The 230,686-nt window shown below is 72.2% G+C and carries 169 protein-coding genes and 12 pseudogenes (2 of these 181 cut by a window edge); 92 read left to right on the top strand and 89 right to left on the bottom strand.

Features of this window, described 5'->3' with window-relative positions:
- The 3 genes in view from RV983_RS34405 to RV983_RS34415 are tightly spaced (at most 59 nt apart) and all read left to right on the top strand, a layout consistent with a single transcriptional unit that may run on beyond the window.
- A protein-coding gene (locus tag RV983_RS34405) for an ABC transporter ATP-binding protein (RefSeq protein ID WP_475989628.1) crosses the window boundary here: on the top strand, nucleotides 1-794 show its end. It extends 889 nt beyond the left edge of the window; 794 of the gene's 1,683 nt are visible here — the last part of the coding sequence; the start codon falls outside the window, past its left edge; it ends in the stop codon at nucleotides 792-794.
- A complete protein-coding gene (locus RV983_RS34410) occupies nucleotides 791-2,578 on the top strand; it encodes an ABC transporter ATP-binding protein (RefSeq protein ID WP_475989629.1) in 1,788 nt (595 codons plus the stop codon). Before RV983_RS34405 ends, RV983_RS34410 begins: the two co-directional genes overlap by 4 nt.
- Before the next feature lie 59 nt (nucleotides 2,579-2,637).
- Nucleotides 2,638-3,711 carry an iron-siderophore ABC transporter substrate-binding protein gene (locus RV983_RS34415; RefSeq protein ID WP_475989630.1) on the top strand — a complete coding sequence of 358 codons (1,074 nt, stop codon included), beginning with the start codon at nucleotides 2,638-2,640 and terminating at the stop codon, nucleotides 3,709-3,711.
- A 50-nt stretch (nucleotides 3,712-3,761) separates the two neighbouring features.
- Here the strand turns inward: RV983_RS34415 and RV983_RS34420 are convergent.
- The 5 genes and pseudogenes from RV983_RS34420 to RV983_RS34440 form a co-directional block, all read right to left on the bottom strand.
- Nucleotides 3,762-4,321, bottom strand: a pseudogene (locus RV983_RS34420) (dihydrofolate reductase family protein); the annotation flags it as partial.
- Complete coding sequence (locus RV983_RS34425) at nucleotides 4,321-4,911, bottom strand: DUF1062 domain-containing protein (RefSeq protein WP_475989631.1); 591 nt, start codon at nucleotides 4,909-4,911, stop codon at nucleotides 4,321-4,323. The gene RV983_RS34425 and the pseudogene RV983_RS34420, both read right to left, overlap by 1 nt.
- A 558-nt stretch (nucleotides 4,912-5,469) precedes the next feature.
- Nucleotides 5,470-5,919, bottom strand: a pseudogene (locus tag RV983_RS34430) (transposase family protein); the annotation flags it as partial.
- A 95-nt stretch (nucleotides 5,920-6,014) separates the two neighbouring features.
- Nucleotides 6,015-6,221 carry an MbtH family protein gene (locus RV983_RS34435; RefSeq protein ID WP_475989632.1) on the bottom strand — a complete coding sequence of 69 codons (207 nt, stop codon included), beginning with the start codon at nucleotides 6,219-6,221 and terminating at the stop codon, nucleotides 6,015-6,017.
- Nucleotides 6,218-28,135 carry a non-ribosomal peptide synthase/polyketide synthase gene (locus tag RV983_RS34440; RefSeq protein WP_475989633.1) on the bottom strand — a complete coding sequence of 7,306 codons (21,918 nt, stop codon included), beginning with the start codon at nucleotides 28,133-28,135 and terminating at the stop codon, nucleotides 6,218-6,220. The genes RV983_RS34435 and RV983_RS34440 overlap by 4 nt, the downstream gene beginning before the upstream one ends.
- 177 nt (nucleotides 28,136-28,312) lie before the next feature.
- Between RV983_RS34440 and RV983_RS34445 the strand changes: the two genes are divergently transcribed.
- The 10 genes and pseudogenes from RV983_RS34445 to RV983_RS34490 all read left to right on the top strand — a co-directional run.
- Nucleotides 28,313-29,338, top strand: coding sequence for a FecCD family ABC transporter permease (locus RV983_RS34445; RefSeq protein WP_475989634.1), 1,026 nt, complete (start codon nucleotides 28,313-28,315; stop codon nucleotides 29,336-29,338).
- Between the two features lie 2 nt (nucleotides 29,339-29,340).
- Nucleotides 29,341-30,402, top strand: coding sequence for a FecCD family ABC transporter permease (locus RV983_RS34450; protein ID WP_475989635.1), 1,062 nt, complete (start codon nucleotides 29,341-29,343; stop codon nucleotides 30,400-30,402).
- A gap of 4 nt (nucleotides 30,403-30,406) precedes the next feature.
- Nucleotides 30,407-31,252 (top strand): ABC transporter ATP-binding protein, encoded by an 846-nt coding sequence (locus RV983_RS34455; RefSeq protein WP_475989636.1) that lies wholly within the window; start codon nucleotides 30,407-30,409, stop codon nucleotides 31,250-31,252.
- 94 nt (nucleotides 31,253-31,346) lie between these two features.
- Nucleotides 31,347-31,577 (top strand): tautomerase family protein, encoded by a 231-nt coding sequence (locus RV983_RS34460; protein WP_475989637.1) that lies wholly within the window; start codon nucleotides 31,347-31,349, stop codon nucleotides 31,575-31,577.
- A 519-nt stretch (nucleotides 31,578-32,096) separates the two neighbouring features.
- Nucleotides 32,097-33,077: an ABC transporter permease gene (locus RV983_RS34465; RefSeq protein ID WP_475989638.1), complete on the top strand. Its 981-nt coding sequence runs from the start codon at nucleotides 32,097-32,099 to the stop codon at nucleotides 33,075-33,077.
- A 54-nt stretch (nucleotides 33,078-33,131) separates the two neighbouring features.
- On the top strand, nucleotides 33,132-34,097 hold the full coding sequence (locus RV983_RS34470) for an ABC transporter permease (RefSeq protein ID WP_475989639.1): 966 nt from the start codon (nucleotides 33,132-33,134) through the stop codon (nucleotides 34,095-34,097).
- Complete coding sequence (locus RV983_RS34475; protein ID WP_475989640.1) at nucleotides 34,094-34,405, top strand: hypothetical protein; 312 nt, start codon at nucleotides 34,094-34,096, stop codon at nucleotides 34,403-34,405. Before RV983_RS34470 ends, RV983_RS34475 begins: the two co-directional genes overlap by 4 nt.
- On the top strand, nucleotides 34,402-36,471 hold the full coding sequence (locus tag RV983_RS34480) for an ABC transporter ATP-binding protein (RefSeq protein WP_475989641.1): 2,070 nt from the start codon (nucleotides 34,402-34,404) through the stop codon (nucleotides 36,469-36,471). The genes RV983_RS34475 and RV983_RS34480 overlap by 4 nt, the downstream gene beginning before the upstream one ends.
- A gap of 80 nt (nucleotides 36,472-36,551) precedes the next feature.
- Complete coding sequence (locus RV983_RS34485; RefSeq protein ID WP_475989642.1) at nucleotides 36,552-38,252, top strand: ABC transporter family substrate-binding protein; 1,701 nt, start codon at nucleotides 36,552-36,554, stop codon at nucleotides 38,250-38,252.
- Nucleotides 38,253-38,957: 705 nt separating this feature from the next.
- Nucleotides 38,958-39,233, top strand: a pseudogene (locus tag RV983_RS34490) (transposase); the annotation flags it as partial.
- A gap of 44 nt (nucleotides 39,234-39,277) precedes the next feature.
- Here the strand turns inward: RV983_RS34490 and RV983_RS34495 are convergent.
- On the bottom strand, nucleotides 39,278-40,225 hold the full coding sequence (locus tag RV983_RS34495; RefSeq protein WP_475989643.1) for a methionyl-tRNA formyltransferase: 948 nt from the start codon (nucleotides 40,223-40,225) through the stop codon (nucleotides 39,278-39,280).
- Between the two features lie 53 nt (nucleotides 40,226-40,278).
- On the opposite strand from RV983_RS34495, the gene RV983_RS34500 reads away from it, so the two are divergent.
- Nucleotides 40,279-41,652 (top strand): lysine N(6)-hydroxylase/L-ornithine N(5)-oxygenase family protein, encoded by a 1,374-nt coding sequence (locus RV983_RS34500; protein WP_475989644.1) that lies wholly within the window; start codon nucleotides 40,279-40,281, stop codon nucleotides 41,650-41,652.
- 57 nt (nucleotides 41,653-41,709) lie between these two features.
- Here RV983_RS34500 and RV983_RS34505 read toward each other — a convergent pair whose 3' ends face one another.
- Entirely contained in the window at nucleotides 41,710-43,845 is a 2,136-nt protein-coding gene (locus tag RV983_RS34505; RefSeq protein WP_475989645.1) for a SpoIIE family protein phosphatase, read from the bottom strand.
- 324 nt (nucleotides 43,846-44,169) lie between these two features.
- Here RV983_RS34505 and RV983_RS34510 point away from each other — a divergent pair, with 324 nt between their 5' ends.
- Complete coding sequence (locus RV983_RS34510; RefSeq protein WP_475989646.1) at nucleotides 44,170-44,514, top strand: hypothetical protein; 345 nt, start codon at nucleotides 44,170-44,172, stop codon at nucleotides 44,512-44,514.
- 128 nt (nucleotides 44,515-44,642) lie between these two features.
- Nucleotides 44,643-45,062 (top strand): PPOX class F420-dependent oxidoreductase, encoded by a 420-nt coding sequence (locus RV983_RS34515; protein WP_475989647.1) that lies wholly within the window; start codon nucleotides 44,643-44,645, stop codon nucleotides 45,060-45,062.
- A gap of 274 nt (nucleotides 45,063-45,336) precedes the next feature.
- Here RV983_RS34515 and RV983_RS34520 read toward each other — a convergent pair.
- The 3 genes and pseudogenes from RV983_RS34520 to RV983_RS34530 all read right to left on the bottom strand — a co-directional run.
- A pseudogene (locus RV983_RS34520) lies at nucleotides 45,337-45,714 on the bottom strand (hypothetical protein); the annotation flags it as partial.
- Complete coding sequence (locus RV983_RS34525; RefSeq protein ID WP_475989648.1) at nucleotides 45,650-45,913, bottom strand: LLM class flavin-dependent oxidoreductase; 264 nt, start codon at nucleotides 45,911-45,913, stop codon at nucleotides 45,650-45,652. The gene RV983_RS34525 and the pseudogene RV983_RS34520, both read right to left, overlap by 65 nt.
- Before the next feature lie 82 nt (nucleotides 45,914-45,995).
- The gene (locus RV983_RS34530; RefSeq protein WP_475989649.1) at nucleotides 45,996-47,954 is read right to left on the bottom strand and encodes a glycoside hydrolase family 15 protein; all 1,959 of its coding nucleotides are present in this window, start codon (nucleotides 47,952-47,954) and stop codon (nucleotides 45,996-45,998) included.
- A 357-nt stretch (nucleotides 47,955-48,311) separates the two neighbouring features.
- Between RV983_RS34530 and RV983_RS34535 the strand changes: the two genes are divergently transcribed.
- Nucleotides 48,312-49,577: an acetamidase/formamidase family protein gene (locus tag RV983_RS34535; protein WP_475989650.1), complete on the top strand. Its 1,266-nt coding sequence runs from the start codon at nucleotides 48,312-48,314 to the stop codon at nucleotides 49,575-49,577.
- Nucleotides 49,578-49,693: 116 nt separating this feature from the next.
- Here the strand turns inward: RV983_RS34535 and RV983_RS34540 are convergent, their stop codons facing one another.
- Nucleotides 49,694-50,137, bottom strand: coding sequence for a DUF6210 family protein (locus tag RV983_RS34540; RefSeq protein WP_475989651.1), 444 nt, complete (start codon nucleotides 50,135-50,137; stop codon nucleotides 49,694-49,696).
- Between the two features lie 174 nt (nucleotides 50,138-50,311).
- Here RV983_RS34540 and RV983_RS34545 point away from each other — a divergent pair, with 174 nt between their 5' ends.
- On the top strand, nucleotides 50,312-50,617 hold the full coding sequence (locus RV983_RS34545) for a hypothetical protein (protein WP_475989652.1): 306 nt from the start codon (nucleotides 50,312-50,314) through the stop codon (nucleotides 50,615-50,617).
- Nucleotides 50,618-50,741: 124 nt separating this feature from the next.
- The gene (locus RV983_RS34550) at nucleotides 50,742-51,773 is read left to right on the top strand and encodes a helix-turn-helix domain-containing protein (RefSeq protein ID WP_475989653.1); all 1,032 of its coding nucleotides are present in this window, start codon (nucleotides 50,742-50,744) and stop codon (nucleotides 51,771-51,773) included.
- 99 nt (nucleotides 51,774-51,872) lie between these two features.
- Here RV983_RS34550 and RV983_RS34555 read toward each other — a convergent pair whose 3' ends face one another.
- A complete protein-coding gene (locus RV983_RS34555) occupies nucleotides 51,873-54,536 on the bottom strand; it encodes an outer membrane protein assembly factor BamB family protein (protein WP_475989654.1) in 2,664 nt (887 codons plus the stop codon).
- A gap of 1,190 nt (nucleotides 54,537-55,726) precedes the next feature.
- Here RV983_RS34555 and RV983_RS34560 point away from each other — a divergent pair.
- The 4 genes and pseudogenes from RV983_RS34560 to RV983_RS34575 all read left to right on the top strand — a co-directional run.
- A complete protein-coding gene (locus RV983_RS34560) occupies nucleotides 55,727-56,437 on the top strand; it encodes a VanZ family protein (protein WP_475989655.1) in 711 nt (236 codons plus the stop codon).
- Nucleotides 56,438-56,517: 80 nt separating this feature from the next.
- The gene (locus RV983_RS34565) at nucleotides 56,518-57,216 is read left to right on the top strand and encodes a response regulator transcription factor (RefSeq protein ID WP_475989656.1); all 699 of its coding nucleotides are present in this window, start codon (nucleotides 56,518-56,520) and stop codon (nucleotides 57,214-57,216) included.
- Nucleotides 57,209-58,324 carry a sensor histidine kinase gene (locus RV983_RS34570; RefSeq protein WP_475989657.1) on the top strand — a complete coding sequence of 372 codons (1,116 nt, stop codon included), beginning with the start codon at nucleotides 57,209-57,211 and terminating at the stop codon, nucleotides 58,322-58,324. The genes RV983_RS34565 and RV983_RS34570 overlap by 8 nt, the downstream gene beginning before the upstream one ends.
- Before the next feature lie 17 nt (nucleotides 58,325-58,341).
- Nucleotides 58,342-58,792 (top strand): annotated as a pseudogene (locus RV983_RS34575) (SRPBCC family protein); the annotation flags it as partial.
- Between the two features lie 52 nt (nucleotides 58,793-58,844).
- Here the strand turns inward: RV983_RS34575 and RV983_RS34580 are convergent.
- Together RV983_RS34580 and RV983_RS34585 are read right to left on the bottom strand one after the other, a co-directional pair.
- A complete protein-coding gene (locus RV983_RS34580; protein ID WP_475989658.1) occupies nucleotides 58,845-59,600 on the bottom strand; it encodes a DUF4232 domain-containing protein in 756 nt (251 codons plus the stop codon).
- A 133-nt stretch (nucleotides 59,601-59,733) separates the two neighbouring features.
- Nucleotides 59,734-61,128, bottom strand: coding sequence for a serine/threonine-protein kinase (locus RV983_RS34585; protein ID WP_475989659.1), 1,395 nt, complete (start codon nucleotides 61,126-61,128; stop codon nucleotides 59,734-59,736).
- Between the two features lie 9 nt (nucleotides 61,129-61,137).
- On the opposite strand from RV983_RS34585, the gene RV983_RS34590 reads away from it, so the two are divergent.
- The 3 genes and pseudogenes from RV983_RS34590 to RV983_RS34600 all read left to right on the top strand — a co-directional run bounded on the left by RV983_RS34590 (nucleotide 61,138) and on the right by RV983_RS34600 (nucleotide 66,324).
- Nucleotides 61,138-61,725, top strand: coding sequence for an RNA polymerase sigma factor (locus RV983_RS34590; RefSeq protein ID WP_475989660.1), 588 nt, complete (start codon nucleotides 61,138-61,140; stop codon nucleotides 61,723-61,725).
- A 184-nt stretch (nucleotides 61,726-61,909) separates the two neighbouring features.
- Nucleotides 61,910-65,677, top strand: coding sequence for a Kelch repeat-containing protein (locus RV983_RS34595; protein WP_475989661.1), 3,768 nt, complete (start codon nucleotides 61,910-61,912; stop codon nucleotides 65,675-65,677).
- Nucleotides 65,678-65,780: 103 nt separating this feature from the next.
- A pseudogene (locus RV983_RS34600) lies at nucleotides 65,781-66,324 on the top strand (LOG family protein).
- A gap of 28 nt (nucleotides 66,325-66,352) precedes the next feature.
- Here the strand turns inward: RV983_RS34600 and pdxR are convergent.
- Entirely contained in the window at nucleotides 66,353-67,801 is a 1,449-nt protein-coding gene (gene pdxR, locus RV983_RS34605; RefSeq protein ID WP_475989662.1) for a MocR-like pyridoxine biosynthesis transcription factor PdxR, read from the bottom strand.
- A gap of 47 nt (nucleotides 67,802-67,848) precedes the next feature.
- Here pdxR and RV983_RS34610 point away from each other — a divergent pair, with 47 nt between their 5' ends.
- Nucleotides 67,849-68,349 carry a carboxymuconolactone decarboxylase family protein gene (locus RV983_RS34610; RefSeq protein ID WP_475989663.1) on the top strand — a complete coding sequence of 167 codons (501 nt, stop codon included), beginning with the start codon at nucleotides 67,849-67,851 and terminating at the stop codon, nucleotides 68,347-68,349.
- Nucleotides 68,350-68,447: 98 nt separating this feature from the next.
- Nucleotides 68,448-69,083: pseudogene (locus RV983_RS34615) on the top strand (MIP/aquaporin family protein); the annotation flags it as partial.
- A gap of 174 nt (nucleotides 69,084-69,257) precedes the next feature.
- On the opposite strand, the pseudogene RV983_RS34620 reads toward RV983_RS34615, so the two are convergent.
- Nucleotides 69,258-69,455: pseudogene (locus RV983_RS34620) on the bottom strand (response regulator transcription factor); the annotation flags it as partial.
- A 182-nt stretch (nucleotides 69,456-69,637) separates the two neighbouring features.
- Between RV983_RS34620 and RV983_RS34625 the strand changes: the two are divergent.
- Nucleotides 69,638-70,510 carry an NAD-dependent epimerase/dehydratase family protein gene (locus RV983_RS34625; protein ID WP_475989664.1) on the top strand — a complete coding sequence of 291 codons (873 nt, stop codon included), beginning with the start codon at nucleotides 69,638-69,640 and terminating at the stop codon, nucleotides 70,508-70,510.
- Nucleotides 70,511-70,559: 49 nt separating this feature from the next.
- Here RV983_RS34625 and RV983_RS34630 read toward each other — a convergent pair whose 3' ends face one another.
- From RV983_RS34630 to RV983_RS34695, 14 genes are all read right to left on the bottom strand, one after another.
- On the bottom strand, nucleotides 70,560-70,700 hold the full coding sequence (locus tag RV983_RS34630; RefSeq protein WP_475989665.1) for a hypothetical protein: 141 nt from the start codon (nucleotides 70,698-70,700) through the stop codon (nucleotides 70,560-70,562).
- 24 nt (nucleotides 70,701-70,724) lie between these two features.
- Nucleotides 70,725-71,972, bottom strand: a complete 1,248-nt coding sequence (locus RV983_RS34635) for a glycosyltransferase (protein WP_475989666.1) — start codon at nucleotides 71,970-71,972, stop codon at nucleotides 70,725-70,727.
- Between the two features lie 85 nt (nucleotides 71,973-72,057).
- Nucleotides 72,058-72,582 carry an HAD-IIIA family hydrolase gene (locus tag RV983_RS34640; protein ID WP_475989667.1) on the bottom strand — a complete coding sequence of 175 codons (525 nt, stop codon included), beginning with the start codon at nucleotides 72,580-72,582 and terminating at the stop codon, nucleotides 72,058-72,060.
- Between the two features lie 386 nt (nucleotides 72,583-72,968).
- Nucleotides 72,969-73,529 carry a hemerythrin domain-containing protein gene (locus tag RV983_RS34645; RefSeq protein WP_475989668.1) on the bottom strand — a complete coding sequence of 187 codons (561 nt, stop codon included), beginning with the start codon at nucleotides 73,527-73,529 and terminating at the stop codon, nucleotides 72,969-72,971.
- A gap of 100 nt (nucleotides 73,530-73,629) precedes the next feature.
- A complete protein-coding gene (locus tag RV983_RS34650; protein WP_475989669.1) occupies nucleotides 73,630-73,968 on the bottom strand; it encodes an STAS domain-containing protein in 339 nt (112 codons plus the stop codon).
- Nucleotides 73,969-74,375: 407 nt separating this feature from the next.
- Nucleotides 74,376-74,750, bottom strand: a complete 375-nt coding sequence (locus RV983_RS34655) for a hypothetical protein (protein ID WP_475989670.1) — start codon at nucleotides 74,748-74,750, stop codon at nucleotides 74,376-74,378.
- Nucleotides 74,751-74,887: 137 nt separating this feature from the next.
- Nucleotides 74,888-77,005 carry a SpoIIE family protein phosphatase gene (locus tag RV983_RS34660; RefSeq protein WP_475989671.1) on the bottom strand — a complete coding sequence of 706 codons (2,118 nt, stop codon included), beginning with the start codon at nucleotides 77,003-77,005 and terminating at the stop codon, nucleotides 74,888-74,890.
- Nucleotides 77,006-77,215: 210 nt separating this feature from the next.
- Nucleotides 77,216-77,689: an ATP-binding protein gene (locus RV983_RS34665; protein ID WP_475989672.1), complete on the bottom strand. Its 474-nt coding sequence runs from the start codon at nucleotides 77,687-77,689 to the stop codon at nucleotides 77,216-77,218.
- Between the two features lie 150 nt (nucleotides 77,690-77,839).
- Nucleotides 77,840-78,337 carry an SPW repeat domain-containing protein gene (locus RV983_RS34670; protein WP_475989673.1) on the bottom strand — a complete coding sequence of 166 codons (498 nt, stop codon included), beginning with the start codon at nucleotides 78,335-78,337 and terminating at the stop codon, nucleotides 77,840-77,842.
- A 97-nt stretch (nucleotides 78,338-78,434) separates the two neighbouring features.
- Nucleotides 78,435-79,358 carry a DMT family transporter gene (locus RV983_RS34675; protein ID WP_475989674.1) on the bottom strand — a complete coding sequence of 308 codons (924 nt, stop codon included), beginning with the start codon at nucleotides 79,356-79,358 and terminating at the stop codon, nucleotides 78,435-78,437.
- Nucleotides 79,359-79,476: 118 nt separating this feature from the next.
- On the bottom strand, nucleotides 79,477-80,694 hold the full coding sequence (gene glgC / locus RV983_RS34680) for a glucose-1-phosphate adenylyltransferase (protein ID WP_475989675.1): 1,218 nt from the start codon (nucleotides 80,692-80,694) through the stop codon (nucleotides 79,477-79,479).
- A 53-nt stretch (nucleotides 80,695-80,747) separates the two neighbouring features.
- Nucleotides 80,748-81,914, bottom strand: coding sequence for a glycogen synthase (gene glgA, locus RV983_RS34685; RefSeq protein WP_475989676.1), 1,167 nt, complete (start codon nucleotides 81,912-81,914; stop codon nucleotides 80,748-80,750).
- A gap of 644 nt (nucleotides 81,915-82,558) precedes the next feature.
- A complete protein-coding gene (locus RV983_RS34690; protein ID WP_475989677.1) occupies nucleotides 82,559-83,236 on the bottom strand; it encodes a maltokinase N-terminal cap-like domain-containing protein in 678 nt (225 codons plus the stop codon).
- A 106-nt stretch (nucleotides 83,237-83,342) separates the two neighbouring features.
- Nucleotides 83,343-83,909: a type 1 glutamine amidotransferase domain-containing protein gene (locus tag RV983_RS34695; RefSeq protein ID WP_475989678.1), complete on the bottom strand. Its 567-nt coding sequence runs from the start codon at nucleotides 83,907-83,909 to the stop codon at nucleotides 83,343-83,345.
- A 344-nt stretch (nucleotides 83,910-84,253) separates the two neighbouring features.
- On the opposite strand from RV983_RS34695, the gene RV983_RS34700 reads away from it, so the two are divergent.
- The 6 genes and pseudogenes from RV983_RS34700 (at nucleotide 84,254) to RV983_RS34725 (ending at nucleotide 93,071) form a co-directional block, all read left to right on the top strand.
- Nucleotides 84,254-84,721 (top strand): SPW repeat protein, encoded by a 468-nt coding sequence (locus RV983_RS34700; protein WP_475989679.1) that lies wholly within the window; start codon nucleotides 84,254-84,256, stop codon nucleotides 84,719-84,721.
- Nucleotides 84,722-84,969: 248 nt separating this feature from the next.
- Nucleotides 84,970-88,959, top strand: a complete 3,990-nt coding sequence (locus tag RV983_RS34705; RefSeq protein WP_475989680.1) for a HAMP domain-containing protein — start codon at nucleotides 84,970-84,972, stop codon at nucleotides 88,957-88,959.
- A gap of 34 nt (nucleotides 88,960-88,993) precedes the next feature.
- Complete coding sequence (locus RV983_RS34710; RefSeq protein WP_475989681.1) at nucleotides 88,994-91,384, top strand: SpoIIE family protein phosphatase; 2,391 nt, start codon at nucleotides 88,994-88,996, stop codon at nucleotides 91,382-91,384.
- A gap of 136 nt (nucleotides 91,385-91,520) precedes the next feature.
- Complete coding sequence (locus tag RV983_RS34715; protein ID WP_475989682.1) at nucleotides 91,521-91,817, top strand: hypothetical protein; 297 nt, start codon at nucleotides 91,521-91,523, stop codon at nucleotides 91,815-91,817.
- Nucleotides 91,818-91,998: 181 nt separating this feature from the next.
- Nucleotides 91,999-92,505, top strand: coding sequence for a hypothetical protein (locus tag RV983_RS34720; protein WP_475989683.1), 507 nt, complete (start codon nucleotides 91,999-92,001; stop codon nucleotides 92,503-92,505).
- Between the two features lie 48 nt (nucleotides 92,506-92,553).
- Nucleotides 92,554-93,071: pseudogene (locus RV983_RS34725) on the top strand (HAD domain-containing protein).
- Between the two features lie 35 nt (nucleotides 93,072-93,106).
- Here the strand turns inward: RV983_RS34725 and RV983_RS34730 are convergent.
- From RV983_RS34730 to RV983_RS34760, 7 genes are all read right to left on the bottom strand, one after another.
- Nucleotides 93,107-93,562: a hypothetical protein gene (locus tag RV983_RS34730; RefSeq protein ID WP_475989684.1), complete on the bottom strand. Its 456-nt coding sequence runs from the start codon at nucleotides 93,560-93,562 to the stop codon at nucleotides 93,107-93,109.
- A 59-nt stretch (nucleotides 93,563-93,621) separates the two neighbouring features.
- Nucleotides 93,622-93,843 carry a ferredoxin gene (locus RV983_RS34735; protein ID WP_475989685.1) on the bottom strand — a complete coding sequence of 74 codons (222 nt, stop codon included), beginning with the start codon at nucleotides 93,841-93,843 and terminating at the stop codon, nucleotides 93,622-93,624.
- A 44-nt stretch (nucleotides 93,844-93,887) separates the two neighbouring features.
- The gene (locus tag RV983_RS34740; RefSeq protein ID WP_475989686.1) at nucleotides 93,888-95,099 is read right to left on the bottom strand and encodes a cytochrome P450; all 1,212 of its coding nucleotides are present in this window, start codon (nucleotides 95,097-95,099) and stop codon (nucleotides 93,888-93,890) included.
- A gap of 51 nt (nucleotides 95,100-95,150) precedes the next feature.
- Nucleotides 95,151-95,846, bottom strand: coding sequence for a TetR/AcrR family transcriptional regulator (locus RV983_RS34745; protein ID WP_475989687.1), 696 nt, complete (start codon nucleotides 95,844-95,846; stop codon nucleotides 95,151-95,153).
- A 149-nt stretch (nucleotides 95,847-95,995) separates the two neighbouring features.
- Nucleotides 95,996-97,489, bottom strand: coding sequence for an IMP dehydrogenase (locus RV983_RS34750; RefSeq protein WP_475989688.1), 1,494 nt, complete (start codon nucleotides 97,487-97,489; stop codon nucleotides 95,996-95,998).
- Nucleotides 97,490-98,104: 615 nt separating this feature from the next.
- Nucleotides 98,105-98,749 carry a dihydrofolate reductase family protein gene (locus tag RV983_RS34755; protein WP_475989689.1) on the bottom strand — a complete coding sequence of 215 codons (645 nt, stop codon included), beginning with the start codon at nucleotides 98,747-98,749 and terminating at the stop codon, nucleotides 98,105-98,107.
- A 106-nt stretch (nucleotides 98,750-98,855) separates the two neighbouring features.
- Entirely contained in the window at nucleotides 98,856-100,586 is a 1,731-nt protein-coding gene (locus RV983_RS34760) for a PP2C family protein-serine/threonine phosphatase (protein ID WP_475989690.1), read from the bottom strand.
- A 226-nt stretch (nucleotides 100,587-100,812) separates the two neighbouring features.
- On the opposite strand from RV983_RS34760, the gene RV983_RS34765 reads away from it, so the two are divergent.
- From RV983_RS34765 to RV983_RS34780, 4 genes are all read left to right on the top strand, one after another.
- The gene (locus RV983_RS34765) at nucleotides 100,813-101,421 is read left to right on the top strand and encodes an HD domain-containing protein (protein ID WP_475989691.1); all 609 of its coding nucleotides are present in this window, start codon (nucleotides 100,813-100,815) and stop codon (nucleotides 101,419-101,421) included.
- A gap of 137 nt (nucleotides 101,422-101,558) precedes the next feature.
- Entirely contained in the window at nucleotides 101,559-103,265 is a 1,707-nt protein-coding gene (locus RV983_RS34770; RefSeq protein WP_475989692.1) for a bifunctional phosphatase PAP2/diacylglycerol kinase family protein, read from the top strand.
- Between the two features lie 57 nt (nucleotides 103,266-103,322).
- Nucleotides 103,323-104,123, top strand: coding sequence for a HEAT repeat domain-containing protein (locus RV983_RS34775; RefSeq protein WP_475989693.1), 801 nt, complete (start codon nucleotides 103,323-103,325; stop codon nucleotides 104,121-104,123).
- An 89-nt stretch (nucleotides 104,124-104,212) separates the two neighbouring features.
- The gene (locus RV983_RS34780; RefSeq protein ID WP_475989694.1) at nucleotides 104,213-104,836 is read left to right on the top strand and encodes a hypothetical protein; all 624 of its coding nucleotides are present in this window, start codon (nucleotides 104,213-104,215) and stop codon (nucleotides 104,834-104,836) included.
- Here the strand turns inward: RV983_RS34780 and RV983_RS34785 are convergent.
- The 4 genes from RV983_RS34785 to RV983_RS34800 all read right to left on the bottom strand — a co-directional run bounded on the left by RV983_RS34785 (nucleotide 104,826) and on the right by RV983_RS34800 (nucleotide 108,744).
- Nucleotides 104,826-105,569 carry a hypothetical protein gene (locus tag RV983_RS34785; protein WP_475989695.1) on the bottom strand — a complete coding sequence of 248 codons (744 nt, stop codon included), beginning with the start codon at nucleotides 105,567-105,569 and terminating at the stop codon, nucleotides 104,826-104,828. The two genes, RV983_RS34780 and RV983_RS34785, sit on opposite strands and share 11 nt — an antisense overlap.
- Before the next feature lie 93 nt (nucleotides 105,570-105,662).
- On the bottom strand, nucleotides 105,663-106,427 hold the full coding sequence (locus tag RV983_RS34790; RefSeq protein WP_475989696.1) for a MerR family transcriptional regulator: 765 nt from the start codon (nucleotides 106,425-106,427) through the stop codon (nucleotides 105,663-105,665).
- Between the two features lie 99 nt (nucleotides 106,428-106,526).
- Nucleotides 106,527-108,113 (bottom strand): aldehyde dehydrogenase (NADP(+)), encoded by a 1,587-nt coding sequence (locus RV983_RS34795; protein ID WP_475989697.1) that lies wholly within the window; start codon nucleotides 108,111-108,113, stop codon nucleotides 106,527-106,529.
- The gene (locus RV983_RS34800) at nucleotides 108,106-108,744 is read right to left on the bottom strand and encodes a cysteine hydrolase family protein (protein ID WP_475989698.1); all 639 of its coding nucleotides are present in this window, start codon (nucleotides 108,742-108,744) and stop codon (nucleotides 108,106-108,108) included. Before RV983_RS34800 ends, RV983_RS34795 begins: the two co-directional genes overlap by 8 nt.
- A gap of 176 nt (nucleotides 108,745-108,920) precedes the next feature.
- Between RV983_RS34800 and RV983_RS34805 the strand changes: the two genes are divergently transcribed.
- Complete coding sequence (locus tag RV983_RS34805) at nucleotides 108,921-109,391, top strand: lipocalin-like domain-containing protein (RefSeq protein WP_475989699.1); 471 nt, start codon at nucleotides 108,921-108,923, stop codon at nucleotides 109,389-109,391.
- Between the two features lie 78 nt (nucleotides 109,392-109,469).
- The gene (locus tag RV983_RS34810) at nucleotides 109,470-110,051 is read left to right on the top strand and encodes a TetR/AcrR family transcriptional regulator (protein ID WP_475989700.1); all 582 of its coding nucleotides are present in this window, start codon (nucleotides 109,470-109,472) and stop codon (nucleotides 110,049-110,051) included.
- A 28-nt stretch (nucleotides 110,052-110,079) separates the two neighbouring features.
- Here the strand turns inward: RV983_RS34810 and aroQ are convergent, their stop codons facing one another.
- Together aroQ and RV983_RS34820 are read right to left on the bottom strand one after the other, a co-directional pair.
- A complete protein-coding gene (gene aroQ, locus RV983_RS34815; RefSeq protein WP_475989701.1) occupies nucleotides 110,080-110,682 on the bottom strand; it encodes a gamma subclass chorismate mutase AroQ in 603 nt (200 codons plus the stop codon).
- Nucleotides 110,679-112,220: a GMC family oxidoreductase gene (locus RV983_RS34820; RefSeq protein WP_475989702.1), complete on the bottom strand. Its 1,542-nt coding sequence runs from the start codon at nucleotides 112,218-112,220 to the stop codon at nucleotides 110,679-110,681. The genes aroQ and RV983_RS34820 overlap by 4 nt, the downstream gene beginning before the upstream one ends.
- Before the next feature lie 245 nt (nucleotides 112,221-112,465).
- Between RV983_RS34820 and RV983_RS34825 the strand changes: the two genes are divergently transcribed.
- On the top strand, nucleotides 112,466-113,269 hold the full coding sequence (locus RV983_RS34825) for a DUF427 domain-containing protein (protein ID WP_475989703.1): 804 nt from the start codon (nucleotides 112,466-112,468) through the stop codon (nucleotides 113,267-113,269).
- A 13-nt stretch (nucleotides 113,270-113,282) separates the two neighbouring features.
- Here RV983_RS34825 and lexA read toward each other — a convergent pair whose 3' ends face one another.
- The 4 genes from lexA to RV983_RS34845 all read right to left on the bottom strand — a co-directional run bounded on the left by lexA (nucleotide 113,283) and on the right by RV983_RS34845 (nucleotide 116,977).
- A complete protein-coding gene (lexA, locus tag RV983_RS34830) occupies nucleotides 113,283-113,966 on the bottom strand; it encodes a transcriptional repressor LexA (RefSeq protein WP_475989704.1) in 684 nt (227 codons plus the stop codon).
- 124 nt (nucleotides 113,967-114,090) lie between these two features.
- The gene (locus RV983_RS34835; RefSeq protein ID WP_475989705.1) at nucleotides 114,091-115,104 is read right to left on the bottom strand and encodes a questin oxidase family protein; all 1,014 of its coding nucleotides are present in this window, start codon (nucleotides 115,102-115,104) and stop codon (nucleotides 114,091-114,093) included.
- Between the two features lie 141 nt (nucleotides 115,105-115,245).
- Nucleotides 115,246-116,445 (bottom strand): MFS transporter, encoded by a 1,200-nt coding sequence (locus RV983_RS34840; RefSeq protein WP_475989706.1) that lies wholly within the window; start codon nucleotides 116,443-116,445, stop codon nucleotides 115,246-115,248.
- Nucleotides 116,446-116,581: 136 nt separating this feature from the next.
- The gene (locus tag RV983_RS34845; protein ID WP_475989707.1) at nucleotides 116,582-116,977 is read right to left on the bottom strand and encodes a DUF2267 domain-containing protein; all 396 of its coding nucleotides are present in this window, start codon (nucleotides 116,975-116,977) and stop codon (nucleotides 116,582-116,584) included.
- A 572-nt stretch (nucleotides 116,978-117,549) separates the two neighbouring features.
- Here RV983_RS34845 and RV983_RS34850 point away from each other — a divergent pair.
- On the top strand, nucleotides 117,550-118,764 hold the full coding sequence (locus RV983_RS34850; RefSeq protein ID WP_475989708.1) for a PP2C family protein-serine/threonine phosphatase: 1,215 nt from the start codon (nucleotides 117,550-117,552) through the stop codon (nucleotides 118,762-118,764).
- Nucleotides 118,765-119,061: 297 nt separating this feature from the next.
- Nucleotides 119,062-119,358 carry a hypothetical protein gene (locus RV983_RS34855; RefSeq protein ID WP_475989709.1) on the top strand — a complete coding sequence of 99 codons (297 nt, stop codon included), beginning with the start codon at nucleotides 119,062-119,064 and terminating at the stop codon, nucleotides 119,356-119,358.
- Between the two features lie 9 nt (nucleotides 119,359-119,367).
- Here the strand turns inward: RV983_RS34855 and RV983_RS34860 are convergent, their stop codons facing one another.
- Both RV983_RS34860 and RV983_RS34865 read right to left on the bottom strand, forming a co-directional pair.
- Nucleotides 119,368-123,885, bottom strand: coding sequence for a S8 family peptidase (locus tag RV983_RS34860; protein ID WP_475989710.1), 4,518 nt, complete (start codon nucleotides 123,883-123,885; stop codon nucleotides 119,368-119,370).
- A 204-nt stretch (nucleotides 123,886-124,089) separates the two neighbouring features.
- Nucleotides 124,090-124,530 (bottom strand): annotated as a pseudogene (locus RV983_RS34865) (mycothiol transferase); the annotation flags it as partial.
- Between the two features lie 158 nt (nucleotides 124,531-124,688).
- On the opposite strand from RV983_RS34865, the gene RV983_RS34870 reads away from it, so the two are divergent.
- Both RV983_RS34870 and RV983_RS34875 read left to right on the top strand, forming a co-directional pair.
- Nucleotides 124,689-126,008, top strand: coding sequence for an MFS transporter (locus tag RV983_RS34870; protein WP_475989711.1), 1,320 nt, complete (start codon nucleotides 124,689-124,691; stop codon nucleotides 126,006-126,008).
- A gap of 51 nt (nucleotides 126,009-126,059) precedes the next feature.
- A complete protein-coding gene (locus RV983_RS34875; protein ID WP_475989712.1) occupies nucleotides 126,060-126,695 on the top strand; it encodes a TetR/AcrR family transcriptional regulator in 636 nt (211 codons plus the stop codon).
- Between the two features lie 40 nt (nucleotides 126,696-126,735).
- Here RV983_RS34875 and mdlC read toward each other — a convergent pair whose 3' ends face one another.
- The gene (mdlC, locus tag RV983_RS34880) at nucleotides 126,736-128,307 is read right to left on the bottom strand and encodes a benzoylformate decarboxylase (protein ID WP_475989713.1); all 1,572 of its coding nucleotides are present in this window, start codon (nucleotides 128,305-128,307) and stop codon (nucleotides 126,736-126,738) included.
- A 244-nt stretch (nucleotides 128,308-128,551) separates the two neighbouring features.
- Between mdlC and RV983_RS34885 the strand changes: the two genes are divergently transcribed.
- A complete protein-coding gene (locus RV983_RS34885) occupies nucleotides 128,552-131,068 on the top strand; it encodes a CehA/McbA family metallohydrolase (RefSeq protein WP_475989714.1) in 2,517 nt (838 codons plus the stop codon).
- Nucleotides 131,069-131,573: 505 nt separating this feature from the next.
- Nucleotides 131,574-131,933, top strand: coding sequence for a DUF805 domain-containing protein (locus tag RV983_RS34890; protein WP_475989715.1), 360 nt, complete (start codon nucleotides 131,574-131,576; stop codon nucleotides 131,931-131,933).
- Nucleotides 131,934-132,011: 78 nt separating this feature from the next.
- On the opposite strand, the gene RV983_RS34895 is transcribed toward RV983_RS34890, so the two are convergent.
- Nucleotides 132,012-132,764, bottom strand: coding sequence for an SDR family NAD(P)-dependent oxidoreductase (locus RV983_RS34895; RefSeq protein WP_475989716.1), 753 nt, complete (start codon nucleotides 132,762-132,764; stop codon nucleotides 132,012-132,014).
- A gap of 78 nt (nucleotides 132,765-132,842) precedes the next feature.
- Nucleotides 132,843-133,391 carry an HAD domain-containing protein gene (locus RV983_RS34900; protein ID WP_475989717.1) on the bottom strand — a complete coding sequence of 183 codons (549 nt, stop codon included), beginning with the start codon at nucleotides 133,389-133,391 and terminating at the stop codon, nucleotides 132,843-132,845.
- A gap of 206 nt (nucleotides 133,392-133,597) precedes the next feature.
- Here RV983_RS34900 and RV983_RS34905 point away from each other — a divergent pair, with 206 nt between their 5' ends.
- The gene (locus RV983_RS34905) at nucleotides 133,598-134,509 is read left to right on the top strand and encodes an alpha/beta hydrolase (RefSeq protein ID WP_475989718.1); all 912 of its coding nucleotides are present in this window, start codon (nucleotides 133,598-133,600) and stop codon (nucleotides 134,507-134,509) included.
- 232 nt (nucleotides 134,510-134,741) lie between these two features.
- On the opposite strand, the gene RV983_RS34910 is transcribed toward RV983_RS34905, so the two are convergent.
- From RV983_RS34910 to RV983_RS34920, 3 genes are all read right to left on the bottom strand, one after another.
- The gene (locus RV983_RS34910) at nucleotides 134,742-135,821 is read right to left on the bottom strand and encodes a WxL protein peptidoglycan domain-containing protein (protein ID WP_475989719.1); all 1,080 of its coding nucleotides are present in this window, start codon (nucleotides 135,819-135,821) and stop codon (nucleotides 134,742-134,744) included.
- A gap of 75 nt (nucleotides 135,822-135,896) precedes the next feature.
- Entirely contained in the window at nucleotides 135,897-137,822 is a 1,926-nt protein-coding gene (locus tag RV983_RS34915; RefSeq protein ID WP_475989720.1) for a purple acid phosphatase family protein, read from the bottom strand.
- A gap of 129 nt (nucleotides 137,823-137,951) precedes the next feature.
- Complete coding sequence (locus tag RV983_RS34920; RefSeq protein ID WP_475989721.1) at nucleotides 137,952-139,160, bottom strand: HupE/UreJ family protein; 1,209 nt, start codon at nucleotides 139,158-139,160, stop codon at nucleotides 137,952-137,954.
- Between the two features lie 173 nt (nucleotides 139,161-139,333).
- Here RV983_RS34920 and RV983_RS34925 point away from each other — a divergent pair, with 173 nt between their 5' ends.
- Nucleotides 139,334-140,005 (top strand): type 1 periplasmic-binding domain-containing protein, encoded by a 672-nt coding sequence (locus RV983_RS34925; protein WP_475989722.1) that lies wholly within the window; start codon nucleotides 139,334-139,336, stop codon nucleotides 140,003-140,005.
- A gap of 24 nt (nucleotides 140,006-140,029) precedes the next feature.
- On the opposite strand, the gene RV983_RS34930 is transcribed toward RV983_RS34925, so the two are convergent.
- The 3 genes from RV983_RS34930 to RV983_RS34940 form a co-directional block, all read right to left on the bottom strand.
- Complete coding sequence (locus RV983_RS34930) at nucleotides 140,030-140,599, bottom strand: GNAT family N-acetyltransferase (protein ID WP_475989723.1); 570 nt, start codon at nucleotides 140,597-140,599, stop codon at nucleotides 140,030-140,032.
- 82 nt (nucleotides 140,600-140,681) lie between these two features.
- Entirely contained in the window at nucleotides 140,682-140,951 is a 270-nt protein-coding gene (locus tag RV983_RS34935) for a hypothetical protein (RefSeq protein ID WP_475989724.1), read from the bottom strand.
- 43 nt (nucleotides 140,952-140,994) lie between these two features.
- Nucleotides 140,995-141,537: an allene oxide cyclase barrel-like domain-containing protein gene (locus RV983_RS34940; RefSeq protein ID WP_475989725.1), complete on the bottom strand. Its 543-nt coding sequence runs from the start codon at nucleotides 141,535-141,537 to the stop codon at nucleotides 140,995-140,997.
- Between the two features lie 766 nt (nucleotides 141,538-142,303).
- On the opposite strand from RV983_RS34940, the gene RV983_RS34945 reads away from it, so the two are divergent.
- A complete protein-coding gene (locus RV983_RS34945; RefSeq protein ID WP_475989726.1) occupies nucleotides 142,304-143,182 on the top strand; it encodes an alpha/beta fold hydrolase in 879 nt (292 codons plus the stop codon).
- Between the two features lie 633 nt (nucleotides 143,183-143,815).
- The gene (gene fabV / locus RV983_RS34950) at nucleotides 143,816-145,114 is read left to right on the top strand and encodes an enoyl-[acyl-carrier-protein] reductase FabV (RefSeq protein WP_475989727.1); all 1,299 of its coding nucleotides are present in this window, start codon (nucleotides 143,816-143,818) and stop codon (nucleotides 145,112-145,114) included.
- Nucleotides 145,115-145,264: 150 nt separating this feature from the next.
- Here fabV and RV983_RS34955 read toward each other — a convergent pair whose 3' ends face one another.
- A complete protein-coding gene (locus RV983_RS34955) occupies nucleotides 145,265-146,581 on the bottom strand; it encodes an acyltransferase family protein (RefSeq protein WP_475989728.1) in 1,317 nt (438 codons plus the stop codon).
- Nucleotides 146,582-146,854: 273 nt separating this feature from the next.
- Between RV983_RS34955 and RV983_RS34960 the strand changes: the two genes are divergently transcribed.
- The 15 genes from RV983_RS34960 to RV983_RS35030 all read left to right on the top strand — a co-directional run bounded on the left by RV983_RS34960 (nucleotide 146,855) and on the right by RV983_RS35030 (nucleotide 166,221).
- Entirely contained in the window at nucleotides 146,855-148,036 is a 1,182-nt protein-coding gene (locus RV983_RS34960; RefSeq protein ID WP_475989729.1) for an ROK family transcriptional regulator, read from the top strand.
- Nucleotides 148,037-148,188: 152 nt separating this feature from the next.
- A complete protein-coding gene (locus RV983_RS34965; RefSeq protein ID WP_475989730.1) occupies nucleotides 148,189-149,730 on the top strand; it encodes a sugar ABC transporter ATP-binding protein in 1,542 nt (513 codons plus the stop codon).
- Complete coding sequence (locus RV983_RS34970) at nucleotides 149,730-150,764, top strand: ABC transporter permease (RefSeq protein WP_475989731.1); 1,035 nt, start codon at nucleotides 149,730-149,732, stop codon at nucleotides 150,762-150,764. The genes RV983_RS34965 and RV983_RS34970 overlap by 1 nt, the downstream gene beginning before the upstream one ends.
- Nucleotides 150,765-150,915: 151 nt before the next feature.
- Nucleotides 150,916-151,962, top strand: a complete 1,047-nt coding sequence (locus RV983_RS34975) for a substrate-binding domain-containing protein (protein ID WP_475989732.1) — start codon at nucleotides 150,916-150,918, stop codon at nucleotides 151,960-151,962.
- Nucleotides 151,963-152,010: 48 nt separating this feature from the next.
- Nucleotides 152,011-153,228, top strand: a complete 1,218-nt coding sequence (locus tag RV983_RS34980) for a Gfo/Idh/MocA family protein (protein ID WP_475989733.1) — start codon at nucleotides 152,011-152,013, stop codon at nucleotides 153,226-153,228.
- A 29-nt stretch (nucleotides 153,229-153,257) separates the two neighbouring features.
- The gene (locus RV983_RS34985) at nucleotides 153,258-154,262 is read left to right on the top strand and encodes a sugar phosphate isomerase/epimerase family protein (RefSeq protein ID WP_475989734.1); all 1,005 of its coding nucleotides are present in this window, start codon (nucleotides 153,258-153,260) and stop codon (nucleotides 154,260-154,262) included.
- Between the two features lie 301 nt (nucleotides 154,263-154,563).
- Nucleotides 154,564-158,283: a ThuA domain-containing protein gene (locus RV983_RS34990; protein WP_475989735.1), complete on the top strand. Its 3,720-nt coding sequence runs from the start codon at nucleotides 154,564-154,566 to the stop codon at nucleotides 158,281-158,283.
- Between the two features lie 75 nt (nucleotides 158,284-158,358).
- Nucleotides 158,359-159,528, top strand: coding sequence for an inositol-3-phosphate synthase (locus RV983_RS34995; RefSeq protein ID WP_475990543.1), 1,170 nt, complete (start codon nucleotides 158,359-158,361; stop codon nucleotides 159,526-159,528).
- Complete coding sequence (locus RV983_RS35000; protein WP_475990544.1) at nucleotides 159,519-160,685, top strand: SCO3242 family prenyltransferase; 1,167 nt, start codon at nucleotides 159,519-159,521, stop codon at nucleotides 160,683-160,685. The genes RV983_RS34995 and RV983_RS35000 overlap by 10 nt, the downstream gene beginning before the upstream one ends.
- Entirely contained in the window at nucleotides 160,682-161,539 is an 858-nt protein-coding gene (locus RV983_RS35005) for a sugar phosphate isomerase/epimerase family protein (protein ID WP_475989736.1), read from the top strand. Before RV983_RS35000 ends, RV983_RS35005 begins: the two co-directional genes overlap by 4 nt.
- Nucleotides 161,536-162,165, top strand: coding sequence for an EboA domain-containing protein (locus RV983_RS35010; protein WP_475989737.1), 630 nt, complete (start codon nucleotides 161,536-161,538; stop codon nucleotides 162,163-162,165). Before RV983_RS35005 ends, RV983_RS35010 begins: the two co-directional genes overlap by 4 nt.
- Nucleotides 162,165-163,013, top strand: coding sequence for a TatD family hydrolase (locus tag RV983_RS35015; protein ID WP_475989738.1), 849 nt, complete (start codon nucleotides 162,165-162,167; stop codon nucleotides 163,011-163,013). Before RV983_RS35010 ends, RV983_RS35015 begins: the two co-directional genes overlap by 1 nt.
- 13 nt (nucleotides 163,014-163,026) lie before the next feature.
- Nucleotides 163,027-164,196: a metabolite traffic protein EboE gene (eboE, locus tag RV983_RS35020; protein ID WP_475989739.1), complete on the top strand. Its 1,170-nt coding sequence runs from the start codon at nucleotides 163,027-163,029 to the stop codon at nucleotides 164,194-164,196.
- Nucleotides 164,193-165,581 carry an alkaline phosphatase family protein gene (locus RV983_RS35025; protein WP_475989740.1) on the top strand — a complete coding sequence of 463 codons (1,389 nt, stop codon included), beginning with the start codon at nucleotides 164,193-164,195 and terminating at the stop codon, nucleotides 165,579-165,581. Before eboE ends, RV983_RS35025 begins: the two co-directional genes overlap by 4 nt.
- A 124-nt stretch (nucleotides 165,582-165,705) precedes the next feature.
- Complete coding sequence (locus RV983_RS35030; protein ID WP_475989741.1) at nucleotides 165,706-166,221, top strand: hypothetical protein; 516 nt, start codon at nucleotides 165,706-165,708, stop codon at nucleotides 166,219-166,221.
- A gap of 123 nt (nucleotides 166,222-166,344) precedes the next feature.
- Here RV983_RS35030 and RV983_RS35035 read toward each other — a convergent pair whose 3' ends face one another.
- The gene (locus tag RV983_RS35035) at nucleotides 166,345-166,791 is read right to left on the bottom strand and encodes a universal stress protein (protein WP_475989742.1); all 447 of its coding nucleotides are present in this window, start codon (nucleotides 166,789-166,791) and stop codon (nucleotides 166,345-166,347) included.
- Between the two features lie 350 nt (nucleotides 166,792-167,141).
- On the opposite strand from RV983_RS35035, the gene RV983_RS35040 reads away from it, so the two are divergent.
- The 3 genes from RV983_RS35040 (at nucleotide 167,142) to RV983_RS35050 (ending at nucleotide 168,854) form a co-directional block, all read left to right on the top strand.
- A complete protein-coding gene (locus RV983_RS35040; RefSeq protein WP_475989743.1) occupies nucleotides 167,142-167,735 on the top strand; it encodes an MEKHLA domain-containing protein in 594 nt (197 codons plus the stop codon).
- Nucleotides 167,736-167,799: 64 nt separating this feature from the next.
- Nucleotides 167,800-168,150 (top strand): winged helix-turn-helix transcriptional regulator, encoded by a 351-nt coding sequence (locus RV983_RS35045; RefSeq protein WP_475989744.1) that lies wholly within the window; start codon nucleotides 167,800-167,802, stop codon nucleotides 168,148-168,150.
- Between the two features lie 122 nt (nucleotides 168,151-168,272).
- A complete protein-coding gene (locus tag RV983_RS35050) occupies nucleotides 168,273-168,854 on the top strand; it encodes a TetR/AcrR family transcriptional regulator (protein ID WP_475989745.1) in 582 nt (193 codons plus the stop codon).
- A gap of 11 nt (nucleotides 168,855-168,865) precedes the next feature.
- Here RV983_RS35050 and RV983_RS35055 read toward each other — a convergent pair whose 3' ends face one another.
- Nucleotides 168,866-169,600, bottom strand: a complete 735-nt coding sequence (locus RV983_RS35055; protein WP_475989746.1) for a hypothetical protein — start codon at nucleotides 169,598-169,600, stop codon at nucleotides 168,866-168,868.
- 214 nt (nucleotides 169,601-169,814) lie between these two features.
- Here RV983_RS35055 and RV983_RS35060 point away from each other — a divergent pair, with 214 nt between their 5' ends.
- The gene (locus RV983_RS35060; RefSeq protein WP_475989747.1) at nucleotides 169,815-170,711 is read left to right on the top strand and encodes an LLM class flavin-dependent oxidoreductase; all 897 of its coding nucleotides are present in this window, start codon (nucleotides 169,815-169,817) and stop codon (nucleotides 170,709-170,711) included.
- Entirely contained in the window at nucleotides 170,708-172,015 is a 1,308-nt protein-coding gene (locus tag RV983_RS35065; RefSeq protein WP_475989748.1) for an FAD-binding oxidoreductase, read from the top strand. The genes RV983_RS35060 and RV983_RS35065 overlap by 4 nt, the downstream gene beginning before the upstream one ends.
- 69 nt (nucleotides 172,016-172,084) lie before the next feature.
- Here RV983_RS35065 and RV983_RS35070 read toward each other — a convergent pair whose 3' ends face one another.
- Nucleotides 172,085-172,309 carry a hypothetical protein gene (locus tag RV983_RS35070; protein WP_475989749.1) on the bottom strand — a complete coding sequence of 75 codons (225 nt, stop codon included), beginning with the start codon at nucleotides 172,307-172,309 and terminating at the stop codon, nucleotides 172,085-172,087.
- A gap of 112 nt (nucleotides 172,310-172,421) precedes the next feature.
- The gene (locus RV983_RS35075; protein WP_475989750.1) at nucleotides 172,422-173,075 is read right to left on the bottom strand and encodes an FMN-dependent NADH-azoreductase; all 654 of its coding nucleotides are present in this window, start codon (nucleotides 173,073-173,075) and stop codon (nucleotides 172,422-172,424) included.
- Between the two features lie 240 nt (nucleotides 173,076-173,315).
- Between RV983_RS35075 and RV983_RS35080 the strand changes: the two genes are divergently transcribed.
- A complete protein-coding gene (locus RV983_RS35080) occupies nucleotides 173,316-173,726 on the top strand; it encodes a winged helix-turn-helix transcriptional regulator (RefSeq protein ID WP_475989751.1) in 411 nt (136 codons plus the stop codon).
- A gap of 197 nt (nucleotides 173,727-173,923) precedes the next feature.
- Here the strand turns inward: RV983_RS35080 and RV983_RS35085 are convergent, their stop codons facing one another.
- From RV983_RS35085 to RV983_RS35105, 5 genes are all read right to left on the bottom strand, one after another.
- Nucleotides 173,924-174,289 carry a nitrile hydratase accessory protein gene (locus RV983_RS35085; protein WP_475989752.1) on the bottom strand — a complete coding sequence of 122 codons (366 nt, stop codon included), beginning with the start codon at nucleotides 174,287-174,289 and terminating at the stop codon, nucleotides 173,924-173,926.
- A complete protein-coding gene (nthA, locus tag RV983_RS35090) occupies nucleotides 174,286-174,882 on the bottom strand; it encodes a nitrile hydratase subunit alpha (RefSeq protein ID WP_475989753.1) in 597 nt (198 codons plus the stop codon). The genes RV983_RS35085 and nthA overlap by 4 nt, the downstream gene beginning before the upstream one ends.
- On the bottom strand, nucleotides 174,879-175,550 hold the full coding sequence (nthB, locus tag RV983_RS35095) for a nitrile hydratase subunit beta (protein ID WP_475989754.1): 672 nt from the start codon (nucleotides 175,548-175,550) through the stop codon (nucleotides 174,879-174,881). Before nthB ends, nthA begins: the two co-directional genes overlap by 4 nt.
- A 71-nt stretch (nucleotides 175,551-175,621) precedes the next feature.
- A complete protein-coding gene (locus tag RV983_RS35100; protein WP_475990545.1) occupies nucleotides 175,622-178,498 on the bottom strand; it encodes a SpoIIE family protein phosphatase in 2,877 nt (958 codons plus the stop codon).
- A gap of 260 nt (nucleotides 178,499-178,758) precedes the next feature.
- Entirely contained in the window at nucleotides 178,759-180,204 is a 1,446-nt protein-coding gene (locus tag RV983_RS35105) for a WGR domain-containing protein (RefSeq protein WP_475989755.1), read from the bottom strand.
- Nucleotides 180,205-180,509: 305 nt separating this feature from the next.
- Between RV983_RS35105 and RV983_RS35110 the strand changes: the two are divergent.
- From RV983_RS35110 to RV983_RS35140, 7 genes and pseudogenes are all read left to right on the top strand, one after another.
- Nucleotides 180,510-181,258 (top strand): annotated as a pseudogene (locus RV983_RS35110) (transposase family protein).
- A gap of 93 nt (nucleotides 181,259-181,351) precedes the next feature.
- Nucleotides 181,352-182,764, top strand: a complete 1,413-nt coding sequence (locus tag RV983_RS35115) for an APC family permease (protein ID WP_475989756.1) — start codon at nucleotides 181,352-181,354, stop codon at nucleotides 182,762-182,764.
- Nucleotides 182,761-183,780 (top strand): acetamidase/formamidase family protein, encoded by a 1,020-nt coding sequence (locus tag RV983_RS35120; RefSeq protein ID WP_475989757.1) that lies wholly within the window; start codon nucleotides 182,761-182,763, stop codon nucleotides 183,778-183,780. The genes RV983_RS35115 and RV983_RS35120 overlap by 4 nt, the downstream gene beginning before the upstream one ends.
- A 123-nt stretch (nucleotides 183,781-183,903) precedes the next feature.
- Nucleotides 183,904-184,998: a PP2C family protein-serine/threonine phosphatase gene (locus tag RV983_RS35125; RefSeq protein ID WP_475989758.1), complete on the top strand. Its 1,095-nt coding sequence runs from the start codon at nucleotides 183,904-183,906 to the stop codon at nucleotides 184,996-184,998.
- Nucleotides 184,999-185,159: 161 nt separating this feature from the next.
- Complete coding sequence (locus tag RV983_RS35130) at nucleotides 185,160-185,984, top strand: LLM class F420-dependent oxidoreductase (RefSeq protein ID WP_475989759.1); 825 nt, start codon at nucleotides 185,160-185,162, stop codon at nucleotides 185,982-185,984.
- Between the two features lie 28 nt (nucleotides 185,985-186,012).
- Entirely contained in the window at nucleotides 186,013-186,441 is a 429-nt protein-coding gene (locus tag RV983_RS35135; RefSeq protein ID WP_475989760.1) for a TIGR03668 family PPOX class F420-dependent oxidoreductase, read from the top strand.
- Between the two features lie 304 nt (nucleotides 186,442-186,745).
- Nucleotides 186,746-187,060, top strand: coding sequence for a GNAT family N-acetyltransferase (locus RV983_RS35140; RefSeq protein WP_475990546.1), 315 nt, complete (start codon nucleotides 186,746-186,748; stop codon nucleotides 187,058-187,060).
- Between the two features lie 37 nt (nucleotides 187,061-187,097).
- Here RV983_RS35140 and RV983_RS35145 read toward each other — a convergent pair whose 3' ends face one another.
- The 3 genes from RV983_RS35145 to RV983_RS35155 form a co-directional block, all read right to left on the bottom strand.
- Complete coding sequence (locus RV983_RS35145) at nucleotides 187,098-187,607, bottom strand: winged helix-turn-helix transcriptional regulator (protein WP_475989761.1); 510 nt, start codon at nucleotides 187,605-187,607, stop codon at nucleotides 187,098-187,100.
- Between the two features lie 208 nt (nucleotides 187,608-187,815).
- Nucleotides 187,816-190,275: a glycoside hydrolase family 32 protein gene (locus RV983_RS35150; protein WP_475989762.1), complete on the bottom strand. Its 2,460-nt coding sequence runs from the start codon at nucleotides 190,273-190,275 to the stop codon at nucleotides 187,816-187,818.
- A 101-nt stretch (nucleotides 190,276-190,376) separates the two neighbouring features.
- Complete coding sequence (locus RV983_RS35155; RefSeq protein ID WP_475989763.1) at nucleotides 190,377-191,423, bottom strand: carbohydrate kinase family protein; 1,047 nt, start codon at nucleotides 191,421-191,423, stop codon at nucleotides 190,377-190,379.
- Nucleotides 191,424-191,684: 261 nt separating this feature from the next.
- Between RV983_RS35155 and RV983_RS35160 the strand changes: the two genes are divergently transcribed.
- From RV983_RS35160 to RV983_RS35175, 4 genes are read left to right on the top strand one after another with little or no spacing between them, the layout of a single operon-like run.
- Complete coding sequence (locus RV983_RS35160) at nucleotides 191,685-192,686, top strand: substrate-binding domain-containing protein (protein ID WP_475989764.1); 1,002 nt, start codon at nucleotides 191,685-191,687, stop codon at nucleotides 192,684-192,686.
- A gap of 5 nt (nucleotides 192,687-192,691) precedes the next feature.
- Nucleotides 192,692-193,687, top strand: coding sequence for an ABC transporter permease (locus RV983_RS35165; protein ID WP_475989765.1), 996 nt, complete (start codon nucleotides 192,692-192,694; stop codon nucleotides 193,685-193,687).
- Nucleotides 193,684-194,598, top strand: a complete 915-nt coding sequence (locus tag RV983_RS35170; protein ID WP_475989766.1) for an ATP-binding cassette domain-containing protein — start codon at nucleotides 193,684-193,686, stop codon at nucleotides 194,596-194,598. Before RV983_RS35165 ends, RV983_RS35170 begins: the two co-directional genes overlap by 4 nt.
- A 48-nt stretch (nucleotides 194,599-194,646) precedes the next feature.
- Entirely contained in the window at nucleotides 194,647-195,675 is a 1,029-nt protein-coding gene (locus RV983_RS35175) for a LacI family DNA-binding transcriptional regulator (RefSeq protein WP_475989767.1), read from the top strand.
- Nucleotides 195,676-195,777: 102 nt separating this feature from the next.
- On the opposite strand, the gene RV983_RS35180 is transcribed toward RV983_RS35175, so the two are convergent.
- Entirely contained in the window at nucleotides 195,778-196,251 is a 474-nt protein-coding gene (locus RV983_RS35180) for a carboxymuconolactone decarboxylase family protein (protein ID WP_475989768.1), read from the bottom strand.
- Nucleotides 196,252-196,902: 651 nt separating this feature from the next.
- Between RV983_RS35180 and RV983_RS35185 the strand changes: the two genes are divergently transcribed.
- Together RV983_RS35185 and RV983_RS35190 are read left to right on the top strand one after the other, a co-directional pair.
- Nucleotides 196,903-197,697: an SDR family NAD(P)-dependent oxidoreductase gene (locus RV983_RS35185; RefSeq protein WP_475989769.1), complete on the top strand. Its 795-nt coding sequence runs from the start codon at nucleotides 196,903-196,905 to the stop codon at nucleotides 197,695-197,697.
- A 124-nt stretch (nucleotides 197,698-197,821) separates the two neighbouring features.
- Nucleotides 197,822-198,877 (top strand): alpha/beta fold hydrolase, encoded by a 1,056-nt coding sequence (locus RV983_RS35190; RefSeq protein ID WP_475989770.1) that lies wholly within the window; start codon nucleotides 197,822-197,824, stop codon nucleotides 198,875-198,877.
- Nucleotides 198,878-198,912: 35 nt separating this feature from the next.
- On the opposite strand, the pseudogene RV983_RS35195 reads toward RV983_RS35190, so the two are convergent.
- The 4 genes and pseudogenes from RV983_RS35195 to RV983_RS35210 all read right to left on the bottom strand — a co-directional run.
- Nucleotides 198,913-199,497: pseudogene (locus RV983_RS35195) on the bottom strand (alpha/beta hydrolase fold domain-containing protein); the annotation flags it as partial.
- A gap of 118 nt (nucleotides 199,498-199,615) precedes the next feature.
- Nucleotides 199,616-203,020 (bottom strand): S8 family serine peptidase, encoded by a 3,405-nt coding sequence (locus RV983_RS35200; RefSeq protein WP_475989771.1) that lies wholly within the window; start codon nucleotides 203,018-203,020, stop codon nucleotides 199,616-199,618.
- A gap of 521 nt (nucleotides 203,021-203,541) precedes the next feature.
- Complete coding sequence (locus RV983_RS35205) at nucleotides 203,542-204,369, bottom strand: alpha/beta fold hydrolase (protein ID WP_475989772.1); 828 nt, start codon at nucleotides 204,367-204,369, stop codon at nucleotides 203,542-203,544.
- Nucleotides 204,370-204,434: 65 nt separating this feature from the next.
- Nucleotides 204,435-205,745 carry an epoxide hydrolase family protein gene (locus RV983_RS35210; RefSeq protein WP_475989773.1) on the bottom strand — a complete coding sequence of 437 codons (1,311 nt, stop codon included), beginning with the start codon at nucleotides 205,743-205,745 and terminating at the stop codon, nucleotides 204,435-204,437.
- Nucleotides 205,746-206,032: 287 nt separating this feature from the next.
- Here RV983_RS35210 and RV983_RS35215 point away from each other — a divergent pair, with 287 nt between their 5' ends.
- Together RV983_RS35215 and RV983_RS35220 are read left to right on the top strand one after the other, a co-directional pair.
- Nucleotides 206,033-207,196, top strand: coding sequence for an FAD binding domain-containing protein (locus RV983_RS35215; protein WP_475990547.1), 1,164 nt, complete (start codon nucleotides 206,033-206,035; stop codon nucleotides 207,194-207,196).
- 342 nt (nucleotides 207,197-207,538) lie between these two features.
- Nucleotides 207,539-210,976 carry a phosphocholine-specific phospholipase C gene (locus RV983_RS35220; RefSeq protein ID WP_475989774.1) on the top strand — a complete coding sequence of 1,146 codons (3,438 nt, stop codon included), beginning with the start codon at nucleotides 207,539-207,541 and terminating at the stop codon, nucleotides 210,974-210,976.
- A gap of 67 nt (nucleotides 210,977-211,043) precedes the next feature.
- Here the strand turns inward: RV983_RS35220 and RV983_RS35225 are convergent, their stop codons facing one another.
- The 4 genes from RV983_RS35225 to RV983_RS35240 all read right to left on the bottom strand — a co-directional run bounded on the left by RV983_RS35225 (nucleotide 211,044) and on the right by RV983_RS35240 (nucleotide 214,081).
- Entirely contained in the window at nucleotides 211,044-211,412 is a 369-nt protein-coding gene (locus RV983_RS35225) for a VOC family protein (protein ID WP_475989775.1), read from the bottom strand.
- 61 nt (nucleotides 211,413-211,473) lie between these two features.
- On the bottom strand, nucleotides 211,474-211,965 hold the full coding sequence (locus tag RV983_RS35230) for a hypothetical protein (protein ID WP_475990548.1): 492 nt from the start codon (nucleotides 211,963-211,965) through the stop codon (nucleotides 211,474-211,476).
- Nucleotides 211,966-211,967: 2 nt separating this feature from the next.
- Nucleotides 211,968-213,383 (bottom strand): molybdopterin-dependent oxidoreductase, encoded by a 1,416-nt coding sequence (locus tag RV983_RS35235; RefSeq protein WP_475989776.1) that lies wholly within the window; start codon nucleotides 213,381-213,383, stop codon nucleotides 211,968-211,970.
- A gap of 206 nt (nucleotides 213,384-213,589) precedes the next feature.
- Entirely contained in the window at nucleotides 213,590-214,081 is a 492-nt protein-coding gene (locus RV983_RS35240; protein ID WP_475989777.1) for a MarR family winged helix-turn-helix transcriptional regulator, read from the bottom strand.
- Nucleotides 214,082-214,321: 240 nt separating this feature from the next.
- On the opposite strand from RV983_RS35240, the gene RV983_RS35245 reads away from it, so the two are divergent.
- Nucleotides 214,322-215,056 (top strand): DUF4142 domain-containing protein, encoded by a 735-nt coding sequence (locus RV983_RS35245; protein ID WP_475989778.1) that lies wholly within the window; start codon nucleotides 214,322-214,324, stop codon nucleotides 215,054-215,056.
- A gap of 94 nt (nucleotides 215,057-215,150) precedes the next feature.
- On the opposite strand, the gene gap is transcribed toward RV983_RS35245, so the two are convergent.
- From gap to RV983_RS35260, 3 genes are all read right to left on the bottom strand, one after another.
- Nucleotides 215,151-216,149: a type I glyceraldehyde-3-phosphate dehydrogenase gene (gene gap, locus RV983_RS35250; protein ID WP_475989779.1), complete on the bottom strand. Its 999-nt coding sequence runs from the start codon at nucleotides 216,147-216,149 to the stop codon at nucleotides 215,151-215,153.
- A gap of 132 nt (nucleotides 216,150-216,281) precedes the next feature.
- Nucleotides 216,282-217,229, bottom strand: a complete 948-nt coding sequence (locus RV983_RS35255) for a GlxA family transcriptional regulator (RefSeq protein WP_475989780.1) — start codon at nucleotides 217,227-217,229, stop codon at nucleotides 216,282-216,284.
- Nucleotides 217,230-217,885: 656 nt separating this feature from the next.
- Entirely contained in the window at nucleotides 217,886-219,250 is a 1,365-nt protein-coding gene (locus RV983_RS35260) for a lamin tail domain-containing protein (protein ID WP_475990549.1), read from the bottom strand.
- A gap of 441 nt (nucleotides 219,251-219,691) precedes the next feature.
- On the opposite strand from RV983_RS35260, the gene RV983_RS35265 reads away from it, so the two are divergent.
- Nucleotides 219,692-220,711: a hypothetical protein gene (locus RV983_RS35265; protein WP_475989781.1), complete on the top strand. Its 1,020-nt coding sequence runs from the start codon at nucleotides 219,692-219,694 to the stop codon at nucleotides 220,709-220,711.
- A gap of 20 nt (nucleotides 220,712-220,731) precedes the next feature.
- Here RV983_RS35265 and RV983_RS35270 read toward each other — a convergent pair whose 3' ends face one another.
- From RV983_RS35270 to RV983_RS35295, 6 genes are all read right to left on the bottom strand, one after another.
- Nucleotides 220,732-221,550, bottom strand: a complete 819-nt coding sequence (locus RV983_RS35270; RefSeq protein WP_475989782.1) for a siderophore-interacting protein — start codon at nucleotides 221,548-221,550, stop codon at nucleotides 220,732-220,734.
- Between the two features lie 118 nt (nucleotides 221,551-221,668).
- Nucleotides 221,669-223,102 carry an aldehyde dehydrogenase family protein gene (locus RV983_RS35275; protein ID WP_475989783.1) on the bottom strand — a complete coding sequence of 478 codons (1,434 nt, stop codon included), beginning with the start codon at nucleotides 223,100-223,102 and terminating at the stop codon, nucleotides 221,669-221,671.
- A gap of 113 nt (nucleotides 223,103-223,215) precedes the next feature.
- Nucleotides 223,216-223,788, bottom strand: coding sequence for a dihydrofolate reductase family protein (locus RV983_RS35280; protein ID WP_475989784.1), 573 nt, complete (start codon nucleotides 223,786-223,788; stop codon nucleotides 223,216-223,218).
- A gap of 251 nt (nucleotides 223,789-224,039) precedes the next feature.
- Nucleotides 224,040-224,264, bottom strand: coding sequence for a hypothetical protein (locus tag RV983_RS35285; RefSeq protein ID WP_475989785.1), 225 nt, complete (start codon nucleotides 224,262-224,264; stop codon nucleotides 224,040-224,042).
- A gap of 365 nt (nucleotides 224,265-224,629) precedes the next feature.
- Nucleotides 224,630-224,836, bottom strand: a complete 207-nt coding sequence (locus tag RV983_RS35290; protein WP_475989786.1) for a hypothetical protein — start codon at nucleotides 224,834-224,836, stop codon at nucleotides 224,630-224,632.
- Between the two features lie 220 nt (nucleotides 224,837-225,056).
- The gene (locus RV983_RS35295) at nucleotides 225,057-225,752 is read right to left on the bottom strand and encodes an ABC transporter ATP-binding protein (protein ID WP_475990550.1); all 696 of its coding nucleotides are present in this window, start codon (nucleotides 225,750-225,752) and stop codon (nucleotides 225,057-225,059) included.
- 359 nt (nucleotides 225,753-226,111) lie between these two features.
- Between RV983_RS35295 and RV983_RS35300 the strand changes: the two genes are divergently transcribed.
- Both RV983_RS35300 and RV983_RS35305 read left to right on the top strand, forming a co-directional pair.
- A complete protein-coding gene (locus RV983_RS35300) occupies nucleotides 226,112-229,432 on the top strand; it encodes an FtsX-like permease family protein (RefSeq protein ID WP_475989787.1) in 3,321 nt (1,106 codons plus the stop codon).
- A 1-nt stretch (nucleotide 229,433) separates the two neighbouring features.
- Nucleotides 229,434-230,686, top strand: partial view of an FtsX-like permease family protein gene (locus RV983_RS35305; protein WP_475989788.1) — the beginning only. Its footprint extends 1,528 nt past the window's final position; 1,253 of the gene's 2,781 nt are visible here — the first part of the coding sequence; the start codon lies at nucleotides 229,434-229,436; the stop codon falls past the right edge of the window.

A 230,686-nucleotide genomic window follows, 5' to 3' on the forward strand; every position in this document is an offset into this window, starting at 1 on the left:
CCTGGGTCAACGCCGAGTTCGCCCAGGGCCGGGCCTCCGCGGCGCGCATCGCGGCCGTGCTCGCCGCCGAGCCCGGTGTGCCGGCCGGCAGGGCCGCCCTGCCGGACCCCGTGCGCGGCGGACTGCGCCTGCGCGGCGTCAGCCTCGGCGCGCTCCGCGAGGCGGACCTCGACGTCCGTCCCGGCGAACTGCTCGGCGTCGCCGCCACCGACCCCGCTGCCGCCCAAGCGCTGCTCGACTGCCTCGGCCGCACCGCGGACCCCGGGACCGGCGTCGTGGAACTGGACGGCGTGCCCCTGCCGGACCTCGACCCGGCCCTTCTGCGCACCGCGGTCCTCGTCGCGGCGCACGACGCCGACCTCTTCGAGGGCACCCTCGACGACAACCTGGGCGGCACCGGGCAGAGCGACCGCGCGATGGCCGCCGCCCGTGCCGACGAAGTGGCCCGGGCCCTCCCGCTGGGCACCGCGACCGAGATCACCGAGGGCGGCCGCTCGCTCTCCGGCGGACAGCGCCAGCGCGTCGTCCTCGCCCGCGCCCTCGCCGCGGAGCGGCCGGTGCTCGTCGTCCACGACCCCACCACGGCCGTCGACGCGGTCACCGAGGCCCGCATCGCCGCCGGGCTGCGCGAGCACCGCCGCGGCCGCACGACGCTGCTGGTCACCAACAGCCCGGCGCTGCTGTCCGTCACCGACCGCGTCGTGCTCCTGGACGGGGGCCGGGTGACCGCCGACGGCGCGCACCGAGACCTCGTGCACGACGACGCGACCTACCGGACGGCGGTCCTGGCATGACGTCGGCATCGCACACCCCGGGACGCGAACTTCTGCCCACGGCGACGCCCGCCAGGACCCGGGCCGCGGTGCGCGAACTGCTGCGTCCGCACCGGGCACTGGCCGCGGGCGGCGCCGCGGTGATGGTGGCGGCCACGGCGGTGGGACTGCTGACGCAACCCCTGCTGGGCCACATCATCGACCTGGTGACGGACCGGAGCCCGGCGGGCGCTCTGACAGTGCCCGTGGTCCTGCTGGTGGTGGTCGCCGTTGCGCAGGGCGTGGCCACCGCCCTCGGGATGTCGCTGGTGTCGCGGCTCGGCGAGACCGTACTGGCCGAGCTGCGGGAACGCTTCGTCGAACGGGCGCTGTCGCTGCCGCTGGACCGGCTGGAGCGGGCCGGCTCCGGCGACCTCAACGCCCGCGTCACGCGCGATGTGTCACGGGTCGCCGACGCCGTCCGCACGGCGCTGCCCGAACTGGTCCGCTCAGGACTGGCGATCGTGCTGACCCTGGCGGCGCTGGCCGTACTGGACTGGCGGTTCCTGCCGGCGGCGCTGCTGGCGGCGCCCGTACAGGCGTACACGGCGCGCTGGTACGTCCGCAACGCCGGCCCGCTGTACGCCACGGAGCGCATCGCCACCGGCGCCCAGCAGCAGCAGTTGCTCGACACGATCGGCGGCGCGGCCACGGTCCGCGCCTACCGGGCCGAGGCCGCCCACACCGCGCGTGTCACGGAACGCTCCAACGCGGCCGTCGACCTGACGCTGCGCGGGGTGCAACTCGTGCTGCGCTTCTACAGCCGGTTGCACGTGGCCGAGTACACCGGACTCGCCGCCGTGCTGGTCACCGGATTCCTGCTGGTGCGCGGCGGTTCCGTGTCGATCGGCACGGCGACGGCGGCGGCCCTGTACTTCCACAGCCTCTTCGGCCCGGTGAACACCGCCCTGGTACTCCTGGACGACGCCCAGTCGGCCACCGCGGGCCTCGCCCGGCTGGTCGGCGTCGTCGACGAGCCGGTGCCCCCGGTCGCCGAGCGAGGACTGCCCGCGGACACCGCAGGCGTTCCCATCGTCCCCACCGTCACGGTGGACGGCGTCGGCCACGCCTACGTCCCGGGCCGGCCGGTGCTGAGCGACGTGGACCTCGTGCTGCACCCCAAAGAGAAGGTCGCCCTCGTCGGTGCCAGCGGCGCGGGCAAGACCACGCTCGCCAAGATCGTCGTCGGCATCCACCGGCCGTCGTCCGGCCGGGTCGACGTCGGCGGTAGGGAACCCGCCGAGACCGGGCGCACGGTGGCCCTGGTCACGCAGGAGGTGCACGTCTTCTCCGGCCCCCTCACCGAGGACCTGCGCCTGGCACGGCCGGACGCCGGCGACGAGGAACTGCGGGAGGCCCTGCAACGGGTCGGCGCGCTCGGCTGGGCCGAGGCGCTGCCCGAAGGCCTCGGCACGGTCGTCGGCGAGGGCGGTCACCGGCTGACCGCGGACCGCGCGCAGCAACTCGCCCTCGCCCGCCTGGTGCTGGCCGACCCGCCGGTCGCCGTCCTCGACGAGGCCACCGCGGAGGCCGGCAGCGCCGGCGCCGGGCGCCTGGAGGAGGGCGCAGAACGCGCCCTGGAAGGCCGCACCGCCTTGGTCGTCGCCCACCGGCTCAGCCAGGCCGCCTCGGCCGACCGGGTCGTGGTGATGGAGGAGGGCCGCATCGCCGAGAGCGGCACCCATGACGAACTGCTGTCCGCCGGGGGGCCGTACGCCGCCCTGTGGCGGGCGTGGGCCGAGAACCGCAGCGACGCCCGGCCGTAGCCGGCTGCCCCCCTCAGAACACACCCGTCCCCCACCGACACGAACAGAAGGATCACTCGATGCCCCGCGCCACCAGAGCCACCCGGGTCGCCGGACTGCTCGCCTCCGTACTGATACTTGTCGGCGCGGTAGCCGCCTGCGGCTCCTCCGATTCCCCCGCCGACGCGTCCAAGCCGGGCTCCGGTTCCACCAAGGCGTCGGCGAGCACCGCGTTCCCCGTCACCATCGCCCACAAGTACGGCAGCACCACGATCAAGGCCGAGCCCGAGCGCGTGGTCACCGTGGGCCTCACCGACCAGGACGCCGTCCTCGCGCTCGGCACCGTTCCCGTCGGCACCACCGAGTGGATCGGTGGCTACAAGGGCGCCGTCGGCCCCTGGGCGCAGGACAAGCTCGGCTCCGCCGCCGCGCCGACGGTTCTGAAGGACACCGGCACCGGGCCGCAGGTCGAGAAGATCGCCGCCCTGAAGCCCGACCTGATTCTCGCGCTGTACTCCGGGCTGACCAAGGCCCAGTACGACACGCTGTCGAAGTTCGCGCCGGTCGTGGCCCAGCCCAAGGAGTACAACGACTACGGCATTCCGTGGCAGCGGCAGACCGAGACCATCGGCACGGCCCTCGGCAAGCCCGACGAGGCCAAGAAGCTCGTCGAGGGCATCGAGGCGAAGTTCACCGCGGCCAAGACGGCCAACCCGGCCTTCGCCAAGGCCACCGCGGTGATGGCCACCCCGTACGAGGGCACCTTCGTCTACGGCAGCCAGGACGCCCGCTCCCGTCTGCTGGCCGACCTCGGCCTGAAGCTCCCCGCCGACCTGGACAAGGTGATCGGCGACCAGTTCGGTGCCAACATCAGCAAGGAGCGCACCGACCTCCTCGACCAGGGCGTCGCCGTGTGGATCGTGCCCGACACCACCGCGGCCGTCACCAAGCTGCACCAGGACAAGCTGTACGCCGACCTGAAGGTCGTGAAGGAGGGCCGCGAGGTCTTCGTCAAGGAGAGCGGCGACTACGGCAACGCGGTGTCCCTCTCCACCGTGCTCAGCATCCCCTACGTCCTCGACCGCCTCGTCCCGCAGCTAGCGGCCGCGGTGGACGGCGACCCGGCCACGAAGGTGGAGCAGCCCAGCTCCTGAGTGCCCGTCAGGCGGTGTGCGCGAAGGCGCACACCGCCTGACGACGGCCAGCGCGCCACGCGGTGGCGCAGGTACGCGACCCCCGGGCCGAAGGTACGGGTCCCGACGGGCTCGGGGTCGACCCGGTGCTCGTGCCGGGGGAGGAACGGAACGCCACCGCCGACCAGCACCGGGTCGACCCCGGCCCGGTACTCGCCGATCAGACCCGACGCCGCCACTTCGGTGGCGAGCGTCGCGCCGCGGATCGCCAAGTCGCCGTCCCCCGGCTCGGCACGCAACCGTTCGATCTCCTCCACCGGACCGCCGGGGGCCAGGCGGGCACGGCCCCGCTCCGCCACCGGCGGGTGGAGAACACCACGTTCGGGAGCGCCTTCCGGAGTGCGGCCTGCTCGAGCATCGAGTCCCCGAGCGAGGGATCCCGGTCGATGGTCTCCCCGTACAGCATCGTCACGTACAGCCGACGTCTCAGCAGGTGGAAGCCGACCCCGCGGATCTCGTCGGTGACGAAGCGGAAGACCTCCTCGTCGGGCGCCGTCCGGTCGAAGCCGCCGTCCGGCCCGAGGATGCAGCCGTCGCGTGAGGCGCCCATGGAACAGGTCACGCTGCGCATCAGCAGTCCTCCTCGGGAACGGGACCCGCAGTTCGGCCGCCGGGGCGCTTGAGGGTGAAGGTGAAGTCGCCGGAGAGCTTGCCGTTCAGCCGGACCGCCGAGACGAGATTCCCCTCCGCGATCAGTCTTCCGACCTCGGCCCGCGACAGGCCGCAGCCTTCGGCGACCAGCCGCGCCGGCCGGACGGGGATCCGCGCCGCGAATCGGACCGCGACGTCGATCACCTCGCGGTCCTGATGATCCGATCCGCCGGTGTCGAGGCGCCAGGCGTCGTCCCAGTCGAGTGCGATGCGATTGCGGTGCCGCAGGACCGGATCCTGGAGCAACTCGGCTGCCAGGGCGAGGTCGTTGCCGTGGAGCCGGTCCAGCAGCTCGGGCCGCACGGAGCGCACATTCATGCGTTCCAGGACCGTGAGCTTCGCGGTGTCCCCGCAAGAGGTACACAGCACGAGCAGCCAGGCGTCGATGACCTTGTGGTTCGCGTTGACGCGGAATTTGCCGTTTGCCCGGAAGCGCTCGGACGCGCACGTGTGGCAACGGCGGAGAACAAGAGGCAGGCAGGTGGGCATGACCACCCAGGTGTGGAGCACAGAAGTACACCGGTTTCAGTGAGAAGTCCGCAGCAAGAAGCAGCGCGGCGCGCAGCGAGCGCGACGCGCGACAAAACAGCGCTCGGGAGGTCTCACACGGTGTACAACGGGACGTCCTTGCCTCGGTGACTCGGTCCGCCAGCACGGTAATGGCACACGGCGGCGCCGTTCCACTGGTTTTCGCGCGCCTCACTGGCGGCCATCCGACCTGGGGGTACACGCACTTGATGCAGCGTCAGCGCGGTTGCGGCGGGCGGGGCGGGAATCCGTGCGCCCGGGATACGCAGGTCACGGCAGCTTTGGCGGGTCCTCGGCTCAGCCGCGCGGCTCGCCCGCGACGAACCGATGCCGACCGTGGCTGACCGTCCGATGTGGCACGACACTGCCACGCGCAGTCTGTCGTGGGGTTCCGCGGACTCGGCGACTTCCAGGAGACCGGCAGGTTCTCGTCCCGTGCCGTCTGGTAGCGACGGCTGGTCGAGGGCTGGCGGTACGAGGTTCCCGGCCCATGGTCACCGCCTTCCCCGACATCTCACAGTGACGTTTTCTCAACGGTGATCATTTCCAGTTTCCGTTGAGGACGAGGGCGGCGCGGGCGATGTCGCCGATCCTGCTGGGGCTGAGGGTGATGTGCTGGAGGGTGCGCCAGCGCTGCTTGAGTTCGGCGGGGGCGCGTTCGCCGAGCGCACGGATGCCTCTGATGAGGCTGTTTGTGGTTTGTGTGTCTGCGTGCAGCGCCCGTTCGGAGCGGCCTTTGGGGCGTCGGACGGGGACGTGGATGCCGATGCCGGCGCCGATGTAGCCCTTGTCGGCCAGGGTGGGCAGGCCGTCGGCCGTGGCTTTGTACAGAGCGGGAAGGGCGTGGATGCGTGCTGCGGTGATGTCGGGAGTGGAGCCGGGCTCAACATCGGAGACCCATAGCGGGGTGCCGTCCGGGGCGGACAGGAACTGTACGTTCCCGCCGAACGCCTTGTGTTTCTGGCTGAACCACAGGTCGTTGCCGTTCTCGCGAACTCCTGCCAGAGAGGGCCGGGACCGCGTTCCCTCGGAGGGGCCGGCCCGCGCAGTGCGGGCCGGCCCCCTTGCGTTCCGGGCGTCTGCGGTCAGGCTCCCTCGACGAGGCTCTTCGGGCGGAGGTCCCTCCAGTGGGTCTCGACGTAGTCCAGGCACTCCTGGCGGCCGGCCGGGCCGTGGGCGACCGTCCAGCCCGCGGGCACGTCGGCGAAATCGGGCCACAGGCTGTGCTGGCCCTCGGTGTTGACCAGGACGGAGTAGACGCCGTCGGGGTTCTCGAAGGGGTTGCTGCTCATCGGGTGGATTCCTTCCGTGTGACCAGGGCCTCAAGGGCCCGGAACCAGGTCTGTGCCAGATCCCGGACGGCCTCCTCGGTGAGGAGTTCGCCGGCGTAGGCCCAGTGGGCGCCCAGCTCGGGGCCGCCGGGGCGGTCCTCGGTCAGGGCGTTGAGGGTGAGGGCGTGGGACATGGGCATCCCGGGGTCGGCGTCGAGGTCGGCGGCGTCGCCTTCGGGCGCGTACGACCAGTCGGCGGCCTCGGGGACGTCGAAGCGGCCCATGTAGTTGAACTCGATCCGGGGCTCGGCCAGTCGCGCCAGCTCCGGACCCGTCACGGGGTTGAGATGCCGCAGCAGGCCGTGACCGACGCCCGCCGCCGGGAGGGCGGTCAGGTGCTCGCGGACGCGGGAGACGGCCTCCTCCGCGTCGAGTCCTCCGGCGCCCGGGTCGAGGCGGACCGGGACGACGCTGGTGAACCAGCCGATGGTGCGGGACAGGTCGGCGTTGCCGGTCAGCTCCTCCTCGCGGCCGTGGCCCTCGAGGTCGACCAGGACCGCGCTGCCGGGTTCCGCGCCCAGCATCCGCGTCCGCCAGTCCGCCACGGCCTGCGCGAACGCGGTCAGCAGCACGTCGTTGACGCTCGCCCCGTACGCGGCCGGCACCCGGCCGAGCAGGGGTTCGGTGATCTCGGTGGGCAGGGTCAGGGACAGGTAGCGGGTGCTCTCCACCGTGTCGCGTGCCGTGTCCAGCGGCCGGGCCAGCGGCAGCCCCGCGCCGTCCGCGAGGACCGAGGTCCACCAGGGCAGTTCGTCCTCGCGGGACGGGTCCTGGGCACGGGCGGCCAGCAGCTCGGACCAGCGGCGGAAGGAGATGTCCACCGGCGGCAGCGCGGGGGTGCGGCCCGCCGACACCGCCTCCCAGGCGGCCTCCAGGTCGGGGAGCAGGATGCGCCAGGTCACACCGTCGACCACGAGGTGGTGGACGAGCAGCAGCAGGCGTCCCGGTTGTCCCGGCCCCGCGTCGAACCACACCGCGCGCACCATGTCACCGGTGTCCGGGTCGAGTCCGGCCCGGGCGGTGACCGCGTGGGCGGAGACGGCCTCGCGCAGCCCCGCGTCGTCCGCTCCGGCCACGTCGGCGCGGGCGAGCCAGGACGCCACGTCCACGGTGCCGGGGGCGGGCACGCGCAGCGCCCACCGCTCACCGGCCTCGCCGGTGGAGCACGGCTCGGTGCGTGTGCGCTCCAGGCGGGCGCGCAGCATGTCGTGCCGATCGGCGACGGCCCCCAGGACGGCCAGCAGTCCCTTCTCGTCCATGTCCGCCGGGGTCCGCAGCAGGGCGGCCTGGTGGTAGGCCCAGATCGGGCCGCCGCGCTCGCGCAGGGCGTGCATGATCGGGGTGAGCGGGACGAGGCCCGTGCCGTCGTCGTGCGTACGGATCAAGTCGTCGCCGGCGAGCGGGATCGCGGCTTCCGCCAGCGAGGCCACGTCGCGGAGCTGGAAGACCTGGCGCGGGGTGAGCCGCAGCCCGGCCGCGCGGGCCCGGCTGACGAACTGCATGGCGACGATGCTGTCGCCGCCCAGGGCGAAGAAGTCGTCGTCGGTGCCGACGGCCCCGGCGGGCAGGCCCAGCACCTCGGCGACGATCCCGCACAGGGCGCGTTCGGTGCCGCTCGTGGGCTTGCGGCCGCCCGTTCCGGTGGTGAAGTCCGGGGCGGGCAGCGCCTTGCGGTTCAGCTTGCCGTTGGACAGCAGCGGCAGCGCGTCCAGGACGACCACGGCCGCCGGGACCATGTACTCGGGCAGCGCCGCCGCCACGTGGGCCCGCAGGGCGGCCGGATCGGCGTCACGGCCCTCGGCGGGGACGACGTAGCCGACCAGCTGCCGGACGCGCGGGCGGTCCTCGCGGGCGGTGACGACGACCTGGGCGACCGACTCGTGTCCGGCCAGGGCGCTCTCGACCTCGGCGAGTTCGACCCGGTAGCCGCGGATCTTGACCTGGTCGTCGGAGCGGCCGGCGTAGGCGAGCTGCCCCTCCTCGGTCCACCGCGCGAGGTCCCCGGTGCGGTACATGCGCGCGCCGGGCGGACCGTACGGGTCGGCGAGGAAGCGCTCGGCCGTCAGGCCGGGGCGCCCCAGGTAGCCGCGGGCGAGTCCGGCGCCGGACAGATAGAGCTCGCCGGTGACGCCCGGCGGTACGAGGCGCAGCGAGCCGTCCAGGACGTACGCCCGCGTGTTGTGCACCGGGCGGCCGACGACCGGGCGGTCGCTCTCCGCGACCCTGCCGACGAGGGCGTCGACGGTGGCCTCGGTGGGCCCGTACAGGTTGAACGCCTCGGTGGACTCCAGCGTGGCCAGGCGCGACCAGAGGGCGTCCGGTACGGCCTCGCCGCCGACGCCGACCACCGCCAGCGGGCAGTGACCGTCGCGGATCAGGCCCGCGTCCGCCATCTGTGCCAGCAGCGACGGGGTGACCTCGATGAAGTCCAGCCCCTCGGCGCGGATCTGCGCGGCCAGCAGCTCCGCGTCGCGGCGCGTCTCGTCGTCCACGATGTGCAGCGCGTGCCCGTCCAGCAGCCACAGCTGCGGCTGCCACGAGGCGTCGAACGAGAACGACCAGACGTGGCCGACCCGCAGATGGCGGCGGCCGGTCAGTTCCTTGGCGCGGTCGTGCAGGTCGTGGCGGTGGCTGTGGAACAGGTTGGCCAGGCTGCGCTGGGTGACCACGACACCCTTGGGGCGGCCCGTCGAGCCGGAGGTGTAGAGGACGTACGCCGGGTGGCCGGGCGAGGGGGCCCGCGGTGCCGCTTCCGGGAGGCCGTCGAGGGCGTCCACTCGCAGCACCGGGACGTCGGTGTCCGGCAGGGAGCCGGCCAGGGCGTCCGTGGTGAGGATCAGCCGCGGGCGGGCGTCGGTCAGCATGTCGAGCACGCGGTCGGCGGGCAGGCCGGGGTCGAGCGGCAGATAGGCGGCGCCCGCGGTCATCACGGCCAGGATCGCCGTGATGTGGTCGGCGGTGCGCGGGAGCGCCAGTGCCACGATCCCCTCCGGGCCCGCGCCCGCTCCGGCCAGCACGCGGGCCAGCCGGTCCGTGCGGGCGGCGAGTTCGGCGAACGTCCACGTCACGGTCGCGTCGGTGACGGCGACCGCGTCCGGGGACGCCGCGGCCTGCGCCGCGAACAGGGCGGGGACGGTGGCGTCCGCCGTCTGCGCGAGCAGGGCCGTGTCGTTCCAGGTCTCCAGCAGCGTGCGCCGGTCGGTGTCGCCGAGGATGCCGAGGCGTCCGACGGCGGTGTCCGGGTCGCCCGCCATCGCCTCCAGGACCGAGACCATGGCCGACGCCATGCGCCCGGCCGCGGCCGGGGTGAACAGATCGGGCCGGAACTCCGCCGTCAGGCGCAGGCGTTCGTCGGGTTCGACGGCCCAGGCGAACGGATAGTGCGTGGCGTCCTCGTGCTCGCGCACCGACAGGCGCAGGCTCGCGTCCGCCGCCTCGTCCGCGACCGGGTAGGACTCGAAGACCATCAGCGTGTCGAAGAGGTCCCCGAGCCCGGCGCCGCGCTGGATGTCGGCCAGCCCCAGGTACTGGTGGGGGAGCAGCCGTGACTGCTCGTCCTGGAGGCGGTCCAGGAGGGCGCCGACCGGCTCCTGCGGGCGCAGCCGGACGCGGACGGGCACCGTGTTGATGAACAGGCCGATCATCGACTCTACGCCGTCCAGCTCCGGCGGCCGGCCGGCCACCGTCGCGCCGAACACCACGTCGTCGCGGCCGGTGAGCCGGGACAGAACGATGGCCCAGGCGGCCTGCACCAGGGTGTTGACGGTCAGTCCGCGGCGGCGGGCGAGCGCACCGAGCGCCTCCGTCAGCCGCTCGTCGGCCTCGACGGTGTGGGTGCGGGGCACGACCGGCGCCCGGTTGGCGTCGGCGGGCACCAGATGCGTGGGCTCCTCCAGCCCGTCCAGGGCCGCGGCCCAGGCGGCGGTGGAGGCCGCAGTGTCCTGCCGGGCCAGCCAGCGCAGGTAGTCGCGGTAGGGGGCGGCGGCGGGCGGGGCGCCCCCGTCGTAGAGGGCGGTCAGTTCCGCCATCAGCCGGGGCACCGACCAGCCGTCGAGCAGCAGGTGCTGGTGCGACAGCACGAGGCGGTGGCGGCCGTCGTGGGTCCGGGCCAGCAGCAGCCGCAGCAGCGGCGGTTCGGCCGGATCGAAGCGGCGCCGTTCCTGGAGCAGCAGGCGCTCCCACTCGGTCTCGTCGGCGGGGACGTTCACCTGGCGCCACGGCAGCGGCACCGAGCGCGGCACGACGGCCACCGGGCGGCCGGAGGAGAGGTAGCGGAAGCCCGCACGCAGGCTCTCGTGCCGGTCGAGCAGCGCCTGCCCGGCGGCGCGCAGCCGCTCGGCGTCGACCGGGCCCTCGATGTCGTACGACACCTGGACGGTGTAGACGTCCGGGCCCTGGTCGCCGGAGTCGAAGGAGGCGTGGAAGAGCAGTCCGGCCTGGAGCGGGGAGAGCGGCAGCACCTCGGCCGCCCCCATGCCGGTGAGTTCGGCGCGTTCGGCGTCGGCGAGGGCGGGCAGGAGCGCGGCGTCGTCCGCGGTGTCCTCGCGGACGGTGTCGACGGCGACGGCCGCGAGACCGGCCGGCGTCTTGTGCCGGAAGACGTCCCGCGGGGTGATCGTCAGGCCCGCGGCACGGACCCGGACGACGAGCTGCATCGCGATGATGCTGTCCCCGCCCAGCCGGAAGAAGTCGTCCTCGGGGCCCACGCGTTCGAGCCCGAGGACGTCTGCGACGAGCTCGCACATCCGCGCCTCGCGCGGGGTGCGCGGTGTCGTCGCGGTGACCTCGGCGGCGAAGTCCGGCGCGGGCAGCGCCGCGCGGTCGAGCTTGCCGTTCGGCGTCAGCGGCAGGGCGTCCAGGACGACGAAGGCGGCGGGCACCATGTGCTCCGGCAGCGCGGCGGCCGCATGGGCGTGCAGGGCCGCCGTGTCCGCCGCCTGTCCCGGGGCGGGCACGACGTACGCCACCAGGCGCTCGTCGCGCAGCACGACGACCACCCGGGCGAGGTCCGGCCGGTGGGACAGCACGGTCTCGATCTCGCCGGGTTCGACGCGGAAGCCGCGCAGTTTGACCTGGTCGTCGACGCGGCCCAGGTACTCCAGTTCCCCGGCGCCCGTCCAGCGCGCCAGGTCGCCGGTGCGGTACATGCGGCTCCCGGCCGGACCGTACGGGTCGGCGACGAAGCGCTCGGCGGTCAGGCCCGTCCGGCCGAGGTAGCCGCGGGCCAGCTGGACACCGGCGAGATACAGCTCGCCGGGCACGCCGGGCGGCACCGGGCGCAGCGCGGCGTCCAGCACGTAGGTACGGGTGTTCCACACCGGCCGGCCGATCGGAACGGCGGCCGCGCCGGCGGGGACCTCGTGGGCGGTGACGTCGACCGACGCCTCCGTGGGGCCGTAGAGGTTGTGCAACTCGGCCGTGCCCAGCACCGCGTGGAAGCGGGCCGCGAGCGACGCGGGCAGTGCCTCGCCGCTGCACATCACGCGGCGCAGGCCCGTGGACCCCGCCGCGGCCGGTTCGTCGAGGAAGGCCTGCAGCATCGACGGCACGAAGTGCGCCGTCGTGACGCCGCGGCGCTGGATCAGCCCGGCCAGGTAGGCCGGGTCCTTGTGGCCCTCGGGGCGCGCCACGACGAGCGTCGCGCCGGTGATCAGCGGCCAGAAGAACTCCCAGACCGAGACGTCGAAGCTCGACGGCGTCTTCTGCAGCACGCGGTCGTCCGGGGTCAGGCCGTAGGCGTCCTGCATCCACAGCAGGCGGTTGACGATGCCCTCCTGCGATACGACGACGCCCTTGGGGCGGCCGGTCGAGCCGGAGGTGTAGATGACGTACGCGGGGTGGCGCGTGTTGAGGGCCGGAGGCAGCGGGCCGGTGGCGGCGTCGGCGGCGGGGATGCCGTCGGCGTCGACCGGCAGGCGCGGCGCGTCGGTGTCCGGCAGGGCCACTCCGTCCGCCGTCACCACGCACACCGGGCGGGCGTCGGCGAGCATGAACGCCAGCCGCTCCGCCGGGTAGTCGGTGTCGAGCGGCAGATAGGCGCCGCCCGCGCGGTGCACCGCGAGCAGGGTGACGACAAGGGCCGCCGAGCGCGGCAGCGCGACGGCCACCGTGGACTCCGGGCCGACGCCCGCGCCGGCGAGGGCGTGGGCGAGGCGTTCGACGCGCGCGTCCAGTTCCGTGTAGGTCACCGCGATGTCCTCGACCAGCAGGGCGGTCGCGGAGGGGGTGGCCACGGCCTGGGCGCGGAACAGTTCGGGGAGGGTCAGGCCGGGTACAGGGTGACCGGTGGCGTTCCACTTTTCCAGCACCCGGGCGCGCTCCGCGCCGTCCAGGACGTCGAGGAGGCCGACCGGCCGCCCGGGGTCCGCCGCGACCTGCTCCAGCAGCCGTTCCATCCGCCGGGCGAGCAGTTCGGCGGTCGGGCGGTCGAAGAGGTCGGTGCTGTACTCGATCCAGCCCTGGATGCCGTTGCCCTCACCCTGCTCGACGAAGTCGAAGCTGAGGTCGAACTTGGCGGTGTCCTGGCCGGCCGGCTCCGGCCGGACCGTGAGGCCCGGCAGCACGGGCGTGCCGCCGCGCTCGGCGAGGTGGACGACCATCACCTGGAAGAGCGGGTGCCTGGCGAGCGAGCGGGCCGGGTCGAGGGCCTCCACCAGCCGTTCGAAGGGCAGGTCCTGGTGCTCGTACGCGGCCAGGTCGGTCGCCCGGACACGGCGCAGCAGCTCCGCGAAGTCCGGGTCGCCGGACAGATCGGTCCGTAGCACCAGGGAGTTGACGAAGAAGCCGACCAGGTCCTCCAGCCGCTCGTCCGCGCGACCGGAGACGGGCGCGCCGAGCGGGATGTCGTCGCCGGCGCCGAGGCGGTGCAGGAGGGCCGCGACGGCGGCCTGGGAGACCATGAACATGCTGGCGCCCTCGCGGCGGGCGAGTGCGCGCAGGGCGTGTTCCGGCCCGGGCCCGATCGTGAAGCCGACGGTGCCGCCGGCGTGCGTGGACTCCTGGGGGCGCGGCCGGTCCGTGGGCAGCGCCAGTTCCTCGGGCAGGTCGCGCAGCGCCTCGGTCCAGTAGGCGAGCAGATCCTCGCCGGACCGCTCCAGCACCTCACGCTGCCACAGGGTGTAGTCGGCGTATTCGACCCGCAACGGTGCCCAGTCGGGGGCGCGCCCTGCGGCGCGCGCGGCGTAGGCCGCGCCGAGGTCGGCGAGCAGGGCCCGGTCCGACCACTCGTCGGTCGCGATGTGGTGCAGGACGAGGAGCAGCACGTGTTCGTCCTGTCCGGTCCCGAAGAGCGCCGCACGCAGGGGGAGTTCGCGTTCCAGGTCGAAGGGGCGCGCGGCGACCGCAGCGAGCGTGTCGTACGGTGCCGTGCCGAGCGTCACCCGCGCCTGCCCGGGCTCCAGCACCCGCTGGTGGGGCACACCGTCCACGGCCGGGAAGACCGTGCGCAAGGTGGTGTGGCGGGCGACGAGGTCGTTCAGCGCCGCCTCCAGCGCGGCGCGGTCCAGGGCGCCGGTGAGGCGCCAGGCGGCGGGGAGGTTGTAGGAGGGGTCGGCCGTGTCGACCTGGTGCAGCAGCCACAGCCGCCGCTGGGCGGAGGACAGCGGCAGCCGCTCCGGGAGCGTCCGGCCCGCGGTCAGGGCCGGGCGGGCCGCGGCGCGCGGACCGTCGAGCAGGGCGGCGAGCCCGGCGACGGTCGGCGCGTCGAAGACGGCGCGCAGCGGCACCTCGGCGCCGAACACGGTACGGATACGGCTGATCAGGCGCATCGCGAGCAGCGAGTGGCCGCCCAGGACGAAGAAGTCGTCGTCGATGCCGACCCGTTCCAGGCCCAGCACGGCGGCGAACTGCTCGCACAGGACCTCTTCGCGCGGCGCGCGCGGCAGGCGGCCGCCGACGGCCGGCGACAGGTCGGGGGCGGGCAGCGCGGCGCGGTCCAGCTTGCCGTTGACGGTGCGGGGCAGGGCCGTGAGGCCGACGAAGGCGGCGGGCACCATGTGCTCGGGCAGCGTGGCGGCGGCGTGGGCGCGCAGCGCTGCCGGGTCGACGCCCTGTCCCGGGGCGGGCACGAGGTACGCGACGAGGCGCGGTACGCCGGGGGTGTCCTCGCGGACGACGACGGCCGCCGCCGACACGCCCGGCCCGGCGGCGAGCACGGACTCGATCTCGCCGGGTTCCACGCGGAAGCCGCGGATCTTGACCTGGTCGTCGGCGCGCCCGAGGTACTGCAGACCTCCTCCGCCGGCCTCAGGCCGGGCGGAGCCCCAGGCACGACGGCGTGCGAGGTCGCCGGTGCGGTACATGCGCTCGCCGGGCTCCCCGAAGGGGTCGGCGACGAATCGCTCGGCCGTCAGGCCGGGCAGCCCCAGGTAACCGCGGGCCAGGCCCGCACCGGCGAGATACAGCTCACCGGGTACGCCGAGAGGCGTCGGGCGCAGGCGCGCATCGAGGACGTAGGTGCGCACGTTGTCCAGCGGCGCCGCCCACTCAGGGGGCCCGCTGTGGCGTCCGTAGGCGTCGACGGAGGCCTCGGTGGGGCCGTAGAGGTCGTGCACCTCGGTGCCGGGGAGCCCGGACAGCTGACGCCACAGCGCGGGCGGGGTGGCCTCGCCGCCGACGGTGAGGACGGCGGGCGTGTGGCCGCCGGGGGCGGCGAGGAAGCCGTGGTGCATCAGTTCGACCAGGTAGGTCGGGGTGAGGTCGACGTAGTCGGCGGCCTGTGCGTCCAGGTGGGCGAGCAGCGCTGCGGGGTCGGTCATCGTCGGCTCGTCCACGACGTGCAGTTCGTGGCCCGCCAAGAGCCACAGCAGCGGGTCCCAGGAGGCGTCGAAGCTGAACGAGGCTGTGTGCGCGGCCTTCAGGACCTCCCGGCCGGCGGCCAGGACCGCCGGCTCGATCATGTCCCGCCGATGCGCGCCGAAGAGGTTGGACAGGCCCCGGTGGGTGCCGACGACACCCTTCGGGGTGCCGGTGGAGCCCGAGGTGTAGATCGTGTACGCGGCACTGAGCGCCGGGTGACCGGCCGGGCGTACGAACTCCCGCGCCTCGGGCAGGGGGCCGTCCACCAGCAGCCGTTCGACGCCCGGCGCCGCAGGCAACCGGTCGCCCAGCTCGTCGGTGGTCAGCAGGCACACCGGGCCCGCGTCCCGGAGCATGAACTCCAGGCGTTCGGCGGGGAGCGCCGGATCGAGCGGCAGGTAGGCGGCGCCGGAGGCCAGCACGCCGAGGATCGCCGGGACCATGGCGTGCCGCGGGAGGGCCAGGCCCACCACGGCGCCCTCGGCCGCACCGTGCCGGCGCAGGAGGGCGGCGAGGGCGTCGACCCGGTCGCCCAGTTCACCGAAGGTCAGCGCGCCCTCGGAGGTCACCAGCGCGGTCCTGTCCGGGTGCGCCCGCACGGTGTCGGCGAGGATCCCGGGGATCGCGCGGACCTCGGACGGATGCCGCGCCGTGTCGTTCCAGGCTCCTGCGGAGGCCTCGTGCTCGGCGCTCGTCAGCAGGTCGAACTCCGCCAGCGGCCGGTCGGGGTGGGCGCAGGCCTGCCGCAGCAGCAGCACCAGGCGTGCGACGAGCAGCGCGGCCGTGGCCTCGTCGGCGAGGTCGGTCGCGTACTCCAGCAGCAGCGGCAGCGGGCGCGCCTCGCCGTGGTCGACGACGGTGAAGTCGAGGTCGAACTTGGCCGTGCCGGTGTCCATGTCGAACCACTCGGTGGCCAGGCCGAACACGTCGGGGTCGCCCTCCGGGCGGTGGTGGTAGCCCAGCATCACCTGGAACAGCGGGTTGCGGCCCGCCGCGCGCGGCGGGTTCACCGCCTCCACGACCCGGTCGAAGGGCACGTCCTGGTGCTCGAACGCCTCCAGTGCGGACGCGCGCACCCTGCCCAGCAGCTGACGGAAGGTCAGGCCGTCACCGGACAGGTCGGTCCGCAGGACCAGCGTGTTGACGAAGAAGCCGACGAGGTCGTCGAGACCGCTGTCGGTGCGGCCCGCGATGGGCGCGCCCAGCGGCACGTCCTCGCCCGCGCCGAGCCGGTGCAGCAGCGCCGCGGTCGCGGCCTGGAACAGCATGAACATACTGGTGCCCGTGGCGGCGGACAGCGCCCGCAGCTCACCGCCGAGGCCGGCGGGCACCTCGCCCCGCACGATCGCGCCGGCGCCGGTGGGCGCGGCCGGGCGCGGCCGGTCCAGGGGCAGCGTCAGCTCCTCGGGCAGATCGCGCAGCCGCTCCGTCCAGTACCCGGACTGCGACGCGCCGACGGTGTCGAGCAGTTGCTCCTGCCACAGCGTGTAGTCCGCGTACTGCACGGGCAGCGGCTGCCAGGAAGGAGCCGAGCCCGCGGCGCGAGCGGTGTAGGCGGCCGTCAGGTCGGCCATGAACGGGCGGTCGGACCACTCGTCCGTGGTGATGTGGTGCAGTACGACGGCCACCACGTGGTCGTCCTCGCCGACTCGGAACACCTCGCAGCGCAGCGGCAGTTGCCCGGCAAGGTCGAAGGGGCGGCGCTGGGCCGCCTCGATCAGCCCGGGCAGTTCGGCCTCGGCGGCACCGGCCACGGTGACCTCGGGCCGGGCGTCGTCCGCGGGCACGATCCGCTGGTACGGCTCACCGTCCTGCTCGTCCACGAGGGTGCGCAGCGCCTCGTGCCGGGCCGCGACGTCGCGCAGCGCCTGCCGGAGCGCGGCGGTGTCCAGGGCGCCGCGCAGCCGGAAGACCAGCGGGAAGTTGTACGCAGCGCCGCCGCCGGTGAGGCGCTCCACCAGCCACAGCCGGCGCTGCGCGGCGGACAACGGGACCCGCACGGGCCGTTCGGACGCCGCGGTGAGCGCGGGGCGCGCGGGCCGGCCGGCGTCCGCCCGGCCCGCGAGCTGCGCGGGCGTGGGGGCCTCGAAGAGGTCGCGGATGGCCAGCTCCGCGCCCAGTTCGGTGCGGGCCCGGCTCACCAGGCGCGTGGCGAGCAGCGAATGGCCGCCCAGGTCGAAGAAGTTGTCCTCGGCGCCCACCGACGGCAGGCTCAGCACCTCGGCGAAGAGCCGGCACAGCACCTCTTCCCGCGGGGTGCGCGGCCCGCGCCCGCCGCCGAGCGCCACGGCCGGCTCGGCGTCCGGCAGCGCCCGCACGTCCAGCTTGCCGTTGGCGTTCATCGGCAGCCGGTCGAGCGTCACGAAGGCCGCCGGGACCATGTACTCGGGCAGTTCCCGCTTCAGGTCCTCGCGCAGCACCCTCACCAGGGCGCTCGCGTCGCGGCCCGCCGCCGGGTCGTTGGCGTAGGGGGCGCTGCCGCCGCCCGGCCGGTACAGCCCGGCGGTCGTACCGGCGGTGTCCGCGGGCACGAACACCGCCTCGTAGGAGCCCGCTTCCCCGGCCCACGTGGTCAGCACGCGGTAGCCGAGGCCTGCGCCCAGGTCGTGCAGCGTCTCGGGATCGACACCGTCAGGTGTGACCCGCCCGTCCGGGACGGCGGTGACGCGCAGCCGCTCAGGGCGCTGCTCGCGCAGGTGCCCGGCGAGGTCCCGCGACCACGCGGTCATGGGTTCGTCGCCCAGCCGCACCGCGGGCTCCCCCCGGTACAGGACGGCGTCGTAGCGGTGCCGGGACAGCTCGTTGTGGTGCAGGCCGCGCTTGGTGCGCAGGTCGAGACCGTAGCCGAGGCCCGCGAAGAAGTCGGGGTCGACCAGGAGTTCCTTCTCCAGTCGCAGGGCGCGGTCCACGGCCCGCTCGAACTCGGCCGGGTCCGTGCCGCGTGCGCGCTGGATCTCGGTGTGGAAGGTGCGGGCGAGCCGCGGATTGCGCACATCGCCGACGAAGAGCGCGCCGCCGGGCGCCAGCAACTCCATGGCGCCGCGGACGACCGACTCCAGATAGGCCACGCTCGGGAAGTACTGGACGACCGAGTTGATGACGATCGTGTCGAAGTAGCCGGCGGGCAGGCCCTCCAGGTCGTCGGCGGGCCGGCAGCGCAGTTCCACCCTGGCCGCCAGCTCCGGGTCGCGCCGCAACTCCTCGCCGATCTTGCGGATGACGGGCGCGGCGAAGTCCGTGGCCCAGTACGCCTCGGCGTCCGGGGCCAGCCGGGACAGCAGCAGGCCGGAGCCGACGCCGATCTCCAGGATGCGCCGGGGCCGCAGCTCGCGGATGCGGGCGAGGGTGGCCTCGCGCCACTCGTGCATGTCCTCGAAGGGGATCGGCTGCCCGTCGTACGAGCTGTCCCAGCCCGCGTACTCCTCGGTGAAGACCGCGGTGGAGATCTCCTCGTACTCGTCGGAGTAGATCTCCTGCCACTCGCCGACCTGGGCGCGCTCGGCGGACTCCCGTTCGGCGGGGTCGGCGGGGGCGGGCACGACGTAGCCGATCAGCCGGTCGTCGCGGACGACGACGGCGGCCTGGGAGACGCGCGGGTGGCGGCTGAGGGCGGTCTCGATCTCGCCCGGCTCGACGCGGTAGCCGCGGATCTTCACCTGGTCGTCGGTGCGCCCGAGGAAGTCCAGGTCGCCCTCCGCGTTCCGCCGCACCAGGTCGCCGGTGCGGTACATCCGCTCGCCCGGTTCCCCGAAGGGATCGGCCACGAACCGCTCGGCGGTCAGGCCCGGCCGGTCCAGATAGCCGCGGGCCAGGCCGACGCCCGCGATGTACAGCTCCCCGGGCACGCCGTCCGGCACCGGCCGCAGCCAGGCGTCGAGGATGTGCGCGCGGGTGCCCCGGATGGGGCGGCCGACGGTCGGGGTGGCGCTGTCGCGGGTGCCGCCGCCAAGGGTGTTGATGGTGTACTCGGTCGGTCCGTACAGGTTGTAGCCGTAACTCCCCTCGGTGTCGCGCAGCCGCGCCCACACCGTCTCGGGAACGGCCTCGCCGCCGAGCAGCACGAGCGGCGGGACATGTCCGTCGAGCAGCCCTTCCTCGATGAGGAGGCGGGCGTAGGTGGGGGTGACGTTGACGACGTCGATGCGGTGTCGCTCGCAGTAGGCGGTCAGGGCGTGCGCGTCCCGGCGCAACTCCTCGTCGCAGATGTGCACTTCGTGGCCCTCCACGAGCCACAGCAGTTCCTCCCACGACATGTCGAAGGCGAAGGAGACGGTGTGCGCGACGCGCAGCCGCCGTCCGCCCGCCGACGCGATCGCCGGGGCGAAGATCTCCTTCTGGTGGTTGAGCTGCATGTTGGTCAGACCCCGGTAGGGGGTGACGACGCCCTTGGGGCGGCCGGTGGAGCCCGAGGTGTAGATGACATACGCGGGGTGCTCCAGGCTGAAGCGCGCGGTCACCGGGGCGTCGGACAGCGCGGCGAGCTCGGCGGCCACGGCGGGATCGTCGAGGAGCACCCGCGGGGTGTCCGCGTCGAGGGTCGCGGAGACGGCGGCGTTGCTGAGCAGCAGGAGCGGACGGGCGTCCCCCAGCATCAGGGAGAGCCGGTCGGCCGGGTGGTCCAGCTCCAGCGGCAGGTAGGCGGCGCCGGTGCGCAGCACCGCGAACAGGGCCACGACCGTGTCCAGGGAGCGCGGCAGGCCCAGCGCCACGACCTTCTCGGGACCCGCGCCGCGGGCGAGCAGCAGACGGGCCGTGCGGTTCACGGCGGCGTCCAGCGCGGCGTAGTCGAGGGTGCGCTCGCCGAAGACCAGGGCGGTGGCGCCGGGGGTGCGGGCGGCCTGCGCGGCGAGCAGGTCCGCGATCGTCTCGGTCGGCTCCGGCACCCGGCTGCCGGCCCACTCCCGTTCCAGCGCGGCGTGTTCCGCGGGCAGCAGCCCATCGAGACGGCCGACGGGCGCGGTCAGGTCCCGGGCCATGCCCTCCAGCAGGAGGGTGAAGCGGTCCAGCAGCGCGCGGGCGGCCTCGTGGGCCACGACGTCGGGCCGGTGCGCGAGGGTGACCAGGACACGCCGGCCCGGGGTGACGATGAGGTTGACGGGGTAGTGGGTGGCGTCGACGTTGGCGACGGCGGTGGCGCCGTGCTCGGTGCGCAGCCGCTCCAGCCGCTCCTCGGTGTCGTTGTCGCGCAGCACGAAGAGTGTGTCGAACAACCGGCGGTGCCCGGTCTCGGACTGCAGGACGCCGAGCCCCAGGTACTCGTACGGCATCAGCTCCAGCCGTTCGCCCTGGATGCGCCGCAGCAGGTCGAGCACGGTCTCCGCCGGGTCGAGGGCGACGCGGGCGGGGACGGTGTTGAGGAACATGCCGATGACGTGCTCGACGTCCGGCACCTCGGTCGGGCGGCCCGCGACGGTGGTGCCGAAGACGACGTCCGCGCGGCCCGTCGCGGAGGCCAGGGTCAGGCCCCAGGCGGCGTTGAGCACCGTGTTGAGGGTGAGGCCGTGGGCCCGGGCCCGCTCGCGCAGCGAGTCGCCGAGCTCCGCCGTGAGCAGCGTGTCCAGTTGCTCGGGAATGACGGGTTCGAGTCCCGCGTCGGCGACGGCCGGGGCGAGCAGCGTGGGCTCCTCCAGGCCCGCCAGCGCGGCACGCCAGGCGGCGGTCGCGGCGGCGTCGTCCTGGGTGCCCAGCCAGGCCAGGTAGTCGCCGTAGGAGCCGGGGCGCGGCAGCCCGGTGTCGTCGCCGCCCGTCGCGTACAGGGCGAAGAGCTGGTCGAGGAAGAGCCACGCGGACCAGCCGTCCCACAGGATCAGGTGACGGCCGATGACGAGGCGGTCACCGCGCTCGGCGCCGCGGCGCACGAGCAGCATGCGGAACAGCGGCGGCGCGGACAGGTCGAAGCGGCGGGTCCGCTCGGCGTCCATCAGTTCGCGCAGCCGCGTCTCCTGCTCGGCCTCGGGCAGCGCGGACAGGTCCACCGTCTCCAGCGGCACCTCGGGCGCCGCCACGATGAACTGCACCGGCTGGCGCAGCCCGTCGCTGGTGAACCCGGCGCGCAGCCCGGGGTTGCGGGCGAGCAGCGTGCGGGCGGCGGCGCGCAGCCGGCCCTCGTCCAGGCGCTCGGCGAAGTCGAAGGACTCGTGGACGGTGTAGACGTCCAAGGCGTCGTCGTCGTACGCGGAGTGGAAGAACAGGCCTTCTTGCAGCGGGGCGAGCGGCCAGATCTCGGCCGGCGCCCCGCCTGCGAGCCCGTGCACGCGCGCGGTCTCCTCGGGTGCCAGCTCGGGGCGGAGGGGCCCGGTGCGCTCGGCGGCCACGGCGCCGGTGCGGGCGGCCAGGGCGAGCGCCGCGGGCGTGCGGTGCTCGAAGACATCGCGCGGGGTCAGCTCCAGGCCGGCCGCACGGGCGCGGCCGGCCACTCCGATCGAGCTGATGCTGTCGCCGCCGAGCAGGAAGAAGTCGTCCTCCGGGCCGGCGTCGGGCAGGCCGAGGACGGCCGCGAACACCTCTGTCAGCGTGCGTTCCCGGTCGGTGCGCGGCGCGCGGGCGGCGGCGCGTTCCACCTCGGGCGCGGGGAGCGCGGCCCGGTCCAGCTTGCCGCTGGGGGTGAGCGGCAGCCCGTCCAGCACGACGAAGGCGTCCGGGACGAGCGGCGCCGGGAGCACCCCGGCGACGGCGGCGCGCAGCGCGGCGGTGTCCGGGCGGGTGCCGCGGGACGGCACGACGTACGCGACGAGGCGCTGTTCGCGCACCGTCACCGCGGCCTGGGCGACCTCCGGGAGGCGTACGAGGGCGGCCTCGGTCTCGCCGGGTTCGATGCGGTTGCCGCGCAGCTTGACCTGGCGGTCGGTGCGGCCCAGGTACTCCACGACTCCGCCGGTCCTGAGGCGCACGAGATCGCCGGTGCGGTACATCCGCTCGCCGGGCGCGCCGAACGGGTCGGCGACGAAGCGTTCCGCGGTGAGCGCGGAGCGGCCGTGGTAGCCGCGGGCGAGCTGCGCACCGGTCAGATAGAGCTCGCCCGGCACGCCGTCCGGCACCGGGCGCAGACAGGTGTCCAGCACGCGAAGTCCCGTGTTCCACACGGGCCGTCCGATGGGCACGGTGGTGCCGGCGGCGCCGTCGAACGGATGGTGCGTCACGTCGACGGCGGCCTCGGTCGGCCCGTACAGGTTGTGCAGCGGAACCCCGGTGAGCGCCTGCCAGCGCGCGGCGGCCCCGCCCGGCAGGGCCTCGCCGCTGCTGAGGACGCGGCGCAGGCTCGCCGCCCACGAGGCGTCGGCGGTCACCTCCGGGGTGCTGAGGAACGCCTCCAGCATGGAGGGCACGAAGTGCAGGGTGGTGATGCGCTGCTCGCGGACGAGCCCGGCGAGGTAGGCCGGGTCGCGGTGTCCGTCCGGACGGGCGAGGACGACGGCGGCGCCCTCGCACAGCGGCCAGAAGAACTCCCACACACTGACGTCGAAACTGGACGGGGTCTTCTGCAGCACCCGGTCGTCGGCGGTGAGGGCGTACTCGCCCTGCGTCCAGGCGAGGCGGTTGACGATGGCGCGGTGGGTGACGACGACGCCCTTGGGGCGGCCGGTGGAGCCGGAGGTGTAGATCAGGTACGCCGGGTCGTCGGGCCCGGCCTCCTTCCCGGCCGCGACGGTCTCCGTGCCCTCCTCGGCGGCGTCGACGAGGAGCCGCGTCAGGCCCTCCGCCTCCGGCAGCCGCGCGGCGTCGGCCGCCGTGGTGACGACGGTGGCCGCGCCGGAGTCCGCGAGCATGTAGGCGACGCGCTCGGCCGGGTAGTCCGGGTCGAGGGGCAGGTAGGCCGCGCCGGACTTGAGGACGCCGAGCAGCGCCACCATCAGCTCCGCCGAGCGCGGGACGGCGACGGCGACAAAGCGCTCCGGCCCGGCGCCGCGGGCGCGCAGCCGTGCGGCCAGCGCCTCGGCGCGCGCGTCGAGTTCGGCGTACGTCAGGGTCGTGTCGCCGTACACGACGGCGGTGGCGCCGGGCGTGCGGGCGGCCTGGGCCGCGACGGCGGCGGGCAGTGTGGTGGCGGCCACCTCGCGGACCGGGCCTGCGAGATGGGCCGCCTCCCGCTCGTGCGCGGTGAGCAGCCCGACGGAGGCCACCGGGCGGCCGGGGTCGTCGGCGACGGCCTCCAGCAGCAGCGCGAGCCGGCCGCCGAGGGCGCGGACGGCGTCCGCGTCGATGCGCCGCGCATGGTGCTTGAGCCGCAGGTCCAGGCGGCGGCCCGGCTTCACGATCAGCGCGAGCGGATAGTGGACGGTGTCGTGGAAGGCGTGGCCGGTGACACGGACGGCGCCCGAGGGATCGGCGAGTCCGGTCTCGGCCGGGTAGTTCTCGAAGACGACGAGGGTGTCGAAGAGTTCGCCGCCTCCCGCGTGCCCGGCGGCCCGCTGGATCTCCGCGAGACCCAGGTGCTGGTGGTCCAGCAGGGCGCTCTGCTCGTCCTGCAGACGGCGCAGCAGCGTGCCGAGACCGGCGGACGGCTCCCACGTGAAGCGCGTCGGCAGGGTGTTGATGAACAGGCCGACCATGGAGGCGATGCCGTCGACGGCGACGTCGCGCCCGGAGACGGTGGTGCCGAAGACGACGTCCTGCTGCCCGGTCAGCCGGCCCAGCAGCAGACCCCAGGCGCCCTGTACGACGGTGCCGAGGGTCACCCCGAGTTCACGGGCGCGGGCGGCGAGGCGCGCGGTGACCCGCTCGGACAGCTCCAGGCGGATCTGCGCGGGCTCGATCGGTCCGCCGTCGGCGGGCACGTCCACCAGGCGCGTCGGCCCGTCGAGCCCGGCAAGGGCCGAACGCCACGCGGCGCGAGCGGCGTCCCGGTCGGCGGCGGCGATCCGGCGCAGGTAGGCCCGGTAGGCGGGCACATCGGGCAGGGGCGCCGGGTCGGGCGCGTACAGGGCCATCAACTCGCGGTGCAGTACGGGCAGCGACCAGCCGTCCGCGACGATGTGATGGAACGTCAGCAGCAGTCGGCTGCGGCCCTCGCCGAGCCGGACCAGCGCGCAGCGCAGCAGCGGCGGGCGGGCGAGGTCGAAGGGACGGCCCCGCTCGTCGGCGGCGACGGCGTCGGCGAGACCCCGGCGGATGCCGTCCTCCTGCGCGGACAGGTCCACCTCGCGCCAGGGCAGTTCGGGGGCCCGGGTGACGACCTGGACCGGTCGCCCGTCGGCGAGCCGGCGGAAGCAGGCGCGCAGGGGCGCGTGCCGCTCCAGCAGCCGCTGCGCGGCGCGGCGCAGTGCCGCGCCGTCGACGGGTCCTGACAGCTCGACGGCCTGCTGGACGACATAGGCGTCATGGTCGTCGCCGTCGACGAGCGCATGGAAGAAGAAGCCTTCTTGAAGGGGGCCGAGCGGCAGCACCTCCTCGACGGCGGTCGGCAGGCCGTCCCGCAGGGCGGCGAGTTCGGCGTCCGTCAGCTCCACGAGCGGGATGTCCTGCCCGGCGCCGTCCCCGTCGGCGCTCTCGGCGATCCGCGCGAGCGCCGCGACCGTGCGGTGCCGGAAGACGTCCCGGGGGGTGAGCCGCAGACCCGCCTCACGAGCGAGCACGAGCAGTTGGATCGCCACGATGCTGTCGCCGCCCAGGGCGAAGAAGTCGTCGTCGACGGTGACCGAGCGCACCCCGAGGGCCCGCGCGTACAGCCCGCACAGCAACTCCTCGCGCGCGTCGCGCGGGGCGCGGCCGGAGCTGAGTGCGGTGTAGTCGGGGACGGGCAGGGCGGCGCCGTCGAGCTTGCCGCTCGGCGTCACCGGCAGCCGGTCCAGCGGCACGAGGGCCGCGGGGACCATGTACTCCGGCAGGAACTCCGCGGCGTGCGCGCGCAGCGTCCGCATCAGCGCGGAGACATCGCGGAAGGGGGCGGGACGGTTGGCGAGCGGCCGGCCGCCACCGGGCCGGTACAGCGCTCCCGGGGCCGCGTCGCCGGAGGTGAAGACGGCGTCGAGGCTGCCGTCGTCGGCGTCGCCGGTCCAGGTGAGGGCGGCGGACAGGCCGTGCCGCGCGGCGAGTTCGTGCAGCGCTTCAGGATCGACACCGCCCACGCCACAGGCGCCGGGGCGGCTGCTGTCGCCGAGGAGGGCGAGGGCGTCGAGGTCCTCGGTGAGCCGGGCGTTGGGCACGGCGGTCACACGCAGCCGCTCCGGGCGCGCGGCGAGACGTGCGTCGAGGGCGCCGAGGCCGCCGAGGCCGTCCAGGGCGGACCACGCGATCTCCTCGGCCGCGTCGGGGGCCGCGTCCGCCGCCGGGCGCAGCACGACGTCGTAGCGGTAGCGGGTCAGCTCGTTGTGGTGGCTGCCGCGCTTGATCCGCACATCGGCGGAAAAGCCGTCGAGGCCCGCGAACCAGTCGGGATCGACGAGGAGTTCGCCCTCCCATGCCACCGCTCGGTCCACGGCGGCGCGCAGCGCCTCCTCCTCGTCGGCGCCGCCGGCGCCGCCCTCGGCGGCGGCCGTCCCCGTGCCGGTTCCGCGGCGGCTCTCCACGGCGGCCCGCAGGGTGCGCAGCAGCCGCAGGTTGCGGACGTCACCGACGAAGAGGGCGCCGCCGGGCGCGAGCAGCGTCGCGGCCTTGCGGAGCGCGTCCTCCAGATAGTCCGCGCCCGGGAAGTACTGGGCCACGGAGTTGACGACGACGGTGTCGAAGTACCCCTCGGGCAGCCCCGCGGTGTCGTGCGCGGGGCGGGCCGACAGCTCGACGCGCCCGGCGAGTCCGGGCACGTCGCCGATCTGCCCGCGCAGGGCGGCGACCGCCTCCTCGGAGACATCGGTGCCCCAGTAGGCCTCGCAGCCGGGCGCCAGCCGGGAGAGCAGCAGGCCGCTGCCGACGCCGATCTCCAGGACACGCCGCGGCTTGAGCGCGGCGATGCGCTCGACCGTGGCTGACCGCCACTCGCGCATGTCGGCGAGGGGGATGGGCAGGCCGTCGTACATGCTGTTCCAGCCCGCGAAGTTCTCCTGGAAGCCCTCGGAGCCCGCGGCGGAGTAGAGCAGTTCGTGCAGGTCCTTCCACTCGGCGACCTCGGCGTCGCCGTCCAGCGACGGCACGACGTAGGCGGCCAGCCGCCGGTCGCCGGGCCGGTCCTCGCGGACGACGACGGCGGCCTGCGCGACGGCGGGGTGGGAGCGCAGCACGGACTCGATCTCGCCCGGCTCGATGCGGAAGCCGCGGATCTTGACCTGGCTGTCGACGCGGCCGAGGAACTCCAGCCGCCCGTCGGCCTTCCAGCGCACCAGGTCGCCGGTGCGGTAGAGCCGTTCGCCCGGCGCGCCGAAGGGGTCGGCGACGAAGCGCTCGGCGGTCAGGCCGGGCCGCCCCAGGTAGCCGCGGGCGAGTCCCGCGCCGCCGAGGTAGAGCTCTCCCGCGACACCGGCAGGTACGGGCCGCAGCCTGCCGTCGAGCACGTACGCCAGGGTGCCCGGGTCGGGCACGCCGATGGGCACGATCGTCCCGGGCGGGGTGTCGGGGTCGCACAGGCCCAGCGTGGAGTTGGTGGTCGCCTCGGTCGGGCCGTAGGCGTTGAACATCATGCGGCCGCGCGCGTAGCGGCCGACGAGCTCGGGGGAGACGCGCTCGGTACCGGCGAGCAGCGTCGCCTCCGCGGGCAGGTGGACGTCCTCCGGCATGGCGGCGAGCAGCGCCGGCGGAAGGATCATGAAGGTGATGCCGTGGGCGTTCGCGTAGTCGGCCAGTGGCGCGCCCGGCACCCGCAGCTGCGACGGGACGACGACCAACTGCCCGCCGGAGAGCAGGCCGAGGCACAGGTCCCAGAAGGCGACGTCGAAGCTGGGGGAGGCGAACTGGAGCACCCGGCTGTGGGGGCCGATGCCGAAGCGCTCGCTCTGGGTGGCGACGAGTTTGGCGACGCCCGCGTGCGAGAGCACGACGCCCTTGGGACGGCCCGTGGAGCCGGACGTGTAGATGACGTACGCGGCGCTCCCGAGGGACAGCCGCCCGCCGAGGCCGGGGTCGCGGGTCGGCAGTCCGGCGAGCTCGGCCACGGTGGCCGGGTGGTCCAGCACGAGTGCGGATACGCCGTCGAGCGCGTCCTGCAGTTCCCCGGTCATCCCGGAGGTGGTGACGAGACAGACCGGCGCGGCGTCGGCGAGCATGTAGGCGACGCGGTCGGCGGGGTAGTCGGTGTCGACCGGCAGGTAGGCGGCGCCCGACTTGAGCACCGCGACCTCGGCGACGATCAGCTCCGCCGAGCGCGGCACGGCCAGCGCGACCACGGCCTCGGGCCCCGCGCCCCGGGCGATCAGGGCGTGCGCCAGGCGGTTGGCGCGCGCGTCGAGTTCGGCGTAGGTCAGGCGTACGTCCTCGAAGACCAGGGCGGTCTCGCCGGGCCGGGTGCGGACCTGCTCGGCGAACATCGCGGGCCAGGTCGCGAGCGGCACGTCGTGGGCGGTGTCGTTCCACTCGTGGAGGAGGCGGTGGCGTTCCGTCCCGTCCAGCAGCTCCAGTTCGCCGACGGCCCGGTCCGGGTGCGCGCCGGCGTCCGCGAGCAGCGTCGCGTAGTGGCCGAGGATCCGGTCGACGGTGGCGGCCTCGAACAGGTCGGGCCGGTACGCGGCGTGGACCTCGCCCGGTGTCACCCGCAGTTCCAGGTCGAGCGGGCCGCCGGCCCAGTCGCCCGCGGCGAAGCCGGTGTTGCAGACCAGGCCACCGCCGCGGGTCGCCTCGGCGCCCAGTTCCGATACCAGGGCCGGGACGGGCACGCGGTGGGCGCGGGCCTGTGCCGCGGCGTCGGCGACCCGCGCGGTGAGTTCGGCGAAGGTGGTGTCCGCGGCGAGGGCGAACCGCAACGGCAGCCCGTCGTGGGCGAGGACGATGTCGCCGGCGCCGCTCCCGTAGTGGTGCAGGAGGGCGGCGTACGCGGCGAGCGGGCCCGCCTCGCCCGGTACGGCGTCGGGCAGGGCGCGGGAGCGGACCAGGGCGGGGCCGCAGGGCCGCTGCGGATACGGGAAATCGACGGGGAGAACGGTCTCCTGTGCGAGCGGAACGAGCCGCGCCCGCCAGAAATCCCTTGCCGTCGCCGTCAGTTCTTCGATACCCGACACTGGTGCCCGTGCCTCCCCTTACCTGCGGAACCGACTCGGCCGAGTCGCGAACGGTCGCCATATTAAGGTAAGCATTACCTAACTTGATAGCCCTGCCTGCGTGGCGGACCCGCACGGCTCCCAGGGGTAGAGTTAAGGCATGCCTAACCTAAGGATGGTGGCTGTGGAGCCTGGCCGGTGACCGCGCGCAGAGGACTGCGTCCCGTCCTGCTCGTCGTTCTGCTCGTCGCCGTACTGACCGGGCTCTGCCTGCTGTCGATCGGTCTCGGGGCCGTGGACATCCCGCCGGGCCAAGTGGTCCGGTCGCTGTCCGGCCACCCCCCGAGCCGGCTCGTGGACAACATCGTCTGGACCGTCCGCGTCCCGCGCACCGTCCTCGGCCTGACCGCGGGCGCCGCGCTCGGGCTGTCCGGCGCGCTCATGCAGGCCCTCACCCGCAACCCGCTCGCCGACCCCGGAGTCCTCGGCGTCAGCGCCGGCGCCTCCTTCGGGATCGTCGTCGCCGTCGCCCTCTTCGGGGCCGGATCGCTCTACGGCTACATCTGGTTCGCCCTCGCGGGCGCCCTTGTCACCAGCGTCCTGGTCTTCCTGCTCGGCAGGACGGGACGGTCCGGCGCGACCCCGGTGAAACTGGCGCTGGCCGGAGTGGCCGTCACCTTCCTGCTGTTCTCGCTCACCAACGCGATCGTCCTGACCGACCCCGACGCCCTGGACCGCTACCGCTTCTGGTCCGCGGGCAGCCTCGCCGACCAGGACGGGGCCGTCGTCCGCGCCATCCTGCCGTTCCTCGCCATCGGGGCGCTGCTCGCGCTCGCCGCCGCCCCCGCGCTCAACAGCCTCGCCCTCGGCGACGACGTTGCGGCCTCGCTCGGCCGCCGCCTCGGCCTGATGCGAATGCAAGGCCTCACCGCCGTCATGCTGCTGACCGGCGCCGCGGTCGCCGTGATCGGCCCCGTGGTCTTCCTCGGCCTCGTGGTGCCGCATGTCGCCCGGGTGCTCGCCCAGTCCGCGGGCATCGGGCCCGACCACCGCTGGCTGCTGCCGCTGTCTGCGGCACTCGCGCCGTGCCTGCTGCTCACCGCCGACATCCTCGGCCGGGTCGTCGCGCGGCCCACCGAGATCCAGGCCGGGGTGCTCGTCGCCTTCATCGGCGGCCCGTTCTTCATCGCCCTGGTCCGCCGGCGCAAACTCGCGGAGGTCTGAGCATGACCGCCCTCGCCCCCCTCCGCGGCCGCAGGCCCTACCGCCTCACGGCCCCGCCGGTCTCCGGCGTGCTGCGGCCCCGCCTGGTCGTCCTGTGCGCCGCCCTGGCCGCGGCGGTGTTCCTGCTCTTCTGCTGGGGCGTGTCCCTCGGCGACTACCCGATCGGGCTCCCCGACGTGGTCAAGGCCCTCACCGGCGCCGGCGACCCCGGAACGGTCCTGGTCGTCCGGGAGTTGCGGCTGCCGCGCGCGCTGACCGGACTGCTGGTCGGCATCGCCTTCGGCATCTCCGGCGCGTTGTACCAGACCATGACCCGCAACCCGCTGGCCAGCCCCGACATGATCGGCCTCACCGAGGGCGCCGGTACCGCTGTGGTGGCCGGCATCGTACTCGGCTGGGACGGCGGACTGGGCACCCAGGGCCTCGGTCTGCTCGGCGCACTGGTCACCGCGCTCGTGGTGTACGCGCTGGCCTGGAAGGGCGGCGCGACCGGATACCGCATCATCCTCGTCGGCATCGGCGTCTCCTGGATCTGCACCAGTGCCACCGACTACCTCGTCGCCCACGGCGAGCGGTTCGAGGCCCAGGCCGCCCTCGGCTGGCTGGTCGGCAACCTCAACGGCCGCACCTGGGACCAGGTCGACCTGCTCGCCGTCGCCATGGCCGTCCTCGTGCCGCTCGCCCTCGGCATGGGCCGCTGGATGCGCACCCTCCAACTCGGCGACGACGTGGCGGCGGGGCTCGGCACCCCGGTGCAGCCGGTACGGCTCGCCCTGCTGCTCGTCGGTGTCGGACTGATCGCCTTCGGCACGGCCGCGGCCGGCCCGGTCGCCTTCGTCGCGCTGGCCGCCCCGCAGATCGCCCAGCGGATGGCCGGCACGGCATGGCCGCCCCTGGTCGCCTCCGGACTCACCGGGGCCCTGGTCGTGCTGGGCTCCGACCTCATCGCGCGTGAAGCGATCCCCGGCACGGAACTCCCGGTCGGGATCGTCACCGGCGTCATCGGCGCGCCGGTCCTGCTCTGGCTGCTCATCCGCGCCAACCGCGCGGGCTCAGGAGGCTGAACACATGGCGACCACCGACCCGGCCGCGGCCCCCGCTCCGGAGCCCGAACTGCGGGCACGCGGGCTGCACCTGGCCTACGACCAGCGGCTCGTCGTCGAGGACCTCGACCTCGTCATACCCTCCGGCCGCGTCACCGCGATCGTCGGTGCCAACGCCTGCGGCAAGTCAACCCTGCTGCGCGCCCTCGCCCGCCTGCTCGCCCCCCGCCAGGGCACCGTCGAACTCGACGGCCGCGCCCTGCGCTCCCTGCCCACCCGCGAACTGGCGCAGCGCCTGGGCATCCTGCCGCAGACCCCGGTCGCGCCCGAGGGGCTGACCGTCTTCGACCTGGTCAGCCGCGGCCGTTCACCGCACCAGAACTGGTGGCGGCAGTGGTCCAAGGCCGATGAGCTGGCCGTCCACGAGGCGCTGGCGGCGACCGGCATGACCGACCTCGCGGACCGCGCGGTCGACGAACTGTCCGGCGGTCAGCGGCAGCGCGCCTGGATCGCCATGGCGGTCGCCCAGGGCACCCCCGTGCTCCTGCTGGACGAGCCCACCACCTACCTCGACCTGGCCCACCAGATCGACGTCCTCGACCTCATCACGGATCTCAACCGCCGCGAGGGCCGCACGGTGGTCATGGTCCTGCACGACCTCAACCAGGCCTGCCGGTACGCCGACCACGTCATCGCCATGAAGTCGGGGCGGATCGCCGCCGAGGGGCCGCCCGCCGAGGTCGTCACCGCCGCCACCGTCGAGGACGTCTTCGACCTGCGCTGCCAGATCACGACCGACCCGGTGAGCGGGACCCCGCTGGTGATCCCGATGGGCCGCCACCACGAAGCGGTCACCGTCGCCGCCGAGTGACCCGGCGGCGGGCCGGCACGGTCGGCCCGCCGTGCCGGTGACGGCCGCCCACGCTGCGGGTCCGGGCTCCTCGCGCGGGTCATCGGAGCGGTTCATGCCAGTCCCCCCGGCCGGGCAGAAGGCCGCATCGGCGGCGGAGACCACCCGCCTCCTCGTGTCGATCACCGGGGCGCCCACGTCGTCCGTGCATGCGACGTTCGCCGAACAGCCCGAGGGCAGCGTCGTCAAGGACGCCGTCCCCTCGCGTCCCCTGCTGGTCGAGGCGACCACGCGGGCAGGCAACGCGGACGCGGAGAAGACACGTCCGGCCGCAAAGGCGACATGAGCGGGAGCCGCGCCGGTGAGCTCGAACGCCCGGCGCGACAGCCGCGTTCGGCCAACAGAGCGGCGGCCGGTGTGCGCCGGCCGCCGCTGAACGGCCTCGCACCCGCTTGAGCCGGTGGTACCGCTCAGCCTCCTTTACGGGCGATACGCACGCCAATCGTCCGCGCAAGGCATTCATATTCTATTTATTTGGCGCGCTCGATCTATCGGTGAGATGCGCTCGAGTGATGTGCTGAAGGGCCGGCGGCCATTTCTGGCATTATTGAAGAACGCCGGAAGCGAGCGACTCCTGAATCAAGATAAAGAATGTGCAACGAACCCCCGGCGTTCATTGACGCGGATGTAATTCCATTGCGAAAGTCCCACTCAACCCGCAAGGGCCGCGCACCCTGCTCGCACGACCTGCGAAGACGGGTGCGTCCCCCAATGTTTCAGCCGCGTTGCATCACTATGCCAGAGCCGGCTTAAACGTAACGCCGATTTTTTTCATTGTCTTCAACCGAGTGAGAGTGTGTGACTCGTGGGCCGTTATCTGCTGCGCCGACTCGTCAACTATCTGGCGCTGGTCCTCATCGCGGCCTCCCTCACCTACACCCTGGCGGCGTTGAGCCTCGATCCGAGGTCCAACTTCCTCGGCCGGAATCCCCCGGTCGCGGCCACCTCCGTGTCGGCCACGCTGAACGAGTACAACCTGAACCCGGACACCCCCTTTGTGGTGCGCTTCGGCCACTGGGCCGACGGTGTGGCCCACGGTGACCTCGGACGGACCGTCACGGGCGGCCAGGTCAATGACGAGTTCGCCCGGCGGGTGGGGGTGAGTACCCGGCTGCTGCTGATCGCCACGATCCTGGGCTCGATCGGCGGCGTCATGGTGGGCGCCTGGGGTGCCATCAGGCAGTACCGCGCGTCGGACCGGGTCGCCACGCTGGGCTCCTTCTTCATCCTGGCGATGCCGGTGCCGGTGATCGCCGTGACGCTCAAACTGTGGTCGATCGACGTCAACGACGCTGTGGGACACAAGGTCATCGAGTACACCAACGAGTACGACCCGGGTCTGACCGGCACTGGCGAGATCCTGCTGAGCCGGCTGCAGCACCTGCTGCTGCCCAGCCTCACCCTGATCCTCATCCAGGTGTCGCTCTACAGCCGCTACCAGCGCAGCACCATGCTGGACGTGCTGGGCAGCGACTTCCTGCGCACCGCGCGGGCCAAGGGCCTGTCACGGCGGGCGGCGCTGATGAAGCACGGGCTGCGCACCGCCGTCCTGCCGGTCGTCCCGCTGCTGGTCTACAACATCGTGCTGCTGTTCACCGGCGCCACCTTCACCGAGAAGATCTACGGCTGGCACGGCATGGGCGAGTGGCTGGTCGACTCCATCCACACCAACGACGTCAACGCGGTTGCCGCCGTGGGCATGTTCACGGCCTTGGTGGTCCTCGTCGCGGGCATCCTCTCCGATCTGCTCTACGCGGCGCTCGATCCGCGCGTACGGGTGCGCTGAGCACCTACGCCCCCTGCCGCAGCCCCGATCCCGCGTCCTCAGGAGCCCTCACCGATGGCTGTCCAGACCCCCTCCGTCCAGCCTGCCACCCTCACCGCCCCGCCGGCCCGGCGCCGGCGCAGCGGACGGGCCCGGCTCACCGCCGTCCGCTTCGCCCGCAACCGCCTGGCGCTGTTCGGGCTGGTCGTGCTCTTCCTGCTCTTCGTCATGGCCTACGGCTCCCCGCTGTTCTACAAGTGGAGCTACACGGACCTGGACTTCACCGCCTTCCAGAAGCCGCCCTCGGGGACCCACTGGTTCGGCACCGACCAGACCGGTACCGACCTGTTCGCCATGACCATGCGCGGTATGCAGAAGTCCCTGGTCATCGGCATCCTGGCGGGCATCATCTGCACGGTCGTCGCCGCCTCGGTCGGGGCGAGCGCCGGCTACTTCGGCGGCTGGGTCGACCGTTCCTTGATGTGGGTGGTCGACCTGCTGCTCGTCATGCCCAGCTTCCTGATCATCGCGGTGCTCTCGCCGCTGTTCCAGGGCAGCACCTGGCTGGTGTTCGTGTTCCTTCTGGCGCTCTTCAGCTGGATGATCACCGGCCGGGTGGTCCGCAGCATGACGCTCACTCTGAAGGACCGTGAATTCGTCAAGGCCGCGAAGTACATGGGCGTCCCGGCACCGGTCATCATCTTCCGGCACATCGTGCCCTCGATGGCCTCGATGCTCATCATCGACGGAACGATCCAGGTCGGCGCCGCGATCATCGGCGAGAGCAGCCTGTCCTACTTCGGCTTCGGCGTGCAGGCCCCCGACGTCTCGCTCGGCACCCTCATCGCCACCGGCACCCCGGCCGCCCCGGCCTTCCCGTGGCTGTTCTACTTCCCGGCCGGCTGCCTGGTGCTGATCTGCCTGTCGATCGCCTTCATCGGCGACGGCCTGCGCGACGCCCTCGACCCCAACTCCACCGGCGCCAAGGCCCGCGCCCCCCGCAAGCCCAAGAGCACCGCCGAGGAAGGACGCACGTCGTGACCGAGATCCCCGCCCTGGAGGTCACCGACCTCCATGTACCGGATCGGGACGACGAGGGCGTGACCCGGTTCTGCCGCAAGGACATCGCGACGGTCCTCCACAGTGCGGCCGCGGGCCGGGCCGGCATTCGCATGCGCCCGGGTGGGCCACGGAACGCGGTGGCCCTCGTGGACCGGGTACGGCGCGCCGATGCCGTCGCCTTCATCGGCGACGGCCTGCGCGACGCCCTCGACCCCAACTCCAGTGGCGCCAAGGCCCGCGCCCCCCGCAAGCCCAAGAGCACCGCCAAGGAAGGACGCACGTCGTGACCGAGATCCCCGCCCTGGAGGTCACCGACCTCCACGTCTCCTTCCCGAGCGAGGCCGGGCCGGTCGGGGCCGTGCGCGGCGTCTCCTTCTCGGTGCGGCGCGGCGAAGTCCTCGGCATCGTCGGCGAGTCGGGTTCCGGCAAGTCCGTCTCCTCCCTCGCGGTCCTCGGCCTCCTGCCGGACACCGCGGACGTCAAGGGCTCGGTGAAGCTGCACGGCCGTGAGCTGCTGGGGCTGGCCGACCGGGAGATGACGAAGATCCGCGGCAAGGACATCGCGATGGTCTTCCAGGACCCGCTGTCCGCGCTGACCCCGGTCTACTCCGTCGGCGACCAGATCATCGAGGCCCTGCGCATCCACCAGGACCTGGACAAGGCCGCCGCCCGCAAGCGCGCGGTCGAACTGCTGGACCTGGTCGGCATCCCCGACCCGGACCGGCGCGCCGACGCCTTCCCGCACGAGTTCTCCGGCGGCATGCGCCAGCGGGCGATGATCGCGATGGCGATCGCCAACGACCCCGAGGTGATCATCGCCGACGAGCCGACCACCGCCCTGGACGTCACCATCCAGGCGCAGATCCTGGACGTCCTGAAGAAGGCCCAGGAGGTCACCGGCGCCGCCATCGTCATCATCACCCACGACCTCGGCGTGGTGGCCGGCTTCGCCGACCGGGTCCAGGTGATGTACGCGGGCCGCCCGGTGGAGACCGGCCCCGTCGACGACGTCTACTACGCGCCCCGCATGCCCTACACCATCGGCCTGCTCGGCTCGATCCCGCGGCTGGACGACGGCGGCCGGCACGCCCTGACCCCCATCGACGGCAACCCGCCCTCGCTGGTCGCCCTGCCGCCCGGTTGCCCCTTCGCCGCACGCTGCCCCGTCGCGATCGACGTCTGCCACCGCATCGAGCCGGAACTGACGGTCCGCGAGGGCGGCAGCCATCCCACCGCCTGCCACCGCAGCCACGAACTCGAAGAAGGCGGCTCCCTCGACCCGGCCACCGTCTACCCGGTGCCGGAACTGCCACCGGCCCCCGCCGCGGACGTGCCCCGCGATCTGCGCGAGACCGTGCTGGAGGTGCGCGGGCTGGTCAAGCACTTCCCGCTGACCCACGGCGCCGTCATCAAGCGCCGGGTGGGAGAGGTGCGGGCGGTCGACGGCATCACCTTCGACATCCGCGAGGGCGAGACCCTCGGCCTGGTCGGCGAGTCCGGCTGCGGCAAGACCACCACCCTGCTGGAGATCCTCGACCTGCCCTCGGGCCAGTCCGGGGCCGTCACGGTCTTCGGGAAGGACATCCGGGGGCTGAAGGGCGCCGACCGCAAGGCCCTGCGCCGCGACCTCCAAGTGGTCTTCCAGGACCCGATGGCGGCCCTCGACCCGCGCATGCCGGTCGGCGACATCCTCGCCGAGCCGATGAAGACCCACGGCTGGTCCCGGGACCGCATCGCCGACCGGGTGCCGGAACTGCTGTCCCAGGTCGGCCTCGACCCGGACCACGTGGACCGCTTCCCCGCCGAGTTCTCCGGCGGCCAGCGGCAGCGCATCAGCATCGCCCGCGCCCTGGCCCTGGAACCCAAACTGGTCGTCCTGGACGAACCCGTCTCCGCCCTGGACGTCTCCATCCAGGCCGGTGTGCTCAACCTGCTCGACGAACTCAAGTCCCGGCTGGGGCTCAGCTACCTGTTCGTGGCGCACGACCTCTCCGTCGTACGGCACATCGCCGACCGCATCGCCGTGATGTACCTGGGCCGGATCGTCGAGATCGGCTCCGCGGAGGCCGTCTTCGGCGCCCCTTCGCACCCGTACACCCAGGCCCTGCTGTCCGCCGTCCCGCTGCCCGACCCCCGCAGGGAGCGGATGCGCAAGCGCGTCCTGCTCACCGGCGACCTGCCCAGCCCCACAGATGTGCCCACCGGCTGCCGCTTCCGCAACCGGTGCCCGAAGTTCGCCGCCCTCGACGAAGTCCAGCGCGGCCGCTGCCGCGACGAGGACCCGTCACCCTCCGCCCTGGCGGGCGATCACAACGCGGCATGCCACTACGCCGCCGCGGTCACCGTCGTCTGATTCCCACCCTGAAAAGAACCGTGCGACCTCGCGTGCCGACGCAGTCGTGCTTGTCTCAACCCGTCAGAAGAGAGAATCCGTTGAACAGAACCCGTACCTCCGCGGTCATGGTCGCGCTGGCCACCGCCGGCGCGCTGGTCCTCACCGCCTGCGGCGGCGACGACAGTGGAAAGAAGGACACCGGCTCCAAGAGCAACTCGGTGCCCAAGTCGGATGTCAACAACATCAAGGCCACCGACCGCGATCAGCTGAAGGAGGGCGGCACTCTCAAGTATCCGGTGGGCCAGATCGCCGACAACTTCAACTACAACGAGCTCGACGGCGCGCTCGCGGACGGCTACAGCGTCGAGCGTGCCTTGATACCCGTTGTCATGCTGTCGGACGCGGCGGGCACGGTGACGCCCAACCCCGACTTCCTGACCTCGGCGAAGGTGGACGACAGCTCGGGCAAGCAGGTCGTCACCTACGAGATCAACCCCAAGGCCAAGTGGTCCGACGGCACGGCCATGTCCTGGAAGGACTTCGAGGCCAGCTGGAAGGCGCTGAACGGCAAGGACGCCAAGTACAAGATCGCCTCCAGCACCGGCTACGAGCTGATCGGCAGCGTCACCAGGGGCAAGACCGACCAGGAGGTCGTGGTCACCTTCGACAGCTCCTTCGGTGACTGGAAGAGCCTGTTCAGCCCGCTCTACCCGGCCTCGGTCATCGGCACCCCGGACGGCTTCAACACCGGCTACGTCGGCAAGATCCCGGTCACCGCCGGCCCGTTCAAGTTCCAGGGCATCGACAAGACCACCAAGACGCTCACCGTCGTGCGCGACGACAAGTGGTGGGGCAACAAGGCCGTACTCGACAAGATCGTCTTCCGTGCCCTGGACACCGACGCCCAGGCCGGCGCCTTCGCCAACGGCGAGGTCGACTTCTTCAGCGTGGGTCCCGACTCGGCCGCGTACAAGCAGGCCAAGGAGGTCAAGGGCGCCGAGATCCGCAAGGCGGCCGGCCCCCAGTTCCGCCACGTCACCTTCAACGCCACGCACGGCGCCCTGAAGGACGTCAAGGTGCGGCAGGCCATCATGTCCGCCCTCAACCGCGACGCCATCGCCCAGTCCGACCTCCAGGGACTGGACTGGGACCCCAAGCCCCTGAACAACCACATCTTCGTCACCAACCAGAAGGGGTACAAGGACAACGCCGCCGGCATCGGCGCCTTCGACCAGGCCAAGGCCAAGAGCCTGCTGGACGAGGCCGGCTGGAAGCAGGACGGCGAGTTCCGCACCAAGGGCGGCAAGACGCTCGAGCTGGACTTCGTCATCCCGGCAGCAGTCGCTGTCTCCGCCAACGAGGGCAAGTTGCTGCAGCCCATGCTCAAGGCGGTCGGCATCAAGCTCAACATCAAGACTGTCCCGGGGGACGATTTCTTCAAGAAGTACGTCAACGTCGGCAGCTTCGACCTGACGGCCTTCTCCTGGATCGGCACGCCGTTCCCGGTGTCGTCGGCCAAGTCGATCTACGCCAAGCCCGTCGGTGACAACATCCAGCAGAATTACACCGGCCTCGGTAGCGACGAGCTCGACGCGGCCATGGACAAGGCCATCGCCGACGCCGACCCGGCCCAGGGGATCGCCGACGCCAACGCCGCGGACGTGCTGATCTGGCAGCAGGCCAACCTGCTGCCGCTGTACCAGCGCCCCGAAATCTACGCGGTTCAGAGCAACCTGGCCAACATTGGCGCTTCCGGCTTCCAGGACCTGAGCTACGAGAACATCGGCTTCCTGAAGTAGGCCCTGCGACGTGTCCGCCCTGCTACCCACCCGTGGTGGGGCGGACCGCCGTCCAGGCCGGCCATCGCACCGCAGGCGCAGAACGAGCGTGGTGGACAGCGGTCAGCCATTCCCTGGGGGAAATGGCCCAGGCGGTCACGGAATGGGGCCTGGCGCGCCAGTTGATGCACTGACGCTGATTCAACAGCTGTTTTCGCGCAAAGGTGCAGGAGGGCGACCCAGCTGTGAACGGATGGCAGAACCGAATCTCAGACGAACACACCCAGTCATTGCCCGTGCCGCACACTGTCGAACATCTCCCACAAGGCGAGGTGCAAACGCTCGACCCACCCGACCCGTCCTATGGATCTGGTCCAGGGAGTGCCCATGGCGCGGCGGAGGCCGACAGTCAACCGGGACAGGCCCACCTGGAACTCGCTGCCGTTCGACAAGCCACTTCAACAGCACTAGGGTCCCGGCTTGTCTTCGAAGACGTGGCGGGATTCTCGACGGGCGCAGCGAAATTCGCTTGATGAGGTCTGCCTGAACCACTCCGGGATCGGCGGAGCCTCCACGCACGGTTTCCGGCCGTCGTGCGGGCTGGTGTTGCAGCGGAGTAGTTGATCTCGTGATGGTGAGGCGGAACGCTGCCGCCCTGCCTGGTGAACACGTCGGCCCACTCGGTTGCCGCCCTGGCCCAGGACTGCGGCGACAAGCGGCGGCACCAGTTTCGTCATGGCTACTGTCCCAGAGCCGCTGCCGGCCACCCGGGCGGTGATCGGGATCGACTGGGGCGTCCGCGAGACCGCGACCACGACCAGCGACGCCTATGACCTGCCCCACGCCCAGCACGGCAGGACCGCCGCGGCGAAACTGGCCCGCTACCAGAGGGCGATGGCGCGGCGCCGCACCCCGCGGAACAAGCCCGACACGGGCGGGTACCGCAGGGCTCGCCGGGCCGCCGCGAAGGTGTCCAGGAAGATCGCCCGGCAGCGCCAGGACAAAAGGAAAGATCAGCAACGGGGTCCTTCAGGGCCGGGAGGATGTCAAGGACGGGACGTCAGGTAGCCGCCCATGGTGCGGAACCAGTCGGTCGCCGCGTGCTCGGTCCCGTCGTCCGTGCGGATCGTGCGGACCAGCAGCCCCGGGCGGTGCCCGCCGCGCGCGTCGGCGCCGGCGACGATCACGACCCCGCCGCCCTCACGGATGAAGATCCGGCCGGGCGTCCCGCCGTAGCGGGCCTTGGACACGCCGGCGGACACGATCCTGACGCGCTCGCCGCGATGGTAGGCGAAGGCGTTGGGGTACGGGTCCGACAGGGCCCTGACGAGGCGTTCCAGGTCCTCGGCGGGCCAGTTCCAGTCGATGCGGCCGTCCTCGACCGACCGCTTGTGGAAGAAGCTCGCACGGGAGCGGTCCTGCGGTTGCCAGCGGGCGCGGCCGGACGCCATCAGGTCCAGGGATTCGCGCACGAGCGGGGAGATCATGTCGACGGTGCGGTGGAAGAGGTCGGTCGCGGTGTCCTGCGGGCCCACCGGTGTCGAGCGCTGCAACAGGATGTCGCCGGCGTCCAGTTCGGCGTCCATGCGGTGCGCGGTGACGCCGACGCGGTCCTCGCCGTTGATGAGCGCCCAGATGATCGGGGAGAAGCCCGCGTAGGCGGGGAGCAGCGAGTCGTGCACATTGAGCGTGCCGTGCGGGGGGAGGTCGAAGATCTCCGGCGGCAGCCAGGTGCGCCAGTTGTTGGCGACGATGACGTCGGGCGCCGCGGCACGGACCGCTTCCAGCAGTTCCGCGTCGTCCGGACGGTTGCGGAGCAGCACGGGCACGCCGTGCTTATCGGCCAGTTCGGCCACCGAGTCGTCCCAGATCTTCTCGTACGCGTGCTCGCTGCTGGGGTGGGTCACGACGAGCGCCACCTCGTGATCCGACTCCAGCAGGGCCTGCAGCGTCCGGTGTCCCCAGGTCTGATAGCCGAACATGACGACCCGCATGGTCTCTCCTCCGAGGGAAGCAATATTGCAAGGTAAGCCTTACCTTATCTAGTATGTGGCGCGCTGAGGGAGGCGATGCAACGGTGACAGCACCGCGCAATGAGCCGGACATCATTCACGACGTCCTGGGAATCGGTTTCGGGCCGTCAAATCTGGCTCTGGCCATAGCCATCGAGGAGCACAACGCGCAACGTCCGGCTTCCCAGCGGATCGAGGCCGGCTTCCTGGAGCGGCAGCCGCGCTTCGGATGGCACCGCGGCATGCTGATCGACGACGCGACGATGCAGGTGTCCTTCCTCAAGGACCTGGTCACCATGCGGAACCCGACCAGTGACTTCAGCTTCCTGTGCTACCTGCGCGAGAAGGGGCGGCTGGTCGACTTCCTGAACCAGAAGACGCTCTTCCCGCTCCGCGTGGAGTTCCACGCGTACTTCGAGTGGGCCGCCGCCCGCGTCGCCCACCTGGTCGACTACTCCTCCGAGGTGCTGTCGGTCACTCCGGTCCGCGGCGCCGACGGCGAGATCGACCATCTCGACGTGGTGTGCCAGGACCCCCGGGACCCCGGACGCACCGTGACCCACCGGGCCCGCAACATCAGCGTGGCCGTCGGCCTCGAACCTCACCTGCCGCCGGGCACCGAACTGTCCGAGCGCGTCTGGCACAACAGCCAGTTGCTGCCGCGCGTCGCCGAGCTCGCCGCGAGCGGTGAGCCGGTGCGCCGTGCCGTCGTCCTCGGCGCCGGCCAGAGCGCCGCCGAGGCGGTCGACTACCTGCACCGCACCTTCCCCGACGCGGAGGTCTGCGCGGTCTTCGCCAAGTACGGCTACACGCCCGCCGACGACAGCCCCTTCGCCAACCGGATCTTCGACCCCGAGGCGGTCGACGTCTACTACGACGCCCCCTCCGAGGTGAAGCAGTCGCTGTTCGACTACCACCGCAGCACCAACTACTCGGTGGTCGACATGGACCTCATCGAGGCCCTGTACGCGACCTCCTACCGCGAGAAGGTCCAGGGCCGTGAACGGCTCCGCTTCCTGAACGTCTCCCGCATCCGGTCGGTGGACGTCCGGGGCGAACGCCTCGACATCGGCGTGGAGTTCCTGCCGACGGGGGAGCACAGCACCCTGCCGGCCGACATCCTCGTCCACGCGACCGGCTACCGCTCCAAGGACATCTCCACCCTCCTCGGGGAGTCCGCGAAGATCTGCCTGCGCGACGACGGCGACGCCGTCCGGGTCGGCCGGGACCACCGCGTGGCGGTCGCGCCCGAGGTGACCGCGGGGATCTATCTCCAGGGCGGCACCGAGCACACGCACGGGCTGGCCTCGACGCTGCTGTCCACCACCGCCGTACGGGCCGGGGAGATCCTGGACTCGCTGGTCGCCCGTCGTCGCGGCGCCGTCCCGGCCGTACCGCACACCGGCTGACCGCACCGCCCCGCAAGGCCCCCGCCGCCGGGACTCGGGTGGCAGGGGGTGCCGTCGTCAGCCGTCCCCGTGCGGGTGGATGAGCAGCAGGGCGATGTCGTCACTGCGGGCGGTGGACCGTGCCGCCGGCCGGACGAGAGCGTCGGCGAGGATGTCGATGCCCCCGCCCGCGGCGTTTCCCGCGGCCGCCAGCCGGTCCCCGAGCCGCGCGATGGCCTGCCCGAGGTCCACGCCAGGCGACTCCACGAGGCCGTCGGTGTACAGGGCGAGCACCGCCCCCGGCGGCAACGCGATCTCGGTGGACGGGTAGTCGGCCGCCGGATCGATGCCGAGCAGCAGTCCCGGCGGTAGATCGAGCACCTCGGTCCGGCCGCAGGGATGGCGCAGCAGCGGGGGAGGGTGGCCCGCCGTGGCCAGACGGGCCCGGCACCGCGCCAGGTCCAGGTGGACGTACAGGCAACTGGTGAACAGACCCGAGTCCAGATCGGTGAGGACCCGGTTGGTGCGGGCCAGGACCTCACCGGGAGGCGCGCCCGCGGTCGCGTGGACGGCGGTGCGGACCTGCCCCATCAGCACGGCGGCGTTCACATTGTGGCCCTGGACGTCGCCGATCGCCGCGGCGGCGGAGCGGTCGTCCAGGCGTATGAGGTCGTAGAAGTCGCCGCCGATCCCCATGCCGCGGCCGGCCGGCAGATAGCGCGCGGCGACGTCCAGGCCCGCGACACGGGGCAGCGCCTGGGGCAGCAGGCCGGCCTGCAGCGCATGGGCCAGCCGGTCCTTGGCGTCGTAGAGGCGGGCGCGGTCCAGCGCCTGGGCGACGAGCCCGGCCACGGAGGTCAGCAGGGTCCGCTCCTCCTCGGAGAAGAGGCGGGGCCGGTCGTAGCCGAGCACCAGCGAGCCGACGGGGCGGCCGGTGGTGATCAGCGGCAGGAAGGCCCATGCGCTCATGCCGTCCCGGACGTCCGTCTGCGGATGTGCCCGCTCCAGTTCCGCCCGGTCCACGAAGAAGCAGGGGATGCCGGTGGCCAGGACCCGTGCGGCGGGTGTCGGCGAGACCAGCGGGGCCCCGTCGAGGCGGTCCACCAGCGCGGCGGGGTAGCCGCGATGGCCCATGATCCTCAGCCGGCCCCCCTCCGCGGTCATCAACGCGAGGGCCTGCGCTCCCAGGGCGGGCAGCAACTGGTCGGCGGCCTGCTCCACCACGTCCTGCACCCCGACGGCCTCAGTCAGCGTGGCGGCCAGGTGCATCAACGGGTAGAGGCCGTCCGCCCGTCCGGGCTCGGCCGGGGGCGCGGGCCGCAGCACCCCCGACGGGTTCGAGGCGACATCGGCGGGCACGATGCGGATGCTGACGCCCCAGCCGTCGGCGTAGAGATGGAAGTCCAGCCGCCGGTCCGGCGGCCGCAGCGCCGTGAAGGACGTGGCCTGCCGGCTGATGAGCGCGCGGCGGTAGTGGTCCTCGACAGCCGGGCCGTCGAGCCACGGCAGCGCCTGCCAGAGACTGGCGCCCAGCAGTTCGGGGACGCCGGTGCCGAGGAGTTCGGCGGCGGCGGTGGTGACGAACGCGATGCGCCCGTCCACGTCCAGCGTGCAGCAGCCGCCGGGCAGCCGCTCGGCGAAGTCGGCGGCGGCCTGCGCCTCCGCGGGCCAGACGACCCGCGGGCGCGGGGGCGGCAGCACCCGCGGGTTGGCCCCGGCCCGCACCGGGTGGCCGTCCGCCGCGGCCTGCCGCATCAGCCCGCCCAGCAGGCGGCAGGCGCGGTCGATCGCCCCGGTCTCGTGCGAGCTCAGCCGCGGCGGGTGGGAGCCGGGCCACTGGAGCACCAGCCCGCCCCACGCGGTGCCGCCGCAGGTGACCGGTGCGGCCGCGAGCAGGAAGCGGTGCGGCAGCACGAGCGCGAGCCTCGGGTAATGGCGTGCCAGCTCCTGCGGGCTGCCCAGCCACACCACACGCCGCTCGCGGACCGCGTCGGCGACCGGGGCACGGTCCGTCAGCGCGAGCCTCGCCCACGGTGCCGCGATCCGCCAGGACAGTCCGGTGAGCGCCGCCAGGCGCAGCACGCACTCACCCTGCTCGAGCAGGTACACCGCCCCCACGGACGCCCGGGTCTCCCGCACGACCTCGATCAGACCGGGGACGACCGCGTCCGGGCCGCGGTCCGCGGCCTCCCCGCAGTCGCGCGCGGCTGCCACGGCGTCACCCGCTCCCGGTGGCACCCGGTGAGGGCACCGGTACGCGCCCGCGGCGCTCGCCCGCCCGCGCCGGCGCCGACCGTACGCGGGGCACCGCGCGCGGACACGCGGCGAAGCGGCACCGGCGGCCCCGCGCAGCGGAGTCCGGTCCTGGGGCACCGCGGCCCTCGCACCGGCCATGACTCACATTCGGACCCTATGTCCGCCCCGGTGGGACGGCACCCCGGCGGCCCCATGGCAGCGCGGCACCGCGCCCGGTGCCCCGACGCGTCGCGCACCCCGTACATCCGACAGACCACGCGGTTCCGGCGTCATCATGCCCAGATGCGTACACGCCCCGCGGCCACCGCCCTGGCCGCCGCGGCCGCCGCGCTCCTGACCGTCTCCGCATGCGGAGACGACGGCGCCCGGCCCGCGCACCGACTGGGCGGGCCCGCGCAGCAGGCCTGCGATTTCTTCGCGCACGGCTACAAGGAGACCGGGACCGTCGACGCCCGGTCGAAGCTGGCCACGCGCGTGCCCGCGGCGGCGAAGCGGTCGGGCGTCGGCTCCGTCAGGGACAGGGCCGGCGCACTCGTCCGGGGCGCCACGAATGACCCACAGACGTGGCAGATGGGTGCCGACGCCTTCGCCGAGGCCTGCCTCGATGCCGGCTGGACGGCGGGCTGACCACCGCGGAGCTCTCCCGTGGCGGGCAGCGCCTCCCCGCCACGACACAGCGGCTCATGCGCGGTCCGGCGGCCCCGCGTGTGGCACGGTGGGCGGGCAGACCGGCACATCACCCAGGAGGAGCCCCCGTGTCCAAACCACCGCTTCCCGAAGCCGCGATCGCCCTGCTGAGGAAGCCCCATCACGCGGTGCTCGCGACGCTGCGGGCAGACGGCCAGCCGGTGTCCACCGCGACCTGGTACCTGTGGGACGACGGCCGGATCCTGATCAACATGGACGAGGGCCGCAAGCGGCTCGACCACCTCCGCAACGACCCCCGCGTCTCGCTGACGGTGCTGGACAAGGACGACTGGTACACCCACGTCACGATCATCGGCCACGTGGCCGAGATGCGTGAGGACAAGGACCTCAGCGACATCGACCGGCTGGCGCAGCAGTACCTGGGCACGTCGTACCGGGTCCGGGACCGCGGCCGGGTCAGCGCCTGGATCGAGATCGACCGCTGGCACGGCTGGGGCGAGCAGAAGGACAACGACCAGATCGGCTGACCACCGCCTGCCGGGGTCCGCGGCACCGCGGCCCCGGGGGCGTGGCCCGCTCACAGCACGGCGTCCGCGAGGCGCGTGATCGCGTCCGGATCGGCGACGGTGGGGACGAGGAGCAGTTCGCCGGCGCCGGTGCCGGCGAAGGCCCGCACGGCCGATCCGACCGCGTCGGTCCCGCAACTGATTCCGGCGAGGAGATGGCCGAGGCCATCTCCTCGCCCGCGGAGCTGTAGTAGTCGTGCACATGGGCACGCCCCGCATCCGGGTCACCGAGGGCGAAATACGCGAGGGCGACGAGCCGGGGCGAGCCCGCGCGTCCGGCGTCCTGCCAGGCCGTCCGGACCGCCTCGAAGGCCTCGGCCACCGCCACTGGACCCGTCGAGGCCCCGATGAAGCCGTCGGCGATGCGGGCCGCGCGCCGGTACCCCCGGGGCTTCAGACCGCCGAGCAGGACGGATGTCCTCGCGGGTGCAAGACGGGCACGAGGGGGTTCTCGGCCCCTGACGGCTTCTCGCCGCGCCAGATCCTGCGGTACTCCTCGATGTCGTGCTCCATGCGCTCCGCCCGGCCGCGCGGGTTCGAGTCCTCGCTCAGGAAGTCGTCCGTGCGGCCCCCGAGGCCGAGCCCCAGCGTGGCCGCCCGAGACGCCGTCGATGCCGAACGACCTCCTTGGCCAGCAGGACCGGGGGCCAGGCCGAACCGATCAGAATGGCGCTGATCAGGCCGATCGAGGCGGTCGCGCCCGCGGCCGAGGCCAGGGCGACGGTGTCCATCACGCCGGGATAGCTGATCCGTCCCACCGATCCGAGCGAGGAGAAGCCCGCCCGCTCGGCCTGCGCCGCCCACGCGGGCACCAGGGCGGGCGGTACGTCGCGCGCCTGGTTGGTCCGATGCCGATCTTCATGTGCGCTCCCTCCGCAGGGCGGCACGCCGCCGTCACCTGCGGGTGACGTGGTTCGCGGGATAGGGGGTGGTCGGCGTGACAGGCGGCCCCTCGGCCGGGGTCGTCATCGGCCGGGTGTGGAGAAAGGGAACGGGAACCAGCGAGGTGGGAGGGAAGCCCGGCCTGGCGGCGTCGAGGTGGGCATCCAGACTGAGTGCGGCACTGATGAGGGCCAGGTGGGTCAATGCCTGGGGAAAATTGCCGAGTTGCTCACCGGTCAGCCCGATCTCCTCGGAGTACAGGCCGAGATGATTGGCATAGGTGAGCATCTTCTCGAAGACGAGCCGGGCTTCGTGCAGATGGCCCGCGCGGGTGAGGGCTTCGACGTACCAGAACGTGCACGCCGAGAACGTGCCCTCGGAGCCTTGCAGTCCGTCGGGGGAGGCGGAGGGGTCGTACCGGTACACGAGGCCGTCGGACACGAGGTCTTCGGTGATCGCTTCCAGGGTCGAGAGCCACCGCGGATCCTGCGCGGGGATGAACCCCACCGCCGGCATCCGCAGGAGCGCGGAGTCCAGCACGTCGCTGCCCAGGTACTGCGTGAACGCGGCGCGCCGCGGATTCCAACCCCGCCGCTGGATCTGCCAGTAGAGGGCGTCGCGTTCCTTCGTCCAGCGCTGCACCTCGGCCGGGCGGCCGCTCCGCAGGGACATGCGGATGGCCCGGTCCAGCGCGATCCAGCTCATCAGCCGTCCGTAGGTGAACTCCTTGTCACCGCCCCGCGTCTCCCAGATCCCGGCCTCGGGACGGTCCCAGTTCTCGCACACCCAGTCCACGGTGTCGATCAACGCCTGCCAGACGCGGCAGGTCGCGGGCAGTCCCTGCAGGTCGGCGAACTGAAGGCACTCCAGGGCCGATCCGTAGATGTCGAGCTGCAACTGGTCGGCGGCGCCGTTGCCGACCCGTACCGGAGCCGAGCCCCGGTGGCCCGCCCAGTGCCCGAGGGTCTGCTCGGCGAGGTCGGAGGAACCGTCGACGCGGTACATGACCTTCAGGGGGTGCTCGCCAGGACCCGGGTACTCCTGGACGCGGTCGCCCAGCCATTCGGTGAACGCCACGGCTTCCTCGGTGAACCCCAGCCCCAGCAGGGCGTGCAGGGACAGGGAGGCATCGCGTATCCACGCGTAGCGGTAGTCCCAGTTGCGCTCGCCCCCGACCTGTTCCGGCAGGCTCGTGGTCGGTGCCGCGACCATCGCCCCGGACGGGGCGTACGTCATGAGCTTGAGCGTCAGGGCGGAGCGGTTGACCATCTCCCGCCACCGCCCGGTGTAGCGCGACCGCGCCAGCCAGTTGTGCCAGAAGGCGATGGTGTCCTCCAGGAGCCGCTCGCACTCCTCGGGCGGGATGACGCGTGGCGGGCCGTCGGCGGATGTCTCCAGCACCAGGCCGCGGGTCATCCCGGCGCGCAGCCCGACCGTCATGCACACGTCGTCGGCGCGAATCATGCGGTCGCCCACGCACTCGTCGCCGGGAGCGTCCACCACATGAAGGGTCATGTCCGCGTCCCGGCCGGCGAAATGCCAGCCGCCCGCGGACGAGGTGACCTCGTGCGGTTGCCGCGCGTAGTCGAACCGAGGGGCGATCTCGATGTCGAACGAGATCTCGCCGCGTGTGCACCGCAGCATACGGACCAGCCGGTGATGGCCGGTCGGATGGTGTGGCGAGGCAGGCAGCATGAAATCCACGACCGCTCCGACGCCTTGCTCGGTCATGAATCTGGTGAGCAGCACACAGGTGTCCGGATAGTAGAGCTGCTTCGTCGCGTGCGTCGGCGCCTGGGGCGTGATCGTCCAGTGACCGCCCTTCTCGCTGTCGAGCAGTGCTCCGAAGATGCTCGGTGAGTCGAAACGCGGGCTGCAGAACCAGTCGATCGTTCCCTCGGTGGAGACCAGCGCGGCCGTCTGCAGATCACCGATCAGTCCGTGGTCTCCGATGAGCGGATGCTCGTCCATGGGGCCTCTTCCCATCCTGCCTGACCTCGGCTGTGACGCCGCTGGTGCCGGCCGTGCCGCTCGCGGCCGCACCGCGCGCCCCCCTCCAGACTGCCCGGCATGCCGTGGGTTCGCATCACTCCCGGAAGCGGACCCGGTGAGAGCCGGCGGTCTCCGCCGGGCTTGCCGTGACCCAAACGCCGGGTGATCCTGACAGGGAGGGCGAGCCCCGCGGAGGCAACGGGCCCTCCTCGCCCCAGGGCCATGCGGGCTGCGTGTCGCGCGGTCCCGGACGCCGCGGCTCAGGGCGCCGGTACAGGACGGAAGCGTAACGACGGCATCCCGCGTCCTCGGGCGGGCGGATCACGGGAGGCCGTCATGTGCTTCGTTCATTCCGGGACCGCCGGGAATGCCGCCGGGCTGGTGCAGCGGGCTTCGGCCGGACCGGGCGCGGCCGCGCTGTCGGATCTGGCCACTGGGGAGGAACGCGCCGGCGCAAGGGACGTCGCCGGCTCCGGCAGTCCTGACGTACTGGCCGGGCCGGGCGGGGACACCGTTGTGGACGGGTACGGCAGGGTGCTTCACAACCGCTGGAACAGGGATCTGCCACCGGTGGTGACGGTACGGCCGGGTGAGGTCGTCCAGCTGATGTGCCGGGACGCCCTGGACATCGGCGAGGCGGCCAGGACGATGACGCCGGACGGAACGCTCACCATCGATCTGGGCCTGGTGCATCCTCTCACCGGTCCGGTGGAGGTGGTGGGTGCCGAGCCCGGCGACGTCCTGGAGGTCGAGGTCCTCGACGTCGGTCCGCTGGTGGACTTCGGCTATGTCGTCGTCAGCCCGACACTGGGCCTTTTCGGTTCCCTACGCCCCGAGTTGCCGGCTCCACTCGCCGCCTGGAGCGAGGCCTCGCAGCTCAGCGACCCCAGCGCGGGCCCGGCGGCCGGCGCCATCCCCGAGGACCAGCCGTACAACAGCGGTGCCCCGTTCCTGCAGATGTTCACCTTCGAACGGGGGCGGAGCGACGGATACGCCGAGTTCACCGGTGCGGACACCGGCCGGCGGGCGCGGATCCCGGTCGCGCCCTTCATGGGGATCATGGGGGTGGCCCCGCTGCGCAAAGGCATGTACCGCACCTTCTCGCCTGACGTCAGTGGCGCCATGGGCGGCAACGCGGACATCCGGCAACTCGTCGCGGGGGCGCGGTTCCGACTGCCCGTGTACGTGCCGGGCGCCATGTTCTCCGCCGGGGACGGGCACATGGCGCAAGGCGACGGGGAGGTGAGCGGAACGGCCGTCGAGACGCTGATGGCGGTCACGCTGCGTTTCGCACTGCTGAAGAACACGGTGATCGCCTCTCCGCGGGCCGTCGTTCCCTACGCGGACCCCACCCAGCGGGCCATGCCCCCCGAGATGCTTGCGCGGGGCTGGTACCAGACGGTGGGTACGGGGCTCGATCTCATGGAGAACGTGAAGACGGCGGTCCGGGAGATGGTCGACTGGCTGGTGAGCGACCAGCAGTTGAGCCTGCACGAAGCGTATGTGCTGTGCAGCGTGGCCGGAGACCTGAAGATCAACGAGATCGTGGATCTCCCGAAATGGCTCGTGTCGATGACCCTTCCGCGGGGCATCTTCGTCTGACCGACGACGAGATCGCCGACTGATCGGCGCAGGATGCTGTCCGGCGGGTCCCTTCCGGCCGACCGTCCGTCGGCGGGCCGCCGTTGATCCGAAAGCGGTGCCTAAAAGCCGTGCCTTTAGTCGGAGTTCTCCCAGACGAGAACCCCGGGACCATCAGGCGTCACCACCGGAACCCATGCCTCATCGGCCTCGGACAGACGGGTTTCGTCGAGCGCCAGGGGCGCAGGGAACACGTTGCCGCGGTTCGCGGAGCCGTAGATGCAGAAGGCGACCGCAGCCCGCAGCCGGTCCAGAAGGTCCGCGGGCCAATCCAGCCGCCTTGATCCGTGCCCTTTCAACTCCCCGACGAAGATCGCCTTCAGGTCGTCGTCCGGGTCCCGCCCCAGCACGGGGATCAGATAGCCCTCCTGCTGGTACTGGACGCAACCGTATCCGCCGCCCTGGTTCTGGTAGATCACACCGGTTGGCGCCGCCACGATGACGAACATCCAGCCCTGACCCGAGCCGGAGCCATCAGGGTCCAAGAAGACGTACCGCATACCGCCGTCCGCATCAGCCATGCTCAGCAGCGTCGCACAGACAGCGAGCCGGGTGGCCAGGGCGCCGGGCCGGAACGTTGGTGGGCTCCGCGTCTGCGGCGTGAAGGGGCGATCGTGGGCGAGGGGCCGTCCGGTCCTCCGGGACCCTCGTCCAGAGGGATCCGGTTCGGCGTCCTCTTCGGGGCGCTGACCGCAATGGTGTCCGTCGCCGCGATCGGGCGGGCGTGGGCTGCGTGCGACATCGGCGGCAACGCGGCGGCCAACGGCATGACGTTGCTGGTGCTCGCTGCTCCCGCAGGGGTCGCTGCCGCGGTTCCGTGGGTGGTGTTGCGGGGCACCCTCGGAAGAAGCCGTCAAGGGGCGGCACTGGCCGCGGGGCTCGTCTTCACCGTGTGGTTCACCTGGTTCCTCGTGACATGGCTCGGCATGCCGGACTCCTGCCCCGACCCCTGGTGCCCGGACGATGTCCCGCCCTGGTGGCCGGGTTGCATCCCCGCGTGAGCGCGCGACGCAGGTGCTGCCGCGTATTCGAGCTGTCCAGGAATCGCCCCACCGTCGTCGGCGTCAAAAGGTTCGGCGTCCGTGATTCGAGATGCGGCGTTGAGGGAGAGCCGTCCTCGCCTTCGTGGCACGCAATCTCGGACAGTGGATCGTATACACTTTCGACGTGACTATGTCAGGCAACTCTTGCGCCGGCTCGCCGTCTTATTCCAGTTCACCTCGCATGCACATTCAGGTTGCACTGGCGCAAGCGCAACGCGACGAGTTGCTGAGACAGCGATGGCGGACCCTGAACGACGATCGTCCTTGGCATGTGCATTCGTTGCGAATTCCCAGGCAGTACACGACTGGGTATTACCGGTGCTGGGTGGATTCCTCCACGATCGGGGATATCGCGGTCAGTGACCAATACGGCGACGCGGTGGAAGGCATCGTGGGCATGAAGCACGCCACGGAGCGCCGTACGGTGGTTCACATCGTGCGAAGCGGCGGGCTGAGCCTCACCGACGCAGGTAGCACCGTTCAGGTCCCGCCGGGCACGCTCTGCGTACGGGATGCACAGATCCCTTGGGAGTTCTCCTACCGGCCCGGCACACGGGCGCGGGTGCTTCTGCTGCCGTCCGAGGCACTGGCCGACACAGTGCTCGATCGGCTGCCGACGCTCACACTCATCTCCCAGAACTCCCCCGAGGCGCGACTGTTGCTGGGGCAGCTTCATCTGGTGCGCGAGACACGAGCCGATTTGAGTCCGGCAGGCGTCCGCGCCGCCCAGCAATCCGTGCTGCAGTTGCTGGCCGGGGCACTGATGGCTCGTGGGGTTTCCGCCGACGGCGCCTTCCGCCCTTCGCTCCGCGCAGCCGCCCGCAACTGCGTGGAAGCCCGCCTCCTCGACCCTCACCTTTCTCCCGCCGAGATAGCAAGGACGCTGTCGGTCTCCGTGCGTACATTGCACCGGGCGTTTGCCGAGGTCGATGAATCCCTGATGGCATTCGTGCGGCGGCGTCGTCTGGAGCGGGCCCGCGAAGAACTCGTCGCACTGGGCGGGAAGTACACCGTTTCCGCCGTGGCAGCTCGATGGCACTTCGCCGATGTGAGTCATTTCAGCCGGGCCTTCAAGCGGCAGTTCGGCGAGACACCGGGCTCGCTCTCCCCCTGATGCCGTGAAGGAGCGGATCTCCCGCTCGGGGCCGGGTCCTGCCGAGTCGGTCATCGGCAGGACCCGGCCCGGTGGGCGGGGCGGGGCTTAGTGGGCCGGCTAGTGGGCCGACACCGGGGTGATGACGTTGCTGAAGGTGTTGGCGCCGGCGGCGTTGGCCGCCGTGACCGGGCCGTGCGTCCAGATGCCGAAGGAGTTGCTTGCGATCGTGTTTCCGGTGATCTCGAGGGACACCGGGTCCACGGTGCTCACGAGGAGGCCCGTGGTCTGCAGATCGTCGGTGGTACCCGTTTCGGTGTCCCCGACGGTGTTGTTGGTGCCGATCTGGTTGTTGCTGACGATGTTGCCGCCCAGATCGACCCCGGACGTGCCGCCGTGCACCGCCACGGCCGCCCAGCCGTTGCCGGTCATGACGTTGCTCTGCACGGTGTTGCTGTAGACCGCGCCTCCGGCCACGGCCGACGCGAGGGTGACGCCGGCTCCGCCCGCCTTGAGTCCGTTGTCGAAGATGTTGTTGCCGGTGATGCTGTTGCCGAACACGCCTCCCGCGCCGGGGGCGCGTACGCCGCCGGGAGCCGCGGCGCCGTTGCGGGACACCAGGGTGAAGCCGGATCCCGAGGCATTGCCGTGCACGGAGTTCGAGCTGAAGGTGTTGCCCGACGCGGGACCGGTCTCGTCGCTGATGACGATCCCGGCGCCGTTGCCGCTGACGGTGCCGGCCAGCACCGACGCGTGGGAGCTGCCGAGCAGGTGGATGCCTCCTCCGCAGTCACCGGGCGTGCCCGGTGTCCGCCGGCACGAGGCGTAGGAGTTGGCGACGGCGTTCGGGCCCGTACCGGTGTTGTTGCCCGAGACGATGGTGTTCGCGATGGTCGCGTTCTTCACACTGTTGACGAGGATCCCCTCGCCGACGGCGTTCTTCACCGTGAACCCGGTCACCGTGACGTCGGGCGCGCTGATCTCGATGCCGTTGATCAGGCCGGTGGCGTCGATGGTGACGTTCGAACGCGCTTCGAGGGCGAGCGGCTTGGTGACCGCGACGTTCTCGTGGAACGTGCCGTTGCAGACGACGACCCGGCCGCCGGCGGCCACCGCCTTGACACCCGCGTTGATCGAGCTGAAGGCGGGAGTGCTGCAACTGGTGTCCGCCGCGGAGGCGACGGCGGTCGGCGAGACGTAGACCGTCTGCGGGAGGGTCCGCGGCAGGGAGAACGCGTAGAGCTTGTTGTTGTCACCCTTGGCCGGGAAGAACGGGCCCATGTTCTGTGTGTGGTAGCCGGAGCCCCAGTACACCGAGCCGTCCACGATCGACGCACCGCCGAGGACCGCACCCCCGCTGGGGAAGCCCCACTTGACGGCTCCGGTCGCGGCGTCCAGGGCGTACATGTTGTTGCCGGCCGGATTCGTCGATCCGCCGTAGACGACGCCGTTCGCGCTGGACACGAAGGACATGGGAGAGGCCGAGCCGGGCGTCGCGGTCTCCCACAGGATGTTCCCGGTGGCCGGGTCGAGGGCGGCCCAGAAACCGCCCGTGGTGGTCGACTTCTGCCCGGTCGCGGACGTGAGCGTGATGGGCAGGTGGTTGGTGTTGGTGTTGGCGACGTAGATGCGCTTGCCGTCCACGGCCGAGCCCCACTGGAGGCCGCCGAGGTTGCCGCCGGGGCCGACCGCCGTGGCCCAGACGATCTTCCCCGTGACAGGGTCGAGCGTCCAGTAGACGCCGCTCTTCTGGCCGATGCCGAGCAGGTCGGTGGCCTTGCCGTTGACCGTGGTGGTGAAGAGGTTGGGCGCGGAGCCGAAATCGAAGTCGTCACCGAACCGCTGGCCGACGGTCCAGGTGTCGGCGGTCAGGGTCCTGGTGGCCCAGGCGATCTCGCCGGTGTGCAGGTCGAAGGCGACGATGGAGTCCTGGTAGTTGTCGGCCGCCCCGGGAGCGCAGCCGGTTTCGTCGGGGGAGGTGCAGACACCGGGCGGCACGGTGTAGTTGTTGCCCGTTCCGACGTACACCAGCCCGGTCTTCGCGTCGACCACCGGGTTGCTGCCCCACACGGCGCCGCCGGTGTAGCCCTCGGGGACCACGTAGGTCTTCCACAGCTTCTCGCCGGTGACGGCGTCCAAGGCGACGACGCTGCCGCGGAACGTGTACGGCGGCGCGTACTTCTCGGCCTTGGAGGACACGCCGACATAGACGACACCGTCGGCGACGACGGGCGACGACGTCACGATGGCGGCCGGGTCCGCGTCGATCTGGGTCTTCCAGAGCCGGGTGCCGGTCAGGGCGTCGACCCCGAAGAGGAACGCGCCGTCCGTGCTGTTGTTGCGCTGCTCGCCCGAGCCCGTGACGATCGTGCCGTTCCAGTACGCGGGGCTGAGCCGCGAGATGTCGCCCGTGATTCCGGTGTATTCGCTGATCTGGTGGCTCCAGATCTTCTGACCGGTCGTCGACTGCACCTTGTAGAGGTTGCCTGCCCAGTCCGGCGCGTACACGTAACCGCCCACCACGGTCGGCGTCGCCGAGACGCTGTCCCCCGTGGTGAAGGTCCACTTGGTCGTGAGGCCGGCCACGTTGCCCGCGCCGATGGTGCGCTCGGCGGCCGCGTTGTGCGTGTCGCCGAGGTCGCCACCCGCGTACGGCCAGTCGGTCGCGGCGGCCGTCGGCGCGACGGGGGTCGTGACGGTCGCGGACGGTGCGGCCGTCGCCGCGGCGGCGGGCAGAACCGCCGCGAGTCCGGCCATCGCCAGCGCGGCAACGCCGGCACGCACCCGTCCCCGCCTTGCGCGGGCGGGTGTGCGGGGTATGAACATGAAAAGCGCCTCCCGTTGCTTGCTGATCTTGCGATCGAGAGCATAGGGACACACCACCGGACCGAACGGCCGCTTGGAGGCCGCGCTGAAAGAGCCGTCGGCGGACCAAAACCGAGAGGGGGCGGCGTGAGGCAGGGCTTTTTTCCTTGACCATGATCTTCTGCGTCAGTGACGGGGAATGAGAGGCGTGGTGGAATCCTGCGCGACTTCCCCGGCACTTGGAATGTCCCGAATATTTGGGCCGGGATCCAAGAAGATCGTCCAGCGGTGCCACCCGGCACGTATTCTCCGGAGTCCCGCGGTTCGGTCCGGCGACGCCGTCTCCCCGGCGCCTCGTCATGTGCCCTGGGCCGGCGACGCTCCGCCGTCGGCAGAAGCACACGGACAACACGATCGCAGCGCTGGTGCGGTCTGTCGGCGAGCGAGCGAGGTCACCTCGAGAGCCCGAACGCGGTATGTGCGAAGACGTTGTAGTGCACGGCTGCCGACGAGATCTCCACCCGGTACGCATGGCGCGGCGAGCGTATTCGATGGCCGACGCATGAATCGGCGATCGGCCCCGAAGGCCCGGCTTTTGAATGCCCGTTTGATGAGCGGTTCCATTTCCGCTCGCCGTGGGGACCCCACGGTTTCCGGGTGGCCGAGCGGGCCGCGGAATTCGGAGGGCTTCTGGGGAGTGTGGCACGGAAGTTCATGCTCCTGGCGCTGGCCTTCCAACCGCCGGCCGCGCATCTCACCGACCGGGCGCCACGACAGCGGGGCCTGGTCGCCGCTCGCGGTGAACTCCCGGGCGGCTGCCGGGCTCGCGATCGTCCTCGGTCGGAGGTCGCGGGGCGGGGGGCCGAGGACCGTACTGGGGAGGGGCCGCCATACGGGAGGGCGGTCGCCGTTCCGCTCGACGCGGCCGAAGGTGTGGTCGCCGAAGTGGAAGGCGAAGCCCACGGTTCCCGGGGTTTCCCGCTCGTCGAACATGACCCGGCGGGAGAAAGGGACTGCCGTACCGGACGACGACGCGGCGACGCGCCGGGTTCGCCGACTGCGGGCTCCCCCTGCCGGCAAGCGGCGGGACCTCAGGCGGTGCCCGGATATCGCGGGCGTATCGAGAACCGCATACGCCACGGCAACGGCCCTCGGTCTCCCATGGGGGCATGAACCAGAACGCAGCCCCGCCGGCACCCCTGCGCCGCGCCCGCGGGATCGTGCTCCTCGGCCTGGCGATGCTCGGCTCGGCGAGTGCCGTGTTCGTCGTGCGGCGGCCGCTCATGATGTCCGCTCCGAGGTGCATGGCCGGGCGGTGGCACGGCTGCTACGACACGTTCAACGGTGTGGTGCTCATGACGTTGGTCACGCTGCCGTTGGCCGCTCTGGCGGTGTGGGTTCTGGCGCGCGTCCGGCGTGCCGTCGGCGTCGCACCGGCGTGGGCGTGGCGCACGTCGCTGGCCGAGGTGGGCATCGTCCACGGGACGGTGCCGTTCCTGTGGCTGACCATGATGCCGGGTGCCGGGCCCGGCGTCGCTCCCCGCCGGGTGAGCCTGGTGCCGCTGCGGGACCTGGTCACGATGGGGCCGGGCGGGATCGTCGGCAACCTGCTGGTCTTCGCGGCGCTGGGGTTCTTCGTCCCGGTGCGCTTCGCGGGGGCGGCGTCCCTGCCGCGGATCCTGGCGCTCGCGGCGGGCTGCTCGGTCCTGGTCGAGACCGCACAGTACGTCCTGTGGCTGGACCGGGTGTCCTCCGTGGACGACGTCCTGGTCAACGCCGCCGGCGCCGTGCTGGCCGGGCTGGCGTCGCGCCGCTGGTGGCGCACCACGGCGCGAGCGCCGTCGGACCGGCCCCGTCCCGTGCCGGCGACGGCCGGCTGACCCGTGTGTCCGGTGGGCACGCGTCTCCGCACGGCTCTCCGCATACGTCGGCGATATGGTGTGCTGCCTAGGCTTCGGGCATGCGTGTACTGATCGTGGAGGACGAGCCCTACCTGGCGGAAGCCGTCCGTGACGGTCTCCGGCTGGAGGCGATCGCCGCCGACATCGCCGGCGACGGCGACTCCGCCCTGGAACTGCTCAGCGTCAACTCCTACGACCTGGCGGTCCTCGACCGCGACATCCCGGGCCCGTCCGGTGACGAGGTCGCCCGGCGCATCGTGGCCTCCGGCAGCGGCATCCCGATCCTCATGCTCACCGCCGCCGACCGGATCGACGACAAGGCTTCCGGGTTCGGGCTCGGCGCCGACGACTACCTCACCAAACCGTTCGAGCTGCGGGAGCTCGTCCTGCGGCTGAGGGCGCTCGACCGCCGGCGCGCGTACACCCGGCCCCCGGTCCACGAGATCGCGGGCCTGCGGCTCGACCCGTTCCGCCGGGAGGTCTTCCGCGACGGACGCTATGTCGCGCTCACCCGCAAGCAGTTCGCCGTGCTGGAGGTCCTCGTCGCCGCCGGTGGCGGGGTCGTCAGCGCCGAGGAGCTGCTGGAACGGGCCTGGGACGAGAACGCGGACCCCCTGACCAACGCCGTGCGCATCACCGTCTCCGCACTGCGCAAACGGCTCGGCGAACCATGGCTCATCGCCACGGTGCCGGGTGTCGGCTACCGCGTCGACACCCGTGCGGACGACACCCTCGTCCCCGGCAGCACGCGTGCGTAGACGTCCAGGGCTGAGTGCCCGGCTGAAACTCACCCTCAGCTACGCCGGGTTCCTCGCCGTCGCCGGCGCTCTCCTGCTGACCGTGGTGTGGGTGTTCCTGCTGCGCTACGTGCCCGACAACTCCAGGGGCCTTCTCGGGATCTCGCCCAACCGCTACCTCCTTGTGCACACCTTCGCCCCCGCCGCGGCCGTGGCGATGGTCTTCCTGCTCGTCTTCGGCCTGCTGGGAGGATGGCTCCTCGCCGGCCGGATGCTCGCCCCACTGACGCAGATCACGGACGCGGCACGGTCGGCGGGGCACGGGGCGCTGTCCCACCGGATCCGTATGAAGGGCCGCCAGGACGAATTCCGCGAACTCTCGGACGTGTTCGACACCATGCTCGAACAGCTCGAGTCCCATGTCGCCGAGCAGCAGAGGTTCGCCGCGAACGCCTCCCACGAACTGCGCACCCCGCTGGCGATCTCGCGGACGCTCCTCGACGTCGCCCGCAAGGACCCCACGCGGGACCGCGGCGAACTCATCGAACGCCTGCACGCCGTCAACACGCGGGCGATCGACCTCACCGAGGCCCTCCTGCTGCTCGGCCGCGGCGACCGCGGCAACTTCCCCCGCGAGAGCGTCGACCTCTCCCTCGTCGCCGAGGAGGCCGCGGAAACGCTGCTTCCCCTCGCCGAACAGCGCCGGATCACGCTCGACGCCACCGGCGGAGCGGCCCTGACGAGCGGCTCCGCGGAGCTCCTGCTGCGGGTGGTGACGAACCTCGTCCAGAACGCCGTCGTCCACAACCTCCCCGCCGGCGGCACCGTGACGGTCCGCACCGAGGCGTACGGCGACACGAGCGTGCTGCGGGTCGAGAACACGGGCCGTCGTCTCCCGGCGGACCTGGTGCCGACGCTCACCGAGCCCTTCCGGCGTGGAACGGAACGCGTGCGCACCGATGAGCACGCCGGCGTCGGACTCGGCCTGGCCATCGTGCGGAGCATCGTGCGCGCCCACGACGGGACCCTGGACCTTGTCGCCCGCCCCGCCGGCGGTCTGCTCGTCACGGTCCGGCTGCCCGGAAGGCCCCTCGCCTTCGACGGACCACTCCCGCCCCGGCCGGGCTGACCTCTAGGGTGGCCCGCATGTACTCCACGCAGGTCTCGCGGCGCGTGCGGGCGGCCCCCGCCGCCGTGTACCGGGCGCTCCTGGACCCGCGGGCGGTGGCGCGGTGGCGCGTCCCGGCCGGCATGAGGGGGCACGTCCACGCCTTCGACGCCCGCGAGGGCGGCCGCTTCCGGGTGTCCCTGACGTACGACGGGCAGCGGGGCGAGGGGAAGTCCGGCGCGCACCGACACCTACCACGGGCACTTCGCGCGCCTCGTCCCGAATGAACTGGTCGTCGAGGTCATGGAGTTCGAGACCGGCGACGACGCGTTGCGCGGCACCATGACGATGACGACGTCGCTCACCGCGGTGGAGGGCGGGACCGACGTCGTCATCGTGCACGAGGGCATCCCCGACGTCGTGCCCCGCGAGGACAACGAGACGGGAACGCGGATGGCCCTGGACAACCTCGCCCGGCTGGTCGAGGGCGCCGGGCGGGAGTCAGAGGTGCCGCAGGGCCGTCACGCGCGGCCCGGCGGGATCAGGCGCCCGTGCCGGCCTGGAGCGGGCCGAGGCGCGGGACCGAGGCCTTGCCGGTGTTGGAGACCTTGCCGCCGGCCCACGGCACGCGCAGGGACGTGCGCTCGTCCGGCGGCGTGACGAGCACGGCGGCCGGGACCACCGTGGTCACCCCGGAGATGTCCGGGTTGCTGAAGGTCATCGGCGACCAGGCGCTCGCGCCCGGCGCCAGGGTGACCCGCTGCTTCGTCCGGCCGGTCTCCCGCTCGGGGTCCACGGTCACCTGCTGTCCCGCGCTGTTGACGAACGCCAGGCCCGGGAACCCGTAGACGGTGCAGGTGCGGGAGGACCGGTTGGTGAGCACGACCGGGAAGTTCTCCTGGCCCGCGCCCGGGTCGTTCGCCCCGATGGAGGCACGCAGGTCCGCGGTGTGGCAGCGGTCGGTCGCGGCCGCCGTCGTGCCGGTGCCGCCGCTCTGCGGGGTGGTCCCGGAGGCCGCGGTCGTCGGCGTCGGCGCGGTGTCGCCCGAGGCGGCGGAGGTGGAGGACGCCGGGGCGGAGGCGGTCGCGTCGCCGCCGACCGGGCTCGCGGAGCCGGGCAGGTTCTGCGGGGCGCTCGCGCTGCTGCCGCCCTTGCCGCAGCCGGTGAGGACCGCCATGGCGAGGGCCGCGCCCACAAGCACGGGGACGGCGGCCCGGCGGGTGCGGCGGCCGGGCATCGCGGTCCGGCTGCCGCCGTGCTGCTGCGTCGGGACTGCGTCGTGGAGGTGGTTCGCCACGTCTGTGCCTCTCTTCGTCCTGTGGTGCGGCCGCGACGTCCCGCTCGGTCGGCGGGATCGCGGTGGAGGGCAACCCTCCTCATAGTGGGATGCCACCCGGGGGGCAGAAGTTCACGATCTTTCCCGGAATGGATCAAAAAGTGATGGCGAGACCGCCGAGGACGGTGTCGGTCAGGTCGCCGCCGCCGTGCTGCCTGACCTGGACGTACACCTGCGGCAGGGCGGTCCCGTCGCGCCCCAGGCTGATCTCGTCGATCGACCCGCCGGCGGTTCCGCACCCCGTCCAGTGCCGGATCCGGCCGCTCCACTCGGTGCCGCGGTAGCCGCGGGACTCCTGGCCGCGGCAGACGTCGTGCCGGATGGCCCCGACGCGGGCGGCGAGGTCGCCGTGCTCGACCAGGCCCACGAAGACGCCGTCGACCCCGGCGTTCAGGTCCGGCCAGCGGGAGGCGTCGCCGGCCACGACGAGCGCGGGCTCCTGGGCGCCGGGCAGCCCCAGCGCCCCGGGACTCCACCCGCCGCCGACCAGTTCGCGGCTCCACGCGGCGGGCACCGTCACCGTGATCCGCCCGGTGGCGTCGCTCACCGTGTTCGTCGCCGGGGTCCGGGGCCGGGTCATCCGGGTGGCGAACAGACCGCCGGTCCCCGCTGCCGCCAGCACGGCGCACAGCGCGAGCACCCACGCGCGCCGGTGCCCCCGGAGCCGCCGCGGTGCCCCGTCCTCGGCGGGGCGGCCATGACGCGCGGCCAGTGCCTCCAGTTCGGCGGCGAGGCGCCCGGCGTCGGGCCAGCGCTTCCTGCGGTCCGCCTGGAGGGCGCGCAGCACCGCCCGCCGCACGTCGGCCGGCAGGCCGGGGCGGAGCCGGTCGGGCCGGGTGATCCGCCCGGCGGGGCCGGGCACCGTCCCGGTGAGCAGGTGGTAGAGGACCGCCCCGAGCCCGTACACGTCGGCCCGTACGTCGACGCCTCCGTCCGGCCTGGCCTGTTCGGGCGCCATGTAGCCGGCCGACCCGGCGATCATCGTCAGGCCCGAGGCCTGGGCGAGCGCCTTGGCGAGACCCAGGTCGGCCACCAGGACCCGCTCCGCGCCGTCACGCGAGGTGCCGATCAGGACGTTGGACGGCTTGATGTCCCGGTGCACCACGCCCGCCTCGTGCAGGGCCGCGACACCGCGGGCGGCCTCCGCGGTCAGCCGCAGCGCGTCCTGCAGGGGCAGCGGACCGTCGGCGAGCAGATCCTCCAAAGTGCCCCGGTCCGCGTACTCCATGACGAAATAGGGGCGATCGTCCGGTAGTTCGCCCATGTCGAAGACCTGCACCAGACGGCTGGAGGCGGCCTTGCGCAGCAGCCGGGCCTCGGCGAGGAAGCGCTCCCGCAGATCCAGGCGGTACGCCCAGTTCTCCGCCATCACCTTCACCGCGACGGGGGCTTCGAGGGAGTCGTCGTGCGCGAGCCACACCATCGCGAACGCACCGGCTCCGAGCGGCCGTACGAGCCGATAGCGGCCGATCTGTTCAGGAGGGGGCATAGGCATATCATGCACCGGCCACCCACCCATCCGAGGAGGACCCCCGTGACGCCCGCCCAGGAGACAGAGGAGCTCGCGGCACGTGCGGCTGCCGGCGACTCGGCGGCCCTGGACCTGTTGCTCGGCGGGATCCGGCCGGAGGTGCTGCGGCGTTGCGGCCGCTTCCTGGTGCACCGGGAGGACGCCGAGGAGGCGGCGCAGGACGTGCTGTTCCAAGTCGCCCGCAAGATCGGCACTTTCGAGGGGCGCAGCCAGTTCCACACCTGGCTGTACACGGTGGTCGCCAACTGCTGCCGGCAGAAGTACCGGGAACTCAAGCGCCGGCGCGGCGAGCAGCCGCTGTCCGCGGTGGACACCGAGGCGCCCGACCCGCGCCGGACGAGCATGATCGCCGGCACGCGCGTCGACCTGCTGGAGGCGCTGGAGCGCCTGGAGCGTGTCAGCCCGGAACTCGTCGCGCCCCTGGTGTACCGCGACATCTGTCAGATGGAGTACCGGGAGATCGAGGAACAGCTCGGCATCCCCATGGGCACGGTGAAGTCCCGGCTGCACAATGCGCGCCGGCAGGTGCGGCACTGGCTGGTGGACCCCGGCTGAGAGCCCGGGAATGACTCCGCAAAGAAATGTCGATCGTTCCGTGAACTTTTCCGGTGCGACATGCAACTCACTTATCCAGGGGCGGTGTCTGCCGCCGCCGCAGGATGTTCACAGGAGTTGTGATTTGTCCATATTGACCTGGATCATGCCGCGTCGGAGGAGACGGCCGGTCCTTGGCGCGGGGATGGCGAGCGCGACGGTGCTCGCCGCGCTGGCCGCGCTAGGGGCCGCGGCACCGCCCGCGGCCACCGCCGCCGAGAACGCCGTCACCGCGCCGAAGGCCTCCGCCCGCACCCAGCCGGGCCATGTCGAGCCGCTCTGCGGACCAGCGAAACCGCATGAATTCACCTGTTTCGGTCTGCGGCGCACCGACGTCCCGGCCCGGAAGGGGCTGCGGACCGCCGGTCAGGCCGCTCCCGACGGCTTCGGGCCCGCCGATCTGCTCAGCGCCTACGCCCTGCCCGCGAACGGCGGCGCGGGACGCACCATCGCGATCGTCGACGCCTACGACAACCCCGACGCCGAGGCCGACCTCGCCGTCTACCGCGCCCAGTACGGCCTGCCCGCGTGCACCACCGCCAACGGCTGCTTCACCAAGGCCGACCAGCGCGGCGGCACCGACTACCCCGACCCCGACCCGGGCTGGGCCACCGAGATCTCCCTTGACCTCGACATGGTCTCCGCCGTCGCCCCGAACGCCCGCATCGTGCTGGTCGAGGCCGACACCCCGACCAGCGACGACCTCGGCGCCGCCGTGGACCAGGCCGTGGCGCTCGGTGCGCAGTACGTCTCCAACTCCTACGGTTCCAACTACGCCTTCTACCCGGAGGACCCGGCCGAGTCCGCCCTCGACGTCCACTACGACCACCCGGGCGTCGCGATCATCGCCTCGTCCGGCGACTCCCGCTACGGCGTCGCCTACCCCGCGGCCTCCCCGTACGTCACGGCGGTCGGCGGCACTTCGCTCACCAAGGACGCCGCTACGTCCCGCGGCTGGAGCGAGTCGGTGTGGGACCACGACGGCGGCGGCGCCGGCTCCGGTTGCTCCCTCCACGAGCCCAAGCCCGCCTTCCAGCACGACACCGGATGCCCCGGGCGCACCGTCGCCGACGTCGCGGCCGTGGCCGATCCGGCCACGGGCGTCGCGGTGTACGACAGCTACGGCTCCGGCGGCTGGGGTGTGGCCGGCGGCACCAGCGCCTCCGCGCCCCTCATCGCCGGCGTCTACGCGACCGCCGGCGCCCCGGTCGCGGGCACCCACCCCAATGTCTACCCGTACGCCGCCGGCGGCCTGAACGACGTCACCGAGGGCAGCAACGGCCGCTGCGCGCCCGCCTACCTGTGCACCGCCGGTCCCGGCTACGACGGCCCCACCGGCCTCGGCACCCCCAACGGCCTGACCGCCTTTCGCATGGGGCCGCACGGCACGCTCTCGGGCACCGTCACCGACCGGGCCTCGCACGCACCCGTCGCCTCCGCGACGGTGACGGCGGGCCTGTTCACCACGACCACCGACAGCGCGGGCCGCTACACCCTCGCGCTGCCCGTCGGCCGCCACGCACTCGACATCACGGCCTACGGCTACGCGCCGGGCGCGGCCGCGCAGGTCGACGTCACCGACGGTGCCACGGCGACGCGGGACCTCGCGCTGCGCAAGCTCGCCACCCACCGCGTGTCGGGCACGGTGACCGACGCCTCCGGGCACGGCTGGCCGTTGCACGCGAAGATCACCGTCGACGGCGTACCTGGGGCCCCGGTGTGGTCCGACGCCGTCACCGGCGCCTACCGCCTCGACCTGCCCGAGAACCACACGTACACCCTGCACGTGGTCGGCGACGACCCGGACTACCGCTCCCTGACCCGGAAGGTGGCTGTGCGCGGCGCGGACCTGAAGGTGGGGCTCGGGCTGCCCGCCGACACCTGGGCCACCGGCAACCCGGCGTACCGGCTGCGGGTGGACACCCTGGGCACCGAGCCCTTCGACGCGCCGTCCGGCCCGCCCGAGGGCTGGAGCGTGACGGACCTCGCGGGCACCGGGCACGGCTGGTCGTTCGACGACCCGGCCGGCCGCGGCAACAACACCGGCGGCGCCGGAGGCTTCGCCGTCGCGGACAACGACCACGCCGGCTGGGACGTGGCCATGGACACCGTACTGACCGGCCCGGTCTGGGACTTCGGCCGCGCCGGTGACCCGGAACTGGCGTTCAGCACCGACTACGAGGGCTCCGCGGAGCAGAGCGGCGACGTGGAGGTCACCGCCGACGGCGGCAGGACCTGGACCACGGTGTGGCACCAGGACCAGGGGTGGGGCAGCGGGCGGGTGGAGATCCCGCTCAGCGACTGGGCCGGGAAGCGGGCGGTGCAGATGCGCTTCCACTTCACCGGTCCCGGCCAGTTGTGGGCGGTGGACGACGTGACGGTCGCCGAGCGCGTCCTGACCCCGGTCCGGGGCGGGATGCTCACCGGCGTCGTCACCGACGCCAACACCCGGCGTGGGCTGATCGGTGCCCAGGTGCGGGCCGGCTCCGGCGACGGAACGGTGGCGCCCACCCTGGCCACCGCGGGCGACCCGCGCGTCGGCGACGGCCTGTACCGGTTGTTCGTCCCCGGCAGCGGCAGCCACAAGGTGGCCGCGGGCAAGCCCTCGTACAGCACGTCGTCCCGCACCGTCGCGGTCCCCGCGGACCGCACGTCGCAGGCCTCGTTCGCGCTGAAGGCCGGGCGGCTGTCGACGCGGGACACGCGCATCGACGCCACCACGACGCCGGGCGGCAAGGTCACCCGGAAGGTCACCGTGCGCAACACGGGCACGGCTCCGCTCACCCTCCGGCTCGGTGAGCGCACCGGCACCGGGCCGGACTCCTCCGCACCCGGCACCGCCTGGCGCTCCCTGCCCGACCTGCCGGTCCCGGTGATGGACAACGCGGTGGAGAGCCACGCGGGACGGCTGTACTCCGCGCTCGGTACGGGTGACGGCGACACGCCGACCGGCGACCTGTACGTCCTCGACCCGGCGGCAGGCACCTGGAACCGCGGCGCGACCGCGCCCGAACCCCGCCAGGCCACCGCGCACGGCTTCGTCGGCGACCGCCTCTGGACCGTGGGCGGCTGGGGACCCGGCGAGCAGGTCAGCTCGACCACCCAGGTCTACGACGCGGCGCGCGACACGTGGTCGGCGGGCCCGAGCATTCCCGAGGGCCGCTACGGCGCGGCGGGCGCCGTGCTCGGCGGCCGGCTCTACGTCGTCGGCGGATGCACCAACACGGACTGCTCCAGCACCGTCTCCGTGCTGGACACGGCCACCGGCACGTGGTCCCGGGCGGCCGACTACCCGCAGACCATCAGCTGGGAGTCCTGCGGCGCCATCAACGGCAAGCTGTACTGCGCCGGCGGCAACCACGAGTACGTCGAGACGGGCGCGGCCTACGTCTACGACCCGGCCTCCGACAGCTGGCAGCCCGTCGCCGCCATGCCCGCCGGCCTGGCGACCGCGTCCTACGCCGCGGCCAACGGACGGCTCCTGGTCTCCGGCGGCTTCAAGCGGGTCGGCATCAACCGCGTCCTCACCCCCGAGGGCTACGCCTACGACCCGGGCACCGACACCTGGACCCGTCTGCCGGACGCCCCGACCGCGGTCTACCGCGGCGGCGGTGCCCCGGGGATGTTCCAGGTCGGCGGCAGCAACCAGAGCCGCTTCCCCGTCCCCGTGGCCACCGCGCGGCAACTGCCGGGCTGGGACCGGACGGAGACGGACGTGGCCTGGCTGTCGGAGAGCCCCGGCCGCCTGACGCTGCGCCCGGGCGGGAGTACGACGTTCACGGTCACGCTCGACGCCCGCGACATCCGGCGCCCCGGCGACTGGACGGCGTCGGTGATCCTGCGCAGTGACACGCCGTACTGGGTGCCGCCGATCCCGGTCGCCCTGCACGTCGTGAAGTCCGCGGGCCGCTGACGCGGTTCCTCGCGGTACCGGGCCCCTCGGACAGGTCTTCCGACCCGTCCGAGGGGCTCCGCCGTCCACGGGGGGCGCAATGGTCCGGAGTTCCGCCGCCGAAATGGCCCACGCCGGAGGGCTGCCGTCTGCCTGGGGTCGGGCGCATGACCTCGACGAGCGTTACACCGGGCCGGCCCGCGAGTTCGGGGGGCTCGTCGGCGAGCGCGGGCACACGCTGGAGTGGGGAGGGTCCGACACCGGACTGATGAAGGCCGTCGCCGACGCGGTACGGGGGAGCGGAGGGCGGCTCGTCGGGATTCGGCCGGCCTTCGCCGGCAGTGGGCCAGACCGGACGCCGACGAGATGGTGATCGCCGAGAATCTCGCCGAACGCAAGGCGATGCTGCTCGCCCGGTCCGACGCGGTGGTGGTGCTGCCCGGTGGCCGGGAACGCTGGACGAGGTGACCGAGGTCCTCGAGCTGAGAACGCACGGACTGCACTTCAAGCCGGTGGTGCTGCTGAACACGGCGGGCTTCTACGACGGGTTCGCGGTCCAGCTGCGCAGGATGGAGGCGGAGGGGTTCCTGCCGGTGGCCCTGGCTGACGACGCCGCCGGTGTGCTGGGCCTGCTGGAGCGGTCCGCGGGCGGGTTCCCGGCCCGGTGACAGCTTCGTGCCCGGGGGTCGCCGGTTTTCACGGCAGGACGTCGCAGAGCGTGTCCAGCGCGCCCGTCCACGCGCTCTCGGAGGGGGCTGCGTAGTTGACGACCAGCCCGTCCCGCTCCGGCAACCGCGCTTCGTATCCGGCGACTTCGTAGCGGAACTCCGCGAGCCCGCTGACGGCCAGGCCCTGCCGCGCCGCCGCCTCGACGACCGAGCGCTCCGTCCCGCGCGGGAGTTCGAGGACCGCCTGGAGCCCTGCGTCCATGCCGGTCACATGGACGGCGGGGGCCCTGCGCGCCAGGGCCGCGACCAGCTGGTCGCGACGGCGCCGGTAGCGCAGCCGCATCGACCGCACGTGCCGGTCGTACGCGCCCGACGCGATGAACTCCGCGAACGTCAACTGCTCCAGCGCGCTGGACATGTAGTCGCCGTACCCCTTGGCCGCCACGATCTCCGGGACCAGGTCCTCCGGCAGCACCATCCAGCCGATCCGCACCCCGGGCGCCAGCGACTTGCTCGCCGAACCGAAGTAGACCACCCGCTCGGGATCGAGGCCCTGCAGGGCGCCGACCGGCTGACGGTCGTACCGGAACTCCCCGTCGTAGTCGTCCTCCAGGATCAGGCCGCCGGTGGCCCGCGCCCAGTCGGCGGCCGCAGTGCGCCGGTCCGGGCGCAGGGCGACTCCGGTCGGGTACTGGTGTGCCGGAGTCATCAGCACCGCGCCGACCCCGCGCAGTCGCACCAAGTCGTCCGTGCGCACACCGTGTTCGTCGACGGCCAGGGGCGGAGTGCGCAGACCGGCGTGGGTCAGCAGGTCCCGGTAGAGATCGAGGCCGTACGCCTCGACGGCCACCGCCGTCACGCGGCGCGCCCTGAGCGCCCGGGCCATCAGCATCAGACCGTGGTGGAAACCGGAGCAGATGACGATCCGCCGCGGTTCGGCGTACACGCCACGGGCCCGCGCCAGATAGCCGGCCAGGGCGGTCCGCAACTCGACCCGGCCGCGGGCGTCCCCGTATCCGAAGGCGTCGTTCGGCGCCGCGGTCAGGGCGCGGCGGGCCGCGGCGAGCCACTGCGTCCGGGGGAAATCCGCGAGGTTCGGGGAACCCGGCAGCAGCTCGTACCTGGGGCGGGGTCGGGGCCGGGCGGGCGTCGTGGGGGCGGCGGCGGGCGCTGTCCTGCCCGCCTGTCCCGGCCGCTCGGCGACCCGGGTCCCGGAGCCCTGCCGGGCGGTGAGCCAGCCCTCGGCGACCAGTTCGGCGTACGCCTCGGTCACGGTGTTGCGGGAGACGCCGAGATCCACGGCGAGCGACCGGGACGCCGGCAACCGGCTGCCGGGCGCCAGACGTCCCGTGCGCACGGCCTCCCGCAGGGCGTCGGTGAGCCCGGCGCGCAGCCGGGTCCCGCGCAGTTCGAGGTGCAGGTCCGTACCGGACGCGGAAGCCGGGTCGGCCGCGGAATTGGTCCGGTTTTCCCTCATGGAAGTGGACCATACTCCAGAGCCACTGCGTACGTAGCGTGGCGGGTATGACAACGAACGCAGTACACGCGACCGACGAACGGCTCCCGGCGCACACACCTCGTCTGGACTGGGCGAAGCTCGCCCCCGAGGCCTACAAGGCCATGATCCGGCTCGACACCGCGGCGCGGCAGGGCGTCGAGCCCGCCCTGCTCAATCTCGTCAAGATCCGCGCCTCCCAGATCAACCACTGCGCCTTCTGCCTCGACATGCACAGCAAGGACGCGCTCGCGGCCGGTGAGTCGGCGGAGCGCGTCATCCAGCTCGACGCGTGGACGGAGTCGAAGCACTTCTACACGGCGAAGGAGGTCGCGGCCCTCGAGCTGACCGAGGCGATCACCGTGCTCACGGACGGATTCGTCCCGGACGAGGTGTACGCCAGGGCCGCGAACGCGTTCGACGAGACGGAGCTGGCGCGCCTCATCGTCGCCATCACGACGATCAACGCGTGGAACCGCTTCGGGGTCTCCACCCGGCTGGTCCCCGGCCACTACACGCCCGGCGTCTGAGACCCGGCGATCGGGGCGGAGGAGGGCCAGGCGCCGGCCGGGCCCCCTCCGCCGCGCCGGCACGAGAAGCCCACGGAGACCACGTGACCACGGAGACCATGGTGACCAGCACTTCTGCCCCTTCCCTGCGACCGCTCCTGGCGCGGGCCGCCGACGAGTTCGCGCTCACCACCGTCCTGCTGTTCCTGGCGGTGACGGTCGTGCGGTGGCTGCGCGATCCGGGCTCCGCCCTCTGCATCGCCGACCTGGACGCCGCACTCGCCGGCATCGGCGCCGTCAGCGGGCTCATCCTCACCGCACTGATCCTCAGCCCGCCGGGCCGGCGCAGCGGGGGACACACCAATCCGGCGGTGACGGTCGCCCTGTGGCTGATGGGCGCCTTCCCCGGTCGCGGTGTGCTGCCCTACGTGGTCGCCCAGCTCGCCGGCTCCGCCGCGGGGACGGGGCTGGCGCGCCTGGTCTGGGGCCGGGCGGTCTCCCTCCCGTCGGTCGCCCACGCCGCGATCAGGCCCGCGGCCGGCTGGCAGCCCGCCTCCGTCTTCCTCGCCGAGGCGGGAAGCATGACGGTCCTGATCCTCGTCGTCGGGTTCTTCATGGCCCGTCCCGGCCGTGTTCGCCGGGTGCCCTACGTCATCGGGCTGTTTGTCGCTCTGGTGATCGCCCTCCTCGGTCCCCGCAGCGGCGGATCGATCAACCCCGCCCGCCAGTTCGGCCCCGCCGCGCTCTCCGGGCAGACCGCCGACCTGTGGATCTACCTGGTCGCGCCGGTCCTCGGGGCCGCTCTCGGCGCCTGGGGCCACCGCCTGCTCGTCCGGCGCCGCCGCACCCACCGGCTCGTCGGGCCGCCCGACGCGACGGGGAACCCGTCCGGACGAGGCGGACCCGGGGGGCAGGGCCCGGGGACGCGCTCAGGCCCGCAGGTAGGCCAGGACGGCCAGGACCCGGCGGTGGGTCTTGTCGGCCGGGGAGAGGTCGAGCTGGGTGAGGATGCTGCCGATGTGCTTGCCCACGGCCGCCTCGGAGACGACCAGGGCGCGGGCGATCGCCCCGTTCGACCTGCCCTCCGCGATCAGCGCCGGGACCTCCCGCTCGCGCGGGGCGCCGCGTCCGCCCAAGAGGGCTCTCCATGGGCGAAGTCGGCCAAGGCCGGTTCCCGCGACGCTTGGCGCGGGCCGTGGGTCCCGCACCGTCACAACGTCCCGTTTCGGGAAGTATGCACCTTTCCCTGCTAGCCTCGCCCTGTCCGTCGCCAGGCGGGTTTCCCGACCGTGAAAAGGACTGATCCGTCATGCGCGTCTTGGTCGCGGGTGCCACCGGGGCAGTCGGCCGGCTGCTCGTTCCGCTGCTGCTGGAGGCGGGGCACCAGGTCACGGGAATCTCCCGCACGTCCGCGGGCACCGAGCGCGTACGGCGCCAAGGCGCGTCGGCCGTCCAGGGCGATGTGTTCGACGAGGACGGTCTGCGGCGGATCGTGGCGGCGGCCGCGCCCGACGCGGTGATCCACCAGCTCACGGATCTGTCCGGCGCCGACGGGGAGGCGACCAACCGGCTCCGCCGGGAGGGTACGCGCCACTTGGTGGACGCGGCCAGGTCCGCCGGTGTCCCGAGGATCGTGGCCCAGTCGATCTCCTGGGCCTATGTGCCGGGAGAGGGGCCGGCCGACGAAGCCGCACCGCTCGACATCGGCGCGGCGCAGCCGCGCGGAGCGCTGGTCGACGGGCTGCGGGCGCTGGAGGACACGGCGGCCGAAATGGACACCGCGGTGCTGCTGCGGTACGGCATCCTGTACGGCCCGGGCACCTGGTACGCGCCGGGAGGCGCCGTGGCCGCGGCCCTGGCCGGCGATCCGTCCGCGCGGTTCCTCGGGAGCATCGAGGCGGATCTGTCCGTGAGTTCGTTCCTGCATGTCGCCGATGCCGCGCGGGCCGGCGTCGCCGCCCTCGACTGGCCGGCCGGGCCGGTCAACATCGTGGACGACGAGCCGGCGCAGGGCCGCGCGTGGGTGCCGGTCCTGGCGGCCGCTCTCGGCGTGCCCGCACCGCAGGCCGGTTCCGGACGGCAGGGCTGGGCCCGCGGCGCCTCCAACGGGCTGGCCCGCGCCCGGGGGTGGCGGCCCGGGCACGCGACCTGGCGCACGGGCTTCGCGGCACAGGGCGCCTGACCGGGCGGCGGCGCCCCGGACCGTGTCCGGGGCGCCTGGAGCCGGGGGATCAGGCGTTGCCGATGACGGTGACGTCGTCAGGGCCGATCAGGTCGGGGGAGAGCCGGCCGTCGAGGTCGTACTCGGCAACCGCCGGTTGCCGGCCCTGCCGAGGGAGGAGGTTCGACGGGCGCGGCCGGATCGGGACCACGCCGTGCCGTGCGGGTCCCGCCGGTCAGGCGGGCGTCACGGCGAGGGCCGCCTCGTCGGGGACCAGGACACCCTCGTAGACCTGCTCGGTCATCGCCGCCACGCGCGGCCAGGCGAATCGGGTCAGCGCGCGGCGGCGCCCGTTGACCCCGCAGAGCCTGCGGGTGCCGGGGGACGCGAGCAGACCGCCGACCGCGTGCGCCAGTGCGGCGTGGGAGTGCGGCGCCACGAGCCGTCCGGTGGCGGGGTCGGCCACCGTGTCCAGGTGCCCGCCCACCGCGCTGGCCACCACGGGCCTGCCGCAGGCCATGGCTTCCAGCGGCACGCTGCCGAACGGCTCGTAGTCGGCGGGGCAGACCACGACGTCCGCGCTGCGGATCAGCGGTGCCACCGCGGTGCCCGGCACCGCGCCGGTGAACCGGAGCCGGTCGGCGACTCCCATGTCCCGTGCCAGGTCCAGCAGTCGGCGCACCTCGGGGTCGTCATCGAGACGCCCCGCGGCGGGACCGCCGACGACGACGAGTTCGGTCTCGGGAAGCCGGGTCAGCGCGGCGATGGAGACCGCGATGCCCTTGCGCCCCGCTATGGGGCCCACCTGGAGCAGCCGGTACGGTGCCGGGCCGCGCTGCGCGGCGAGGCCGATCGGGGTGAACCGGTCGGTGTCCACACCGCGGGGGACGACGCTGATCTTGTGCGCCGGAATGCCCATCAGCGCCAGTTCCCCGACCTCGTCACGGCTGACGGCGATCACCCGGTCGCAGGCCAGGCCGACTTCGGTCTCGCGGACGACGAGGCCTGCCGGGCCCGCGCCGCCGGCCGTGGCCTCGTACCGCCGGGTGACCGTGCCGAGGGCGTGGAAGGTGTGCACCAGCGGAATCGCCAGTTGACCGGCCGCCCGCAGCGAGGCCAGGCCCGACATCCAGAAGTGCGTGTGCACGATGTCCGGCTGCCGGATGCGCCACACCCGGGCCAGATGGCGCCCGAACTCCGCCATGTGGGGCAGCAGTGCGTCCCCGGTCAACGGGCGCGCCGGCCCGGCGGGTACGTGGTGGACCTCGACGCCCTCGCACAACGGCACCACGTCGGGCAGACCGGGCGCGTCACGCCGGATGTGCACGGTGACCCGGTGGCCCCGTCCGGCCAGAGCCACGGCGAGCCGCACGACGTGGAGGTGGGACCCGTCGCCGTCCGGTCCGCACGGCGCGGCCGGCGGGCTCGCGCGCTCGGAGACGAGCGCGATCGCCATGGAGTCGGCGGTGCTGCGGCCGTTCATGGGCGAACCTCCCATCGTCGGGCGTCCCCGGTCGTACGGGAAGCGCTGCAGGCCGTGGCCGCGGTGTCCGGCCGCCCGGGCGCGCTCACCGGGCGGGCTCCGGCAGCACCAGGCGTACCGCCTGGAGCAGGTCGGAGGCGAGGATCTCGGCCTCCCTGACCTCCTCGGGCAGGGTGACCGGGGTGGGGACGAGCACCCCGCGCGCCCCGGCGGCCCGGGCGGCGGCCGTGTCGGCGCCGATGTCGCCGATGACGGCGGCCTGCGTGGGGGGCACGCCGAGCCAGTCGCAGGCGGCGAGCACCAGGCCCGGCGCGGGCTTGCGGCAGTCGCAGACCTCGTCCCAGTGCGGGCAGACCGCCCACAGGGCGAAGGGCCCGAGCAGGTCCTCCACGCGCCGTTGCACCGCGACGACCTGACGCCATGTCAGCACGCCCCGTCCCACGCCCGACTGGTCGCTCACCACGCCCACCGGAATCCCCTGGGCGCGTACGGCCGCGACGGCCTCGCGGGCGGACGGCATGGGGACCACCCGTGCCGGATCGCCGTTGTAGGGCACGTCCACGACGAGGGTCCCGTCGCGATCGAAGAGCACCGCCTGCGGGAACCCCACCGGCGGCTCCGCGGACACGGCTCCCGGGAACAGCCACGGCCCTGGACAGGGGAGCGGGGGTCCGTAAGTGTTCCAGGTGCCGAAGCGGCTGGTCACGGCCGAACCGCTTGCGGACGGCGAGCGGTACTGCCGGTGGCGGCCGGGCCGGTGCCCGGCGGGACGCCGGGGTGGTTCCCGGGAAACGCGGAAGGGTGTGTCATTCGATCTCCTCCCGTCGGGCGGATACCGGTCACACGTGGTGGAAGCCTCTCCACACCATCCGGCCTCGCCCGTCCGGGGGCACCTCCGCATACGCCGATCGGGTGAACGCGACCGGCGGTGGGTGGGAGAAACCCACCGCCGGTCGAGACCGCTCCGCCCATGCCCCCGGGCAGTGACTCCGCGCCTCAGGACCGCCCGCGCCCGGTGACGAAGTCGCGGACCCGGTCCACCAGGCCCGTGCCGGGGGCCAGGATCTTGTTGGCCGGAGGGGTGTCCGGCGCACTCGGGTGCGGGCGCGTCGGCGCGACGTGCTTGGCCCGGCGCACCTTCTCGCCGAGCGCGAACAGCTCGTCGGGGGTGCAGGCCTGCGCGAGGGCGGGGAACAACTGCTGTTCCTCCTCCCGCAGGTGCTCGGTGACGTCGACGATCAGCTTCCGCGCGAGCTCGTCGAAACGGGGATCGCCGACCTCGACGTTCTCCAGTTCCTTGAGGTCCCGCTCCATCTCGGCGTGCTCCCGGATCTCCTTGTCGGCCAGCGCGTCCCCGCCGGCCACGTGCTCGCGGACGGCCGGATACAGGTACATCTCCTCGGCCACCGAGTGCCGCACCAACTCGATGGTGACCTCGTCCGTCACGTTCCTGCGCTGCTTGTCGCCGACCGGCAGGGCCTGAAGGCGGGCGAAGTACTCCTCGACCTCGTGGTGGTCGGCCATGAGCTCCGCGATGATGTTGCCGCCGTGTCCCATCACGTTCTCCTTCCGGGTTGATGATCCGTCTTCGGACGGCTGCCCGGTCATGGGGAGCGCACGCCTGCGCGCGGGGGATCACGGCACCCGGACGGAACCCTCAGAGCGCGGCGGCGGGAGCGGCCTGGGCCGCGGGCTCGATCTCGACGACATCTTGCAGGCCGACGAGGGTCACGAGGCGGCGGGGCTGGCCCTGGACCCCTTGCAGGGCCAGGTGGACGCCCTCGGGGCCGAGCCGGTGCCGCAGCCGGAGGACGAGATTGACGCCGGACGAGTCCATGAAGGTCAGTCCGGCCAGATCCAGGACGACGGAGGTGCAGCCGTCGAGGCGGAGTGCTTCGTTGACGCGCGAGCAGTTGTCGATGTCCATCTCGCCGGTCAGGCAGAGGGTGAGGCGATCGGCGTGACGCTCGGGTGCCACGGTCAGGGCGGTGGTCATGGTTCCTGCTCCTTCGGGGGAGCCGGAGCCCATCGCGGCATCTGTCGGGTTCGACTGCCGCCATCCGCGCGCATACGGCGCACGCGGAATCCAGTAGGAGGCCCGTACCTTTCCGCCGGCCGAAGGGCGGCCGGGAGGACGGCGCGGAACGAGTACCAAACCAGGCTGATGTCCCCTTACCGTTGCACAACGGGAACGGGCAGGCCAGGGCCGTGGTCAGCGGAGAACAGCCGCCCGCCCGCCGGGGACGGACCGCCCGAACGCCCCCCGCCTGCGGGTTCACCGGCACGCCGGGTACGCCGGACGTCGCACCTCCTCCGGCGGATGGGCACAGTTCCCGCACGCCGCCACCACGCGATGCCCGCACATCGGATGGCGCCCGCCGGGGAACCCCGCCGCACGGACGCTCAGGCGCGCCGCATTCCGCGCCGCATCCCCCACCGAGGGCGCGGCATCCGCAGGCGTACCCACCGGCTCCACCAAGAGGCGGCCGGCCAGGTCGCGGACAGCAGGGTGGCCACCCACGCGACGGCGAAGGCCCACAGCAGCGGACCGTCCTTGGTCATCGCGGCCGCCAGCAGCAGGGCGAGGCTGCTCCCGCCCAGGAAGGTCACCAGCAGTGCACGCGGCCACCGGGCGAAACGCGCCGCCGCGTCCCGCCGCCGGGTGTGCGGGCGCATCGTCCGCAGGCACCGGGCGAGTTCGCGGTCGCGCCGCAGCAGGCCCTCGATCCCGTTCAGTGCCCGGACTTCCTCGACGCTGAGCGCGCAGTCCTCCCGCATCGACGCCTCCACGGCGGTGCCACGGGGTCCGGACCGTCCGGCCACCCGGCTCGCTTCTACCCCCGGAACGCCCGGTGAGCGGGCCGACGGCGCGATTGACCGGATTCGGTCGCCCGCGGCGCGGCGTGCGGTCGTCGTCAGCCCGCCGGTGCCGCGGCCGGCATGCGGGGCCGCGAGCGCGCGATCAGGAGAGCGACGTCGTCGCGGCACCCGGGCCGGCGCAGTTCTGCGAGCAGACGGTCGCAGGTTTCCTCCACGGAACGGTCCTCGGCGCGGAGGAGGTCGACCAGCACGGCAAGGCGTTCGTCGATGGGTTGGTCGCGCGTCTCGACGAGTCCGTCGGTGTACAGGACGAGGGCGTCGCCGAGGCCCAGGCGGACCACGGTGTTCTGGAACGGCACACCGCCCACGCCCAGGGGGGTGCCGGTCGGCAGGTCGAGCAGTTCGGGCCGTTCGCCGGCGCGTACGACGATCGGCGGGAGGTGGCCGGCGTTGGCGACACGGCACTCGCCCCGGTCCGGGTCGTAGACCGCCAGCACGCACGTGGCGATGGAGTGGTCGGCGTGCTCCCGCCCCTGGATGATCTTGTCCAGCTCTCGTAGGATCTGCGCCGGTTCGAGGTTGAGTACGGCGAGCGTCGAGGCGGCGGCCCGCAGCCGGCCCATGGTCGTGGCCGCCGGGACCCCGCTGCCCATGACATCACCGACGACGAGCACGGCCTTGCCGTCCTCCAGGGCGATGACGTCGTACCAGTCGCCGCCGACCTCGCTGCTGGCCTGTGCCGGACGGTAGCGGGCGGCGACTTCCAGACAGGGGTGGCAGGGGCGCAGCTGCGGCAGGAGGCTGCGCTGCAAGGTCTCCGCGGTACTGCGCAGGCGCTGGTGCAGGCGGGCGTTGTCGATGCACACCGCGGCGCGGGAGGCCAGTTCCCAGGCGACGGTCACGTCGTCCTCGTCGAAGGGCTGGGGATCGCGCGCACGCCCCAGCCCGAGGACCCCGAGGACGCGGCCGCGGGCGATGAGGGGCACCGCCATGGCCGTGTGCACCCCGGCCTCGGCGAGGTTCGCCGCCTCGTCCTCGTTGTGGCTGATGCGCACCAGGTCCCCGTCGCCGACGTGCGTGATGAACTGCGCACGGCCGGTACGTACGCAGAGCGCCGCCAGATGGCCGGGCGGGTAGGTCACGAGGACCTCCGGTTCCACGACCAGGCGTGCCGCCCGCGTCGACTGCGTGGTCTTGGACGCCAGGGTCCTGAAGACGGGGGCGTCCTCCCCGGGCTCTGTGTCCTGGTCCTGGAGAACGGCGTCGAGAACGGCGTCGAGGACGTCCACCGCGGCCATGTCGGCCGGCTCCGGCACGACGACGTCCGCCAGTTCCCGCGCGGTCTGCTCCACGTCCAAAGTGGTGCCGAGACGGGCCGAGCCGTCCGCGATCAGCGCGAGGCGGCGGCGGGCCCGGTCGGCCTCCAGCGAGGCGCTGTGCCGGTCGGTGACGTCGACCACCGAGCACGCGACGCCCAGCACGAGTGTGTTCTGGTCCTCCAGCCGGTAGAACGAGACGGCCCAGGCGTGGTCGTTGTCCGGGTCCGCGGCGGTGCGGCCGACCACGTACCGGTCGACCACGGGGACGCCGGTGTCCAGGACCTCCCACAGGGTCTCCTCGGCCTGGCGGAACTCGGGCCGCGGCAGCACCTCCCGGAAGGGGCGGCCGATGTGGTCGTCCTCCGGAAGGCCGTGCATCCGGGCCAGCGCCGGGTTGACCGACAGGTACCGCAGGCCGGTGTCCATGACCGCCAGGCCGATCGGCGACTGCGCGACCAGCTGGTATGCCAGGGCGAGGCCCCGCTCCATCGTCTGCAGGCGCGGCCGGTCGGTGGCCAGCCCCAGCGCGTGGCAGCCGCCGATGCTGTCCGTCAGCCGTACGTTGCGGAACTCCACCAGCCGTGTGCTGCCGTCCTTGCAGCGGATCGGGAACGCGCCGGCCCAGCTGCGGCCGGTCTCCATCACTTCTGTGAACAGCTGGATCGCCGCGTCATGGTGCCGGGGGTCCACGAGCAGCAGGGCGGCGTACTGCCCGACCGCCTCGTCCGCCGGGTAGCCGAACAGCTGCTCGGCCTGCGGGCTCCACATGTCGATGCGGCCGTCGGCCTCCAGCAGGACTGCCGCGACGCCGAGGATGTCCATGAGCCCGCTCGGCCCCAGCGCGGCGGCTTCGGGGCGGCCCACGTCGAGCGGCTGGCGATCCACTTCGCTCATCGTGGGCTTCTCCTTTCGCCCCACCCGAGCGGCCGCCGCGGGCCGGAGTCCGGCCGTCGTAACGGCTGCCGCCCGCCGCGCTTCCCCGGAGACGCGCGACCGCGTACGTGCCGATGACTTCTCGACGGCTCGCCTACCCCCGGGCCGTCCGGCTGAGTCATTTACGCGCCGGAGACGCTCCGCGGGCCGGTCTGTACCGGTATGTGCCGGTCAGGGGTTGCGGCCCGCGATGTCCCCGTCCGGGTCGTCGGCCAGCACGACGCGGGCGGTGATGCGCTTGCCCACGGGCTGCCGGTGGACCTCGAAGCTCTGGCAGACGGCCATGATGATCTCCAGGCCGTGCTGGCCGACCCGGTCGGCATCGGCGGCCCGGGCCACCGGAAGCGTCGTGTCGCTGTCCCAGACGGTCACCTCGACGGTGCCGTCGCTGATCTGGAGGGTCAGCAGACACGGTCCGGGTGCGTACTTGCGGGCGTTGGTCACCAGCTCGCTGACCACGAGCTGCACCGTGACCATCACCCGGTCCGAGACCGGCAGACCGTGGACCGCCTGCACATCGGTGAGGAAGTCGCGCGCGAGGTCGCGCGCCTCGGCGATCTGCTCACTGCCCTCGTACGCGGCGGTCACCGCAATCGGTCGTGTGCCCGGATACGTCCGGTCACCACCCTGCACAGCCTCGTACATCCGGATCCGCCTTCGTGCCGCCCTTGCACATCTGCTCAGATGCGTGTGCCCCGATGAGGCGGGATCACACCTCGAGATGTCCGCTGCCGCTCCGGGACGCTCTCCGGAGGCCACCTGCGCAGGTCACGGCTGGCTCACGGACCGGTCCGGTCAGCGGGCCCCGGTCCGGACCGCGGTCCTGTCGCCGGTGCGTGCCGCGTCCGCTTCGGCGCGCCGGGCCACGGACCGGCCACGCCGGAAGAGGGCCAGGCTGGCGAGTCCGAGGACCATGAGCGCGGCGCCCGTCACGATCTGGCTGAGGTACGCGAGCCCTGCTCCCGAGCCTTCGCCGAAGTAGCCGAACACGAAGGGTGAGGCGACCAGACAGGCTCCGCACACGATGGTGACGATGTCGCCGGCCTCGCCGCGTGTCCTCGAGATACGGGAGAGCCCGTTGAGGATCACGATGGTGGCGAAGACCAGATCCACCATGCGCGCGCCGTTGGCGATGGGGGTGTTGGGGTAGGCCAGGGGCCAGCCCGCCGCGAAGAGCCATCCGCCGATCAGCAGCAGCGGAACGGTGAGCAGCGAGTCGCGGATGTCGACGATCGACGCGTTGTAGTGGGGCTCCACCAGGGGCCGGACGGGGGGACGGTTCGCCACGGACATGGTGCTCCCTCCTGCGCGTCGCCCGGTGGGGCGACCGGCGGGGGTGTGGATGTCAGTCCCATTTTGATGCACGGTGAGCGGAACGTCCTGTCGGCTCTCAGCGGGCGTCCTCGGTGGCCTGTCCGTCCTCGCCGTCCTTCCCTCCGCCGGAGCCGTCCGGTCCGACGAGTGTGTGGACGAGCGGGACGCGGACGAGGACCAGCGCGCCGCACACCACCAGGAGTGCGCCGAGCAGCATCGGAACGGCGTACCAGCCGCCCCGCAGCCGCTCCTCGAACACGGTGACGCCCAGCGCGAGGCTCACCGTCGCGTCCCCCAGGGTGAGCGCGGGCTGCGAGGCGACCAGGGGCCCCGACTGCATGGCGTTCTCCAGGAGGAAGACGGCGGCGACACCGACGAGGGCGAAGCCGTAGGTCTGCCAGGCGGTGAAGAACGCCGCGGCGCCCTTGTCGCTCCAGACCTGCGTGGCGTCCTTCAGCAGCCCCGCGGTCAGCGCGTAGCAGACCGCCGCGCTCAACCCGAAGCACGTGGCGCGCACCCGCCCTTCCGGGCGGCGGACGGCGACCGCGACGAGGACCAGGACGGCGGCGGCGCAGGCCGGCAGCGCCGCGGCCCACAGGGCCGGACGCGGCTGGTTCACCCCGCCGCTGGGCGACGCCGCCCACAGTCCCATGCCCAGCCCCACGACCATGCAGCCGACGGCTGCCCATCCGCGCGGCGGCAGCCACCGGCGCAGCACGATTCCGGCGAGGAACAGCGCGAAGGGCAGTTCCAGCACGAAGAGCGGCTGGACGAGGGTCAGCTCGCCGTTGAGCAGGGCCAGGGCCTGGAAGGCGGCCGCGGCGATCACCGCGCCGAAGCCGACGAGCCACACGGGCTTGCGCAGCAGCTCCGCGATCAGGGCGAGCTTCAGCCCCTCCGCGAGCGGCACCGTGCGTGCGGCGTAGCGCTGGAGCACGGTGGCCAGCGCGTTGCTGGCGGCCGCGAGGAGCGCGAACAGCACGGCAAGGACGGTCTGCACCCGGGAATCTCCTTCGCCTCACCTCCCACGCCGATACCAAACTAATCGGTGACGTCCGTCCGGCACGCGCGCGACGCGTCGGCCGCCGCGCGCGGATCCGAAGCCGGCCGGAGCCCGGTCAGAGGACGCGCTGCCCCTTGCCGAGCGCGATGATCCCGTTGGCCGAGGCGTGGTACAGCTCGCGGTCCCGGCCGGGATTGACGCCGATGGCGGCGCCCGGCGGCACCGTGATGTTCTTGTCGAGGATGGCCCGGCGGACCACCGCTCCGCGGCCGATGCGGACGTTGTCGTGGAGGACCGACCCCTGGACGACGGCGCCCTCCTCGACCACCACGCCCGGTGACAGGACGGACTGGGTGACCTGGCCCGAGATGATGCAGCCCGGGCTGACCATGGACTCGCTCGCGATGCCCCCGGCGACGAACTTGGCGGGCGGCAGCCGCAGGGAGTGGGTGTACAGCGGCCACTGGTTGTTGTACAGGTTGAAGACCGGGTTGATCGAGATCAGGTCCAGGTGGGAGTCGTAGTAGGCGTCCAGGGTGCCGACGTCCCGCCAGTAGCCGTGGTCGCGGGCGGTCTCGCCGGGGACGTGGTTGTCGTCGAAGTCGTAGACCTGCACCTGGCCCTTGCCCGTGAGCAGGGGGATGATGCTGCCGCCCATGTCGTGCACCGAGTCGTCGTCCTCGGCGTCCTGGTGGAGGGCGTCCAGCAGCACCTTCGTGGTGAAGATGTAGTTGCCCATGGAGGCGTAGACGTGGTCGGGGTCTCCCGGCAGGCCCGGCGGGTCGGTCGGCTTCTCCAGGAACTCCTCGACGCGGATGCCGCCCGCGGCCGGGGTGATGATGCCGAAGGACGACGCCTGGTCACGGGGGACGCGTATCCCGGCGACGGTGGCGCCCGCGCCGTTCTCGATGTGCTGGCGCAGCATCTGACGGGGATCCATCCGGTACACGTGGTCGGCGCCGAAGACGACGATGTAGTCCGGCTGCTCGTCGTACACGAGGTTCAGCGACTGGAAGATGGCGTCCGCGCTGCCGAGGAACCAGCGCGGGCCCAGGCGTTGCTGCGCCGGGACCGGGGTGACGTAGTTGCCCAGCAGGTTGGACATCCGCCAGGTGGTGGTGATGTGCCGGTCCAGGGAGTGCGACTTGTACTGCGTCAGCACGCAGATGCGCATGATGTCGCCGTTGACGAGATTGGACAGTACGAAGTCCACCAGCCGGTAGGCGCCGCCGAAGGGCACGGCCGGTTTGGCGCGGTCGGCGGTGAGCGGCATGAGCCGCTTCCCCTCCCCGCCCGCGAGAACGATTCCGAGCACTGAAGGTCCGCCGCGCATCGCTTCCCCCTACCCCTGGTCCGTCGCTGTTCCCGGGTTCCTCGCCTGCCCGCTCACCCGAGGGTCCGCTCGTACACGTCCACCGTGCGGCGGGCCACCGCGTCCCACCCGAACTCGGCCACCGCGCGGTCCCGGCCCGCCGCACCCATCCGGGCGGCCGTGGCGGGGTCGCCGACGACCGCGTTGACGGCGGCCGCCAGGCCCTCCTCGAAGGCGGCCGGGTCCTTCTCCTCGTACGGCACGAGTACCCCGGTGACGCCGTCCCGCACCACCTCGGGGATGCCGCCGACAGCCGAGGCGACGACCGCGGTCCCGCAGGCCATCGCCTCCAGATTGACGATGCCCAGCGGCTCGTAGACCGACGGGCACACGAACACCGCTGCGTGCGTGAGGAGTTGCACCACCTCGGGGCGCGGCAGCATGCCGGGGATCCAGATGACGCCGCTGCGCGCCTGGCCCAGCTGTTCCACCAGGTCGCGGAACTCCGCGTCGATGGCGGCCGTGTCGGGGGCCCCCGCGGCCAGCACGAGCTGGATGTCCGGGTCCAGGCGGCGGGCGGCGCGCAGCAGATGCGGGACGCCCTTCTGCCGGGTGATGCGCCCGACGAACAGGGCGTACGGGCGGCCGGGGTCGATGCCCTGGGCGTGCAGGACGGCCTTGTCCGGGTCGGGCCGGTACAGCCGCGTGTCGATGCCGTTGTGCACGACGTGCACGCGGGACGGGTCCAGGGCCGGATAGGACTCCAGGATGTCCGTGCGCATACCGTGCGAGACGGCGACGACGGCGTCGGCCGCCTCGATCGCGGTGCGCTCCGCCCAGCCGGACAGGGCGTAACCGCCGCCGAGTTGCTCGGCCTTCCAGGGGCGCAGCGGTTCGAGCGAGTGGGCGGTCATCACATGCGGGATGCCGTGCAGGAGCTTGCCGAGGTGGCCGCCGAGGTTGGCGTACCAGGTATGCGAGTGCACCAGGTCGCGATCGGTCAGGGCGGCGGCCATCGACAGGTCGACCGACAGGCTCCGCAGCGCCTCGTTGGCCCCGGCGAGGCCGCCGTCCGCGGCGTGCCGGAACACCCCGGCCGGGTCGTCCGCGCCCGCCCCCGCCCAGCAGTGGACCTGAAGGTCCGTCAGGGTCCGCAGCTCGCGGGCGAGGAACTCGACATGGACGCCGGCGCCGCCGTACACGTCCGGCGGGTATTCACGAGTGAGCAGGGCCACCTTCACGGGCGCCTCCCGGTTGCGTCGCCGTGTCGGGACATCCCTGCCCCGCGGAACGTCGTTCGATCCGCATTGTGCGCCGTCGCCGTGGATCTGTGGAGGGGGCCGCCCGCTGTTCAACTGCCGGGCGGCCGCCTGTCGTCCGCCCCGGGGGTCACAGGTGCACGGTCGCGCCCCACCCCGCGGAGCGGGCGACGGCGTGGACCACGTGGGCCGCCGCGACGTCCAGGGGCGCGTGGCCGGTGGACTTGAAGAGGGTCAGCCCGGTGCCGGTGCCGGTGCCGCGGTGGTCGCCGGACAGGACGGACCCGAGCAGGCCGACGGGCCTGCCGGTGGAGGGGAGGCGGCGGCGCCGGGCCGTTCGGCGAAGGGCAACGCGTCCCGCGCGCTGTCGGCTTCGGCCTCCGGGCCGTGGGAGGCGCCGACGGAACTGAGGTGCGGGCCGGGCGCGAGCCACGCGCGGCGGATCACCGGGCCGGTGGCGCCGGTGCAGCAGAACACGACGGCGGCCTCCCGTGACCGGTGCGGGTCACACCTGGCGACCACGACCACGACCTCGGCGCCGGGCGCAGTGCGGCCGGCGGTCCGATCCGGGCGTGCGCATGGGCCGGTGCGGACCACGGTGAACCGCCGTGCACTGGTTTCCTCGGCTATGCGGCGGGTGTCCCGTGGTGGACGGTGACGAAGACGGCGCGGGCCTCGGCGCCGTCGGGCCGTTGCCAGCGGGCGTCGATGTGGCCGAGCCCGTCGCTGCCCACCGCCGCGGCGTCCGCGTCCGGGCGCAGCGCGCGGACCACCCGCAGGACCAGCCGCCCGGCCCGGCCGCCCTCCAGGACGACGTCCGTGGTGCCGTCGGGGCCGTCCACCACGGAGCCGGAGCCGGAGGCAGGGGCCTGCGCGGGCCCGGACCAGGAGCGGCCGACGGTGGGATCGGGGGTGTCGCTCAGGCTCTGCGCCTGGGCCTGCGCCTCACCGCGGACGAGGGCCGCCAACTGGCCCACGAGCACCGGGTCGTGGGTGCCGTCGTAGACCCAGCGCGTGCCCAGTACGCCGTGCTCCGTCGTGCCGATCAGCGCGTGTTCGGCCCCGGCCAGCGGGGCCCCGCGGTAGGTGAGCGGCACGTGGTACGCCGCCCCGTCACCACTGGCGTCGGTGACCACCATGAACTCCATGCCGACCTCGTTCTGGGGGTCGTCCAGACGGAAGCCCCCCGCCTTGGTCAGTTCCGGCTGCCTGTCCGCGCCCGCGTACCACGGCTGCCCGGGGAGCCACTGGGTGAGCAGTTCCAGTTTGGTGGGCGACAGTGTGGTGTGGTGAATCAAGGACATTGCCTGTGCGGCCTTTCCCTCGGCGAGCGCTGTGCGCCCATCGTTCCATCCGCGCCGGGGGGCCGGGGGGCCGGGGGGCCGGGGGCCGGGGTGCGAAGGTGCCGGTTCAGCGGCCGGTGAGGGCCTTGTCGATCTCCGTCACGAAGGCGTCGAGGTCGTCCGGCGTACGGGAGGTGACGAGGGTCCACCCACCGGTTCTGTCGCTGACCACCGGTTCGTCGACCCAGGACGCGGCGCCCGCGTTGCCGATGTCGGTGCGCAGCGACGCGTACGAGGTGAGGGTCTTGCCCCGTACGGCGTCGGCCTCCACCAGCGCCCAGGGGCCGTGGCAGATCGCGGCGACGGGCCGGCCGGAGGAGACGAACGAGCGGACGATGCCGATCGCGTCCTCGCTCTGGCGGAGCGCGTCGGCGTTGATCGTGCCGCCGGGGATGAGGAGCAGGTCGAAGTCGGACGGGTCCACCTTGGCGAGGGTGGTGGTCGGTTGCACGGTCCTGCCCGGATCCTTGTCCCCGACGAGGGTCACGATGGGCTCGTCCATGGCGGCGGCGATGGTGACGTCGGCGCCTTCGTCACGTACGTGCTCGGTCGGGACGACGAGTTCGTCCTGCTCCACGCCGTAGTTGGTCGCGATCGCCAGGACGCGGTGACCACTGAGGGGGTTGTCGGCCATGGTGGTGCCTTTCACGAGTGCCGTGGGGCGGCTGCCTGGACGAACGGTGCCTGCCCGGCCCCCCGCCCCGGAAACGTGCATGATGAATCTTTTATCCCGGACGTACGGAATATTGGCATATGTGGGACCTGTTGCGGGCGTCCGCGCGACGGGCGCCGTCCGCCGGGTCCCACCGCCGGAACCCGTGACCATGCGCGATGACTCAACGACCTTCCGTGACCGTTGTCCCGCGCTTCACTCCGTGCCGCCGTGCCCACGCCAATCCATCTCGATTCGGACGACTCAATTGCCCCAACAGGGGTATTTGATGGTCGAAAAGCCCGAAATGAGCGGAGATGGTTTCGATGGCCTACACGCGACCGAGCATCGAGGAGCACCCGGACCTTCTTGAGCTCCGCGCCGAGTACGAGCGGACGACGGCGACCAACCGGGGGCAGGCGATCGAGGCCATGGGCCTGGTCACAGGCACCTACCTGGCCGCGTCTCCATGGATCGTCGGCTTCAACGGCCTGTCGACGATCGCGGTCGCCAACCTGATCGCCGGCGTCGCGTACGCCATGCTGATGGGCGGCGTGGGGCGGGCGTTCGAGCGCACGCACTCCATGGCGTGGGCCGCGGCGATCATCGGTCTGTGGACGATCATCTCGCCGTGGTGCATCGCCGGAGGCGTCGCCACGACCCGCACGATCATCAACAATGTGATCGTCGGCGTGATCATGCTCGCCCTCGCGGCGGCGGCGGCGACGATGCGTCCCGGCGTGAGCCGCATGCGCAGCGAGATGCCCGACCCCAAGCCGGGCCGGCGCGTCTGAGCGACATCGGCAGGACGCCTGCCGGGCGGTCTCCCGGACCGCCGGACGGGGAACGGAGGAGGGCGGCGCCGCTTGCCGGTGCCGTCCTCCTCCGTTCCCCGGGGCCGATCTGGCACTCGCGCCGTCCCGGCGGTCTACTGGGAAGTGGCCTTGCCGATCGTCCGCCCCGCACCGACCGGGCGGGGGCGGTGACGTCATGTGCCGCTCATGTGCCATACGCACCCAGCAGTCGACGGGAACGAGGCGGCATGTCGGTGGAGGAGCCGGAACTGCGGCAACTGCTCGCGGGTCTGACCGCGGTGCGCGACGGCGACTTCGGCACGCGGCTGCCCGACGGCGGGGACGGCCTGCTCGCCGAGATCGCCACCGTGTTCAACGGCATGGTCGACCAGCTGTCGCTCTTCACCTCCGAGGTGACGCGGGTGGCCCGGGAGGTGGGCACCGAGGGCGCTCTCGGGGGCCAGGCGGACGTGCCCGGCGTGTCGGGGACGTGGGCGGACCTGACGGACTCCGTCAACGCGATGGCGGGCAATCTGACCGCGCAGGTCAGGAACATCGCCCAGGTCACCACCGCGGTCGCAGGGGGCGACCTCTCCCAGAAGATCGACGTCGACGCGCGTGGCGAGATCCTGGAGCTGAAGGAGACCGTCAACACGATGGTCGACCAGCTCTCCTCGTTCGCGGACGAGGTGACGCGGGTGGCCCGGGAGGTGGGCACCGAGGGCGCTCTCGGGGGCCAGGCGGACGTGCCCGGCGTGTCGGGGACGTGGGCGGACCTGACGGACTCCGTGAACTCCATGGCGGGCAATCTGACCGCGCAGGTCAGGAACATCGCCCAGGTCGCCACGGCGGTCGCGGGGGGCGATCTGTCGCAGAAGATCAGGGTGGACGCGCGCGGCGAGATCCTGGAGCTGAAGGAGACGGTCAACACGATGGTCGACCAGTTGTCGGCCTTCGCGGACGAGGTGACGCGGGTCGCCCGGGAGGTGGGCACCGAGGGCAACCTCGGCGGCCAGGCCACCGTGCGCGGCGTCTCCGGAACCTGGAAGGACCTCACCGACAACGTCAATGTGATGGCCTCCAACCTCACCGGCCAGGTCCGCTCCATCGCCCAGGTGGCCACCGCGGTGGCCCGTGGCGACCTCTCGCAGAAGATCACGGTCGAGGCGAAGGGCGAGGTGGCGGCCCTGGCAGGGGTCATCAACACCATGGTCGACACCCTCTCGGCGTTCGCCGACGAAGTGACCCGCGTGGCTCGCGAGGTCGGGACCGAGGGCCGGCTCGGCGGCCAGGCCCGGGTGCCCGCCGTGGCCGGTACCTGGAAGGACCTGACCGACAACGTCAACTCCATGGCCAACAACCTGACCGGTCAGGTCAGGAACATCGCGCAGGTCACCACCGCGGTCGCCAGGGGCGACCTCTCACGCAAGATCGACGTCGATGCCCGGGGCGAGATCCTGGAGCTGAAGACCACCATCAACACGATGGTCGACCAGCTCTCCGCCTTCGCCGCGGAGGTCACCCGGGTCGCCCGCGAGGTCGGCAGCGAGGGCCGGCTCGGCGGGCAGGCCGAGGTGGAGGGCGTGTCCGGCACCTGGAAGCGACTGACGGAGAACGTCAACGAACTCGCGGGCAACCTGACCCGGCAGGTCAGGGCGATCGCCGAGGTCGCCAGCGCGGTCGCCGAGGGCGACCTGACCCGCTCGATCACCGTGGACGCCTCCGGAGAGGTCGCCGAGCTCAAGGACAACATCAACGCGATGGTCGGCTCCCTGCGCGAGAGCACCCGCGCCAACCGGGAGCAGGACTGGCTGAAGTCGAACCTGGCCCGTATCTCCGGTCTGCTCCAGGGCCACCGGGAGCTGGACCTGGTGGCTGAGCTCGTCATGGACGAGCTGACGCCCCTCGTCGACGCCCAGTACGGCGCCTTCTACCTCGCCGAGGAGACCGGCGACGGCACCGTCCTGCGGCTGGTGGGCTCCTACGGGCGGCCCGCCGGAGCCGGCGCGGGCGACCGCTTCGCGCTCGGCGAGTCCCTGGTCGGCCAGGTCGCGCGCAGTCGCCGGACGATCGCCGTCGACGAGGTGCCTGCAGGCTACGTCGTCTCCTCCGGACTGGGGGCGGCGGCCCCCGCCGGGCTCATCGTGCTGCCGGTCGTGGCCGAGGACCAGGTGCTCGGCGTGATCGAACTGGCCTCCTTCGCGGCCTTCACGGCCGTGCACCGCGACTTCCTCGAGCAGCTGAGGGAGACCATCGGCGTCAACGTCAGCACCATCCTGGCCAACGCCCGCACCGACGAACTGCTGGAGGAGTCCCAGCGCCTGGCCGGGGAACTGCGCGCCCGCTCCGAGGAACTCCAGTTGCAGCAGGACGAGTTGCAGCGGTCCAACGCCGAGCTGGAGGAGAAGGCCACGCTCCTGGCCGCGCAGAACCGCGACATCGAGATCAAGAACCTGGAGATCGAGCAGGCCCGCCAGGAACTGGAGACCCGGGCCCGCGAGCTGGACCTCGCCTCGACCTACAAGTCGGAGTTCCTGGCCAACATGAGCCACGAACTGCGCACGCCGCTCAACAGCCTGCTCGTCCTCGCCCAGTTGCTGGCGCAGAACGCGACCCGCAATCTGACGCCCAAGCAGGTCGAGTACGCCGGCATCATCCACTCGGCCGGCTCGGACCTGCTGGAGCTGATCAACGACATCCTCGACCTGTCCAAGATCGAGGCGGGGAAGATGGACGTCAACGTCGAACCGATCCCGCTGCGGCGGATCGTGGAGTACATCGAGGCGACCTTCCAGCCGATGACCACCGAGAAGGGGCTCGCGTTCGACGTCGCCGCGGGGCCGGACGTACCGGGCGAGCTGCGCACCGACGAGGCCCGGCTGCGGCAGGTGCTGCGCAACCTGCTCTCCAACGCGGTGAAGTTCACCGAGGAGGGGCAGGTGGGGCTGCGCGTCGAAGCGGCGACGGCCGGCGAACTGCCCCCCGCCGTCGAAGCGGAGGACGGGGCGATCGCGTTCCGCGTCATGGACACCGGGATCGGCATCGCCGACCGGCAGCTGGAGACGATCTTCGGCGCCTTCCAGCAGGCGGACGGCACGACCAGCCGCAAGTACGGCGGCACGGGCCTCGGCCTGTCCATCAGCCGGGAGATCGCCCACCTGCTCGGCGGCGCCGTCACGGCACGGAGCACCCTCGGCGGCGGCAGCACCTTCACCCTCTATCTGCCCGTCGCCCGCGCACCCCGCGCCGCACAGGAACCGGTGCCCGAGCCGGAACCGGCCCTGGGCCGCGCCGCCGCCATGGAGCCCTGCTGCGACGACGGCGCGACCACCGACGCGGCCGCCAGGGACACACGTCCCCGGCACGAACGCCGGCTGCTGGTGGTCGAACCACGGCCCCGTGGGCTGCTGTCGCTGGTCGCCGAGAGTGCCCTGGCCGACTTGATGACCGGCCCGGGCGCACCGCGACCGGAAGAGGCCGTCGGCATCGTCACGGCCGTGGGCGCGCCGGAGGCGGCCGCCGTGCTCTCCGCCGGACCCGCCGGGCCCGTCGAGTGCGTCGTGCTCGACCTCGCACTGCCACAGGGCGAGGCCTCACGCATCGTGCGGGACATGCGGCAGGACTCCGCGCTGGCGTCCGTCCCCGTCCTGGCCTACCGCGGCGGTTCGGGCGACGAGGAACCGGGCGCGGTTCTGCGCGCCCAGGCCGGTGCACAGCACGTGGAACTGCTGACCGGTCTCGACGAACTGCGCGAACGCATCACCGGGCACCTCTCCGCCGGGCTGCCCGCCGGCGCGCCTTCCGCGCCCCGGCCGCGGGAGGCGCCGCGGCCGGCGGCGGACGACGAGCCCGCCGCGCCGTCCCTGGCCGGGCGGACGGTCCTGGTGGTGGACGACGACGCCCGCAACATGTTCGCCATCACCGGCATCCTGGAACTCCAGCGCATCCGCGTGCTGCGCGCGGACAACGGCCGCAGCGGCATCGAGACGCTGCTCGCGCACCCCGAGGTCGACCTCGTCCTGATGGACGTGATGATGCCGGAGCTGGACGGCTACGCGGCGACCGCCGAGATCCGCGGCAGGCCCGAGTACGCCGGGCTGCCCATCATCGCGGTCACCGCCAAGGCGATGCCGGGCGACCGCGAGAAGAACCTGGCCGCCGGGGCGAGCGACTACGTCACCAAGCCCTTCGACGCCGACGACCTGATCGCCCGGGTGCGCTACTGGCTGGCCCCATGACGCGGCCCGAACCGTCCCGGCGACAGCCGCCGCCGTGACCGCCTCCGGCCCCCCGGGACCGGCCCGCCCGGACCCGGAACGCCCTTTCCCCGACGCGGCGCCGTCCGCGGCCGTCGTCGGGCGGCTCGCCGTCACCGTGGAGCACCTGCGACAGCAACTCCAGGAGGCGCAGGCCGTGGCGGATGGCCGCGCCCTGATCGAACTGGCCAAAGGGGTGCTGGTGGCACGGCTGGGCTGCGGCCCCGCCGAGGCGGCCCGGCAACTGACCCGACTCGCCGACGCGGCGGGTGTCCCCCGCCTGGAACTGGCGGCCGACGTGGTCAACGACGCGGCGCGCGACGGCATCACCGACGCGGTCGGCGACGTCGCCGCGGGCGGGCCCGTCGCGGATCCGGCCGACGCCTGCGGCTCCCCGCCCGGAGTGCGCCTGCGCACCGCCGAGAGCGGCGCCCTGGCCGCCACGGACACGCAGACCGTCGCGGCGTCGCTTCTGGAGCATGCCCTGGCCCCCCTGGGCGCCTGCGCGGTGGCGATCTGGGCGGCCGGACCCGACGCCTCCCTCACACTGGCCGGCCACGCCGGGTACACGGAGGCCGAGGCACGGCGCTGGCGGTACGTGCCCCCCACCGTGGCGACCGTCGCCCGCCGGGCCGTGGACGAGCGCGGGGCGGTCACCTTCCGCGCCTCCTCGGCTGCGGAGCAGGACGTTCCCTCGGTCCGGCCGGAATGCGGCGCGGGCGGTCGTATCGCGGTGCCCGCGGGCGCGGGCGGGCGCGTCGACGTCGTCCTGGAGATCTGCTGGCCGGAGGAGCCGCCCCCGCTGTCCCCGGCGCTCCTGCGGCAGATCGACGCGCTGGCCGAACTGTGCGCGCACACCCTGGTCCCGGGCCCGGTGGCGCGGAACCCGCTGCCCGTCGACGAGCTGATCGACATCTGCGACGCCCTTCACGACCCCGCGCTGGTGCTGACGCCGCTCACCGGCACCGACGGCCGCGTGACCGACTTCCGTATCCGCCACACCAACGGCCACTTCGTGGACCCCGCAGGACGCCCCCGCGGCGCCGTCAGCGGGGCCACCCTCCTCGAGGCCTACCCCACCGCCGCGGGTGACGGCCACCTCTTCGACGCGGCTGTCCGCGTGCATGCCACCGGCGAACCCTTCCGTGCCGAGCACATGTCCTTCAACTCGCTCGTCGAGCACGTCGCGCTCACCGTCGTCGCCGAGGTCGGCATCACCCGGCACGGCCCGCACCTGCTGCTGATCTGGCGGGTCGAGGACGAGACGGCCCGGCTGGCCGGCCTGCTGCGGCACGCCCAGCGCCTCGGCGGCCTGAGCGGTTTCGAGGAGAACCTGCGCACCGGCGAAATCACCTGGAACAGCGAGCTGTTCGCCCTCTACGGCAGGAACGAGCACTCCGCCCCGGTACCGCTGGAGGACCTGCGCCTGCACGCGCACGCCGACGACTCCGCGGCGATCGGCCGCTTCCTGCGCACCGTCTCGCGCCACCACCGGCCCGCCTCGGTCGCCTTCCGGCTGCGGCGCCCCGACGGCGTCACCCGGCACATCCGCGTCGTCGCGGAACCGGTGCTGGACGCCGAGGGCCGGCTGCTCGCCGTACGCGGGGCCTACCAGGACGTCTCCTCCCAGCACTGGACGGAGGTGGCGCTCGCCGCGACACAGGACCGGCTCGCCCACTCCGAGGAGCAGGCCGCCGAACGCGACCGCCTCGCCCTGGAGTTGCAGCACGCCATCATGCCGCCCACCCACGGACCGCTGGACGCCCCCGGCCTGGAGGTGGCCGTGCGGTACCGGCCCGCGGAGACGGAGTCCCTGGTCGGAGGGGACTGGTACGACGCGGTCGTGCTGCCGTCAGGCCACGTCCTGCTGTGCGTCGGCGACGTGGCGGGGCACGGGATCGAGGCCGCGACGAGCATGGTCGTCCTGCGCAACGCCCTGCGCGGGCTCGCCGTCACCGGCGCGGGTCCCGGGCAACTGCTCTCCTGGCTCAACGCCGTGGCGTACCACCTGACCGACCGCGTCACGGCCACCGTCGTCTGCGGCCTGTACATCCCCGCCACGCGCACGCTCCGCTGGGCGAGGGCCGGCCACCTCCCACCGGCCCTGCTGCGGGGGGAGGAGGCGACCACGCTGCCGCCGGGGCAGGGCATGCTGCTCGGCGCCGTCCCCGAGACCGCGTACGAGGAACAGCAGATCGGCCTGCGGCCGGGGGACACGCTGCTGATGTACACCGACGGCCTGGTCGAGCGCCGGGACAGTTCCATGACCGATTCGGTGGCCCACCTGCTGGCGACCGCCCGCGGTGCCGCCGCGTCCTCCCTGGAGCACCGCCTCGACCGGCTCCTCGCCGGCAGCCGCTCCGACACCGACGACGACACCTGCGTCATCGGCATCCGTGTGATCTGACGCACCGTCCGGCGGGCGCGGCAGGTGCGGAGGCCGTGTCGGACATAACGGCATGAACCCGAACAAGTTAAAGTCGCCGCCGAATCGCGGTCCGCCTCCCGGCCGGCGGACGACACCGAGGAACCAGGAGTCCACGATGGCCAGTCCGCACCACCCCCACGACAGTCACGAGCACGTCCACGGCGAGAACTGCGGCCACGTCGCCTTCCAGCACGACGACCACACCGACTACGCCCACGACGGGCACGTCCACCGCTCCCACGAGGGCCACGTCGACGAGTGCGACAGGAGCGCCCACGTCACGCACGGGGAGCATGCCCACCAGCACGGCGACGGCTGCGGCCATGTCGCCGTACGGCACGGCGACCACACGGACTTCGTCCACGACGGCCACCGCCACGCGGCCCATGAGGGGCACTGGGACGACCACTGACCGCTCCCCGCGCGGAGATTGACGGCTCGTCACAGGTCGCCGGTGCCGATCCGTCCGGCCGGCGCGCGTCGTGAACGGCCGAGGGTGTATAGATGGCGGCGCCGTCCCAACCGGGCGGCCCCCGTCGCACAGAGGACATACGACACCCGTGCACAGACGTCTCCGACCGGGTGCCACCGCTGTGGCAGCCGTCATCCTGGCCGCCCTGCTCGGCGCGTGCGCCGGATCCCCCTCGGGTTCCGGCGCGCCGGTCTCCTCCGATCCGGTGGCCGCCCAAGGGGGTTCGGGCCGTTCCGGCGGTTCCGGCGCGACGGGAAAGGCCCCGGATGACACCGTCGTCGGCGTACTCGACACCTACCGCCACGACCCCAGGAAGACGGTCCCCGCCACGCGGGCCCGCATGGCCGACGTGTGCACCGACCGCACACGCCGTGTGCGGCCCACGTCCTCCAGGGGCTCCGGCAAGCACAGGACGACCAGGAGCTGGTACACCACCGAGCACTACCGGGACTGCCACAAGGTCCGGCGCGGCACCGAGACGTACCAGCGCGTGGTGCGCGCCGAGCGCTGGTGCGTACGCCTCGACGACGCCTGGTACCGGGTCGACGCCGCCACCTACGGCAGCGCCACGAACACCGACAGGGGCCACCGGCTCACCATCACCCCGCTCGGGACCGGGTGCTCATGACCGGGTGACCGGGTGACCGCGCCGAGGGGCCGCCGCTACCCTGCCCGGATGCCCCGGCCGCTGCTCTACCTCGACATCGACGGACCGCTGATCCCCTTCGGCTCCCCGGCCGGCCACCTGGTGTTCCCCCTGCTCCCGGATCCCCGGGGGAGGACCCGCATCCCTTGCTGGACCGGATCGATCCCGCACTCGGCCCGAGGCTGGCGGCGCTGCCCTGCGAACTGCTCTGGGCGACGTCCTGGACGGCCGAGGACGCCAACGCGTCCGTGGCACCCCGCCTCGGCCTCCCGGCCCTTCCGGCGGTGACCTGGCCGGAACCGTCCGCCGACGACGCCCGCGACGAGCGGGCTGGCCTGCACTGGAAGACACGGACGCTGCTGCGCCGGGCGGCCGGACGGCCCTTCGCCTGGGCCGACGACGAGATCACCCGCGCCGACCGCGACTGGGTCGCCGCCCAGGGCGCACACGCCTTGCTGCACCGCGTCGACCCCCGACGAGGCCTGACGGAACGGGACTTCACCGTGCTGGAGGCATGGCTGTCGGGAGCGGTCCGGCCGACCAGGTGACCGGCCTCGCACCGCTCATCACCGGCTCGCCGCGCTCAGGTCGAGTCCAAGGATCCCGCCGACCGTGACCAGCAGTCCGAGAGGCAGTTCCTTGTCCGTCTGCCCCATGGCGAGCGCGACCCAGCGGTCGCGATCCCGGACCGCCCATACCTGCGTGCTGACGCCTTACGGCTCAAGCTGCACAGCGGCTCGGGCACTTCCTCGCCCGCGAGGCCGGCCTTGAGGTACGGCCACAGGTCGATCTCCACCGGAGCGCCCCAGCGCGGAGTGAGCGTGGCGATCAGAGCGTCGAGGCGGGCCCGCGCGTCCGCTTCGGCCTCCCGCCAGGCCTGCCCGTCCTCGTCATCCCGGAAGTCCTGACTGGTCCAGAGAACGCCGACACGGTAGTGCGGGCCGCCGTAGCCGTTCGCGTCGTCGGCCTCCGTCTCCGGGAACGGAGGTGCGAGCAGCTCGTCGATCAGGGAGAGGTACTCCCCGAGGGCAGCGGTCATGAGCGCAGACCAGGGGGTCGCACCGACACCGACCCCGTCCGCGCGTCAACCGCGGACCGCTACTCCTCGGGCGCGACGACCTCGCCGGTGCCGGCGTCGCGGATCGTGATCGCCTCGACCGGACAGGACTCGGCCGCGTCGACGAGGACGTCCGCCGGTTCGGCCTGCGGGTGCCGCGGGTGCGAGACCCCGTCCCGGAGCTCGAAGTACTCGGGGGCGATGCCGGCGCAGGCGCCGGTGCCCATGCAGGTGTGCTCGTCCACGCTGATCTGCCAGGTCATGGTCGTGTCCTCGGTCGCTGGGTGATGCGGGTGGGGGCAGGTGTTCAGGGGCCGTCCCATGTGACGGGCATGTACTCGGGACCGCGCAGGAGCACGCCCGACTTCCACGCGATGGACTCCTCCCCCTCCGCGAACCGCAGGCCGGGCAGCCTCCCCAGCAGGGAGGCGAGGGCCACCTGCAGCTCCATCCGGGCCAGTTGGGCGCCGAGGCACTGGTGGGGTCCGTGCCCGAAGCCGACGTGCGAGGCCTCCTCGCGCCCCAGATCGAGCCGGTCGGGGTCGGTGTACACCGACGCGTCGCGGTTGGCGGAGACGGCGGCGACCACGACGGCCTCCCCGGCCCGCACCGTGCCGCAGCTCAACTCGACGTCCTCCGTCGCGTAGCGCGGCATGCCGGCGCCGTTGCCCAGAGGCACGAACCGCATCAGCTCCTCGACTGCCTGCGGCACCAGGCCGGGATCCGCGCGCAGCGCCTGCAGTTGCCGGGGGTGGGTGAGCAGGGTGTAGACGAAGTTGGGGATCTGCGTGGCCGTCGTCTCGTGGCCCGCGACGAGCAGCGCGATGGCCAGGACCACCAGTTCCTGCTCCGAGAGCCGGTCCTCCTCGTCCCGGGCGGCGACGAGCGAGCTGAGCAGGTCGTCCCCGGGCGCGGGCCCGCCCCGGCGCCGGGCGATCAGACCGGCCATGTACTCCACGAGCTGCCGGGTGCAGTCCTCGACCTGCTCGGTGGTGAACTTCGTGGTGGACAGCAGGGCGTCCGACCACCTCCGGAACGCGGCGCGGTCCTCGTAGGGCACGCCGAGCAGTTCGCAGATCACGGTGACCGGCAGCGGCAGGGCGAAGTCCTCGACGAGGTCGGCCGGGGCACCCTTGGTGATCATCGCGTCGAGCAGGCCGGCGGCGATCTGCTCGGTGCGGGCCCGCAGCCGCTCGATGCGGCGTGCGGTGAACGCCTTCGCGACGACCCGGCGCACCCGGGTGTGCTCGGGCGGGTCGAGTTCCAGGATGCTGCCGGGCAGACCCCGTCCGGGCCGCATACGGGGCTCGTCGCGGCGGGCGGCCTCGGCCCGGCTGAACCGCGGGTCGCCCAGAACGGTCCTGACGTCCTCGTACCGCGTGACGAGCCAGGCGGCCTCGCCGTACGGGAAGCGGACCCGGCACATCGGCTCGCTGTCGCGCAGTTCGGCGAACAGCGGGTCCACGGTCAGCCGGTCGGCTGCGCTGAAGGGAAACGTCCTCGGTTCGGTGACGGCCATGGCGACTCCTGCGCTGAGGGGAGGGCGGGGGTGAGCGGGTGCCGAGAGCCCTTACGGCGGCCCGGGCGGCGGTTGCAGCGCGGGCCCGAGCAGATGGCAGAGATCGTCCGCGAGCAGGTCCAGCGGGTCGGCGGTGCCCACCTGCAGACCGCCGGCGATCCACGTGGTCAGGAACGAACCCGTCTGGAGGGCGGCCATCAGCGCCCGCTGCCGGGCCTCCCCGCGGGGCACCCCCCGCCAGCGCGGGGCGTCGTGTGTCAGCAGGTCCACGTACCGTTCGTGCGCGGCCACGTAGCGGTCCCGGACGCTCCCGTCGTCACCGGCCGCCGACGGCGTGGCGGCGAAGAGCACCCGGATCGTCGGGGCAAGCGTCCGCCACTGGGCCGCCGCGCGGTCCAGCCACGCACGCACGGTGGCCCGGTTCCACTCCGGCACGGCGGCGAGATCCGCGTAGAGCTCGTCGGCGACCGAGTACACCCGGTCGGACAGCGCGGCGATGATCGCGGCCTTGCCGCCGAAATGCGCGTAGACCGTGGCCCGGGTGACGCCGCTCGCCGCGGCGATGTCCTCCATCGTGGCGTGCACGAACGATGTCGTGGCGAAGACGGTGACCGCTCCGTCCAGCACCCGGTCGCGGGTCAGGCCCCGCTGCTGCTCGCGCAGACTCGGCCGCGGTCCGCGGCCGGCCGGACGCGGTGCGTCCAGGGCGGTCGTGGAACGGTCGGCGGGCTGCTTGCGGCGCTCCATGGAGTAAGCGTACAAAATGCCGCAAGCCTTGACATATTGTGCAGCCCCGTTCGGGGTTCCCCGCGCCGCCGTCCCTCCCTCCGCCGACGGCGAACGGCCCCGCGCCGGCCGACCCTCACCGGGGCCGGGGCGGGGCCGCGCCGGTCAGGTCACTCCGCGGCGTCGATGGTGGGCCGGCGCAGCTGAACCTCGGCGCCCGCCTGCTTGAACGACTCCGCGGACACCGGCACGAGCACCGCGTCGCGGTGGAAGTCCCGCAGGTTCGTCGACCCGCAGCTGATCACCGTCGAGGTGAGCTTGGCCCGAGTCCGTTCCACGTTGTCGTACAGGCTCCCGGCGTAGGGCACATAGCCGTCGACGCCCTCTTCGAAGACCATCTGCCCGCGCTGACCGTAGCGGGCCGCGTTCTGCGCGCGCCGCGAGCCCTCACCCCAGTACTCCTTGTACCACTGGCCGCCGATCTGAAGCTTCCGCGACGGACTCTCGTCGAGCCGGGCGAAGTAGCGGCCGAGCATGATGAAGTCCGCCCCCATCGCCAGCGCCATCGCCATGTGCGAGTCGTTGAGCAGGCCCCCGTCGCAGCACAGCGGCACGTACACCCCGGTCTCCTGTGCGTAGACGTCGCGTGCCTCGACCACGTCGAGCAGCGCGGAGGCCTGCCCGCGGCCGATGCCCTTCTGCGCCCTGGTGGTGCAGATGGCGCCGCCGCCGATCCCGACCTTCACGAACGCCGCGCCCGCGTCGGCCAGGTAACGGAAGGCCCGGCCGTCCACGACGTTCCCCGCACCGACGAAAACGTCGTCACCGTAGGCTTCCCGGGCGAATTCGAGGGTCTTCGCCTGGTACACGGAATAGCCGTCGGAGGAGTCCAGGCACAGCACATCCGCGCCGGCCTCCACCAGAGCGGGAATCCGGTCCTTGAAGTCACGGGAATTGAGACCGGCGCCCACCCGCAGACGCTTGTCGCCGTCAACGGTCGCACGGTGATACGTCTTATGGGCCTGATAGTCCCTCTTGAGGACCAAGGAGACGACCCGGTCGTCCTCGAGCACCGGCAGAACGTCCAAGTGGTGATGCCAGATCAGCTCGTTCGCCTCGGACAGCGAGACCGAGGCCGGCGCGGTGACCAGGCGGTCACGGCCCCGCATCCGGTTGAGCGCGGTCTCGGAGGCTCCGTGACGCTCCAGATGGAAGTCGTCGAGGCTGATGACCCCGAGGAACTCCCCGTCCGGCTCCCCGCTCCCCGTGACCACGGCGACGCCCTGCTCGGTGTCGGCCAGGAGCAGGGCGACCTCGCCGAGCGGCGTCTGCGGAGCCACGGTGACGTCGCTGGTCCGGAAGCCGGCCTTGTGCCGCTTCACCGACAGCACGTCCGCGGCCTGGTCCTCGATCCGCTGGTTCTGGTGGATGAACGACAGCCCGCCGGCCTGCGCCAGCGCGACCGCCAGCGCCGGTGACGACACCGCCTGCATGATGGCGCTCACCATGGGGGTGGCGATCCGGATTCCCGGCTCCTCGCCGACCCGGTGGCGCACCAGCGGCGCCCCGAGATCCACATTGTCCGGCGTGCAGTCTTCAGTGGTCAGGCCCGGAATGAGGAGGAACTCACTCAACGTGCGGGAGATCTCGGGAAGGATTCTCATGTCGTCTCCAAGAAGGAGCCTGCACCGATCACCGACAGATCGGCAAGGCTCGTACGGGCAGAGCGGATCGACGCCGGCCGGTGGCGCACTATCGGAAGAACGCGCTCCGGACATCCTGAGAGCGGGCACACCCGGCGGAGCGGTGCTCGCACGCGCGGCCGAATCGGCAGCGAGGGCACGGCAGATCCGCATCCGCACAGTGCTGCACTGGCGCTGACTTCCATCACGCCATACGGCACCGTACCGCACTGCCCGTCGGCGATTTCCCACCTCGGTTTGGCGCGTTGAGGTGGGGCACGGGGATCGCCGGGGCGATACCTCCCCGGCTGCCGGATGACGCCGGGCCGCGAGGCCGGCGACGGTGCGCAGTGCTGATGGTGGGCACCGGCGGGCATGCCCGTGGCCGCCTACCGGCTGGGATGTCCCGGCCCTCTGCATGGTGCTCATGGCGTTGGCCGGCCCTGTCAAGGGCGAACTCCGGGCACGGCCGGGGGAGACGACGATGCGCTGTGCGCGGCGGCGGACGCGGTGGGCAGGGCCGTGCCGGACGAGCAGCTCCGGTTGCTGCAAACCGCCTACTGCGTTGCGGAGTTGAGGTCCACGACGTTCTGCGGCTCAGGCGTCGTGCCCGAGACCGCGATCGGGTGCGCTCATGTCCCCGGTTCCGGGGGTGCCGTCGGCGAGCCCGTAGCGCAGGTGCACGGTGCCCTGGGGGCCGGTCGCCGGGGGTTCGAGGAGTGTGAGGTTCGTGGGGACCGCGCCGCCGTCGAACACCTTCTTCCCGACGCCGAGCACGATCGGGTGCACCCAGAGGCCGAGGCGGTCGAAGAGCTTCTCGCGCAGGAGGGTCTGCACCAGGTTCAGGCTCCCGACGACCTTCACGTGCTGGTGCCGCTCGCGGACCTCGCGCACCGCGACGGCCAGATCCGGGCCGAGGTGCGTGGATCCGTCCCATGAGAGGTCGGGCCTGCCGCGGGAGGCCACGTACTTCGGGACGCTGTTGAAGAGCGTGGCGATCCCGCCGTCCTCGCCGCCTTTCTGGTGCGGCCAGTAGGCCGCGAAGATGTCGTACGTCCGCCGGCCGAGCAGGAGGGCGTCCGTGCCCTCGTACGCGGCACCGACCTGCGCCCCGGTGGCCTCGTCCATCAGGGGCGCCTGCCAGCCGCCGAACGGGAACCCCGCCGGGTCCTCGTCGGGGCCGCCGGGCGCCTGCCCGACGAGGTCGAGGGTGGCGAACAGCTCGATGTGGATGAGGCCCATGCCGTGCTCCCGGTGAGTCGGTTGTCCCGTTCGGCAGGTAGACCCATGGGCGCCGGCGGACTCATCGCCGCGGCGGCTCCCGCTTCGAAGTCGTCGACGCGCCCGATCACCCCGCCGCGTCGGGCGTGCGCACCGCCAGGAAGGCGACGTCGTCGTCGTTGTCCGCGGGGCGGACCTGCTCCAGGAGCGTGTCGCTGAAGGAGTCCAGAGCGCGGCGGGCGAGGGAGGCGGCGTGTTTGCCGAGCAGGTCCAGACCGTGGTCGAGCGAGTGGCTGGGGGATTCGATGAGCCCGTCGGTGTAGAGCATCAGCGTCGACCGGGGCGGCAGGGTGACGACGGCGTCCCGGCGCGGTTTGGTGCTGCCCGTGCCGAGGAGGATCCCGTGCGCGTCGGTGAGGTAGCGGGCCCGGCCGTCGTGGGTGATCAGCAGGGGCGGCGGGTGGCCCGCATTCGTCCAGTGCAGCTGCCACAGTCCGTCGTCGCAGGTCAGCCGGGCGAGCAGCATCGTGGCCATGGGGACCTCGGCGATGTGCATGACGGCCCGGTCGAGCTGGGTGACGACGGCGCTGGGGCTCTCCGGCTGCGACCAGGCGAAGGCACGCAGCATGTTGCGGAGCTGTGCCATGCCGCTCGCCGCCTCCAGGTCGTGCCCGACGACATCGCCGATGGCCAGGGCCGTCGCCCCGTCGGCGAGCGGGAACGCGTCGTACCAGTCGCCCCCGACCTGCGAGGCGTCCGGGGCGGGCACGTAGCGGGCCTTCATCTCCAGTCCCGGCACGGTCGGCATCTGCGGCAGCAGATGGCGCTGCATCGTCTCGGCGACCTTGCGCTGCCGCTGGTACAGCCGCGCGTTGTCCAAGGCCAGGCCGGCCCGGCGGGAGAGGTCCTCCAGCAGCGGAAGGTCGGCCGCGGTGAAGGCGTCCGGTCGCAGTGAGCGCCCCAGCGTCAGGGCGCCGAGCACGTCCCGGAGTCCGCGGACGGGGGCGATGGCCGCCGAGTGCATGCCGGTTGCCGTGAAGAGCCGTTGCTGCTCGACCGCGATACCCGAGTCGGGCGGCCCCTGGTAGGTCGAGGGGCCGGCCAGGGCGGAGGCGGCACCGCGCAGCGCGCGCGACAGCGGCATCGGGGATTCCTGGGGCACGGGCGGCATGGGGCCCTGGAGATCCGTGCGCTCGATCAGGACGCCGTTCTCGTGCTGCACGACCAGCGCGCGCCGCACCTCGTCGCCCTCCGTCAGCAGGTCCACGACCGCCCAGTCCGCGAGCCGGGGCACGGTCAGGGCCGCCAGCCGCCGCAGGGCCTCGTCCACGTCGAGCGTCGAGGTGAGCCCCGTGGTCGTCTCCGCCAGCAGCGTGAGGCGATCGAGTTCGGAGAGCGGCGGGACCGCCGTGCCGGCGCCGCGCGGCTCGGCGGCGGGCTGCCGCACCTCGTGCAGCAGTACCAGCGCCCCCGTGGTCCCCGGCGTGAGCGAGTAAGGCGTGGTGAGCCAGGCCAGTCCCAGCAGCGTGCCGTCGGCGCAGGCGAACCATCCCAGGTCGCTCTGCGTGGTGGTCCCGGTGAGGAGCGCGTCCCGCATCCGGCAGCGGGAGCGGGGCAGGGGGTGCCCGTCGCTGTCCCGGTGCAGCAGGTCGTGGGCGTCCCGCCCGGCGAGTTCCCCGGCGGACTTCCGGAACAACCGCCGGGCTCCGGCGTTGGCCGCGACGATCCGCCCCTCGCCGTCGACGACGAGGGCGGACGCCCCGATGCTCTCCAGGTCGAGGACCGGGGCCGGGGGGCCGTCCGGAGTGCGCGACCCGAGCACGGGCGGGAGATCCGCCGGGGACGCTGCGGCTTCCATGCCCCTCCTCGAACGGTCGGAGACCTGTGCGGTGCATACCTGCCCCACCAGGATCACATGCCCCCACAAGGCGGGCCTACCGCGAACGGCGCATTCCCGCCACGCGAACGGGTCGGTGATCGCGGCGGCGGCACCGACTCCGTGCCGTCCGGCGCCCGTTCGCCCACTCCCGGGCCCCTCGCGGGACAGCCGGGATCGTGGCCGGCCGACGCACTAGGCTCCGGGGATGCCGATCCCCAGCCTCGCGCGCATCCGTGCCCTGCACGAGAAGTACGCGCCCAGTGCCGAGGCCTTCGACCTGGTGTTCACGCACTGCGAGATCGTGTGGGGCATCGCGGAACAATTGCTGCCCGCGTCGGGCGGCGACGCCGTGGACGCGGAACTGGTGCGCGCGGGATGCCTCCTCCACGACATCGGCGTCTACCGTCTCTTCGACGACGACGGCCGCCTGGACCACGGGGGATATGTGCGCCACGGCCTTCTCGGCCATGACCTCCTCGCCGCCGAGGGCATCCCCGAGGCGCTGTGCCGGTTCTGCTCCTGCCACACCGGCGTCGGCATCACCGCGGCGGACGTGCTGGCACAGGGGCTGCCCCTTCCCCCGGCGGACTACGTGCCGGTGACGCGCGAGGAGAGGCTGGTGATGTACGCGGACAAGTTCCACACCAAGGCGTCCCCGCCGCGCTTCCTGTCCTTCCCCGTCTACGCCGAACAGGCCCGCCGGTTCGGCGAGGACAAGGCCGCCGCCTTCCACGCCCTGCGCGACGAGTTCGGCGAACCCGATCTCGTCCCGCTCGTGGTGGCCCACGGGCACGCTTTGGCGGAACCGCACTGACGAGGCGTCAACTGTCAGTGTCGGCGGCTGCCTGACGGGCCGTCGGCGGCGCACGTGCGGGCGTACCGTTCCGGGGCGTACGCCGTTCCGTGGGCCGGAACGTGCGTCACCCGGCCGGTACGGGTAACACGGCACCCATGGGGACCGAAAGCGAGCCGGAGAGCCGCCCGAAAGGCGGCGGCCTCCGCCTGCTGCTGCTTCTGCCCGTGCAGTCGGCAATGCTGGTGGCCCTGGGACTGCTGGTCTCCGGCCCGTTGGCCGGTCGGTGGCCGCTCGTGGCGGAGGACGGCGTCGACCGGTTCCTGGCGGCGCACCGCACGGCCGCGGGCGACGCGGTGGCGCAGTGGCTGTCATGGGTCGCGGGCACGCAGGGCGTCGTCGGCCTGACGCTCGTCTGCGTCGTGGCGCTGCTCACGCTGCCGGGCACTCCGCGCCGGCGCGAAGCGCTGTTCCTCGGGGGCGCCGTCGCCGCGCAGTCGGCGGTCTTCCTCCTGGTCACCCTCTGCGTCAACAGGCCACGGCCGCAAGTGCCCCACCTCGAGGCGGCGCCGCCGACCTCCAGCTTTCCGTCCGGCCACGCGGGCGCCGCGCTCGCACTGTACGGAGGACTCGCCGTCCTGGCGGCCCAGCGGCTGCGCGGTCCCTGGCGGCGCGCGGCGGTCGTGGCGCTGCCGCTCGTCCCGGTCGCCGTGGCGGTGGCGCGGCTCTACGGCGGGATGCACCACCCCAGCGACGTCGTCGCGGGACTCCTGTGCGGCCTCTGCACCCTGACCGTCATGAGCCGGGCGCTGCTGCCGCCGTCCCGCGCACGGGCGGGCCCGGCGCACGTCCCGGGCCGGGTCGTCGACCGCGGCCGCCGTGCCGTCGTCGTCCGGCATCCCCGCGCCTGCCCCGACCATCTTGCCGACCAGGTGCGGGCGGTCCTGCTGCGGCAGGGCTACACCGAGCAGCGGTGGACCTCCACCACGGCGCGGCTCCCCAGCGGCGAACTGGCCTCGCTGGCCGCGCGGGACACGTCCCTGGTCGTGGTCTGCGGAGGCGACGGCACCGTGCGCGCGTGCGCGGACCACCTGGCCGGGACGGACACCGCGCTGGCCGTCGTGCCCTGCGGCACGGGCAATCTGCTCGCCCGAAACCTGCGCCTGCCCACGGACCCCGCCCTCGCCCTGGAACGGGCACTGACCGGCGACCGGGTCGGCATCGACGTGGGCCGGCTGCACGGGGACGGACTGCCCGCCACATCCTTCACCGTCATGGCGGGCGCCGGCTTCGACGCCGCCATGGTCCGTGACGCCTCGGTGCGGCTCAAGGCGCGCCTGGGCTGGAGCGCCTACGTCCTCTCGGCCGTCCGGCACCTCACCGACGCGCCGATGCGGCTGTCGATCCGGCTGGACGACGGGCCCGCCCTGCACCGCACGGCGCTGATGGTGGTCGTCGGCAACGTCGGCACCCTGCAAGGCGGAGTGCCGCTGCTGCCCGGGGCACGCGTGGACAGCGGCCGGCTGGACATGGTGCTGCTCAACCCCCGGGGTGCCGCCGGGTGGGCGGCCGTCGCGGGCCACCTCGCGGTCGGCATGGTGCCCCGCCGCCCGGAGCGTTCCGCCGGCGCCGCGCCGTACGGGCCGGTGGCTCGCGGGGCCCTGGAGTACTTCCATGCCGAGCGGATCGATCTGTGTTTCGCCGTGTCCCAGCCCCGTGAACTCGACGGCGACGTCGTCGCCGACGGCACCCGGCTCACCGCAGAGGTCCGGCCCGCGGCACTGCGGATCTGTCTGCCCGAGGCCGCCCGTATCGGCGGTTACGGCCCGGGGCGCAGCGGCGCGGCCGTGGCCGCGGGCGGCTGAATTGCCGTCCGTGGTGCGCCCCGTGGCCGTCCCGCACTTCGAACTACCCTTTCCGGCATGGCGATGTTCGTGCACCTGACCCCGGCGGCGAACGCGCCTCGCATCCTGCGGTCCGGGATCCGCGCCGGCGGCGGGCGAGGCGGCGCGCGCGGGGTGTACTGCTTCCCGGTGCTGGCGTCGTACACCCTCACCCACCAGTGGCTGCGGGAGCTGGCCCGGTCCGGGACCCGGGGAGGGCTGGTGGCCGTTCACATCCGCCTGGCTGACGACGAGCCGGTACTGGCCGGGCACTACGCGGACCGGGCGCGGGGCGTGGAGTCCGCCGTCACCGCGGCCGAGGCGGTGCGCCGGATCGCCGCAGCGACGGACCCCCGGGGGTGGGAGGTGTTCGTGCCGCGCGCGATCCGCCCGCGGGAGGTGCACCGCACGCGCACCGCGCCCCAGGTGGCGGGCTGGCGCTATTGGCCCGACGCGCACGGGACGCGTCCGTGCACCTGCTTCGGTTGCCGGGTGCGTGGCGAATACGGGTCGCGGCGCCTGCGCGAACGGATGCCGCATCCGCTGGACGGTCCGGCGCCGCCGGTCCCGGTCCTGCTGGCCACGGTCGCGGCGGCCGGCGATCCCGGTGACCCGGTCGTCCTGCGGGAGACGCTGCACTGGTTCGGGATGCGCCGGCGCGGTCCCCTCGCGCAACTGCGCCGGCTCGCCGCGCACCCGGACCCGGGGGTGCGGGAGGACCTGGTGTGGGCGGTCGCCCGCTGGGCCACCCCCGGGGTCGCCGAGCTGCTGGACGGCCTCGCGGGCGACCCGCACCCGGAGGTCCGTGAGGCCGTCGGGGCGGTCCGCGGCGCCGATTGAGCAGCCGACGCCAGTGCCCGCCGGGCGCGGCGAAGGCCGCTGCCCGGGCCCGGTGGCGTGGGGCATGGTTCGGTGCCTTACTGGATGACATGCGTGTCACCTGCCCCTTGTTCCTCGTCCGCCGCACGTACGGATCGTGCGGACGGCAGGGCGCGGCCACGATCCCCACCACGGTCCGGCTCCTGCGCGGGATGCTGCGGGGAGCGGCCGCGGGGGCCGCCGGGTGCACGGCCCTGGACACGGTCGGCTACCTGGACATGGTGCTGCGGGGCCGGGGCGCCAGCAGCACCCCGGAGGTCACGGTCGAGCGGCTGTCGCAGGTGGTGCGCGTCCCGGTCCCCGGGACGCCCGACGTCCGCGGGAACCGCATCGCCGCCTTGGGCCCGCTCACCGGTATCGCCGCCGGCGTCGGCATGGGGGCCACGCTGGGTCTGGCCACCGCCGCCGGCTGGCGGCCGGGCAACGCCGTGCTCACCGCGACGGCGGGAGCCCTGTGCCTGATCGGCACCAACGGCCCGATGACCGTGCTGCGCGTGACCGATCCCCGCACCTGGTCCGGGTCCGACTGGGCCGCCGACCTCGTCCCGCACGTCGCGTACGCACTGGTCGCGGCGGCGGTGCTCAGGGGCCTTGCCCCCGCATCCTCCGGGAGCGTCCCGCCCCGCGGACCGCAGTGGTGGTGTGACGCCGTACGCCTGCGGTTCACCCCTTGAGGATGTTCACCGACCGCGCGACCACCAGGGCGAGGGTCAGCAGCGAGACCATGGCCTGGAAGGTCATCAGCAGTTTGGCCCAACGGGACATCGGCATCGTGTCGGTGGGGCTGAAGGCGGTCGCGTCGGTGAAGGACACGTACAGGTAGTCGGCGAAGGCCGGTTCCCACTCCTGGTGCACCGGGTCCGGGCTCTGCATCTGCGGGAAGAGGAAGTCCGGGGTGTCCCTCACCCCCGTGGCGCGGGCGACCGGCCCGCCGCGGTCCCATTCCCAGTACCACAGGGCGAAGACGATGATGTTGGTCACCCAGATGGACGCGGCGCCCAGCAGGAGCGCCTGCGCGTCGCTCACCTCGGTTCCGCGCACCAGGTGCTGAATCAGCCGGACCGCCGACCAGCCGTTGGCCACGCTGACCGCGGCGGCCAGCGTCAGCCCTCCGGCGCGCAGCAGCGGCCCCATCCGCCGGGCGCGGGAGGGGGTGGCCGGCAGCAGTGCGACCAGCAGCAGGAGTTCCAGCCCCGGCAGGAGCCACCGCGGATGGATGGCCAGGCGTTCCGGCAGCACCAGCTGAAGGACGATGGCGATCAGCACCGCCACCGACACCGCCCCTCGCCCCTCCACCCGCGTGTGGCGGCGCCAGGCCGGCTCCGCGGCGGTCCCCTCCGGGGACGTGGTGAGCAGTTCCTCGATCCGCGTCAGCCGCTGGTGCACGGCCCTCAACTCATCGTTCACGGAGTCAGTGTGGGGCCCGCCGCACGAATGGCCGCAGCGGACACCCCCTCCGGCCACCGGACGTCGGCGGCGTCCGAGGACGCCGTACGGCCGTCAGCGCGCCTGCCTGACCCGCTCCAGGTAGCCGACGAGTCCGGCCATCCGCTCCGCGGGCCAGGGCAGGCCCCTGCTGAGGTCGGCGCCGCGGTCCTGCCACATCCGCCGCGCGGAGTCCTCCGTACGGTCGCCGCCGGTGTGGAAGGCGGACCCGATTTCGTCCCACGCCGCGACGAGTCGCCGCACCCCGGGGTCGTCCACCGCGGTGCCGGCGTCGAGATGGGCGAGGAGTTCCTCGACGAGGCCGGTCCAGCGAGTCCGCGCCGCCTCGACGGCCGCCGGTCCGAGCTCGGCCCGGCGCCGGGCCAGTTGGTCCTGCTGTTCCTGAGTGAAGTAGCCGTCCAGCACGGAGATCATCTCCAAGGTCGTCATGAACTGGTCCGGATCGGGCGCCGATTCACCGTCGAGCTGCCGCAGGAGCCCGCGGACCTGCTCGGTGATCTGCGCGATCCGTTCGCCCTGCCGCTGGAGCTCCTCCAGTTGGGCGCCCAGCACCGCGCGCATCGCCGGGAGGTCGTCCGGTGCGCCGTCCACCACGTCGCCGATCTCCTCCAGGGACAGGCCCAGGGTCCGCAGCGCCCGTACGCGGTACAGGCGGTGCAGGTCGCGCCCGGTGTAGCGGCGGTGCCCCGAACCGGTGCGCTCGCTCGCACGCACCAGGCCGATCTCGTCGTAGTGGTACAGCGTCCGCACGGTGACGCCGCCGGCCCTGGCCAGCTCGCCGATGCTCCACCGGGGTCCGGTGGTGTCGTTCCCGATCACGTCCGCAACGCTACGACCTCCCGTCACGGGAGGGGCAAGCCCCTCGGGGCACGGCCGCGGGGCCCTCCCGGAAGAGGGCCCCGCCGGGTGGGCGTGGGGTCAGTCGCGGGACAGTTGCCCGTCGGTGAGCCGCCACAGCCCCAAGGGGTTGCCGGCGGACAGCGCCTCGGGCAGCAGCGCGTCCGGGAAGCCCTGGTAGGTGACCGGCCGCAGGAAGCGGTCGATCGCGGTCATGCCGACCGAGGTGAAGCGGCTGTCGGTCGTGGCCGGGAAGGGGCCGCCGTGGACGGTGGCGTGCGCGACCTCCTGCGGGTGGGCGAAGGCGTTCACGACGATCCGGCCGGTGCGCCGCTCCAGGACCGGCAGCAGGCGCGCCGCGTGCGCGTGGTCGGGCTCGTCGATGTGCATCGCGGCCGACAGCTGGCCGCGGAAGCTCCGGGCCACCTCCAGGAGCTGGTCCATGCCCGTCAGCCGGACCACGACGGCGGACGGTCCGAAGACCTCCCCGGCCAGCGCGGGTTCGGCGAGGAAGCGGTCGCCGTCGACCTCGAGCAGCCGCGAGCGGCCCTCCCAGGTGCCCTGCGGGTCCGGACCCTCCACCAGCGTCGTGGCCCCGGCGTCGCGCAGCCGATGGGCGCCCCGCTCGTAGGCGTCGTGGATGCCCGGCGTCAGCATGGTCCGCGCGTGCATCGCGCCGACGCGCGCTGCGGCCGCGTCACGCATCGCGGCGTAGCCCGGGCCGTCGATCGCGAGCAGGAGGGCCGGCTTCAGGCATGCCTGGCCGACGTTGACGAGCATGCGCTCGGCGAAGCCGTCGCCGACCTCCGCGCCGCGGGCCGCGAGCGCCGAGGGCAGGACGAAGGTCGGGTTGACACTGGTCATCTCGGCGAAGACCGGGATCGGTTCGGGCCGCAGCTGGGCCCGCCGGTACAGCGCCATTCCGCCGGCCTCGGAGCCGGTGAAGGTGACCGCCTTGATCAGCGGGTGGTCCACCAGGGCCTCGCCGATCTCGTTGCCCGCGCCGCGGACCATGGAGAAGACGCCTTCGTGCAGTCCGCTGTCGGCGACGGCGCTGCGGATGGCACGGGCCTGCAGCTCGGAGGAGCCGGGGTGCGCGTTGTGGGCCTTGAGGACCACCGGGGCGCCCGCCGCCAGCGCGGAGGCGGTGTCGCCGCCGGCGACGGAGTACGAGATGGGGAAGTTGCTCGCGCCGAAGACGGCGACCGGGCCGATCGCGATCTTCTGCATGCGGTGGTCCGTACGCGGCCGCGGCTGCCGCCCGGGCTGTGCCGGGTCGACGGTGGCGTGCCGGAAACGGCCCTGCCGGACCACGTCGGCGAACTGCCGGAACTGGCCCGCGGCCTTGGCCGCCTCCGCCGAGAACTGGGCGGCGGGCAGGCCGGTCTCCAGCGCGGTGCGCTCGGCCAGTTCGCCGTTGACGGCGTCCAGCCGGTCCGCGATCAGTTCGAGGAAGGCGGCGCGCTCGTCGAGCCCGGTGCGGTTGTAGCTGTCGAAGGCCTCGTCGGCGAGGCGCGCGGCACGGTCCACCTCGGCCGCGCCGCCGAGCGCGAAGGGGGGCTCGATCTCCCGGCCGGTCGCGGGGTTCAGCGCCCGCATCGTGGCGCCGGTCGCCGGTACGGACGACGAGCCGATCAGCATGTCTCCGTTCAGTGCCAGGTCAGCCATGTCGGTGGGCTCCGTCCTCGAGTGCCAGGACCAGGTCCTGGGTGCTGGTGATGGCGTGGGCGAACGTGGGGCCGTTCAGCTCGTGGGCGGCGTGCATCATCTCCGGCAGGAATGCCGCCGTGGCGTCGCGGACGAGGGTGACGTGGTAGGCGAGCTCCATGGCGTAGCGGCCCGTGGACTCGATGCAGGTGTTGGCGAGCAGGCCGATCACGATGACGTGGGTGATGCCGCGCTGCCTGAGCCGGAAGTCCAGATCGGTGTTGGCGAAGCCGCTCTGCGCCCAGTGCTCCTGGACGACCACGTCACCGTCGGCGGGCCGGAAGTCCGGGTGGAACTCCCCGCCCCAGGTGCCCTGCGCGAAGGTGTGGCGCTCCTGCACGATCCGCTGGGTGGGATTGGGGTGGTCCCAGTCCTCGTAGTCGCCCTCCTGCCAGCGACGGTGGGGGACGAAGAAGACCGGCAGGTCCGCCCGGCGGCCCGCGGCGACGACGGCGCGCAGGTTGTCCAGCAGGCCGACGTCGGTGGCCACGGGTTCCAGGAGGGGCCAGACCTTGCCGCCGTCGGAGAGGAAGTCGTTGTAGGGGTCGACGAGGAGGACGGCGGTTCGGGTGGGGTCGTACGGGGTGGTCATGGGCGTGACTCCAAAAAGTGGAGGATACGTGTCATCCACAAATAGGATGACTCGCATCATCCAGACCGTCAAGGCCGCGGAACGCGCGGCACCGGGATCTGTATGATTGCCGTCATCCAGATTGCACCCGGAGCGCCTCATGGGCGAAGCGGGTCAGGAGAGCGAGGAGGCACGAAATGAAGCCCGATGAGCTGCGCGAGGCCCTGATCGGCGCGTGGCGCCTGGTGTCCTACAGGGCGATCGCGGTCGAGGGCGGCGACGTCGTCGAGCCCTTCGGGGCGCGGCCCCAAGGGCTGATCGTGTACACCCCCGGCGGCCATATGTCGGCCCAGATCATGCGTCCCGGCCGCCCCGCCTTCCGTGAAGGGCGCCTGGAGAGGGGCCTGCCGGGGGAACTGGCGGCCGCGGCTCTCGGCTACCTCGCCTACGGGGGGACCTACGAGGTGCCCGAGGACGATCTCGTGGTGCACCACGTGGGGCTGAGCCTGTTCCCCAACTGGGTGGGTGTGCCTCAGGTCAGGACCGTCGGATGGGAGGGCCCGAGGCTCCGTCTGGCCCTGCGTGAGCCCGCTCTCATCTGGGGTGCGCGGCGCGACGGCGTTCTCGTCTGGGAGCGCGTGCCGGGCGACGTGCCGTTCCCCGCATGAGCGTGGCGGTCAGGGTGTATGATGCCCGTCATCCACACTTGACCGGTGCAGCCTGAACGACATCCGGGAGGTCTTCAGATGGGTCACTCCCAGGCAGCAAAGGCGGAATCGCGCGAACGGGTCCTCAGGATCGCCGCCCGCCGTATCCGCGAGGAGGGCATGACCGCCCCGGGTGTCGCGGACCTGATGAAAGAGGCGGGTCTCACCCACGGCGGGTTCTACAAGCACTTCACGTCCCGCGAGGAACTCATGGTCCAGGCCGCGACCCTGGCCCTGGAGGACGGCGAGGCCAAGATGGCCGAGGCTGCCCGCCACGACCCCGAGGAACCGCGCACCGGACTGATCGACGCCTACCTCAGCGCGCGCCACCGTGACGCCCCCGGAACGGGGTGCGCCCTGGTGACGCTGGGTGCCGCGGCGGGCCGCGGCGTCGCCGAGATGAAGGACGCGTACGAGAAGCAGGTGCGCGGCTATCTGGAACTCATCGGCGAGGCCGCGCAGGGCGACGACCCCGAGGAGACACGGGCCGACGCCATGCTCACGCTGAGCGCCATGGTCGGCGCGATCTTGATGTCACGGGCGGTCGCCGACCCGCAGTTGTCCGACGAACTGCTGAAGACGGTCGCCGAGCAGCTCAAGCGCCCGGCCGCCACGGCCTGACCGGCCCGCCCCTGCCGGCCCGGGACGGTCAGCCGCCGGCGCCCACGCAGGTGTGCTCCCGTGCGCGCGCCAGGCCCCGTCGGTGCAGGGCGTCGAGCCGGTCCGCCGCCCGGGTGGCCGCGGCCCGAGCCATCAGGGCGGCGCACCGCTCACCGCCGGGACCCGGCCCGGCGGCCGCCAGGGCGCGCAGCAGTGCGGCGTCGACGCGGTCCAGCCGTGGCCTGACCGTCCGGGCCAGGTCGGGACGCGTCCGCGGACGCAGCGCGGGATGCCGTTCCCAGAACCGGTACAGACCCCGCTGCACCAGCTTGCCCGCTTCGATCTGATCGCTGAGCACCCGAGCGGCGAGGGCCGGGCTCACCCCGAGGGACGCCGCCTGTCCCATCGCCTCGGCGAGGATCCGGCGTTCGCGGGCGGGATCGTCGATGGGTTCGTGCGTGCCCCACTTGGCGGCCGCCACGCTGTCCGCCGTCGCCGGCCTCTCGGCGTAGAGCCGGACGAGCGCCGTGGGCCACGCGGACACGGACACGGACGCGGTCGTGGTCGCGGTCGCGGGGGAGGCGGGCGCGCAGAGGCCCAGTAGCAGTCCCGCCACCGCGACCGCGCCGCCTTTGCCAGGGGACGCAGTCACGGCCCGGCGGCCTCTCCCTCGTGCGGCTGCGGGTTCCTGATCAGGTTGGCCGCCCGTTCCGCCACGGCCAGCACGGTCGCATTGGGGTTGGCGGACACGATGGACGGCATGACGGAGGCGTCGGCGACGCGCAGACCGTCGACGCCGCGGACCCGCAACCGCGGGTCGACGACGGAACGGTCGTCGGAGCCCATGCGGCAGGTGCCCACGGGGTGGTAGTAGCTGCCGACGCCGTGCCGTACGTACGCCCGCCGCGCGGCCTCGTCGCGCACGTCGCCCCCGGGCAGGGCCTCCTCCCCGCGCCAGGCGTCCAGGGTGTGCTGCCGCCCGACGTCCCGTGCGAGCTCGACGCCCTCGGCCAGCCGGTCGACGTCCGACCGCTCGGCCAGCAAGCCGGCGTCGACGACGGGCGCGTCGCGGGGGTCGGCACCCGAGAGCCGGACGGAACCGCGGCTGTCGGGCGCCATGAGGCCCACGACGAAGCTGAAGCCGCCTTCCGCGGCGGTCAGCGGGGGAGGGGCGTACGACACGCTGAAGAAGAGGATCTGCAGGTCGGGCACGGTCGTCGAGTGGTCGCTGCACAGCGTCGCGGCCGCGTCGAACGCGGGGCCGGCGGGCGCGGGCAGGGCCCGTGCCGCACGGTAGTTGACGACGCAGACGGGATGGTCGTGCAGATCGGCCCCCACGCCGGGGGAGTCCACCGTGACGTCGATGCCCACGCGCCGCAGGTCGTCGGCCGGTCCGATGCCGGACAGCATGAGCAACTGGGGCGAGCCGATGGCCCCCGCGGCGAGCACGACCTCCGCGGCGACCGCCCGCTCGGTGCGGCCTTCGCGGTCGTATTCCACGCCGGTGCAGCGTCCCCGGTCGAGCAGGAGCCGCCGGACGAGCGTGTCCGCGAGCACGGTCAGGTTGGCCCGGTCCAGCACGGGCCGCAGATAGCCGTCGGCGGCGCTCTGCCGTACGCCGTCGACGATGTTGAGGTCCAGCCATCCGCCGCCCAGAGGATGCCGGCCGTTGATGTCGGTCGTGAGGCGGTGGCCCGCGGACTGCAGCGCGCCGAGGCAGGCGGAGGAGACCGGGTGCGCGACGGGCGCCGGCGCCACGCGCATGGGGCCCTGGGTGCCGCGGTACTCCGGATCGCGGCCCTCGGTGCGTTCGCTGCGCCGCAGGTACGGCAGCAGGCTCCGGTGATTCCAGCCGGTGGCGCCCGCTGCCTCCCAGGCGTCGTAGCCGGCCGCGTGCCCGCGCAGGTGGATCATCCCGTTGATGCTGCTCGACCCCCCGAGAGTCTTCCCTCGGGGATAGGGGATCACGGTCCGCTCGTCGTCGTGCCCCGCGACGGTGGTGGAGCATCCCCAGTCCATGTCGCCGCCGATCAGGCTCATCCACCGCGCGGGATCCGCGACGGCGTCGGACGTGTGCGCCGGGCCGGCCTCCAGAAGCAGCACCCGGGCGTGGGGGTTCTCGGACAACCGGGCCGCCAGCACGCATCCGGCGGTTCCTCCGCCGACGACGATGTGGTCGTATTCCGTCATCGCAGACCTCCTACATCACCGTATATGCGCCACAACCGGGACGAAAGCCCACTCGTCGCACCCGTATGCTTCCGCGCGGTGGACGTCACTCAGCCGGCATCGGTCGGTCACCTGATGTCGGAGTACTTCCAGCCGTAGGCGGGCCACCGCCGGGCGGAGGGGACTCGACGGCAGGGCGGACGCGGCGCCACCGCGGTCGGCGGCCCATGCTGGAGGGGAGCGAAGACCGTCCCAGGAGGATGTCCATGTCGGAAGCGCGAGCGAACCACCCGGGGCTCATCGTCCCGGTCGGACACGTGGAGCCGGTCCCGCGGCGCATTCGGGGAACCGTCGAGGGCCGGACGGTCCTCGACACCAGGAGTGCGCTGTACGTGTGGGAGTGGCCGGGCTATCCGCAGTACAGCATCCCCGTGGGTGACGTCGCCGAGGGCGCCCTGACCGACGAGGGCCGCACCGGAAAGCTCAGCCCGGGACCCGCGCGACGGCACGCGCTCCGCGTCGGATCGCAGGTCCGCGAAGGCGCCGCCTGGGTGTGGGAAGAGGGGGCCCCCGAGCGGCTGCTCGGCACGGCCCGCTTCCGGTGGGACGCCATCGACGCCTGGTACGAGGAGGACGAGCAGGTCTTCGTGCACCCCCGCAGCCCCTACACCCGCGTCGACGCCCTGCGGTCCTCCAGCCGCGTCCGCGTGGAGGTGGACGGGGTGGTCCTGGCGGACGCGCCGCACGCGGTGCTCCTGTTCGAGACGGGCCTGCCGACCCGCTACTACCTGGAACGCCCCTACGTCGACTGGACCGTGCTCGGTCCCGCGGACACGGTGACGGCCTGCCCCTACAAGGGGACGACCAGCGAGTACTGGTCGTTCACCTCGCGGACCGCCACCCACGCCGACATCGCCTGGGCCTACGACTTCCCCACCCCGCAGGTGGCGGCGATCGCCGGGATGGTCGCCTTCTACAACGAGCACGTCGACCTCTACGTCGACGGCTCCTTCGTGCCGCGGCCCGTCCCGGTCTCACGCGACGCGTGGCAGCGCTCGCACCAGGGCTGACCGGCCGGGTGCCTCACAGGGTCCGGAGGACGGCGACGACCTTGCCCAGGATCGTCGCGTTCTCGCCGGGGATCGGCGCGTACGCGGGATTCTCCGGGAGCAGCCAGACGTGGCCGTCCTCCTGCTTGAGGCGCTTGACGGTCGCCTCGCCGTCGAGCATGGCGGCGACGATGTCGCCGTTCTCCGCGGTCGGCTGCCGCCGCACCGTCACCCAGTCGCCGTCGCAGATCGCGGCGCCGAGCATGGAGTCGCCTGCCACCTTCAGCGCGAACAACTCGCCCTCGCCCACCACTTCCCGCGGCAGGGCGAAGACGTCCTCGACGACCTCCTCGGCCAGGATCGGCGCGCCCGCGGCGATCCGCCCGACCACCGGAACATAGGCGGCCGCGGGCATGTCCGCGGGCTCCGCGACGGCGGGCCCCTGCGGCGACGCGGACCGCACCCGGTAGGCCCGCGGGCGGTGCGGGTCCTGCTCCAGCACGCCCTTGCGCTGGAGCGCGCCCACCTGGTGGGCGACGGACGAGGTGCTGGCGAGCCCCACGGCCTGGCCGATCTCCCGCATCGACGGCGGGTAGCCGCGCTGGGCCACCGACTGCAGGACGGCCTCGACGATGCGGGCCTGGCGGGTGGTCAAGCCGTCCGGGCGCACTCTGTCGCCGGGCGGGCGGCCAGGCCCCGCTCCGCTGGTCGCGTCCATGCCGGTTCCTCCACGTGTGCCGATCTTGACCGTTGTGCCACCGTACCCCGCTGACCTGCCGGGACGGAACGGGGTGCGGGGATTTGCCCCGGGCGGCGGCACGGCACGACACGGCATGGGACGGCTACGTCAGCGGTTCGCTCAGTTCGATGCAGCGCAGGGCGGCCGCCACCGCCCGCTCGTCGCCGACGTCCATGGCGGTGTCGGTGAACTTGATGACGTGTTCGTCCCCGTGGGCCAGGGCCGACGGCAGGATCTCCTGCGGTGTGACACCGCTCGGCGGGGACCAGGGGACGGGCGCGTCGGGCGCGTACATCGCGGTCACCGCCGCGGAGGCCGCCCAGGCGGCACGCAAGCTCGGCAGCCAGAGGGTCTCGGGCAGCGCGGGCAGCGTGCGCAGGACGGCGTTGGGCGCGGTGGCCGCGTGGACGAGCATCGTCGCCTCGCCGTGGCCGTGGGTGGCGTACCGGTGGATTGCCGCCCGGACGAGTTCGGTGAGCCGCTGCCGTGCGACGTGCGGGTCGTGGACGCCGTCGGCCCACGCGGGCACGCCGGTCACGCGGGCCAGCCGGTCGGGGAAACCTCCGGTACGCATCGCCAGGGGCGGCACGGCGTCGAGGGCGGCGTCGGCGGTGTCCGCCCCCGCCGGCAGCACGCCGAGACCCGTGACGGGATGGTGGCGCGCGGCCCAGTAGCCCAGCCCCTGGGCGAGTTCGCCGAGCCGCGGCCCGGTCTCCTCCCCGGCGAGCAGCGTCCGTACGGCGTGGCCGACCCTGATCACCGGATGCGTCGACCCGCCGTACATCCCGGGCAGCAGGCGCGGCCACCACTGGGTGAGCACGTCCCGCCACGGGTGTTCGGCGATTTCCCGCCCGAAGAAGGCGATCCAGTCGGCCAGCCGGCGCGGGTCGCCCAGGGCCTCCCGCCAGTTGGAGGCCGTCACGGGCGCGGTGCCCGAGGGGAACTCCTCCAACTTCGGGGAGTACCGGTCGAGCCAGCGGTGCACACCGCCCGCCTGCCCGTGCGCGGTCAGTGCCTCGACCGCCATCGGCGCGTGGTTGCTGAGCCGCCCCAGGCGCTCGGGCCCGGTCCTGTGCAGCCGTTCGAGTGCCTCGTCGAGTATCCCTGTTCCGTCCACGTACGCGGACACTAGGGGGCGCGGCCTCGCCGCGTAACCGGCGCAGGTCCTAGGTCCTCCGGCCCCATGGGGAAGGCCGCGCAAGTGGACGGCGGCCGGGCGGCGTTGCAGTGTGCTTCCGGGCCGGTCGTCCGCCCCGCGTCAGCCGGCGCGTGGGGGTCTGCGGAGGAGGAACACGCCCACGGTGGCCGACATCAGGACCACGTACAGCGCGAAGAGGATCTCCGCGTTCCGCAGGCCCAGCGCGAGGGAGAGGGCGCCGACTCCGACCACCGGTACGGAGATTCCGACGTAGGCCACGACGAAGAAGGCCGAGATCGTCGCACCCCGGTGCTCGTCCGGAGCCACCGCACTCACCGCGGCGAGGCCCGCCCGGAAGGACATCCCCTGGCCGAGGCCGCCGACCATGGCGCCCACCACCAGCACCGGCAGGGACTCCGTCAGCAGCGACGTCGCCACCACGGCCATACCCGCGGTCATCAGCAGACACCCGGCCGGCAACGCGCGCCGCGCGCCCATGCGGCCCGTCAGCAGCTGACCGACGGTGGAGGAGCCGAACACGGAGAAGACGACCGCGCCGATGACGGCCAGGTTGTGCACTCCCAGCGTCTGCGCGAGGAAGCCCGGTGCCACCGCGGTGAAGAGCCCGAGCAGGGAGAAGCCCGCGAACGCGGCCAGCCCGGCCGGTACGAACGCCGCGCGCGCCGGTGGCGGCACGACCATGCCCTGAGGGTGCAGCGGGGGCCGGGGGGTGCGACGCGCCACCGTCTCGGGCAGCGCGCCCGTGACGGCGAGGGCCGCCATGAGCAGGACGATGTGCACGAGGAAGGGCAGCCGTAGCGGCCACGGCGCGTACTGGGCCAGGATCCCCGACAGCAGCGGTCCGCACCCCAGGCCCCCCATGTTCGCGGCGGTGGCCGCGAAAGCCGCCCGTGCGCGCAGTCCTGGCGGGGCCAGTTCGAGCACGGCGGCTGTCGCGGCCCCACTGAGCAGACCGGCGGAGAATCCGGAGAGCAGCCGTCCGGCGAACAGCAGCGGCAGCCCGTTCTGGAAGAGGAAGCACACCGCGCTCAGCACCGACAGCCCGAGAGCGGACAGCAGCACCGGCCGCCGGCCGAGGACGTCCGAGAAGTCGCCGGCGATCAGCAGGGCGGCGATCACGCCGATCGCGTAGACCGCGAAGACCACCGTCACGATCAGCTCGGAGAACCCGATCTGTTCCCGGTAGAGCCCGTACAGCGGTGTGGGCAGCGTGGTCCCCGCCATGCCGACCGCGAACACCCCCGCGGCCGCGATGTACGGGGCGCGCCCACGACGTGCCCCGCCGGCTTGCTTGATCACGCATTCAATCTAGCCGCGCGCCCCGCCCGCCCGGCCGCCCGCGGAGCCCGTCGGGCGGGCCCCGCGGCTGTCGGACGCGGCGGCGCCGCCCTTCGTCCCGGGCGTGTCGTCGGGGCGGGCGGCAGGGCGGGCGCGGTCAGGCCGCGGGGGCCAGCTCGGTCCGGCCGAAGAGCAAGGCATAGCCGTCGGGAAGCTGTTCGAGGATCCGGGTGACCAGGGCGGTCCCGGCCAGCCGGGCGACGACGGCGAGGACGGTGCAGGCGTTCCAGCGAGCGGTGGCGGGTGTGCCGCCGGTGCGGGCCGCGAGGTCGCGGACGAAGACGTCCCCCGGGAGCGGCACGGTGGCGGGGATCTCTGCGGTGAGGACGAGGGCGGCCTCGACGGGCAGGCAGGCGGCCAGGTCGACGCGTTCGTCCCCGGTCACCTGCCGGCCGAGCGCGGCCAGCACGGTGCGTGCCGCCTGCTCGGCCCGCTCCAACGTGGGGTGGGCGCCGTCGTACCGCACCCTTTCCAGCATCTGGTGGAACGTCATGGCCGCAGCGGGCCGTCCCGTTTGAGGCTGGGGGAACATCAGGAACCTCCGCGGCGGTCGTTCGTGGGCCGGTTTCCGGCCGTCCGGCGCGCGTCTACCCCCGATTGCGGCGAGCATGACGGCCTTGCCGCATTCGGTGGAAAAACGTCACGCGACGGCCTCGTCACCCCCATCGTTCCCTGCGCGCGGCACGGGCGGGTAACGCCGCGTTACAACCGGGTGTCGATCGGCGGGATGTCAGCCGACACAGGCGGCACCGGCGCCTGTGCCGTCGGCTGCGGGCGTACGGGCCGGTGCTCGCTCCGGAGCCCCATGAGGCTTCACCCGAACGGGCGATGACGATCCCGAGGGGAGCCGCGGTCTCGGCAGGCGGCAGGCGGCAGGCGGCAGGCGGCAGGCGGCAGGCGGCAGGCGACAGGGACGGCGTGGGCCGCCCCGTCCGGCATCCGGGGAGAACGCGTCAGCGATGCCCGCCGTCGCGGACCACCGGGCGGCCGGGGGCCCGGCGCGCATACTGAGAAAGCGGGGACCGCGAAGGCCCCCTGATCACCGCGTCGGGTGCGGGAAGCCGGGTGAGTGCCGTGGACACCGACTACGCGGCCGTCTTCGAGGCGTCGCCCAGCGCGATGCTGCTGCTCACCCCCGGGCTCGTCATCCTGGACGCGAACGCGGCCTACCGGGACCTGTTCGGCCGCGGCCGGGACCGCTTCGTCGGCTGGCATGTCTTCGATGCCTTCCCCGACAATCCCGGCGACGCCGAGGGGGGCGGCCTGAAGGTCATGCGTGCGTCACTGCGCCGGGTGCTGGAGACCGGCGCGCAGGACGTCGCCGGCCCCTTCCGCCACGACGTGGAGGAACCCGACCGCCCGGGGGTGTACACGCAGCGCTACTGGAGCCCGGTCAACGCCCCCGTCCTGGACGCGGACGGCGAGGTGGTGCTGATCGTGCACCGCCTGGCGGAGATCACCGACCTGGTCCGCGACGTCGGGCCCGCCACGGACGAGCGGCACCATCAGGTCGAACTGGAGCTGTACGCCCGCTCCCGCCAGTTGCAGCAGGTCAACGAACGGCTGCGGCGCGCCAACGCCCAGGAGCGGCACGTGGCGCTCGCCCTCCAGCAGGCGATGATGCCGCCGCCCCAGCCGCTCGGCCGTCACCCCTGCGCCGTGCGCTACCGCCCCGCCGTGAACAGCCTCAACGTCTGCGGCGACTGGTACGACGTGACGTGGCTGCCGGACGGGAATTACGCGGTCGCGGTCGGTGACGTCGTCGGCCACGGTCTCGCGGCGGCCGGTGTCATGGGCCAGTTGCGCAGCGCGCTGACCGCCGCAGTCCGTGTCGTCAACGGGCCCGCCGCGGCCCTCGACGCGCTCGACCTGTACGCGCGCTGCGTCGAGGGCGCTCTGTCCACGACCGCCGTGCAGGTCGTCGTCGCCTCGGCCGAGCGCCGGCTCCTGTACAGCAGCGCGGGCCATCCGCCACCGGTCCTGGTCGATCCGGACGGGACGGTGGACTTCCTGGACCGGGCCACGGACCCGCCCCTGGGCGCCGCGGTCGAGCACGCACTCCGCCCGCAGGCGACGCGCGCGTACCCCGAGGGCGCCGTCCTCGTCCTCTACACCGACGGACTGATCGAGCGCCGGGGTGAGGACATCGACCAAGGCCTCGGACGCCTCTCCGAGCGCCTCGCCCGGCACCACCACGACGACGTCGAGGACCTCGCGGACGGCCTGATGACCCTCAGCGCCTCCACCGATGACACCGCCGTGGTCGTCGTCCGTCTCTGACGCGGCCCTGGTCCGACGCCATCCCGGCGGCGGCGCGCTGCACAGGGCGGAGGGCGGACACCCCGGGCCGGTCCCGCGGTGCCGGCGATGCGGGGCCTCCCCGCCGCCGTGGTGATGGGTGCGGGTCCGCGGGAGCCGGCCTCCCGGATGGCGCTGTCCCCGGGCCGTGGACGAGGTGCTGAGGAGCGGCGGCTCCGTCCGGTGACCGGCTGAGCCGGCTGCGCCGCGCGGTGGCCGGTGCCGTATCGGCTCCCCGGGAGATTCGCCGACTCGGTCACCTACGAGGTGCCGCGCGGGGTGACCCCGCAGACCGACCACGAGCGGGTGACGCGGTGGTGCGGGCTGTGGCAGTGCGGTACCACCACCGACCTGGTCGTCAGCGAACCCGTCACCGATCTGATCCGGCATGCGGCGGGCGCCATCCGGATGTGCGTGATCCGCCACCGCACGCTGACCGTCGAGGTGTCCGACGACGCCGACACCGGATCCCTGTGCTCCACGCGGCAGGACCATCCGGGCCGAGCAGGCACTGACGCCCGCAGGACAGGGGACCGCCGGCCGACGCGATGTCGGCCGGCGGTCCCGCGGCGGTAGGCGAGCGGACTATCCGCGCGTGCCCAGTTCGGTCCCGCCGGTCCGGTCCGGGCGGCTGCCCGTCACCCGGACCGACGTGGTCCGTCCGTGGGCGGGCGGTACCCGCACGAAGGCGTGGGCGAAGCCCGACGCGGTGGCCCGGCCGGTCCCGGCGATCCGGCCGCCGAGGCGCACGGTGTAGGCCTCGTGCGGGGCCAGCCCGGCCGCCGTCACCGACACGGTCGTTCCCCCGGCCGCCTGCCGCGGGGAGACGTCGACCACGAACGGCGTGCCGGAGTGCGATGCGCGCACCGGCCGGAGGTCGTCCGCGCTCATCGGCGTCATCAGCAGGTACCGGTCCGCCACGTACGCGATGATCGGGCCGTGGACCTCGAAGCCCGCCGTCGCCCACAACGGCCGGCCGGAGGGCACGGAGAGGGTCCGGGAGACCGGCGTCCCTTCCTGCGGACTGCGGGGAGTGGGGATCTTCTCGTTGTGGAAGAAGCTCGTCCCCGCGTAGACCTCGGTGCCCTGACCGGCCGTGAGGATGAACTCGGCGCTGTAGGCCGCCGGGCGGTTGGTGAGGGTCATCGCCACCGGATCGCCCTCGTGCCGCGACTTTCCGCGCTGGAACGTCGCGTAGAAGGGCTCCGCCATGGCCGGCCGGCCGCTCGACCTGCTCTGCTGCCGGTTCCGGTAGGTCGCGACGGCCGCCCCGTCGAGTACGAGGTCGAGGTGGTCGACGCCGGTCGTGTCGTAGGAGCGGGTGACCGTGACGCCGGGGTCGATCATCAGGGTCGTGAAGATCACGTCCCCGCCGCTGAGCTTGTAGCGCAGCGTCGGGAAGGCGGTGCGGTCCGTCCCGTTGGTGTACTTGAGCTTCGCGGCATGCGCCGCCTTCGGGTCCTTGGCGATCGACGCCGAGCTCGGGGCCGACGCGGCCGGCTTCCAGGTCACCGACTTGCTCTGCCCGGTACGGCCGTTGTCCTGGACCACCGTGAGGGTCGCCGTGAGCTTCTGCGCCCTGGTCTCGACCAGGTCCGACTTCCAGCTGAGCCAGGGCCAGCCGGTGGAGTCGACCGGGACGGTCCGGTTCAGGTAGACGCCCGAGGCGCCCCGGATGGTGACGTTCACCCTGCCCTTGCCCTGGACGCCGCCGGAGAGCGCGACCAGCGGGTTACCGTCGAACGCCTGCTGGTCGACATGGTCGAGGTCGCGCAGCACCAGCGGACTGACGGTGAAGGAGTCACCGGCGGTCCGGCCGGCGTAGCGGACCTCCATGGTCTGCTTCCCCGCGGCCAGTTTCGCCGGCAGGGTGACCGAGAGGGCCGCCCCGCCGTCGTCGCTGGTGCGTCCGCTCGCGAGGACCTGCGCGGAGCCCTTGATCCGGACCTGGAAGTCCACGGCCGGGGTCAGACCGGTCGCGAGGACGATCACGGACCGGCCCGGCACCGCGTAGTCGGGTGTGACGGTGACCTTCGGCCGGGCGCCGGGGGTGCCGGTGGGCGGGCCGGTGCGCGGATCGCTCGTGACCGTCACATAGGTGTTCCGGCCGGTGTCGCCGTACCCGACGCGGCCGAGGTAGACCCCGCCGCTGCGCAGGCCCTTCCAGTCCAGGGTGACGGCCGTCGTGCTGCCGACCGTCAGGCTCGCCGTGGCGGGCCGGGCCGTGAAGGTGCCTTCGGCGCCGTTGCCGTTCAGCGCGAAGCTGGTCACGGTGAACCCGAGGGGTCCGGTCCCGGCGAAGAAGTCGACCTCGACCTGGTAGAGGCCGGCGGGCAGGTCGTCCAGATCGAGCCGCTCGTCGGCGGAGTCGGTGGCCGCCCGGGCGAACAGCGTTTTGTCGCCGTAGTTGTTCAGTCGGTAGACCGACAGGTCGAGGTCGGCGGTGTTGTCGGCCGCGTCGAGATCGAAGCGAGCGTGCGTGGTCCCGGCCGGGATCTGCACGATGTGGTTCTGCGCCGGGCCGCCGACGGTCCCGGAACCCTGGACGCGCAGGCCCCTGGCCAGGCCGGTCACCGTCACCGGCACCTCGCGGACGTCGCCGCCGTGCAGGATCGCGGTGGTACGGCCAGAACTGCCCGAGGCCGTGAGCTGCGCCGGCGCGACCAGGGCCACCGGGCGCACCGCGAGGGCGCTGCGTACGCTCTGAGCGCCGTTCCGCCAGGTCAGATAACCGGTGGCGTACTCGTCCAGCGGCGCCGTGGTCCGGGTGAAGGTCACCCGGAAGCTCTTGGACTGGCCCGGCGCCGTGAACGTCAGGGCCGACGGCTCGACCGTCGTCTCCACGCCGGGGATCCGCACCGCGTCGGCGGTGAAGGTCCCTGCCGTGGTCGAGGTCACCGTACGCGTCACGGTCTGCCGCCCGGCGAGCGAACCGACGCCGATCGAGGCCAGGTTGAGGTCGGAGGGGGCGGGCGCGGAGGCGTCGCCGCCGAGGGCTGCGACATACCGCGCCCAGTCGGCGGGGCCGTTGAGGTAGAGCAGCCCGGGGTTGAGGTACCGGGTCGGGTCGACCTGGCCGTTGCCCTGCGCGAACACGTCCTGCGACGGCTTCCCGTCGGCGGTGACGGCCGGGGACGTGGTCGTCATCAAAGCGGACTTGATCTCGGCCGGGGTCGCCTGCGGATGGACGCCCAGGTACAGCGCGGCGAGACCCGCCACATGCGGCGAGGCCATCGAGGTACCCGACATGAAGGTGAACCCGGGCCGTCCGCCCTCGGCGTTCGCGCCGTCGGCCAGAATGCCCACGCCGGGCGCCGCGAGGTCGGGCTTGATGAGGTCGCCGCCGTCGGCCGTCAGCGGTCCCCGCGAGGAGAACCCCGCGATCTGCGGGGCCGCGGCCGACGCGAGGTGGTGCGGATTGCCGTCCACCAGCGTGACCGTCGGCGCCTCGGTGGCGGCGTACGCGACGAGCGTGTCGTAGCCGTCCGCGTCGATGTGGAGAGTCGGAACGCTGTGCGCGTCGAGGTCCACCGAGTCGGGCGACGGGTTCACCAGGATCATCCCGGTCCCGCCCGCGCGCTTCACCTCGGCGGACTTGGCCAGCCGGTCGACCGCCCCCCGCTCGCACAGCACGATCCTGCCGGTCACTTTGGCAGGGTCCAGGCTCTGCGGGCCGCAGAGCTGGGGCTGGGTGGCCGCGTCGGCCCCGGCGGTGGACGCCGCCACCAGCGGACCGCTGACGCCGCGGCCGCCCGCGGGCACCGACACCGAAGCGCCGAGCAGGTTCACGCCGTCGCCGAGCTCGGCCGTGGCCTCGCGGGTCGGGATGGTGCTGGCCGCGGCGGTCGTGATCCACGGCGAGGCGTTGTCGACGGTACTGGCGTCGGGGCCGGCGTTGCCGCCTGCGGTGGCGACGAAGATGCCGCTCGCGGCGGCGTTGCGGAACGCCTCGTCGACGACCGAGTCGGTGCTCTGGGCGCCGCCCGCCGAGCCGATCGAGTAGTTGATCACATCGACGTTGTCGGCGACGGCCGCGTCGATCGCGGCGAGCAGGTCTCCGGTGGCACACCCGTCGTCGTCGGGGCTCGCGGCGTCGGGACCGCTCCAGCAGGCCTTGTAGGCGGCGACCTTGGCGGCCGGGGAGACTCCGGAGATCTTGCCCACCGCGATGCCGCCGAGGTCGGCGTCGACGCCGTTCGCACCCGCCGCCGTGCTGGCCGTGTGCGAACCGTGCGCCTCGCCGTCCCGCGGCGACAGGTACTCGCCGATCGCGGTGCCGCCTATGTGGTCCGCGCCGAAGTTGTCGACGAAGTAGCGCGCGGACACGATCTTGGTGGTGCAGTCCGCGGCGGTGAACTGCACGCCCGGCGTGCACGTGCCGCTGAACGTACCGCCGTCGGCCTTGCGGTACTTGATGGTGGTGCCGTCGAGGTACGGCTCGGGACCCGGCTCGGTGCCGAGCCTGGCACCGGCGAACGACGGGTTCTCGGGGGCGATTCCCGTGTCGACGACGCCGACCACGATGCCCTTGCCGGCCTTCCCGACGCCGCCGTTGGCGGCCCACACGCCCTGCTCGCCGCTCAGGCCGAGGTAGTCCGTCGAGGTCGTGGCGGCCAGCGGCTTGCGCAGTTCGTCCTTGACCACCGACACCACCGTCGGGTCGGTGCGCAGCCGTTCGGCCTGCTCCGGCTTCAGCTCGGCCGTGAAGCCGTTGAGCGCGGCGGAGTACGAGGAGATGACCCGGGCGCCCACCGTGGCGGCCGCGTCCCGCTGGCGCTGCCGCAGATGGTCGCGGTAGGCACGGACCGGTGCGGAGTCGGTCTTCAGACCTTCACCGGCACGTGGCGCGGTGCGCTCCCGGCCCGCCGCATCGCCGGTGTACGTCGCCGCGGCGGGCTCCCGCAGGGTCACGATGTACCGGCCCGCGGTGGGCGGTTGACCGGTGGTGGGCGGCGTGCCGGCGGGCGACGGAGCCGGGGGCGGGGCCGCGACGGCGGCGGGCTGGCCAACGGCCAGGGGGAAGAGCAGACCGGCGACCGCGACGGCCGCGGCGACGGACCGCCGCTTCACCGGAGGGCGGGCAGGCGGAGGTGCAGGTGCCACCAAAGCTCCTTCTTCGGGGGATGGCCGGCCATCCCGGCGGAGTGAACGCCGTGCGGGCGCACACAAGTTCTAGCCGGGTGATCCTCCGATGACCAAGAGCTGGTGTTTCCGATACCGGACAGTGGCCACAAGGGGCCAGCGCCGTCCTGCCGGGAGTCCTGCCTGGAGTCCTGCCGCGACCGCCGCCTCGGGGGTGGGAGCCGGTCAGGAGGACGGGGCGTCCGGGTGGCGGGCGGCCGTCCGGGCCGCGCGCTCCAGCCGGTCCCTGTGGCTGTCCCACCACGACCGGTCGCCCGCGGGCATGTTGTCGTTGCCCTCGCTCATCCCGACCGCACCGTCGAGGAGTTCGCGGACGATGTCGGCGTGGCCCGCGTGCCGGTGGGTCTCGCTCGTCACGTGCACAAGGATCTGATGCGGCGTCACCTCCTGCCGTTCCTCGGACCACCAGGGCACATGGCCCGTCGCGTCCAGCGCGAGGCCGGTGATCGTGGCGTCGGCGTGCCGCCACACCCGCTGGTACAGGGCGACGATGTGTTCGCGCGACTCGTCCGCGGGCGCCCACAGGTCCGCGTTGGGCTCGGCGTCCTCGGCGAGCCACGGCAGCGCCTCGCCGAAGGGGCGCCGGAACGTGTCGCCGAAATACCCCGCGGCCCGCCGGTCACGCGGTGTCCCGGCGGACCGTCTGCCGGACGACTGTCGTCCGGTTTTTTTCGAGAACCGGGAAGCAATCCCGTTCCGCCGCGGTTAGACAGACCGGTCTACTCAATACGGAGGGACCGATCTCCTCATCACAGGACGGTGGCATGCCCGAGCAGCGCACCTCACACGACCAGGGCGGTACCACCACACTGACGGCCGAGGCCGGCAGCCCGGGAGACGGCCGCGCAACGGCGGCTCCTGTCGTGTCCTCCGCACACCGGCACCGGTCCGCCACGGGGACGCTGCCCCAGCGAACGGCGCTCTACCTGCTGGCCTCGATCATCGTGTCGTTCCTGGCCGCATCCAGCGCGCCGACCCCGCTGTACGCCGTCTACCAGCAGGAATGGGGATTCAGCCCGGTCACGACCACTCTGGTCTTCGGGGTGTACGCGATCGCCGTGCTGGTGTCGCTCCTCACCCTCGGACGGCTGTCGGACCACCTCGGCCGGCGACCGGTCCTGCTGGTGGCACTCGCCGCCCAGGCAGCCGCGATGGTCGTGTTCGCGACCGCGCACGGCGTGCCGGAGCTGATGATCGGCCGGGTGGTCCAGGGCCTGTCCACCGGCGCAGCGCTGGGGGCCGTCGGTGCCGGAATGCTGGACATCGACAAGCGGCGGGGCACCGTCGCCAACTCCTTCGCCCCCGGACTCGGTACCGCCAGCGGCTCACTGATCTCCACCTTCCTCGTCCAGTACCTCCCGGCGCCCACTCACCTGGTCTACCTGGCCCTGGTCGCGGTCTTCGCGCTCCAGGCCGTGGGCGTGTTCCTCATGAAGGAGACACTGACCCCCACCCCCGGGGCGCTGGCCACCCTGGTCCCGGACGTCAAGCTGCCCCGGACGGTGCGGCGCGCGGTCCTCAACGCCGCCCCCGTCCTGATAGCCGTCTGGGCGCTCGCGGGCTTCTACGGTTCGCTGGGCCCGGCCCTGGTGAGGACCATGACCCACTCCACGTCCGCGGTCTACGGCGGACTGGCCCTGTTCGTGCTGGCCGGAGTGGCCGCCGCGGCTACCCTCGTCCTGCGCACCGCACCGCCGCGCGGGGTCATGCTCACCGGGATCGGCACCCTCGTCGCCGGCGTCGCCCTGACGCTCCTCTCGATCGAGACCCGATCGACGGCCCTGTTCTTCACCGGGACCGCCATCGCCGGCATCGGCTTCGGCAGCGGCTTCCAGGGCGGCATCCGCACAGTGATGCCGCTGACCGCGGCCCACGAGCGGTCCGGAGTGCTGTCCCTGCTGTACGTCGTGTCCTACCTGGGCATGGGCCTGCCCGCGGTCATCGCCGGGTACCTGGTCGTCCACGCCGGCGGCCTGCTCACCACGGCACGCGAGTACGGGGCGGCGGTCATCGTCCTCGCCCTGCTGGCGCTGGCCGGACTGCTGACGGACAAGGGCCATGTCGGCGGCCTGGCACGGCACTAGGGTGGATTGTGTCGGCAGCACGCGGATCACACGGAATCGGAGGGAGCACCGATGGCAGCCACGACCACCGGATCGCCCGCTGAGCCGGCCGAGGCGAGGCCTTCGGCTCGCGCACGCCTGCTGACCGCGGCCAACGAGCTGTTCTACGCCGAGGGAGTGCAGACCGTCGGTATCGACCGGGTCATCGAACGGGCCGGTGTGGCCAAGGCGTCCCTCTACAACACCTTCGGCAGCAAGGACGAGTTGGTCCACGCCTACCTGGAGGCCAGGCACGCCGCCACCGCCCGTCGCGTCCTCGCCGCCGTCGGTCGTCACGACACTCCGCGCGAGCGGCTGCTCGGCGTCTTCGACGCCCAGGCGGAAGCGTTCACGGGTCCTGGGTACCGCGGCTGCGCGTTCATCGCGGCCGGAGCCGAGGCCAAGCCCGGCAGCAGGACGGAGCAGGCGTCGAACGACTACCGGGTATGGGTGCGCGGTCTGCTGACCGAGCTCGCCCGGGAGGCGGGTGTCGCGGACGCGGGCACCCTCGGGCGCCGGCTGCAACTGCTCTACGACGGTTCCGCCGTGTCCGTCCGGATGGACGGGGACCCTGGCGCGGGCTCCGCGGCGCGGGCGGTCGCCGAGGTGCTTCTGGACGCGGCCCTCGCGTCACAGGAGCAGCCGGAGCCCGGCGGCCGCGCCGAGTGAGCTCCGTGCCGGGACCGGGACCGGGACCGGGTGCCGGCCGTCAGCGCTGGAGGATCTCGACCAGGCGGGGGTTCTCGGACGTCATGCCCTTGTGCACGAAGTCCGTGAGGTCCTCCAGCGACTCCGCGCGGTGGGCCTCCAGGCCGTAGCCGCGCGCGAGGGCCAGGACGTCGATCCCGGAGATGTCGAGGTAGTCGCCGTCGGGGACGTCCAGGATCTCGGAGAACTCCTGCAGGGCCCGGTACTTGTGGTTGGTGCAGACCACGTAGGTGACCGGCACCCGGTAGCGGGCGGCGCTCCACAGGGCGGACGTGGTGTACTGCATCGCGCCGTCCCCGATCAAGGCGACGACGGGCCGCTCGGGGCGGCCGAGTCGCAGCCCGATCGCGGCGGGCAGGCCCCAGCCGAGGCCGCCGGCGGCGGGGTAGAACAGCGACTTGGGCCGGGTGAGGGTGAGACGGTCGCGGACCATGTCCACCGAGGTCCACTCCAGCGCGATGACGGTGTCGTCGGTCTTGCCGGCGTCGATCGCGTCGAGGATGGCCTCCGCGGTGAAGCCGGGCCCGGTGGTGTCCGCCGCGGAGAGGGTCCGCTCAGGGGGCCAGGACCGGTCGCTCGGCGCGACGGCGTCGGCGAGGCGCACCAGAGCGTCGGACGGATCACCGACGCTGATGCGCCCGAACGGGGCACGCGCGGCCTCGTCGGGGTCGTCGGTGACCGCGTACAAGCGGACGCCCGGCGGCAGGTAGTCACTGCTGCTGGGCGCGTGGTAGCGGAAGACGGGGGCTCCGAAGCAGAGGACGACGTCGTACCCCGTCAGCGCGTCCGCGACCGCGCCGACGGCGGACGGCAGTTGGCCCTGGTAGCAGCGGTGACGGGTCGGGAAGGGCGCCCGCGGCGGACTGGGCGCCACCCAGACCGGCAGGCGGGCCCGCTCGGCGAGGGCCACCGCCGCCCGGTATCCCTCCTCGGTGTCCGCGCCCGGCCCCAGGACCAGCGCCGGGGACACGGCCCGGTCCAGGACTTCGACCAGCGTGGTCAGCGCTCGCGGGGCCAGTACCGGGGCCCCGTGCACGGCGCGCTCCACGAGGTGGGTCAGGGCCCTTTCCTCGGCGGGTTCGGTCCAGTCGTCCAGTGGGACCGACAGGTAGGCCACGCCGCGGGGCGCAGAGTCGGCGAGCATCAGGGCCTTGGAGACCAGCGCGGGCCCGTCCTGCGGGCGCAGCGGCTCACCGGACCACTTCACCAGCGGGTCGCACAGCTTGGTCGGGTCGACGTTGGTGAGCATCGCCCCCACCGGGACGTAGCGGCGCGCCTGCTGACCCGCCATGACGACCATCGGTGTGTGGCAGCTCGCGGTGTTGGTCATGCAGCCCATCGCGTTGCCGGTACCGGACGCGGCGTGCAGGTTCAAGAACCCCGTTGTGTCCGTGGCCTGGGCGTAGCCGTCCGCCATGGCGATGGCGGCGCCCTCCTGGAGGGCCAGGTAGTAGGGGATGTCATCGGGCAGTCCGGTGAGGAAGGACAGTTCGTTGGACCCGGGGTTGCCGAAGACCGCGCTCACTCCGTGATGGCGCAGGACGCGGTAGAAGGCATCGCTGACGGTCGCCATGGGCTACCCCTTGCGCGGGTGATCGAGCCTGTCCCACGACCGTAGGAGCGCCGGATCGAGGCGGCAAATCGGTGCCCGTCGCCCTCTGGTGATCGGTCGTGCATCCGATGAGGCCGCGGCCCGCGGAGTTCGGCCGACCGGAAGCGTCCCTTCGCGGCGAATTCATGTATCTGCGCATGCATCTTTCTAACGTCAGGAGCGCACTGCCCTTTTCCAGGACAGTGGACGAAAGGCGGTTGTCCTGATGCATGCCTCGATACACCCCGACGCCGAACAGCCGGCGGGCGGCCACCTGCCCCGAAGGAGGCTGCTCGTCGCGGCAGGCGCGGCCGTCGCCGCAGCGACCATAGGCGCCGGAGTCGCCGACGCGGCGACGGTGACCGGCCGTCCGGGGCGCGCCCCGGAGGACGTACCCGCCAGGAGGGCGAAGGCCCCCAAGGGCACGTGGCTGGCGGGCGACACCCATGTGCACGACGACCACTCCTCCGACGGCAGCGGTCCCCGCCAGGTCTCGAAGCAGACACTCCCGGGCAACCTCCCGGTAGGGGACCAGATCGGCCAGGGCGAGAAGGTCGGCCTGGACTTCATGCCGCTGACCGACCACCGCACCTACGACCAGGTGTGGGACCCGCAGTGGACGTCCTCCGAGCTGCTCCTGCTGCCCGGTGAGGAGGCCAACGGCTCCCCGCACGCCATCGTGCTCGGCAACGTCGACGTGGTGGTGGACGGCGCAAACCCGCCCGGCTCCGCGGCCTACCGGCACATCCAGCAGTCGGTGTGGGACGTCCACGCCCAGAACGCCGTGTGGTCGCAGGCCCACCCCGACGACGGTGAGTACACGCGGGCCGGCGGCGTCAACGACAACGCCAGCGTGCAGGGCAGCGACCTGGTCGAGGTGCTGAACGTCGCGAGCGACCCCGACGTGGAGATGGAGTACGCCGAGAACCGCTGGAACCACGGTTTCCGCTTCGGCGTCGCCGGCGCCAGTGATTGCCACTTCCGCGAGTACTGGGACATCGACAGCCCCGGGGAGCCCACCACCCGGGTCTTCGCCGCGCAGCGCTCGGTCCGCGGCATCCTCGACGGCTTCCGGGCGGGCCGCACGACCGTGTCGCAGAACATCACCGGTCCGTTCGTCACCCTGGAGGCCGACGCGGACGGCGACGGCGTCTACGAGGCGATCGGCGGCGACGAGGTCGTGGTCGCCGGACGCAAGCTGCCCCGGAAGGCGAGCCTGCGGGTGAAGGTGAAGTCCGGCAAGGGCACCACCGTGCACGTGTACGCCGCCCCCGGCCGCTCCGCGGGCCCGGTCGCGACCTTCGTCCCGCGGACGGCGAACGAGACCTACGAACTGCCGCTCGACATCAAGGGCGGCGACCACACCTGGTACCGGGTCGAGGTCCGCTCGCCCGGCAGCACGTCGGGCTCCGAGGCCGACCCGACCCTGCCGGACCAGCTGCGCGCCGCGACCTCACCGGTCTTCCTCTCCGTCGGCGCGCCCGCGGAACCCGCGCCGGAGATCCCGCTGCCCGCCGCGGACACCACCGCCGACCGCGCGGCCTGGGTCACCGGCGAGTCGGGCGTCTTCACCGGTTTCGCCGACGTGGCGGTGGTCGGCGACGTCACCCACGTCGTCGCCGAGGTGCACGAGGACCAGGCGACCCGGGTTGTCCACGTCCGGCTCGACCACAAGGGCAGGGCCGGCAAGGTCCGCACCCTGTCCGGGGATTCGCCGACCGCGCGCTTCCCGCGGATCGCCGCCCACGGCGACGACGTGTGGGTGGTCTGGCAGGACGAACGGGGCAAGGAGCAGCCGCACCGGCCGGTGGTCCTCATGGCGACCAGCAGCAACGGCGGCAGTTCCTTCAAGGCACCCCAGAAGGTCAGCAAGGGCAAGGGGCGGGCGATCCAGCCCGCGCTGGCCCTGGTCGAGGACAAGCACCCGCTGGTCGTCTGGTCCGACAACAGCGGCGGTGCCTTCGATGTGTACGCGCAGATCGTCGGCGTCGACAAGGCCGCGGTGAACGTCTCCGCGGCGGGCAAGGCCACCAGCCCCGGCACCCCCGCCGACGCACGGTCACCGCGCTACCCCGCCTCGCTGTTCCCGGCCGTCACCGTCGTCGGCGGCAAGCACGCCGTGGTGACCTGGCAGGACGACCGGTACGACCCGGACCCGCTGTGGACCGGGCACACCCCGCCGGCCGGTCAGCCGGCGAGCGGCGGCACCGATCCCGACAACTGGCAGATCCTCGCCGCGGTACGCACCGCACCGGGCCGCCCCTGGGGTACGCCGGTCACGGTGAGCGCGGTCACCGACCGCGCGGACCGGCACCCGAGCGTCGCGGTCGACGCGCACGGCACGCTCGTGGCGATCTGGGAGTCCGGCGCCCTGCAGAGTTCCGGCGCCAACCTCCAGTTGCGGTCGAGTACTTCCACCGACGGCGGTGCCACCTGGAGCGCGTACCGGCAGGTCGCCCTCGACCCGAACGCGATGAGTCAGCGCGCCCGTCTCGCCCAGGACCCCGACGGCCGCGTGCGCGCGGTCTGGTACGACTCCCGGTCCGCCGACTGGCGTTGGAAGGTCTGCACCGCCACCGTCGACGCCGCCGGCACCTGGTCGGACGCCGAGCAGGTCACCACGACCGGCAACAACACCTGGCCCGCCCTGCACGGCGGAACGGTCGTCTTCACCACCGACCGCGACGCGACCCGCACCCAGCGGGACGTCACCCAGCAGATCTACCGGACCCGGCTCGCCTGACCCCGCCCCCGTCCGGCCCCGGAACCGTACGGCGACCGCCGTCACCGGGGCCGGACGGTCGCGGCAGCGGAGCTTTCTGCACCGTTCCGCCGTGTCGAGTCACACCGTGGTAGTCGGCGCTGCGCACGTCGTGGTACGAGATGTAGGTGCGCCGGCGCCAGAGGTATCAGTACGCGGAGCCCACCGCCTGGAGCACGCCGAGGACGGAACGGACGGCGGGATTGCGGGGCACGGGGATTCCTGAGGTTGTCCGGGACGGCGGGCTGGTGCCGTGTGGGCATCGAAACGGACGCCGGAGGCGGGGGAATCCCGGAGGAGGTCGGCCGGGCGAACGCGGTCGTGCGCGCCGGTGGGCGCGCTACGAGGGAAGCGTCGCGGGGGAGTTCATGCCGTGCGCGGAGCCGGTTATCGAAACGTGTCTTGACCCGCACAGCACAAGGCTCATAACTTCCGCCTGCTCGATCATTTCAAGACGAGCTTCACACATGGCCTTGGGGGCAATCGCATGAACTGGTACCTCGACGTGCTCAAGAAGTACGCGGACTTCAACGGGCGTGCGCGACGCACCGAGTTCTGGATGTTCGCGCTGTTCAACCTGATCGCCTACATCGTGCTGGCCCTCATCGGCCGCGTAATCGGCTTCTCCGCCCTGCCGTTGCTGTACGGGCTCGCGGTGCTCCTGCCCTCGCTCGCCGTGGCCGTCCGCCGTCTGCACGACACCGGCCGCAGCGGCTGGATGATCCTGCTCGGCCTGATCCCGTGCATCGGCGGCATCGTGCTGCTGGTCTTCTACTGCGGTGACAGCCAGCCCGGTGACAACGAGCACGGGACGAACCCGAAGCTCGTCGCCGGTCCGGCCGTCTGACGTTCCCGACGCCGCACAGCGGAGCGGTCCCGGACGACGGCGTCCGGGACCGCCCCGCTGTGCGGCGCTCCTCGCGGGTCAGGCGGCGATCACGGCCGCGGTCGTGCGGCCGCCGTCCACGTCGAGGGTGATCCCGTGGACGAACCGCGCCTCGTCCGAGGCGAGATAGACCGCGGCCTGGGCGATGTCCTCGGGGGCGCCGACGGTCCCCGCCGGGGTGCCCGCCATCAGGGCTTCGGAGGCGTGGCCGGGGGCCAGGATCACTCCGGGGGAGATGGCGTTGACGCGTACCCCGGCCGGACCGAACTCGGCTGCCCAGGCGCGTGTGAACGTCTCCACCGCGCCCTTGGTGGAGCTGTACAGCGCGCCACGGGCTATACCCAGCCGGGCGATCCACGACCCGAGGTTGACGATTGCGCCTCCGCCGGACGCGGCCATGGCCGGGGCGACGGCCGCCGTGAGGAAGAAGGGCGCCTTCATGTTGACGGCGATGACCCGGTCGAAGGTCTCCTCGTCGGTGTCGGGAGTCGTGGGGCTCGGGTAGATGCCCGCGTTGTTGACGAGGATGTCGATGCGCCCGCCGAGAGCCCGGCCGGCCTCCTCCGCCAGCCGCCGGGAGGCGGCGGCGCTGCCGTCGAGATCCGCGGGGACGAAGGTGGCGGCCCCGCCCAGGGCACGGATCTCCGCCACGACCTCCTCTCCTCGCTCCTTGCTGCGCCCCGAGACGGCCACGTGCGCCCCCTCCGCACCGAAGGCCAGGGCGATGGCCCGGCCGATGTTGCTGGTGGCCCCGGTGACCAGGGCGGTCTTGTGCTGCAGACGTGCGGTCATGATGGTGCTGCCCCTCTGGGTGCGGACGGAACGGGGTCCACCCTGCGCCCCAGAAATTGGACCCGCAAGTCCAGAGTCTCAGCCCACGCCCGCCGCCCACTCCGCGAGTGCGGTGAAGTCGTCCGGGGACAGCCCGATCCGCGGGTCGATGCGGTGCAGCAGGGCCGGACCCTCGTGGCGGGCGGCCACAAAGGCTCGGTCCGCATCGGTGATCTCGTCGTCGACCCACGCGAACGCACGGCCCTTCGCCCACGCGACGATCTGCGGGGTCTTCCAGAACACACCGCCGCCGGGCTCCGGGCGGGGCGAGGCCCATGTGACGAAGGGCAGAGAGGGCAGTGCCAGCACCGGGGCGATGAAGTCGTTGGCCTCGTCCTCCCACGTGGTGGCCCAGACCAGATCGAAGGGCAGCGCCCGCAACGCCGGACCGTGTTCCGGATTGAGCCATACGCGAAGGGGTTTGACCCGTCCGCCCGGCAGCCCCCACGCGTGCAGCCGGCGCCGCTCGGAGGCCATCCAGCGAGGTGTCGTCATCCGGTGCGTCCCATAACCGGGCGGCCGCCGGTGCCGCTTCGCGGCATACGGATTCAGCGGTCCGTCCACGTCCACCAGCAGCACTGGGCGCATGCCGCCCCCCCCTGTCCCGTCCCGAACGGTACCCCGCCGCAGGGACATCGCCCTGGGCCAGGCCGCTTCCCGGCCCGGCAAGAAATCCGGACCGCGCCCGCAACCTCCACGGGTGCCGCACGTCTGTCAGAACGAATGGACCGCCGCGTCGCGCCGTGCAGTGCCGGTGCGACGGCGCTCCCAGGCATCCACACACAAGGACGAACGTGAGAACTATCCGCTGGGCGATCCCGGTTGCCCTGCTGTGCCTCTCCGGGCTGTCGGCCTGCTCCTCCGCACCCGAGGCCGCCGGCACGCCGGAGTCCACCGCCACCCGGGCACCGGTGCGGCCGTCACCGGCCGGCACACCCTCGCAGCGGCCCAGCGTGCGCCCGCCCAGTGCGCACCCGCCCGTCGACTACACGCCCAGCTGGCCAAGCATGTCGACCCGTACCGAAGCGGGGTACCTCGTCGACACCTGCGTCCCCAAGGCGTTCCGTGACAAGGTCACGACGCTGACCACCAGCGACGGCGTCCATCTGTCCGCTCTCGAACTCGGGGACGGCCCCGACGGCGTGCTCCTCGATCACGAACAGGGCTACAACATCTGCTCGTTCCTCGACATCGGGAGGAAACTCGCCTCGCGCGGCTACCGCGTGGTGATCCCGGAGTACCGCAACCACGGGGCCTCCGAGCACGTGTCGGACAACGAGCACATCGAGCGCGACGCGGCGGCGGGTCTCGCCGAGCTCAAGCGCCTCGGCGCCGAGCGGGTCTTCCTCGGCGGCGCCTCCTGCGGCGGCAGCACGGCGGCCGTCGCCGGGGCCGACGGCGAACTTCCGGTGGTGGGACTGCTGATGATGTCCTCACCTGCCCGGTGCGGCGGCGTGGACGCGGTGGCGGCGGCGCGGAAGATCGATGCCCCGTCCCTGTTCGTCGTGTCCCCGGGGGACATGCTGGGCGCGGTGGAGAAGCAGGTCCGTGAGGTCTACGCCGCGTCGGCGGCGCAGCACAAGCGGCTCGTCATCGACCAGAGCGGCTACCACGGGACCGACATGATCCGGCGCGGGCCGCGCGGTGCCGCACTGGAGCGCGACGTCATCGCGTTCGTCGTGGCCGCCTACGACAAGGCGGGATGACGCCCGGAGCCGTTGCGGTTCCCGGCGTCCTGTGCCCGTAGTCCGGGACGGGTTGGTTCAGGGTCAAGGCACCATCGGGACACGGGGTTCCGGTGGAGGCGCGGGCGGATGTCGTGATCTCCCCCCGGGGTAATTCTGCCCGCGCCGCGCACTTACCCCGCGCCCCCGCAGCCGGGCGGCACGCGTCGTCATGGCCGGTGAGGCCCGACGACGCGCACCGCGCGGCGGCCGGTCAGCTCTCCTGCGTCGTACGGTCGCGCAGCGCCTGCTGGACGGCGCTCTGCACGCGGGCGTCCTCATGCAGCTTGCGGCGTGCGCGGGCGCGGCGTGCGAGGAGAAGGCCGCCGACGACGGCAGCGATCACGACGACCACGAGCACGAGCAGCGTCCACGGGACGGCCAGGCCGTGGACCGTGGCCCGGACCGGCTGGAGCGGGGTGGTGGAGCCGGCGGCGTCCGTGAGCAGGGGGACGAGGGTCGCGTTCGCGGCCAGGTTCACCGCGGGGGCGACACCGTGGACGGGCACCTTCACCTTCCAGCTCTCACCGGGGAGCAGCTCCGGTGGGGCGGCGATGTCGCCGGCCTTGGTGCGCAGCCATCCGAACGGGCCCGTGACCGAGGCCGCCTGGTTGGCCGACAGGGTGGCGTTGCCGGTGTTGTGCACGGTGTAGGTGACGGTGGCGTCGCCCTTGGCGAACGGGTTGAACGTGCCGGAGTAGTCGATGTGCAGGTCCTCGATCGCCAGCTGCGGCTTGAGGGCGCCGCTGACCCGCAGCTTGACCCGGATGCCCAGGCGCCGGTCCACATTGATGCCCGCGGCGTCGGCGGACTGCTTCAGGGACGTGAGGATGCCGCCCACGTGGTCGCCGGGCGTCGCGTTGGACGGAACGGTGACGGTGAAGGGGATCTGCGCGGTCTTGCCGGGCTTGATCACGACGCTGTCGCGGTCGGCACGGACCCAGGCGCCGATCCCGACGGACTTCTTGTCCTTCGTGAGCAGGTCGAGCTGACCCGTCTCGGTGGTGTATCCGTCCGCGGCGTACAGCGCCAGCCGGAGCGGGGACTTGCCGTGGTTGGCCACGACCATGGCGTCCTTGACCTGGCCGCCGGGGTTCACGTCGTAGCTGTAGCTCGACCGGTCGTCGCCGTACCCGTTCGCGGCGGTCCTGACCGTCCAGGTGACGTCGCCGTCGGCTGCCCGCGCGGGGCCGCCGCTCAGGCCGGTGATCGCGAAGGCCATGAGCAGGGCCAGGGCGGCGGGGCGGACGAGCGCGCGGAGGGTGGTCGTCAGGCGCGTGACGGGTGGGTGCATCTCGGGATTCTCCTGGAACGGGGAGGCGGGGCGGGCACCGGACGGTGCCCGCCCCGCCAGGTGGAACGGGTCCGATCAGCTGCTGAGCGCGGTGATCGTCAGGGTGGCGCGGTAGTCGCCCTTCTCGACGCTGTCCGGGATCTTCAGATCCAGGTCGGCGCCCACCTTGGCCTCACCACGCGCGTGGCCCTGCTCGGCCGAGGCCAGACCGCGCGAGATCGCGAGGCCCTGGCCCTGGTCGTCGTAGCCGGAGGCCACCGACGCGTTCGCCGTGGCGCCCGCGCCGTCGACGAGGACGCGCGGCGTCCAGCCGAGGAAGGAAGCGGCGAACGTCTTGTCGGCGTCCTTGAACGCGCTGACGCTGGCCGAGATCGACCACGGGGCGAGCGAGCGGCGGCTGTCGGAGACGACGATCGGGTTGATCCGGCCGTCGGCCTCGAAGTGGTCGCCGTTCTTCTCCTCGGCGGTGCCGAGGTCCACCAGGCCGTTGTAGCCGTCGATCGTCCAGCCGAACTCGCCCGGAGCCGGGTTCGGGACGTTGACCTGGAGGTCCTGCGCGTCACCGTGGTACGGGTGCACCGTGACGTCGTCGACGTGCGAACCGACCGGCTGGTCGGCGCCGTTGGCGGCGCTGCGGATGTTCTCGACCACGAGCTTGTCGTTGCGCACCTGCACCTTGACGTAGGTGCGGACGTGCTCCTGGTTCTGAACCGAGTTGTACCAGTAGTTCTTCGGGTTCAGCGGGTCGGCGCCGTTGCCCGCACCACTCGTGCCGCTGTTGTCCGGCGCGGTGATGTCGTAGTACTTCGAGCCCGAGGCGGAGTTGGCCGTCACGTAGAGGACGCCGCCGGGACCCGGGTACACATCGGCGGCACCCGGCTTCTCGGCCGGGTTCTCCTTCTCGCCGTTCTTGATCAGGTAGCTGCGGGAGTAGCTGTGGTCGTGGCCCTGCAGGACCAGGTCGACGCCGAGCTTCGAGAACGTCGTCGGGAAGTCGACACGACGCTGCTTGTTGTCGCTGTCCTTGGCGTGGTCGGCCGGCGAGTAGATGGAGTGGTGGTAGACGAGGACCTTCCACTTGGCCTCGTTGCCGTGCTTGTTGATGATGTCGGAGACGTAGCTGACGTGCGCCGCGTCGCCGCCGCCGTTGGTGGAGCTGTAGCTGTTGCTGTTCAGGTCGATGAACAGCACATCCTTGTAGATGTACCAGTAGTCACCGCCGGACTGGGTGCCCGCGGGGTTCCCGTCCTTGTAGTAAAGGGCCGAGCGGTCGGTGTTCGGGGTGGTGAAGTGCTGCTCGTAGGCCTTGCCGCCGACGTCGTGGTTACCGATGGTCGCGGCCCACGGGTACTGCCGGAGCTGGTTCGGGGCGAGGAAGGAGTCCCACTGGGACTCGGTGTTCGCCGACTCGACCTGGTCACCACCCGACACCAGGATCTCGGCGTTCGGGTTGGCCCTCAGCGAGACGTCGACCGTGTCCTGCCAGCCGGCCTGGTCGCCCGCCAGGTTGCCCGACGAGCCGATCTGCGGGTCGCCGTAGAACAGGAAGTCGTAGTCGCCCTCGAAGTCCTGCGTCTTGAAGGCGTACGCCGTGGACCAGTTGCCCTCGGTGCCGACACGGTAGGAGTAGGCCGTGTTCTCCTTCAGACCGGTGATCGTCGCGTGGCGGTTGAAGCCGCCGCTGGTCGCGATGTTCGCCGCGCCGATGGCGTCGAAGGTGGTCGCGCCGTCCGGGAACTCGCCGTTGACCAGCTGCGCGGTCGGGACGACCTGGACCTTCTGCGCCGTGTCGGCGGAGGAGTACCACGTGACAGTGCGCTGCGACTCGTTCGAGCCCACACCGAGGACGATGCCGGTGATCGCGGACGTGTCGGCGGCGTTGGCGGGGGTCGCCAGGCCACTGCCGAGGGCCACGGTCAGGCCGAGAAATGCCGCCGTGGCGCCAGTGGCCACACGACGCCGCACAGGCCCGGAAGCCTGCGAGGGGTTGCTCGATCTCATGAGTATTCGTTCCTCTTGTGCACGATGTGTGTGCATGGAATGGAGACCATCAAGCTCTCGGGTGTTGGTAAAGGGAAGTTAAATGTGATCGACGAGTTGTCTGAACAACATGCGAGACCTGTGTTCGTCTCAGAGTCCGAACGCCCGCTGCGCGAACCACACCATGCCCATCGCGGCCACACCCGCGGAGATCACGCCCGTGGTCCACAGGCCGGCTGCCGGTGAGCGGCGGCGGAGCAGGATGAGCGCAGGGAAGACGAGGGCGATGATCGCGAGTTGCACCGTTTCGATGCCCACGTTGAACACCAGCAGCGACCACAGCAGCGTCCAGGACCACGCCGCCTGGATCCCCAGCGCGCCCGCGAAGCCCAGACCGTGCACGAGGCCGAAACAGAACACGACGCCGAGGCGCGACCAGCCCGCGCGGTCCAGGCTGAAGTGACCGGCTCCCGTTGTCTCGAGGTCGGTCGCGTGACCGCGGCGGCGCCAGATCCGCCACAGGTGCCAGCCGGCGACCACCGCGATCGACAGCGCGATGACGGGCTCCACGATCCGCGAGGGGACGTCGACCAGGCCGAGCGCGGCGAGCATGAACGTCACCGAGTGCGCCAGTGTGAAGCTCGTGGCCGCGAGCACGATTTCACGCGGCCGCCGGGATCCGGCGATCAGCGCCAGCAGGAACAGGATGTGGTCGATCCCGCTCAAAAGGTGCTCGGCGCCCAGGCGGAAGAACTCCCAGAACCGCTCGTACCAGGTCTGGCTGATCGAGAACGACGGATGTTCGGCGTCGAGCGCCGCACTGCCCGAGCGGCCTTCGACGTCGTAGGTGACGATCGCCTTGACGCCCTTGACGTATCCCTCCGCGTCGGCGAAGAGCCCGCTGCGCACCTCGTGGTCGTCGGTGCCGTCGGCGCAGGCCCATTCGAGCACCAGATCGGCGTACGGAACGCCCTCCCGCTGGCCCATCGTGAAGCCGCCGGTCCGCGTCGGCGCACAGGTCTTGCCGCCTGAGGAGACGGTGAAGCGCTTGGTCGCGTAGGCGACCACCGACTTCGCGTGAGCGTCGAGCGCCGCCGCCTGCGCGCCGGTGTCGCGCGCGTCGAACGCGGCCGTTCCCGACGTGAAGAGTGCGTCGTCGTGCTCGTAGTCGGCGGCGGATACGACGAGCAGGTCGTACTCGAGCTCCAGTTTCGTGCGTATGCGACCTTCGTCGCCCGAGGCGACGTGGACGTACACGGTGGAGGTGAAGCCGTGGGCGAACGCCGGCTGCCCGAAACTCAGGAAAGTGATCACCACCGCAGTGATCCCGATGATGGCGCGGCGGACACGTTGTGACATGTGGCTCCTTCAGGTTGCCAGTGCACGGTGCATGCCACGGGTGAACACCATCCGCCGTGCCGGCGAACCGTCGAACAACAACATCGAGAACGACGCCCGCGCGGGACCGCGGCGGCAATCGGGATAGCAGGATGGGGGGCGCACCACCCTTCACCACTCGGAGGACGATCACCTTGCGCGCCCCGCTTCGCGCCCTCGCCACGCTGGCCGTGGCCATCGCGCTGGTCACCGGATGCGGTTCCGGTGACGACTGGTCACGGCCGCACCCCGAGCCGACCGCCGTCGGCGAACTCGGTGCCGGGTTCGTCGACCCCACCGCCCCGCCCGGCCCGGAAGCCACCACCACCCCGCGGCCCGGCTCCTGGAGCGGGGTCCACCCGCCGCGGGGCTACCGCGTCGTCCTGCTCACGGCGGGCGACGACGGCCCGACCAAGGCGCTGGTGGCGGCGGTCAGCCAGTGGGCCGAGGCGGAGCATGTCGACCTGAGGACGGTGGCCGCCGAAGGCCCGTCCGACTACATCCCCGCGGCGGGCAGGGCCCTGAAGATGGGCGCCGACCTCATCGTCAGCGCGGGCAACGACCTGATCGACCCGCTGGCGATGGTCACTCCCAACCACCTGGAGCAGCGGTTCCTCGTCGTGGGCGCCGAACTGGCCGAGCCCACGCACAACGTGACGGCGGTCGACTGGTCCGGTGCGTCGTTCCGCGGCGAGGGGCTCGGCATGTCGTCCACCTTCGACCCCGCCTCGTTCACCACCGCGCGCTGTGAGGCCGCCATCAGGGCGGGCGTCGCGGCCGTGCTCAGTGACATGACCGGCATCGTGCTCTGGCTCGACAAGGTGTGACCGCTCCCGCCCTGCCGGGCGGGCTCACGGCACTGTGGGGGGCGGCGTCCGGAGGGAGGGAGGATTCCCGTCCCGGAGGCGGTACACCACACTGCGGCGCAGGGGGCCGTCCGGTACGTCGGGGTCGTCGAAGTCGTCGGCCGGGTCACGGGTCATGCCGATGCGGCGCATCACGGCCTGCGAGCGCAGGTTGGTCGCGGTCGTGACCGCGAGGATCTCGTCGAGCCCGAGGTCGTGAAAACCGAAGGCCAGCACGGCCAGGGCCGCTTCGGTGGCGTAGCCGTGACCCCACGCCGAACGGGCCAGGCGCCAGCCGGCCTCGACTCCGGTGAACGGCATGCCCTCGTCCACCGGGTCGAGCCCGGTGAATCCGATGAACTCGCCGGTGGCCCTGACCTCCACCGCCCACCAGCCCCAGCCACGCCGTTCGATGTCGGTGTGGAAACGGGCCGCGGAGGCGTCGCTCTGTTCCCGCGTGAGCACGCCGGGAAAGTACTCGCGGACCCGAGGGTCGGCGTTCAGCGCGGCCCACGGGCCACGGTCGGAGTCCCGCCACCCGCGGAGCAGGAGGCGATCGGTGCGCATCTCGGCCATCGCGCCAACCTAGCCCGGCCGCGCACGGGGGGCGATCGAATATGCGGCCCCCGGCGAGCCGTCCCCTACGAGGGGACGCCGCCTACACGAACCGGCAGGTGAGCCACTTCTCGTGGTCGTAGTGGTCCTGCGACGGGTACTTTGCGATGAGGGGGACCACCTCGGTGGTGTCCTGCGGCCGTATGCGCTCGGGGAGCGCCCCGAACCTGGCCCGGCGGGCCGCCGCCTCGGCGTCCGCGTCGGTGACGGCCGCGGGGACGACGATAACCGGGGGTGCCGCGGTGACGGCGGTGACGGCGGTGACGGTGGTGGCTTCCGGCACCCTGGTGGATTTCCGCGAGGTGGTGAACACGAGCCGCTTCCTGTTCTTCCGGGTCGATGTCGGCGATCGATGGTCAGTGGATGATGTGGAAGGTGAGATGTCGTTCCGTCTTGCCCGCGGGAACAGTGTGGACATAGCCGCGTGCCGTGTCGTAGGCGCCTGACCCACCGGTGATGGGGATGTCGATGGACGCGGCGGGCGGCAGGTGGAGCAGCGCCTGCCCGCTGATCTGCCCCTTGGGCAGGGCGAACGTTCCCACGCACTGCAGCGCGCTGGGTTCGAGGTGGACATACGTGCAGACCACGCTGTGGTCGCCGATCTTCCTGCCGTCACGGTAGATGTCCTCGGCGATGACGAGTTCGTCACCCGGGCCGAGCCCCTTCTGGCCCAGATCGACGGAGGTGGACTGCGTCTGCCGGGCGACCAGCGTGAGGACTTCCGTGCGGGGCTGGGCGGGCTGTGTGGCGCCTGGGGCCCCTGGCGCCCCTGGGGTCCCTGGGGTCACGGGGGCGGCCGAGGCGATTGGGGCCGCGACGAGGCCGCCCGTGAGGAGTGCGGCGACGCCGGCCGCCGCGCTCAGGAGCCGTACCTTGTGGGTACTGCGTGTGTTCGGCATCTTCACGCGCCTTTCGCCTCGGGATCCGGAACCGCGATTCCGTCGCACGCCCCATGCTCGGGAGACACCGACCACGCATGTCGTGGTCGATGACGACGTTCGCACAGGTCGTGTCACTCGTCAAGGTGGTGACGTTCGCTGTGGGCGGGCCCACGCTCTCGGGGTGGGGGCCGTCGCACCGAGTGACCCTGAGGTGCGTCTGCGTCGCACGGTGGGCGACTTTCGTCATCCGACTTCAGGATGATGCGCGGCATCCTGGACGTCAAGGAAGCCGGGCCTTCGGACTCTCCGACGATCTGTTCCCGGTGGGCCGGGCCTGATAACGTCACCGTGCACGTGACCGACCGAGGAGGTGAGTCCCATCAACGCTGTTGCACGCTGGGTGCTCTCCTCCCGCATGGCTGCGCGGTCCATCTGAGATAGGTGGCCCCGGGAGCGCCCTCAGGCATCCCGAAAGGCCACATCTCCATGTGCTTCACCGCGAAGACGCCCTCGAACGGCGTCGCGGAACACCACTTCATTCCCGGTCACCTCGCCGGTGCGCCCTGGTCACCCTCCGATGCCACCGGTGTCCGCCCCTTGGTTCCGCCCGGCCACGGCGGCGGTCGGCACAAAAAAGTTCCCGGCACGGTGCACCGGGCCCACCGCTGTGTGACAGCAGGCGGTTCCGGCACCCTCGCCCCCGCGGAGAACGGCTGAGCCGTACGCGTCAACCCGCCCTGTCGTGGCGGCATTTGTTCAGCCATCCGCCGAAAGGATCTCTGCCATGCCTGAGTTCTCCTCGTTCGATCCGCATGCCTCGACTGTGTCGGGGTCCTTCGCCGCGCCCGACGGAACCCGGCTCGCGTACCACTGCGCCGGTGACGGCGACCCCGTGGTCTGCCTGCCCGGGGGACCGACGGACTCCGCGTATCTGGGGGACCTCGGAGGTCTCTCCGCGCACCGCCGGCTGATCAGACTCGACCTGCGCGGTACCGGCCGGTCGCAGGTCCCGGACGACATCGCCTCCTGCCGGTGCGACCGGCTCGTCGACGACGTGGAGGCCCTGCGCGAGCACCTCGGGCTCGATCGCATGGACCTGCTCGCCCACTGTGCCGGGGCCAACCTGGCCGTCCAGTACGCCGCCCGGCACCCCGGACGCGTCCGCAGGCTGGTGCTGGTCACCCCCAGCGTCAGGGCTGTCGGCATCCCCATCGCCGGGGACCTCCGGCTCGCGACCGCGCGGCTCCGCCGTGACGAGCCCTGGTTCCCCGCCGCGTTCGCGGCGTTGGAGGCCATCGCGGCGGGCCGGGGCGGCGACGGCCATTGGCAGGAGGTCGCACCGTTCTCCTACGGACGCTGGGACGAACCCGCGCGCGCCCATCACGCCGCCGGAGAGGAGCGGATGAACCACGAGGTCGTGGCCGCCTTCGGCGCCGACGGCGCATTCGGCCCGGACGCCACGCGTGCCGCGCTCGGCCGCTTCACGCAGCCGGTGCTCCTGCTGGCCGGAGAGGTCGACCTGGGCGCTCCGCCCCGAACGGTCGACGAGTTCGCAGGTCTCTTCCCCGAGGCCAGGCTCGTCGTGCAGCCCGGGGCCGGGCATCACCCCTGGCTCGACGACGCCGAGAGCTTTGTGGCGACCACCGCCGGGTTCCTGTCGTAGTGCGGCTGTGCGGCCGCGGGCCCGGCGGAACGGCCGGGCCCCGCGCCCGCCGAGGTCACTCCGCCGGGTCTTGCGCCGCGGCATCCCGTGGGAACGCTCCAAGATCGTCCGGCGATTGTTGTGCGCTGCGAGAGCCGGATCCGGGGCCGCGGCACCGGAGACTGGCAGCACGTGGCGGCCGGCATCGCTCCGCCGATCCCCGGAGCGATTTTTCGAAAGGGACCTCACTTCACATCCACCGCGCCCTGAAGGCCGGGGATTCCCGGCTCACGTGGGCTGGGGACCAGCGGTCCGCCGGCGCTTGCACGATCGGCACCAGCCGGGTCGAGACCGGCCCGGACCAGTCCCTGGGGACACGGCACTCGTTCCACACCCACCGGCAACCTGCCCACTCCGCTTCCAGACCGGCCCGCGCCGTGGACGACACCCGCAGCCGGAAGGTGTACCGGGCATGCCCGGCCACTTCCTCCGCCACCTCAGGCGCCGCCACGCTCCGGAACCTCACAGCCCCCACTGACAACGAATGAGAGTGCAGGTCAGAACAGTGCGCAGAGAACTCCGCCGCTTCGCGGCCCCGGCCCACGGACCCGTTCCTCCCCGGCCCGAAGGCCTGGATCTCCAGGGAGAACACAGGTGACCCGGCGCACCGTCGCCCCCCGCAGCCGCGGCTTCCTCTTCCTCGACGCGCACCCCGCCGGATGCGAACGCGCCGTCGAGGACATGTGGTCGTCCGTCCCAACGGCCCCGGCCGCACCGGACACACCGGCCGGCGACCGGCCGGTCGCCCTCGTGATCGGCTCGTCCGCCGGATACGGACTCGCCGCCACCGTCGCCGGGCTCAAGCGGGCCGGCATCCGGGGCATCGGAGTCTGCTTCGAGAAGGGCCCCACCGAGCGCCGCACCGCGACGGCCGGCTGGTACCGCACGGCCGCCACCGCCCGCCTCGCCCGCGAAGCCGGCAGCGACATGGTCTTCCTCAACGGCGACGCCTTCGGCGACGCGATGAAGGACCAGGTCGCCGACCTGCTCGCGCAGCGGTTCGGCGGACGCCTCGACCACCTGGTCTACTCGGTGGCCGCGCCACGGCGCACCGACCCTGAGACCGGAACCACCTTCGCGTCGGTCCTCAAGCCGATCGGCGCGCCCCACCGCACCAAGACCCTTGTCTTCGGCGCCGACGGCACCCCCGAGATCCGCGACGTCGAGACGGCGCCCGCCGAGGGCGACGACATCGAGCAGACCGTCGCCGTCATGGGCGGCGCCGACTGGGAACGCTGGATCGACCGGCTCGCCGGCCGCGGCCTGCTCGCCGACGGTTTCTCGACCGTCGCGCTGTCGTACATCGGTTCACCGCTCACCGCCGCGATCTACCGGCAGGGCACCATCGGCGCGGCCAAGGCCCACCTGGAGGCCACCGCCCGCCGCCTCGACGAACGTCTGGGCACATCGGCCGGCGGTCGTGCCCTCACGTCCGTCAACGGCGCCGCCGTCACGCAGTCCTCGACCGCCATCCCCGGCATCGCCTTGTACGTCGGTCTGCTGCGGGGCGTCCTCGGCGACCGGCTGGTGCCCCCGGCCGCGCAGCTCACCGAGCTGTGGGACGGGCTCACCGGGGCGGCGGGACTGCGCCTCGACGACGAGGGCCGCGTGCGGCTGGACGCCTGGGAACTCGACGACGAGGTCCAGGCCGCCGTCGCCGACCGCTGGGACCGGGCCACCACCGGCTCCATCGCCGGTCTCGCCGACCTCGACTGGTTCAGCGCCGAGGTGCGCCGCCTCTACGGCTTCGATGTGGACGGTGTCGACTACGGCCGACCCGTCGAGACCGCCGTCGATTGGCCGGACCCCGCCGTGCCGGACCCCGCCGTGCCGGAGGGCGGCGTGCCGGAGGGCGGCGGCCACACCCCGGCCGCGACCGTCGACGCCACCTAGCGGCGGCACCGGTACCGACGGCCCGCCCGGTCGGCGTGCGAGGACGACCGGGCGGACTCCGCTTCCCAGCCTGCCGTGATCCGGCGCGTCAGGCAGGCCGGGGGGTGGCGGGATTGGGCCGTACGGAGGCGAGGAGTCGTGGGAAGGAGGTCAAGCCGCCGGTTCGAGGGTGTTCTCGGCATCCGGCGCACCGCGACGGGCCGGGCTCCGCGGGAGCATGACGAGGGCTGTGCCCACGGCCAGGCCCAGTGCGGGCAGGACGGGGAACCGGCCGTCGGGTGCGAAGCCCTGTACAGCGAAGCGGGCGAGCGCGGGGACGGCGGTGGCCAGACCGAGCCACACGGGCCAGGGGCGACGCGGGGCGGCGTCCGGGCGGGTCCGCTCGAACACGACCGCCAGGCCGCGATCCACGGGCCGCAACAGCCGTACGACGCCGGTCAGTACGAGACCGAGCAGCAGCAGCCAGGGCCCGCGCAGCGCCCACCACGACGGTGAGCCGAACGCGGGCTCGGGGGCGAGTCCCGTGAGGTAGAACGCGGCGGCGAGCGCCAGTACCGGCACCATGTGCCAGAGGTACAGGGTCATGCTGGCGCCGCCCATCGGACGCACCAGCCGCCAGACCCGCTCGTGCTCCAGCCACCGCCGCACCACGGGGGCGACGAGCACACACAGCCCTACCTGTGCCACCGCCCAGGCCAGCATGGCGGCCGACGGCGGGTTGGTATTGCTGGGGATCTGCCCGGTCACCAGGATCAGGCTGACCGGGAACGGTCCGGGACCGACGAGTGCCGCGAAGGCCGCCCCGCCGCCCGCGGCCAGCGCGACGGGGGTCGTCCGGTGCCGGGTCAGCAGACCGTCCCGCCAGCAGAAGCCGAGTTGGTAGGCGACCCCCCACACAAGGAGGTAGTTCAGCAGGCCCACGTACGGCGTGTGCGCGGTCACCACCAGGGCGTCGGCCATGACGGCGGCCGCTGCCACGGCCAGCGGGGCGCGGAGCCCCCAGCGGCGATGGGCCGCGTGCAGCGCGGGTGTCAGGGCGCCGAGGAGCAGGTACACGGGGAGGAACCAGAACTGCATGCCCATCGCCCAGCCCACCAGGGAGAGCGTGCCGGAGTCCACGCCCGCCGCCGCGCAGATCCCGACGGCGAGGAGCACCGGACCGCTGTAGAGGGCTGTCGGCAGCAGCAGCCGCAGGGACCGCCGTCCCACCCACCCGGCGGCCGTACCTCCCGCGGCGTGGGCACGCGACCAGGAGTCGCCCGCCGACCGGCCCCCGGCGAGGAAGAACAGCGGCATGATCTGGAACCCCAGCGTCAGCCACTGGGTCCAGGGAACGACCGCCAGCAGTTCCGGTGCGGTGATCGCCCCGTCGGGCCCCCGGACCAGCCCGGTGATCAGCCAGTGGCCGAGCACCACGAGAACGATCGCCCATGCGCGGAGGAAGTCGACGTAGCGGTCTCTGCTCATGCGTCGTCATGCTGCCCTCCTCGCCGGCCGATCGTGCGCGGGGAGCCCATGCCGCAACCAATCCGTGCCCGGCACGACATCACCACCGCCGGCACCGCGACCGGACTTTGTCCCGGGATCGGAAAAAGGGAGAGCTGATTCCTGCTCAACTTCTTCCCCCTTCGGGCAGCCGCTGCTACGTTCCCCTCGAAAGCCTCAAGGACAGGGCCGGCCGGTGGCCGGCCGCATATCCCCGCGCCACGGGGCAGGGGAGGGGAGGGGTGCGTGAGACGTATGACGGCTCGACCCGCCAATGCGCACCAGGTACGGCTGCTGCGGCTGCTCCGTGACGGCGGGCCCAGCTCCCGCGCCCAGATGGGGGACCAGATCGGGCTCTCGCGCTCCAAACTGGCGGTCGAGGTCGACCGCCTGCTGGAGACCGGTCTGGTGGTCTCCGACGGTCTCGCCGCCTCGCGCGGCGGCCGGCGCTCGCATAATGTGCGGCTCGCCCCGAGCCTGCGCTTCCTGGGCGTCGACATCGGCGCCACCTCTGTCGACGTCGCGGTCACCAACGCCGAACTGGAGGTGCTCGGCCACCTCAACCATCCGATGGACGTCCGCGAGGGACCGGTCGCGGTCTTCGAGCGGATCCTCGCGATGGCCGCCAAACTCCAGGCCGCCGGTCTCGCCGAAGGGTTCGACGGCGCGGGCATCGGAGTGCCGGGACCGGTCCGTTACCCCGAGGGCGTCCCGGTCGCGCCGCCCATCATGCCGGGCTGGGACGGCTTCCCGGTCCGCGAGGCACTCAGCCAGGAACTGGGCTGCCCCGTCATGGTCGACAACGACGTGAACCTGATGGCCATGGGGGAGCAGCACGCGGGCGTCGCACGCTCCGCCTCGGACTTCCTCTGCGTCAAGATCGGTACGGGCATCGGCTGCGGCATCGTCGTGGGCGGCGAGGTCTACCGCGGGGCGACGGGCAGCGCCGGCGACATCGGCCACATCCAGGTCGTGGACGGCGGGCGGCCCTGTGCGTGCGGCAACACCGGTTGCCTGGAAGCACACTTCAGCGGGGCCGCACTGGTCCTCGACGCCAAGGAGGCCGCCACCTCCGGACGTTCCCCGGCCCTCGCGGCCCGGCTGGAGGCGGCCGGTCAGCTGTCCGCGGCCGATGTCGCCGTAGCGGCGTCCGCCGGTGACGCGGCCGCGCTGGAACTCATCCGCGAGGGCGGCAACCGCGTCGGGCAGGTCATCGCGGGACTCGTCAGCTTCTTCAACCCCGGACTCGTCGTGATCGGCGGCGGCGTCACCGGGCTCGGCCACACCCTGCTCGCCAGCATCCGCAGCCAGGTCTACCGCCAGTCCCTGCCCCTGGCGACCGGCAACCTGCCCATCGTCCTGGGCGAACTGGGCCCCACCGCCGGTGTGATCGGCGCGGCCCGGCTCATCAGCGACCACGTCTTCTCCCCCGCCTGACCGAACCGACCGGCCGCCCGGCACGACAGCCCCGCGTCACCCGCACCACCGGCACCACGGCACGGCACAACCGGCACCACCGGCACCACGGCACCACTGGCTCACACGCTCCGCACGCGCACGTGTACCCGCACCCGCCGAGGGGATCCGTCATGGCACCAGTACCACCGGCCCCGCCACCACCGTCCGCGGCCTCGCTGCTCACGATGTCCGGCATCACCAAGTCCTTCCCCGGCGTACGCGCCCTCGACGGCGTCGACCTGGACGTCCAGGCCGGCGAGGTGCACTGCCTCCTGGGCCAGAACGGCGCCGGGAAGTCCACGCTCATCAAGGTGCTCGCCGGGGCCCACCAGCCCGACGACGGGGAGATCATCTGGCGCGGCGAACCCGTCTCGCTGAGGTCGCCCATCGCCGCCATGCGCCTGGGTATCGCCACCATCTACCAGGAACTCGACCTGGTGGAGGGTCTGTCCGTCGCGGAGAACGTCTTCCTCGGCCACGAACCCACCACCGCCGGTTTCGTGGTGCGCGGCCGTCAAGCCCGCCGCGAGGCCGAGGTCCTGCTCCACCGCCTCGGTCACCCCGAGATCGATACCGCCCGGCAGGTCGGTGAACTGTCCGCCGCCCAGCAGCAGATCGTCTCGATGGCCCGCGCGCTCTCCCATGACGTGCGGCTCATCGTGATGGACGAGCCGTCCGCCGCGCTGGACCCGGAGGAGACGGACAACCTGCTGCGCATCGTCACCCAGCTCACCGCCGAGGGCGTCGCCGTCGTCTACATCTCCCACCGGCTGGAGGAGATCCGCCGCATCGGCGACCGCGTCACCGTACTCAAGGACGGCCGGGCGGTCGCGGGCGGGCTGCCCGCGAAGTCGATGCCCACCCGCGACATCGTCGCCCTCATGACGGGCCGCGACGTGGAGTACGTCTTCCCGGAACGCCCGGCGGGCCCGCGCGAAGGCGCACCTGTGCTGAGTGTCGAAGGACTTGCCCGCGACGGGGAGTTCGCTCCTGTCGACCTCGAAATCCGGCCCGGCGAGATCGTCGGACTGGCCGGCCTCGTCGGCTCCGGGCGCTCGGAGATCCTGGAGACCGTCTACGGCGCGCGCAGGCCCACCGCGGGCCGCGTCACCGTCGACGGCCGCCCTCTCAAGCCCGGCAGCGTCCGCTCGGCCGTCCGCGCGGGGCTGGGCATGGCACCCGAGGAGCGCAAGGCCCAGGCCCTGCTCATGCTGGAGTCGGTCACCCGCAACGTGTCGGTGTCCTCGCTCTCCCGCTTCTCCCGCGGCGGCTGGCTCGACCGCCGTCAGGAACGCCTGGCCGCCCAGAAGTCCACCCGGTCGCTGTCACTGCGCCCCGACAACCCGGACGCCCGGGTCCGCACTCTGTCCGGCGGCAATCAGCAGAAGGCCGTGCTCGCCCGCTGGCTGCTGCGCGGCTGCCGCGTCCTGCTGCTCGACGAGCCGACCCGCGGCGTGGACGTGGGCGCCCGCGCCGAGCTGTACGCGGTGATCCGCCGGCTCGCCGACGACGGACTCGCCGTCCTCCTCGTCTCCAGCGAGGTGCCCGAGGTACTGGGCCTCGCCGACCGCGTACTGGTGCTCCGCGAGGGCCGCGTCGTACACACGGCGCCCGCGCAGGAGCTGGACGAACACCGTGTACTCGACCTCGTCATGGAAGGGAGCCCGAGCTGATGACGCAGCCCGCTTCCCAGGCCCCGCAAGCACCGCTGCCACCCGCGGAGGCGCCCTCCGCCGTCAAGGGCGGCCGGCGTCCGGCGGCCGGATTCCGTGCCGACGTGCGCAACCTCTCTTTGCTCGGCGTCCTCGCCGTGCTCGTCGCCGTCGGCGGTATCACGCAGCCCGACACGTTCCTCGACGTCTCCAACCTCCAACTGGTGCTGACCCAGGCGTCCGTCATCGGCGTTGTCACCGTCGGCATGACCTTCGTGATCACCAGCGGCGGTATCGACCTGTCCGTCGGCGCGATCGTCGCGCTGGCCTCGGTGTGGGCGACGACCCTCGCCACCCAGGAGTACGGCTTCGTCGGCATCCTCTTCACGGCGGTCCTCGTCGGACTCGGCTGCGGACTGGTCAACGGGGTGCTCATCGCCTACGGCGGCATGGTGCCGTTCATCGCGACCCTCGCGATGCTGGCGTCGGCCCGCGGCCTCGCCCTCCAGCTCACGGACGGCAAGACGCAGATCGTCAGCGAGAAGTCGGTGCTCGACCTCGGCATCCCCGGCTCCTACATCCTCGGCATCCCGCCGCTGGTCCTGGTCTTCGCCGCGGTCACCGTCATCGGCTGGCTGGTGCTGAACCGCACGACCTTCGGGCGCCGCACCGTCGCCGTCGGCGGCAACGCCGAGGCGGCCCGGCTCGCCGGCATCGACGTCCGCCGGCAGCGGCTGTACCTCTACCTCCTGTCCGGCCTGTGCTGCGGGATCGCGGCCTTCCTGCTGATCATCCTGGCCGGATCGGGTCAGAACACCAACGGCAACCTGTACGAACTCGACGCCATCGCCGCCGCGATCATCGGCGGCACGCTGCTCAGCGGCGGCCGCGGCACCATCGTCGGATCCGTCCTGGGCGTCCTGGTCTTCACCACCATCACCAACATCTTCGCCCTGAACAACCTGGAGAGCGCCGTCCAGCAGATCGCCAAGGGAGCGATCATCGTGGCCGCCGTCCTGGTCCAGCGCGGCACCGTGCGCGGCAGCGACAGCTGACGCGGGCGGACCGCCACCTCCACACCGTTCTCCCCTCCCCACCGGTCCCGCTCCTCTTGCGAGCTCGCCGAGCCCCCGTCCTCCCGTCCTCGACCCACCTCACCGCCACGCATCCGCCCCGTGCGCATGAACCCAGGAGGGTTTCACCGCCATGCCAGAAAACCCGCTCACCAGCCGCCGAGGTCTGCTGTTCGGCGCCGCCGCCGTCTCCGTCGGCGCCGCCCTCACCGCCTGCACCAGCAACGAGCCGAAGAAGCAGGAGGCGGCCGCCACCAACGTCCCCTCCGCCGAGGACAAGCCGGGCACGCCCGTCACCATCGGTTTCGCCGGCCCCCAGGCCGACCACGGCTGGCTCAACGCCATCAACGAGAACGCCAAGAACCGTGCGGCGACGTACTCCGACGTGACTCTGGAGATCACCGAGGGCTCCAACGACACCGCCGCCCAGATCGGCCAGGTCCAGACGCTGATCAACAAGAAGGTCGACGTGCTGGTGATCCTGCCGGCCGACGGCAAGGCACTCACCCAGGTGGGCCTCCAGGCCATGAAGGCCGGCATCCCGGTGATCAACCTGGACCGGATCTTCGCCTCCCCGCAGGCGTACCGCTGCTGGATCGGCGGCGACAACTACGGCATGGGCCTCAACGCCGGCAACTACATCGGCGAGCAGCTCAAGGACAAGTCCAACGCGAAGGTGATCGAGCTCGCCGGACTGGACAACCTGGAGCTGACCCGGCAGCGCACCCAGGGCTTCGACGACGCCCTGAAGAACTTCCCCAACATCCAGAAGGTCGCCCGCCAGGCGGCCGAGTTCACCGTGGAGTCCGGCCAGGCCAAGATGGCTCAGCTGCTCCAGGCGCAGAAGCAGTTCGACGCGGTGTGGAACCACGACGACGACCAGGGCGTCGGCGCCCTGCGCGCCATCGCGCAGGCCGGCCGCGACGACTTCCTCATGGTCGGCGGCGCGGGTGCCAAGTCGGCCATGGACGCCATCAAGGCCGACAACAGCGTGCTGAAGGCCACCGTGCTCTACCCGCCCACCATGGCAGCGTCCGCCATCGACCTGGCCAGGACCCTCGGCCAGAAGAAGGGCATCGGCGGACTCGCCGAGCTGGAGATCCCCGCCTCGATCACCCTCTACTCGGCCGTCGTCACCAAGGCGAACGTCGACCAGTACCTGCCGACGGGCTTCAACTAACGGTAGTGCCCCGCCCGTCCGAACCGAGCAACCGACGAGGAGCAAGGCATGGCTGGTACGGCCGATAACGAGACCCATGGAGCGGAGGGCACTGTGCCGGCCCTCGGCATCGGGATGGTCGGCTACGCGTTCATGGGCGCTGCCCACTCCCAGGCGTGGCGCACCGTGGGCCGCGTCTTCGACCTGCCGGTACGGCCGATCCTGGCCGCCATCGGCGGCCGGGACGCGGCGGGGGTACGGGCCGCGGCGGCCCAGCACGGCTGGGCCGCCGCGGAGACGGACTGGCGGGACCTGATCGCCCGGGACGACGTCCAGCTCGTGGACGTGTGCACCCCCGGGGACAGCCACGCCGAGATCGCCATCGCGGCGCTGGAGGCGGGCAAGCACGTCCTGTGCGAGAAGCCGCTGGCGAACTCGGTCGCCGAGGCGGAAGCCATGGTCGCGGCGGCCGACCGGGCGGCCGAGCGGGGCCAGGTGGCCATGGTCGGCTTCAACTACCGGCGGCTGCCCGCGGCGGCATACGCCCGCAGGCTCGTCGCCGAGGGCCGGCTCGGCACGATCCGTCATGTGCGGGTCAGCTACCTGCAGGACTGGCTCGTCGACCCGGAGTTCCCGCTGACCTGGCGGCTCAAGCGCGAGTACGCCGGTTCCGGCGCCCTCGGCGACCTCGGCGCGCACGCCGTGGACCTCGCGCAGTACCTGGTGGGGGAGCCCCTGGTCGGTGTCTCGGCGCTCACCGAGACGTTCGTGCGGGAACGGCCTCTGCTCGCCGGGGTGTCGTCGGGCCTGTCGGGCTCCGCCGGCGCCGCCGAACGGGGGCCGGTCACCGTCGACGACGCCGCGCTGTTCACCGGGCGCCTCGCTTCCGGGGCGCTCGCCAACTTCGAGGCCACGCGGATGGCCTCGGGCCGCAAGAACGCGCTGCGGCTGGAGATCAACGGCGAACGCGGGTCGCTCGCCTTCGACCTGGAGCGCCTGAACGAGCTGTTCTTCCACGACCACACCGAGCCCGCCGCCACGGCCGGCTTCCGCCGGGTCCTGGTGACCGAGCCCGACCATCCGTACCTGGAGGCGTGGTGGCCGCCCGGCCACGCCCTCGGCTACGAGCACACCTTCACGCACCAGGCGCGCGACCTGGTGCTCGCCATCGCGGAGGGCACCACGCCCGCGCCGACGTTCGCCGACGGGCTGCAGGTGCAGCGGGTGCTGGCGGCCGTGGAGGAGAGCGCCGAGAAGAACTCCGTCTACACCCCCGTATCCGCCTGACCGCACATCGTTTCGAGGAGGTCTTCGCCGTGCCACGTCCCTTCACCCTCTTCACCGGCCAATGGGCCGACCTTCCCCTGGAGGAGGTCTGCCGGCTCGCCCGCGATTTCGGTTACGACGGGCTCGAACTCGCCTGCTGGGGCGACCATTTCGAGGTCGACAAGGCCCTCGCCGACCCCGGGTACCTGGACGGGCGGCGGGCGCTGCTGGACAAGTACGGGCTCAAGTGCTGGGCGGTCTCCAACCACCTGGTCGGGCAGGCCGTGTGCGACAACCCGATCGACGAGCGCCACCAGGCGATCCTGCCCGCCAGGATCTGGGGCGACGGCGAGCCCGAGGGCGTCCGGCAGCGGGCGGCCCGCGAGCTGGCGGACACCGCCCGCGCCGCGGCGGCCTTCGGCGTGCGGACCGTCATCGGTTTCACCGGCTCGTCGATCTGGCACCTGGTCGCCATGTTCCCGCCGGTTCCCGAGCGGATGATCGAGCGCGGCTACGAGGACTTCGCCGAGCGGTGGAACCCGATCCTGGACGTCTTCGACGCCGAAGGGGTCCGCTTCGCCCACGAGGTCCACCCCGCCGAGATCGCCTACGACTACTGGACCACGCACCGCGCGATGGAGGCGGTCGGCCACCGGCCGGCGTTCGGGCTGAACTTCGACCCGAGCCACTTCGTGTGGCAGGACCTCGACCCGGTCGGGTTCCTGTGGGACTTCAAGGACCGCATCTACCACGTCGACTGCAAGGAGGCCCGTAAGCGGCTCGACGGCCGCAACGGGCGGCTCGGCTCCCATCTGCCGTGGGGTGACCCGCGGCGCGGCTGGGACTTCGTGTCGGCCGGGCACGGCGACGTGCCCTGGGAGGACGTGTTCCGGATGCTCCGCTCGATCGGATACGACGGCCCGGTCTCGGTGGAGTGGGAGGACGCCGGGATGGACCGTCTCGCCGGCGCTCCGGAAGCGCTTTCTCTTCTGAAGAGGTACGACTTCGACCCGCCGACGGCATCCTTCGACGCCGCCTTCGGAGGCAACGACTAGCCCCTTCCCCCAGGTCAGGGAGGCAGGAACCGACAGCCCGGCGGGATCGCCGCCGGGCCCGTCGGGCTGCCCGGACGCGGCTTTGTCCTGATGCGGGAGAAAGTTCAACTCTTCTGCCACGCAAGGGCTTTCGGTCCTGGACGAACCCGGCTACCGTCCCTGAGGTGTACAGGACACGGGCCCGAAACATGAGGCCGGTCCTGTCGCGCGACCCGACCAGCGTGACGGCGCACGCCGGTCCCCGGGAAATACCGCACGGCAGCACCATCCGCCCGTACGACCGTTCCTCCGGAGGACACACGTGCAAAGACAACGGCCCGGAGCACACCGTTCGCGGATTCGACAAGGACTCGCGCTCCTCACCGGCAGCCTCTTAGCGGCGACCTCCCTCGTCGTCGCAGCCCCCTCGGGGGCCGTGGCCAGGCCGCTCGACACGGAACCCGCAGCCGCGGCGGCCGAGCAGTTCCAGCAGGTCACGCTCGCCAAGGGCGAGCCCGAGACCGGCGAGCCCATGTCGCTCGCCGTCCTGCCCGACCGCAGCGTGCTGCACACCTCGCGCGACGGCGAGCTGCGCAGGACCGACGCCGCCGGCACCACCACGGTGATCGGAACCGTCCCCGTCTACACCCACGACGAGGAAGGTCTCCAGGGCGTCGGGATCGATCCGGCCTTCAGTCAGAACCGGGCGATCTACCTCTACTACGCGCCCCCGCTCGACACCCCCGCCGGTGACGCCCCCGACCAGGGGACCGCCGCGGACTTCGCCAAGTTCGACGGCGTCAATCGGCTCTCGCGCTTCACCCTCAAGGCGGACTGGACGCTCGACAGCGCCAGCGAGAAGAAGGTCCTCGACGTCTCCACGACGCGCGGCATCTGCTGCCACGTCGGCGGCGACATCGATTTCGACGCCCAGGGGAACCTGTACCTGTCCACCGGCGACGACTCCAACCCGTTCGCCTCCGACGGCTTCGCGCCCATGGACGACCGTCCGGGCCGCAACCCCGCCTACGACGCCCGCCGCACCTCGGGCAACACCAACGACCTGCGCGGCAAGCTGCTGCGCATCAAGGTCGCCGGTGACGGGTCGTACACGATCCCCGAGGGCAACCTCTTCGCCCCGGGTACGGACAGGACCCGGCCCGAGATCTACGCCATGGGCTTCCGCAACCCGTTCCGCTTCAGCGTCGACAAGAAGACCGGCATCGCCTACGTCGGCGACTACGGGCCCGACGCCGGCGCGGCCGACCCCCAGCGCGGTCCCGGCGGCCAGGTCGAGTTCGCCCGGGTGACCAAGGCCGGCAACTTCGGCTGGCCCTTCTGCACCGGGAACAACGCCCCGTACGTCGACTACGACTTCGCGACCGGGCAGTCCGGAGCGACCTTCGACTGCGCCGCGCCGAAGAACGACTCGCCCTACAACACCGGCCTGACCGACCTGCCGCCCGCCCAGGCGGCGTGGATGCCCTACGACGGCGGTTCCGTGCCCGAGTTCGGCAGCGGCTCGGAGTCCCCGATGGGCGGACCGGTCTACCGGTACGACCCCGATCTGGACTCCCCGGTGAAGTTCCCCGAGGCGTACGACGGCGACTTCTTCGCCGGCGAGTTCGGGCGCCGCTGGATCAAGCGCATCGAGCAGGACGACAACGGCGCCGTCCAGTCCATCAACGACGTCCCCTGGACGGGCACGCAGATCATGGACATGGCCTTCGGCCCGGACGGCGCGCTGTACGTCCTCGACTACGGCACCGCCTGGTTCGGCGGTGACGAGCACTCCGCCCTCTACCGCATCGAGAACGCCACCGACGGCCGCTCCCCGAGCGCGGAAGCCTCCGCGAACAAGACCTCCGGCACCGCGCCGCTCAAGGTCACCTTCTCCTCGGCCGGCACCACCGACCCCGACGGCGACGCCCTCAGCTACGCCTGGGACTTCGGTGACGGGGGCACGTCCACCGCGGCCGACCCGGCGCACACGTACCGCGCCAACGGCACCTACACCGCGACCCTCACCGTGAAGGACCCGACCGGCCGCACCGCGTCCGCGAGCGTCCAGGTCGTCGTCGGCAACACGGCGCCCAAGGTGACCCTGGAACTGCCCGCAGAGGGAGCCCTGTTCGACTTCGGCGACGAGATCCCGTTCAAGGTGACGGTCACCGACCCCGAGGACGGGACCGTCGACTGCTCCAAGGTCAAGGTCACCTACATCCTCGGCCACGACAGCCACGGCCACCCCGTGACCTCCGCCAACGGCTGCTCCGGCACCATCAAGACCTCCGCCGACGGCGGCCACGACCCCAACGCCAACATCTTCGGCGTCATCGACGCCGAGTACACCGACGGCGGGGGCGGCGGCCAGGAGGCGCTCGCCGGCCACGACCAGGCGCAGCTCCAGCCGCGCCACCGGCAGGCCGAGCACTTCACCGCCTCGTCCGGCGTCGACGTCTTCGACAAGGCCGAGGCCCACGGCGGCCGCACCGTCGGCAACATCGACAATGACGACTGGATCTCCTTCAAGCCGTACAACCTCACCGGCTCCGTCCGGCTGACCGCCCGGGTCTCCTCCGGCGGCGCGGGCGGCTTCCTCGAGGTGCGCACCGGCTCGGCGACCGGCCCGATCCTGGGCTCCGCCCCCGTCCCGGTGACCGGCAGCTGGGAGACCTTCCAGGAGGTCGACGTACCGCTGCGTGCCGTGCCGAAGAAGACCACCGAGCTCTTCCTGGTCTTCAAGGGCGGTTCCGGGGCGCTCTACGACATGGACGACTTCGAGCTCTCCGACGTCCCGGCCGACCGCGCTGCCAAGCGCGTGCTGGTCTTCTCCAGGACCGCCGCCTTCCGCCACGACGCCATCCCCACCGGGATCGCCGCGCTGAAGGAGCTCGGCACCACCGCCAACATCACCGTCGACGCGACGGAGGAGCCCAAGCAGTTCACCACCAGCAACCTGGCGCGCTACGACGCCGTGGTGTTCCTGTCGACCACCGGTGACGTGCTCAACGCCGAGCAGCAGCAGGCGTTCGAGAACTACGTCAAGGGCGGGGGCGGCTACATGGGCGTCCACGCCGCCGCCGACACCGAGTACGACTGGCCCTTCTACGGCGGCCTCGTCGGCGCCTACTTCCAAGGACACCCGCAGATCCAGAAGGCCACCGTGCGCGTGGAGGACCACGAGCACCCCGCCACCGCGCACCTCGACGAGGCCGGCTGGGAGCACACCGACGAGCTGTACAACTACCGCACCAACCCGCGTGGCCAGGTCCGCGTCCTCGCCACCCTGGACGAGACCACCTACAAGGGCGGCACGATGAAGGGCGACCACCCCATCGCGTGGTGCCAGGCCTACGAGTCCGGCCGCTCCTTCTACACCGGTCTCGGGCACACCAAGGAGTCCTACGCCGAGCCGGCCTTCCGCCAGCACCTCCTGGGCGGACTGCGCTACGCCGCCGGGCAGGTCAAGGCCGACTGCAAGCCGCAGACGGGCTACCGCGACCTGTTCAACGGGCACACCCCGGAGGGCTGGAAGCAGGCGGGTCCCGGCAAGTTCAACGTCGTCGACGGTGAGCTGCGTACCGAGGGCGGTATGGGCCTGCTGTGGTACCAGGCCAAGCAGTTCGGCTCGTACTCGCTGAAGCTCGACTGGAAGATGGACGGCGACGACAACTCCGGTGTCTTCGTGGGCTTCCCGGCCTCCGACGACCCGTGGTCCGCCGTGGACAAGGGCTACGAGGTCCAGATCGACGCCACCGACGCCCCGGACCGCACCACCGGTTCCGTCTACACCTTCAAGTCGGCCAACCTCAAGGCCCGCGACCAGGTGCTGCGTCCCCCGGGCCAGTGGAACAGCTACGAGATCAAGGTCCAGGGTGAGCGGCTCCAGGTCTTCCTCAACGGAGTCAAGATCAACGACTTCACCAACACCGACCCCGCCCGCAGCCTGAAGGACGGCTACATCGGCCTGCAGAACCACGGGGCCGACGACCAGGTGTCCTTCCGCAACGTCCAGATCAAGGAGCTGCCCTCCTCGTAGGGCAGTCCCTGCCGGCACCCACGAGCCGGCGGCGGGCGGGGAGACGCCGTGCCCCCGCCCGCCGCCCCCACCCCCATGCAGCAGGGAGAGGCAGCCGTGACGAATCCGCACGCCCAGGAACCGGACCGCCCGTCGCCCGACCGCACCGGAGTGTGGCTCATCGGGGCCCGCGGCTCTGTCGCCACCACGGCCGTCGCCGGATGCGCGGCGGTCACCGCCGGGCTCCACCCGGCGACGGGCATGGTGACCGAGACCCCGCCCTTCACCGAGGCCGGACTTCCGGCGTTGTCGTCCCTGGTCTTCGGCGGACACGACACGGCTGCCTGCCCCCTGGGCAAGCGGGCCGAACTCCTCGCGGACGCCGGCGTCCTCCCGCACGGCCTGCCGTCCGCGCTCCACACCGAACTCGCCGCCGCCGACCAGGAGATCCGCACCGGCGGCCCCCTGCCCGGTGACACGCGCGCCGACGAGGAACTCATCGCGGCGTTCGCGGCGGACATCACCTCCTTCACCCGCCGGCACGCCCTGGGCCGGACGGTCGTCGTCAACGTCGCCTCCACCGAACCCGTGCCCCGGCCCGGCAGCGCGCGCCTGCCGGCGAGTTCCCTCTACGCCGCCGCGGCGGTCGAAGCGGGCTGCTCCTACGTGAACTTCACGCCCTCCACCGGACTGCGGACCGCGGCCCTCGCGGACGCGGCCACCGCACGAGGGCTTCCGTACGCCGGACGTGACGGCAAGACCGGGCAGACCCTGCTCCGCTCCGTCCTCGCCCCGATGTTCGTCCAGCGTGCGCTCTCGGTGCGGGCATGGTCCGGCGCCAACCTGCTGGGCGGAGGCGACGGGGCGGCACTCGCGGACCCCGCGGCGGCCGCGGCCAAGAACGCCGGCAAGGAACGCGTCCTCGCCGACATCCTCGGCGGCGCCCCCGAAGGCGAGGTGCACATCGACGACGTCCCGGCCCTCGGCGACTGGAAGACCGCCTGGGACCACATCGCCTTCGACGGCTTCCTCGGCACCCGCATGGTCCTGCAGACCACATGGCAGGGATGCGACTCCGCCCTCGCGGCGCCCCTCGTCCTCGACCTCGCCCGGCTGGTCGCGCGCGCCCACGAAGCCGGACTGACCGGCCCCCTGCCCGAGCTCGCCTTCTACTTCAAGGACCCCGACCCGGGTGCCCCCGCCGCGCTCGCCGACCAGTACGCCGCACTTCTCCGCCTCGCCGTGAGGCTCGGGGAATCGCGGTGACGCCCCCACCAGGCGGGCGTCCTGCCGCCGTTGCCGCCGACGGCCGGGTTTCGACGGCCGGAAAGCCATGCGCACCCGGCGAGCACGCGAAAGCGTGCGCCGACAGTCGCGGTACGAACGCCGCCCCGGCGGCCGATGCGCCGGCACGTGCCGCGCGGTTCTGGGCATGGGCCGAACTGCTGCGCATTTCGGCCCTGTTCACGGTGCCCGGTGACGCCCTCGCAGGCGCGGCCGCCGCCGGGCGGCGCCCGCACCGCGGCACCCTCCTCGCCGTCGGCACCTCGCTGTGCCTGTACCACGCGGGCATGGCCCTCAACGACTACGCCGACCGCGACGAGGACGCCCTCGACCGCCCCCACCGGCCCATCCCGTCGGGCCGGATCACCCCCGCCGCGGCTCTGACGGCGGCCGGGGTGCTCACCGTGGCCGGGCTGGCGCTCGCCCGCCGCGCGGGGCGCGCCCCGCTGGTCGCCGCCACGGCCCTGGCAGCGACGGTCTGGTCCTACGACCTGGGTCTGAAGCACACGCCGGCCGGGCCGGCGGCCATGGCCTCGGCCCGGGCCCTTGACCTCCTCCTCGGTGCGACGGCCACCCGCCCCCGCGCTTTCGCCGCCGCTCTGCCCCACGCGGGGCTCCTGGGTGTCCACACCTACGCCGTCACGTCGGTGTCCCGGCACGAGACACAGGGCGGTTCCACCGCGGCTCCGCTGGCGGCGGTGGCCGTGACGGCGGGCATCGCCGGCCTCACCGCGGGCGGTGCCGGTGCGCTCCGCTCGCTCCGCGCCTCCCGGCGGTCCGCGCGCGACGCGGCCCTCCCCGCCTCCCGCACCTCCCAACGGATCGGCCCCCGCACGACTCGTGCGACGCGGTCGCTGCCCATCGCCCGACCGGTGGCCGGACAACCGGTGATCCCGCCCCGAGCCGTTGCCGCCTGGGCGGCAGCCTCCTACGCCCGAACCGCCCTCACCCCCCTCCTTCATGCCGCCCTGAATCCCTCCCCGCAACTGACCCAACGCGGAGTCGGCGCCGGAATCCGCGCCATGATCCCGCTGCAAGCGGCCCTGGCGGCCCGCGCGGGTTCGGGAACCACCGCCCTGGCCGTCCTCGCGCTCGGTCCACTGGCCCGGCGGCTGGCCCGGAAGGTGAGTCCCACATGACCCTGCGCCTCGGTTACGGAACCAACGGCCTCACCGACCTCCGTCTCGACGACGCACTCGCCCTCCTGGCCGACCTCGGCTACGACGGCGTCGGGCTCACCCTCGACCACATGCACCTGGACCCCCTCGCGCCCGATCTCGCCGGCCGCACCCGCCGCCTCGCGGCGCGCCTGGACCGGCTCGGCCTCCAGGTCACCGTCGAGACCGGGGCCCGCTACGTCCTCGACCCGCGGCGCAAACACGGTCCCTCCCTCCTCGACCCGGACCCCGGCGCCCGTGCCGCCCGCACCCGGCTCCTCGTGAGTGCCGTCCAGGTCGCCGCGGACCTCGGCGCGCACGCCGTGCACTGCTTCAGCGGCATCACTCCCGACGGCACCTCGCCCGCCCTCGCCTGGGAGCGCCTCGAATCCGCCCTCACCCCCGTCCTGGACGCCGCCGCCACCGCGGACGTCCCGCTCGCCGTCGAACCCGAGCCGGGTCATCTCCTCGCCTGCCTGGAGGACTTCCACCACCTGCGCGCCCTCCTCGGCGACCCCGGACCGCTCGGCCTCACGCTCGACATCGGCCACTGCCAGTGCCTCGAACCGGCGACACCGGCCGACTGCGTCACACAGGCCGCACCCTGGCTGCGGCACGTCCAGATCGAGGACATGCGCCGCGGCGTGCACGAACACCTCCCCTTCGGTGACGGCGAGATCGACTTCGCGCCCGTCCTCCAAGCCCTTGCGGCCACCGGCTACCAGGGCCTGACCGTCGTCGAACTGCCCCGCCACTCCCACGCGGGCCCCGAACTCGCGCGCACCTCCCTCGACTTCCTGCGCTCCCACGCCCCCACGATCGGAGCAACGGCATGACCACACCGACCCTCCAGGACCTCCGCAACCGGCTCGGCGACGAGGCCCGCAGCTGGTTCGACACGGCCCTCGCCGACGCCGCACGCAGTGCCGCCGCCTCTCGGGACGCCCCCGGCGTGCGGCGCACCGTGGCCCCCTGGGAACTGGGCTTCGCCTCCGCGGGCCGCCACTGCGGCCAGGACCGGGCCGACGCCGTCCGCGTCCTCCTGCTGCGCGAGGCACGCCCCGACGCCCGGACCCTGACCCGGCTGTACCAGCAGGGCACCGCCGCGGAACGCCGTGCGGTCCTCCTGGTGCTGCCCCACCTCGCACCCGCCCCCGCGGACGGTCTGCCCCTCGTCGAGGACGCCCTGCGCACCAACGACACGCGGTTGGTGGCCGCGGCCGTCGGCCCCTACGCCGCCGAGCACCTCGACGCGCACGCCTGGCGGCAGGCCCTTTTGAAGTGCCTGTTCACGGGGGTACCCGTCGACGCGGCCGACCGGCTGGAAGACCGCGCCCGAGGCGACGCGGAACTGGCCCGCATGCTCGGCGACTACGCCGCAGAGCGCACCGCCGCGGGCCGGCCCGTCCCCGCCGACCTGGACCGCATCCTCGCCCTGACGTCCCCCATGGAGCAGCCCTGATGCGCATCTTCGACCCCCACATCCATATGACCTCCCGCACCACCGACGACTACCAGGCCATGTACGACGCCGGTGTCCGCGCCCTGGTCGAGCCCTCCTTCTGGCTCGGACAGCCCCGTACCTCGCCCGAGTCCTTCTTCGACTACTTCGACTCCCTCCTCGGCTGGGAACCGTTCCGGGCAGCGCAGTACGGCATCGCCCACCACTGCACCATCGCCCTGAACCCCAAGGAGGCCAACGACCCGCGCTGCACCCCCGTCCTGGACGCCCTTCCCCGCTACCTGGTCAAGGACAACGTCGTCGCCGTCGGGGAGATCGGCTACGACTCCATGACCCCGGCCGAGGACGCCGCGCTGGCCGCCCAGCTCCAGCTCGCCGCCGACCACGGACTGCCCGCCCTCGTGCACACCCCGCACCGCGACAAGCTCGCCGGGATGCGCCGCACGATCGACGTCGTCCGCGAGTCGTCACTCGACCCCGAACACGTCCTCCTGGACCACCTCAACGAGACCACCGTCAAGGAGGCCGCCGACAGCGGCTGCTGGCTCGGGTTCTCCGTCTACCCCGACACCAAGATGGACGAGGACCGCATGGTCGCCGTACTCAAGGCCCACGGCACGCAGAAGGTGCTCGTCAACTCCGCGGCCGACTGGGGCAAGAGCGACCCCCTCAAGACCCGTCGCACCGCCGATGCCATGCTCGCCGCCGGCTTCGGCGACGACGACGTCGACCAGGTGCTGTGGCGCAATCCGGTGGCCTTCTACGGCCGCAGCGGCAGGCTCCACCTGGACGCTCCCGCCACGGGGGCCCTGCACGAGGGCAACTCCCTGCTTCGCGGCGGGGAATGAGGGGACGGCCGTCATGCGCTTCCGCCATCCGGACGGCTCCGTCGTCCACCTGTCCTACTGCACCAACGTGCACCCCGCCGAGACACTCGACGGTGTCCTCGCCCAGCTCCGCGACCACTGCGAACCCGTTCGCAGACGCCTCGGCCGTGACCGTCTCGGCATCGGCCTGTGGCTCGCGAGGGACGCCGCGCGCGCCCTGCACACCGATCCGGCGTCGCTGCGCGGACTGCGCGCCGCCCTCGACCGCCGGGGCCTGGAGGTCGTCACCCTCAACGGCTTCCCGTACGAGGGGTTCGGCGCCGACGAGGTCAAGTACCGCGTCTACCGACCGGACTGGACCGAACCCGAACGCCTCGCGTACACCAGCGTCCTGGCCGACCTGCTCGCCGCACTGCTCCCGGACGATGTCACCGAAGGGTCCGTCTCCACCCTCCCGCTCGCCTGGCGCACCCTCTTCGACGAGCGCGCCGCCGCGACCGCCCGCACCGCCCTCACCACCCTGGCCCAACGTCTCGACGCTCTCGCCGAGCTCACCGGGAAGTCCATCAGGATCGCCCTGGAACCCGAGCCGGGCTGCACCATCGAGACCACCGCGGACGCGATCGGCCCCCTTACGGCCCTCGCCCAACCCCGCATCGGTGTCTGCGTCGACACCTGCCATCTCGCCACCTCCTTCGAAGAACCCGTCGCGGCACTGAACGCGCTCACCGCCGCCGGCATCGCCATCCCCAAAGTCCAGCTCTCCGCCGCACTGCACGCCGAACACCCCGATCTCCCCGGCGTACGCGACGCACTCGCCGCCTTCGCCGAACCCCGCTTCCTGCACCAGACACGGACCCGCACTGCCGACGGCCTGCACAGCACCGACGACCTCCACGAGGCGCTCACCCCGGGCGCCCTCCCCACCGGCGCACCCTGGCGCTCGCACTTCCACGTGCCTCTGCACGCACCACCGGCACCGCCCCTCACCTCCACCCTCGGCGTCCTGAAGGACGCCCTCGGCCGCCTCGTCGGCGGTCCCGTACCCCTCACCCATCACCTGGAGGTCGAGACCTACACCTGGCAGGCGCTCCCCGCCGAGCTGCGCCCGCGCACCCGCGCCCAGCTCGCCGACGGGATCGCCGCCGAACTCGGCCTCGCCCGCGACCTCCTGCACGACCTCGGCCTCAAGGAACTGCCATGAACGCGACCGCCGCGCCGACCCCGCTTCTCGTCCTGGACGTCGTGGGCCTCACGCCGCGGCTGCTGGAGCACATGCCGAACCTGAGACGACTCGCCGGCACCGGCTCCCAGGCCCCGCTCGGCACCGTCCTCCCGGCCGTCACCTGCGCCGCTCAGTCCACCTTCCTCACCGGCTCCCTTCCCTCCGAGCACGGCATCGTCGGCAACGGCTGGTATTTCCGCGAGCTCGGCGACGTCCTGCTGTGGCGTCAGCACAACGGACTGGTCGCCGGCGACAAGCTCTGGGACGCCGCCCGCCGTGCCCACCCCGGCTACACCGTCGCCAACATCTGCTGGTGGTACGCGATGGGCGCCGACACCGACATCACGGTCACCCCGCGGCCCGTCTACTACGCAGACGGCCGCAAGGAACCCGACTGCTACACCCGCCCGCCCGACCTCCACGACGAACTCACCGAGGAGTTCGGCACCTTCCCCCTCTTCCACTTCTGGGGTCCGGGCGCCGACATCGTCTCCAGCCGCTGGATCGTCGACGCCACCCGGCACATCCTGCGCACCCGCACCCCCGACCTCGCCCTCTGCTACCTCCCGCACCTCGACTACGACCTGCAGCGCCACGGCCCCGACGACCCCCGCTCCCGCCAGGCCGCCATCGACCTGGACAGGGCGATGGCCCCTCTCCTCGACGACGCGCGGCGCGAAGGCCGCACCGTGATCGTCCTGTCCGAGTACGGCATCACGCCGGTGAGTCGTCCCGTCGACATCAACCGGGCGCTGCGCCGCGCCGGTCTGCTCGAGGTCCACACCCAGGACGGCATGGAGTACCTCGACCCGATGGCCTCCCGGGCGTTCGCGGTCGCCGACCACCAGATCGCCCATGTGTACGTGCGCCGCCCCGAGGACCTGGAGGCCACCCGCGCGGCCCTGGCGGGGCTGTCCGGGATCGCCGAGCTCCTCGACGACGAGGGCAAGAAGCGGCACGGTCTCGACCACCACCGCTCCGGCGAACTCGTCGCCGTCGCAGAACCCGACGCGTGGTTCACGTACTACTACTGGCTCGACGACGACCGGGCGCCGGACTTCGCGCAGCTCGTCGAGATCCACCGCAAACCCGGATACGACCCCGTCGAGTTGTTCATGGACCCCGCCGACCCCTACGTCCGCGTCAAGGCGGCGACGGCCCTCGCCCGCAAGAAGCTCGGCATGCGCTACCGCATGGCGGTCGTGCCGCTCGATCCCTCGCCTATTCGCGGCAGCCATGGCCGCCTCCCGACGAGCGACGACGAAGGTCCGCTCATTCTCTGCTCCGTCCCCCGTGCCCTCAGCGGCCGTGTCGCGGCCACCGATGTGAAGTCCCTGCTCCTGCGCCTGGCAGGACTTCACTGAACCACACGCCACCGACAACAGAGAGTTATCCACAAGGGGCGGCAATAGTCGTACACGTTGGACAGCGGTTCCGGCCCCGTGACCACCGTCATCCCCGGCCCGGCCACCGGGGCCCGTTCTCAGGATGCGCTCCCGTGCGCTTCCGGCGGGCGTCGCCTCGTTCCTCGGGATCGCCGCGATCACCCACTGGTCGGCACGCCGGCTCCTCGACATGCCGTCCTCCGGCGCGAACGCGCTGCTGCCCGTGGTGGTACTGGCCCCGCTGCCCGCGGCGGGGATCGGGACTGGTCCCCACACGTACAGAGACGACCTCGACCGCACGGCGGTACGTGCCCGGTGGCCCCGGCGGCTGGTCCACCCGCGCACGCTCACCGCCGGCGCTGCCGCGCTGCCGGCCCTCGCCCTGCCCGGGCACTCCCCGGATTTCGGGTGGTCGGCCGTGGTTAGCAATGTGCTGTGGGCCGCGGGTATCCGCGCCGCGGGCGCCGCGCTGCCGGGGGCACGGCTGAGCCGGCTGCCGACCACCGTGCACCTGAACGCCGTCCATCTCGCCGGCGCACCCAGGGAGCCGGGGCGGGTCACGGGCGCGGGGGTCACGGCCGGAGCGGTGTTCGTCCTCGGCTGTGCGCTGCACGCCTGACTCGGGGCGTGCCCCGAGCGCGAGCTGCCCGCGTGACCGCGGTGGGAGGAGCGGCCCGGTCCCGTCTGCGGGACCGGGCCTGCTGCCTTCACGGCCGGTTCACCTACCGGCCTGCTCGCACGATCAGTTGGCGGCGTCCGCGGCGTCCGCGGAGACCTCGGGGGCGAGGAGCACGGCTATGCCGACGCGGTGCGCGATCGCGTCGCTGACACGGGGGTTGAACAGTGCGGCGAGGGAGCCGCGGTGGTGCGGGCTGAGGACGAGCAGGTCGGCCCCGAACTTCTCGGCTTCCTCGGTGATGGTGTCGGGGACCTGCTGGACCAGGCCGCTTGCGAGCGCGCCGTCGGCCTCGACCCCGTCCTTGCGGACCTCGGCGAGGGCCTCGGCCAGGATCGCCTTGGCCTCGGCGTCGTCCTCCAGGGGCAGGACCGTGTTGTACGTGACAGCGGAGGTGGCGACGTGCACGACGTGGACCCGGGCGCCGGAGAGCCGGGCGAGGCCGTGGGCCAGGCGCAGAGCCGAGTGGCGGGCGGGGGTGGGGTCGATGGCGACCATGATGCGCTGGAACATTGCGTCTTCATCTCCGTATCGAGCTGTGTGGAAAAGCGGCCGATCACGCGAATACCGGCCCAGTACATCTATCACCCCCACTTTCCCCGGGAATCCCCGGTTAACGGGGTGGGGGGCCCAGGTCACGACTTGGCACTTCGCCACTGACCCGGACGTCCTCGCGGCGACGCGCATGACCCCCCGGGTGCGACGACGTGAACGCGGAGCGGCCGGCACCCGGCGGGGGTGCGGGGGAGGGCCTCCCGCCTCCGTGCACCGGCTCGCCCTCCTGCTCCGGCGACCTAGAATCACCGCGGGCCCTGTCACGACCGCGCGCCCGTGCCGTGCCGCCTACCCAGTGGAGGATGTCCGTGACCGAGCCGAACAGCAGGGCGGTGACCGGAGTGTCCGAGCGTCCGTCGGTTCCCGCACCCGCGGCCCCACCGGTGTCCTCCGACCCGGTACGGAGCCCGTGGTTCGCGTCCCTGCTCCTGGACAGCCACCGCCGCCTGGTCGGAGTCGGGCTCTGCCCGCCGCTCTGGTCCTCGGAAGCCGAGGCCGCCGCATGGCTCTACGAGGACGCGCCGTTCGGGCTGCTCGTGCACGACACCTCCGCCGACCCGCGGTTCGTCTACGCCAATCGCACGGCGCAGGGGTGCTTCGGTTACTCCTGGGACGAATTCGTCGGTCTGCCGTCGCGCCTGTCGGCCGCTCCCGGTGACCAGGAGGACCGCGATGCCCTCCTCGCGGCGGTCGACGACCGTGGCTACGCCGACGGTTACCGGGGGCTGCGGCTGGGCAAGGACGGCCGGAACTTCTGGATCGAGGACGTCTGCATGTGGAACCTGGTGGACGGCGACGGCAAGCGGCACGGCCAGGCCGCGGTCTTCGGCTCGTGGTCGCCCGGCTCCCCGGCCCCGACCCGCCCGGACGCCGGTGACGCGTCTCCCGGGGCGCGGCCATGAGGGGCGGCCCCACCGCGCCGGCCGCCGCTCGCGAAAGCCCGACCCGGACGTTCCCGGTGCCGCGATGAGCGCGACGCCGGGACCGGCCGATCCCGACGAGCCGTGCCGGGAGGTGGACGCCACCCTGGCACGCGTCTTCGGGCTGCTCGGGAAGCGGTGGACCGGCCTCGTCCTGGCCGTGCTGACCGAGTCGCCGACGTACTTCGCCCAACTGCGCCGTGCCGTTCCCGGGATCAGCGAGCGCATGCTCTCGGAGCGCCTCACGGAGCTGGTGGACGCGGGGCTCGTCGTCAGGGACGTCGACCCCGGGCCGCCGGCGCGGGTCCGCTACGAGGTGACCGACGCGGGCGCCGCCCTGCGTCCCGCCCTCACCGCGCTGGGCCGCTGGGCCGACGAGCACTACCCCGGGACGTAGTGCCGCCCGGCTCGGCGGCGAGCCATATCCGGAACGGAGAGTCAAAATATCCTCTCCCGTGCAACGCGGGACGGCACAGAAAATCTGTATCGACCGTTCTTGCTCGGTGTATGCTGCGCGTCATGGCACGCGTGAGGGAGTTCGACACCGAGACGGCCGTGGAGGCCGCGATGAGCGCCTTCCGCCGCAAGGGCTACGAGGGCACATCGGTGCAGGACCTGGTCGACGCCACGGGCGTGGGCCGGGGCTCGCTGTACGCGGCCTTCGGCAGCAAGGAGGGGCTCTACCTGGCGGCCATGGACCGCTATCGCGAGCGGTACGCCCTGCCGCTGGTCGACCTGCTGCGCGGCGGCGCCCCGGCCCGCGAGCTGTTGCGTGAGGCCCTGGTGGCGACCGTGGACGGGGTCGTGCGGGACGGCAGCCGGCAGGCCTGTCTGATCGTCGGCGCCACCACCGAGCGGGTCGCCCACGACCCGAAGGTGGCGGCGCATGTGCGAGCGACGACCACTGCGCTGGAGGACGCCCTGCGCGACGTCATCGCGGAGGCGCAGGAGGACGGGCAGTTGTCCACGACCCGCGATCCCCGCGACCTGGCCAGGTTCCTCCTGGTGACGATGCAGGGCCTGAAGGTGATGGGTGCCGTCAATCCGGATCGGGCCTCGCTGATGGCGGCCGCGGAGGCCGCCTTGTCCGTACTCGACTGACAGCGAGACGGTCAGCGGTACTCCGGACCACTGATGTCGATCGCGACCATCAATTCGTCCGGGAGAGGCCTGCCGTTGTCGTCGCAGCGGTAGGCGCGGCGCTTGGACGGCATGCGCAGCCCCTGGGCCTCGATGTAGTCGTGGAGGTACTGGGCCGCGGGGAACCCGCCCGCGACGTCGACGTGGTAGTCGTGCCGGCGCAGCAGGAGGTCGTCCCCGAACCAGAAGTCCTGCTCGCGGCTGTGAGTGGCGATGCCTTCGGGGAAGGCGGCCCGCAGCCCGCGCCATCGTTCGCCGTTCTCGTTCAGGTCGGCGAGGGTGGTGACGGTCACCCCCGGCATGGCGAGCAGGAACGGGGTGGTCAGGTAGGTCCACAGCGCGTAGCCATTGAAGTAGGCCCGGTCCAGGGCGTCCCAGGGGGTGGCGAACTCGTGTCCCGCGAAGGACGCGCGCGGGTCCAGGCGTTCCGCGACCACGGTCCCGTCCGTCCGCTCGATCGCCACACGGCCGGGGGAGAATGCGGTCCGCTGGTCGGGTGCGCCGAAGGGACGCACCGACGCCCGTTCCTCGTGGAGCCGCACGGTCATCTCCCGCGGATCGGGATCCTGCGGCACCCCTTTGATCGCCCACAGGCCGCCGCCGGTGACGATCGTCGCGCGCACCTCGGAGAACTGCGCGTAGCGATCGCTGCCGCCGTGCGCCTGGAGGATCTTCGCCAGTAGCTGGTCCACAGCGCGGTGTCCCATCGCCGGTCCCGGACGTCCCTGGCGGGGTCGACCCGGGTGGGGTGGTGCCCGTCCGGAATCCCGCCCGGAACGGGCCTTGCGGACGATTTTCCCAGGGCGGCGCGCGGCTCGCGAAGCGAGAACGCCCGCGCCGCCGCTCCGCGCGGCTACTTACTTTGGATAAGTAGCTCACCCTCGACTTTGTGCGGGGGGATCCGGTGCGCAGCGTGGAGGCATGAATGACTACGGACACCCCCTCTCGTTCGGGCTCAGCCTGGACCCCGACGTCGGGACGCCGACCCGGACCAGGGCACTCGCGCAGCAGGCCGACACGCGCGGCCTGGACTACCTCGCCGTCCAGGACCACCCGTACCAGCCCGGCCACCTGGACGCGTGGACCCTGATCAGCCACCTCTCCGGGGTGACGCACCGGATCTCCTTCCTCACCGATGTCGCGGATCTCCAGCTGCGGCCACCGGCCATGCTGGCGAAGGCCGCCGCGTCCCTGGGCGTGCTCACCGGCGGGCGGATCCAGCTCGGCGTCGGTGGCGGCGCCTTCCCGGAGGCGATCGCCTCCATGGGCGGCGTTCCCCGCAGCGGCGCGGCGATGGTCGACTTCACCGAGGGGGCGCTGAGCCTGTTGCACGGCGCCCTCGCCGGCGGTCCGGTGCGGCTGCGCAGCGCGCACCACTGCGTCGAGGGCTACCGGGCCGGACCGGTGCCCCCCGCGCCGGTCGGCGTGTGGCTCGGGGCGCAGAAGCCCAAGATGCTGGCGCTGACCGGCCGGGCCGCCGACGGCTGGATCTCCCCGCTGAACATCTACGTGCCGCCCGAGCGGGTGCCCGGCGCCCAGCGCGTCATCGACGAGGCGGCCGAGGCCGCGGGACGCGCCCCCGCGTCGATCCGCCGCGTCTACAACGTCATCGGAATGATCGGCGGCCGGCATGGGCCAGGCCTCGTCGGAGACGCCGGGCGCTGGGTGGACACCCTCAGCGAATGGGCGGTCGGCCTCGGGTTCGACACGTTCGTCCTCTGGCCCACCGCGGAACCGGAGGGCCAGCTCGCGGTGTTCGCGGAAGAGGTCGTCCCGGCAGTGCGCGAGCGCGTCGCACGCCTGCGGAGCGCCCGGTGAACGCCGTCCCGCAGCCGGTTCCCGCCGGGCTCGCGGGCAAGCTCGTCGCGCCCGGGGACCGCCGCTACGGCGCGCTCCGTTCGACGTACACCCGCGTGGGCAGCCCGGCCCTCGTCGCGCTGCCGGAATCCCCGCGGGACGTGGCGCGCGCCCTGGCCTTCGCCGCCGACCACCGTCTGTACGTCTCGGTCCGCAGCGGCGGTCACGGCCTGTCGGGCGTCGCCACCAATGACGGGGGCCTGGTCATCGACCTGAGCGCGATGCGCGGCGTCCGGGTTCTGGATCGAGGGGCACGCCTCGTGCGCGTGGAGGCCGGTGCCCGCTGGGCGGAGGTGGCCCGGGCACTGGCCCCGCACGGGCTCGCCATCAGTTCCGGCGACCACGGCAACGTCGGCGTGGGCGGGCTGGCCACCGGCGGAGGCGTCGGCTGGCTGGTGCGCTCGTACGGGCTGACCATCGACCACGTGCGCGCCGTCGAAGTGGTCCTCGCCGACGGCACGGTGGTCCGCGCCGACGCCGAGCACGAGCCGGATCTGCTGTGGGTCATGCGCGGAGCCGGATCGGGTACCGCGATCGCGACCGCCTTCGAGCTCGAGGCGGTCGAGCTCGGCACGATCGGGTACGCCGAGGCCACCGTCGTGGTGGACTCCGCCGGTACGGCCCTGCGCCGCTGGGCCGCCATGATGGCCGCGGCGCCCAGGGAGCTGTCCACCGCGGTGAACCTCTCCGGTCAGGGATCCTTCGCGGTCGCCTCCGTCACCGCGATCGTCGCCTCCGACAGTGAGTCCGTCATCCGGGGCGCGCTGGAACCGCTCGCGGGGCTGGGCGACACCGTCCTCCACCAGACGTACCTCCTCCCGTACCCGCAGTTGCTGTCCACCGCCCAACTGCACAGCCACAGCGGGCAGATGCAGGTGGAGACCACCAACGGGCTGCTCACGCGGATGAGTTCTGATGCGGCGCGAGGGCTGGTCGCGGCGGTGACCGCCCCGGAGCCCGTCCTGATCCAGATGCGGTCGCTGGGCGGCGCGGTCAACGACACGGACCCCGCAGCGACCGCCTACCCGCACCGCCACCAGCGGACCCTGGTCACCGCCACGGCCTTCCCTCCCGGGGACCGGGAGACGCTGTCCGCCGCGTGGAAGCCGCTGCTCCCTCACACCGACGGTGCCTACGTCAACTTCGAGAGCCATCCCGACGACGAGACCTTCGCCCGCACCTACCCCGGGGCGACCGGTGCGCGCGTCGCCGAACTGCGGCGGCGCTACGACCCCGACGGTGTGCTGCGCCCGCGCGTCCTCTGACCACGACGACGGCGCTCGCGCCCGGAATCCTGTTCCGGGCGGGAGCGCCGTCGTCGTCGTGGCGGGCCGTCACGGCCTGCGCGGCCGGGCCTCGCGGATGTGGCGGGCGCGCAGGAGGAACGCGAGGAAGAGCCCGGCCAGGAAGTCGTCCGGCATACCGGCCAGGACCCTGTCCGGTGCGGTGCCCGTGGAGCGTGCGATGTGCTCCACGAGCCGCGCCAGGTCTTCGGTGGCGCTCTCCTGGATGCTCGCCGGGCCGGCGCTGTCGTCGCTGGTGCGGCTGCTGACCGTCATGGTGTTCCTTCCTCCGAGCCCGCTGGCGGCCGACCGCCCTCTGGTGGCCGTCCGCCTCCTGGTGGCCGGCCGCGCCCGGCGCCGGGGTGGCGCCGGGCGCGGCTGCGGCGGATCAGCTCGCGGCGACGCGCAGTGCGATGTCCTTGCCCTTGGCCGCGGCGTCCTCCAGGGCCCTGGTCCAGGACGCCTCGGCCAGGGGGACGAGTTCACTCATGGCCGGGTTGGCCGACGCCGCGGTCAGCTCGGGGACGATGAAGTCGACGTCCAGGCCCATGTACTCGCCGAGGATGGCGCGCAGGTAGTTCTGCACGTACTCGGACGAGGCCCGGGGGGTGCCCGGCGCATAGGAGCCGCCGCGGCTGGCGACGACGGTGACCGGGAGGTTCTTGACGCTGGAGTCGTCGCCCGTGGTGCGGCCGACCAGGAGCACGTGGTCGATCCAGCTCTTGAGCGTCGAGGGGATCGTGAAGTTGTACATCGGGGCGCCGATGAGGACGGCGTCGGCGCGCTCCAGTTCCTCGATCAGCTCCAGGCGTCCGGCCAGCGCCGCCACCTGGTCGGGCGTGCGGGCCTCGGCGTCGACCAGAACCGCGGAGAACGCGGGCAGACCGAAGTGGGGCAGCGGGTCCGCGGCGAGGTCGCGGTGGATCACGGTGCCGTCGGGATGCTGGGCCCGCCAGGCGTCGCGGAATGTCCGGGCCACGGTTCGGGACGCGGAGTCCGTACCGGGGTGAAGGGAGGAATCGAGGTGGAGCAGGGTTGCCATGGTCTCTTCCGGGGGGTGGAGGGGCGGTCATGGGGCTCCGCCGGCATCGGCGGGTCGTGCGTGGACACCGGACGCCACCGGCTCGGGGCCGAGTGGTGTTCAGGGCCTCTGATCAGCGGATTCCGCCCCTGGGCGGTACTCGCCGCGGGGCGTCGCGGCGTCCGTGATCGGTCATGCCTCCACGGTCGGTCAGGGGCCTGCCCCGGAACAAAGAAAGGATTAGGTGCTAATCTTGGGTAAGTGGAAGCGAGTACCCCGTCCCCCCGGCGGCCGCGCGAGGCCCGCGGCATCGACGACAACAGCTGCCCGAACCTGCAGGGCGCCCTGGAGCTCGTAGGGCGTCGCTGGACGGGCGGGATCCTGGAGGCCGCGTCGCAGGGGGCCCGGCGCTTCGGCGAGTACCGGGCCATGGTCACCGGCATCTCCGACCGCCTGCTCGCACAGCGGCTGAAGGAGCTGGCGGCCGAGGGGCTCATCGAGCGCACGGTGGTGCCGACCACTCCCGTGCAGATTCGCTACAGTCTCGCGCCCGACGGCCGGACGCTCGTGCAGGCCCTGCAACCCCTGGCGGTGTGGAGCGCCCGGCGCCTCGGCCAGGTGGACCAGGCGCCCGTCCGGCGCCGCGGAGGGTCCACGGGCGGCTCCGAGTGACGGCCGTTCGGCGGGCACGGCCCCGGTGCGGCGAGTCCGCACCGCACAACCGGCCGGCCGTACTGCGATATCCGACGGTGCGTCTGTCGTGGAGACGCGCTGACGCCCAACCGTCCCGCGGACTCTGACGCGCGGGTCAACAGGCCACGCGCGTCACCCTCCGGGCCGGAGGCGCGTCCGCCGGCCCGGGGCGAGGGTCAGTGCGGGTGCGGGTGGTCGTGCCCGTGGCGGTGATCGTGGCCGGGTGGGCGTCGGTCCAGGGCCCGTGCGCGGGCGGTGACCTCGTCGGCGGACACCGTGCCCTGGCCCGCGAGCACGTCCTCCAGGGCGCCCAGCCAGTGCTGGTAGTAGTTCCACGGTTCGCCGTCCCCGTCGTGTGCGGCCTCCCAGACCGCGATCCGGGTGATCAGCGCCGCCTGGAACCGCGGCCAGGTGAAGGCGCCCGCCTCGTACAGGCTGACGGCCATGCCGAAGGCGCGGCTCTCCCACGGCTCGGCGAACGCCAACTCCCCGTTGGAGCGCGGCGGGGCCGCCGGACCCTCGGCGTCCAGTGGGGCGGTCACGGGGTCCTCGCCTTGGCCACGCCGACCATGGCGTCCCGGGTGACCAGCGGTACGAGCTGTTCCTCGGAGAGGTGCCCGGTCCCGGCGGGACGCTCGGGCAGCACCAGCCAGCGCACCTCGCTGGTGGAGTCGCGCACGGTGATGCGTACGTCGTCGTCCAGGTCGAGGCCCATCTCGGACAGCACCACGCGCGGCTCCTTGACCACGCGGGCGCGGTAGGCCGGGTCCTTGTACCAGCTCGGCGGGAGACCGAGCACCGGCCACGGGTAGCACGAACACAGCGTGCATACCACGACGTTGTGGGTGGCCGGGGTGTTCTCGACGACGACGATGTGCTCGCCCTGCGGCCCCGTGAACCCCAGCTCCCCGATGGCGCTGGTCCCGTCGTCGAGCAGCCGGAGCCGGTACTCCGGGTCGGTCCACGCCCTGGCGACGACCTTGGCGCCGTTCAGCGGGCCGACGTTGGTCTCGTACTCGGTGATGAGTCCGTCCATCACCTTCGGGTCGATCAGGCCCCGCTCGGTGAGCAACTGCTCCAGGGCCTCGGCGCGCAGCGCCACGGGTGGGCGCACGCCCGTTCCGCCGGTGGTCATGAAGGAGTCTCCAGGTAGCTCTCGTACAACTCGGCAGTGACCATGAAGGGTTCGGACCCGGAGCCCCACAGCTCGCGGGAGTCGAAGCGGACCGAGTACACGTGCTCGGGATTCTCACCCTTGAAGTGGGCGTTGGTGTCCGGCAGTACGGCGGCGGGCCGGACCGCCTCGACGATGCCGGCATGCCCCCGCACATAGCCCGGCATCCTTGTGTGCCCGGGTGGCGAGATGTCCCTGGCGCGTACGCGCTCGCCCACGGCGAAGGCGGGTGCGGCCTCCACGGTGCGTATCCAGCCGGGGGCGGTCGGCGCGCGGCCGGGTCTGGCGTGCTCCGGGACCGGCGGCTCCGCTGTGTGCTCGCCGCGCAGGTTGCGGGCCCGGGCATCGAGCGCGCCCGGTGCGAGGAAGGCCGTCTCGGTGAGCATCAGCTCAGCGCCGTTGAGCCAGCGCCCGTAGTAGCCGTCGTCCAGGTAGGCCGACCGGTCCAGCCGCTCGACCGTGTGGCGGAACGCGTCGGCGTTGAGGCCGCCGCAGGCGACCCGGATCGAGAGCATCCCCAGCGCGAAGGCCCGGCCCTCCCATGGCTCGGCGAAGACCGGTTCGTCGCCGCGTGGCGGACGGACACGGCCCCAGCCGTCCGTACCGCCCATGTCGGCGATCCCCTCCATGGCACCACCTCTCGCACCTCTGCAGCAACAGACATATCCATACAAAGTCTATTCTGTGACCTCCCGGATGCTCAGGCGAGGGGCGGTACGGCGTCCACGTCGAACGCCTCCAGGGGCGAGGCGGCGGCGCCGGTGCCCGGCACCTGCTGCGCCGTCCAGATGCACTTGCCGTTCGAGGTGTAGCGGGTGCCCCATCGCTGGGAGAGCGAGGCGACGAGCTGCAGCCCCCGGCCGCCCTCGTCCATCTCGGACGGATGCCGGATGCGGGGCATGGTCAGGCTGCCGTCGGCGACCTCGCAGATCAGCTCCGTGTCCCGCAGCAGCCGTAGCCGCATCGGCCCCTTCGCGTGCCGGACGACGTTGCCGATCAGCTCGCTGGCGAGCAGCTCCGTCGTCGCCGTCAGCTCGTCCAGCTCCCAGCTCGCCAACTGCTCCCGGACGAGTCCGCGGGCGAGCGCGGCCGCCTGCGGGTCCTGGGGGAGCGGCCAGGAGGCCATCCGGTCCGCCGGGAGGGCGTGCATGCGGGCGATGAGCAGGGCGATGTCGTCGGTGGTGGTCCGCCCGGCGGGGAGCAGGTTGGTGATCACGGTGTCGCAGAGCCGGTCCAGGTCCTCGCCGTCCGAGCTGCGCAGCAGGTGGGCGAGATCGGACAGGCCCTGGTCGATCTCCCGCTCGGCCGACTCGACCAGACCGTCGGTGAACAGCACCAGGAGGCTCTCCCGCGGGATGTCCAGCTCGACGGTCTCGAACGGCGGCTCCGCCGCGCCCAGGGGAGGATTCGGGGCCGCCTCGGGGAAGTGGACCGTACCGTCGGGATGGACGACGGCCGGCGGCGGATGCCCGGCGCGGGTGATGCTGCACGATCCGGTGGTGGAGTCGTAGAGCGCGTACAGGCAGGTGGCGTAGGAGTCCTCGCCGAGCCCGCTGACGATGTCGTTGAGGTGGCTCATGATCTCGTCGGGAGGCAGTTCGAGGCCGGCGAGCGTGTGGACGGCCGTGCGCAGCCGGCCCATGGTCACGGCCTCTGACAGGCCGTGGCCCATCACGTCGCCGATCACGAGCGCGACCCGGCCGGCGGAGAGCGGAATGACGTCGTACCAGTCGCCCCCGACGTCCACGCCCTGCTCCGTCGGCAGATAGCGGGCGGCGAGCGAGCACGACTGCAGAGCGGGCAGCTGCTGGGGGAGCAGGGCGCTCTGCAGCTCCCGGGACCGGGTGTGCTCGGCGTCGTAGAGCCGCGCGCGTTCCAGGGCGTGGGCCACCAGGGCGCTGATGGTGCTCAGCAGGGTGCGTTCCTCGTCGGTGAGGCGGCGGGGCCCGTCGAAGGCGACCACGCAGATCCCGAAGGTGAACCCGGAGGCGATCAGCGGCAGGAAGGCCCACGACTGCTTCCCGATCATGCGCGGACGGTCGGCCATGCCGGGGTAGCGCTCCGCGTACTCCTCGGCCGAGGAGATGAACAGCGGTTCGTTGGTGGCCAGCATCTGCCATCCCGGGTCCTGCGCAGCCCGCGGACGGCCCTCGATGCCGTCCAGGAAGGGCCGCGGATACCCGACGGAGCCCACGGTGTAGATGCGGTCGCCCTCGATCGCCTGGACGAGCAGACCGGTGGCACCGAACGGCGGCAGCACCCGCTGGGCCACCGCGTCCACCACGTCACGGGACGTGGTCGCCGCGGCGAGGGCGGCGGTGAGTTCGGCGATCCGCGCCGAGCGCTCGGCGGAGGCCCGTTCCGAGGCGACCCGCTCGGCCTCGCGCCGACGGTGGTCGGTGACGTCGGTGAAGTAGAGGGTGACGCCGTCGGGGACCGGCACGAGCCGCAGGTGGAAGCAGGACCCCGTGTCCGGTATCGCCACGTCGAAACTGGTGGGCACCGCCTCGGCGGCGGCCTCCCGGCAGCGCGCCTCCAGGCCGGGTATCTGCCGCAATGACGGCAGCGTCCACAGCACGCGGTCGAAGAGCTCCTCCTCGGGGGAGCCCAGCATGTCCTCCGCCACGAGGTTGACGAACGTGATGCGCCAGTCGTCGTCCACGGAGAGGAACCCGTCGCTCATGTGCCGCAGGGCACGGCTGAGCGCGGCACGCGCCGAGCGGGAGTCGCTGCTCTCCCACGCCGTGCCGATCATCCGGTAGGGCTCGCCCATGTCGTCGAGCACCACCTTGGCGCGGGTCTCGGTCCACGCGTAAGCACCGTCGGGACGCCGCACGCGGTACTCGGCCTCGAACACTCCCCGGTTGCGGATGGCCGTCTCGGCGGCGGCCAGCGTCCACGGCAGATCGTCGGGGTGGACCACCTTCATCCAGCTCTCGACCTTGGGCACGAAATCGGCCGGGTCGGTGCCGTAGACGGCCATGGCCGCGTCGTCCCAGGCCAGGTCGCCGGTGCGGATGTTCCAGTCCCATGTGCCCACCTCGACCGCCTTGAGGGCCTGCCGCAGGCCGGTGCCGCTGGGGTCCTCGTGCGTGGGGCGGGCGGGAGGCGGGGACTGGCCCATGCGTTCCTGCGCCCAGACGGCCACCGCGGCCAGGAACTCCCACTGCTCCCGTGTGGGCTCCCCCTCCGCACCGGTGACGATGGTGAGCGATCCGACCGGGATCTCCCCGTCCGACAGGGGTACGGCCGCCAGGCCTGTACCGGGCCACGCCCTCGTTCCGGGCGGCTGCGCGCTCCCGGCGGCCCCGTGCCGGGCCCACAGCCCGCCGTCCCGGTCCAGGACACGGGCCGGCACGGCCGCACTGTCCTGATCGATGATCTCCCAGTGCCGCACGAGGGCCGGGGACAGCCCGACGGTCGAGACCAGGCGCAGCGCGGACATGGGCCCGCGCAGGTGGACCGTTCCGCCCAGCCCGCCCAGCCCGGCCACCGCCTGCTGGATCGCGAGCCGGAGCACCTCGCCTTCCGTAATGCCCTTTTCCACGGCGGAGAGCAGTGCCAATCGGTCGTTCACCATGTAAATGTACATTTCTGGCGGAAACCTGGCAGGTGAGGACAGGGGCATCGGCCGCCTGACCGGTTTCGCGGGGCGGTGCGGCCGTCGGCCGGCCTCGATCCGGCGCTCCCGGCCTGTGGCGCGATGGTCCCTGCGGCCGTGGGTCCGGGGCGATCTTCCGGGCGGTGGGCCGGCGGAGCACCCGCGTCGAACTCCGCGCCGCCGACCATGGTCGAAGCGCTGCCGGCACCCCCGCGTGACCGGACCCCGCGGGCCGCTCAGAGGAGGCGCTTGATGTCCCCGCGGGCGCGGTAGAAGCCGCCGCGGGTGGAGGCCAGGACCTCGGTGACCACGTAGCGGGCGCCGACGACACGCATGTCCTTGGGGAACTGCACGCGCCAAGCCGGGTCGTAGCCCGGGGAGACCACGCGTATGCGGGTGCGCGAACCTTCCCCGAGGCATTCGACCACCACGCCGTCCCCGGGAGCGGCCGGCGCGACGTGGACGGTGGCGAGCTCCCGCGCGGGTGTGACCCGTTTCCATCCGGCGGCCTTGACGTCCGCGGTCTGCGGCAGCCGGCCGCCCTCCGCCTCGCGCACCGCGCTCTCGCTCGCGTCGATGCAGGCCAGCGAGCCGTCGGTGGTGACGACGTAGAGACGCTCGTCGCGATACTGCATGGAGAAGGCCGAGCCACAGCCGGTGCCGAGCTTCCACAGCCGCGTGCCGTCCGCGGCGAAGCAGTAGATGGACGAGGTGTTGTCGCCGGCGAAGACGTAGCGGCCGTCGGGCGAGGTGGCGCAGGAGAAGACGGCGGCGTCACAGCGGTACCGGGCGCGCTCGGCACCGTCGGCCTTGGCGAGCCGGTGGACCCAGCCGCGGCCCGTGCCGGCGAACACCTCGTCCGCCTCCTGCCACCCGAACAGCACCGGACCCTGCGTGGCGACCGACCAGAGCGGCGCACCGTCGCGGGCTCCGTACATCGCCACGCCGCGTGAGCCGCCGTGGAAGACACCCCGGTCGTCGCAGCGGATCATCCAGGCGCTGTCGCCCGCGCCCGCACGCCGCCACTGGAACTCGTCCTCGTGGTCGACCGTGGTGACACCGCCGCGGGCGTCGGACACCCCGAGGAGCCCGTCGTGGATGTCGAGCCAGTAGATGTCGACGTCCTCGGCGATCTCGTAGGCGATGTGCGGCACTTTGCCGCTCAGGTCGTAGACGCGGCCGTCGTCGCAGCCCGCGTAGATCCAGAAGTCGTCGGCGACGATGCACTTCACGCCGTCGGGCAGCCCGAAGCGTCCGGTCACCTGCCCGTCGTGGGTGAGGGTGAAGACGTCGCCGCGCTGATTGCCGATCCAGACGCGGTCCTCGCCGACGAAGATGCCGAAGGCCGCGGCGCCGGAGGAGAACCGCCACAGGACGGCGGCCTGACGCGCCGTCGAACGGCTGCTGGCTATCTCGCGGCGGGTGACCGCGCGCCGCTGCCGGACGCCCTGCACCGCCGGCGTATATCCCTTGCGTACCTTCTCGCCCACCTTGCGCGCCGCGGCGGCCGACGCCTTGTCCATGGTCGGGTAGGTGGCCGAACGCGTCTGGCCCTGTTCGCCGATCCGTCCGAAGGTGATGGTCACCTCGGTGCCCAAGTGCCGCACCTCGTAGAACTTGTGGGCGCTGCCGCCCTCCTCGGAGAGTTCGAGGTAGGTGGTGGAGTCGGTGGTCACGGGCATGGCTGACCCTTCTTCGTGCGCAGCGCAGGGGAGCGGCGGACCGGAGTGCCCGTCAGGCGGGCGCGGCCCTCTCGATTGCCAGGACTCTAGGGCGGGGCACTGACAACGGCCGCGACGTCGTGCCCGGCGACCTCGGCCGCTCCGGCCGCCCGGGTCCCCGCCATCACCCGGAATCATTGAGCCTTTTCAGCGGGGCCACCGATCGGGTGACGGCCCACTGGTTGGAGACCGGTGCGAAACGGACGAGGCTCCTCGACGGTTGAGCGAGATGTCTGACGTCTCAACTCTTCTGCCGGGGAGCCCCGTTGGTTACGTATCCTGCCGCACTGGACCTGCCTCACGCGCTGGTTGAGTGGGTGACGATGCTGATCGTCACCCAGGAGGGTGTCCGCCGTTGCAAGCTCCGGCCCTCGCAGCGGGCCCTGGTCGCGCTGGTCTACCTGCGCAAGCACGACACCCTCGCGCAGATCGCGGCCGGCTTCCGGATCAGCGTCGGCACCGCCCACGCCTACGTGCACGCGGTCATCGATCTCCTGGCCCATCGCGCACCAGGCCTGACCAGTGCCCTGCGCGAGGCGGACGCGGAGTACGTGCTGGTGGACGGGACCCTCGCCGAGTGCGACCGGGTCGGCGACCAACGCGCCGACTACTCCGGCAAGCACCGCCGCCACGGCGTGAACCTGCAGGTCATCACCGACCCACAAGGCGAGATCGTGTGGATCTCCCGAGCGCTGCCCGGCCGCACCCACGACCTGACCGCGGCCCGCACCCACCGCATCGTTGCCACCTGCGTCCGCCTCGGCATCCCCGCCCTGGCGGATCTGGCCTACCTCGGCGCCGGCGGCACCTTCGCCACGCAGACCAGACGCCCGCCCCGCAAGGAGCTCACCACCCGGCAAAGATCGCTGAACCGGGCCACGCCCGGCTCCGTTATCCCGTCGAACGCGGTATGGCCACCCTCAAACGCTGGCGCATTTTCCGTCACGCCCGCTGCAGCCCCAACCGCCTGTCGTCAGCAGCCAAAGCCATCCTCACCCTTGAGAAGCAACGCTGAAAAGGCTCCTTCTGTCGCAGGCGTTCCCCTGTCCCCGGCGCGCGCCCTAAGATCACCCCGCCAGTCACGGACCGCGGCCGCCGGGGAGGCGACGTGAGCGACAGCGCACAGGGTGGGGAAAGACTCGAGACATACGGCTACACCCAGCAGTTGGCGAGGTCACTGGGCTTCTGGGACCTGGTGGTCTACGGCCTGGTCTTCATGGTGCCGATCGCGCCGTTCGGCATCTTCGGCGGGGTCTTCCAGGGTGCGGGCGGCATGGTCGCCCTCGCCTACGCCGTCGGCATGCTGGCCATGATGTTCACCGCGCACTCCTACGCGCAGATGTCGCGGGCCTTCCCGATGGCAGGGTCGGTGTACTCCTACGCGGGGCGGGGGATCGGCGCTCCGTTCGGCTTCCTGTCCGGCTGGATGATCCTGCTCGACTACATCCTGGTGCCGGCGCTGCTCTACCTGGTCGCCGCGGTCGCGATGAACTCGCTGGTCGCCTCGGTGCCGGTGTGGCTCTGGCTGATCGGCTTCGTGGTGCTGAACACCGCCGTGAACTGGTTCGGCATCGAGATGACGGCCAGGATCAACAAGATCATGCTCGCGGCCGAACTGGTCGTGCTCGCGATCTTCCTGGTCGTGGGCGTCGTCGCGGTCGCCCAGGGCAAGGGCAACGGCTTCAGTTTCCACGCCTTCTACGACGCCCACACCTTCTCCTGGTCCCTCGTCTTCGGGGCGGTGTCGATCGCGGTGCTCAGCTTCCTCGGCTTCGACGGGATCTCCACCCTCGCCGAGGAGAACCGCGACTCCGCCAAGGCGATCGGCCGGTCGATGGTCGCCGCGCTGCTGCTCGCCGGAGTGCTGTTCATCGTGCAGACCTGGCTCGCGGCGATGCTCGTGCCCCATCCGCAGACGCTGATCGGCGACGGCGACCCGGACGGCACCGCCTTCTACGACGCCGCCCGCGTGGCCGGGGGCGCCTGGCTGGGGACGCTGAGCGCACTGGCCACCGCCATCGCCTGGGGCTTCGCCAACTCCCTGGTCGCCCAGGCGGCCACCTCCCGGCTGCTCTTCGCGATGGCCCGTGACCGGCAGCTGCCCGGTTTCCTCGCCAGGATCGACGCCCGCCGCCGGGTCCCGGCCAATGCCACCTTCCTCGTCGCGCTGGTCTCACTGGGGCTGGGGCTGTACATGAACTCCCGCACGGACGGCATCACTCTGCTCAGCTCCCTGGTCAACTTCGGTGCCATGACGGCCTTCCTGGTGCTCCATGTCTCCGTCGTCGTCCACTACGTCGTCCGACGCGGGAGCCGAGACTGGTGGCGCCACCTGATCGCACCCGCGATAGGCTTCGCGATCCTCACCTACGTCGTGATCAACGCCAAGGTCGCCGCCCAGCGGCTCGGCTTCCTCTGGCTGGCGATCGGCGTGGTCCTGCTGATCGGCCTGCTCGTCGCGGGCCGCCGTCCCGAACTCCCCAACGAGAACTCCGCGGCCGAGGAGGCCGGACACGCATGAGTGACATCGACGTCGTGACGCTCCACCCGTCCCCCGAGCAGTACGCCTACACCTTCGGCGGCCGCGAGCCGCTGCTGCGGGTGCGCCCGGGAACGATCGTGGAGCTCTTCACCGAGGACTGCTTCGGCGGCCGGGTCCGGGGGACGGAGGACCTCCCGAGCACGGTGTGCGAGTTCCCGTACCTCAACCCCGTCACCGGACCGGTCCACGTCGAGGGGGCCGAGCCGGGCGACACCCTGGCCGTGCACTTCGTCGACATCGCGCCCGCCCGGGACTGGGCGGTGTCCACCACCTTCCCGCACTTCGGCGCGCTGACCACGACCCACTCCACGGCGATGCTCCACGACCCGCTCCAGGAGGTGGTCTGGCGGTACGGCATCGATCGTGACCGCAACAGCTGCCGGTTCCAGGCCCGGTTCTCCGACCACACCGTCGACCTGCCGCTGGACCCGATGCACGGCACCGTCGGCGTCGCGCCGGCGGCCGGCGAGGTCATCATGAGCATCACCCCCGGAGCGCACGGCGGGAACATGGACACCCCCGAGATGCGCGCCGGCACCACTGTCTACCTCGGCGTCAACGTGCCCGGGGCGCAGCTGTCGATCGGCGACGGCCATGCCCGGCAGGGGGAGGGCGAGGTCTGCGGCACCGCCGTGGAGGCCGCGATGCACACCGTGGTCGTGATCGACCTGATCAAGGGCGGCGCCCCCGCCTGGCCGCGGCTGGAGGACGATTGCTTCCTGATGTCGACCGGATCGGCGCGCCCGCTGGAGGACGCCTACCGGATCAGTCAGCACGACCTGGTCGGCTGGACGGCGTCCCTCACCGGCCTGCACCAGCTCGACGCGTACCAGCTGGTCAGCCAGGCCGGACTGGCGCCGATCGGCAATGTGGTGGACACCAACTACACCGTGGTCGCCAAGCTCCCCAAGACCGTCCTGGACGGTGCCCCCGCCTATGACGGCCTGCACCGCGCGCTGCGCGAGAAGGGGCTGGAGTACCTCCGCCGACGCTGAGCGCCCGGAAAGGCCCCTGCCTCCGGGGTGTGCGATTCACCCCGGAGAGGGCCAGGGGTGGCTGACGGGGCGGCGGCCGGGGAATCTGGGGTGACAGTCGCGGGACGGACCCTGGGAGGACGCGTGGGGAGGGCGGACACATGGGGCCCCGACAGCCACGCGGACGTGGCCCCGTACATCCGGGTGCTCCCGCTGGCGCTCCTGGTCTGCGGCGTCGTGACGGAATACCTCACCCCCGCCCGGTACACCGGCACGGCGTTCTTCTCCGTCGCCCCGATGCTCGCCGCACTCGTGATGTCGATGAACGGGACCATCCTGGTGGGCCTGGGGACCATCGTCGCGGAGGTGGTGGTCATCGCTCGCTACCGCTATCTGTCCACGCTCGGCGGCATGAGCGAGTTACTGTCGGTCGCGGTGGTCGCGGTGGTGGCCGTCTCGGTCAACCGGGTGCTGTACGCCCGGGAGGTGCGGCTGCGGTCCGCCCGTTCGATTGCCGCGACCGTGCAGCGGGCGGTGCTGCCGGAACCGCCCAGCCGAGCGGGCCCGCTGCGGATCGCCGCACGCTACGAGGCGGCGGACGAGGTGGCCGGCATCGGCGGGGACCTGTACGCGGTGCAGGACACCCCGCGGGGGCTCCTCTGCGTCGTCGGTGACGTCCGGGGCAAGGGCATGGACGCGGTCGAGGCGGCGACGCTGGTGCTCGGCATCTTCCGGATGGCCGCCGGGGAGGAGGCGACGCTCGCGGCGGTGGCCGCGCAGATGCACCGCGCTCTGTGCCGGGAGATCGTGCGGCGAGGACGGCTGGACGGGCTGGAGTGGTTCGCCACGGCGGTGCTGGCGGAGTTCCCCAGGGGCACGCGGGAGGTGCTGCTGGTCAATCTCGGCCATCCGGCGCCGGTACTGCTGACGGACGGCGGGGTGCGGTCCGCCGATCCGTCACGGTACGCCATGCCCTTGGGCGTCGGACTGGACAAGGGGCCCGTGGTGGTCGACAGATTGCCGTTCCCGGCCGGCTCGACGCTGCTGCTGTGCACCGACGGCGTCACCGAGGCCCGCGACAACCGCGGCGGCTTCTACGACCCGGTGACCCGGCTGGCAGGGGTCGGTTTCGGCGAGCCGGAGGAGCTGCTGGGAGCGCTGGTGACCGATGTGTACCGGCACGTGGGCGGACCGCGCAACGACGACATGGCGCTGCTCGCGGTCACGTCCGACGGATGACGGCCGGCGGTCCCCACCGGTACCGGGCGGCGGGGGCCCCGGCCCGGCGGGTGGCGCACGATGCTCCTGTCGGGTGGTCGTGCGCTCGGGGAGAGCCCGGACGGGTAGTCAGAAGGTCGGTGACAGCAGTCACTCGTTCCCTTCAAGCCGACGGAGTCGTCGTGAAATTCGGAGTGTCGACCTTCATCACCGATCAGGGCATCCGCCCGGCCCCGCTCGGAGCCGCGCTGGAGGAGCGCGCGTTCGACTCGCTGTTCATCGCGGAGCACAGCCACATCCCGGTCAAGCGCGAGTCGCCCTATCCGCCCGGTGGCGAGCTGCCGGAGGTGTACTACCGCACGCTCGACCCGTTCGTCGCCCTCGCCGTGATCGCCGCGGTCACCGAGCGCCTGCTGCTGGGCACCGGCATCGCGCTGATCCCGCAACGCGACCCCTTCCACACGGCCAAGGAGGTCGCCACGCTCGACCTGGTGTCCGGCGGCAGGGCGGTCTTCGGCGTCGGCGTCGGATGGAACCGCGAGGAGATGCGCGACCACGGCGCCGATCCCGCCACGCGGGGCCGGCTCACCGACGAAAGGCTGCGCGCCATCCGTGAGTTGTGGACCGCGGAGCAGGCGGAGTTCCATGGCGAGTTCGTGGACTTCGACCCGGCGTTCGCCTGGCCCAAGCCCGTGCAGCGCCCGCATCCGCCGATCTACGTGGGCGGCGGTGAGGGTGCCTTCCGCCGCGTCGCCGAATTCGGTGACGCGTGGCTGGCCAACGCCATGCCGCCGGACAGGATGGCCGCGGCCCTGGAGAAGCTGCGCTCCGTCGCGGGGCGGCCGGTACCGGTGACGGTCTACGGGTTGCCCGACGACCCCGCGCAGGTCGAGGCCTGCATGGGTCTGGGCGTGGAGCGGGTGCTGCTCAACCTGCCGACGCTCCCCGAGCGGGACACGCTCACGCACCTGGACCGGCTGGCCGAGTTCGCCGGCCGGTACCGGTGAGCACCGGGAACCGGCGCAGGGCCGCCCGGTGCCCTCTCTGACGGGCACGCAGGCGCGCGAGCGGTTCGCCGCGGCACGTGTGGCCCGCCTGGCCACGGCCGACGCGGCGGGCCACCCGCACCTGGTTCCCGTGGTGTTCGCCGTCGACGGTGACTCGGTGACCTTGGCGGTGGACCACAAACCCAAGCGGACGACGCGGCTGAAGCGCCTGTCCAACATCGCCGCCAACCCGTCGGTCTGCCTCCTGGCCGACCACTATGACGAGGATTGGGACCTGCTGTGGTGGGCGCGTGCCGACGGCGAGGCCCGTGTCCTCCCGCCGCCCGGGGCCTCGCCCGAGGCGGCCCGCCGGGTCGCCCTGCTGACCGCCAGGTACGGGCAGTACACCGACCGCCCGCCCGGCGGGCCGGTCGTCGCGATCTCGGTGCACCGCTGGACGGGCTGGAGCGCCGTCTGACCTTTGGCCGCACGAGCGCCGGCCGGTCCGCCGGGCGGGGTCCCTCGGGCGGCCGTTCCGCGGCCGGCATGATCGCAGGCCCAGGCTCCCGTCGTATGCTGGCGCGGCCCGGCCCACCCCTCCCTGCGTTGGCGGTTGTCCATGAACGACGGTTCCCGATCGGGGATGCCCCACCGGTCCGCACGCGTCCGCACCCGGTCCGCCGCCCCGTCCGACCTGCCGCGCATCTTCCTCTGGGAACGGCTCTACATGCGCTCCGTCGAGCCCGCGAACGAGCCGGAGTGGACGGAGGCGATCGACCGCCATCTGGAACTGTGGCTGTCCTGCCTCGAGCGGACTGATCCTGGAGGCCGACTCAGAGGCCTGCGGCTCGATGATGTGGATGCCCTCGGACAAGGGTGCGCTCCTGGTGGGCATCCATGTCGCTGCCGGCTACCGGCGCCGCGGGTTCGGCGGCCTTCTGCTCGACGCGTTCGCCGCGCAGGCACGGGCGGCGGGCTGCGACGCACTGACCCTCGGGGTCTTCGACGGCAATCCCGCCCTGCACTTGTACGAGAGCCGCGGCTACCGGCGCACGGGCCGGGACGGCGACTACCTCCTGCTCAGCCGCCCGGTGTGACAGGACCCGCGCCGCGGCGCCGCTCGGCGGCCCCGCCTCAGGCGTCCGCCTGGCGCTGCCGGTCCAGTTCGGTGTAGCGGGCGCGCATCAGGTCACCGGCGGCCGGGCCGGCGGTGAACACGAAGGACTCGCTGTCGTCGAGCCTGCGGCCGGTCCGGGCGTCCACCATCACGGGCTCGGCCTCCTCGCCCGTCTCCGCGTCGACCAGGATCATGCTGCGCTCCTCCGGCGCGAGGTGTCGGTTGCCCCACGCGGCCAGGGCGACGACCACGGGCCGCAGGGTCCGGCCGCGCTCGGTCAGTACGTACTCGTGACGAACGGGGTTGGTCTGGTAGGGGCGCCGCTCCAGCAGGCCGTCGGCCACCAGCGTCTTCAGGCGGGTGGTGAGCATGCTGGTGGAGATGTTCATGCTCTTCTGGAACTGGTCGAAGCGCGTGTAGCCGTCGAAGGCGTCGTGGAGGATCAGCAGCGTCCACCACTCCCCGACGTGCTGCACCGTCGTCGACAGCGGACATTCGCGGTCCTCCAGCCGGATCCGGCTCGCCATGGCGCCACACTCTCCCGAGTCACTGCTAAGGTGAAAGTTACGTACTTCCATTTTAGCAGTGACTGGAGGTGGGCCGTGCCCTGCGCAGGATGAGGCCCGCCGGCCAGGATTCCGCGCAGGACGTAGACAACACCCCATGCGGCACAGGGTGCGGGAAACCCGGGGCCGGCCCGCCGGCGGCCCCGGGTTCCGCTGATGTGGCGATCCGTCAGCTGACGGTGAGGTTCTGCGCGACGGTGTTCGCCGCGAAGGAGTTCACCCCGAACAGGCCGCTTTTGTAGGCGTCGTCCGTGGCGTCGATGATGGGATCGGCGCCGTTCCCGAACCAGACGCGGATGCGGTTGCCGTCGGTCCGCACCTTCAGGTGGTAGGTACGGCCCTCGGTGATCGCCGTGGCGTAGGTCGCGATGTCCCGGCCCGGACGCCACAGTTTGACCACACCGGTACTGGTGTCGATGTTCGCCGTGTAGCCGGCGCCGTCACTCCCGGCCCGGAAGGTCAGGCCGGTCGCCTGCCCGTTGGTGACGGACAGGTCGCCCTCGTAGGTGAAGTCGCCGCCCGTGCGGTCGCTGAGGTAGAAGCCGTTCTGGGGTGCGCTGCCGCGCAGCCCGGCCGCGGTGACCGTCCAGGTGCCCCCGCGCGGGGTCCACCGCCCGCTGGGGAAGACGGAGAAGCCGCTCTGTCCGGTGTTGAGGTTCTGCACCGTCGCGGTCCCGTCGAAGGTGTTCACCCCGAACAGGCCGGAGGCGTAGGTGTTGTCGGTGGCGTCGATGACGGGGTCCGCGCCGTTGTCGACCCAGACGCGGATGCGGGCGCCGTCCGTCTGCACCTTCAGGTGGTAGGTGCGGCCCGCGCTGACCGGCAGCGCGCGGACGGCGATGTCCTTGCCCGGGCGCCACAGCTTCACCAGACCGCTGGTGTCGAGCGTCGCCGTGTATCCGGCGCCCGAGGCGTTCGCGCGGAAGGTCAGGCCCCCGGCGCGCGCGGTGTCCAGGGTGATGTCGCCCTGGTAGACGGCGTCGCCGCCGCTGCTCGCGCTCATGTAGAAGCCGTCACCACTGGTGGAGACCCGCTTGCCGCCGCTGACGTCGCTCCAGGCGCCGCCCGCGGCGTGCCAGGGGCCCTTCAGATTGCTCAGGAGGGTGGACTGGGCCGTCCCCCAGCTGGTGTTCAGGCGGGTGAAGGTCGCGTTGTCCAGTTTCACCTTGCCGCCGACGGCGAAGAGCCGGATGCCCTGACTGTCGGCCGCGGAGTCGAAGTCGACGTTGTCGGACAGCGAGTACAGCCCGCCGTCCGCGAAGATCTCCAGCTGGCCCCGGTCCACCAGGAGCCGCATGGTGACCTTGCCGTCCCTCGGCTTCAGCGGCTTGCCCTGCAGGGTCTGCTTCTCGGTGTCGTAGACCACGCTGCGGTCGGCGGTCCCGTCACTGCGGCTGTGCAGGTCGAAGCCGAACCGGGTCGCGGTCGAGTTCTTCACGTCGAACTGGGCGTTGATCTCGTAGGTGTCGGCCTTGATGTCCTCGAAGGGGTTGTCGGCCGCCTTGGGCTCCTTGCCCGGCTTGGGCTCCTTGGGCGCCTTGACCGTGTCGTTCTTCCAGGTCTCGGTCTGCGAGGCGAGCGAGGACAGCTCGGTGACCGGTGTACGGGTGATGCGCGGCCCGTCCGGGGTGCTGACCAGGCCAAGGGTGGCCGGGAACGTCGCGTTGCCGGTCCACGTGCTGCCGCGGTTCCCGCCCTGCCAGGCCATCTGCACCGTGCGCCCGTCAGGGGTGTTGGTGAACGTCTCGGCGGCGTAGAAGGTGCCGCCCGCGTACGTGGTCCCCAGGTCCATCTGCTGTGGCTGGGTCCAGTCGGTGCGGAAGGTCGTGCCGTCGAAGGTGCCGACGACGTACTGGCTGGACGCGGAGGTCATGACCCACCGCTGCTGGTTGCTCTTGCCGTCCAGCGGCAGCGGGTAGAAGTCGGGGCACTCGAAGAGCCAGGGCGCCTGGTAGCGGCTGGCGAGGGTCCACTTCAGAAGGTTCGGCGAGGTGTAGATGTTCACGCCGTTGCCGCCCTGGTTGGACCAGACGACCATGGTCCAGCGGTGGCGTTCCGCGTCCCAGATCACCTTCGGGTCGCGGCTCTCGTCGGGGATCTCGATCTGCTTGCGGCCCTTGTCGTACGCCTGGAAGGTCTGGCCGTTGTCGTTGCTGTAGAAGATGCTCACGCCGTCGGTGTTGGAGAACACCACGATCGGGTCGAGAGCGCCGGTCTTCAGGCCCGAGGTGTTGTCCTTGTCGACGACCCCGCCTCCGGAGAAGAGCGTGCCGGGGTGCACGCCGGGCTCCAGGGCGACCGGCTTCTGCGTCCAGTGGACCAGGTCGGGGCTGGTGGCGTGGCCCCAGTGCATGGTGTCCCAGGCCAGACCGTGCGGATTGTGCTGGTAGAAGAAGTGGTAGAGGCCGTTCGCGTAGACCAGGCCGTTCGGGTCGTTCATCCAACCCGACTGCGAGCTGAAGTGGAACTGGCCGCGGAAGGGCTCGCTGTACGTGGTCGGCGGATAGGGGAACTCGGGGTAGTCCGAGACGGTCCCGGCGACCGCGGGCGTGTTCGGCAGGAGGGCGACCAGGCCCGCGATCAGGGCGAGCAGCGGGGCGGCCAGCAGGGCCCCGACTCTTCGACGCATGGGAACCAGCTCTCTCGACGTCGCTTGTGAATGTCATCGTTGAGACATGTCATCGTTGACATCCGATCGATGACAGATGATGGGCCCCGGCCGAGGGATCGTCAACGCCCCGGACGAGAAAGGTCGCGGTCCCCGGCACGTTCGGGGGGTGTGTCCTTCCCGCCCTGGAGCAGCGTGATCTGATGGGCCCACGGCGGGTTGGGACCGGCTACGGCGCAGGTCAGCGCCGCCACGCGGACCGCGAACGCGCAGGCAGCCGCGACGTCGGCCAGCCGCAGACGCTCCAGCCGGCCGCTCAGGAGGTCCTGCTCGCCGAGGTGGTGGAGCAGCCCCGCGGTGAACGAGTCTCCCGCCCCGACGGTGTCGACGACCGCCGTGGGCACGCCGGGCACGGAGACGGTCCGGCCGTCGAGCGACGCGAAGGCGCCGTGTGCGCCACGCGTGATCACCACCAGCCGCGCTCCCGCCGCGTGGAGACCGTCGCACGCCGCCTCCACCCCGGTGTCCGGGACCAGGACGCGCAGGTCGTCCTCGCTCAGCCGCAGGATGTCCGCCACCGCGCACCAGCTCGGCAACCGGCGCCGGTAGACCGCCGGATCGACCAGCGCGGGACGGACGTTGGGATCGATGCTCACCGTGGCCCGCGATCGCGCCGTGCCGAGGAACTCCTCCAGCAGCGAACCCCCGGGTTCGCGGACCAGCGCGAGCGAGCCGGTGTGCACGCAGGCCGGGTCGCCCAGGCCGGCCCGGTCCAGTTCGTTCCGCGTCCACTGCCAGTCCGCGGTGCCCTCGGCGTGGAAGGTGTACGCGGCCTGACCGCCGGCGTCGATGTCGGCGACCGCGAGCGTGCTGGGCTCCGCCGCGGCCGGGGCATCCGTCAGATCCACGCCGGAGTCCAGGAGATGGGCGCGGAACAACCGCCCGAAGACGTCGCCGGACAGCCGCGCCAGCAGCCGGGTGGGCGTGCCGAGCCGGGCCAGCCCGACGGCGGTGTTGGCCGGCCCGCCGCCGGGCAGGGCGTGCAGGTGCAGGCCCTGGGCGGCGACGTCCGCGGGATCGTGCCCATCGGTGCGCGGCGGCCCGGACCGGGCGTCCGCGAAGACATCGGCGACGCACTCTCCCAGCACGGTGACCTGACGCGGCTGCATACGGAATTCCTCCAGGTGGGGTGCGGAATCGGCGGCCGGAGCCACCCCTGAATGCCGGGCGGTCCCCGGTCGCTGCGGTCCGACTGTTGCCAACTCGTGTCCTGCAAAGGGCATTGACGTTGCCGGAGCGGGAGTCCATCATCCTCCGCAGGCAGTGTCAACGATGACATATGTCAACGATGGCACTGCCCCGGCGTCGCAGTTAGCCGACGCCCGGCACGCATGGATGTCCCCCGCTCACGCTTCCCGTAGGAGTCACACATGTCCCGTAGAGCCCGTCCGGTTCTCGTCCTCGGCGCCGCCGGCCTCGCCCTGTCCCTCGCGGCGTGCGGGTCCGGTTCCGGCGGCAGCTCCCAGTCCGGGGGCAAGGTGAAGGTCGGCCTGATCACCAAGACCGACACGAATCCGTACTTCGTCAAGATGAAGCAGGGCGCCGAAGAGGCGGCCAAGAGCGAGAACATCGAACTGACCACCGCCGCAGGAAAGTTCGACGGCGACAACGCGGGCCAGGTCACCGCGCTGGAGAACATGGTGGCTGCCGGCGTCAAGGGCGTTCTGATCACCCCCAACGACTCCAAGGCCATCGTCCCCGCCATCGCCAAGGCGCGTGCCAAGGGCGTCCTGGTCATCGCGCTGGACACCCCGCCGGAGCCGCAGGACGCCGCCGACGCGCTGTTCGCCACCGACAACGTGAAGGCCGGCGAGCTGATCGGGGCGTACGCCAAGGTCGCGATGTCCGGCAAGCCGGTGAAGATCGCCACCCTGGACCTCGCCCCCGGTGTCTCCGTCGGAGTGCAGCGCCACGAGGGGTTCGTGAAGGGCTTCGGCATCGACGCCTCCGACCCCTCGATCGTCTGCTCCCAGGACACCGGCGGTGACCAGGCCAAGGGCCAGACCGCCATGGAGAACTGCCTGCAGAAGGCGCCGGACATCAACCTCGTCTACGCGATCAACGAGCCCGCCGCGCTCGGCGCGTACACGGCCATCAAGGCCAAGGGCCGCGAGAAGGACGTCATGATCGTCGCGATCGACGGCGGCTGCACCGGCGTCCAGGCGGTCAAGGACGGCAAGATCGCCGCCACGTCGCAGCAGTACCCGCTGAAGATGGCTGCCGACGGCGTCAAGGCGGTCGCCGCCTTCGCCAAGGACGGCAAGAAGACGAGCGGTTACACCGACACCGGCGTCACCTTGATCACGGACAAGCCGCAGGCCGGCGCGGACGCCAAGGACACCGGCTTCGGCCTCGAGAACTGCTGGGGCTGAGCACGTTGACCACCTCCACCACACTGCCCGTGGGCGCCGGCCAGTCGACCGCACTGCGGCGGCTGCTCACGGCGCCCGCGGCGGGCCCGTTCGCGGCCCTCGTCATCGCCTCGGTGTTCTTCTCGGTGTCGACCGACCAGTTCCTGTCCGGCGGCAACTTCTCGCTGATCCTCCAGCAGGTCATGGTGGTGGGCACGCTCGCCATCGGGCAGACGCTCATCATCCTCACGGCCGGCATCGACCTGTCCTGCGGCGCCGTGATGGCCTTCGGGGGCATCCTGATCGCCAAGCTCGCCGTCCAGGGGCCGCTGCCGCCGGTGCTCGCCATCGGGATCGGCATCCTGGCCTGCGGCGTCTTCGGCCTCGTCAACGGACTGCTGGTCCGGGCCGTGCCGCTGCCGCCGTTCATCGTGACGCTCGGCATGCTGAACGTCGCCTTCGCCCTGACCCACATCTACTCCGCCGAGCAGACGGTCACGGGCCTGCCCGGCCCGCTGACCGTGCTCGGCAAGACCTTCCCGCTCGGCCGGACCGACGTCACCTACGGATCCCTGGTCACGATCGCCCTCTTCCTCGGCTTCGCCTACGCGCTCAGCAGCACCGCCTGGGGGCGCCACGTCTACGCCCTCGGCAACAGCGCGGAGAGTGCCCGCCTCAGCGGCATCCGCGTCTCCCGCCTCACCGTCGGCGTCTACGCGGTGGCCGGCCTGGTCTACGGCGTCGCGGCGCTGCTGCTGGTGTCGCGGACCGGCGTCGGCGACCCCCAGGCCGGTCAGACCGACAACCTCGACAGCATCACCGCGGTCGTGCTCGGCGGTACCAGCCTGTTCGGCGGCCGCGGCACGGTGCTCGGCACATTCGTCGGCGTGCTGATCGTCGGCGTCTTCCGCAACGGCCTGCAGCTGATGGGCGTTTCGTCCGTCTACCAGACGCTGGTGACCGGCGTCCTCGTCATCCTCGCGGTGACCGTCGACCAGCTCTCGCGAAAGGGGACCCGATGACCGGCCCGGCCTCCTCCCACGACCCGGCGCCGGGCGCACCGGACACCGCCCCGTCCCCGTCCCCGTCGGCGAAGCCCGCACCGGGCGACGGCCCGGAACCGGTGCTCAGCGCACGCGGACTGGTCAAGCGCTACGGGCATGTCACGGCGATCGACGGCGCCGACTTCGACCTCATGCCCGGCGAGGTCCTGGCCGTCATCGGTGACAACGGCGCCGGAAAGACCAGCCTGATCAAGGCACTCACCGGCGCCCTGGTGCCGGACGCCGGCGAGATCCGGCTGCACGGCAGGCCGATCAGGTTCGGCGGACCCCAGGACGCGCGGACCCACGGCATCGAGACCGTGTACCAGGACCTCGCCGTCGCCGCGTCCATGGACATCGCCTCCAACATGTTCCTCGGCCGCGAGATCCGCCGCGCCGGCGTGCTCGGCTCGGTGTTCCGCATGCTCGACAAGAAGGCCATGCGCCGCGAGGCCGCGGCGCACATGGCCGCCCTCAAGGTCGGTGTCGGCTCGCTCTCGCAGTCGGTGGAGACGCTCTCCGGCGGTCAGCGGCAAGCCGTCGCGGTGGCCCGCGCGGCGGCCTGGGCCCGCAGCGTGGTGGTGATGGACGAGCCGACCGCCGCCTTGGGCGTGAAGGAGTCGGGGCAGGTCCTCGACCTCATCCGCCGGGTCCGGGACAAGGGCATCCCGGTGATCCTCATCAGCCACAACATGCCGCACGTCTTCGAGATCGCCGATCGCGTCCACGTCCACCGGCTCGGCAGGCGAGAGGCGGTGATCAAGCCCTCGGACTACTCCATGGCCGAAGTGGTGGCCATCATGACGGGAGCGCTGAGCGTGCGGGCGGACGGGGGTACGGTCGTGACGGACAGCGACGCGGCCTCGGCAGCCGGGGTGCGGGGGAGCTGACCGCGGTTCCGACATCCACGGGACCGACGTCCACAAAGAAGGTGGTTCATGACAGCGACCCGCAGACCGACCCTCGCCGATGTGGCCCGCGAGGTGGGCGTGAGCGCCAAGACGGTCTCCCGGGTCCTCAACGAGGACGGCCCCAGTTCCGCGGAGACGAGGAAGCGGGTACTGGAGGCCGTCGCCAAACTCGGCTTCCAGCCCAACCTGATGGCCAGGAGCATCCGGGTCGGCGGACCGGACACCACGGTGGGCCTGGTGGTGCCGGACGTCGGCAACCCGTTCTTCGGTGCCGTGGCGGGCGGCATCGAGGACGCCGTGCACAGCCGAGGACTGACCCTGCTCATGGGTTCGTCGGACGACGACCCGGAACGCGAACTCGCCCTGATCCGCACGTTCCTGGCGCGCCGGGTGAGTGTGCTCATGGTGGCGCCGGCCGTCGGAGCGGACCACACGTACCTCAAGGCACAGCGGTCCGCCGGAATGCCCGTCGTCTTCCTCGACCGGCCCGGCAACGGGCTCACCGCCGACACCGTCGTCAGCTCCAACCGCTTGGGCACCCACGAGGGCGTGACCCACCTGATGTCCCGCGGCCACCGCAGGATCGGCTTCATCGGCGACCTGCCGGCCCGGCTCTACACCCGCCGTGAACGGCTCGCCGGGTACCGTACGGCGCTCGTCGAGGCCGGCCTGCCGCACGACCGCGCCCTGGTCGCCGACGCCCACGACCCGGCCGGCGCGGCCGAGGCGACCGCCCGGCTGCTCGCGCTGCCCGACCCGCCCACCGCACTGCTCTCCGGCAACAACGTCATGACGATCGGGGTGTTGTCCGAACTCTCGCGCAGCCGCCGCAAGGACGTCGCGGTGGTCGCCTTCGACGACGTTCCGATGGCCGCGATCCTCGAACCCGCGCTCACCGTCGTCGCGCAGAACCCTGTGGCGATGGGGGAGATGGCGGGCGCCACCGCCGTGGAACGCCTGGAGGGCGACCGCTCCCGCGCCCGTACGATCATGGTCGAGACCCGGCTCGTCGCCCGCGGTTCCGGCGAACTCCCCGCACCGCGCCGCCCGGAGTGAACACGGGCACGCTCATGGAGGAGCTGCCTGTCCGTCTCCGGGCCATGGCCGGGGGTGTGGCCCGAAGACGGACGTTCCGCCCCGCGGGGCGGAGCTGGGTGATCAGCCGAACATGCCGGGCTTGTAGTCGCCGGCAGGCTGCTGGTTGATGACGTTGATGCGGTTGTAGGCGTTGATGACCGCGATCAGCCCGATCAGGGCGACGAGCTGGTCCTCGTCGTAGTACTTGGTGGCGTCGGCCCACGCCTCGTCGCTGACGCCGCCGGCCGCGTCGGCGATGCGGGTGGCCTGCTCGGTCACCTCCAGCGCGGCGCGCTCGGCGTCGGTGAAGACGGTGGCCTCGCGCCAGGCGGCGACCAGGTTGAGACGCACGGAGGTCTCGCCCGCCGCGGTGGCCTCCTTGGTGTGCATGTCGGTGCAGAAGCCGCAGCCGTTGATCTGGCTGGCGCGGATCTTCACCAGTTCCTGGGTCGCGTGCGGCAGCGCGGAGTCCGCCGCCACCATGCCGGCCGAGTTGATGTGCTTGAGGAACTTGCCCGCGGTCGGGTTACCGAAGAAGTTGAGGCGCGCGTTCATCGTGCTCTCCTGTGCCGTTGGAACGGATACGCAGCTCTGACCGCCCAGCCGCCCGGAACGTGACAGGGGGGCGAGTGTGATGCACGTCTCATCGGCGAAGCGGTCCCCGACACCGGATTCCGGCCCTGGGCGGAGGGAGCCCGTTCATCGACGCCACCACGTCGGGTACGTGGTACCTCTCAGGCGGCGAGACCTCCTGCACGCGGACCCGCGCTCCCCAGCAGTGCACGTTCGCACAGCTGAAGGCATCGTTCACCGGCGGCGTCGGGCAGCCGACCATCCTCGGCGTGGCAGGGGGCAAGGGCCGCGACTACATGTGGGTCGGTGCTGTCGACGGCCTTCGGATCAACCGGATCGTCTACGACTTCGAGGCCGAGGGCGTCAGGACCCGTCGCGTCGGCTGACCGCCTCCGTTCTCGCTCAGCGCGGTCCGCGAGCAGCCCGGCCGGCGGAGGTCGGCCGGGCTGCGGGCCGGGGCGGGCCCGGATCGGACGTGCCGCCGGCCGGTGACCCTTTTACGATGTTTGTGTGGCGTGTGAGGCTGTGGTTTCCAGCCGTGGCGAACCGGCCGGAACGCGCGCGAACGAACCTTTCAGGGGCGCTGCCGGCTCCCCCGACCGCGTGACCGCAGGTCTCGACAGGGAGTCGCACATGCGTATCGATCTCACGGGACGAACCGCCCTGGTGACAGCGTCGACGCAGGGCATCGGGGCCGCCATCGCGGCCGGCCTCGCGGGCGCGGGCGCGCGGGTGGGGGTCAACGGCCGCGACGCGGGGAGGGTCGACGCGGCGGTCCGGCGGCTGGGCGAGGAGGTGCCGGGCGGCGACTTCGTCGCCGTTGCCGGCGATGTCGTGTCCGAGGAGGGTGCCGCGAGCGTTCTGGCGGCGCTGCCCGACGTCGATGTCCTGATCAACAATCTGGGCGTCTACCGTTCCCAGGACCCGCTCGAGATCACCGACGAGGACTGGCGCCGGTACTTCGAGGTGAACGTCCTCGCCGCCGTCCGGCTTACCCGCGGCTGTCTCCCTCGGATGATCGAACGCGGCTGGGGCCGCGTCCAGTACATCGCCAGCGAGTCGGCGGTGGTCATCCCCGTCGAGATGATCCACTACGGCACGACGAAGACCGCCATGCTGGCCCTCGGACGGGGCTTCGCGAAGAAGACCGCCGGTACCGGCGTCACGGTCAACTCGGTTCTCGCCGGCCCGACCCGCACCGCTGGTGTGGAGGAGTTCGTCCGCGACCTGGTCGGCCGGGACCTGCCGTGGGAAGAGGCGGAGCGGATCTTCATGAGCGAGCACCGCCCGCAGTCGTTGCTGCGACGTCTGATCGCCCCCGAGGAGATCGCCAACATGGTGGTCTACCTCGCCTCCGAGCAGGCCTCCGCCACCACGGGCGGTGCGCTGCGGGTGGACGGAGGCTGCGTCGACGCCATCATCCCCTGAGTGCCGCGCCACCCCGGACGATGGGCTGACGGGCTGACATTCCGGTGCTCGGCGCCACGGGCCGTGTCCCACCGGGCAAGAACCCCGCGTGGTTCCACCGCCCGCACCCCGGGGAAGGCCGAGGATGATCGACAGGCGCAGCTTCGGCAGAATCGCCGGCTCGGGAACGGCCGGGATCGTCCTGGCCGGCCTGTCCGCGGCCTGCTCCACGTCTCCGTCCGCCGCGAGCAAGCCCGCGCCGCCGGACCCGGCAGGCGGCAAGGAGAGCCCGGGCACCGCGGCCTCCTTCGGCCCGTTGAGGCAGGTCACGGCAGGCGTCCTGAGCGTCGGTTACGCGGAGGCCGGGCCCGCCGACGGTCCCGCGGTGGTGCTCCTGCACGGCTGGCCCTACGACATCCACAGCTTCGAGGGCGTCGCCCCCCTGCTCGCCGCGAAGGGCTACCGCGTCGTCGTGCCCTACCTGCGCGGGCACGGAACGACACGCTTTCTGGACCGTTCCACCCCGCGCGCCCCCCAGCAGTCCGCGTTCGCCCTGGACATCGTCGCGCTCATGGACGCCCTGGGGATCAAGAGAGCGATCCTCGGCGGCTTCGACTGGGGCTCGCGGACCGCCGACATCATCGCGGCCTTGTGGCCCGAGCGGGTCAAGGGCCTCGTCTCCGTGACCGGATACCTGATCACCAACCGGAAGGCCAATCAGCAGCCGTTGCCGCCGAAGAGCGAATGGGCTTGGTGGTACCAGTACTACTTCGCCACCGACCGGGGCCGGCTCGGACTGGAACGCTACCGGCGTGACCTGGCCCGGCTGGTCTGGACGTTCAACTCCCCGACCTGGGCCTTCGGCAACGCCACCTTCGACCGCACCGCGGCGGCCTTCGACAATCCGGACTACGTCGCCATGGTGATCGGCAACTACCGCTGGCGGCTCGGCCTGGTCGAGGGCGATCCACGCTACGACGACCTCGAGGCGCGTCTGGCGCGCGGACCCGTGGTCACCGTCCCCACCGTCACGCTGGACGGCGCGGTGGATCCCTTCACACCCCCGGGCGGCGGTTCCGCCTATCGCGCCAAGTTCACCGGGCCCTACGCACACCGCACGCTGGACGGCATCGGTCACAACCTCCCGCAGGAAGCCCCCGCGGCCTTCGCACAGGCAGTGCAGGACGTCGACCGGATGTGACGCCTGCCCTGGCACCGCCGGTGCGCGCCGGGCGGCTACGGCGCCGGGGCGGGCACGGGTGCCAGGACGCGGCGCAGCCAGTCCGTGCGGGTACGGCGTGCGGTGGCCGAGAGGTGCGCCTCGGGGAACAGCGCGTCGAATCCGTGGAAGCCGCCCGCCCAGATGTGCAGTTCGGCCTGGCCCCCCGCTGCCCAGATGCGGGAGGCGTGGCCGACGGCCTCGTCGCGGAAGACCTCGGCGGAACCGGCGTCGATGTAGGTGGTCGGCAGGGCGGACAGGTCGTCGGCCATGGCAGGGGAGACATAGGCGGGGACATCGTCGCCCGCGAGGTCGCCGAGGACCGACTGCCAGGCGAAAGTGTTGGTCTCGCGGGTCCACACGCCGGGTTCGTCCGAGTACTGGCGGCTAGAGACGGTGGTGTTGCGGTGGTCGAGCATGGGGCAGATCAGGATCTGGGCGGCGACGGCGGGGATGCCGCGGTCGCGCGCCATGAGGGCGAGGGCGGCGGTGAGCCCGCCCCCGGCACTGGCGCCGGCGATGACGATGCGGTCGGGGTCGATCCCCAGCTCGTCGGCGTGCTCCGCCACCCACAGCAGTCCGCTGTAGCAGTCGCCGCACGGGTTCACCCGCACCGCGGCCCCGGCGCTGCCCTGAACACCCCGCGGTCCGGCACGACGAAGCGGCCCCCGCCGACGGCCGGTGAGCCGTCGGCGGGGGCCGCTGTACCGCGAGTGCGCCTTACTTCTTGGGAGTCACCGGGAAGGAGCGGATGACGGTCTGGTCGACCGCGTTGCCCGCCGCGTCCTTGGCGGTGAGCCGGATGGAGGCGTAGCCACCGGCCTTGGGGGTGGCCACGGCGACAAAGCCGAGGTCGCCCCTGCGCTTGACCGGGAGGGTCTTCCAGGTCTTGCCGTCATTGAAGGAGACCCGCAGGCCCAGCGAGGTGGTGGCCGCCTTGCCGCCGCGTTCGGCGGCGACGAGGAAGATGTACGTACGGCCGCCGACGGCGCTGCCGGAGGTGTTCACCGGGCCGGTGAGCCGGACGTTCATCAGCTGCTGCTGGGTCATCGTCATGGTGCTCGGCCGCTGGGAGGTGAAGGTCCAGGTGGCCGAGGCCTTGCTGCCCAGGGTCGACCAGCCCACCGAGCGGGTGCCGGAGGACTTCAGGGTGTAGGTGGCCTTCTCGTACGGGACGGCGGTCTGCAACTGGCCCAGGGAGTCCAGCGACGCGACCTTCACCCCGTTGCGGTACAGGGTCGAGGAGCCCGTGGTGCCCCGTGCCTGGCCCGAGTACGACGCCGTGTTCGCGGCGGCCGTGGAGAACAGGCCCGGGGTGAGGTAGAGCTGGTCCTCGAGACGCAGGGCGTCCAGCGAACGGGCGCGCAGGGGTGCCTGGTTCCACAGCCGGGTGGAGGACGTGTTCGGCTGGAATCGCGTGGTGTCCGCGAACTGGATCTCGTCGAAGCCCGCGGTGTTCTGCTCGCGCATGCCGAGCGTGCGGTCCCAGACGATCGCCGCGTCGTCGCTGTAGTAGCGGGTCTGCTTGCCGGGCACCGGGATCTGGCTGCCGTCCACGAAGGCGACCGCGCCGTAGGTCGGGACCGGGGTGTCGATCCGGACACCGAGCGGCTTGCCGCCCTGACCGGCGTAGGTCTCCTCGACCCGGCCGAGCGAGCTGTCGGGGAGCCTGCGGGTGAGGGTGGACGGGATGCCGCCCTTGGCGTTGACCGCCAGGTTGTAGGCGAAGCTCGAGGCCGGGCTGGTGCTGGTGACGGGCTTGGTGCCGGTCCACCGCTGGGCGGTGAGGAACCAGAACGGGTGGCTGGTGACCTTCGTGGTCGGGGTGGCGTAGATGCGGTCGCCGGGGAAGCCCATCACGAACTTCTGCGTGCCGTAGTGTCCGTCGGTGCTGATGGACGTCACGCTGGCGAAGATGCCCTCGTTCTTGGCCTGGCTCTTGTCGACGGTGAGGTTGACCTCCTTGGCGGTGCTGCCGTCGAGGCTGAGCGCGGTGTCGCCGGTGAGGTGGACGCCCGGCTGGGAGAACAGGACCGAGGTGTGCGCCACAGGGTCGAACTTGTTCGCCGAGATGTCGTACTCGCTCTCGGGCAGCTGCATCGACGCCTTGCCGTCGGCGTCGGTGGTGACGCTGTACTGCAGGCCGGTGCTGACGTCGAAGGCGTTGACGTACGTGCCCTCACCCACCGGCTTGCCGTCGAGGCCGAGGACCGTGAACGACAGTGCGTGGGTGAGCGGTTCTGCGTAGACGCCGAAGGCGTCGCGGACCGTGGTGGCGCCGTCGTCCGTGGTGGCGACGATCGAGCCGCCGTAGGCACCGGCCATCGAGCCGTCGACGGTGGCGGTGAGGGTGGCCGAGGCGGTGCCGCCGGCCGGGACGGTCACGGTGTCCGCGGACAGGGCGAAGGCGCCGGCGGGCGACTTCTGGCCGCGGGGCCCGTTCGCGTCGACGGACAGGTGCAGCGTGACATCGGTGGCGCCGTCGTTGGCGTAGGTGACGGTGCCGGACCGGGTGACGCTCTGGTGCGGGTAGTCGGCCTTGCCGAAGCTGATGTTGCCGGAGGTGGCGCGCACGGTCTGCACCGCGGCGCGGGCCACGTCCAGTCGTCCCGTGCCCTGGTCGTAGGCGGTCAGTCCGGGCAGGCCCTTGGCGGCGCTGGTGAGGGCTGACTTGAAGTCGGCCGCCTTCCAGTCCGGGTGCTCCTGGGCGAGCAGTGCCACGGCGCCCGTGACGTGCGGGGTCGCCATCGAGGTGCCGGACGCGGTGACGTACGAGGCGTCGACCGGGTCGCCCATCGTGGTGCCCGCGGCGCGGGCCGCGGTGATGTCCGAGCCGGGGGCGACGATGTCGGGCTTCACGGCGAAGTCGCCGATGCGCGGGCCGCGGCTGGAGAAGTCGCTGAGGGCGTCCTGCTTGGTGGTGCTGCCCACGGTGAGCGCGGAGTCCGCGATGCCGGGGCTGCCCACGGTGCCGCCGAAGTAGTCGGCGGCGGGGGCGCCCTCGTTGCCCGCCGCGATCACGAACAGGGTGCCGTGCTCGGCGGTCAGCTTCTCGACCGTCTCGGTGAGCGGGTCGGTCTGCGCGTACGGGGGCGATCCCAGGCTGAGGTTGACGGCCTTCGCGCCGGCCTCCGACGCCCAGGTCATGCCGTTGATGACGGCGTCGTCGGGGCAGAAGCCGTCGTTGTCGCAGACCTTGCCGACCAGCAGCTCGGCGTCGGGGGCGACGCCCTTGTACTTGCCGCCGGAGGCGGCGCCCGTGCCCGCGATGATGGACGCGGTGTGGGTGCCGTGGCCGTGCCCGTCCACCACCGTGCCGGAGCCCGTGAAGTCCATGGTCCGGCCGGCGGCGGCCTTGTCCTGGAGGTCCGGGTGGGTCGGGTCGTATCCGGTGTCGAGGTCCGCGACGGTGACGCCCTTGCCGGTGATGTGCACACCGTTGGCGTCGACGCTGTCCCAGACCTTGGGGGCGCCGATGATGCCGGTGCTCTCGGCGAGGGCGACCCGGCTGCGGCCGTTGAGCCACAGCTCGTGCAGCGGGCCGCGCAGCCCCTGCGTCCCGGAGACGAATTTCCAGAACGAGGATGCGTCGCGCTTGGCCGGGGCGAAGCTGCCGCCGTCCAGGACGTCCAGGGTGCGGGAGATCCGCGCACCGTGCTCCTGGATCGCGGCGCGGGCCGTAGCGGACTGGCCGCTGCGGCTCGAGTAGATCAGCGGCAACGTGCTTGTCGATGCGTCGTCGTAGCCGGCGTCGAGCTGCTCGGTGACGTCGAACAGGCGGGCGTCGAGCCTTCCGCCGGCCAGCAGGGCCTGCGCGTCCGACGGCACCACCGAGATGTGGTGGTCGGATCCGTGCCACTGGTGCGACACCTGGAAGCCGATGTCGGTGCGGCCGGGACCGCGCTGCACACTCACTGCGGGTACGCCGCTGGCGCCTTGGGCGACCGTCACCTTGTCACCGGTGATCAGCGTGACGGTCCGGACCGACTTGAACCCGGTCGGAGCGGCGCCCATGGCGGGCGCGGCCGTGGTGGGGCTCTGGGATGCCTGTGCGGCGCCGGGTACGGCGCCCGCCAGGAGGCCTGCCAGGGCGGGGATCAGGGCCCATCGGGCTTGTATTCGCATCTACGACTACCCTTGACCGCCCGGGAGACCGGTAACACGGGCGGCGGACGGTGGAGCACCCGGCGGTTTCCGGGCACCCGGGAACATGGCCGGGGGAGCCGTGCGCGTGAACGTTCACGCAACGCTCAGCTCGAACTCCCGACCGAGTCCTTGGTCACGAGGGATGAGAAAACCACACCCGATCAAGGTTGCATAGAGATGAGGGTTTCCTTTCTGGAAAGTTGCGCGCCAGGCACTTGTGGGTGTTCTGCAATACCTCGGAGAAGAAGGCGGTCTTTGTCCGCATTCTGCGGCGCGCGGCCCGGCGCCTGTCTTCGGAGCCCTGATATCGCGCGGCAACTGCGGGGTGTGGATACCGGCGTGGGCCGGAACCGTGCCGGAAGCCATTCCACCGGCTCATCCAACAAAGCCTGGAATTAAGCGAGTTCATAAATCGAAGCGAGGGACGGGGCGACGTGCGGCGGCCGCCCGACATCCCGGGGGATGGCCGGACGGCCGTGGTGAGGCGGTCGCGGGGCGGCTCAGCCGCGGGCGAATTCCAGGAGGTCGGCGTTGAATCGTCCGGCGTACTCGGGGACCATCGCCAGGCCGTGAGGGGCGCCCGGGTAGACCTTGAAGATCGAACCCTTCACCAGCTTCGAGGACTTGTTGCCCGCGGCAACGATCGGCACGATCTGGTCGTCGTCGCCGTGCACGATCAGCGTCGGGACGTCGAACCGTTTGAGGTCCTCGGTCAGGTCGGTCTCGGAGAACGCCTTGACGCAGTCGTACGCGCTCTTGACGCCCACCTGCATCGACCACAGCCAGAACGCGTCGCGCGTGCCCTGGGAGACCGTCGAGCCGTCGCGGTTGGCGCCGTAAAAGGCCGCGCTGAGGTCCTGGTAGAACTGGGAGCGGTCCTTCGCGACGCCGGCCCGGATCTCGTCGAAGACCTCGATGGGCAGTCCCTCGGGGTTCGCGTCGGTCTTGAGCATCAGCGGCGGGATCGCACTGAGCAGGACGGCCTTCGCCACCCGTCCGGTGCCGTGGCGGCCGATGTAGCGCGCCACCTCGCCGCCGCCGGTGGAGTGGCCGACGAGAATGGCGTCCCGCAGGTCCAGCGACTCGATCAGCGACGCCAGGTCGTCCGCGTAGGTGTCGAGGTCGTTCCCCGCCCAGGACTGCCCGGAGCGCCCGCCCCCGCGACGGTCGTGGGCGATGGCGCGGAAGCCGTTGTCCGCCATGAAGTTCAACTGGGGGTCCCACGCGTCGGCGGTCAGTGGCCAGCCGTGGCTGAACACGACCGGCTGCCCCGTTCCCCAGTCCTTGCAGAAGATCTCGGTTCCGTCTTGTGTCGTGATGAAGGGCACGGTACGGCTCCTTCCGATCGGTACGAGTCCGGTGTGTTCGAGGGAGACCGGGACGGGCTCCGGCCTCACTTGCCGGCGGCTCCCGGGTGGCGCAGCGACTCGAACGCGGCGCGGAGTTCCCTCGTGAAGATGTCCGGCACCTCCCAGGCCGCGAAGTGACCGCCCTTGCGGGCCCTGTTGTAGTAGATGAGGTCGTGGTAGGCCTGCTTGGCCCAGCTCAGCGGCGCCCGGTAGATCTCGCCCGGGAACACCGTGATGGCGGCCGGGAGGGAGACCGAAACGGCGTTGAAGTTGTTGGCGTTGTTCTCCCAGTAGAGGCGAGCGGAGGAGACCGCGGTGTTGGTGACCCAGTAGAGCGTGATGTCGTCGAGCATCTCGTCGTCGGTCAGCACACGCTGGGGGTCGCCGCCGCTGTCCGTCCACGCCGCGAACTTGTCGTACATCCAGGCGGCCAGGCCGGCCGGCGAGTCCGTCAGCCCGTATCCCACGGTCTGCGGACGGGTGACCATCATGGCGGAGTAGCCGGAGCCCGTCTTGTAGAAGGCGGCGAGTTCGTCGAACGCGGTCCTCTCGTCGACGGACAGACCGGCCGGGGCCGGGTCACCGCAAGCGAGCTTCTTCGCGATGTCCGGCGGCACGGTGGCCGGGAAGTTCACGTGGATGCCGAGCAACCCCGGAGGGCGCTGGACCGCCATCCGGTCCGAGATCACCGCTCCCCAGTCGCCGCCCTGGGACACGTAGCGCTGGTATCCCAGGCGTTCCATCAGCACGGCCCAGGCGCGGGCGATGCGGTCGGGCCCCCAGCCCGTGGTGGTCGGCCGCTCCGAGAAGCCGTATCCGGGCATGGAAGGGATCACGAGATGGAAGGCGTCCTCCGCGCTTCCCCCGTGCGCCGTGGGGTCGGTGAGCGGGTCGATCACCTTGAGGAATTCCAGGATGGATCCCGGCCAGCCGTGGGTAAGGATCATCGGCAGCGCGTTCGGGTGCCGGGAGCGGATGTGCAGGAAGTGAATGTCGAGTCCGTCGATCTCGGTCATGAACTGCGGCAGGGAATTGAGCTTCGCCTCGATCTTCCGCCAGTTGTAGGACGTCGCCCAGTAGCGGGCCAGTTCTTGCAAGGTGGCCAGCTGGACGCCCTGGGACTGGTCGGGGACCGTCTCGCGGTCGGGCCACCGCGTGGCGACGATGCGACGATGGAGCTCGTCGAGATCCCGCTGCGGAACGTCGATGCGGAAGGGGCGGACGCTCGTGCTCCCCTTCGCCGCGACCGGTTTGCGGGAGAGCAGGCCGAACGCCCCTGTGGTTGCCGCGGTCATGGCGGAGGCCGAGGTGAAGAGCACCTTCCGCCGAGAATGCCAATGGGGAATTTCGGGCACGACGAATCTCCTTTGGTCATTCCATGCAATTCCTGCGGCGGCCCTGGAAACGCCCACCCGGCGGGCCGGTGGCCGGCGGCGGAGCGGCCGGCATTCATTACGTGAGTTCTGTGACCGGACGTCACGCTAATTGGCCGCAAGTGCGCCCGCAACCGGGCTCCCGCGAATGGCTGACACAGTGAATCCCGGCGGACACGCGCGGGTTGCGGGCGCTCATCGGGTGTGTTTAGGCTCCTGCGCCGAACGGATGCCGCGCGGGAGCGTCCGCCCGGCAGTGGAGGTGCGCCATTCCGGAGACGAACTTCGCGGCCACGGTCATCGGCGGATCGGTCGGCGGTCTGGCGGCCGCGCACGAACTGCGGGCCATCGGGGCCGACGTCGCCGTCTATGAGCGGTCGGCGGCGCGGACGGCGGCACACGGCGCCGGCATCGTCGTGCAGCCGGACATCGAGGCGCTGCTGAACCGCCTGGGCGTGCCCGCGGAGGCGGTCGGCGTGGAACTGCACGAGCGCCTGCGACTCGATGGGGACGGCAAGGCCACGCGCAACGAGGCGCCGCAGCTGATGACCGCGTGGGACGCCCTCCACCGCGTGCTGCGCGAACCCCTCGCGGACGTCTGCCACCGCCTGGACGGCGCACTCCGGCGTGTGCTGGTGGAGGGCCACGAGGTCACCGCCGAGTTCTCGGACGGGTCCACCGCGCAGGGCAATTTCCTGGTGGGAGCGGACGGAATCGGGTCGGTGACGCGCAGACTGCTCGCCCCCTCCTCGCGTCCCGCGTACGCCGGCTACGTCGCCTGGCGCGGTCTGGAACCCGAATCCCGGCTCTCCGGTGAACTGCTGGAGCTTCTCTCGGGCCGATTCACGTCCTTCACGTCCGCCGGCATGCAGATGGTCTGCTATCCGGTTCCGGGAGCCGGCGGCGAGCTGGAGAAGGGTTCGCGGCGCGTCAACTGGGTCTGGTACGTCAATGTCGCCGAGCCGGATCTGCAAGGACTCCTGACGGGCCGCTCCGCACGGCCTTTCGCGTACTTCCTGCCGCCGGGCGACGTGCCGCCGGAGACCGCCGCGCGGGTGGTCCGCCAGGCTGAGGCCTCGCTTCCACCGGCCCTCGCCGAGCTGGTGGGGCTGTCGGACCTCTTCATGCAACCGGTGCTCGACCTCCCTCCGTGGCGGATGGTGGCCGACCACGCGGCTCTCATCGGCGATGCGGCGGGCACGGTCAGGCCCCACGTCGCGGAGGGGGCGTCCAAGGCGTTCGGTGACGCCGCGGGCCTGGCGACCGCCCTGCTCGGGTGGAGCCCGTCGCAGCCGCTGCCGGCCGTCGCACTGGAGCACTGGGAGGTGCGGCGCCTCGACCGGCTGGTCACGCTGTCCGAGGCGGGTCTGGAGCCGGCGGCGAGTGCGGGGCTGGGTGCCGGGGCGGGGAACACGTTCTTCTCCGACGGCTGACGCGGCTGACGCGGCACAGGTCAACCGGCGCTCGCCGGCTCGGGGTTCGCGCACGTGCCCGGCGCGAACGCGGGCTCGTCGGCGCGGCCCGCGCCTTCACGGCGGCCCACGGACGAAGGCCGGGGGCGAGTCGCGGCACGTCGACCCAGGTGAGAGAGACAAGGAAGCCGCAAGGAACCGGACCACCGTCCGACCTACGCCTGACGCCGGGGCAGTTCCGTCGTGCGCCGGAACATGGCGTCACGCGAACAGTTGAACGCTTGGCGTTCTCTCGTGAACGGCGGACGAAGCTCTGTCGCGGAGGGTTACCGGCTGCGCTGCCTGCAATTTAGCCTCCCCACTATGTCCGACATCTCCCGCCGCAAGCTCCTCGGCGCTCTCGCCGGTGGTAGCGCGCTCTCCTTCCTGCCCCCGTCACTGATCCAGGCCATGGCCGCGCCGATGGCGCCCGGTGGCATGGACGCGATCGAGCACGTGATCGTGCTGATGCAGGAGAACCGTTCCTTCGACAACTACTTCGGCGCCCTCAAGGGCGTTCGCGGCTTCGGTGACCGTACGCCGCTGCGTCTGCCCAACGGCGACACCGTCTTCGAGCAGCCCCGGGCCGCCGGTGGCGCGGTCCTGCCGTTCTCCGCCCGGCAGGCCGCGACGGACGCCGGCCGCCCCGAGAGCGACATCCAGTACCTGGGCTCGCTCCCGCACGGCTTCTCCGACGCCAACCAGGCCCGGGCGAACGGCTGGTGGAACGACTGGGTGGCCGCCAAGGGCCAGAGCACCATGGCCCACTACGACCGGCGGGACATCCCCCTCCAGTACGAGCTGGCCGACCGCTTCACCATTTGCGACTCCTACTTCTGCTCCGTGTACGGCTCGACCAACCCCAACCGGAACTACTTGTGGACCGGCACCACGGGCTACGAGCCGGACGGAGTCAACAGGGCCGTCACCAATGCCGCTTACGACTACAACCACGGCGGCTACGAGTGGACCACCTACCCCGAGCGCCTGGAGGCGGCCGGGATCTCCTGGCAGATCTACCAGGAGTGGGACAACTTCACTGACAACGCTGTCGAGTACTTCCGGCCCTGGAAGGCGATCGGCCGCAAGATCCTTTCCAAGGTGAGCGGTTCGTTCTCCACCACCGAGCAGTTCTACGACAGCCTCTGGAACCGGACCGCCGCGGACCGCCAGGCGGCGCTCGCCCAGTTCCAGCAGGGTGTCGACGCGCTGAACGACGCCGAGCGCCGGCTCTTCCTGCGCGGTGCCTACCGTTCCGAGCCGGACACCCTGATCACCCGGATGAAGGAGGACATCCGCAACGGCACGCTGCCCAAGGTGAGCTGGATCGTGCCCACGGCGGCGCTCTCCGAGCACCCCGGCTCCTCCACCCCGGTCGGCAGCGCCAACCTCATCTACGACCTGCTCGACGCCATCGCGAGCGACCGCGAGACCTGGTCGAAGACTGCGGTGTTCATCAACTTCGATGAGAACGACGGCTACTTCGACCACGTGCCCGCTCCCACCGCGCCGAAGCCGGAGTCCGGCAACAGCGACGACTGGTTCGGCGGCCGTCCGGTCGGCCCCGGCCCGCGTGTGCCGATGACCGTCGTCTCGCCATGGACGCTGGGCGGCTTCGTCTGCTCCGAGGCGTTCGACCACACCTCCGTGATCCGCTTCCTGGAGCGCTGGACCGGTGTGCAGGAGCCCAACATCAGCACCTGGCGCCGCAGCGTCTTCGGTGACCTCACCTCCGCCTTCGACTTCAGCCACGGACGCAACCAGCCCGATGTGGAGCAGCCCGGCCCGGTGCCGGCGCCGATCGGCCGCTGGAACCCCGTTCCGCCGAAGGAGCAGGCGCTTCCGGAGCAGGAGGAGGGCACCCGGCCCACCCGTCCGTCGCCGTACCGCACGTCGTTGCGAGCCGAGGTCTCCAAGGAACAGGTCCGGCTGAGCCTCGGGAACTCCGGCAGCAGGCCGGCCTCGATCACCGCGTACGCCGGCGACGGAGCGGCCCCGCAGACCTGGACGGTCGCCGACGGCGCGACGGCCACGGGCACGGTCGCCTACGGCACCGACGGCTACGACCTCCAGGTGCGCGGCTTCGGCTGGGCCCTGTGGGAACTGCGCGGCGCGGGCGTGGGCGCGGAGGCCTGCTTCGTCGACGCGACCGGCACCGGCCCGGTCCTGGTGCAGTGCAGCAACCCCTCCTCGACGACGCGCACGCTGCTCGTGGGGGAGTCGGTCTACCCGCGCAACGCCAATGACGAGATCAGCACCGTCACCCTCGCGCCCGGCCAGACGCGGACGGTGTCGGTCCACCCCTCGCACCACGGCTGGTACGACATCGTGGTCGTCGATCTGGACGACCCGCGCTTCCTGCGCCGCATCACCGGCCACCAGGCCGACGGCAAGGACGGCGTCACCGACCCGGCCACCGGAACGGTCCCGGCGCTCAGCGCGGCGATCACCCTCCCCGCGCCGCTGCCCTCCCTGGACGCCCCGCTCGCGCAGGGCAGCCCGGCCGAGGTCGTCGTCACCGTGAAGAACCAGGGCACCGCCACGCTGACCGGCCTCACGGTCTCGCTGCTCGCGCCCGCCGACTGGACGCTCCAGCAGTCGGGCTCCGCGCCGAACTCGCTCGCCGCCGGAGCCTCCGCCGAGGTCCGCTTCACCGTCACCCCGGCCGCGGACGCGACGGCGGGCGGCCTTGCCGTCACCGCGCACGCCGACGGCAAGGGGCTGCTGAAGGTCGCCGACGCGCGGGTACGGACCAAGGTCGCGCCCGCGATGAGCGTGGCCCTGGCCGGTCCCGCCACCTCGCCGAAGACCGACGGCACCGTGCTGTCCCCGGACAGGCCGCTCACCGTCACCGCGACCGTCACCAACGCCGGGAGCGCCCCGCTCACCGGCCTGGCGTCCGCGCTCGCCCTGCCGAACGGCTGGAAGGCCACACCGGCGGCCGGCGCGCCGGCCTCGGTGCCGGCCCGCTCGTCGGTCGCGCTCACCTGGGACGTCGTCGCCCCGGCCGCGGCGGCCCGGGCCTCCGTCACCCTTCAGGCGACCGTCACGGCCGTCCTGGCCGGCCGGGCCAAGGAGCAGACCGCCTCGCTGGCCGCCAAGGTCGGTCCCGTCATGACCGGTCTGCTGCTGGCCGAGGACTTCGAGTCCGTCGCCCCCGCCCTTGCCCCGGCCGCCGACCTGAGCCGTCCCGGGCTGGTGGGCTGGACGCGGACCACGCCCGAGGGCTGGACGATCACCAACGCGCCCGGGATGCCCCAGGGCACCCGGGAGCTCCAGGGCTGGTCGTTCCTCTCCAAGCAGTTCTGGTTCCCGGCCGCGCAGGACCGCACCAACTTCAGCCGCGGGCTGGGAATCGTCGCCGTCGTCGACCCCGACGACTGGGACGACACCGGCAGCCCGTCCGGCAAGGGACGGTTCGACTCGACGCTGACGACCCCCGCGGTCGCCGTCCCGGCGGGCACTTCGACGCTGCACCTGGGCTTCGACTCCCACTACCGCCAGGAGAGCCCGCAGGAGGCCGAGGTCACGGTCGAGTTCGACACCGGCGAGAAGTCCCGCGTGCTGTACTACTCCAGCGCCACCTCAGGAAACACCAACCGCGGCCAGGACCAGCAGAACCGCCTGGTCGACCTCCCCTTCGCCGTCCCGTCCGGGGCGGCCTCGGTCAAGGTGAACTTCCGCATCTTCAACGCCGGCAACAACTGGTTCTGGGCGATCGACAACGTCCGCCTGGGCACCGGCCCGATCGCCGACGCCTGATCCCAGGCGCCTGCGCGGGGACCCGTCCGTCCCCGCGCAGGCGCACTCCTGGGGCCTGCGCGACGCGTCAGCCCCGGGTGAGGCAGAAGGGATGCCCGGCCGGGTCGGTGAGGACCCGCCACTTGCCCCCGCCCGGCTGGCGCTCCGGTGTCGCCGCGCCCAACTCCAGCAGCATGGCCTCGGCTTCGTCGAGGTCGTCGACCGCGAAGTCCAAGTGGGCCTGCTGGGGCACGGCTTGACCGGGCCAGTCCGGGGCCCGGTAGCCGTCGACCCGCTGGAAGCCGATGAAGAACCCGTCCTCGCGGGTGAGACCGGCGAAGTCACGGTCGGATGCCGAGTGGAGTTCGAGTCCGGTGGCCTGCCGGTAGAAGGCGGCCAGCGCCTGGGGATCGGCGCAGTCGAGTGTGACCGCCGTCAGCCTCATCCGAGGGGGCACGCTTTCTCCTTAACAGCCGTCAACTGCGGGTGTGAACCGCTGTGGTACCCCACCGTAGCGATCACCTCCCCGGACGGGCGCCCCGCTCTACGGCCCGGGCGGCTCTGCGGAGACGGCGCAGCCGGAGTGCGTAGGTCAGTGCCGAAACGCCGAACAGTCCCGCGGTGATGATCAGCCAGCGAGGGAGGTACACGTCCAGGGTGAGCGCCGTTGCGGCCGGGTAGGGGCGCGAGATGCCGAGGACCAGGGGGAACCACACCAGCAGCAACAGACCGGACAGGAAAGCCGGTACGCGCAGGTGGTTGATCCACGGCGCCTTCGGCACGGCTTCCGCGCGGTGCCGCAGTACCGAGAGGGCCGACAGGTCCGCGAGGGAGTACAGGGGCAGCAGGATCAGGTCGTGGAGGATCGCCGCTCCCACGAGCCAGATCGCCACTTCGACCGGCCGCACCGCGAACAGCCGCACGCAGGCGTACGCGGTGAGCGCGAAAGAGCAGAGCAGGACCAGCAGGTGCAGGGGGTTGGCGCCGTACCAGCGCAGGGCGCGTGCCATGGTCACGTCCTGAAGGTGAGCCGGTGCACCCACTTGGTGTTGTTCACACCGGGGTTGGCCGGGACGATGACGCGCGCCGGGTAGCCGTGGTCGAGCGAGAGGTCGGCCCCGTTGACGCGCAGGGCGAGCAGGGCGCGCGGGTCGTGGATCTGGTTGCCGCGCAGTATGACCGAGCTGTAGGGGCCGGGTGGTTGCACGGACTCCACCAGCACACTCCCCGCCTCGGGAAGGCCCGCCATGGCGGCGAGCTCGGCGAGCCGCAGGCCGCTCCAGTGCTGGTCCTCGGTGGACCAGCCCTCGACGCAGGCGATCGGCAGCGCGGCCGCGCGCTGCCGTATGGCGAGGAGCTGTTCACGGGTGAGGACCAGGGCCGGGCCCCGGCCATGGACCTCCAGGCGCCAGGCACGGCCGGTCAGGGCGGGGGTGACGCCGACCGAGGCGGCCGTCTTGTTGATCTGGAAGCCGTTCGGCCCGGTCCCCGGATTGCGGTTGTGCGGGGCGAGCAGGGCGGTGCCGCGCAGCGCGCCGCCGATGCTCTGCCCGGCGGTGACCACCAGCAGGGCCAGCGACCCGGCCCCCACCATCCCCACGGCCCCGCGCCGCGACATCGTGGGGGCAGCCGGCGCGACCGCCACCAGACCGTCGGGGTCGGGCGGCTCGGGACGGGTGCGGGCGCGATCGGTGCGCAGTTCCGCGAGGAGCCCGCGGGAGCGCAGCGCACGTACCATGCGGCCGGATTTCAGGCAGACATGGACGATGAACGCGGCGATGAACACCCACGCGCCGTAGAAGTGCAGGGTGTAGAAGGAGCCGGGAAAGATGTAGAAGAGCTGGATGTTGAAGAGCCCGGTGACGAACTCGAAGACGGCTCCGCCCACCAGAAGGAGCAGGGAAAGCCGTTCGAGTCCGTGCGCGAGGGACCGCAAGGGCGGCCAGGAGAACAGCTTCGGGATGACCGACCACAGTTTGGCCAGCAGCACGGGCAGGAGGACCACGCCGAGTGTCACGTGGACGCCCTGGGTCAGCCGGTAGAGCCAGTACGGGTGGGTGGGCCAGTCGAACAGGTAGAAACCGAGCAGGCCCTTGTCGGGGGTCTGGTCGTTGAGCGGGCCCAGGCCCGGGTTGTACGCGGCGTAGGACAGCGCGCCGGTCACGAACATCACGGGGATGCCGAAGAGCAGCACCAGGCCGAACACCGACGTCAGCCACGGCCCGCGGATCGGGCTGCGCCAGAAGCCCGGCCGGAAGGGCCCCGGGGGCGGGGGTGTCTCCTGGGCCCGGCGCGCCGTCGACCGGGCACGGGCGATCGCGTCGGCGGTGGCTTTCCGCACGCTCCGCCACGGGTGCCGTCCGCCGTGCCTCGCCGGCTCCGGTGCCCTGTCCTGGCCGGGGGCCGGGGGCCGTTCGTCACCGTTCATCGACTGTCTCCTCCGCCTTCGGGCCGTGCCCTGGGAGAGGAGCGGGCGGCCCCGGTCACGCTGCCCTACACATAGATCAACGCGACCGTCCGGAGCCGTCACCACCACCGCGGATCGCCTCGCGTACCGCGAACACAGCACAAGACCGCACCCGTGTGGCGTATCCCGCAGGCGGCCGGCGGTGGAAGGGTGCGCGCGGGCGACGCTCACCAGCCGACGTGCAGCGGCGTTTCCTTGGCGACGGCGGGCTCGCCCCCGGCCTCGGTGAAAGCCTGCAGGGCCTGGACGAGGTGGCGGCGCTGGCCGGGCGGCATGGCCGCGACGATGCCCGCGATCTCGGTCCGGCGCCGCTCGGTGGCCTCCCGCACCGTCCGTCGCCCCGGAGCGGTGAGCGAGATGACGCTCATGCGCCGGTCGGTGGAGGACGCGCCCCGGGTCACCATGTCGGCGGACTCCAGCCGGTCCAGCATCCGCATGGCGGTCGACGGCTGCACGCCCAACTCCGCGGCGAGCCGGGTCAGGCTCAGTGCTCCACGGGTCTCGAGGACGACCAGCATCCGGAACTGGGGCAAGGTCAGGGCTTCCTCGACCGCGGCGAGTGAGCGGGCGGAGACGGCGACAAGGAGGCGCGACGCGGTCAGCAGAGCGCCGACCATAGCCTCGGCGTCGGAATCGTCGGCGGGGATGCCGGCGGCCATGGGTCATTTGTACCGCCCCGTGCGGTCGCGATGCCGACCGTTCCTCCGGGTCGACGGCTCCGGGAGACCTGTTCGCGTTCGCCGAGGCCACGCGACCTTTGCACAGCGGAAAGTTTGCACGCTACCAACACCGCCTGTGTCCCGTCCCGGGAACCACTCAGGCCCCTCCAATCCCGTGATTCCCAGGGCTCGGCGCGTTAGCGTCCGGATGCGCGTACGAAATTCCGCACAGGAGGCGTCATGTTCCCCAACCGGTTCACGGCCGGCACCGCACTGGTCGCCGGAGCGCTGGTCTGCACCGCTGCCGCGCTCGTCTACCCGGCGATGTCCGGGGTGAACGCGGCGGCGTCGTCGCCCTACGCGGGTGCGGTGTCCACTCCCTACGGGCCCATGACCGCGCTCGACCGGGAGTTCGTCGTCAAGGTGCGCCTGGCGGGACTCTGGGAGTTCCCGGCCGGTGAGATGGCACTCCAGAAGGGCACGACGCAGGCGGTCAAGACGGCCGGTCAGCACCTGATCGACGGCCACACCGCACTGGACAGCGCCGACCGGACGGTGGCCACCCAGCTCGGCATCGTGGTTCCCAACCAGCCCACTCCGCAGCAGCAGGGATTCCTCGCCACGCTCTCGGGCGCCAACGGAACCGGGTTCGACTCGACGTTCGCCAACCTGCTGCGACTCACCCACGGCCAGATCTTCAACACGATCGCGAAGGTCCGCTCGACCACCATGAACAGCCTGGTGCGGCAACTGGCCGATCAGGCCAACGACACGGTGCTCGACCACATCACGGTGATGGAGAGGACCGGGTTGGTGAACTTCCCGCAGGTCGTGGACCAGACGACCGCCAGCCCGACCATCAATCCGGCGGACACCGTGGCACCCTCGCCCGCCCCGGGCGAGCCCACGCTGGTCGTCAACCCGCAGGGCTCGGTCTCCCTGCCCCCGGCGGTGTCCGCGCCGCCGCAGCAGTAGTCTCCCGTCCCGGCCACGCGTGCCGACCGCCCGTCAGGGGCCACTCAGGAGACGGCCCCTGACGGTTGTTCAGGCGTCCGGTGACGCGCCGCACTCAGCCGCGGGCGAGCAGTTCCAGCGTGTCGACGACGCGGTTGGAGAAGCCCCACTCGTTGTCGTACCAGGCCACCACCTTGACGTGCCTGCCGTCGACGCGGGTGAGGGCGGAGTCGAAGATCGCCGACGCCGGCTGGCCGGTGATGTCGCTGGAGACCAGCGGCTTGTCGGTGTAGTCGAGGATGCCCTTGAGCCTGCCGTCGGCGGCGGCGCGGTAGGCCCCGAGCACGTCGTCGCGGGTCACCTCGCGCGAGACCGTGGTGTTCAGCTCCACGATCGAGCCGACCGGGACCGGTACGCGGATCGAGTCGCCCGACAGCTTGCCCGCGAGGTTCGGCAGCACCAGGCCGATGGCCTTGGCGGCCCCGGTGGTGGTGGGCACGATGTTCACGCCGGCGGCGCGGGCGCGGCGCAGGTCGCGGTGCGGGCCGTCCTGGAGGTTCTGCTCCTGGGTGTAGGCGTGCACCGTCGTCATGAAGCCGTGCTCGATGCCGGCCAGGTCGTCCAGCACGGATGCCAGGGGAGCCAGGGCGTTCGTCGTGCACGAGGCGTTCGAGACGATCACGTGCGCGGCGGGGTCGTAGACGTCGGTGTTGACACCGTAGGCGAGCGTGACGTCGGCCCCGTCGGAGGGGGCGCTCACCAGGACGCGCCGGGCGCCGGCGTCGATGTGGGCGCGGGCGGCGTCCGCCGCGGTGAAGCGGCCCGTGGACTCGAGCACGATGTCGACGCCGAGTTCCGCCCACGGCAGCTTGGCGGGCTCGCGCTCGGCGAGCACCTTGATGCGGCGGCCGTCGACCACGAGATCGGTCCCGTCGACCTCGACGGAACGGCCGAAACGGCCGAGCGCGCTGTCGAACGCGAGCAGGTGAGCAAGCGCGTCGGGGGCGGTGAGGTCGTTGATGGCGACGACTTCGAGGTCGGTCCCGCGCTCCAGCAGGGCGCGGAGGGTGTTGCGTCCGATGCGGCCGAATCCGTTGACGGCGATGCGGGTCATGAAAATGCCTTTCGTGTCGTCCTGTCGGGTCCATCCTCGGCATCCGGTTGCCGGGCCGACAGTGGCCCGAATGACACCGTGCGCAAGGATCTCGCCACATGTGCTGGACGCACGGGTGACCTGGGGGAAGGGTCAGGCCGAGAAGGTGTGCCGGTACTCCGTCGGGGAGGTGCCCAGAATGCGCTGGAAGTGCAGCCGCAGGTTCGCGCCGGTGCCGAGCCCCACTCGTCCGGCGATCTGCTCCACGCCCAGATCGGTGCGTTCGAGCAGTTCGCGTGCCAGGTCCACCCGCGCCCGGAGCACCCACTGCATCGGCGTGTAGCCGGTGTCCTCCACGAACCGGCGCGAAAAGGTGCGCGCCGACACCCTCGCGTTGCGGGCGAGCGTCTCGATGGTGAGCGGTTCGGCGAGATGCCCGAGTGCCCACTCACGGGTGCTCGCGAACAGGTCGCCGAGCGGCTCGGGCACGCTCCGGGGGACATACTGCGCCTGGCCGCCGCTGCGATAGGGCGCGGCCACCAGCCGTCGGGCCACGTGGTTGGAGAGGGCGACCCCGTGGTCGCGCCGCACCAGGTGGAGGCAGAGGTCGATGCCGGATGCCGCGCCCGCCGAGGTGAGCACATCGCCTTCGTCCACGAACAGCACGTTCTCGTCGACCAGCACCTGCGGATGCCTCTCGGCGAGGGCCTTGGTGTAGTGCCAGTGGGTCGTGGCCCGCTTGCCGTCGAGCAGTCCCGTCGCGGCCAGTGCGAACGCTCCCGTCGAGATGGCCGCGAGCCGCGTCCCCCGTTCGTGGGCGGCCGTGAGGGCGCCGACGACCGCCGCCGGCGGGTGGGTGGTCGCCGGTTCCCGGTAGCCGGGGATGAAGACGGTGTCGGCGTGCTCCAGGGCATCGAGGCCCTCGGCCACGTGGTAGGACAGGCCGTCCCCGCCGGTCACCGGCCCGGGCGCCGCGCCGCACACCCGCACCTCGTACGGCATGCTCGGCCGGCTGGAGAACACCTGCGCGGGGATGCCGACGTCGAGTGGCTTCGCCCCTTCGAGCACGAGCACGGCGACGTGGTGGTTCCTGCGGCTCATCGGGCCTCCTTCGGCGCTTTCGCCCCGGAGCGCGGCGTCCGCTCGCGCCCGTGACGTGGACGACCTCCACCGCAAGCATCCTGCCATTCGCCACGGCTCACCGGATGCGGGGCCGCTCGCCTCACCGCCCGGCGCGGTACGCGCTGCGGTGGTCGGGGACGACGACCCGCGTTACCGGGGGCTCGTGGCGGACCCGGGCGGCACGGGCGCCGACGTCCGCCGCCGGGTGAGCCGAGTGCCCCCATCGGCCGGGGAACGCAGCGGTACGTCGAGCCGCTGGTCGGGGCGGAGTCCTTCGGCCGCGCGCTCACTGACGTCGCGGGCGCCCATGAGGAAGGCCGACGGCCCACCGCTGCCGGCTGTGACCTGGAAGGCCAGGGCGCCTTCGACCGGGTCCACACGGCGCGCAGGGTGCCCCGCGTGGCCCGGCGCCCCTCGTCCGCCGGATGAGCGGCGCCCGGCCGGACGGCACTCCTTGACGCACGCGGCGGCCCCCGCCGCTCCGAACTCGCCGCCTACGGACGGGCGGTGGACCGTGCGTGCGCCGGTGCGAGGCGGCGACCCGCCGGACCCGCCGGACGGGGCTGACGGGTCGCAGGGGCGGGCCCTGTCCGGGGTGGACAGGGCCCGCGGCCGTGCGGTGGGCTGAGCAACCGTCAGCAGGTGATGGTGCCCTTGCGGAGGGCGTGACCGCTGGTGTTGCTGTCGTCGGCCCAGAAGACGGGCTTGGAGCCGGAGACGCACTCGCCGGCCGGGGCCACCGAGAAGCCCTCGTTGTTGATGTCGGCCATGCCGCTGGGCCGGTTGTAGACCGCCGTGGTGGCGAAGACGCCGGACGCGTTGACCCGCATCGTCCGGTGCTGGCCTCCGCAGGTGTCGTCGCACACGACCCACAGGCGGGAGGCCTGCGGCTCCCACTGCAGGTCCATGACGCCGGTCATCCCGCTGCTGACGGACGCGACCCGGGTGAAGGTGCCCGCGTCCTGGAGGACGTAGCCGTAGATCATGCCGGTGCCCTCGACGCCGACGAAGAAGACTCCGCCGGAGTGCGCGGCGTAGCGGTTCGGGTCATAGGCCGCGCCGGTCGACTCGTCCTTGAAGCCGGCCGCCGTCAAGGTCGCGTCCGGGACCCAGGTGACCGCCTCCAAGCCGAGGTTGGAGCCGACGGAGGGCAGAGCGGAGGTCAGGTTCCACTCCTTCGTGGCGGTCAGCGTGGTGGCCGTCCCGCTCACGTCGTACCGGAGGACGGACAGGCGGCTCGTGCCGGACGAGTCGCCGTTGCGCTCGCTCGCCACGAACACACCGCCGGAGGATCCGGCGCCGGTGACCGTCACGCCTTCGCTGTCAGGGGTGCCGGAGCCGCCCGGGAAGCGCAGTTTCTTGCCGGTGGACCAGCCGTTGGCGGTGTCGGGCTTCCAGCCGCCGGAGCCGTTCGGGAGCAGTCGCCACAGCTTCCCGGAGTTCTGGGCTCCCCACAGGACGTCGCCCTCCTGGTACAGACCGCTGAGGTCGGAACCGAAGACGTTCGAGGCGTCGGCGGTGGCGACCGAGCCGCTGCCGGGCCACGCGACCGGCGAGGTGCCTCCCCCGCCGCCTCCGCCGCCGGTGCCGCAATCGTTCGCGGCACCGAGGGTCAGCTCGGCCGCACCGAACGCGCCGGTGCCGTCCGGGCAGCGCGACCACGACGGGTCGGAGTGGTCGTCCCAGCTGAAGCTGTCGACCAGAGTGCTGCCGTCGGCGAGGTAGAGGCGCGCCTGGTCGTCGGAGCCCAGGCCGAACGCGTCGTGCACGTCGAAGGCCCGGAACCTGCCCGGGGCCAGCGTCGTCCCGGACGCGATCTTGTACTTCGAGCTCTTGTTGTCGTCCTTGAGGATCCAGCCCGAGATGTCGACGGTGCCGGTGCCCTTGTTGTACAGCTCGATCGAGTCGTCGACGTCTCCGGTGGTCACGACCTCGTTGATCCGGATGTCGTCGGCCGGGGCCGCGTGGGCCGGGGAGGCGACCAGAGTGCCGGCCACCATCGCCGGGCCGGCGAGGGCAACGAGGAGGCGGCGCAGGGTGCGGCGTCGCCGGGGCGTACGTGATGCGATCACGAAGTCCGTCCTGGGGTCGTTCTGACAGGCCGGAGTGAGACTTCCGACAGGGACCGAACGGCCACCGTCGCAGAGGCGCCTGACGTGTGAACGGTCGGCCAACTGGCGTGAGCGGGCGCGGCGTCGGGGTCCGTGCGCCGCAGGGCGCAACCGGTGCGGTACAGGCCGCGGCGGGTCAGTGGGGTGGTAGGCGGATCCCGCCCGACTCCCCGTCAGGCGTGGACGACGGGCGGCGGGCGGCGGGTCCGCTGCGCCGGTTGGCTCATCCGAGTGGCCTGGAATCGCTCCGCTCCCAAGACTGATCGCAGCAGGGGTCAAGAACCGGGTCCGCCCCGCGGGCACCCGATCGTCGAACTTCAGGGAGAACCCATGGGCCTCAAGCGTCCGAGGGCCGGTCGCGGCGAGGGCCCGTTCGCCGTCCTCGCGGCCTGCGCCCTCGTCCTCGCGACCGCGCCCGGCGCGCTGCCGGAATCCCGGACTGCCGAGGCGGCCGCCCCGTCCGGCTGCATCGCCACACCAGCCGAGTACAAGGCGGTGTGGGATGCCCGGCAAGTCCGTTGCGTCTCACCGTTGTTGTTCGCCACCACCCACGCACGCGGCAGCACCACGCTGTACCCCCCGGGCTTCCGGTACGCGTGGGCGGCCTCCCACACGAATCTGGAAGGCTATCTGAGACTGCGCAGCCTGTACGGCAACCGTCCGGAGAAGGTCGGCATCGGCATCCTGTCGTACGTCGGATACCCGGGCCTGGAAACCTGGTCCACCGAGACCGACCTGGAGGTCTACACCCTGCCGCCCGGCGTACGGGCCCAGGTGCCGGCCTTCGAGACGTGGTTCCGCCTGCTCGACGAGGAGTTCGGCGACACGGGAGCCTACCCGCTCCGGGGCCAGGTCCAGCTCGCCTACGCCTACTCCCGGCTCGGCCGTGGCGAGGACGTCGTCGGCGCGTTCCGGACCGTGACCGGCTGCAGCAGGTCCGCACTGCTCAAGGGCAAGGACTTCTCGCCGGGGATCGGATGCAACCGCTCCTTCCTCGACGCGATCGCGGCCGCAGGACCCTCCCCGTACGGCACCGGCGACTCCGAGTCCTGCTTCCGGAACTTCGCCGAGCGGTACCGGGGGCGCAGGAACGCCGCCGCGCTGCGCGGAGTGCTGTACCAGTGCCAGGACGCGGGAATCCTCAACACCGGGGTGGGGCTCGGCTACAACACCTACGCGAACCCCTTCGTCTGCAAGCCCGCGTGGAAGCAGTCGGTACTCCAGAAGTACACCGGCAGGGAGTTCATCCTCCCGAACGCGAGGCTCGACCGGTTGCCGAGCGCCGTCGAGATCGCGCTGGACATCGGAGCGCCCTCCCAGCGGGGCTTCCTGCACCAGGGATATTGCTGAGCCCGGCGGCGAGGGGACGGTCAGGCGGGCTGGCGGGCCTCGTGCTTCCAGAAGCCCGTGAAGGTGATGCGGTCCTTGGGGAGGCCGGCGCGGTGGAGGTGCCGCCGGCCCTTGGTGGAGAGGCCCGATTCGCCGGCGATGAAGGCGTAGGCGGCGGTGTCGACCGTCGTCAGTCCACGGAGTTCACCGAGCGCGGCGTGGCCGGGTACGGCGTGCGCGTCGTCGCGGACGACCCAGGTGACGGTCATCGCGGTGGGGGCGTCGAGGTCGCGCCGGTCGTCTCCGGTGGGGACCTCCTGGATGAGCCGGCCGACGGTGTCGCGGGGGAGTGAGCGCAAGATCCCCGTGACGGCGGGCAGACCGCTCTCGTCGGCCACGACGATGACCTCGGAGGCGCCGGGCGGGCAGTCGAAGGTGATGCCCTGGTCCAGCAGGGCCAGTTCGTCGCCGGGGCGGGCACCGCAGGCCCAGATCGCGGCGCGGCCTTCGACCTCGCCGGTCGGCAGGCGGTGGACGACGAAGTCGATGTCCATCTCGGCGGCCTCGGGACGGTAGTCGGCCACGGTGTAGTTGGCGCAGTGCGGCCGTTCGCCCTCGGGGATGGCGAGGTAGGGGAACCACCACCGGGCGCCGGTGAACTCCGGCAGCCGCAGGGTGGATTGGTGAGGGAGTGTCATGAAGAGGCGGAACCAGTGGTCGTAGCCCAGCCAAGGGAACTCGGCCAGATCCGGGCCTGTGGCGGTCACGCGGTGGATGGAGGGGGACATCCGCTCGGCGCGGACGACTTCGGCGCGGAACATCCGGGGGTTCTTCGGTGGGAGCCGCGGGATCTTCGCCATGAGGGAAGGCTAGCCTAAGTTCATCGCGGCGCCCATCGCCCCCGCGCACGGGACGAGGACGGCCGCCCCGTATCGCGGTGCTGTCGCACCGCGATACGGGGCAGGGAGCGTGCGGCGGTCAGCGGGTGATGGCCTTGGTCTCCAGGAACTCTTCGAGACCGGCCCGGCCCATCTCCCGTCCGTTCCCCGACTGCTTGTAACCACCGAAGGGCGCAAGGAAGTTGTGCTGCGCCCCGTTGACGTCGACCTGGCCCGCGCGGATCCGGCGGGCGACGGCCAGCGCATGGCCGGGCTCGCCGGCCACCGATGCGCTGAGGCCGTAGACGGTGCTGTTGGCGATCGCCACGGCGTGCTCGTCGTCGGTGTACGGGATGACGACGAGGACCGGGCCGAAGATCTCCTCCTGCGCGATGACCGAATCCGGGTCGACGTGTCCGAAGACGGTCGGCCTGACGTAGGCGCCTGTCTCCAGGCCCTCCGGGCGGCCCGGGCCGCCGAACACCAGCGTGGCACCGTCGGCGATACCGCGCTCGATGTAGGCGTCCACGCGCTGCCGTTGGCGCTCGGAGGCCAGCGGTCCGATCCGGGTGCCCTCGTCGGAGGGGTCGCCCACCGTGTATCCGGCGGCTGCCTCGCGCAGCATGTCGACCACCTCGTCGTGCAGTTCCGCCGGCACCAGCATGCGCGTCCAGGCGCCGCACGCCTGACCCGCGTTGGCCCAGGCGTAGCCCAGGCCGCGGAGGACGGCGCTCTTGACATCGGCGTCCGGAAGGATGATGTGGGCGGCCTTCCCGCCGAGCTCCAGCGCTACGCGCTTGACGGTTCCGGAGGCGACGGCCGACACGCGTTTGCCGGCCGCTGTCGAGCCGGTGAAGGACACCATGTCGACACCGCCGTGCGCGGCGATGGCCTCACCGACGACCGGTCCCGTGCCGTGCACGACGTTCAGGACGCCCGGGGGTAGGCCGGCCCCGGCGGCGATCTCCGCGAAGACCATGGCCGTCAGCGGGGCGATCTCGGAGGGCTTCAGCACCACGCTGTTGCCCGCCAGCAGCGCGGGCACCACCTTGGTCACCAGTTGCTGCAACGGGAAGTTCCAGGGAGTGATGGCGCCCACGACACCGATCGGCTCGCGCACGATCAGGGAGTTGACGACCTCCTCCGTCCAGGGGAAGTCCTCCGCGACGGTGATGCTCGCGGTGGTCGCGAGAACAGGGAACGCTGCCTGCGCCATGCGCGAGAACGAGATCGGAACGCCGATCTCGGCCGTGATCGTCGCCGCGATCTCCTCTGTGCGTGCCTGCATGCCCTCCACCACACGCTTGAGCACTGCCGTACGTTCCTCGGGCGCCGTGGCGGCCCAGCCGGGGAAGGCTGCCGTGGCCGCCTCCACCGCGCGGTCGACATCCTGGGAGGTGCCCTGCGGGACCTTCGCGACGACGGCGCCGGTGGCGGGATTGACCACGTCGATCAACGGGCCGTCCGCGGGTACGGCACGTCCGCCGATCCAGTGGGCGGGAGTGGGGAAGGGGTGTTCGGTCGAGTCGTTCATAGGACCCAGGAAACAGCGACGCATGATCGGCAACCAGGGACGAACTGTCCCGTGACGGCCGCCACACGGCGCGGGCGGGACCGGCGCTGTTCCCCTGACGATGCCGGGCCCCGTCAGTGGACGACGTCGAAGACCTGCTTCTGCACGCCGTTGCCGTAGACCTCGTGCTCGACCGGCTTCAGCTTCCGGGTGTCCTGGTCCGCGGTGCTGAACAGGCGCTTGCCGGCGCCGAGCAGCAGCGGGTAGACGAGCAGGTGGTAGCGGTCGATCAGGCCCGCGTCCGAGAGGCTGTGGTTCAGTGAGGCGCTGCCGTGGACGATGATCGGGCCGCCGTCGGTCTCCTTGAGCGCGGCCACCTCGTCGAGGGAACGCAGGATCGTGGTCTCGCCCCAGCCGGCGACCAGGCTGTCCTCGGTGAGGGTGGTGGACACGACGTACTTCGGCAGGGTGTTGTAGCGCGCGAACTCCGCCATACCCGGCCATACGGGGCTGAAACCCTCGTAGCTGGCCCGGCCCAGCAGCATCGCGGTGGATTCCTCCTGTTCGCGTCCCTTGATCTCGAGCGCCTCGAGGACGAACTCGACGTCCTTGAAGACCCATCCGGAGTTCCGGTAGCCGGGTTCGCCGCCCGGAGCCTCCACGACGCCGTCGAGCGAGATGAATGCCGTGCTGATGACCGTGCGCATGAGAGGTCTTCCTCCGTGTCCTGGACATGTGTGGTGCGACGCCCCTGGGGGCCGTTCCAGGATGCGACCGACAAAAATAATTGTCAAGGAGGAAGGAATTGTCGGTGGCGGGGCGCCGACAGGGCGTGGCCGGGCGTCGGCGGGGCGTGGCCGGGCGCTGTGGGGTTCGAAGTGCGACAGCCCCCGGCGCTCGGCGGCGCAGAGGGCCGCAGGGTGCCGGGGGCTGTGGAGAGGATTCGGTGGGACGAGGGTCAGGTGCGCCGTACCAAGGAAAGCCGCCCCAGTGCGTCCCGGTGTATCCGGTGCACTTCCGCGCGGCCGCTCTTGATGAAGGCACCGTCCCGCGCGGCGCGCTCCGACGCGCTGTTGGCGCGGGTCAGGGCCAGGTGCGCGGCGTGGTCGGCGTCGAACGCCCGGTCCACGATGTAGAACAGCCAGACGTCACGGGAGTCGGCGGTCCGGGTCTGCAGCCCCACGAGCCACTTGTCGTGGCGGGTGGCGGGTGGCGGGCGTGCCGGTCGCGGTGCGGTCCGTGTGCGAGGGCCGGTCCCCGGCGGCGACGTGGCGCGGGGCCCGAGGCTCTGCGTCGCCGTCGGGCCTGTTCGCGGTGGTCTCACGGGAATCGCGTCGGGTCATCTCGAGCAGCATGGCCCCTCATCTCCCTTCTCGGACTCCATTCCGGCGGTCGCGCCGGGGTGATGCACTCCCCCTCCCGGCGTGCCGAGATTGTCTGGTGTGTCGCTCTACTTGATAGACCGAATGGCGATGGCGCGGCCGTCCGTGACATCGACGGCGAAACTCCGGGAGAGGGTGTTCACACTTTTCCCATGGTGTGTCATGGTCACAACATGCAGGAAGGCCTGCTCGCGACGCAGATGCGTGGCGTGCCCCGGGTCCCGCGCCGGGGGCCGACGTTCGAGCCGGGGGAGGCCGGCAGTCCGCGAAGTGAGTCACCGATCGCGTCGGGCCGCGTGTCGATCGCGGAGATCTCCTCGCGCAGATGGCGGATGCGCACCTCGAGAAACGCGGCTTCCGTGGTCAGCAACATGACGGCCACCTGTGCGTGAGGTGCGGCGTCGCTCGTTCGGAACATGGTTGCCCGCCCTGACGGTTCAGCGGGAATGTCACCCGGAGGAGGGGGAGCGGGGACATGCACCACTGACAGGACAGGTGAGGAGTCCGTGACACCGGTCGCGTATGAGGTGTGGCGGCCCGATGGTGTCACCCCACCCGGGGCGGGGCGGCCCAGCCAACGGGCCGTCACATCATCAGGAGGACGGGTCGTCGCCGCTCGGTTCACCTTCCAGGAGGGAGCCGTCGCGCAGTTCGATGACGCGGTCGGCGAGGGCGAGGAGTTGGGGGTCGTGGGTGGCGACGAGGGCGGTGACACCCTCGCTGTGCACGACCGCGCGCAAGAGCTCCATCACGGCACGCCCGGTGTCGGCGTCGAGCTGGCCCGTCGGCTCGTCGGCGATGATCAGGGCCGGACGGTTGGCCAGGGCGCGGGCGATGGCCACACGCTGCTGCTGGCCGCCGGACAGCTCACCGGGGCGCTGGGCGGCGTGCCCGTCCAGGCCGACAAGGGTGAGCAGGAGGCCGACGCGCTCCTCGCGCTCGGCGCGGTCGGCCTTGCGCAGCCGCAGCGGGACGCCGACGTTCTCGGCGGCGGTGAGGATCGGCAGCAGGCCGAAGGACTGGAAGATGAAACCGATGCGGTCCCGGCGCAGAGCGAGCAGTTCGCGTTCACCGAGCCCGCCGAGCTCGGTGCCGTCGACGCGGACACTGCCGGAGTCGGGGCGGTCCAGCCCCCCGATGAGGTTGAGCAGCGTCGTCTTGCCCGAACCCGAACGTCCCTTCAGGGCGACGAGTTCGCCGCGCCCCACGCTGAAGGACACACCCCGCACCGCGTGCACGGCCGTGTCCCCGCTCCCGTAGGTACGCACCAGGTCCTCAATGACGACCATGGCATCGGAAACCGTGCCGCGCCCGGCCGGCTTCCCTTGTCGGTCCAGCAATCCCTTGCTCATGGCGGCCACCCTAAGTAAGAGCCCTCGGAGGCAGCTACGGCGTGACTGCAAATAGCAACGTGATGATGGGCACAGTGGGATTCCGGGGCAGTCATTGGCAAGAGTGTATTCGGATGAGATGATCACCCCGCGTTCGGATGGATTGTGGCGGTGTCACTCGCGCCTGGTGCGGTGACTCGTGGCTGTGCCATCCGGATCTCCGCAGCAACCGCACTGCCGGCGCAGTGATCGGAGCCGATGTCGCTCCCGCGGTTGCGGAAGAACGAGGGTTGGGGACAGTGCCGAGGTTTCTACTGTTGCGGCTGCGCGCCCACCGGCTGCTCTTGGGCGCCGCCTTGCTGTCGATCGTGCTCACGACGTGCACGGTGGCGGCACTCGCGGCCTTCGGGGCGTCGGTAGGGGACGCGGGGCTTCGGCGCGCGCTCCAGGACCCGACGTCCGGCCGGACCCTCGTCGAGGTGACCGCGGATGCCAAGGATGCTCAGGACGACGACCGCTCGGCCACGGACCACGCGGTACGCAAGGCCATCGACGGAGCGTTCGACGGGCTGCCGGTGACCGTGGCCAGGAGCACCCGTTCCGGCGCGTACGGTCTACCGCCGAGCCTGCGGCCACCGGGCGCGCCGGACTCGGGCAACCCGGATTTGACCGTGCTCGCCACGCTCGACCCGTCGCGGCTGACGGTGGTCGACGGAACACTTCCCGGACCGCCGGCGGGGGAGGGACCCGTACCGGTGGCCCTGCCCGAGACGGCGGCGACCGCGCTCAAGCTGCGCCCGGGCGACCAGGTCACGTTGGCCGACCGCCTCGACGGCGGGACCTTGAAGGTGAGGCTCACCGGTACGTACCGGCCGACCGACCCGGCTTCGTCCTACTGGCGGTTGGACCCGCTGGGCGGTCGTGAGACCCGGACCCTGACGTTTACCACGTACGGGCCGATGCTCGTCGATCCGGCCGCCTTCGCGCCGGGCCGCGTCCCGGTGGCCGAGGACGTCTGGCAAGGGCGTGCCGACTTCGCCACCGTCACCACGGCCCGCATGGACCGGCTCGGTCAGGCTGCCCGGCAGGCCGTTGCCCAACTCGGCCACGTGGCACCGGACGGCGACATCACGGCGAGCACTGAGCTGCCGGATCGGCTGGACGAACTGCACCGGACCCTGTTCGTCACTCGTTCCACGCTTCTCGTCGTCGCGCTGCAACTGGGCCTGCTGGCCGCGCTCGCGCTGTTCCTGGTCGCCGGACTGCTGGCGGCCGAACGCGCGGGGGAGACCGCGTGGCTGCGTGCCCGAGGGGGTTCACGCGCCCGTGTCGCCGGGCTCGCCGCGACCGAGGCGCTTCTCCTCGCGCTGCCCGCCGCCGTGGTGGCGCCTCTGCTGGCCGGCCCGCTGGTGCGGCAGTTGGCCGCGCACGGGGCATTGGCCCGCGCCGGGGTGACGCTGACAGTGACCCCTTCCACCTGGTGGGCGGCCGTCCTGACCGCGGCCGTGTGCGCCTTCATCGTGCTGGCACCGTCGCTGAGGCGCCCCGGGACGTACGCGGGTGAGCAGGCGGCGGGCGACGGCCGGCGAGCGCTGCCCGGTCCCGTGCGCGCCGGGGCCGACATCGGCCTTCTGGCCGTCGCGGTCCTGGCGTTCTGGCAGCTCTCCCGCCGCGCCGGCGGATCGGGTGTGCTCACGGTCGACAGCGGCGGGGCCCTGGGTGTGGATCCGGTCCTCGTGGTCGCGCCGGCGTTGTGCCTGCTCGCGGGCGCCGTGCTCACCCTGCGCCTGCTGCCGCTGGCCGCCCGGATCGGCGAGCGGCGCGCAGCGCGGGTCCGCGGTCTGGCGGCGGCGCTGGCCGGATGGCAGCTCTCCCGGCGGCCCGGACGCGGAACCACACCGGCGTTGCTGCTGGTCTTCGCCATGTCGATCAGCGTCTTCGCCATCGGGGAGAGCGCGAGCTGGACGCGTTCGCAGAGCGACCAGGCGGACTTCGCCGTGGGCGCGGACGTCCGCGTGACCGGAACGTCCACCCCGCCCTTCGGACAGGGTGGCGTGTACGACGGCATGCGCGGTGTCACCGCGGTCACGCCTGCGGGCCGCTCGTCGGTGCCGCTTCCGGGAGAGCGGGAGGCGACCGTGCTCGCCGTGGACACCACGACCGCGGCCGACGTGATGCGGTTGCGTGAGGACCTGGCCGACAAGCCCCTGGCGAACATGCTGAGGAGCCTGCGGCCCGAGCAGGACGTCCCTGCCGGAGCACAGGGGTTCGTGCTGCCCGAGGACGTGGCCCGACTGCGGGTGACGCTGAGCCTGGCGGCCGTGGACGGCAATGACCGAGCGATCACGAGCACCGTCACCGACCGCATATCGGCTACCTTCGCCGACCGCTACGGGACGCCCTACACCTTTGTGCTGGGCGACCTTCCCGCGGACGGACGGCGGCACGCACTGGAGGCGGACTTCGCCGCCGAGGCCGGCCGGGCACGCGGCGCCGGACCGGCCGGACCTCTGCGCCTCAACGGTCTCAAGGCCGACTTCCTGCTACCGAGCGGGGACGAGTACCACCGGCTCTCCCTCACGGGACTGACCGCCATGACCGCGGACGGGGCCGAGAAGGCGGTGTCCGTACCGGACGGCGCCACTTGGAGCGTCCGTACACGGACCGAAGCACCCGACATCGGCCCGGCAGGCGGCCCCACAACACGTGCGCAGACGCCGCGCTCCGATCACCGCACTCCCTTGACCGTGCGTTACGAAACCGGTTCGGTGCCCGCCGCGGACGACTTCGAGAACGGTTCCAACGGTGCCTCGGTGGGTCTGCGTGCCGGCACCGCGTTCAAAGGCGATGTGCCCGCGGTGGTCACCGACGCCTTCTTGCGGGCGGTCGACGCACGCGTGGGCGACGAGGTGAGCGTCGATGTGCGGGGTGTGAAACTGACCGTCCGCGTCGCCGGAGCGGTACGGGCGTTGCCCGCCACCGGTGCGCCGTCGGCCGATACCGACGGTGGTGCGCTCTTGCTGGACCTGCGGACGGTGAACCGCGCGCTGGCCGGGTTGGACCAGGGCGAGTGGCAGCCGGGTGAGTGGTGGATCGCGACCGATCCGGGTGCCGGTGGGCGTGTCGCGTCCGAGTTGCGGGCCCGTGGAGACATCACCTCGGTGCTGGCACGTGACGAGGAGCGGGCGGATCTGCAGAGCGACCCGCTCGGCGCCGGCCCGCTGTCGGCGTTGCCTGCCGCTGTGGTGACGGCGACGGTGCTGGCGGCCCTCGGCTTCGCGGTGGCGGCGATCGGTGCGATGCGGGAGCGGGCGCAGGAAACCGCCATCCTGGCCGCGCTGGGTGCGCCGCGGCGTTCGCTGGCCCGTGTGGTGGCAGTCGAGCAAGGGCTGCTGGTGGTGGTCGCGGTCGGGGTGGGGGCGGTGCTGGGCGCCGTGCTGACCCGGCTGGTGATGCCGCTGATCGTCCTGACCGCAGGGGCGGAGAGTCCGGTGCCGGCGGTTCGGGTGGAGTTGCCGTCCGGGTCGCTGCTTCAACTACTGATCGTCGTGGCCGGGGTGCCGCTGCTGGTCGTGGCGCTGATGGCGCTGCGGTCGAGCGACCCGGTCCAGGCGCTGCGTCGTCAAGGAGGTGAGTGACATGACCGAACCGCTGAGTCCTCGCGGTCACGGCGACGTGTCCTGGATCCGCGCCCGGCTGCGGGCCGCCCCCGGCGGGACCGCGGCCCTGGCCGCGCTGGTGCTGGTGACCGCGTTCCTGGCCGCAGCTCTGCCGCGGGCCGTGGACGGGTACGAGAACGACGCGCTGCGCGACACACTGCGGCAGGCGACGCCGGTGGAACGCGGCGTGACGATGTCGCTCGGTGTGTCGTGGCTGTCCGCTCCGAACAACGCCGAGGCCCTGCTCACCCCGCAGTCGGTCGTCACGACGGAGAAGGCGTTCCAGCAGGTCGTACGGAGTCCGCTGGCGCTGGACAAGAGCGAGACCGTCTACGGTGTGCGCAGTGCCGACGCCATCCCGGCCGTCGACCCCGGACTGTCTCGTCCTTCCAAGAGCCTGCCTCCGCAGGCCACGCTCTTCGCCCAGGAGGGCCTCGCGGGCCGTACCCGGATCGTCTCCGGACGGCTGCCCCGGTCCGGCGAGGACAGCGGTGTCGAGGCGGCGGTCACCGACCGCACCGCCAAAGTCATGGGGCTGCGGGCGGGTTCGGTCGTCCATCTGAGGGACAGCGTCGGTTCGACGCTGACCGTCAGGATCACCGGAATAGTTCAGCCCCGGTCCCCGGGAACCGCCTACTGGAACGCCGAACCCGACCTGCGATCGCCGACGCTGATCACCGTGACGGCGAAGCCCCCCGCCGATCCGAAGTTCTACTGGCACTTCACCGCGCTGATCCCACCGGCGAGCACGGCCGCCCTGCTCGATCTCCACAACGGCGCGGAGGTGTACTGGCACCACCCGGCCGACATCGGCGCGCTCACCGCACATGACGCCCCGGCGGTCCGTGAGCGGATCTCGGCGCTCAACGCGGGCCCGGACGCGGCCCGGTTGCAGGTGCTGACCGAGCAGCGCGGTCTGACCGTGCAGGAGGAGGGCTTGGCCGACCTGCTGACCCCCTTCCTGCGTGAGCGTGCCGCGTCCCAGCCGCTGATCCTGGTCGCCGCGGTCGGTGTCGGCACGGTCGCCGTCGTCGTCCTCCTGATGGCTGCCGGGCTACAGGTGGCACGGCGCCGGGCGGAGTTGACGCTGCTGCGCGCCAGAGGCATCGCCCTGCGGGGCCTGGCCGCCCGGCTGATCGGCGAGAGCGCGGTGGTCGCCCTGCCCTCGGCGGTCCTCGGACTGGGACTCGCACTGTTGGTGTTTCCCGACGAGCGGTCCACGCTGTCCCTGGC

The sequence above is a fragment of the Streptomyces sp. RLA123 genome (genome assembly GCF_056270165.1).

What these genes read in the sequence shown, in the direction of transcription:
- RV983_RS35245 (WP_475989778.1), top strand. Translation starts at nt 214,322, where the DNA reads ATGTTCCCCAACCGGTTCACGGCCGGCACCGCACTGGTCGCCGGAGCG.
- RV983_RS35035 (WP_475989742.1), bottom strand. Translation starts at nt 166,791, where the DNA reads ATGTTCCAGCGCATCATGGTCGCCATCGACCCCACCCCCGCCCGCCAC.
- RV983_RS35240 (WP_475989777.1), bottom strand. Translation starts at nt 214,081, where the DNA reads ATGGCCGCCGGCATCCCCGCCGACGATTCCGACGCCGAGGCTATGGTC.
- RV983_RS34975 (WP_475989732.1), top strand. Translation starts at nt 150,916, where the DNA reads ATGCCAGAAAACCCGCTCACCAGCCGCCGAGGTCTGCTGTTCGGCGCC.
- RV983_RS35200 (WP_475989771.1), bottom strand. Translation starts at nt 203,020, where the DNA reads ATGCGAATACAAGCCCGATGGGCCCTGATCCCCGCCCTGGCAGGCCTC.
- RV983_RS35075 (WP_475989750.1), bottom strand. Translation starts at nt 173,075, where the DNA reads ATGGCAACCCTGCTCCACCTCGATTCCTCCCTTCACCCCGGTACGGAC.
- RV983_RS34650 (WP_475989669.1), bottom strand. Translation starts at nt 73,968, where the DNA reads ATGACCACCGCCCTGACCGTGGCACCCGAGCGTCACGCCGATCGCCTC.
- RV983_RS35220 (WP_475989774.1), top strand. Translation starts at nt 207,539, where the DNA reads ATGTCCGACATCTCCCGCCGCAAGCTCCTCGGCGCTCTCGCCGGTGGT.
- RV983_RS34730 (WP_475989684.1), bottom strand. Translation starts at nt 93,562, where the DNA reads ATGACCGCTGCCCTCGGGGAGTACCTCTCCCTGATCGACGAGCTGCTC.
- RV983_RS34455 (WP_475989636.1), top strand. Translation starts at nt 30,407, where the DNA reads ATGGCGACCACCGACCCGGCCGCGGCCCCCGCTCCGGAGCCCGAACTG.
- RV983_RS35160 (WP_475989764.1), top strand. Translation starts at nt 191,685, where the DNA reads ATGTCCCGTAGAGCCCGTCCGGTTCTCGTCCTCGGCGCCGCCGGCCTC.
- RV983_RS34800 (WP_475989698.1), bottom strand. Translation starts at nt 108,744, where the DNA reads ATGACCACCCCGTACGACCCCACCCGAACCGCCGTCCTCCTCGTCGAC.
- RV983_RS34810 (WP_475989700.1), top strand. Translation starts at nt 109,470, where the DNA reads ATGGGTCACTCCCAGGCAGCAAAGGCGGAATCGCGCGAACGGGTCCTC.
- RV983_RS34750 (WP_475989688.1), bottom strand. Translation starts at nt 97,489, where the DNA reads ATGAGAATCCTTCCCGAGATCTCCCGCACGTTGAGTGAGTTCCTCCTC.
- RV983_RS34960 (WP_475989729.1), top strand. Translation starts at nt 146,855, where the DNA reads ATGACGGCTCGACCCGCCAATGCGCACCAGGTACGGCTGCTGCGGCTG.
- RV983_RS35015 (WP_475989738.1), top strand. Translation starts at nt 162,165, where the DNA reads ATGCGCATCTTCGACCCCCACATCCATATGACCTCCCGCACCACCGAC.
- RV983_RS34695 (WP_475989678.1), bottom strand. Translation starts at nt 83,909, where the DNA reads ATGGCCGACAACCCCCTCAGTGGTCACCGCGTCCTGGCGATCGCGACC.
- RV983_RS34980 (WP_475989733.1), top strand. Translation starts at nt 152,011, where the DNA reads ATGGCTGGTACGGCCGATAACGAGACCCATGGAGCGGAGGGCACTGTG.
- RV983_RS34470 (WP_475989639.1), top strand. Translation starts at nt 33,132, where the DNA reads ATGGCTGTCCAGACCCCCTCCGTCCAGCCTGCCACCCTCACCGCCCCG.
- RV983_RS34795 (WP_475989697.1), bottom strand. Translation starts at nt 108,113, where the DNA reads ATGGCTGACCTGGCACTGAACGGAGACATGCTGATCGGCTCGTCGTCC.
- RV983_RS34670 (WP_475989673.1), bottom strand. Translation starts at nt 78,337, where the DNA reads ATGTCCGTGGCGAACCGTCCCCCCGTCCGGCCCCTGGTGGAGCCCCAC.
- RV983_RS34765 (WP_475989691.1), top strand. Translation starts at nt 100,813, where the DNA reads ATGCCGATCCCCAGCCTCGCGCGCATCCGTGCCCTGCACGAGAAGTAC.
- RV983_RS34870 (WP_475989711.1), top strand. Translation starts at nt 124,689, where the DNA reads ATGCCCGAGCAGCGCACCTCACACGACCAGGGCGGTACCACCACACTG.
- RV983_RS34560 (WP_475989655.1), top strand. Translation starts at nt 55,727, where the DNA reads ATGAACCAGAACGCAGCCCCGCCGGCACCCCTGCGCCGCGCCCGCGGG.
- RV983_RS35105 (WP_475989755.1), bottom strand. Translation starts at nt 180,204, where the DNA reads ATGCCCGTGACCACCGACTCCACCACCTACCTCGAACTCTCCGAGGAG.
- RV983_RS35025 (WP_475989740.1), top strand. Translation starts at nt 164,193, where the DNA reads ATGAACGCGACCGCCGCGCCGACCCCGCTTCTCGTCCTGGACGTCGTG.
- RV983_RS34705 (WP_475989680.1), top strand. Translation starts at nt 84,970, where the DNA reads ATGTCGGTGGAGGAGCCGGAACTGCGGCAACTGCTCGCGGGTCTGACC.
- RV983_RS34645 (WP_475989668.1), bottom strand. Translation starts at nt 73,529, where the DNA reads ATGGGACACGGCGGCAACATCATCGCGGAGCTCATGGCCGACCACCAC.
- RV983_RS35290 (WP_475989786.1), bottom strand. Translation starts at nt 224,836, where the DNA reads ATGTTGCTGACCACGGAAGCCGCGTTTCTCGAGGTGCGCATCCGCCAT.
- RV983_RS35265 (WP_475989781.1), top strand. Translation starts at nt 219,692, where the DNA reads ATGGGCCTCAAGCGTCCGAGGGCCGGTCGCGGCGAGGGCCCGTTCGCC.
- RV983_RS34945 (WP_475989726.1), top strand. Translation starts at nt 142,304, where the DNA reads ATGCCTGAGTTCTCCTCGTTCGATCCGCATGCCTCGACTGTGTCGGGG.
- nthB (WP_475989754.1), bottom strand. Translation starts at nt 175,550, where the DNA reads ATGGAGGGGATCGCCGACATGGGCGGTACGGACGGCTGGGGCCGTGTC.
- RV983_RS34775 (WP_475989693.1), top strand. Translation starts at nt 103,323, where the DNA reads ATGGCGATGTTCGTGCACCTGACCCCGGCGGCGAACGCGCCTCGCATC.
- RV983_RS35175 (WP_475989767.1), top strand. Translation starts at nt 194,647, where the DNA reads ATGACAGCGACCCGCAGACCGACCCTCGCCGATGTGGCCCGCGAGGTG.
- RV983_RS34410 (WP_475989629.1), top strand. Translation starts at nt 791, where the DNA reads ATGACGTCGGCATCGCACACCCCGGGACGCGAACTTCTGCCCACGGCG.
- RV983_RS34805 (WP_475989699.1), top strand. Translation starts at nt 108,921, where the DNA reads ATGAAGCCCGATGAGCTGCGCGAGGCCCTGATCGGCGCGTGGCGCCTG.
- RV983_RS35120 (WP_475989757.1), top strand. Translation starts at nt 182,761, where the DNA reads ATGAGTGACATCGACGTCGTGACGCTCCACCCGTCCCCCGAGCAGTAC.
- RV983_RS34845 (WP_475989707.1), bottom strand. Translation starts at nt 116,977, where the DNA reads ATGACGTTCCACCAGATGCTGGAAAGGGTGCGGTACGACGGCGCCCAC.
- RV983_RS34735 (WP_475989685.1), bottom strand. Translation starts at nt 93,843, where the DNA reads ATGACCTGGCAGATCAGCGTGGACGAGCACACCTGCATGGGCACCGGC.
- RV983_RS34915 (WP_475989720.1), bottom strand. Translation starts at nt 137,822, where the DNA reads ATGAGATCGAGCAACCCCTCGCAGGCTTCCGGGCCTGTGCGGCGTCGT.
- mdlC (WP_475989713.1), bottom strand. Translation starts at nt 128,307, where the DNA reads ATGGCGACCGTCAGCGATGCCTTCTACCGCGTCCTGCGCCATCACGGA.
- RV983_RS35170 (WP_475989766.1), top strand. Translation starts at nt 193,684, where the DNA reads ATGACCGGCCCGGCCTCCTCCCACGACCCGGCGCCGGGCGCACCGGAC.
- RV983_RS35060 (WP_475989747.1), top strand. Translation starts at nt 169,815, where the DNA reads ATGAATGACTACGGACACCCCCTCTCGTTCGGGCTCAGCCTGGACCCC.
- RV983_RS34450 (WP_475989635.1), top strand. Translation starts at nt 29,341, where the DNA reads ATGACCGCCCTCGCCCCCCTCCGCGGCCGCAGGCCCTACCGCCTCACG.
- RV983_RS35295 (WP_475990550.1), bottom strand. Translation starts at nt 225,752, where the DNA reads ATGGTCGTCATTGAGGACCTGGTGCGTACCTACGGGAGCGGGGACACG.
- RV983_RS34910 (WP_475989719.1), bottom strand. Translation starts at nt 135,821, where the DNA reads ATGCACCCACCCGTCACGCGCCTGACGACCACCCTCCGCGCGCTCGTC.
- RV983_RS35180 (WP_475989768.1), bottom strand. Translation starts at nt 196,251, where the DNA reads ATGAACGCGCGCCTCAACTTCTTCGGTAACCCGACCGCGGGCAAGTTC.
- RV983_RS34970 (WP_475989731.1), top strand. Translation starts at nt 149,730, where the DNA reads ATGACGCAGCCCGCTTCCCAGGCCCCGCAAGCACCGCTGCCACCCGCG.
- RV983_RS35055 (WP_475989746.1), bottom strand. Translation starts at nt 169,600, where the DNA reads ATGGGACACCGCGCTGTGGACCAGCTACTGGCGAAGATCCTCCAGGCG.
- RV983_RS34460 (WP_475989637.1), top strand. Translation starts at nt 31,347, where the DNA reads ATGCCAGTCCCCCCGGCCGGGCAGAAGGCCGCATCGGCGGCGGAGACC.
- RV983_RS34665 (WP_475989672.1), bottom strand. Translation starts at nt 77,689, where the DNA reads ATGTACGAGGCTGTGCAGGGTGGTGACCGGACGTATCCGGGCACACGA.
- RV983_RS34660 (WP_475989671.1), bottom strand. Translation starts at nt 77,005, where the DNA reads ATGAGCGAAGTGGATCGCCAGCCGCTCGACGTGGGCCGCCCCGAAGCC.
- RV983_RS34500 (WP_475989644.1), top strand. Translation starts at nt 40,279, where the DNA reads ATGTGGCGCGCTGAGGGAGGCGATGCAACGGTGACAGCACCGCGCAAT.
- RV983_RS34760 (WP_475989690.1), bottom strand. Translation starts at nt 100,586, where the DNA reads ATGGAAGCCGCAGCGTCCCCGGCGGATCTCCCGCCCGTGCTCGGGTCG.
- RV983_RS34965 (WP_475989730.1), top strand. Translation starts at nt 148,189, where the DNA reads ATGGCACCAGTACCACCGGCCCCGCCACCACCGTCCGCGGCCTCGCTG.
- RV983_RS34955 (WP_475989728.1), bottom strand. Translation starts at nt 146,581, where the DNA reads ATGAGCAGAGACCGCTACGTCGACTTCCTCCGCGCATGGGCGATCGTT.
- RV983_RS34595 (WP_475989661.1), top strand. Translation starts at nt 61,910, where the DNA reads ATGGCGAGCGCGACGGTGCTCGCCGCGCTGGCCGCGCTAGGGGCCGCG.
- RV983_RS34885 (WP_475989714.1), top strand. Translation starts at nt 128,552, where the DNA reads ATGCATGCCTCGATACACCCCGACGCCGAACAGCCGGCGGGCGGCCAC.
- RV983_RS34825 (WP_475989703.1), top strand. Translation starts at nt 112,466, where the DNA reads ATGTCGGAAGCGCGAGCGAACCACCCGGGGCTCATCGTCCCGGTCGGA.
- RV983_RS35270 (WP_475989782.1), bottom strand. Translation starts at nt 221,550, where the DNA reads ATGGCGAAGATCCCGCGGCTCCCACCGAAGAACCCCCGGATGTTCCGC.
- RV983_RS35255 (WP_475989780.1), bottom strand. Translation starts at nt 217,229, where the DNA reads ATGAGCCGCAGGAACCACCACGTCGCCGTGCTCGTGCTCGAAGGGGCG.
- RV983_RS35155 (WP_475989763.1), bottom strand. Translation starts at nt 191,423, where the DNA reads ATGCAGCCGCGTCAGGTCACCGTGCTGGGAGAGTGCGTCGCCGATGTC.
- RV983_RS35150 (WP_475989762.1), bottom strand. Translation starts at nt 190,275, where the DNA reads ATGCGTCGAAGAGTCGGGGCCCTGCTGGCCGCCCCGCTGCTCGCCCTG.
- RV983_RS34535 (WP_475989650.1), top strand. Translation starts at nt 48,312, where the DNA reads ATGTGCTTCGTTCATTCCGGGACCGCCGGGAATGCCGCCGGGCTGGTG.
- RV983_RS34655 (WP_475989670.1), bottom strand. Translation starts at nt 74,750, where the DNA reads ATGCGGGAGGACTGCGCGCTCAGCGTCGAGGAAGTCCGGGCACTGAAC.
- RV983_RS34745 (WP_475989687.1), bottom strand. Translation starts at nt 95,846, where the DNA reads ATGGAGCGCCGCAAGCAGCCCGCCGACCGTTCCACGACCGCCCTGGAC.
- RV983_RS34545 (WP_475989652.1), top strand. Translation starts at nt 50,312, where the DNA reads ATGGTGTCCGTCGCCGCGATCGGGCGGGCGTGGGCTGCGTGCGACATC.
- RV983_RS35260 (WP_475990549.1), bottom strand. Translation starts at nt 219,250, where the DNA reads ATGGTGGCCGGCACTCTGGTCGCCTCCCCGGCCCACGCGGCCCCGGCC.
- RV983_RS34820 (WP_475989702.1), bottom strand. Translation starts at nt 112,220, where the DNA reads ATGACGGAATACGACCACATCGTCGTCGGCGGAGGAACCGCCGGATGC.
- RV983_RS35280 (WP_475989784.1), bottom strand. Translation starts at nt 223,788, where the DNA reads ATGCGCACGGTCATCAGCACGGCATTCATCTCGCTCGACGGCGTCGTG.
- RV983_RS34920 (WP_475989721.1), bottom strand. Translation starts at nt 139,160, where the DNA reads ATGTCACAACGTGTCCGCCGCGCCATCATCGGGATCACTGCGGTGGTG.
- RV983_RS35235 (WP_475989776.1), bottom strand. Translation starts at nt 213,383, where the DNA reads ATGAACGGTGACGAACGGCCCCCGGCCCCCGGCCAGGACAGGGCACCG.
- RV983_RS35050 (WP_475989745.1), top strand. Translation starts at nt 168,273, where the DNA reads ATGGCACGCGTGAGGGAGTTCGACACCGAGACGGCCGTGGAGGCCGCG.
- RV983_RS34875 (WP_475989712.1), top strand. Translation starts at nt 126,060, where the DNA reads ATGGCAGCCACGACCACCGGATCGCCCGCTGAGCCGGCCGAGGCGAGG.
- RV983_RS34690 (WP_475989677.1), bottom strand. Translation starts at nt 83,236, where the DNA reads ATGTCCTTGATTCACCACACCACACTGTCGCCCACCAAACTGGAACTG.
- eboE (WP_475989739.1), top strand. Translation starts at nt 163,027, where the DNA reads ATGCGCTTCCGCCATCCGGACGGCTCCGTCGTCCACCTGTCCTACTGC.
- RV983_RS34700 (WP_475989679.1), top strand. Translation starts at nt 84,254, where the DNA reads ATGGCCTACACGCGACCGAGCATCGAGGAGCACCCGGACCTTCTTGAG.
- RV983_RS34930 (WP_475989723.1), bottom strand. Translation starts at nt 140,599, where the DNA reads ATGGCCGAGATGCGCACCGATCGCCTCCTGCTCCGCGGGTGGCGGGAC.
- RV983_RS34940 (WP_475989725.1), bottom strand. Translation starts at nt 141,537, where the DNA reads ATGCCGAACACACGCAGTACCCACAAGGTACGGCTCCTGAGCGCGGCG.
- RV983_RS35010 (WP_475989737.1), top strand. Translation starts at nt 161,536, where the DNA reads ATGACCACACCGACCCTCCAGGACCTCCGCAACCGGCTCGGCGACGAG.
- RV983_RS34585 (WP_475989659.1), bottom strand. Translation starts at nt 61,128, where the DNA reads ATGCCCCCTCCTGAACAGATCGGCCGCTATCGGCTCGTACGGCCGCTC.
- RV983_RS34510 (WP_475989646.1), top strand. Translation starts at nt 44,170, where the DNA reads ATGCGTACACGCCCCGCGGCCACCGCCCTGGCCGCCGCGGCCGCCGCG.
- RV983_RS35030 (WP_475989741.1), top strand. Translation starts at nt 165,706, where the DNA reads ATGCGCTCCCGTGCGCTTCCGGCGGGCGTCGCCTCGTTCCTCGGGATC.
- RV983_RS34635 (WP_475989666.1), bottom strand. Translation starts at nt 71,972, where the DNA reads ATGAACGGCCGCAGCACCGCCGACTCCATGGCGATCGCGCTCGTCTCC.
- RV983_RS34590 (WP_475989660.1), top strand. Translation starts at nt 61,138, where the DNA reads ATGCACCGGCCACCCACCCATCCGAGGAGGACCCCCGTGACGCCCGCC.
- RV983_RS34565 (WP_475989656.1), top strand. Translation starts at nt 56,518, where the DNA reads ATGCGTGTACTGATCGTGGAGGACGAGCCCTACCTGGCGGAAGCCGTC.
- glgC (WP_475989675.1), bottom strand. Translation starts at nt 80,694, where the DNA reads ATGCGCGGCGGACCTTCAGTGCTCGGAATCGTTCTCGCGGGCGGGGAG.
- RV983_RS34415 (WP_475989630.1), top strand. Translation starts at nt 2,638, where the DNA reads ATGCCCCGCGCCACCAGAGCCACCCGGGTCGCCGGACTGCTCGCCTCC.
- gap (WP_475989779.1), bottom strand. Translation starts at nt 216,149, where the DNA reads ATGACCCGCATCGCCGTCAACGGATTCGGCCGCATCGGACGCAACACC.
- RV983_RS35190 (WP_475989770.1), top strand. Translation starts at nt 197,822, where the DNA reads ATGATCGACAGGCGCAGCTTCGGCAGAATCGCCGGCTCGGGAACGGCC.
- pdxR (WP_475989662.1), bottom strand. Translation starts at nt 67,801, where the DNA reads ATGAGGGAAAACCGGACCAATTCCGCGGCCGACCCGGCTTCCGCGTCC.
- RV983_RS34715 (WP_475989682.1), top strand. Translation starts at nt 91,521, where the DNA reads ATGGCCAGTCCGCACCACCCCCACGACAGTCACGAGCACGTCCACGGC.
- RV983_RS34435 (WP_475989632.1), bottom strand. Translation starts at nt 6,221, where the DNA reads ATGAGCAGCAACCCCTTCGAGAACCCCGACGGCGTCTACTCCGTCCTG.
- lexA (WP_475989704.1), bottom strand. Translation starts at nt 113,966, where the DNA reads ATGGACGCGACCAGCGGAGCGGGGCCTGGCCGCCCGCCCGGCGACAGA.
- RV983_RS35045 (WP_475989744.1), top strand. Translation starts at nt 167,800, where the DNA reads ATGAGCGCGACGCCGGGACCGGCCGATCCCGACGAGCCGTGCCGGGAG.
- RV983_RS35005 (WP_475989736.1), top strand. Translation starts at nt 160,682, where the DNA reads ATGACCCTGCGCCTCGGTTACGGAACCAACGGCCTCACCGACCTCCGT.
- RV983_RS34495 (WP_475989643.1), bottom strand. Translation starts at nt 40,225, where the DNA reads ATGCGGGTCGTCATGTTCGGCTATCAGACCTGGGGACACCGGACGCTG.
- RV983_RS35185 (WP_475989769.1), top strand. Translation starts at nt 196,903, where the DNA reads ATGCGTATCGATCTCACGGGACGAACCGCCCTGGTGACAGCGTCGACG.
- RV983_RS34755 (WP_475989689.1), bottom strand. Translation starts at nt 98,749, where the DNA reads ATGGGCCTCATCCACATCGAGCTGTTCGCCACCCTCGACCTCGTCGGG.
- RV983_RS34540 (WP_475989651.1), bottom strand. Translation starts at nt 50,137, where the DNA reads ATGGCTGATGCGGACGGCGGTATGCGGTACGTCTTCTTGGACCCTGAT.
- RV983_RS35275 (WP_475989783.1), bottom strand. Translation starts at nt 223,102, where the DNA reads ATGAACGACTCGACCGAACACCCCTTCCCCACTCCCGCCCACTGGATC.
- RV983_RS34900 (WP_475989717.1), bottom strand. Translation starts at nt 133,391, where the DNA reads ATGCGCCCAGTGCTGCTGGTGGACGTGGACGGACCGCTGAATCCGTAT.
- RV983_RS34895 (WP_475989716.1), bottom strand. Translation starts at nt 132,764, where the DNA reads ATGACCGCACGTCTGCAGCACAAGACCGCCCTGGTCACCGGGGCCACC.
- RV983_RS34530 (WP_475989649.1), bottom strand. Translation starts at nt 47,954, where the DNA reads ATGGACGAGCATCCGCTCATCGGAGACCACGGACTGATCGGTGATCTG.
- RV983_RS34610 (WP_475989663.1), top strand. Translation starts at nt 67,849, where the DNA reads ATGACAACGAACGCAGTACACGCGACCGACGAACGGCTCCCGGCGCAC.
- RV983_RS35070 (WP_475989749.1), bottom strand. Translation starts at nt 172,309, where the DNA reads ATGACGGTCAGCAGCCGCACCAGCGACGACAGCGCCGGCCCGGCGAGC.
- RV983_RS35145 (WP_475989761.1), bottom strand. Translation starts at nt 187,607, where the DNA reads ATGGCGAGCCGGATCCGGCTGGAGGACCGCGAATGTCCGCTGTCGACG.
- RV983_RS34740 (WP_475989686.1), bottom strand. Translation starts at nt 95,099, where the DNA reads ATGGCCGTCACCGAACCGAGGACGTTTCCCTTCAGCGCAGCCGACCGG.
- RV983_RS35230 (WP_475990548.1), bottom strand. Translation starts at nt 211,965, where the DNA reads ATGGCACGCGCCCTGCGCTGGTACGGCGCCAACCCCCTGCACCTGCTG.
- RV983_RS34625 (WP_475989664.1), top strand. Translation starts at nt 69,638, where the DNA reads ATGCGCGTCTTGGTCGCGGGTGCCACCGGGGCAGTCGGCCGGCTGCTC.
- RV983_RS34890 (WP_475989715.1), top strand. Translation starts at nt 131,574, where the DNA reads ATGAACTGGTACCTCGACGTGCTCAAGAAGTACGCGGACTTCAACGGG.
- RV983_RS34780 (WP_475989694.1), top strand. Translation starts at nt 104,213, where the DNA reads ATGCGTGTCACCTGCCCCTTGTTCCTCGTCCGCCGCACGTACGGATCG.
- RV983_RS34995 (WP_475990543.1), top strand. Translation starts at nt 158,359, where the DNA reads ATGCAGCAGGGAGAGGCAGCCGTGACGAATCCGCACGCCCAGGAACCG.
- RV983_RS34770 (WP_475989692.1), top strand. Translation starts at nt 101,559, where the DNA reads ATGGGGACCGAAAGCGAGCCGGAGAGCCGCCCGAAAGGCGGCGGCCTC.
- nthA (WP_475989753.1), bottom strand. Translation starts at nt 174,882, where the DNA reads ATGACCACCGGCGGAACGGGCGTGCGCCCACCCGTGGCGCTGCGCGCC.